Origin of the sequence: Micromonospora sp. TSRI0369 (assembly GCF_001905625.1) — a bacterium.
Taxonomy (GTDB): Bacteria; Actinomycetota; Actinomycetes; order Mycobacteriales; family Micromonosporaceae; genus Micromonospora; species Micromonospora echinospora_A.
The window spans coordinates 1-224171 of sequence record NZ_LIVU01000005.1 but is presented as its reverse complement, the minus strand read 5'-3'; the positions used below and the strand labels follow the sequence as shown (position 1 = coordinate 224171).

Here is a 224171-nt window from a genome sequence, read left to right as displayed (position 1 = left end):
ACCTAAACCGGGCCACCGCGAGACGGCGAGCGACCGAACTGCTCGACCGGTTCGGGCTCGCCGACGCCGCCGATCGGCCGGTACGCACGTACTCCGGTGGCATGCGCCGCCGCCTCGACCTGGCCGCCGGCATGATCCTCGCGCCGTCGGTGCTGTTCCTCGACGAGCCGACCACCGCGCTCGACCCGCGCGGTCGCAACGAGGTGTGGGAGGCGGTGCGGGACCTGGTACGCGGCGGCACCACCGTGCTGCTGACCACGCAGTACCTGGACGAGGCCGACCAGCTCGCCGACCGGGTCTGCGTGCTCGACGCCGGGCGGGTGATCGCCGAGGGCGCCCCCGACGCGCTCAAATCCCGCCTGGGCGGCGACCGGATCGAACTGGTCGTCCGCGACACCGCCGACCTCGGCACCGCCGCGAGTCGGCTGCGCGCGGTGGCCCGCTCCGAACCGGCGGTCGATCCGGACCGGCGGGCGGTCAGCGCCCAGGTCGGCGACCGGGCCGGCGCGCTGACCGAGGTGCTGCGCGCGCTGGACGCCGACGGCGTGAGCGTGGCCGACGTGGCGCTGCGCCGACCCACCCTGGACGAGGTGTTCCTCCAGCTCACCGCCACGTCCTCAGCCGCCCGGACCGGCGTGGAGGTGACCGCGTGACCGCGACCGTGAACCCGGCCCGGCGCGCGTCGCTGGCCGGTGACGGCCTGACACTCACCGGACGTGCGCTCGCGCACTGGCGGCGCGATCCCGGCCCGCTTTTCGGCTCGCTGGGCTTCGACATCCTGATGGTGCTGATGTTCGCGTACCTGTTCGGTGGCGCGCTCCAGGTGCCGGGCGGCGGTAGCTACCGCGAGTTCCTGATGCCCGGCATGTTCGCCATGACCATGGTCTTCGGTATCAGCATGACCACCATGGCGGTGTCGGCGGACCTGGAACGCGGCGTCACCGACCGGCTGCGGTCCATGCCGGTGTCCCGGCTGGCCCCGCTGCTCGGCCGCGCTGTCGCCGACCTCATGTTCGCGGTGGTGACGCTCACCGTCATGCTGCTCGTCGGCTTGGCCGTCGGGTGGCGGGCGCGCGGCGACCTCGGTGACACGCTCACCGCGTTCGGGCTGATCCTGCTGCTGCGGATCGCGCTGGTCTGGGTGGGCGTCTTCCTCGGCCTGACCGTCAAGGGGCAGAGCGCGGTGACCGCAGTGCAGACGCTGGAGTTCCCGCTCGGTTTCCTGTCCAGCGCGTTCGTGGCGCCGTCCACGATGCCCGCGTGGCTGGGCGCGGTCGCCGAGTGGAACCCGCTGTCCGCCACGGTCGGGGCCACCCGGGAGCTGTTCGGCAACCCCGGCTGGGGCGGCGACTCGTGGGTGGCCGCGCACCATCCGCTGCTGGCGGTGCTCTGGCCGCTCGTGCTGGTCGCCGTGTTCCTGCCGCTGTCGCTGCGCCGCTACCGCGCGCTGAGCCGCTGAGCCGGACCCCGGGGGCGGACGTGCGCCGCCCCCGGGGGCACGGTCACGGCCCGGTGAGGACGACCAGCTCGCCGGTGGCCCGGGTCATCGCGACGTACCGGTCCACCGCGCCGGAGATCCCGTCACCGAAGGACTCCGGTTCGACCAGCACCACCAGGTCGAACTCCAGCCCCTTGGCGAGCTCCGGGGTCAGCGACCGGACCCGGTCCGAGGCCGGGAACGCCGGGTCGCCGATGACGCACGCGACGCCCTCACTGTGGGCGGCGAGCCACCCGTCCACCACCGCGCGCAGCTCGGCGCGGTCGCCGTACCGCACGGGGGCGCCGTCGCGGATGGACGTGGGCACGTTGGCGTCCGGGAGGACGGCCCGGATCACCGGCTCGGCCGCCGCCATCACCTGCGCCGGGGTGCGGTAGTTGACTGTCAGCGTCGCCACCTCGACCCGGTCGAACCCGGCCCGCGTCAGCCGCTGCGGCCACGACTCGGTGAACCCGTGCCGCGCCTGCGCCCGGTCACCGACCACAGTGAAGCTGCGCGACGGGCAGCGCGCCAGCAGCATCTGCCACTGCGCGTCGGTCAGCTCCTGCGCCTCGTCCACCACGACGTGCGCGAACGGCCCGGCCAGCAGGTCCGGATCGGCCACGCTCAGCACGCTGGAGTCGACCAGGCTGGTACGCATGTCCTCGCCGTACAGCATGGTCATCAGGCCCTCGCCGTCGTCGTAGGCGTGCGACGCGATAAGCGCGTCGACCACCGTGTCCATCTCGACGCGCTGCGCGGCCAGCACCGCCTCGTCGCGGCGCCGCCGCAGCGACGCCTCCGGGTCACCGACCCGCCGCCGGGCCGCGTCCAGCCACGGCAGGTCCGCCACCGTCCACGCCCGGGCATCGGCACGCCGCAGCGTACGGATCTCCTCGACGCTCAGCCAGGGTGCGCACCGGCGCAGGTAGGCCGGCACCGCCCACAGGTCGGCCACCACGTCGAGCGGGTCGAGCAGCGGCCACGCCCGGCCGAACGCGGTGACCAGTTCCCGGTCGCGCCCCAGCTCCCGGCGGACCGCCTCCTCCGGCTCGTCGCCCCGGTACTTTTCCACGAGGATCGTGAGCAGTTCCTCCCACACGTCGTCGCGGGCCTCGTTGTGCGGGACGCCCGGCCCGGCCGCCTCGAACGCCGTCGCCCAGTCGTCGGCTGTGAGCCGCAGCTCGGCGTCCCCGACACCGACCGTCATCCCGGCCGCGGGCGGCTCCTCGTAGAACCGGACCGCGGCGTCGACAGCCCGCACGACGTCCGCCGATGCCTTCAACCGGGCCACCTCCGGGTCGGTCTCCGGCGCCGCCGCCGCGCCCTCCGGCACCAGGTCGGCCAGCGTGCAGATCTGCACGTCCTCCTCGCCCAGGCTGGGCAGCACGTCGGAGACGTAGTTCAGGTACGGCTGGTGCGGCCCGACCACCAGCACCCCGCCCCGGCGCTCGCCCAGGCGCGGGTCGGCGTGCAGCAGGTACGCGGTGCGGTGCAGCGCCACCACCGTCTTGCCGGTGCCCGGCCCGCCGTCGACAACGAGCGCGCCCCGGGAACCAGCACGGATGATCGCGTCCTGGTCGGCCTGGATGGTGCCCAGCACGTCACGCATGCGCGCCGACCGGGTCGCGCCCAGGCTGGCGATGAACGCCGACTGGTCGTCCAGCGCGGCGTGCCCGGCCAGCCCGTCGGCGGTGAACACTTCGTCCCAGTAGTCGGTGATCCGGCCCGCGGTCCACCGGTACCGGCGGCGGCTGATCAGGCCCATCGGGTCGGCGTGGGTCGCGCCGAAGAACGGCTCGGCGGCGGGGGAGCGCCAGTCCAGCAGGAGCCGGCCGCCCGCGCCGTCGGTCAGGCCGAGCCGGCCCACGTACACCGGGGCCGCGCCGTCCGCGCCGACCATCCGGCCCAGGCACAGGTCCAGGCCGTAACGGCGCAGCGTACGCAGGCGCGCGCTCAACCGCCGGACCTCCTGGTCCCGGTCGACCGCCTGCCGGCCCCGGCCACCCGCGGCCCGGCGCGTCGCGTCGAGCCGGTCGGTCAACTCGGCGATCGAGCGGCGCAGGCTGTCCGCGATGGCGGCGAAGTGCCGCTCGTCGGCGGCGATCAGGTCCGGGTCGGCCTTCGCCGACAGACGCTCGGGAAGATCGAAAACGCTGGTGGCGGGCAGATTCAACTCGTCTCCGATCACGGGCACGGCCGAGCCTCCGCTCTTCGCGGCTTTTCGAATGCCTCGGCAATGGGTTACGGCCGGCAATTCTGCGCCACCACCCGGGGCTTGCCGCAAGACCGGGGGTGCGCTATATGTTGGTAGTGGCGGGAGAACCCGCCATTCTTTTTGCCCGAACAATTCTCGGGCTGCCCTTTTCCGGCGTCCGCCGACGGCCGGTCACCGGCGTGGCCGGTAGGATGACGGCACCATGTCGAAGGAGCGCCGGCGCAAGGCCGATCCCGCCCGCAGCCTGGCCCTTCTGTGGCGCACCCGGGAGCCGGCCAGCCGTGGCGCCGGCCCCGGTCTCAGCGTCGACCGGATCGTGCGCACCGCTATCGAGATCGCCGACGCCGAGGGCATCGACGCGCTCACCATGCGCCGGGTCAGCGAGGCGCTCGGCGTGGGCACCATGTCCGTCTACACGTACGTGCCGGGAAAGGCGGAACTGCTCGACGTCATGGTGGACGCCGTTCTCGGTGACCTTCCGCGCCCGCCCGACGTGCCGGGTGGCTGGCGTGGCCGGCTGGAACGCATTGCCCGGGACAACCTCGCGCTCTACCGGGCCCACCCGTGGCTGCTGCGCGCCGAGACGACCCGGCCGGTGCTCGGTCCGAACGTGCTCGCCAAGTACGACTACGAACTGCACGCGGTCGCGGACATCGGGCTCGACGACGTGGAGATGGACGCGGTGCTCACGCTCGTGCTGGGGCACGCCAAGAGCGCGGCCCGGGTCGCGCTGGACGTGGCCGAGCTGGAACGTGAGACCGGGATGACCGACGACCAGTGGTGGCAGACGCACGGGCCCTGGCTGGAGAAGTTCATGACCGCCGGCAGTTTTCCGCTCGCCGCGCGGGTCGGCACGGCCGCCGGGATGGCGCACGGCGGGGCGTACGGGCCGGACCACGCCTTCGAGTTCGGTCTCCAGCGGGTGCTCGACGGCATCTCGCTGGTGGTGGCCGCCCGCGCCGCGGGTGAGCCGGAGCGCGGGAAGACCTTGTAATCCTACTAGTTAAGTAGGAAACTCTCCCCATCGATCGGCTCCGGCCGGTCGATCACCCTCGCCTCCGGCTGCCCTCCCTCGCCCGCGCGTACCCGTAGGAGCCCTCATGAGCAACGCGCCCACGCCACCCGAACCGCCCACCGCAGGAACGTCCCGGCTCGCCTTCAACGAGGACTGGGCCGCCACCGCCCTCGGCCTCGCGCTGCTGCTCCTGGTGCTGGCCGGCGCGATCCCCGCCGGGCTGGTGCCGTGATGGCCGCCGCCCCGGAACCCGCCGTCCGCAGCACCGCCGCCGGGCCGTCCGCGGCCTCCACCGCGGGCGCCCCAGCCACCGCGACCCCAGTGGACCGACCGGACGGTACGCCCTCGGACGCCCCACCCCGGGCCGACCTGCGCTCCGGCGCGTTCTGGGCCTGGACCGCCCTGGGTCTGCTGGTGGTGCTCGGTCTCGCCGCGCTCACCCGCTACCTGGAACAGAACGTGCCGGTCTGGGCCGGGGGCAGCGCGGTCGAGGACGTTGCCGGCGCCGTCGAGTACCCGGTCTACGCGATCCTGCTCGGCCTGCTCGGCAACCTGGTCGTCACAGTGACCGGGCTGCGCGACCGGATCTCCGCCGCGTTCCGTACCGAGTTCTTCATCAAGACCGGTCTGGTGCTGCTCGGCGCCTCGATCAACCTCGCCGTCATCGCGAGCGCCGCCGGCCCCGCCATCGCCCAGGCGCTGCTGCTGATCAGCGGCGTGTTCCTGTTCACCTGGTGGCTGGCCGGGCGCTTCGGCCTGGACGACAAACTGCGGGCGCTGCTCGCCTCGGCGGTGTCGATCTGCGGGGTCAGCGCCGCCATCGCCGCCGCCGGTGCGGTACGGGCACGCCGGGAGCAGCTCGCGTACACGGCCAGCCTGGTCATCGCGTTCGCGCTGCCGTCGATCTTCCTGCTGCCGTGGCTGGCCGACGTGCTCGGCCTCTCCGACGCGGTCGCCGGCGCCTGGATCGGCGGCAACATCGACACCACCGCCGCCGTCACCGCGGCCGGCGCGCTCGCCGGTGAGGACGCGCTCCAGATCGCCAGCATCGTCAAGGTCACCCAGAACGCGCTGATGGGCGTGGTCGCGGTGGGGCTCACCGCGTACTTCGCGCTGCACGTGGAGCGCCGCCCGGACGCGCCGCGCCCCGGGCTCGGCGAGCTGTGGCGCCGGTTCCCGAAGTTCGTCCTCGGGTTCGTCGCCGCCTCGGTGATCGCCACCTGGTACCTCGACGCCGCCGGGGCGGACGGCAAGGCCACCATGGCGATCGTCACCGACCTGCGGGTCTGGTTCCTCATCCTGGCCTTCGTCAGCATCGGCCTGGAGGTCCGCGTGTCGTCGCTGCGCGAGGCCGGCTGGCGGCCGGTGACCGTGTTCGGCGCCGCCACCGTGTTCAACCTGGTGCTGGCGCTCGGGCTGGCGTCGGTGCTGTTCCACGGCTTCACGGTCTGACCGGTCCCGCTCGTACACCTTGGAGGAACGCCGTGACCGAGCCCGCCGACACCCCGGTCGACGCCGACGTCGACGCGCTGCGGACGCTGCTGCGCCACCAGGCCAGCACCGTCACTGTGGTCACCGCCGCCGGTCCGCCCGCGGCCGGGTTCACCGCCACCTCGTTCACCGCGGTGTCGCTGCGACCGCCGATCGTCTCGTTCTGCCTGGACCTGGGCTCGTCGAGCTGGCCGGTGGTGTCCCGGGCCCGGCACGTCGGTGTGCACCTGCTCGGGCACGGCCAGCACGAGGTGGCCCGGAGGTTCGCCACCAGCGGGATCGACAGGTTCGCCGGGCCGACCCGCTGGCGGCCCGGCCCGGAAGGGGTGCCGGTCCTCGACGACACACTGGCCTGGCTGCTGTGCCGGGTGGTGGACCGGGTCGTCGTCGGGGACCACGCCGTCGTGCTGGCCGAACCGGAACTGCTGCGGCACGCCGACGTGGGCTCGCCGTTGCTCTACCACCGGGGGCGGTACGCCGGCCTGGCCGACACGACCGACCCCGGCGACCGCCGCTCCGCCGCCTGACGCAGCGGGTCAGCCCGTGCCTGCGGCGGCGGCGTAGCGGCGGGCCAGGCGGGCGAACGCCTCGCGCAGCTCCGGCGGCCCGATCACCTCGATGTCGGCGTCGTAGCGGCCGAGCACGGCGGCCAGCCCGGGCCACGACCAGCCGCCCAGCACCAGCCGGCAGCGGTCCGGGCCCAGTTCCTCGACGATCCCGTCGCGGGTCCACGCGGAGACGGTCCGGGCGGGCAGGTCGAGGATCACCTCGCCCCGGCAGGGCCAGTCACCCGGCCCGGTGGCGCCCTTGAACCGGCCGGCGACGTACGCGGCCACGTCCCCGCCGGGCAGCTCGCGCGGCGTGAACCGGGGACCGGTGGGCGTACGCGGGCTGATCCGGTCGACCCGGAACGTGCGCCAGTCCGCGCGGTCCAGGTCCCAGGCCACGAGATACCAGCGCGCACCCCAGGTGACCAGGTGGTGCGGCTGTGCGCGGCGCGGCGGCGCGTCGGGAGCGGACGCCGACACCGAGTCGTAGTCGAAGCGCAGTTCCTCCCGGGCGTGCACGGCGGCGCTGAGTGTCATCAGCAGTCCCGGCTCCACGCGGGCCGTGGCGGGCGTGCCGGCCCGTTCCACGGCGATCACCCGCAGCGCGTCGACCCGGTGGCGCAGCCGGGGCGGCATCACCTGCCGCACCGTGTTCAGCGCCCGCGCGGCGGCCTCCTCGATGCCGGTCACGCCGGTGGCGGCGGTCTGCAACGCCACGGTGAGCGCGACCGCCTGCTCGTCGTCGAAGAGCAGCGGCGGCAGCGCCGAGCCGGCGCCCAGGCGGTAGCCGCCGTCCGGGCCTTTGGTGCTCTCGATCGGGTAGCCCAGCTCGCGCAGCCGGTCGACGTCGCGCCGCACCGTACGCGCGCTGACCCGTAACCGTTCGGCGAGCAGCGCGCCCGGCCAGTCCCGGCGGGCCTGAAGCAGGGACAGCAGCGAGAGCAGTCGGGCGGAAGTCGTCGGCACGACACGCATTCTGCCCGCAGAAGAGGACACACCCTGACCGCTATGCCTGCGAGTGTGGACCCGTACCCGATCAGGACCGGAAGGAACCGATGACGATGACCGGCACCACCACGACCCCCACCACCCTGGACGCCGAGCAGGCCGACCTGCTGGCCGAACTCGCCGAAGCGCGCAACATGCTGATCAACACGGTGCGCGGCCTCACCGACGAGCAGGCCGGGCAGAAGCCAACCGTCAGCGCGCTCTGCCTGGGCGGGCTGATCAAGCATGTCGCGTCCACCGAGGAGGCGTGGCTGCGGTTCGTGGTCGAGGGCCCGTCGGCGATGTCCTTCGCCATGCCCGAGGGCGTGACCTGGGAGGACTTCATGGCCGGCAAGGCCCGCGAGCTGCCGCAGTGGGCGATCGAGCGGGGGCGGGACTTCCAGATGCTGCCCGAGGACACGCTGCCGGCCATCCTGGACCGGTACGCCCGCGTCGCCGCGCGTACCGAGGAGGTCGTGGCCGGTGTCGAGGACCTGTCGGCGACGTGGCCGGTGCCCGACGCGCCGTGGAACGAGCCCGGCTCGGTCCGCAGCGTCCGGCGGGTGCTGATCCACGTCATCGCCGAGACCACCCAGCACGCCGGGCACGCGGACATCCTGCGCGAGAGCATCGACGGCCAGACCACCACCTGAGCGGGCCGTGACAGTGCTCGACCGGCGGGCGCTCAACCGGGCGACGCTTGCCCGGCAGCTGCTGCTCGACCGCGCCGACCTGCCGGTGACCGACGCGGTGGCGCACCTGTGCGGGTTGCAGGCCCAGGAGCCGCAGGAGCCGTACGTCGGGCTCTGGTCGCGGCTGCGGGCCTTCGACCCGGCGGTCCTGTCGGACCTGCTGGTGCGCCGCCGCCTGGTGCGTACCCACCTGATGCGCCGCACCGTGCACCTGCTCGCGGCCGACGACGTGCTGGCCTGGCGGTCCCGCCACGACGCGATGCTGCGCCAGCGGGTGCTGGGCGTCTACCGCGGCGAGTTCGACGGGGTCGACCTCGACGAACTCGCCGCGGCGGCCCGGGAGGTCCTGGCCGACGGCGAGCCCCGCACCAACGCGGAGATCGTGTCGGTGCTCGCCGCGCGCTGGCCGGGCCCGGACCGCCGGGCGCTCGGCGAGATCGTGCTCGCGCTGGTCCCGGCCGTGCAGGCCCCGCCGCGCGGACTGTGGCGGACCACGGCCGGCGTCCGTACCGTCGCCCTGGCCGGCTGGCTGGGCCGCGACCCCGAGTCGCCTGGGTCGGACGGCGACGACCCGGCCGGGCGGGCGCTGGTGCGGCGCTACCTGGCCGCCTTCGGCCCCGCCGCGTCGGCGGACCTGCGCGCCTGGTGCGGCCTCGCCGGGCTGCCCGCCGCCGTGGCGGCGGTCCGCGACGAGCTGGTGGCCTTCCGGGACGCGCGCGGCCGCACGCTGCTCGACCTGCCCGGCGCGCCCCGACCCGACCCGGACACCCCCGCGCCGGTACGGTTCCTGCCCGCCTTCGACAACGCCGTGCTCGGCTACCACGACCGCAGCCGGATCATCGACGACGCCCACCGCAACCTCTCCGTGGCCGGGGCCCGGTTCGTGCTCGTCGACGGCCGGGTGGCCGCCACGTGGACGGTCTGCGGCGGCGGCGTCGTGGTGGTCACGCCGCTGCGCGCGTTCACCCGCGCCGAGCGCACGGCGGCCGCCGAGGAGGGCGCCGCGCTGGCGTCGTTCCTGTCCGAGGGCGACAACCAGGGGGTACGCGTCGCCGCTGGCTGAGCCGCACGTCAGGCGCGCGTCGCGCGGCCCATCCGGGAGACCGCCTCGGTGAGCACGGCGGGGGAGGTGGCGAAGTTGAGCCGCACGAACCCGGCGCCGCCGGAGCCGAAGACGTGCCCGGAGCTGAGCGCCACCCGGGCCCGGTCGAGGAACATCCGCGCCGGTCCGGCCAGGTCGCTGGCGATCGGCGGTCCGTCACCGGACGCCTCGGTGGGCACGCCGAGGTCGCGGCAGTCCAGCCAGGCCAGGTACGTGCCCTCGGGTGGCCGCCACGACACCGTGGGCAGGTGCTCGGCCAGCAGCGACCCGAGCAGCGCCCGGTTGGCGTCCAGGCCGTCGAGCAGCCGGTCCAGCCACGGCCCGCCGGCCCGGAACGCGGCGGTGTGCGCGAGCACCCCGAAGTGGCTGGGGCCGTGGCTCACCTCCTCCGGCATCCGGGCCAGGTCGTCGGCGGCGTCCGGGCCGGCGACCGCCAGCGCCGCCTTGAGCCCGGCGAGGTTCCACGCCTTGGACGCCGACAGCAGCGCGAACGCGTTCTGGGCGCCGGGCACCGTCAGGTACGGGGTGAACCGCGCGCCGGGCAGCGCCAGCGGCGAGTGGATCTCGTCGGAGACCACCCGTACGCCGTGCCGGGCGGCCAGCTCGGCGACGGTGGCCAACTCGTCGGGGCGGTGCACCACGCCGGTCGGGTTGTGCGGGTTGCAGAGCAGGAACGCCGGCCGGTCACCGGCGGCCCGCGCCCGGCGGAACGCCTCGTCCAACGCGGCCGGGTCGAGCCGCAGGTCCGCGCCGAGCGGCGCCTCGAGGACCTGCCGCCCGGCGTTGGTGACGAACGCGTAGAACGGCGGGTAGACCGGGGGAGTGACCACCACCGCGTCGCCCGGCCCGGTGACCAGGCGCAGCACCTCGACAGTGCCCATCATGACGTCCGGCACCAGCGTGGTCCGGCCGACCGGGAAGTCGGCCCAGTCCCACCGCTGCGCGGCGAAGCCGCCGACCGCCTCGGCGTACGCGGTGCCGTACGAGTAGCCGGTGTCGCCCAGCTCGACCGCCCGGCGCAGCGCCTCGGCGACCGGCGGCGCCAGCGGCACGTCCTGCTCGGCCACCCACAGCGGCAGCACGTCCGGCGGGTACAGCCGCCACTTCACGCTGGTGCGCCGCCGGAGCTGGTCGAGCGTGAGCTGGGTTAGCGGGTTGCCGTCGTCGGCGGAAACGACCATGCGGCCCACACTAGGCGCGGCCTACCATCGCGCGGTGGCCCACCCGACGTACCCGCTGCGCACGCCCCGGCTGCTGCTGCGCCCGGTCACGCCAGGTGACCTGGACGACGTGCACGCCTGGCAGCGCCGCCCGGACGTGGTCCGCTGGATGCTCGGAGCCTGGCCGCGTACCCGGGACGAGTCGCGGTTGTCGGTCGCGGCGATGGCGGCGGAGGACGCGCTGCGCGCGGAGGGCGACTGCCTGACGCTCGCCGTGGTGCGCGACGCGCGGGTCATCGGCGCTGTCGAGCTGGTGTGGCGCAGCGCTACCGACCGCACCGCCGAGCTGGGGTACGTGTTCCACCCCGATCACGGCGGCCGAGGGCTGGCCACCGAGGCTGCCGGCGCGCTGCTGGACTGGGGTTTCGGCGAGTTCGGGCTGCACCGGGTGATGGCCCGCTGCCACGCGGACAACGAGCCCTCGGCGCGCCTGATGGCCCGGCTCGGGATGCGGCGGGAGGCGCGGCACGTGCGCAGCTACCGGTTCCGGGACGGCTGGGCCGACCAGCTCGTCCACGCGATCCTGGCCGACGAGTGGCGTCGCCGCTGAGCCGCCGGATCAGGCGACGGCGACCGGGTCGCCGACCCGGATCTCGCCGGTGGTCACCGGGACCAGCCGGATGCCGAACCAGGTCTTGCCGTCCTGGCGCCGGTGCCGGGCCAGCGTGCGGATCGGCTCCTTCCCGGTGGCGAGCGTCTCCGGGTCGATGAGCGTCACCGAGCAGCGGTCGCAGCGTTCGGAGACCCGGAAGTCGACGGCGCCGATCCGCACCCGCGTCCAGCCGTCCTCGGCGAACGGCTCGAACGGCCCGTCCAGCACCACAGTCGGCCGGAAGCGGGCCATCGCCAGCGGCTCCGGCGCCGGCTCGCCGCGTTCCAGCGCGCCCTCGACGATCCAGTCCCGCAGCCGCTTCAGCGACGGCGCCGTGGCGACCAGCAGCGGCCCGGCGTCGGAGAGGTTGAGCGGATCACCGGGCCGGCCGCCGTGCTCGGCCGACATCGGCCGGCGGCGCGGGTCGTCCAGCCAGCCCAGCCGCACCGGACGGCCCAGCCTCGCGGAGAGCCAGTCGTGCGCCTCGTCGGTGGCGAGCCGGACCGTGTCCAGCCGGGACACGTCCGTCGGGACGAGCGGCCCGTCCACCGGCTCGGCGACTGTCAGCGACGACCCGTCGCGGGCGGTGAGCGCGATCGATCCGGGACCGGGCGTGGCGGTCAGGCCGAGCAGTGCCGGCAGGGCGGTCGAGCCCACTTTGCCGCCGTCGGGGCGCAGCACCACCCAGCGGCGGTCGTGACGCAACCCCCACGGCTCGACCACGGCCCGGTCGACGTCGACGCCGCCGAGGGACTTGACCGGATACAGGTGGGTCGAGACCAGGCGCGTCATCGCCCGCTCAGCCGATCTTCGGGGTGGCGCGGTCGATGATCGCTGCGAGGTCCAGCCCGCCCGGCAGCGTCCCGTACGCCTGGCCGTGGTCGCCGTCGAGCCGGGACGCGCAGAACGCGTCAGCGACCGCCGGGTGGCCGTGGCGCACCAGCAGCGCGCCCTGCAGCACCAGCGCCAGCCGCTCCACCACCCGCCGGGCGCGCAGCTCCAGGTCCGTGTGGTCGGCCAGTTCGTCGCGCACCCGGCGTACGGCGGCGTCCAGGCGCGCGTCCGCGCCGGCGGCGGCGGCCACCTCCGCCTCGTACGCGGCGAGCACCTGCGGTTCCCGGGTGAGCGCGCGCAGCACGTCCAGCGCGGCGACGTTGCCGGAGCCCTCCCAGATCGAGTTCAGCGGCGACTCGCGGAACAGCCGCGGCATGCCGGACTCCTCGACGTAACCGTTGCCGCCCAGGCACTCCAGCGCCTCGGCGGCGTGCCCCGGCCAGCGCTTGCACACCCAGTACTTGCCGACGGCCAGAGCGAGGCGCTTGAACGCGGTCTCGCCGTCGTCACCGCGCGCCGACCGGTCCGTCGCGCCGGCCAGCCGGACCATCAGCAGCGTGGCGGCCTCGGACTCCACGGCCAGGTCGGCCAGCACGTTGCGCATCAGCGGCTGGTCGACCAGGTAGCTGCCGAACGCCCGCCGATGGGTGGCGTGGTGCACGGCGGTGGTCACGCCGTGACGCATCCCGGCCGCCGCGCCGATCACGCAGTCCAGCCGGGTCAGGTTGACCATGTCGATGATGGTGCGCACGCCCCGGCCCTCGTCGCCGACGCGCCACGCCACCGCGTGCTCGTACTCGACCTCGGCGGAGGCGTTGGAGCGGTTGCCGAGCTTGTCCTTGAGCCGCATCAGCCGCATCGGGTTGCGCTCGCCGTCGGGCAGCACGCGGGGGACAAGGAAGCAGGTGAGGCCGCCGGGCGCCTGGGCGAGTGTGAGGAACAGGTCGCACATCGGCGCCGAGGTGAACCACTTGTGCCCGACGAGCCGGTAGCTGCCGTCCGGCTCGGGCCGGGCCGTGGTGGTGTTGGCGCGTACGTCAGAGCCGCCCTGCTTCTCGGTCATCGACATGCCGGCGAGCAGGCCGCGCTTGGTCTGCGGCGGGCGCAGCCCGAAGTCGTACTCCCGGGTGGTGAGCAGCGGCTCGTAGCGGGCGGCCAGGTCCGGGCTGTGCCGCAGCGCGGGCACCGCCGCGTACGTCATCGAGATCGGGCAGCCGTGCCCGGCGTCGGGCCGCCACAGGTAGAAACCGGCGGCCCGGGCCACGTGCGCGCCCGGCCGGTCGTCGGCCCACGGCGCGGCGTGCAGGCCGTGCCCGACAGCGGTACGCATCAGCTCGTGCCAGGACGGGTGGAACTCCACCTCGTCGATGCGGTTGCCGTACCGGTCGTGGGTGCGCAGCGCCGGCGGGTGCTCGTTGGCGAGCCGCCCGTGTTCGGCCGCCTCCTCGCTGCCGGCGAGCCGGCCCAGCTCGTGCAGCCCGGGCAGCGCCCAGCCGGCGCCCTCGCGGGCCACGCCGTCGCGTAGCGCGGGGTCGTCGGCGGTGTCGTGGCCGACCATCGGGGGGACCTGGTTGACGACATCGTGTGTGGTCACGGCGGCAACTCCCAGCGCGGTGGCGGATCAGGTCGGGGCCCGGATTGAACCATCGTTCACTCCGCACGGCAAGCACCCGCCGGGAAGTCAATTTGGCTGGATTCGTTTGACATCATCCAGCTCGGAGAGAAGACTCGCCGAAACTTTCTTTTGTCCGGGAAGTGGCAAGGGGGGCCTGTGTCCAGGAACAAGCTCGGTGCGTTCGGCGCCGCACTCATCCTCACCATCGGCGTCCTGTCCGGATGCACCGGCGGCGAGGCGGTCGACGTCGGCGGCGGGGGGAACGCCGGTGGCGCCGGCGGAGTCCTCAACGCGGCGATCGGCGGCGAACCCGACCAGCTCGACCCGCACAAGACGTCTGCCTACTACAGCTTCCAGGTGCTGGAGAACGTCTACGACACGCTCGTCGAGCCGGACGCCGACCTGAAGATGGTGCCCTCGCTGGCGACTAAGTGGACCACCAGTGACGACCAGCTGACCTGGACGTTCACCCTGCGCGAGGGTGTGAAGTTCTCCGACGGGTCGCCGCTGACCTCGGAGGACGTCGTCTACTCCTTCGAGCGGATCATCAAGGAGAAGCTGAACAACGCGTACAAGTTCGCCACCGTCAAGTCGGTCACCGGGCCCGACCCCGCGACGGTGGTGGTGACGCTCAGCGCGCCCACGCCGAACCTGCTGGCGAACCTCGGCGGGTTCAAGGGCGTGGCGATCGTCGAGAAGTCCAACGTGGAGTCCGGCAAGGTGAAGACCGCGCCGGTGGGCAGCGGCCCGTTCACTGTCGCCGGCTACACCTCCGGCGACAGCATCAAGCTGGTGCGCAACGACGCCTACTGGGGTGAGAAGCCGAAGCTCGACGGCGTCACCTTCACCTTCGTCAAAGACCCCACCGTGGCGCTGCAGAACCTGCGCAGCGGCCAGGTGCAGTGGACCGACAACCTGCCGCCGCAGCAGGTCAAGTCGCTGCAGGACGGCGACGACCCGGTGGTGAAGTCGGCGGCCTCCACCGACTACTGGTACGTGGCGCTCAACGAGGCCCGCAAACCGTTCGACAACCCCGAGGTGAGGCGCGCGATCGGGTACGCGCTGGACCGGGAGGCGATCACCAAGGCGGCGAAGTTCGGCCTGGCCACCGTCAACCAGACAGCTATCCCGAAGGACAGCGCGTTCTACTACGACTACGCGCCCTACAGCCACGACCCGGGCAAGGCCAAGCAGATGCTCGGCCAGGCCGGCGTCGGCAACCTGACCATGGATCTGATGGTCACCAGCGAGTACCCGGAGACGGTGAGCGCCGCGCAGGTCATCGCCGCCCAGCTCAAGGACGTCGGCATCACCGTGAAGATCCGTACGCTGGACTTCGCCCAGTGGCTCGACGAGCAGGCCAAGGGCAACTTCGACGGGTTCATGCTGGGCTGGCTCGGCAACATCGACCCGGACGAGTTCTACTACGCCCAGCACCACAGCGGCGGCACGTTCAACTTCCACAAGTACAAGAACCCGGCGGTGGACAAGCTGCTGGACGACGCGCGCACCCAGACCGAACAGGGCGCCCGCAAGCAGGCGTACGAGCAGGCCGCGAAGCAGATCGTGGACGACGCCAGCTACCTCTACCTCTACAACCCGGACGTGGTGCAGGGCTGGTCGAAGAAGGTCTCCGGCTACGAGGTGCGCACCGACCGGGCGATCCGGTTCCGGTCGGTCGCCCTGGCCAAGTGATGGCCCGCTTCGTCCTGCGGCGGGCACTCCAGTCGGCGGTCGTGCTCGTCGGCGTGACCCTTGTGGTGTTCCTGCTGCTGCAACTCGTGCCGGGCGATCCGGTCCGGGTGGCGCTCGGCACGCGGTTCGACCAGCAGACGTACGACGCGTTGCGGGAACGCGCCGGCCTCGACCAGCCGCTACCGGTGCAGTACGCCAGCTACCTCGGGCACGCGCTCACCGGTGACCTGGGGGTCAGCTTCCGCACCGGCCAGCCGGTGAGCCAGATCGTGCTGGAACGGCTGCCCGCCACGCTGTCGCTTGCCGTCACCGCGGTGCTGTTCGCGCTGCTCGTCGCGTTCCCGCTGGGCATCGTCGCGGCGGTACGCAGCGGGTCCGCCGTCGACCACGCCGCCCGCGTGTTCAGCCAGTTCGGCGTCTCGGTGCCGGACTTCTGGATGGGCATCATGGGCATCCTGCTGTTCGCCGGGGTGCTGGGCTGGCTGCCACCCTCGGGCTACGTGGCGCTGACCGAGGACCCCGGCCGGTGGGCCACCCACGTGGCGCTGCCGGCGGTCACCGTCGGCCTGGTCACCGCCTCCATCCTCACCCGGTTCATCCGCTCCTCCGTGCTGGAGGTGCTCTCCGCCGACTACGTACGCACCGCGGAGGCGAAAGGGCTGCGCAACCGGGTGGTGATCGTGCGGCACGTGCTGCGCAACGCGCTGATCCCGGTGGTGACGGTGGTCGCCGTGCAACTGGCGTCCCTGCTCGGCGGCGTCATCGTCATCGAGGTGCTGTTCGCGTGGCCGGGCATCGGCCGGCTCACCTTCGACGCCGTGCAGGCCCGCGACTATCCCGTCCTGCAGGGCGCGGTGCTGCTTGTCGCCGCCCTGTTCCTGCTGGTCAACCTGCTGGTGGACATCCTCTACGCCCGCCTCGACCCGAGGATCACGGTCAGGTGAGCGCCACCACCGAGAGCACCGGACGCCGCGTCCTGGACGCGCTGCGCCGCGACCCGCTCGCCGTCGGCGGCACGATCGTGCTCGTGCTGCTGGTCGTGGTGGGCGTGGCCGGGCCGTGGCTGGCCCCGGCCGGCGTCAACGACGTCGACGTGGACCAGATGCTGCGCCCACCCAGCGGCGCGCACCGGTTCGGCACCGACGAGCTGGGCCGCGACGTGCTCAGCCGGGTGCTCGTCGCCGCCCGCGTGTCACTGCAGGTCGGCGCGGTCAGCGTCGGCATCGCGCTGGTCGCCGGGGTGACGCTCGGACTGTTCGCCGGCTACTACCGGGGCTGGCTGGACAGCGTGCTCATGCGCTGCATGGACGTGCTGTTCGCGTTCCCGGTGCTGCTGCTGGCGGTGGCCATCGTGGCGGTGCTCGGCCCCGGCCTGCTCACCGCCATGGTCGCCATCGGCGTGGTCTACACGCCCATCTTCGCCCGGATCACCCGCGCCGGCGTGCTGTCGGTACGCGAGCAGGTGTTCGTCCGGGCCGCCGTCTCCATCGGCGCGTCCGACCTGCGCATCATGCGCCGGCACGTGCTGCCGAACATCGCCGCGCCGCTGATCGTGCAGACGTCGCTGTCGCTGGCGTTCGCGATCCTGTCCGAGGCCGCGTTGTCCTTCCTCGGCCTCGGCATCCAGCCACCCGCGCCGGCCTGGGGCCGGATGCTGTTCGACGGGCGCGGCTTCGTCACCGACGCCTGGTGGCTGGGTGTGTTCCCGGGCGCGGCGATCTTCCTCACCGTGCTGGCGTTCAACCTGGTCGGCGACGCGTTGCGGGACGTGCTCGACCCGCGCCAGCTCACCCTCGCCGAGGCCCGCCGGAGCACCCCATGAGCGAGCGCACCGAGCGCATGCCGAGCCAGCGCCAGCGGCCGAGGGCCGACTCGACGGTGCTGTCCGTGGACGACCTCACCGTCACGATCGGCACCCGCCGTGGTCCGGCCCGCGCCGTGGCCGGGGTGTCCTGGCAGGTGCGGCAGGGGGAGACGTTCGCCCTGGTCGGCGAGTCGGGCAGCGGCAAGAGCATGACCCTGCTCGCGGCCACCGGTCTGGCCCCGCGCGCCGCGACCGTCACCGGCCGGGTGCGGCTGCTCGACCACGAGCTGACCGCGCTGCCCGACGACCGCCGCCGCAAGCTGCGCGGCCGGCACGTCGGGTTCGTCTTCCAGGATCCGATGACCTCCCTCAACCCGGTGCTGCCGGTGGGCCGGCAGGTCACCGAGGCGGCCGAGGAACACCTCGGGCTGACCCGCCGCGCCGCCCGCGACCGGGCGGTGGAACTGCTGGAGCTGGTCGGCATCCCGTCGGCCGCGCAGCGCGCCGACGCGTACCCGCACCAGTTCTCCGGCGGCATGCGCCAGCGCGTCGCCATCGCCATGGCGCTGTCGTGCGAGCCGGACCTGCTGATCGCCGACGAGCCGACCACCGCGCTGGACGTCACCACCCAGGCGCAGATCATCGAGCTGGTCGCCGACCTGCAGGCGCGCCTGGGCACCGCTGTCGTCTGGGTCACCCACGACCTGGGCGTGGTCGCCGGCATCGCCGACACGGTCGCGGTCATGTACGGGGGACGGATCGTCGAGCAGGGCCCTGTCGACGCCGTGTTCGACACGCCCACGCACCCGTACACCCGGGCGCTGCTGGCGGCCCGGCCCGATCCGTCCCGGCGCGGCGAGGACCTGGTCGCCATCCCCGGCGCGCCGCCGAGCCCGCTGGACCTGCCGTCCGGGTGCGCGTTCTGGCCGCGCTGCCCGGTACGCGCCGACCCCCGCTGCGAGCACGAGCTGCCGCCGCTGACGCCGGTCGGCGACGGGCACACGGTCCGTACCTTCTACCGTGGAGAGACCGGATGAGCGACGACACCCCGGACGTGGTCGCCGAGCTGGACGACCTCGCGGTGCACTTCCCGACCCCGGCCGGAACGGTCCGCGCCGTCGACGGCGTCTCCCTGGCCGTACGCCGGGGCGAGACGCTCGGGCTGGTCGGCGAGTCGGGCAGCGGCAAGTCCACCGCCGGGTTGGCGCTGCTGCGGCTGGTCGACCCGAGCAACGGGCGGGTCCGGGTGGCCGGAGCGGACGTCACCCGCTGGTCCCGCCGCCGCCTGCGCGCGACGCGCCGCCACGTGGCGATGGTCTTCCAGGACCCGCAGGCGTCGCTGGACCCGCGCCGCACGGTCGGCGACAGCATCGCCGAACCCCTTGTCGTGCACCGGCTCGCCACGTCCGGAACCGCCCGCCGCAAGCGGGTGGCCGAACTGCTGGACCTGGTCGGCCTGCGCGCCGACACCGCCGGCCGGCATCCGCACGAGCTGTCCGGCGGCCAGCGCCAGCGCGTCGGCGTGGCCCGGGCGCTGGCCGGCGAACCGGACCTGATCGTGCTGGACGAGCCGATCGCCTCGCTCGACCTGAGCGTCCAGGCGCAGATCATGAACCTGCTGCGGCGCCTGCAACGCGACCTCGGGCTGACCTACCTGTTCATCGCGCACGACCTGGCCGCCGTCGAGCACATGAGCGACCGGATCGCGGTGATGTACCTGGGCCGCATCGTGGAGACCGGCCCACCGGAGCGGATCTACCGGCGCCCGGCGCACCCGTACACGGCGGCGCTGCTGTCGGCGGTGCCGGTGGCCGACCCCCGGGTCGAACGGCAGCGCCGCCGCATCGTGCTCACCGGCGACATCCCCAGCCCGGTGGACCCGCCGAGCGGCTGCCGCTTCCGTACCCGATGCCCGCAGGCCCGCCCCGCGTGCGCCGAGACCGACCCGGCGCTGGCCGAGGTGGGCCCGGGCCACGAGGCCGCGTGCCTGTTCCCGCTCGACGGCGAGCGCGGCGGCGGCGAGGTGGAGGGCGGCGCGACGGACCGCGCCGACGTCGCCGGCACCGCGTAGGCTCACCGCCGATGACGTTCACCACCCGGCCGACGCTGCGCGGCACGTTCGGCATGGTCTCCTCCACGCACTGGCTGGCCAGCCAGTCCGCGATGGGCGTGCTGGAGCGGGGCGGCAACGCGTTCGACGCCGCCGTCGCCGCCGGGTTCGTGCTGCACGTCGTGGAGCCGCACCTCAACGGCCCGGCCGGCGAGGTGCCGGCGATCCTCGCCACCGCTACCGACCCGACGCCGCGGGTGCTCTGCGGCCAGGGCCCGGCCCCGGCCGCCGCCACCGTCGCGCACTTCCGGTCGCTCGGCCTGGACCTCGTGCCCGGCGCCGGCCCGCTCGCCGCCGTGGTGCCGGGCGCTGTCGACGCGTGGCTGCTGCTGTTGCGCGACCACGGCACCCGCACGCTCGCCGAGGTGCTGGAACCGGCGATCGGCTACGCTGCCGCCGGTCACCCGTTGGTCGGCGCGGCCGGGCAGACAGTGGCGCGGGTCCGGTCGCTGTTCACCGACCACTGGCCGACGTCCGCGCAGCTCTGGCTGCGTGACGGCCGTCCGCCCGCGCCGGGGGAGATGGTCACCAACCCGGCGTACGCGGACACGCTGCGCCGCCTCGTCGACGCGGGACGGGCCGCCGGTACGGACCGGGAGGCGCAGATCGAGGCGGCCCGGCTCGCCTGGCGGGAGGGTTTCGTCGCCGAGGCGATCGACGCGTTCAGCCGGCTGCCGTTCCGCGACTCCAGCGGGCGCGCCCACGCCGGGCTGGTCACCGGCGACGACCTGGCCGGGTTCTCGGCCACCTGGGAGGCGCCGGTCACGCTGGACTGGCACGGGCACACGATCGCCAAGACCGGCTTCTGGGGCCAGGGCCCGGTGCTGCTGCAGACCCTGGCCGTCCTGGACGCGCTCGACGACCCGGCGGTCTACGACCCGTCCGGTCTGGACGGCATCCACGCGCAGGCCGAGTCGCTGAAGCTCGCGTTCGCCGACCGGGAGGCGTGGTACGGCGACACCGACGTGCCGGGTTCCGCGCTGCTGTCGGCCGAGTACGCCCGTTCGCGGGCCGCGCTGATCGGCGACCGCGCGTCGGCCGAGTTGCGCCCCGGCAGCCCGGCGGGTGAGCCGCCCCGGCTGCCGTCGCACCTGCGCGCCGACGTGGACCGCCGGGCCCTTCCGCAGGACCCGAGCACCGGCGAACCGACGGTACGCGCCGACGGCGTGACCCGCGGCGACACCTGCCACGTCGACGTGGTGGACCGGTGGGGCAACATCATCTCCGCCACGCCCAGCGGCGGCTGGCTGCAGAGCTCACCTACCATCCCGGAACTGGGCTTCCCGCTGGGCAGCCGGTTGCAGATGTGCTGGCTGGAGGAGGGGCTCGCCTCCACGCTGCGGCCGGGCCGGCGTCCGCGTACCACGCTCAGCCCGACGCTGGTGCTACGCGACGGCGAACCGGTGATGGCGTGCGGCACGCCGGGCGGCGACCAGCAGGACCAGTGGCAGCTGCTGTTCCTGCTGCGGCACCTGGCCGGCCGGCAGGAGTTGCAGGAGGCCATCGACGCCCCCACGTGGCACACCACCAGCTTCCCGGCGTCGTTCTACCCGCGCGAGGCCGAGCCCGGCGTGCTGGTGCTGGAGAACCGGATCGACCCGGACGTCCTGTCCGGCCTGCGCGCCCGCGGCCACACAGTCCGCCTGTCCGACCCGTGGAGCCTCGGCCGCATGTGCGCCGTGACCCGTGACCCGAGCACCGGAGTCCTCTCCGCGGCGGCAAACCCCCGAGGCGCCCAGGGCTACGCCGTAGGCCGCTGACCCCTCCCGCGCCCCTCCCTTCCTCGTTGATCTTGCACTTGCGGCCCGGGCACAGCGGTCATAACGGGCGCTCTCGGGGCAGCAAGTGCAAGATCAACGAGGCGAGGGCGGGGCGGCCGGGGTCAGTCGTTGATCCGGGTTATGTTGCGGATCTTGTTGGCGGCGTCGAGGGCTGCGACCTTGTACGCCTCGGCCAGCGTCGGGTAGTTGAAGACCGCGTCGAGCAGGTAGTCGACGGTGCCGCCGCAGCCCATCACCGCCTGCCCGATATGGACGATCTCGGTGGCGCCGGTGCCGAACACGTGCACGCCGAGCAGCCGACCGTCCTCGGGTGAGACGAGCAGTTTCAGCATCCCGTACGAGTCGCCGACGATCTGGCCCCGGGCCAGCTCCCGGTAGCGGGCGATGCCCACCTCGAACGGGGTGGACGCCTCGGTCAGCTCCTCCTCGGACTTCCCGACGAAGCTGATCTCCGGAATGGTGTAGATGCCGATCGGTTGCAGGTCGGACATGCCGCGGGCCGGTTCGCCGCAGGCGTGCTGGGCGGCCAGCCGGCCCTGTTCCATCGAGGTGGACGCCAGCGCCGGGAAGCCGATCACGTCGCCGACCGCGTAGATGTTGTCGACAGCGGTGCGGTAGTTGGCGTCGACGGTGATCCGGCCGCGGTGGTCGGCGGTGAGCCCGGCCGCGTCCAGCGCGAGGTCGTCGGTCTGTCCCTGCCGCCCGGCCGAGTACATCACCGTGTCCGCGACGATCTTCTTGCCGCTGCGCAGCACGCAGAGCGCGGCGGTTCGGTGCTTCTCCACGGCGGCCACCTCCTCGCCGAAGCGGAAGGTCACCGACAGGTCCCGCAGGTGGTACTTCAGCGACTCGACGATCTCCTCGTCGCAGAAGTCGAGCATCCGCGGGCGGCGCTCGACCACTGTCACCTTGGTGCCGAGCGCGGCGAACAGGGAGGCGTATTCCATCCCGATCACCCCGGCGCCGACCACGACCATGCTGCGCGGGACGGCCTGCAGGTTGATGACGCCGTCGGAGTCGACGATGGTCCGGTCGTCGAAGTCGACGCTGTCCGGGCGGGCCGGGCGGGTGCCGGCGGCGATGACCGCCTTGTCGAAGCTGATCCGGGTCTCCCGGCCGGAGCCGGCGTCCACCCAGACGGAGTGGGCGTCGGCGAACCGCCCGGTGCCGGTGATCAGCGCGACCTTGTTGCGGGCCAGCTGGTCGCGGATGACGTCGGTCTGGCGGGTGATCACGTGCTGGGTGCGGGCGGCCAGGTCCGCGACGGTGATGTCCTCCTTGACCCGGTAGCTGCTGCCGTAGAGATCGCGCTGGCTGAGCCCGGTCAGGTAGAGGACGGCTTCACGCAGTGTCTTGGAGGGCACAGTGCCGGTGTTGATGCACACTCCGCCGAGCATGTCGCGGCGATCGACGATGGCGACGCGACGGCCCAGTTTGGCAGCGGCGATCGCCGCCTTCTGTCCACTCGGTCCGGAGCCCAGCACCAGCAGGTCGTAGTCATACACGAGCGCCAGCCTCGCAGGGTCTCGCAACCAGCGCCAGCGGCAGGGCTCCGCGCCGGGGGTGGAACGCGGAGCCCTGCCGGGTCAGCGGCCCTGCAGGGAGCGGACGTTGTCGCCGAACGTCCAGCCCTTCGACCCGTCCCAGTTCACCGACCAGGTCATCAGGCCCTTCAGGCGGCCCTGGTAGGTGTTCCACGCCTGGGCCACCAGCGCCGGGCTCATGTAGCCGCCGCCGGCGCCGACCTGCGCGGGCAGCCCGGGGACCTGCCGGTCCAGCGGTACGCGGACGGTGGTGCCCTGGATGACCAGGCCGGCGTCGAGGCAGTTGGTCTGCGCGACGAAACCGGCGACGGTGCCGGCCGGGTACGAGTCACCGGCGCAGCCGTACATCGAGCCGTTGTAGTACTGCATGTTCAGCCACCAGAGCCGCCCGTTGTCGGCGTACTTCTTGATGATCGGCAGGTACGCGCCCCAGATCGAGCCGTAGGTGACGCTGCCGCCGGTGACGTACGCGGTCTCCGGCGCCATGGTGAGCCCGAAGCCGGCCGGCATCTGGGCCAGCACCCCGTCGATGATGCGGATCAGGTTGGCCTGGGAGGGGGAGAGCTGGTTGATGTTCCCGCTGCCGGTCAGGCCGGTCTCGATGTCGATGTCGATGCCGTCGAAGTTGTGCCGCTTGAGGATCGGCACGACGGTGGCGACGAACCGGTCGGCGACCGCGCTGGAGCTGAGGTCGATGCCGGCGGTGGCGCCGCCGATGGACAGCAGTACTGTGAGTCCGGCGGCCTTGGCCTGGCACACCTGCGCCGGGGTGGGCACCTTGACGCCGGCGTCCATGCCGTCCTCCCAGAGCACCGTGCCGTCGGCGCGGATGACCGGGAACGCGGCGGTGACCACGTTGTAGCCGTGTCCGGTGATCCGCGAGTCGGTGATCGGGATCCAGCCGAGCCCGGGGTGCACGCCGTTGGCGGCGCCGTCCCAGTTCTCCCAGTAGCCCTGGAGCACCTTGCCGGCCGGCCGGGACCGCAGCGCGCAGGTGTCCCCGCCCGGCGTGGTCGGGCTGGACGACGCGGTCGGCGTGGGGGAGGGCGTCCGGGTGGGGGAGACGGTCGGGGACGGCGTCGGCGAGGGCGAGGGCGGCCGGGTGGTGGGGCTCGGCGACGGCGTGCCGCCGGTGCAGGCGCCGAGGTCGGTCCAGAGCGCCGGTACGGCGGCCGGGTTCCAGCCCGCGCCGGCCGGCGGGGTGTGTGTGACGAGCGCCTGGTAGAGCCGGCCGGCGTAGGTGGCGCGGCTGCCGGCGGTCCAGGTGACGCCCTCGGCCCAGGCCGGCGCGTCACAGGCGACGAGCGCGCCGACGGCGCCGGTCGTGGTGGCGGCGGTGGCGGGCAGGGCGGCGGCGGTGGCGGCGGTGGCGGCGAGCAGTGCGACACCACCGAGCAGTGCGGTCATCCCACGTCCGAGTCGCATGACATACCTCCTCATCGATGCGCCGGAGGTTATCAGTTAACTTTGTTAAATGTAAATGCGCAGTACGCTGTCACCGCTTGGTTCACGGCGTGAACGCAGACGAACGCAGGTCGCCGTCGGCGGCCGGGAAGGGACGGCGGCGACGTGGACGCCAGACGCACCACGGTGCGCGACATGCGCCGGGCCAACCGGTCGGTCCTGCTGACCCGGATCTGGCTGGACGGCCCGCTCAGCCGCCACGAGCTGGGCCAGTCCACAGCGCTCAGCCTGGCCAGCGTCAGCAACCTGGTCGGCGAGATGATCGCCGAGGGCCTGGTCGAGGAGGCCGGCTCGGTCGAGTCCGACGGCGGCCGTCCCCGCGTGCTGCTGCGCGTCGCCCCCGGCTACGGCTACCTGGTCGGCGCCGACGTCGGTGAGACGCGCGTCCAGGTGGAGTTGTTCGACCTGAGCATGACCGCGCTGGCCAAGGCGGAGTACCCGATCGCCGCGGCCGGTCCCGACCCCGAGCGGGTGGCCGCTCACCTGCGGCACGGCCTCGCCGCCGTCACCGAGCAGGCGGGCGTCGACCCGGCTGCGGTGCTCGGCTTCGGCGTCGCCGTGGCCGGCACCGTCGAGCGCGCCGCCGACGCCGTGGTGCACGCCCAGACGCTCGGCTGGGACGGCGTCCCGCTCGGCGCGATGCTGCGCGCCGGCACCGGCGTACCGGTGCACGTGGACAACGGCGCGAAGACGCTCGGCCAGGCCGAGATGTGGTTCGGCGCCGGCCGGGGCGTCCGGCACGCGGTGGTCGCCCTGGTCGGCTCCGGCGTCGGCGCGAGCGTGGTCGCCGACGGCGTCGGCTACCGCGGCGCGCACAGCAGCGCCGGGGAGTGGGGCCACACCACCATCGTGTACGGGGGCCGCCGCTGCCGCTGCGGCAACCTCGGCTGCCTGGAGGCGTACGTCGGCGCGGAGGCGGTGCTGGACCGGTTCCGCCAGGCCAACCGGGGCCGCCCGGCACCGGGCGCGGACGAGGAGACCGCCTTCGGCGAGCTGCTGCGCTCCACCAGCGGCGCCGCCGCGAAGGTGATCGACGAGACGGTCGGCTACCTGGGCGCCGGGGTGGCCAACCTGGTGAACCTGTTCAACCCGGAGCGGGTGGTGCTCGGCGGCTGGGCCGGGCTGGCCCTGGGCGAGCGGCACCTGCCCGCGATCCGCGAGGCCACCGCGCGGCACGCGCTGCGCCAGCCGTACGCGCAGACCTCGATCGAGCTGTGCCGGCTCGGCCCGGACGCGGTCGCGATGGGCGCGGCCACCCTGCCGATGACCCGGCTGCTGCGCGACGGCGGCGTGCCCCGCGACCCGGCCACCCGTCCGTCACCGGCGTGGCGGCCGGGCCGCCGTCACTGACCGGCCCGGCCCCCACGCCGCGCGGCGTCAGCGCTGGCCGCGTACCCGCCGCACGGTGTCCCGGTACCACAGCGCGCTGCGCTTGGGGACGCGGCGCTGCGTGTCGTAGTCGACCCGGACGATGCCGAACCGCTTGTCGTAGCCGTACGCCCACTCGAAGTTGTCCAGCAGCGACCAGGCGAAGTAGCCGCGCACGTCGGCCCCGGCCTGCCGGGCCCGGGCCACCGCCCGCAGGTGCTCGGTGAGGTAGCCGACCCGGTCGTCGTCGTTCACGAACCCGTCGGCGTCCGGCTTGTCGTCGAACGCGGCGCCGTTCTCGGTGATCACCATGGGCGTGCCCGGGTAGTCGCGGTGCAGCCGCACCAGCAGCTCGGTGAAGGACTCCGGCACGATCTCCCAGTCCATCGCGGTACGTGGCAGGTCGCGGCGCACCACCCGGCGTACCGGCTTGCCGTCGTCGTCGCGGTCTCGGCCCTGCTCGTCCACGCCGGAGTGCAGCTGCCCGAAGTAGAAGTTCACGCCCAGCACGTCGATCGGGGTGGCGATGACGTCCAGGTCGCCGTCCCGCACCGGGATCTGCACGCCCTCGGCGGCCAGGTCCGCGATCACGTCCTGTGGGTACTCCCCGCGCAGCACAGGGTCGAGGTAGAGCCGGTTGCCCAGCCCGTCGGCGGCCCGCGCCGCGTCCCGGTCGGCCGTGCTGTCGGTGGCCGGGTCGGCGGTGGACAGGTTCAGCGTGAGGCCCAGCTCGATCGGCGCCGTGGCCGCCTCGCGCAGCCGCCGCGTGGCCAGCCCGTGCCCGAGCAGCAGGTGGTGGGCCGCGGCGATGCCGTCGCCGAGGTTCCGCCGGCCCGGGGCGTGGTCGCCGTAGGCGTACCCGAGCATCGCCGAGCACCACGGCTCGTTGAGCGTGGTCCAGGTGCGGACCCGGTCGCCGAGCGCGGCGAAGACCAGCTCGGCGTAGTCGGCGAACCGGTACGCGGTGTCCCGGTTCGGCCAGCCGCCCGCGTCCTCCAGCTCCTGCGGCAGGTCCCAGTGGTACAGCGTCACCCACGGCTCGACGTCGCGGCCGAGCAGCTCGTCCACCAGCCGGTCGTAGAAGGCCAGCCCGGCCACGTTCGCCGGGCCGCGCCCGCCCGGCTGCACCCGCGGCCAGGCCACCGAGAACCGGTACGTGTCCAGCCCCAGGTCCGCGATCAGCGCCACGTCCTGCGGCATCCGGTGGTAGTGGTCGCACGCCACGTCGCCGTGGTCGCCGTTGGCGACCGCCCCGGGCACCCGGCAGAACGTGTCCCAGATGGACGGCGTGCGGCCGTCGGAGGCCACCGCGCCCTCGATCTGGTACGACGACGTCGCCACCCCCCACCGGAAGGTCGGCGGCAGCGTGTCGATCGGGTCCGGACCGGCGACTGACGACGGGCGGGTGAGGTCGGTGTCCATGCTTCTCCTCGCGGTTGGCGGGTGGTGGTGTCGGGCGGGTCAGCGGGACAGGGGCGCGACGGCCGGGTGCAGATGGCACGCGACGGCCCGCGCCGGGTCGTCGACGTACGGCGCGCCGAGCACCGGCACCTGCTCGTCGCACCCGTCGAACGCCTTCGGGCAGCGGGGATGGAACGCGCACCCGGACGGCATGGCGCGCAGGTCCGGCGGGGAGCCGGGGATGCCGGTCAGCTCGCGGCGCGGCCCGTGCAGCGCCGGGAACGAGTGCAGCAACCCCTCGGTGTACGGGTGCAGCGGCTCCCGGTACAGCCGGGCGGCGGGCGCCTCCTCGACGATCCGGCCGCCGTACATGATCGCGATGCGGTCGGAGAACTCGACCAGCAGCGACAGGTCGTGGGTGATGAACAGCACCGCGAAGCCGAGACGTTCGCGCAGCTCGGCGAGCTGACCGAGGATCTGCCGCTGCATCACCACGTCCAGCGCGGTGGTCGGCTCGTCCATGATGACCAGCTGCGGCTCCAGCGCCAGCGCCATCGCGATCATGACGCGCTGCCGCATGCCGCCGGAGAGCTGGTGCGGGTAGCTGTCCAGCCGGTCGGCGGAGATGCCGACCAGGCGCAGCAGGTCCTTCGCCCGGGCCAGCCGGCTCGCCGCCGTGCTCTTCGGCTCGTGCGCCCGGATCACGTCGAGCAGCTGGGTGGAGACCTTGTGCACCGGGTTGAGCGAGTTCATCGCGCCCTGGAACACGATCGACGTCTCCGCCCACCGGAACTCGCGCAGCTTCGCCGGGCTGAGCGTGAGCACGTCGACAGGCGGGCCGTCGGCCGGGTGGTAGATCACCTGGCCGCCGCTGACCACGCCGGGCGGGGGAAGCAGCCGGGTCAGCCCGTACGCGAGCGTGGACTTGCCGCTGCCGCTCTCCCCGGCGAGGCCGAGCACCTCGCCGCGGTGCAACGTCAGGTCGACGTCGCGGACCGCGCGCACGGCGTCCGCGCCGACGCCGTAGTCGACGCACAGCCCGCGGATCTCCAGCACCTGGTCGCTCATGAGGTCGCGTCCTCTCGGGTGGGGTCCGCCGGCCGCTGCATCGGGACCGGTGCCGGGTTCGACGCGAGCACCGGGGTGAACCCGACGCGCATCGCGACGGTGCGCCCGTCGGCGGTGCGGATCCGGGTCCGGCCGCCGGTGCGCAGCCGGGGGCTGACGAACTCGTCGATGCCGAAGTTGATCAGCGCGAGCGCGGTGCCGAGCAGCGCGATGGCCAGCCCGGCCGGCACGAACCACCACCAGGCGCCCTGCGCGAGGGCCTGCTGTCCCTGCGCCCAGAACAGGATCGTGCCCCAGTTCCACGACGAGACCGACGAGACGCCGATGAACGCCAGGGTGATCTCCGACATGACCGCGAAGATGACGGTGCCGACGAAGCCGGAGGCGATGATCGCGGTCAGGTTGGGCAGGATCTCGAAACCGATGATCCGCCAGGTCCGCTCGCCGGTGGCCCGGGCGGCCTCGACGTAGTCGCGGCGGCGTAACGACAGCGTCTGGGCGCGCAGCACCCGCGCGCCCCAGGCCCACGACGTGAGGCCGATGATGAGCGCCACGAGCGTGTCGCTGGCCTGGTCGACGAGGGACGTGACGATGATGATCAGCGGCAGCGCCGGGATCACCAGGAACACGTTCGACACCGCCGACAGGCCCTCGTCGGCAGCGCCACCCAGGTAGCCGGCGGTCACGCCGATCAGGATGGACAGGATCGTGGCGAGCACGCCGGCGGTCAGGCCCACCACCATCACGCTGCGTGCGCCGACCAGGATCTGGCTGAGGATGTCCTGCCCGAGGTGGGTGGTGCCGAACCAGTGCCGGGCCGAGGGCGCCTGGAGCACGTCGGCGCTGCGCGCGTCCGGGTCGTACGGCGCGATCCACGGTCCGATCACCGCCAGGAGCACGTACACCCCGAGGACGGCCAGGCCGGTCGCGGCCTTGCCGTTGGCGACGAAGCGGAACCGGCGGCGGCGGGCCCGGGCCGATGGCTGCGCCATCGCCCCCTGGCCGGGGATGACCTGCTCGATGCTGGACGGGGAGAGTGTCATCGTTCAGCTCTTTCGGGTCCGCGGGTCGAGGAGCAGGTACGCCACGTCGGCGAGCAGGTTCGCCACCAGTACCGAGATCGTGATGATCAGGAAGATGCCCTGCATCAGCGGGTAGTCCTTCGAGCCGACGGCCTGGAAGAGCTGGAACCCCAGACCCGGGTACGAGAAGACGATCTCCACGAGGAGCGTGCCGCCGACGATGAAGCCGAGCGACAGCGCGAACCCGGAGACGTTCGGCAGCAGCGCGTTGCGCGCGGCGTAGCTGAGCGCCACCCGGCGCTCGGAGAGCCCCTTGGCGTGCGCCACGGTGATGTAGTCCTCGCTGGCGACCGTGACCATCATGTTGCGCATGCTGAGGATCCAGCCGCTCATCGACGACACCAGGATGGTGGCGGCGGGCAGGATGCTGTGCTGGATGGCGCTGGGCACGAAGTACGCGTCGAACGCCGGCACCAGCCCCGGCTCGTAGCCGCCGGAGGACGGGAAGAAGCTGCCCGGCCCGGCGAACAGCGCGATCGCGACCAGGCCCAGCCAGAAGTACGGGATCGAGGAGAGGAACGTGGTGGCCGGCAGCAGCCCGTCGATCCAGGAGCCGCGCCGCCAGCCCGCGCCGACACCGAGCGCGGTGCCGAGCAGGAAGCTCACGATGGTGGTGACGCCGACCAGGCCGACCGTCCACGGCAGGCTGTTCCCGATCACCTCCGACACCGGGGCCGGGAAGAACGTGAACGACATCCCCAGGTCGCCGCGCAGCAGCTGCCCCCAGTAGGCGACGTACTGCTCCCACAGCGAGCGGTCGGAGTCCAGCCCGAACAGCACCCGCAGCGACGCGATCGCGTCGGCGCTGATCCGGCCCTGGTTGCGGGAGATCAGTGACTGCACCGGGTCGCCCGGCACCATCCGAGGGATGAAGAAGTTCAGCGTGATCGCCGCCCAGGCGGTGAACAGGTAGAAGGCCACCCGTTGCAGCAGGAACCTCATCGGGCCGCCTCCGTCCCGGCCTTTGCCGCGTTCTCCGGCTTCTCCGTCCTCTCCGCCTTCTCCGCCGCGATGGTCTCGGCGTCGAACAGCCAGCACGCGGCCCAGTGGCCGGGCGCGTCGTCGACCGGGATGGCCGGCGGCAGGTCGGTGGCGCAGCGCGGCATCGCCGCCGGGCAGCGCGGGTGGAACCGGCAGCCGGTGGGCGGGCGGATCAGGCTCGGCGGCTCGCCGTGGCCCCGCTCACCGGCCGCCGCGCCGTCGCCGCCCGCGCCGGTGATCCGCTCCGGGTCCGGCGCCGATTCGATCAGCAACCGGGTGTACGGATGCGCCGGCCGCTGGGTGACGGTCTCGCTGTCGCCGCCCTCGACCATCCGCCCGGCGTACATGACGATCGTCTCGTCGGCGAAGTAGCGGGCCGAGGCGATGTCGTGGGTGATGTAGAGGATCGCCAGGTCGAGCCGGTCCTTGAGGTCCTGGAGCAGGTTGAGCACGCCCAGGCGGATCGAGACGTCGAGCATCGACACCGGCTCGTCGGCGAGCAGCACCTCCGGGTCGGCGCCGAGCGCCCGCGCGATCGCGACGCGCTGGCGCTGCCCGCCGGACAGCTCGTGCGGGAACGCGTCGAGGTAGCGCTCCGGCGGGGTCAGGCTGACCCGGGTCAGCAGGTCGGCGAGTGCCTTCTCCAGGCCGTCCGGGCCGGTCCCGGCGTTGCCGTGGATGCGCAGCGACCGGGTCAGGTGGTAGCGGACCGTGTGCACCGGGTTCAGCGAGGCGAACGGGTCCTGCAGGATCAACTGCACCCGGCGCACGTACGCCCGGAACCGCCGCCCGCCGCGTACCCGGATCGAGCGGCCGTGCAGCCGGATGTCGCCGCCGGTGCGCGGGTAGAGCTGGGCCAGCAGCCGGGCGACCGTGGACTTGCCGGAGCCGGACTCGCCGACCAGCGCGGTCACCCGGCCACGGCGCAACTCGATCGATACGTCGTCGACGGCGTGCACCACCGCCGGGGTCCGGGAGAGAAGGTCACGCAGCCGCCGGCGGACGGGGAAGTGCTTGGTCAGGCCGACGGCCTCCAGCACCACCTCGTCGGCCGGCGCTGGTGCGCTCTCGGTCAACGTCATGCCGAATTCCTGTCTGGGGTTGCCGGTAGCGAGGGGCGGGCGCCGCCGGCCCGGCCGGGCGATCGTGGCCGGGCCGGCGGCGCCGGGTCAGCCGTTGGCCGGCTTGAGGTGCAGCACCACGTCCACCGCGTTGGGCTGGGTGGGCTGGAGTGCGCCGTACGGGTTCGAGTCGTCCGGCCAGCCGACCCAGTTCTTCGTGCTGTACGCGCCGCCGATGTTGTCCGCGCCGACCGGGATCATCGGCATCTGCTCGACGAAGATCTTCTGCAGCGTGGCCAGCGCGGTCGCGCGGGTGGCGTCGTCGGTGGCGTTGGCGTACGACACCAGCGCGTCGGTGGCCTCCTTGCTGTCGAACCGGCCGAAGTTGCCCGCCGGGGAGGCGGTGCCGATCGGCTTGAGCACGCGGCCGTCCATGATGGTCCGGTAGATGTCGTACGGCGTGGCGCCGCTCTCGGTCCACCGGAACGTGGCCTCGAAGTTGCCCTGCTCGACGTTGCGGAACCAGGCGTCCTGGTTGGCCTTGTCGACGGTCGCCGCGATGCCGATCTTCGCCAGGTTGCCCTTCACGATCTCCAGGCTGGTCTGGTAGTCCGACCAGCCGGCCGGGTCGGTCAGCCGGATCGTGACCGCCTTCCCGCTCTTGTCCTTCAGCGTGTTGCCGTCCAGCTTGTAGCCGGCGCCGGTGAGCAGCGCCTTGGCGCCCTCGACGTCGACCTTGTGCTCCTGGCCCTTGTACTCGGGCGCGATGAACGAGTCACCGGCCGGGCTCGGCAGGCCGGTCACGCTCTTGACCTCGGGGTGGAAGTAGCCGGCCTCGGCGGTGGTGAAGATGTCCGCCCGGTCGATCACCATGTTCATGGCCTTGCGCAGCGTCGGGTCGTCGAACGGCTTCTTCGTGGTGTTCAGGTAGAGACCGTGGATGCCGAGCACCGGGGGCGCCCACATCTTGTGGTTCTTCTGGTCCTTGGCCACGAACACGGTCTGGTAGTTCGGGATGAAGACGAAGCTCCACTCCGACTCGCCGTTCGCGAGCGCGGTGGTCTGCGCGCTGTTGTCGGTGTAGGAGGTGTACCGCAGCTCCTTCACCTTCGGCAGGTCCTGCCAGTAGCCGTTGTCGCGTACCGCCAGCGTCATGCTCGCCGGGGTGAACGACTTGAGCGTGTACGGGCCGCTGCCGACCGGCTGCTTCACCGGGTCGGTGGCCGGGTCGGCGATCTTCTCCCACAGGTGCTTGGGCACGATCGGCACCCGCCACAGCACCTTCTGCTGGTTGACGAACTGCGCGCTGGCCATCGAGATGGTGACCTCGTTGCCGCTGGCGACGGCGTCGGTGTACGGCACACCCTGGTCGTTGATGGCCGGGAACTTCTTCACCAGGTTGTAGGTGAACGCCACGTCCTCGGCGGTGACCTTCTGCCCGTCCGACCAGGTGGCGTTCTCGCGGATGGTCACCTTGACCGACTTGTAGTCCGACGACCACTCGGCCTTGGTGGCCAGCCACGGCTTGAACGGCTCGGCCGGCTTGACCGGGTTCCACATCATCAGCGGCTCGTAGATCTGCCACCGGTAGCCCAGCGAGGCGGCGGCCGAGGTGGTGAGGAACGGGTTGTTGTTCTCGGCCTGCGGGCCGTTGGGCATGCCGACGCTCAGCACCGTCGCGGCCTGGCCGCTCTTCTTGTTCGCGTTCGGGCTGTCGCCGCACGCGGCGGCGGTGGTGACCATCGCGCCGGCCAGCGCGAGGGCGAGGAGTTGCCGTCTTCTCATGGAGGTCTCCCTCGGTGGTCCCGCAATCCTCGGGCGGGATGTGGTGGATGGAGGGTGTGCGGTGGTGCCACCGGCGGGCGGGCCCGCCGGCATGGTCGCCGGGTACGGCGGGGTGGGTCAGGTGACGCGGGCGCCCGTCGGCTCCCGCGCGCCTGTCGGGTCCTGTTCGGTCGGGTCGCTCGTGTGCTCGCCCGCGCCCGTCGAGTCGCGGGCGGTGAAGCCGGTGGGGATGACGGTCGGGGTGTCCGGCAGCGGGGTGCCGGCGAGGTGGGCGATGAGCAGCCGGGCGGCGGCCGTACCCATCTCCCGCAGGGGCTGGCGCACGGAGCTCAGCGGCGGGTGGGTGTGCCCGGCCAGCGGCAGGTCGTCGAAGCCGACGACCGCGACGTCCTGCGGGACGCGCCGCCCGGCGTCGCGCAGCGCCTGCAACGCGCCGGCTGCCGACAGGTCGTTGTGGGCGAAGACGGCGTCGAAGGGTACGCCGTCGGCGAGCAGCCGCCGCACCGCCGCGCGCCCGCACTCGAAGGTGAAGTCGCCCTCCACCACCCGGTCCGGCTCGATTTCCAGGCCGGATTCGGCGTACGCGCCGGCGAACCCGGCGAGCCGTTCCCGGGTGCAGCCGAAGCGGCGCAGGCCGGTGACGACGAGCGGTCGCCGCCGGCCGAGCGCCAGCAGGTGCGTCGCGGCGGCCCGCGCCCCGGCCTCGTTCGTGGTGCGCACCGACGGGAAACCGGGCTGGTGGCCGCGGTCGTCGATGAGGATGACCGGCAGGCCGCGCCGGTGCAGCTCGGTGATGTAGTCCAGCGTCCCCTCTGGTTCGACCACGAGCAGGCCGTCGAAGGACTTGGCCGAGACCTGGGAGGAGAAGCGGCGCATCGACTCGTCGCCGTGGGTGCAGGTGAACAGCAGCATGCCGTAGCCGGCGGCCTCGACCACGTCGGCCGCGCCCTGGAGCACCTCGCCCATCCAGGGCCAGGTCAGCGCCGGGACCAGCATCCCGACCACCCGGGTACGCCCTCGGGCCAGTCCGACCGCGCGGGCGCTCGGCACGTACCCGAGGTCGCTGATCACCGCGCGGACCCGGTCGGCGGTGCGGAGGTGCACCTCGCCCTTGCCGTTCAGCACGCGCGACACCGTCGTCTTGCTCACCCCGGCGCGGGCGGCGACGTCGGCGATTGTGATCGGCACGTGGCGCTCCCGGGTCGAAGGGATGAGCGGAATGTTTCGGAACCGGTTGCGGAAGCGGTTCCGTGGCAGTCAACCCAAGTGGCGCCGGTCACGTCAATCACAGATGGGTAACGATGTATAGCTAAGTTCGAGTCGTGAAAAAAGTGCCCGGGCTGCGCCTGCGCCGATCACCGCGATGAGCAGGGTCGATGCTTTCCGGCCCGGCCGTCGTAAGTCCGAAATGGAGGTTCAGGGGCGGGCGTACACGTCGCCGGAGTTGGCCTCGTCCGGCACCGTCCCCAGGTACGCGGCCACCTCGGCGGCCGGACGCCAGCCCGGCAGCGCGAACGTCGTCTCGTCACCGATCGCCACCGTGAAGCGGGTGAAGCCGAGCGCGGTGAGCCGGTCCAGGCAGCGCGCCGCCGCCACCCGGGCGATGGTGGTGAACTCGAAGGACAACGCCGGGACCGGCCGGCTCAGCCCGGCGAGCACGGCGTCCTCGAAGCCCTCCACGTCGATCTTCACGAACGCCGGCACGCCGTACGCGGCCATCAGCGCGTCGAGTGTGGTGCCGGGCACCTCGATCCGGGCGTCCCACGTCTGACCCTCCCAGCCGGGTGCGCCGTCGGCGGCGCGGACGAACCCGGGGGAGGCGGTGGAGACCGTCGGGTTGGCCGTGTTCACGTGCAGCCGCACCGGCCCGGCGGTACGCCCGCAGGCCGCCTCGACCACAGTCACCGCGTCGTCGCCCGCGTACATCTCGCGCAGCGCCCGGGCGCACAACGGCTGCGGCTCGACGGCCACCACTGTCGCGCCGAGACGGCGGAAGCTGCCCAGCCGGTCGCCCACGTGCGCGCCGACGTCGAAGACCAGGTCACCGGCGCGGACCAGCGGGGCGTAGAACCGGTCGAGCGCGGCGTCGCGCGTCGGGTCGCCGTGGTAGAAGTCCAGCGACCGGCGCAGGCCGGACATCGCCGGGTCTGCCTTCAGCGTCTCGATCACCCCGTCCCGCACCCTCTCGACGCTAGCCAGCGGCGCTTGCCCGCGAGCCGCATTCGCATCCTTCCGGCGGCCAGCGTCCGCCATCACCCCATCCTCCTAGGATGCTGTAGAGGTGGTGAGGTCGGTCGCTCACCGCGAACGGGGAGCTGGCCGCTGCGGGGAGATGTTGGTCTCGCGGCGGCCGCGCCGCTGACGTTCGCCCGTTCCGGGGCGTCCTTGGGTGCGAACGTCAACTCGCCGCGTAACCGTCGCGGAGTGGAACGCCATGGGTGTCAAACAGGGCCGGAGACACCCATGGCGTTCCAGTGGCGGGTGGACCCCGCGTGGCGAGGAGGGGTTACGGGTTCTCGACGACCTCCTGGCCGAGCGGCCACAGCGCCGCCGGGACCAGCTTGAAGTTGGCCACCCCGAACGGGATGCCGATGATCGTCACGCAGAGCGCAACGCCGGCGAGGATGTGCGACAGGGCGAGCCACCAGCCGGCCAGCACGACCCAGAGCACGTTGGCCAGGCCGGAGGGAAGACCGGCGCCCGGCTTGCGCACGATGGTGCGGCCGAACGGCCACAGCGAGTAAGAGGCGAGCCGCAGCGAGGCGACGCCGAAGGGGATGGTGACGACCAGGACGAAGCAGATGAGGGCGGCAACGCCGTAGCCGAGGGCCAGGACGAAGCCGCCACCGAAGACGAGCCACAGCAGGTTCAGCAGAAAGCGGATCACCACTCCATGGTCGCTCGCGTCCGCAAGCGCTCGTCGCGGGCATACCGGCGCGAGCGCCGGGTAGAGGAGGGCGTGATCGAGCCCGAGCCGTCGTGCCTGTGACCCCTGTCGCTCCGGCGGCGCGCCGGGAGTTCCGGGAGGCGTACGAGCGGCTGCGCCGGTACTTCATCGTGGCGCTGCTGCACCGCGACTTCCTGGCCGGCCGCGCGCCGGACATCGCCCGGGTCCGGGCGCGGGAGGCCGCCGAGCAGGCCGGCCGGGCCCGGGCGGCGGGCCTCGGCTTCTCCGGGACGATCGTGGCGTCACAGTTGCTGATCGTGGTGGGGGAGTTGTTGCAGGCGTCCGGGATGACGAAGGTCGAGGCGGACCGGATGTCAGGCGTGTGCGAGCATCGACCGGACTCCGCCCTGGCCCAAACGACCGTTAAGCTTCGGTTGTGGGAACCGACGATCTGTACCCGGCCGGGCGACTCGCCGAGGCCCAGCGCGCCACCGCCGCGGCGGGCCTGGACGCGCTGCTGCTCACCCCGGGTTCGGACCTGCGCTACCTGACCGGCTACGACGCCCGCGAGGGGGAGCGGCTGACCTGCCTGGTGCTGCCCGCCGACGGCGAGCCGACGCTGATCGTGCCGGTGCTGGAGCGGCCCGACGCCGAGGCCGCGCCGGGCGCCGGGTACCGGATCGTCGACCACGCCGACGGCGCCGACCCGTGGCCGCTGGTGCGCGCGGCGCTGCCCGGCCCGGTCCGCGCGGTGGGGCTGGCCGACCGGATGTGGGCACAGCAGGTCCTCGCGCTGCGCGACGTGCTGCCCGGCGCGGCCCAGCGGCTCGCCTCCGACGTGCTGCGCGAGATGCGGATCCGCAAGTCGCCGGCCGAGGTGGCGGCGCTGGCCGAGGCGGGTGCCGCGATCGACGCCGTGCACCTGCGAATGGGCGAGTGGCTGCGTCCCGGCCGCACCGAGCGGGAGGTCGCCGCCGACCTCGCCGCCGCGATCCGGGCCGCCGGCCACGCCACCGTCGACTTCGTCATCGTGGCCGCCGGCCCGAACGGCGCGAGCCCGCACCACGGCGTCTCGGACCGCCCGATCGGCGTGGGCGAGCCGGTGGTGGTCGACATCGGCGGCACCATGCCGTCGGGCTACCGCTCCGACTGCACCCGCACGTACGTGGCCGGTGGCCCGGCCCCGGCCGAGTTCACCGACTACTACGCGGTGCTGTGGGAGGCGCAGCGCGCCGCAGTGGCCGCCGTCGCGCCGGGCGTGACCGCCGAGGCCCTCGACGCGGTCGCCCGCGACGTCATCACCGCCGCCGGTTTCGGCGACGCCTTCCTGCACCGCACCGGTCACGGCATCGGCCTCGACGGCCACGAGGAGCCGTACGTGGTGACCGGCAACCCCCGGCCCCTCGAGGCCGGCATGGCTTTCTCGGTCGAACCCGGGATCTACCTCGCCGGGCGGCACGGCGCCCGGATCGAGGACATCGTCGTCTGCACGACGGACGGCGGGCAACGGCTCAACACCACCCCCACGGAGCTCATCGCGCTATGAACGTCGACCGGATCCTGCCCACCGACGAGGCCCGCGACCTGCTGGACCTCGCCACCGAACTCGCCGACCGGGAGCTGGCCCCGGCCGCCGCCGGTTTCGAGGCCCGCGCCGAGTTCCCCCGGGAGGTCCTGCGCACGCTGGGCCGGTCCGGCCTGCTCGGCCTGCCGTACGCCGAGGAGCACGGCGGCGCCGCCCAGCCGTACGAGGTGTACCTGCAGGTGCTGGAGATTCTCGCCAGCCGGTGGCTCGCCGTGGCCGAGGCGGTCAGCGTGCACACGCTGTCCTGCTATCCGGTGGCCCAGTTCGGCACCGACGAGCAGCGCAAACTGCTGCCGGACATGATCGGCGGGGAGTTGCTCGGGGCGTACTGTCTCTCCGAGCCGCAGGGTGGTTCGGACGCGGCGTCCCTGACCACGCGCGCGGTGCGCGACGGCGACGCGTACGTCGTGACCGGGACCAAGGCGTGGATCACGCACGCCCAGGTCGCCGACTTCTACAACATCTTCTGCCGCACCGGCGGTCCCGGCCCGAAGGGCATCTCCTGCCTGCTGGCCGACCGGGCCACGCCGGGCATCCACCCGCAGGCCGCCGAGCGCACCATGGGCCTGCACTCCTCGCCGATCGCGCAGATCGCGTTCGACGACGCCCGGGTGCCGGCGGAACGGCTGATCGGCGGCGAGGGCGCGGGCTTCACCATCGCCATGTCGGCGCTGGACTCCGGCCGTCTGGGCATCGCCGCGTGCGCTGTGGGCCTGGCCCAGGGCGCGCTGGACTACGCGGTCGGCTACGCCCGGGAGCGCCGCCAGTTCGGCCGCGCGATCATCGACTTCCAGGGGCTCGGGTTCAACCTGGCCGACGCCGCCACCCAGATCTCCGCCGCGCGGGCGCTCACGCTCGCCGCCGCGCGGCTGCGTGACGCCGGACGCCCGTACTCGATCGAGGCGGCGAAGGCGAAGCTGTTCGCCACCGACGTGGCGATGCGGGTGACCACCGACGCGGTGCAGGTGCTCGGCGGCGCCGGCTACGTCGCCGACCATCCGGTGGAGCGGTACATGCGCGAGGCGAAGGTGCTGCAGATCGTGGAGGGCACCAACCAGATCCAGCGGCTGGTCATCTCGCGCGCGCTGGCCAAGGGCTAGCCTGTCGCGGTGACCTTCCCCCGGATCACCGCCGACCCCGACGTCATGGGGGGTGCGCCCTGCGTACGGCAGTCGCGCATCCCCGTGGCGACCCTGCTGGCCATGATGGCCGAGGGCATGTCCGTCACCGACATCCTCACCGACCTGCCATTCCTGGACGAGGAGGACATGGCGGAGGTGCTGAACTACGCCGCGGACGCGGTGCGCGACCGGACGGCGCGCTGAGCGTCACCCCGGCGGGCCGGGTGCGGCGTGGGAGCGCTTTTCCGGCTAGGGTGCACCGCGTGGAGGAGATCGACCGTGCCATCGTCGCCGCGCTGACCGGGGACGGTCGGCTGTCGTACACGGACCTGGCCGAGCGGGTGGGCCTGTCGGTGTCGGCCGTGCACCAGCGGGTCCGCCGGCTGGAGCAGCGCGGGGTGATCAAGGGGTACGCCGCGCGGGTGTCGTTCGAGGCGCTGGACCTGCCGCTGACCGCGTTCGTGGCGATCCGGCCGTTCGACCCGTCGCAGCCGGACGACGCGCCGGAGCGGCTGGCGCACCTGCCCGAGATCGACTCGTGCTACTCGGTGGCGGGGGAGGACTTCTACCTCCTGCTGGTGCGGGTGGCCGGTCCGGCCGATCTGGAGCGCGTGCTGCAGGAGATCCGCACCTCCGCGAACGTCACGACGCGCACCACTGTGGTGCTGTCGACGCCGTACGAGAACCGGCCGCCGAAGATCAATGGCGAGCTGACCGGTCGGGGGCGTCCCCGCCCGTCGGCGGAGCCGGCAGGTTCCACCGCCTGATCACCCGCCGGCCGTGCTCGTGACCGAGCACGCTGAGCGTGGCGGTGTCCAGGCGCAGCAGCCCGCCGGCCGAGGGCGGCAGCCCGATCCAGCGCGCCCCGAGCACCCGCAGGCTGTGCCCGTGCCCGACCAGCGCGACGTCGCCCTGCTCCAGCAGCGGCGCGACCCGGTCCAGCACGCGGTCCAGGCGGGCGCCCACCTGCTCCGGTGACTCGCCGCCGGCGCCGCCGTCGGTCCAGATCGACCAGCCGGGCCGCTCGGCCTGGATGTCCGCGCTGGTGCGTCCCTCGTACTCGCCGTAGTCCCACTCGGCCAGGTCCGGCTCGATCGCGTCCACGGTGAGCCCGGCCAGGGAGGCGGTGCTGGTGGCGCGCTGCCGGGGGCTGGACAGCACCCGGGCGAAGCGCCGGCCGGCGAGCAGGGGAGCCAGCGCCCTCGCCTGCCGCTCGCCGTCGGGGGTCAGCTCCAGGTCGGTGTACGAGGTGTGCCGGTGGGCGGCGCTCCAGGTGGTCTCGCCGTGCCGGATCAGCAGGATCTCGTTCACCGGCCCAGTCAACCACGGTGAAGCCGCGTCGGCCCGGGCACCGAGTCTTCAACCTATTATCCTAGGACGCCTTACGCGATGTGCGCCGGTCAACAGCGTTTGACCCGACAGTCACCGGGGACGCGACAAGGGCAAGGCGTAGCCGGACGAGGGAGGGCGACATGAGCTTCACCGACAAGGCGAAGAACAAGGCCCAGGAGATGAGCGGCATGGCCAAGGAGCGGATCGGCGACGTGACCGACAACGAGCGGTTGCGGGCCGAGGGCGCCTCCGAGCAGAGCACGGCGCGCGCCCGGCAGGCCGGGGAGCACGCCAAGCAGGCGGGCCGCGACGTCAAGGACGCCTTCAACAAGTGAGTACGCGAACGGCGGGCCACCTCATCAGAGGTGGCCCGCCGTTCGGCTGTGCGGGATCAGTCGTCGCGGTGCGCGAGCCACCAGGCCTGGCCGGCCTCGGGCAGCGTGTCGATCGGGTCGTAGTAGGCGTAGCGCTTGTTCAGCGCCTCCAGGTCGGCCGACTCGATCGAGGTGCGGTAGTTCTTGGTCCAGTAGGAGATGCCGCGCTCACGGTCGTAGTCGGTGAGCATGTGCACCCAGCGCTTGCCGACGAACGGGACGTCGCAGACGATCCGCGGGGTGGCGTAGCCGGGCAGGTAGCCCATGATGTCGTGCTGCAGCTGCTGGGCGTGCCAGACCGGGACCCGCCAGTGCTCGGCGTTGGGGATCATGTCGCACATGTAGAAGTAGTACGGCAGGATGCCCGCCTCGCCCTGCAGCGCGAAGCACAGGTCGAGCAGGTCGGCGCTGGTGGCGTTGACGCCGCGCATGAGCACGCCCTGGTTGCGCACGTCGCGTACGCCGACGTCGAGCGCGGTCTGGGCGGCCTTGGCGACCAGCGGGGTCAGCGACTGGGCGTGGTTGACGTGGGTGTGGATGGCCAGGTTCACGCCGCGGCGGGCGGCGGTGCGGGCGACCCGTTCCAGGCCCTCGACGACGTCGGGCTGGAGCCAGTGCTGGGGCAGGCCCATGAGCGCCTTGGTGGCGAGCCGGATGTCGCGGATCGTCTCGATCTCCAGCAGGCGCATCAGGTACGACTCGAGGTTGCGCCACGGCACGTTGGCGACGTCACCGCCGGAGACGACCACGTCGCGTACGCCGGGGTGGGCCTTGAGGTAGGTGATGTGGGCGTCGTAGCGGTCGACGGGCTTGAGGGTGAGCTTGAGTTTGTCGACGGCGGGGGTGGAGTTGCCGACCAGGTCCATGCGGGTGCAGTGCCCGCAGTACTGCGGGCAGGTGGAGAGCAGCTCGGCGAGGACCTTGGTGGGGTAGCGGTGGGTGAGGCCCTCGGCGACCCACATGTCGTGTTCGTGGAGGCTGTCGCGGCTGGCGTACGGGTGGGAGGGCCAGTCGGTGCGGCGGTCGGAGGCGACCGGGATCATGTAGCGGCGGATCGGGTCGGCGAGCAGCGCCTCGGTGCTCATCGGCTGATGCGGCACCATGGTGTTGACCATCTGCGGCGGCACCAGCATGGACATGGTGGCCAGCGCCTTCTGGTCGGCCTCCAGGTCGGCGTAGAAGGTCTCGTCGACGGTGTCGCCGAGGACCGCGCGCAGTTGCTTGATGTTCTTGACGCAGTTGACCCGCTGCCACTGGGCGCTCTCCCACTGGTCGCGGGTGACGTGGCGCCAGCCGGGGAAGCGGGTCCAGTCGGGTTCGACGAGGGGCGCGCGGCGGTATTCGTAGGGCTGTCCGGCGGCCGGGACGGCGGCCGGGGCGGGGCGGGGCGTCGGGATGGTCTCCACCGGTTGGGTCTGGGTCACGGCCCCTCCTCGTCAGCATGCGGGTTGATCAACGGATGCGTAGGCTACTGGAAAATCTGCGGTGAAGAAATTAGTCTGCCGTAAGTTTTCCCGCGACGCGACCCCTGGCCGGGGGTTCGGGCGGCTGGACATAGGGGGTCGGCGTGACGTCACCGGTGGGCCTGCACCGAGTCGTGGAGCCGGCGGGGGTGCTCCCGCAGGCGGCCTGGCGGCTGGACCCGGACCCGCGGATCGCGGCGAACGAGGTGCGGATCCGGGTCGAGCGGCTGAACCTGGACGCGGCGAGCTTCCGGCAGCTGGCGGAGAAGCACGGCGGCGACGGGGACAAGGTCCGCGCCGAGGTGCTGGAGATCGTGTCGACCCGGGGGAAGATGCAGAACCCGGTGACCGGTTCCGGCGGCATGCTGATCGGCACGGTGGAGGAGGCGGGGCGCCGCTCGCCACTGGGGCTGCGAGCGGGCGACCGGGTAGCGACGCTCGTGTCGCTGTCGCTGACGCCCCTGACGATCACCGACGGGCTGGCCCGCTGGGACGGGCGCAGCGAGCAGGTGCCGTGCGACGGGCACGCGATCCTGTTCGCCCGGTCGATCGCGGCGGTGCTGCCGGCGGACCTGCACCCCGAGTTGTCCCTCGCCGTGCTGGACGTGTGCGGGGCGCCGGCGTTGACGGCGCGGGTGGTGGCCGAGCAGGTGGCGCGGCGCTCGCGGGACGGTGATCCGCGTCCGGTGTCGGTGGCGGTGATCGGTGGGGCCGGCAAGAGCGGGTCGTTGTCGCTCGCGGCGGCGCGGCGGGCAGGCGCCGCCCGTACCGTCGGGGTGGTTCCGGTGGCCGCGGAGCGGGACGCGCTGGCGGCGGCCGGGCTGGCCGACGTGGTGGCGCTCGCGGACGCGCGGGATCCGGTGGGGCTGTCGACGGCGGTGACGACGGCGCTGGGTGTGCCGGCGGACGTGACTGTGGTGTGCGTGGACGTGCCGGGGTGTGAGCACGGCGCGGTGCTGGCCACGGCGGACGGCGGTACGGTGATCTTCTTCTCGATGGCGACGAGCTTCGCGGCAGCGGCGCTGGGCGCGGAGGGCCTGGCGGCGGACGTGACGATGCTGGTGGGCAACGGGTACGTGCCGGGGCACGCGGCGCTGGCGCTGGACCTGTTGCGGACCGAGCCGGGGGTGCGTGGTCTGTTCGAGGCCCGTCTGGCGGCAGACTGAGACCATGACGAACCCCTCGACGCTGTATCGCGGCGGAGTGCTGCACTGTCCGGCCGACCCGAGCGCGACCGCGCTGCTGGTGCGCGACGGGCGGATCGCCTGGCTGGGCACGGACGCGGACGCGCCGCGGGCGGACCGGGTGGTGGAGCTGGGCGGTGCGCTGGTGACGCCGGCGTTCGTCGATGCGCACGTGCACGCGACGGATACCGGGTTGGCGTTGTCGGGGCTGGATCTGTCGGCGGTGCGGTCGGCGGGTGAGCTGCTGGAGGCGGTGTCGGCGTTCGCGGCGGGCCTGCCGGGTGACGCGGTCGTGCTGGGGCACGGCTGGGACGAGTCGGCCTGGGCGGACCCCTCGTTGCCGGACGCGGCGGCGCTGGACCGGGCGGCCGGTGGGCGGCGGGTGTATCTGTCGCAGGCGTCGATCCATTCGGCGCTGGTGTCGGCGGCGTTGCTGGCGGCATGCCCGGAGGTGGTGTCGGCGGCCGGGTACGAGGCGTCGGGATGGTTGCGGCGTGACGCGCACCATGTGGTGCGGGCGGCGGCGTTCGCGTCGGTGACGCGGGCGCAGCGGGTGGCGGCGCAGCGGCGGGCCCTGGAACACGCGGCGTCGCTGGGTGTCGCGGCGGTGCACGAGTGCGGTGGTCCGGACATCTCCGACGAGGAGGACTTCACCGGGCTGCTGGCGATCTCGGGGGCCGGGGTGCCGGAGGTGTACGGGTACTGGGGTGAGCTGCTGGGGGCGGCGAAGGCGCGGGAGCTGGGCGCGGTGGGCGCGGGTGGGGACCTGTTCGCCGACGGGGCGCTGGGGTCGCGGACGGCGCACGTGTCGGCGGCGTACCTGGACGGTGAGGCGGGGGCGTGCGGGCACGGGTACGTGTCGGCGGAGCAGGTTCGTGATCATCTGCTGGACTGTGCGGCGCACGGGTTGCAGGGCGGGTTCCACGCGATCGGGGACGCGGCGATCGGGACGGTCCTTGCGGGGTTCGGCCTGGCGGCGCGGTCGCTGGGTGTGGACCGGTTGCGGGCGGCGCGGCACCGGGTGGAGCACGCGGAGATCATGAGCAAGGCGTTGATCGCCGGGTTCGTGGAGTACGGGATCGTGGCGTCGATGCAGCCGGCGTTCGACAGGTTGTGGGGCGGCGCGGGCCGGATGTACGAGTCGCGGCTGGGGTTGGCGCGGTCGCTGGAGTCGAATCCGATGGGCGCGATGCACGGGGTCGGGGTGGCGTTGGCGTTCGGGTCGGATTCGCCGGTGACGCCGCTGGATCCGTGGGGTTCGGTGCGGGCGGCGGCGGCGCATCACAATCCGGCGCAGCGGATGAGTGTGCGGGCGGCGTTCGCGGCGCACACGCGCGGCGGCTGGCGGGCGGTGCACCTGGACAACGAGGGTGTGCTGGCGTTGGGGGCCCCGGCGACGTTCGCGGTGTGGGACACCCCGGCGGGGGTGGAGCGAGGGCTGCCGGTGGTGCAGGCCGAGGATCCGGAGTTGCGGGGCGCGGACGATCCGACGCCGCTGCCGGTGTGCCGGGCCACTGTGTTGCGCGGTGACGTGATCTATCAGGAAGGGTCTTCGTGACAGGCAAGCTTGGGCTGGATCCGGCGTTGGTGGCGCGGGCGCGGGAGTTGGCGCGCCGGGCCGGGCAGCCGGTGGTGGATCTGGCGCGTAGCCACACGACGGTGTCGGTGGAGCGGGCGGTGCTGCGGCTGGCCGGGGTGACCGGCGCGGATCCGGACGGCATTCCGTGGGTGAACCGGCTCGTGGACGCGGTGGTCGCGGACGTGGGTCTGGGGCACGGGGTGGCGGCGCCGGTGTTCGACGCGCTGGCGCGGGAGGGCATCGCGGATGTGACGTTGCTGGCGCAGAAGGCGGCGGCGGGGTCGGTGCGGTTCGGGCAGCCGTCGGGGAAGGCGGCGACGGCGGCGCGGCGGGCGTCGCGCAAGGCGGTGGCGGCGGGGATCCGCAGCATCGACCGGCGGCGTGCGGAGCGGGACCGCCTGGTGAAGCGGTTCGGGGATCCGGCGCGGCGGCCGTGGATCTACCTGATCGTGGCGACGGGTGACATCTACGAGGACATTCCGCAGGCGCAGGCGGCGGCGAGGGCCGGCGCTGATGTGATCGCGGTGATCCGGTCGACGGGGCAGTCGCTGCTGGACTACGTGCCGGAGGGGGCGACCCGGGAGGGGTTCGCGGGCACGTACGCGACGCAGGAGAACTTCCGGCTGATGCGGGCGGCGCTGGACGAGTCGTCGAAGGAGCTGGGCCGGTACGTGCGGCTGACGAACTACGCGTCGGGTCTGTGCATGCCGGAGATGGCGACGCTGGCCGGCCTGGAGCGGCTGGACATGATGCTCAACGACTCGATGTACGGGATTCTGTTCCGCGACATCAACCCGATCCGGACGTTCGTGGACCAGCGGTTCTCGCGGCAGGTGCACGCGCGGGCGGGGATCATCATCAACACCGGTGAGGACAACTACCTGACCACCGCTGATGCGGTGGACGAGGCGCACACGGTGACGGTGTCGCAGTTGCTGAACGAGTTCTTCGCGCACGAGGCGGGGCTGGCGGACTGGCAGTTGGGGCTGGGGCACGCGTTCGAGATCAACCCGGATGTGCCGGAGTCGTTGCGGTTGGAGCTGGCGCACGCGTTGCTGGCGCGGGAGTTGTTCCCGGACGCGCCGTTGAAGTGGATGCCGCCGACGAAGCACATGACCGGTGACGTGTTCCGGGGCAATCTGCTCGACGGGTTCTTCAACCTGGTGGGCACGATGACCGGGCAGGGGATTCTGCTGGTGGGGATGATGACCGAGGCGGTGGTGACGCCGTGGTTGTCGGACCGGGACATCGCGTTGCAGAACGTGCGGTACGTGCTGGGCGCGGCGGGCGGGTTGCACGAGGACTTCGTGCCGGCGCCGGGCGGGTTCATCCAGGAGCGGGCGCACCGGGTGCTGGGTGAGGCGGTGGATCTGCTGGAGCGCATCGGGGACCAGTCGTTGCTGACGGCGATCGCCGAGGGCACGTTCGGGATCATGAAGCGGCCGGCGGACCGCGGGAAGGGCCTCGACGGGGTGGCGCGGCACGAGGCGGACTACTACAACCCGGCCACCGAGATCCTGGAGGTGGCGGCGTGAATGAGAAGACCGTCGTGCGGCCGTACGGGGACACCACCGGTGACGGCATGGTGCAGGTGTCGTTCACGTTGCCGGTGCCGCACGACAAGCGGGCCGAGGGCGCGGCGGTGCAGCTCGCCAACAAGATGGGCATGGACCCGGCGATGCTGGTGCACGCCAAACCGATCGGTGACGGGTTCACGTTCTTCGTGGTGTACGGGCGGGTGAACCACCTGGTGGACCTGGCGAAGGTGCAGGTGGTGGAGCGTGACTATCCGCTGCTGTCGGCCAAGGAGGTCAACGCGGTGGTGAAGCGGCGGCTGCGCCGCAAGCTGTCGGTGGTGGGCGCGTGCATCGGCACCGACGCGCACACCGTCGGCATCGACGCGATCCTCAACGTCAAGGGCATCGCCGGGGAGAAGGGCCTGGAGTACTACCGGGAGCTGAAGGTCACGAACCTCGGCGCGCAGGTGAGCGTGCCGGAGCTGGTCGAGGCGGCCCGGCGGGAACGCGCCGACGCGGTGCTGGTGTCGCAGGTGGTGACGCAGCGCGACGCGCATCTGCACAACACGCGGGAGATGTCGGCGGCGTTCCGGGAGGCGATGCCGGCCGGGCGGCGGCCGCTGCTGATCGTCGGCGGGCCGCGGTTCGACGAGACGATGACCGGCGAGCTGGGCGTGGACCGGATCTTCGGCCGTGGCACCACTCCGGGCGAGGTCGCCAGTTACCTCGTCCACGCTTTGATCACTTCCAGGAAGGCGAACGCCGCATGAGCGATCCGCGTGTCGGTCTGACAGTCACCCACCGCCGGTACGTGCCGTACTCCCACGCCCACTACGCGGGGAACCTGGTCGACGGGGCGTACGCGCTGGGGTTGTTCGGGGACGTGGCCACCGAGGTGTGCATCCGTACCGACGGCGACGAGGGGTTGTTCGCGTCGTACGCGGATGTGCAGTTCCGGGCGCCGATGAAGGCCGGTGACGTGCTGGAGGTGACGGCGACTGTGACCCGGGTGGGCACCCGCAGCCGCACGATCGACTTCGCCGCGACGGTGGTGTGCCGGGGCCGCCCGGACCAGGGTGAGTCGGCCGCCGAGGTGCTCGACGAGCCGATCGTGGCGGTCACCGCGACCGGCACGGTGGTCGTCCCACAACGGCCGTGAGCGTCGTCGTCTGCGCCGACGTCGGGTCGACGTACACGAAGGCGGCGGTGGTGGACCTCGACGGCGGCCGCCTGGTCGCGGCGGCGTCCGCGCCGACCACTGTGGGCACGGATGTGCTGCACGGCCTGGACGCCGCGGTCGGCGCGGCCCTCGCGTCGGCCGGGGTCGCTGAGGCGCCCTGGTACGTGTGTTCGTCGGCCGGGGGTGGGCTGCGCCTGGCGGTGGTGGGTTACGAGCCGCTCGTGACCGCTCAGGCGGGCCGGCGGGTCGGTCTGTCGGCGGGCGCGAACGTGGTGCACGTGGCGGCGGGACGCCTGTCCGGGGCGGACGTGTCGGCGTTGCGGGCGGCCCGCCCGGACGTGGTGCTGCTCGTGGGCGGCACCGACGGCGGCGACGCCGAGACGGTGACGCACAACGCGACGCGGCTGGCGAAGGCCCGCTTCCGGGTGCCGGTGGTCCTCGCCGGCAACGCCGACGTGCGCGACAACCTGCACGCGTTGCTGGCCGGTGCGGGAGTGCCGGTGACGGTGGCGGGCAACGTGCTGCCCCGCATCGGGGTGCTGGAGCCGTCCTCGGCGCGGGCGGCGATCCGCGAGGTGTTCCTGCGGCACGTCATCGGCGGCAAGAAACTGTCCCGGGGTACCCGGTTCGCGCGGCTGGTCCGCGCCGCCACCCCGGACGCGGTGCTCACCGGTGTGGAGGTGCTTGCCGGCACCCTCGGCGGTGACCTCGCAGTGGTGGACGTGGGTGGCGCCACCACCGACGTGTACTCGGTGCTCACGCCCGACGAGCGGGACAGCGGCCCGAGTCAGGAGGTCGCCGGGACGCTGTGGCGGGCCCGTACCGTCGAGGGGGATCTGGGCATGCGGTGGAGCGCGCCGGGTGTGGTGCGCGCCGCGGTCGAGGAGCGGCTGCTCGACCCGGCCGGCGAGGCGGAGCTGGCGGCCGCGGCGGCGGTGCGGGCCGCCGACCCGGGGTTCCTGCCCGCCGGTGACGCGGACCGGGCCGCGGACCGGCGCATCGCGGCCCTCGCCGCGACTGTGGCGTTGCGGCGGCACGCCCGTGGGGCGGCGACGGGGGAGCGGGCCGGGCGGGACCTGCGGGAGGTGAAGCTGCTCGTCGGTTCCGGAGGGGTGCTGCGGCACGCCGACCCGGGCGACGCGGCGGCGGTGCTCGACGCGGTGCTCACCGACCACGCGGGCGGGTGGGCGTTGCCGCGGGCGGCCCGCCCGGTCGTCGACGTGGACTACGTGCTGGCCGCCGCGGGGCTGCTCGCCGCCGACCATCCGGGTGCGGCGGCGGCGATGCTGCGGCACCACCTCGGCGCCTGAACCGCGCTCAGGAATCGAGACGCGCCGACGCGACACGCCGTGTCGCAACACACGACAGGCCCGGGTGGGTTGACAGCGGCGGGGGTCCACGCCGTACCGTCTTTGAGTCCTACCACGGGAAGCGGCTGTTGTTCGCTTCGTCCCTTCGTCCGCTGGCCGAGCGACCGGAAGGTTGCGGCGGCCAGGTCCAGCGGGCGGGGGTCGGCGGGGCGGCGCGAACCGGCCGCGGTTACCGGTGTACGGGCAAGGTGAGAGGCACGGCCAGTAGACAACGGCCAGGCGGGGGCAGCCAGTCCGCGTCGGGTCGGTCCGAAGGTCGGCGCCGATCGTCTTCGCCCCACCGGCCGGGAAGGGCCTGGGAGCATCGGGGCGCGGCTTCGGCCGCGCCCCGATTTCATCCCCCCGATACCCCCGTCGGCGGCCCGGCCCTCGTCAGCGGCCCAGCCGCCGGTAGCGGCGCACCGCCGCCGGGGCGGCCACCGCGATCAGCGCCAGCGGCCAGGCGATCGCCAGTTCCAGCGCGTGCCGGGCCGGCCACGAGTCGCCGCCCAGGCCCGGGTTGCCGAACAGGTCCCGGGCCGCCGCCACCGTCGCCGACAGCGGATTCCACGCGGCGATCGCACCCAGCCAGTCCGGCATCAGCTCCGGCGCCACGAACACGTTCGACAGGGCGGTCAGCGGGAACGCCAGCGGGAACACCACCACCGCCACCGTGTCCGGGTTCGGCACCAGCAGCCCGAACAGGATGCCCACCCAGGTCATCGCGACACGCAGCAGCAGGATCAGCGCCACCGCGGCCAGCGCCGGGCCGACGCCGTCGCGCCACTGCCAGCCCACCAGCAGCCCGCACACCACCAGCGTGGTCATCTCCAGGCAGGCCCGTACCAGGTCGGCGCCGGCGCGGCCGGACAGCAGCGCCGAGCGGGCCATCGGCAGTGACCGGAATCGGTCCACCACGCCCCGGCCGGCGTCCGCCGCGATCGCCGACGCGGTCGCGCCGAGGCCGTAGAGCATCGTCATCACGAACACCCCGGGCAGCAGGAACTCCCGGTAGTTGCCGCCGCCCGGCACGGCCATGCCGCTGCCGAACACGTAGCCGAACACCAGCACGAACATGATCGGCAGGCTGAAGTAGATGATGATCTCCTCCGGGGCGCGGACGACGTGGCGCATGTTCCGCCCGGCCATCAGCCACCCGTCGGCGAGCGCCCTCACGACGCCACCCCCACCCGCTGCGCGTCGGCGCCGGTGAGGCGCAGGAACGCCTCGTCCAGCGTCGGCCGGCGCACCAGCACGTCCTCCACCGCCACCCCGGCGTCCTCCAGGGCCCGCAGCACGGTCATGAGCACGGCGATCCGGTCGGTCACCGGCGCGTCGACGCGGCGCAGCTCGGCGTCCACCGTCACCGCCGTGCCGGTGGCGCGTTCCACCACGGCGGCCGCGGCCGGCAGGTCCGCCGCGTCGCGGACCACCAGCTCCAGCCGGTCCGCGCCGATACGGGCCTTCAGCCGCTCCGGCGTGCCCTCGGCGACCACCCGGCCGGCGTCGATGACGCACACCCGGTCGGCGAGGTGGTCGGCCTCCTGCAGGTACTGGGTGGTCAACAGCACCGTGGTGCCGTCGGCGACCAGTTCCCGCACCGCCGTCCACAGACCGTTGCGGCTGCGCGGGTCCAGGCCGGTGGTCGGCTCGTCGAGGAACAGCACCCGCGGCGGCACCACCAGCCTGGCCGCCAGGTCCAGGCGGCGGCGCATCCCACCGGAGTAGCCGCCCGCCGACCGGTCGGCCGCCTCGGTCAGGCCGAAGCGGTCCAGCAGTTCCTCGGCGCGGTCGCGGGCCCGGCGCGCGGACAGCCGGCGCAGCCGCCCGAACAGCACCAGGTTCTGCCGCCCGCTGAGCACCTCGTCGACAGCCGCGTACTGGCCGGTCAGGCTGATCGCCTCACGGACCCGGTCCGGGTCGGAGGCGACGTCGTACCCGGCCACCCGGGCCCGGCCGGCGTCGAAACGCAGCAGCGTGGTGAGGATCCGCACCGCAGTGGTCTTGCCGGCGCCGTTGGGGCCGAGCACCCCGTACACGGTGCCGGCCGGCACGGCCAGGTCGAAGCCGTCCAGGGCGGTGGTGCGGCCGTACCGTTTTCGTATCCCGTCGGCCAGCACGGCCGTCGTGTCGTCGCTCATGCCGGTCAGCGTCACCGGCGCCGCTGACCGGTCGCGTACCGCGCGCGCACCGGGCCGTGCCGCGCCGGTCAGCGCCCGTCGACAAGCGCCAGCGCCCGCTGCCGGGGCAGGTTCGCGCCCCGGGCGTACGCGGTGGCGAACGCCCGCTCACCCAGGTGTTCCCGCAGCGTGACGGCGGTGGGTGTGCCGGCCGGGGCGTCGGCCGCGCCGGTGCCTGCGAGCAGCGCCGCCGCCGCGCCCAGCAGCCGGGCCGCCGACTCGGGGTCGCCGTCGCGCAGCAGCGGCCCGGCCAGCCCGTCGGCCGCCGCGGCCACCACCGGCACGTCCCACACGCCGACGCCGGCGGTGAGGACCTGCCGGTAGTGGGCGCGGGCCGTAGCCGGGTCGCCGGTGGCCTCGGCGAGCTGCCCGAGCGTCACCAGCGCCGCGAGCCGCACCACATCGGCGCCGAACCAGCCCGACGGGCAGTGCGCGACCGCCTGTTCGCACAACGTCCGCGCGCGCTGCGGGTCGCCGTCGCGGCGGGCGATCTCGCCGAGCCCCAGGTACGCGGCGGCGACCAGCTCCGGCGCGCCGGCCGGCCCGGCGATGCGCCGTACCCGCCCGAAGTCCTCGGCCGCGCCGGTCAGGTCACCGGCGGCGAGCCGCCCGTCGGCGCGGGTCCGCAGCAGTTCCGCCAGGTCCAGGGTGGAGCCGAGCTGCTCGGCCAGCTCCAGGGCCTCCGCCATCGGCGCGGCCGCCGACGCGACGTCACCGGTGCGGTAGGCCGCCTCGGCGTGGGTGGACAGCGTCACGATCATGCCCCAGCGGTCGTCGAGGGCCCGGAAACCGGCCAGCGCGCCGTCCAGCTCCGCGCGGGCCTGGGTGTGCCGGTTGTGCAGCAGACTGACCATCGCGGTGCCCAGCAGGCCCAGCGCCCGGCTCCACGGGTCGGCGCCAAGCAGCCGGTCCCGGACGGCCTGCTCGTGCAGCGCCGCCGCGTCCTGCGGCGACGGGGGGCCGCTGGCCATGCCGGACAGGTAGAGCAGGAAAGGATGCCGGGGCGGCCGGGCCATGGTCCACAGGATCCGCGACGCGGCGTCGACCTCGCCGCGCTCGCCGCCACCGGCCAGCGTGGCGATCAGCAGGGCCAGCGCGTACTCCTCGGCCAGGCCGTCGGGCGGTCCGTCGAGCCGGTCGACCAGCCGCCGGGCCAACGCCGCGCCCTCCCCGCGCAGGCCCCGCAGCCACCAGTAGAACGCCAGCGCCGCGACCAGCCGCAACCCGGTCGCGGTGTCCGCGTGCCGCAGCGCCGCGTGCAGGTCGTCGCGTGCGGCGTCGAGGCGGCGCAGCCACCGCTCCTGGCCGCCGCCGCGCAGCGCCGCGTCGCCGGCCTGTGCCAGATCCAGGAAGTACGCGGCGTGCGCGTCGCGGATCCGCCCGGTCTCGCCGCGCTCCGCCAGCCGGGCGGCGGTGAACTCGCGGATCGTCTCCAGCATCCGGTACCGGCCACCGGTCGCTTCCACCAGCGACTTGTCCACCAGGCCGGCGAGCACGTCCAGGACGTCTCCGCCGTCCGGCGCGCACACCGCCTGCACGGCGGCCAGGTCGGCGACGCCGGCGAACACGCTCATCCGGGCGGCCAGGCGCCGTTCCGGCTCGTCGAGCAGGTCCCAGCTCCACCCGACCACAGCCTCCAGCGTGCGGTGGCGGGGCGCGGCGGTGCGGTCGCCGCGGCGCAGCAGCCGGAACCGGTCGTCCAGCCGGGCCGCGACCTGCGAAACCGGCAGGGCCCGCAGCCGCGCCGCCGCCAGTTCCAGGGCCAGCGGCAGCCCGTCGAGGGTGCGGCAGATCCGCAGCACCGCCGGGGTGGTGTCGGCGTCGAGGGCGAACCCGGGCGCCACGTCGGCGGCCCGGTCGGCGAACAGCCGCACCGCCGGGTATGCGGCTGCCGTCTCCGGTGTGCCCGGTGCGTCCGGGGTGGCCAGGCCGCCGACCGGGCACAGCGCCTCACCGGTGAGGCCCAGCGGCTCCCGGCTGGTGGCCAGCACCCGCAGTCCGGGGGCGGCGGCGAGCAGCCGGGCGGTCAGCCGGGCCGCATCGTCGATGACGTGCTCGCAGTTGTCGAGCACCAGCAGCAGGCGCCGGCCGGCCAGCGCCGCCACCAGCCGGTCGGTGAGGTCGCGGGGCCCGTCGGGGGCGCGCAGCCCGGCGTCGCGCAGGTCCAGCGCGGTCAGCACCGCCGGCGCGACCGGCGAGCCGGGCGTCACCGCGGCCAGCTCCACCAGGCACACCGCCCCGTCGTGCCGGGCCGCCGCGGTGGTGGCCAGCCGGGTCTTGCCGGCGCCGCCCGGCCCGTGCAGCGTCACCAGCCGCGCCGAGGCGAGCAGCTCCTCGACGCGCCGCAGCTCCCGTTCCCGGCCGACGAAGCTGGTCAGCGGGGAGGGCAGGCGCGCCGGTGGCGCGGGGTCGTCGCGCAGCAGCGTGGCGTGCAACGCGACCAGCTCCGCCGACGGGTCGGCGCCCAGCTCCTCGGCCAGCACCCGGCGCGCGTCGGCGTACGCGGCGAGAGCCTCGGCGCGGCTGCCCGCGCCGTGCAGGGCGCGCATCAGCAGACCGTGCAACTGCTCCCGCAGCGGATGCGCCGCCACCAGGGCCCGCAGCTCGGCGATCAGCGGCGCGCCGGGTGGCGCGAGCGCCAGATCCGCCGCCACGCGGTCCTCGATCGCCGCCAGGCGCAGCTGGCGCAGCCGGGCCGCCTCGGCGTCGGCGAACGGCGCCCCGGTGACGTCCGCGAGGGGTTCGCCGCGCCACAGGTCGAGCGCTTCGCGCAGCAGCGCCGCCGCGCCGCGCGGATCGCCGTCGGCGAGCGCCGCCCGTCCCGCTGCGGCCAGCCGGGTGAACCGGTGCACATCCACCCGCTGCGGGTCGACGGCCAGCCGGTAACCGGCCGGGCCGAACTCGATGTGCGCGCCGGGCAGCAGCCGCCGCAGCCGTGACACCTGCGACTGCAGGGCGTTCGCGGCCTGCTCGGGGGGCCGGTCGCCGTAGACGCCGTCGATGAGCCGCCGCGGCGGCACCGTGCGGTCGGCGTCGAGCAGCAGCAGCACCAGCAGGGCGCGCAGCCGCTCACCGGCGACAGGAAGCGCGCTGCCGTCGGCCGCGTACGCCTGCGTCGCGCCGAGCACACCGAACCGCATGGGCCCGATTGTCGCCTGCCGGGGCGCGCGGCGGCACGTCGCACCCCGCCGGTGGCGCGCCCCACACCGGTTCGGCCGGGCGCCGCCGCGGGCGGGTAGCCTTCGGCCCGTGATCGTGGTGAGGTGCCGGTGACGACGCTGGACCGGGAACAGCCGCGTGCCACCGACGGGGCACGCGGGGACGGCGGCGCTCGGCCGCTGCCGCTGACGCTGGCCGTGCCGGCCGCCGTGCTGGCCGGGGTGGCGCTGCTGCTGGCGTTCCCGCCGTACGGGATGTGGCCGCTGGCGCCGGTCGGGGTGGCGCTGTTGGCCGCCGCCGCGCACCGGCGGCGGTTGCGCGCCGGCGCCGGGCTGGGCTTTCTGACCGGGGTGGCGCTGTTCGCGCCGCTGCTGGAATGGACGAACCTGCACACCGGCTACCTGCCGTGGGCGCTGCTGTCGCTGCTGCAGGCCGCGTACCTGGCGCTGCTGGGCGCCGCCACCGCCTGGGTGTCGCCGCTGGCCGACCGGCACCGGACGGTGTGGCCGCTGCTCACCGGCGTGCTGTGGGTGGCGCAGGAGGCGCTGCGCGACCGGACCCCGTTCGGCGGGTTCCCGTGGGGGCGGCTGGCGTTCAGCCAGGACACGTCGCCGCTGCTGCGGCTGGCCGCGCTCGGCGGCGCGCCGCTGGTCACGTTCGCGGTCGCGGTCGCCGGCGGGATCCTGGTCGCCGTGGCCTGGCGGGACTGGCGTCGCGCGCCCGGGCAGTGGCGTCCGGTGGCCGGGCTCACCGCCGCGCTGGTCGCGCTGCTCGCTGCCGGACCGGCAGTGCCGGCCGAGGTACGCGGCGCGGGCGGCACCGTCACCGTCGCGATCGTGCAGGGCAACGTGCCGCGCCTCGGGCTGGACTTCAACGCGCAGCGGCAGGCGGTGCTGAACAACCACGTCGACGCCACGCTGGAGCTGGCCGAACGGGTCACCGAGGGCGGGCAGCCCCGCCCCGACCTGGTGGTGTGGCCGGAGAACTCCAGCGACATCGACCCGCTGCGCAACCCGGGCGCGGGGCAGCGCGTCGCCCAGGCCGCCGACGCGATCGGCGCGCCGATCCTGGTCGGCGCGGTGCTCGCCGGCCCGGAACCGGGGCAGGTGCGCAACGTGGGGCTGCTGTGGCGGCCCGGCACGGGCGTCGACCTGGACCAGACGTACGTCAAGCGGCATCCGGTGCCGTTCGCCGAGTACGTGCCGCTGCGTTCCGTCGCCCGCATGGTCAGCTCGCAGGTCGACCGGGTCAGCTCCGACTTCGTCCCCGGTGACCGGCCCGGCGTGGTGGACGCCGGCGCGGCGGTCCTCGGCGACGTGATCTGCTTCGAGGTCGCCTACGACGGGATCGTCCGGGACACCGTGACCGGCGGCGCGCAGCTGCTGGTGGTGCAGACAAACAACGCCACGTTCGACGTGGCCGAGGCCCGCCAGCAGCTGGCCATGGTGCGGTTGCGGGCGGTGGAGCACGGCCGGGCCGCGTTGATGGCCTCCACGGTCGGGGTGTCCGGGTTCGTTTCCCCCGACGGGCGGGTAGACGGTGCGACCGGGTTCAACACCGCCGCGGTGGTGGTGCGGCAGATGGAACTCGGCAACGGGCGTACCCCGGCGACGACGGCCGGGGTGTGGCCGGAGGTGGCGCTCACGGCGCTGGCGGTCGCGGCCCTGGCCGGCGCGGCTGTGCTGCGCCGCCGCCGGGAGGTCGCTCCCGGCTGAGCCGACGAGCGGGAGGCGGTGCGACGGTGGCGGTGACAGCCGACAGGCGGACGGCCGGCCATCCCGGTGTGGGGCGGGTCCTCGTGGTCGTCCCCACCTACAACGAGGCCGACAACGTCGAACGGATCGTCGCCCGGGTACGCGCGGCGGCGCCGGCTGTCGACGTGCTCGTCGCCGACGACAACAGCCCCGACGGCACCGGCGCGATCGCCGACACCCTCGCCGGGAACGACCCGCGGGTGCACGTGCTGCACCGGGCGGGCAAGGAAGGGCTGGGCGCGGCCTACCTGGCCGGTTTCGCCTGGGCCCGGGCACGCGGCTACGACGCTGTGGTGGAGATGGACGCCGACGGCTCGCACGCGCCGGAGGACCTGCCGGCGCTGCTGGACGCCGCCCGCGACGCCGACGTGGTGATCGGCTCCCGGTGGACCCGCGGCGCGCGGGTGCTGAACTGGCCGTGGCAGCGGCTGCTGCTCTCCCGCGTCGGCAACCTGTACGCGCGACTGGCGCTGGGCATGCCGGTCAGCGACGCCACCGGCGGCTACCGGGTGTACCGGGCCAGCGCGCTGGACGCCATCGACCTGGACTCGGTGCGCTCCCAGGGGTACGCGTTCCAGGTGGAGCTGTCCCGGCTGGCGCACCGCGCCGGGGTACGCATCGTGGAGGTGCCGATCACGTTCGCCGAGCGGGAACACGGCGACAGCAAGATGAGCCCGCTGATCGTGGCGGAGGCGCTGTGGCGGGTCACCCGGTGGGGGGTGCGGGACCGCCTGGCGACCGTGCAGGCCCGCCCGGACGCGCTCGCCCGCTGGCCTTGAGCCGGGGCGTGTCATGCTTGAGGGGCGTGATGACCCCGGGCGGATGAGGTGAGATGCGCCGAGGACTGAAGTACGTACCACCGGCCCTGCTGCTGCTGACGCTGCTGGAGCTGGCCGTTTTCGTGCTGGTCGGCCGGGCTGTCGGGTTCGGCGCGGCGGTGCTGCTGGTGTTCGGGGCGTCCCTGCTGGGCCTGGTGCTGCTGCGCCGCGAGGGCATGCGGGCGTGGCGGGGTTTCCGGGCCGCGGCGCAGGCCGGCCGGCCGCCGGGCCCCGAGGTGACCGACGGGCTGGTGGGTCTGCTGGGTGCGCTGCTGCTGGCGATGCCGGGCCTGTTCAGCGGCGTGGTGGGCCTGCTGTTGCTGCTGCCGCCGCTGCGCCGGCTGGCCGGGGGCGGGGTGCGCCGGGCCACCGAGCGGCGCGTGTCGTCGATGGTCGCCGGTGACCTGTTCGGGCCGCGCCGGGTACGGGTGTACCGGGGCGCGCCGCAGCCGACCCCGCAGCCCACACCGTCGCCGTCGCCGGGTCCTTCGCCGTCGCCCCAGCCGGTCACCGACCCGGGCAAGGCCATCGAGGGCGAGATCGTCGACCGCTGACGCGCTTCCCGCCGTGCCATCAGCTTGATCGACTCCATTTCGCCGAGGTGGCGGCATCAAGGCACGCGAGATACCGCCACCTCCCCGAAGTGGCGGCCCGACACTTGCACTGGCACGGCGGATCAGGGCACAGGGCGAGCCTGCCCTCACCCGCCCCACCTCATGATCGACGCCAGCTCGGCGAAGTGGTGGCATCACCGCCGCCCGGATGCAGCCACCTCCCCGAACTGGCGGCCGGTTGCCGACCAGGCGCACGAGTCGACACCACGCGCGGCGGATCGCCGCCCGTGGCACCCCGACCACCCATGATCCACGCCAGTTCGGGGAAGTGGCGGCATCAAGGCACATGCCATACCGCGACCTCCCCGACGTGGTGGCCCGTTCACCAGCCCTCGGGCGCGCGAGCCAGCACCGCGGGCGGCGGCCCTGCGCCAGCCCGGCCGGCCCTGCCCGGCCTCGTGATCAAACACCGGATCGGGGGAGTGGTGGCATCACCGTGGTCCGGATACCGCCATATCCCCGAAGTGGCGACTGTGCTCACCCGGGCAGGAAAACGCCCCCGGGGGATCCCGGGGGCGTTTTCGGTCATTACGGGAGATGCTCAGGCGCGGCCGCGACGGGTCCGGACCTCCTGGAGCCGCTCGGCGAGGATGTCCTCCAGCTCGGCGATCGAGCGCCGCTCCAGCAGCATGTCCCAGTGCGTACGCGGCGGCTTGGCCTTCTTCTGCTCCGGCTCGGTGCCGTCGACCAGGCGGGCGACGCTGCCGTCGAACTTGCACTCCCAGGTCGTCGGGACCTCGGCGTCGACGGCGAACGGCACCTCGAACTGGTGGCCCTTGGCGCAGAGGTACTCGCGGGTCTGGCGCGGCGCGAGCTCCGTGTTGCGGTCGGATTCGTAGCTGACCGCGCCCAGCCGGCTACCGCGCAGCATGCGCTCGCCCATGATCGACTTCCCCTCGTCCGTGGTGCTGGTCTTCAGGTGTAACGGCCGGTCACCGTTCGCCCATTCCCCACCCACGTCGGCAGGGCCGTATGCGGGTCGGAAGAACCAAGGGTAACCGGCCATGACAGCTGCCCGGCGGGGTCGTCCCCGGCCGGGCCGAATCGGTGGAGTGTTTCGCCTGTCAATGGGGATGTTACCCACCTGTTTGCGTGCCGGAGGTGACGATGAGCAGTGACGCGCCGGTCGGGGCCCGGCCACCCGCGGGCAAGACCTTCTTCGGGCATCCCCGTGCGCTGTCCACGCTCTTCCTCACCGAAATGTGGGAGCGGTTCAGCTTCTACGGCATGCGGGCGATCCTGGTGCTGTACCTGACCGCCGCGGTCGCCGACGGCGGCCTCGACATCGGCGAGTCCAGCGCCAACGCCGTGTACGGCACCTACAACGCCATGGTCTATCTGATGGCGCTGCCCGGCGGCTGGGTGGCCGACCGGCTGATCGGCGCGCGGCGCAGCGTGCTGTGGGGCGGCGTGGTGATCGCCGCCGGCCACTATGTGATGGCGATCCCCACCGGGTGGAGCGTGTTCGCCGGCATGGCGCTGATCGTGCTCGGCACGGGCCTGCTCAAACCGAACATCTCCACCATGGTCGGTGACCTGTACGAGCGGGACTCGCCGCGCCGCGACGCCGGGTTCTCCATCTTCTACATGGGCATCAACCTGGGCGCGTTCATCGCGCCGCTGATCACGGGCTTCCTCGGCGAGAAGATCAACTGGCATCTGGGGTTCGGCGCCGCAGCGGTCGGCATGACTTTCGGCGTGCTCCAGTACGTGCTGGGCCGCCGCAACCTCGGCGACGCGGGCGCCCGCCCGGCGGACCCGTTGCTCGGCGCGGACCGGCGGCGCGCGCTGACCCGTATCGGCGTGGCCACAGGGATTCTGCTCGCGGCGCTGCTGGTACTGCTGCTGGCGGGCTGGTTCACCGTCGACACGGTGGTCAACCTGCTGACCGTGGTGACGGTGCTGGTGACCGTCGGCTACTTCGCGCGGATCCTCACCGACCGGGAGATCAGCAGCACCGAACGCAGCCGGATGAAGGCGTACGTGTGGCTGTTCGTGTTCGCCGCCTCGTTCTGGCTGATCTACGACCAGGCCGGGTCGGTGCTGAACATCTTCGCCGCCGACCAGACCGACCGCTCGGTGGGCGGGTTCACCTTCCCGGCGTCCTGGCTGCAGTCGGTGAACCCGATCCTGATCATCATCGGCGCGCCGCTGGCCGCCGCGCTGTGGCTCAAGCTCGGGCACCGGGTGTCCACGCCCACCAAGTTCGCGGTCGGCCTGGTGCTCAACGGTCTGTCGTTCGTGCTGATGGCCGCCGCCGCGCGGGCCGCCGTCGGCGGCGACCTGGTCTCACCGCTGTGGCTGGTCGCGGTGTACGCGATCCAGGTCGCCGGTGAGCTGTCGCTGAGCCCGGTCGGCCTGTCGGCCACCACGAAACTGGCCCCGGTCAAGTACGCCAGTCAGATGCTGGGCCTGTGGTTCCTGGCCACCGCCGTCGGCGACGCCATCGGCGGCCAGGTGGCCCGGCTGGCCGGCACCTGGTCGCAGCCGGTGTACTTCCTGACCTTCGGGCTGGCCTCGGTGGTGCTGGGCCTGGCCGCGGTGATGTTCACCCGCCAGATCCGGCACCTGATGGCCGGCATTCACTGACCTGCTTCACACCACCGGGGTGGGCGGCAGCGGCAGCGGCAGGCCGGGCAGCCCGTCGATGCTGGTGGCGACGTGGTCCTTGCCGGCGAAGTACGCGCTCAGCGACGTGTCGTCCTCCCGGGCGAACCGCCGTTCGTGCAGGTCCCGGTCGGCGTCGTAGGTCATGAACGGCACCGCGTAGCCGCAGGTGTCACGGATCAGCTCGGCGTGCGCCACGATGATCGCGCGCAGCCCGTGCGGGCCGGGGTCGATGTCGGGGAAGTGCCGCAGCAGGCCGGCCCAGCGGCTGTCGTCGCGGAACACCGGCTCGCCGCGCCCGTGCACCCGCACGATGTTCGGCGGGCCGGTGAACGCGCACCACATCAGCGTGATCCGGCCGTTCTCCCGCAGGTGGGCGATGGTCTCGGCGTTGCTGCCGGCGAAGTCCAGGTACGCCACTGTGTGCTCGTCGAGCACCGCGAAGCAGCCGCGCAGCCCTTTCGGGGACAGGTTGACGGTGCCGTCACCGGACAGCGGGGCGGTGGCGACGAAGAACATCGGCTGCGCCTCGATGAAGTCCCGCAGCCGGCCGTCGATGCGCTCGTATGTCTTTCCCATGCCCCGATCATCGCCGCCGGCACAGGTTCGGCGCTGCCCCGTTCCCAGCCCGTGGCGGTCAGCCGGTGCGAGTGCCGAGCCGCGCCAGCGCCGTCGCCAGGTCACTGACCTGGTCGGCGAGCTGCCCGGCGCGCCGCTGCGCGGCGTCCCGGTCCGCCTCGATGACGGCCGTGCGCGCGGCCAGCTCGGCCGCCCGGGCCTCGGCGGCGCTCGCGGCCCGCCGCGCGTCGGCCAGCTCCGCGGCGAGCGCGTCTCGCTCGGCGGTACGGGCCGCAGCCTGCTCCACCGCGGCGGCCACATCGGCCCGGGACCGCTCGACGGCAGCGGCAGCCTCGGCGCGGACCGCTTCGACCGCAGCGCTCGCCTCGGCACCGACGCGCTCCAGCGCCGCCTCGGCGTCGGCGCGGGCCGCGTCGGCCCGGTCCCGCTCGGCGCGAGCCTGCCGCGCGGCGGTGGCCTCGGCGTCAGCCCGCTCAGATGCGGTCCGGGCCGCGAGCTCCGCCTCGGTGGCCCGCCCCTGGGCGGCCTGCGCGTCGGCGCGCGCCCGGTCGGCTTCGGCGCGGGACTGCTCGGCCCGGTCCAGGGCTTCGGCTGCGGAACGGGTGGCCCGCTCGGCGTCGGCGCGGGCGGTGTCCCGTTCGGCGGTCAGCTCGGTGACGCGGCGGCGTTCGGCGTCGCGCTCGGCGCGTACCGTGCGCAGGTCGTGCCGGGCGGCGTCGCGGTCGCGTTCGGCCTGCACCCGCAGGGCCTGCGCCGCACCGGCCTCGGCGCGGGCGGCGTCGCGGGCGTCCTCGGCGGCGGTGGCCCGCTCGGCGGCAGCGGCGGCTGACGCCCCCGCCCGCTCGGCCCGGTCGGCGGCGGCGTCGCGTTCGGCGTACGCGGCGCGGGCCTGCTGCCGTTCGCGCGCCGCCGTCGCGGCGGCGTCCTCGGCCTCGCGGCGGGCCTCGTCGCGCTCGGCGTGCGCGGCCGCCACCTGCGCCGACGTCTCCGCGCGCAGCTCGGCGAGCTGGCGTTCCACACCGGCCGGGGACAGCTCGGCGTGCAGCGCCTCGGTGAGCGTCTCCACGATCTGGTCGAGCCGGTCCACCGCCTCCCAGGTGCGCGCCACCTGCCCGGGCAGACCGGGGGAGTTGCGGTGACGCATCCGCGAATTGCGCGCGGCCCGCTGGCAGGCGCCGTCGTTGTCCCGGCAGTAGCGGAACGGGCGGCCCGCGCCGACGCGTTGCGGCACGTCGCGTCCGCAGTGGGCGCAGGGGCGAATGTCGGTGGCGGGCTCGGCGTCCATCGGGGGCGAAGTCTATCCGGCGGCGTCGGCGCGGGCCGCGCCGTCGAGGGTGTAGCGGCGCTGCAGCAGCACCGCGACCACCATCACGGCGGCCGGCAGCAGCCCGAAGCCGTAACGCAGCGCGTCCAGCGCGGCCGGGGACTGGGTCACGCTCTGCCCGGCGGTCGAGGCCACGAACCCGCCGGCGGTCAGGCACAGCGCGTACGCGTACGGGCCGAGGGCCGCGCCGGTGGCCTCGGTGGCGGTCCACACCCCGGTGTACGTGCCGGCCCGCTCGGCGCCGCCTCCCGCGCGGATCACGTCGGGCAGCATCGAGAACGGCAGCAACTGCATGCCGGCGAACGCCACGCCGAGCACCGCCACGGCGGCCACCAGCACCGGCAGTCCGGCGGGGCGACCGACCGCCAGCACGAGCGACCCGGCGGCGAACGCGGCCTGCGCGGCGAGCAGGGCGCGTTGCTTGCCGATCCGCCGGGCCACCGTCAGCCAGAGCGGAGTCACCAGCAGCGCGGGCGCGACGAACGCGGCCACGAGCACTGTGGTGAGTCCGGGGCGGCCCAGCTCGTACTCGGCGTAGTAGGGCACCCCGGCGAGCACCAGGTGGGTGGTGGTGGACATGGCCAGGTACGCGCCGACCAGCCAGCGGAACTGCCGGTCCCGCAGGCTCGCCGCCAGCGCCCGCCACCCGCCCGGGCCGTGCGGGGTGACCGGGTCGGCGGCGGTGCGGCGCAACCGGCCGATCCCGGCGACGCCGACCAGCATCGCGGCGAGCATCCCGGCCGCCAGCACCACGCCCATCAGCAGATAACCGTCCCGGGTGGCGTCGTCGCCGCCGGCCAGCAGCGGCGCGAGCAGCCCGGAGACCAGGATGCCGAGCGTCAGCACCACCATCCGGAACGCCATCAGCCGGGTCCGCTCGTGATACCCGATCCGCAGGTCGGCGGGCGTCGCCAGGTAGGGCACCTGGTACGCGGCGAACAGCAGGTTGCCGGCGACGAAGAACACCGCCACCCAGCCGGCCGCGGCGGCGCCGGTGAGGCCGCCGGGCACGGCGAACAGCGCGGCGAACGCCAGCGGCAGCGCGCATCCGGCCAGCAGCAGCCGGCGGCGGTGACCCCGGCGGGCCTGCTCGACGTCGCAGAGGTGCCCGATCCACGGGTGCAGCAGCACGTCGGCGATCTTCGGCAGCAGCAGCGTGAGCCCGGCCAGCCACGGGGCGACCGCCAGCACGTCGGTCAGGAAGTAGAGCAGCAGCAGCCCGGGCACTGTCACCCAGACGCCCATGCCGAGCGAGCCGGTGGCGAACCCGGCCAGCGGGCCGCGCGGCAGGGTGAGCGCGTCGGAGCGCTGATCCAGCCCGGTCATCGCGGCCTCCTGTCCTCCGGGGCACGCCGCCCCCAATCCAACGGTTGCTGGATTGTAGGGGGAACAATGGCCGGATGACCATGCCTCGCCGGCGGCCGGGCCGGCCCCGCCGCGACGACCAGCGCCCGACCCGTGACCTGGTGCTCGCCGCCGCCACCGCGTTGTTCGCCGAGCGGGGCTTCGACGCGGTCAGCGTGCGCGACGTCGCCGCCGCGGCCGGGGTGGACGCGGCCACCGTCGTGCACCACACGGGCACCAAGGCGCAGCTCTACGACGCCTGCTTCGCCCGGGTGTTCAGCGCCGAGCGGGAGGTCATCGAGGCAGCCGGGGAACGCGCCCGGGCAGCCCTGTCCGCCGGGCCGCACGACGCGCTGCGCGCGCTGCACGACCTGCTGGACGTGTTCGTGGACTTCCTGGAGGACCGGCCGGAGACCACAGCGCTGTGGCTGCGCCGCTGGCTGGAGCCGCAGCGGCACGGCGAACTGGACCGCCGCTACGCCGCGCCGCTGTACGGGCTGGTCGAGGAGCTGCTCGTCGCGGCGGCCGAGGCGGGCGCGCTGACCGAGCCGACGCCGCACGTGACGGTGCGCTCCCTGGTCTGGACGGTCCACGGGCACGTGGTGGCCCTGGCGGCGGGCAGCGGCTCCGGCGCGCGGGAGCGGCGGGAGTTCCGGGCGTTCGTGCACCGCTTCCTCGACGCGCTGTACGCCGGCGCCCGGCCTTGACGCCGGCCCGCGCTCCGGGGATTATCCATCAGTCGTTGGATTAAGGAGGCGGGTATGGCCACACCGAGGGTCGCGGTCGTCGGCGCCGGAGCCGCCGGGCTGGCCACGCTCAAGGCGCTCGCCGACGCCGGTGTCCCGGCCGTCGCGTTCGAGGCGGCGGACACGCTCGGCGGTCTCTGGGTGTACGGGTCGCCCGGCTCGCCCGCGTACCGCACGCTGCACCTGAACACCAGCAAGGGGCGCACCGAGTTCGCCGACCACCCGATGCCCGCGGACTGGCCCGACTACCCCGACCACACCCGCGTCGCCGGCTACCTCGGCGACTACGCCGACCGGTTCGGGCTGCGCGAGGCGGTACGGCTGCGCCACACCGTCGAGCGGGTCACCCGCACCGGCGACGGCTGGCGGGTGCGGGCCACCGGCCCGGACGGCCCGGTCGAGGTCGACGTCGAGGCGGTGGTGGTCGCCAACGGGCACAACCGGTCCCCGAAGCGACCCGAGCCGTACCCGGGCGAGTGCACTGCCGAGCAGATGCACAGCCACGACTACCGCGGCCCGGAGCAGCTCGCCGGGCGGCGGGTCCTCGTGGTCGGCGGCGGCAACTCCGCCATGGACATCGCCGTCGACGCCTCGTACGCCGCCGCGACCACGCTGCTGTCGCTGCGACGCGGCGTCTGGGTGGTGCCCAAGTACCTGCTCGGCCGCCCGTCGGACACGCTCAACGGCGCGCTGGCCCGCCGGCTGCCCTGGCGGCTGCGGCAGCGGATCAGCCAGACCATGATCACCACCGCCGTCGGCCCACCCACCCGGTACGGGCTGCCCGCCCCGGCGCACGGCTTCCTCCAGGACCACCCGACGCTGTCCGACGCGCTGCTGTCCCGGCTCACCCACGGCGACGTCCAGGCCCGGCCCGGCATCGCCCGCTTCGACGGCGACCGGGTCGAGTTCAGCGACGGCCGCCACGACGAGATCGACCTGGTCGTCTGGTGCACCGGCTACCGGGTGGAGGTGCCGTTCCTCGACCCGGCGCTGCTCGGCGACGGCCCCGACCGGCTGCCGCTGTACCGGCACGTGTTCCACCTGGACGCCCCCGGGCTGGCGTTCGTCGGTCTCATGCAGTCCACCGGCGCCGCGTTCCCGCTGGTCGAGGCGCAGGCCCGGCTGGTCGCCGCGCGGCTGGCCGGCACCTGGGCGCCACCGGACCCGGCGGGGCAGGCCGCCGCCTGCCGCGCCGAGCTGCGTGCCGCCACCGCCCGGTGGGGGCAACGCCGGCCACACATGCGCGTCGACTTCGACGTCTACCTGGCCGAGCTGGGCCGCGAACTGGCCGCCGGCCGGCGGCGCGCGGGAGCGGCACGATGAACGCGCCGGTACGGATCCCGGCTGTCCGCCGTCGGCGCGCCGGAGCGGCACGATGAGCGCGGCAGGCCGGAACCCGGCCGCCGGCCCGCAGCGAATCGGAACCGGCGTGGTCCGCGGGCTCGCCGGGCGGCGGGTGCTCGTCACCGGCGCGCGCGGCACGTTCGGGCAGCACCTGGGCGCGGCGCTCACCGCCGCCGGCGCCCACGTGGTCGGGCTGGACCTGCACGCCGACCCCGACGCCACGCCGCCGGTGCTCGGCGTCGACCTGACCGACCCGGCCGCGACGCCACCGGCGGTGGCCGCCGCGATCGACCGGCTCGGCGGACTGGACCTGCTCATCAACAACGCCGGTGTGGGCGGGCCCGCGCCCGCCGAGCTGCCGCCGGACGAGGTGGTGCGCCGTCAGATCGAGGTGAACCTGCTCGCCGCGTGGCGCACCACCGCCGCCGCGATGCCCGCCCTGGAGGCCGCCCGCGGCCGGGTGATCTTCGTGGCCAGCCGGATGGCGGTGCTGCCGCTGCCGCTCGCCGCCGCGTACGGGGTCAGCAAGCGGGCGCTCGTCGCGTACGCCGACGCGCTGCGCCACGAGGTCGGCACCCACGTGGGCGTCAGCGTCGTCTATCCCAGCATGGTCGCCTCCCCGATCCACGACAGCACAGTGGCGGCCGGGCTGTCGCTGAGCGGGGTGTCCCGCCCGGAACCCGTCGAGGGGGTGGTCGCGGCGATCCTGCGCGCCGCCACCGCCCGGCGTGCACCACGGGACGTGGCCACCACCCGGCGCGGCCGGATCGAGATGGCGCTGGCCCGGCACGCCCCGGCGCTCGCAGACCGGATGGTGCGCCGTACCGTCGCCGGCAGGCTGGCCGCCGGTGACCTGGACGGGGCGGCGCTGGCCGCGGGCATGGTCCGGCGGCACCGGCAGGACCGCCGGTAGCCTGCTCGCCATGGCCGTCTCGCCCTACATCGCCCGGCTGCGCCGCCACGTCGGCCACGACCTGCTCATGCTGTACGGCGTGAGCGGTGTGGTCACCGACGACGCGGGACGGGTGCTGCTGGCCCGCCGGGGCGACAACGGCCGCTGGTCGGTTCCGGCCGGCACCGTAGATCCGGGCGAGCAGCCGGCCGACGCGCTGGTGCGCGAGGTCCACGAGGAGACCGGCGTGAAGGTGGCGATCGACCGGCTCGCCGGTGCCGCCACCCATCCGGTGGTCTATCCCAACGGCGACGCCTGCGAATACCTGAACATCTGGTTCCGCTGCCGGGCGATCGGCGGGGCGCCGGCGGCCGACGGCGACGAGTCGCTGGCGGTGGCCTGGTTCGCCCCGGACGCGCTGCCCGACCTGGACGACTGGGCCCGGCTGCGGATCGGCACCGCGCTGACCGACGACGCCCCGCCGTGGTTCACCGCGCCGGGGGAGAGCCACCCGGCGCTGCGCCAGCCCGACAACCTCTAGCCGAACACCATCTCGCACGGCCGGTCCGGGACCAGATCCACCGCACGCTGCCCGCCCGGCGCGTGCACTACTACGCGCTGCGCCACCGGCGACACCAGCCGTGCCCGTACCCGGCCTGGCGCCCAGGTCAGCTCCTCGACGGTGACCCGGCCCCGGCAGGTGACGCCGCGCAGCGTCCCGGCGGGCAGATCGGGTAGCGGCGCGGGCAGCAGCCGCAGCACCCCGGGGCGGGACTGCACGAGCGACTCGATCAGCACCGCCGGCAGCGTATGCGCGGCGTCGGCGTTGTACGTCCTCCGACCCGGGTTGTGCGCGCTCATCAGCGACCGGAAGAACATGTCCGCGCCGAGGATCTTCCGCAGGTTCGTCACGACCAGTCCGCCGTCGCGCAGCCGCGCCGCCGCCAGCGCCCGGTGCAGGCTGCCGTGCGCGGAACCGTCCTCGTCGCCGCGCAGCGTCAGCGCCCGGTGCGCGGCGGCGGCCAGCTCCGGGGTGTCGTCCCTGTTGATCTCGTCGAGTGGCCACACCGGATACAGGTGGCTGACGTGCCGGTGCTCCTCGTCGCCGGTGCTGCCGGGCCACGCCCACTCGGCGAGCGCGCCGCGCCCGTCCACCAGGTAGCCGGGCAGCAGTACCCCGGCCCACCGGTCCTCGCCGGTCACTTCGGCGGCCAGCCGCAGCGCGTGGCGGGCGGCGGCGACGTCCATGGTGGCGTTGATCGCCACAGGCGCGGTCCGGCCGGTGTCGTCGTACGGGCCGGTCTCCGGCGAGTACGACGGCACGAGCGCCGGCTGCCCGTCCACAGCGGTCAGCACGTCGGCGAAGAAGTCGGCCACCTCGGCCAGCCAGCCGGCCACTGGACCCAGCGGCTCGCCGGTGACCAGGTGGTGTTCGTGCAGCGGGTGCAGCAGCCAGTCCGCGCCGGCCAGCCACGCGGTGAACGGCCAGCCGGGGTGGACGTGGAACAGGTGCCCGTGCTCGCCGTCGGTGCGGCTGGGCGCCAGCAGCCCGCGTGCCCCGTACACGGCCCGCGCGTTGGCGCGCCAGTGGTCCACCTGCGCGGCGACCAGCCGGGCGTGCGCCGCCGTCACCTCCGGCAGCGCGCCCACGTTCGCGCCCGCCAGTTGCAGGTTCAGGTTCGCGTCGGTGGTGAAGTCACCGGCCCACGCCGCGTCCCACGAGCCCAGCCACAGTCCGGTCAGCCGGGGCGGCAGCACCCCGCTGGCGCTGAACAGCAGGTACCGGCCGGAGTGGAACAGCCGTTCCAGCAGCGCCGGGTCCAGCCGGTCCGGCGCGGCGGTCTGCCGGGCCAGCAGCTCACCCACCGGCAGCGCCTGGTCGGCGTCGGGCACGCCGAGGTCCAGGCCGACCCGGGTGTACGGCCCGCGATGGCGGGGCAGGTGCCGGGCCAGCAGCTCGTCGTAGTGCCCGGCCAGCGCGACGAGCCGCCGCTCCGAGGCCCGGGTACGCCAGGGTGGCGCGTCGGGCCGGTCCACGAGCGTGGTGAGCAGCGCCGGTCCGCGTACCCGCACCCGGTCGCCGTCGACGCTCACGTCGCCGCGCAGCAGCGTCAACCCCTCGAACCCGTACGCCCCGCCCGCCTCCGGATAGCGGGCGCGTACCCGTAGGAACACCAGCCCGTCGCGGCGGTACGCGGCGTGCTCGTAGACCACGTCGGCGGGCCGGCCGGGCAGCTCACCGGTCGCACCGACCACGCAGTCGCCCTGGTCGAGGTGGAGCACCGCCACGCCGTCGGCGCGGGAGACGAAGCAACGCCGCCGCCCGCCCGACCACCGCACCTCCACCTCCCCGGTGGTGAAGTCGGTGTCGCGCCGGTAGTCGCGTACCGGTCCGGGCGGCGCGTCGACGGTGAGCGCGTACCCGGGGTGGAACGACTGGGTCCACTCCAGCTCCCGGCCGCCGGTGAGCAGCCGGGCGGCCTCGGCCCGCCGCCCGGCGAGCACCAGCGCGCGGATGTCGGGCATCAGCGCGGCCAGCTCGGGCGCACGGGCGTGCCGGGTGCCGTTCGGCAGGACGAGCCGGTGGTGGTTGACCACGATCCGCTCCGCGTGCGGCTGCCCGTAAACCATGAGTCCCAGCTCGCCGTTGCCGGTGAGGAACGCGTCAGTCCAGTCGGCTGCCGGCGCGGTGTCGTGGATGCGGTGCGCCGTCACCGGCCGGCGCTGGTGTCCCGCACGACCAGGCGCGGTTCCAGCAGCGTCACCTCCGGCACCGGCTCGCCGCTCAGCCGCCGCATCAGCAGCGCCACCGCCTGGCGGCCCACGTCCTCGGCGGGCACCGGTACGCAGGTGAGCCCGGACTGCTCGGCCAGCTCGTCCGGGCAGACCGCGACCACCGACACGTCGCGCGGCACCCGACGGCCCAGCAGCGGCAGCGTGGCCAGCACCGGGCCGACCGCCGACTCGTTCTGCACTACCAGGCCGGTGACGTCCGGGTGGTCGGCGAACAGCGCCTCCAGGTCGCGGCGTACCGCGGCAGGTCCCTCCTCGCAGGAGCGGGTCACCGCGTCGACGCCGAGCCGCTCGGCGGCGGCGCGTACCCCGGCGCGGGTGCGGTGGGCGAACCCGGTGCCCCTGTCGTAGACGGCGGCGGGCGCGCCGAGCAGCGCGATCCGCCGGTGCCCGGCGGCGGCCAGGTGTTCCACGCACAGCTCACCGGCGCGCCGGAAGTCGAGGTCCACACAGGCCAGGCCGGTGCTGTCGGCCGGGTGCCCGATCAGGACGCCGGGCAGCGCCAGCTCCCGCAGCAGCGGCACCCGGGAGTCCTCCAGCTCCACGTCCATCAGCAGGACGCCGTCGACGAGCGCGCTGCCGGCGATGCGGTGCAGCCCGGCCGGGCCCTCGTCGGCGGTGACCAGCAGCACGTCGTGGTCGTAGCGGCGGGCGGTGGTGACCACTGCGGTGGCGAAGCGCATCACCACCGGCACCTGCATGCCGGTACGCAACGGCAGCACCAGCGCGATCACGTTGGCCCGGCGACTGGCCAGGGCGCGCGCCCCGGCGTGCGGGTGGTAGCCCAGCGCGCGGATGCTCGCCAGCACCCGTCCCCGGGTGGTCGCCGAGATGGTGCGTTTGCCGCTGAGCACGTACGACACGGTGCTGGCGGCCACCCCGGCGTGCCGGGCCACGTCGGCGATGGTGACCTGCTCGCCGGGGACGCGCCCGCTCACCGGGCGGCTCCACAGCTGCGGTCGGCCGGGGCGACGGTCGTGTCGTCGCCGGTCACGGCGAGCGCGCCGACGAGCCGGATGTCGCGCGCGGACCGGCCGACCAGCACCGAATGGGTGGCGTCCTCCACCACCATCGCCGCGCGGGTCTCGTCCCACCAGGCCAGGTCGGCGGTACGCAGGCGCAGCGTCACCCGGGCGGCGCAGCCCGGGTCGAGGGTGACGCGGGCGAAGTCGCGCAACTGCCGCAGCGGCTGCTTGACCCGGGAGCGCCGCTGCCGGGTGTAGAGCTGCACCACCTCGGTGCCCGGGCGGCGGCCCGTGTTGGTGACCTCGACGCTCACCTCCACCTCCTCGCCGGCACACGCCGTGGCGGTGCTCAACCGTAGGTCAGCGTAGTCGAACGCGGCGTAGCTGAGCCCGTGCCCGAACGGGTACAGCGGCTCACCCCGGTGGTAGAGGTACGTGGTGTCCGCGCCGATGACGTCGTAGTCGAGCAGGTCGGGCAGTTCGGCCGTGTCGGCGTACCAGGTCTGGGTGAGCCGCCCGCCCGGGTCGGCGGCGCCGAGCAGCACGTCGGCCAGCCCGTTGCCGTGCTCCTGTCCACCGTGGGCGCTCCACAGCACCGCCGGCAGATGGGCCTGCGCCCAGCCGACCGCGTACGGGTAGCTGCTGGTCAACGCCAGCACGGTACGCGGATTCGCGGCGTGCACCGCGCGCAGCAGCTCCTCCTGGCCGGTGGGCAGCGTCAGGTCGGCCCGGTCCTCGGTCTCCCGGCCGTTGACCATCGGGTGGTTGCCGAGCACCACCACCGCCACGTCCGCGGCGGCGGCCAGCGCGGCGGCATCGGCGGCCCCGTCGGCGCGCAACGTCACGGTGAACGCGGCCGGATCACCGGTGGCCACGCTCAGGGTGCCGTCCAGGGCGACGCCGACGTGCCGCCCGGTGGCCAGGTGGTGCAGCAGCGCGGTGCCGTCGGGCCGGTGGTCCAGGCGGAACGTCTCGCGTACCACCCAGCCACCCGGTCCGTCGCGGTCGGCCACCAGGGCCCCGGCGTCGTCGGCGCCGACGTACCGGCCGGTGTCCACGGCGCGCAGCGCCACCACGTCCTGTCCCCAGTCGACCACCTCGAACTCGGCCGCGGTGTCGCCGAGCGCCAGCGGGCCGTCGCCGTCGAGGCGTACCGCCCGGTCGCCGACGTGCAGCGTGATCCGGTCGGTGCCGGGGTGGGTGGTCACCTCGGGCAGCCGTCCGAGCAGCCCGGCGTACGCGCTGATCGTGTACGGCGGGGTGCCGCTGTACCAGTCGGTGAGCACGGTGTCGGCGAGCGGGCCGAGCACCGCGACGCGGGTGCCGGGGCGCAGCGGCAGCAGGCCCTCGTTGCGCAGAAGCACGACCGACTGGCGGGCGGCCTCGCGGGCGAGTTCCCGGTGGGCGAGGCTGTCGAGCGTGTGGGGCGGCACGTCGTCGTGGGGATCCGGGTCCAGGTCGCCCAGGCGCGACCGCACGGACAGGATCCGCCGCACCGCGCGGTCCACGTGGGAGGGCTCGATGAGCCCACGGGCCAGCGCCTCGGTGAGCCGTTCCACTGTGGGGGCGCTGTCCTCGTCGTCCTCGGTGAAGCTGTCGATCCCGGCGCGCAGCGCGGCGGCGAACCCGGCCACGTGGTCGGGCAGGTACTCCTGCACGCCGGCGATGTTGCCCACCGCCCCGGCGTCGCCGACCACCATGATGTCGTCGTCGTCGGCGTAGCCGCGCAGCTCGCCCTCGATGAGCGAGCTCAGGTGCGCCGGTACGCCGTCGACCAGGTTGTACGACGCCATCACCGCGACCGCCGCGCCGGCGGCGAGCGGGGCGCGGAACGCCGGCAGCTCGTACTCGTGCAGCACCCGGGGCGGCAGGTCGCTGGAGGTGGTGGCCCGGTCGGTCTCGTTGTTGTAGCCGAGGAAGTGCTTGAGCGTCGGCGCGGTGCGCAGCCGGATCGGGTGGTCGCCGCGCAGCCCGAGCGCGTACGCGGTGGCGAGCCGCCCGGTCAGCCACGGGTCCTCGGACCAGCCTTCCTCGTTGCGTCCCCAGCGGGGGTCGCGCAGCGGGTTGACCACCGGCGCCCACACGTTGAGGCCGACCCGGACCGGGTCCTCCCGGTGCTTGACCCGCACCTCGTCGCCGACGGCTGCCCCGACCGCCCGGATCAGGTCCGGGTTCCAGCTCGCGGCCAGGCCGACCGCCTGCGGGAAGACGGTGGCCGTGCCGAGCCACGCGACGCCGTGCAGCGCCTCGGTGCCGGTGCGGAACGCGCGCAGGCCGAGCCGGGGCACCGGCGCCTGCCACTGGTGCAGCAGGCCGAGCTTCTCCGGCAGCGTGAGCCGGGCCAGCAGGTCGTCGGGACGGTGGGGGACGGGGTCGGTCATGGTGGGCGCCTCCGGTCGGCGTACGTGCCGCCGCTCAGGCGTCGAAGCGCTTCGACGACTGTGCCGGTGACGGGGTGGCGCGTACGCGAAAAGGGGTGGTGGTCGGTGTCGGCAGGGTCGGCCCGGAGCGTTGGTGAAGCGCTTCGACAACCGCCGAAAAACACGCCGCTCTCAGGGTTGCCCGGTCCCGGAACGCGGCGATACCGAGGTTGACACTTCCGGCCGGTGCGGTCAAGGGGTCACCCGGCGGGCAGGCGTCCCGCCTCCACTGTGGCCAGCGCCGCGGTGGCCCCGCCCAGCGCACCGGCCGCGGACCCGAGCGTGCTGGCCTCCAGCCGCACGCCGGGCGGGACCGGTGCGCGGGCCGCGAGTTCGGCGTGGGCAGCCGGCAGCAGCCACGGCGCGAGCGCCGCCAGGTGGCCCCCGACCACCACCACGTCCGGGTCGAGCAGCCCGGCCAGCACCGACACCGCCTGGCCGAGCAGCCGGCCGATCTCGGTGAGCCCGGTCCGCGCCGGCTCGTCCCCGGCCCGGGCGAGCGCCTGGATCCGTTCGATCTCCGGCAGGTGGTCGGTGACCGGGCCGGCGTCCGGCAGCAGGCGGCCGATCACCGCGTCCACGCCGAGCAGCGCGGTGAGGCAGCCGCGCCGCCCGCAGGCGCAGGGCGGACCGTCAGCGGCCAGTGGCAGGTGCCCGACGTCGCCGGCGAAGCCCCGGCCGCCGCGCAGCAGCCGCCCGCCGCTGATCAGGCCAGCGCCGATCACCGGGCCGCCGGTGAGGTGTACCAGGTCGGCCGTTCCGGCGTACGGGCCGTGCCGCTGCTCGGCCAGGACGGCGAGGTTGGCCTCGGTGTCGACGGCGACCGGGAAGCCGGGGTCGCGCAGCGCGCGGCGCACCGACGCGGCCAGCGGCACGCCGCGCCAGCCCAGCGCGGGGGCCACCGGCACGTCGCCGTCGGGGTTCACCAGCCCCGGTACGGCCACTGTCAGGCCGAGCACCGTGCGGTCCGCGCCGATCCGGGTGACGGCGCGCCGGACCAGCGCGACGAGCGCCTTCACCGTCTCCTCGGGGCCGGCGGTGGCGGCGGGGAACGCGCGCCGCCAGGTGAGCACCGGGTCGCCGCCCAGTCCGGCGGCCACCGCGACCAGCTCGTCCGCGCCGACGCGCAGCCCGAGCCCGACGTAGCGGGCGCCGTCGAGGACGAGCATGGTGGCGGGGCGGCCCACCCGGTTCTCGGTCAGGCCGGTCTCGCGGAGCAGCCCGTGTTCGATCAGCTCGGCGACCAGGCTGGAGACGGTGGCCTTGTTCAGCCCGGTGTGGGCGGCGACGTCGGCCCGGGAGCAGGGGGCGTGCCGCCGGACGTGCCGGAGCACAACGGCCCGGTTCGTCACCCGCACGTCGCCGAGGTCGGCCGTCGGCCGGTCGATGCTGATCACGTACTGCCCGCCTCCTGCGCCCGGCCATGGGTTCGGCTAAAGCTTAAACTAAATAGGCGCGATCCCGGCCGGGTGGGCCCGTCCGGGGAACCACGGCACGAACGGCGTGACCGGGATCGACTCGCCGTCGAGCACCACCCGGCGCGGCGGGTCCGTACCGACCACGCTCACCCGCCGTACGTCCAGCGGCCCGTCCACGCGCACGCGCAGCGTGTCGCCGTCGCGCACGGCGGTGATCGTGGTGTCACCGTCGGGGTCACGCACCACGCTCACGCCGTCCGCGCCGCCCCAGGCCACCACCGTGACGTCCCGGAACGGGCCGGTTCCGACCGTCGGCGCGGGCGCCACAGTGGGGATCAGTGCGCCGTGTCGCACGTACAGCGGCAGCCGGTCCAGCGGCACGCTGACCCGCAGGTGTCCGCCGCCGGTGTGCCGCTGCCCGGTGTACGCGTCCAGCCAGTCCTCGCCGGTCGGCAGGTAGACCGCGCGCTCGCCGGACGGGTCGAGCACCGGCGCCACCAGCAGGTCCGAGCCGAGGCGGTACTGGAGGTCGGTGGTCCAGGCGGCCGGGTCGTCCGGGGTGTCCACGAGCAGCGCGCGCATCATCGGGCTGCCGGTGCGGGCGCTGTCCACCGCTGCCGACCAGAGGTACGGCAGCAGCCGGTAGCGCAGCCGCAGCGCGTCCACCGCGTGCCGTTGCGCCTCGGGCGGGAACTCCCACGGCAGGCGGCTGGTGGTGCCGTGCAGCCGTACCAGCGGCGAGAGCGCGCCGAACTGGGTCCAGCGCACGTACAGGTCCGGTTCCGGGGTGCCGTGGAAGCCGCCGGTGTCGTGGCTCCAGAACGGCACCCCGGACAGCCCGTGGGACAGGCCGCCGCGCAGCGTGCTGGCCATGCCGGGCCAGGTGGCGTTGACGTCGCCGCTCCACTGGGCGCTGTGCCGCTGACCGCCCAGGTACGACGAGCGCGCCCACACCGTGCGGTGCCCCGCCACCTCCTCGGTGACGTCGGCGACCACGTCGTTGAACATCAGCGCGTACACGTTGTGCAGTTCCACGCCGGTCATGCCGTTGTGCGCCACCGCGTCGGCCGGCACGCCCTCGGCGAAGTCGGTCTTGAACACCGCGACGCCCTGGGCGAGCAGCGGGCGCAGCAGGTCCTGGAACCAGCGCACCGCGGCCGGGTTGGTGAGGTCCACGACGGCGCAGACCGGGTAGCTGCCGTGCCAGGTGTCGGCGACGTACGTGCTCCCGTCCGGGCGGCGCAGGAAGTAGCCGGCGGCCTCGGCCTCGGCGTAGTGCGGGCTGCCGGTCATCAGGTACGGGTTCATCCACAGGCACACCCGGAAGCCCTGCTCGGTGAGGTCCTTGAGCATGCCGTCGGGGTCGGGGAAGGCGTCGGTGTCCCAGCGCAGGTCCGACCAGTGCCCGGCGACCTGCCAGTAGCAGTCCAGGTGCAGCACGTCGCAGGGGATGTCGTCCTCGCGGATGCGCCGGGCCCGTTCCAGCACGCGCTGCTGGCTGTCCGGGAAGAAGCCGGAGGAGATCCACGCGCCGAACGCCCACCGCGGCGGCAGGTACGGCCGGCCGGTCAGCGCGTCGAGCCGGTCGAGCACCTGCGCCGGGGTGGGTCCGGCGAGCACGTAGTAGTCGAGCAGGTCGTCCGGGACGAGGATCTGCACGCTGCTGTGGGTGCTGGCGCAGACGTCGAACTGCACCGGCAGCCCGCTGTCGACGAGCACGCCGTAGCCGCGGTCGGACAGGTAGAACGGCACGTTCTTGTGCGAGCGGTCGGACTCGCCGCCGAAGGCGTCGAAGTTCCACATCAGCGGGCGCTGGCCGCGCTTGTCCAGCGGGGTGAACTTCTCGCCGAAGCCGACGAACCGTTCGTCGCCGGGCGCGACGAAGCTCTCGTGCCAGGCGGCCGGCTCCCCGTCGACAGTGGAGCGGCCGAGCGGCAGGGTGCGGCGGCGGCCGCTGATGTCGCGGGTGCCGGCGTCGGAGGCCAGCAGCAGCCGTCCGTCGGGGGTGCGGAATCGCAGTCCCCACGGGTCCAGGCTCAGCTCGGCGACCACGCCGCCGGCCGCTACCCGGACCCGCCCGTCGGTGACGGTCACGGTGGCCGGGTGGCGTTGCGGGTGGACCAGTGTCAGTGCCCGCGCGGAACGGCTGCGGACCGAGGGGTCGTCGGCGAGGCGTACCCGGATGATCCCGTCCCCGGCGGCCTCGACGCGCGCGACCAGCGTGCGGCCGGACGCGCAGGTCGCAGTGAGCGTGACCCCGTGCGCGTCGGTCGCGGCCACCTCGGCCCGCAGCACGTCGTCGGCGCCCTCCTCGCCGGGGGCGCGGACCGGCAGGTCGGGCGGGTCGGCCACGAACGTCTCGTACGGGACCAGCGGCGGGCGGTACGGCATGGGCGTCTCCTCGCGGCGTCCACGGGCGGTCCCGCCAGTTTCTTTGGAATCCCAACTAACTGTCAATGATCGACGGCATTGACTTTCCGTCTCACCTGTTCCTACTTTGGCCGGGATGACAACTAAAACGCCGTGGGGCGATGGGCGGCTCTGCTACGGCGGGGACTGGAACCCGGAGCAGTGGCCGCCGCAGGTGTGGCGCGAGGACGTCGCCCTGATGCGCGCCGCCGGGGTCAACCTGGTCACCGTCGGCGTGTTCGCCTGGTCCCGGCTGGAACCCGAACCCGGCCGCCACACGCTCGACTGGCTCGACCGCGTGCTGGACCTGCTGCACGCCGCCGGCGTCCGGGCCGCGCTGGCCACCCCCACCGCGTCACCGCCGCCGTGGTTCTCACTGCGCCACCCGGACGCGCTGCCGGTCACCGCCGACGGCGTACGCCTGACCCACGGCAGCCGCGACACCTACTGCGCCGCCGCGCCCGCGTACCGCGACGCCGCCCGCAGCATCGCCGGTGTGCTGGCCGCCCGGTACGCGCACCACCCGGCGCTCGCGCTGTGGCACGTGCACAACGAGTACGGCACCACCTGCCACTGCCCGCACACCGAGGCGGCGTTCCGCCGCTGGCTCGCCACCCGCTACGGCGACCTCGACGCGCTCAACGACGCCTGGGTCACCAGCTTCTGGAGCCAGCACTACTCCGACTGGGCGCAGGCCGGCACGCCCCGCGCCACGCAATATCTCGCGAACCCCGGCCAGCTGCTCGACTTCCGCCGCTTCTGGTCCGACACGCTGCTGTCCACGTACACCGAGCAGCGGGACCTGCTGCGGGCGGCGAACCCGGCGGTGCCGGTGACCACCAACTACGTGCTCGGCGACTGGGTTCCCGTCGACCACGCCCGCTGGGCGCGCGAGGTGGACGTGGTCGCGATCGACCACTACCCGTCCGCGACCGGCATAGGTGCCGAGGAACAGACCGCGTTCGCCGCCGACCTGGCCCGCGGCTGGGCCCGCCACGGCGCCGGGCGGCCGGTGCCGTGGCTGCTGGCCGAGAGCGCGCCCAACCAGATCAACACCGCCGGACGGATGCACACCAAGGAACCCTGCCGGATGACCCGGCACAGCCTCGCCCACGTGGCCCGCGGCTCGGCCGGGGTGATGTTCTTCCAGTGGCGTGCCCCGGCCGGCGGCGCGGAACGCTTCCACTCCGCCGTGGTGTCCCACGCCGGCGCCGACACCCGCGTGTTCCGCGAGGCCACCGACCTGGGCGCCGCGCTGGGCCGGCTCGCCGGGACCGCGCCGGGCCGCGTCGAGGCAGGCGTGGCCATCGCGTACGACGCGGCGAGCGGCTGGGCGCTGCGGCACCCGGGTATGCCCCGCGCCGGACTCGACCACCCCGGCGAGGCGGCCGCCGCGCACCGGGCCCTGTGGCACGCGGGCGTCACCGCCGACGTGGTGCCGCCCGGCACCCCGCTCGACGGCGCGCGTCTGCTCGTGCTCCCGGCCCTGTACCTGGCCTCGCACACCACGATCGACTGGGTGCGCCGGCACGTCGACGCCGGAGGGCACCTGCTGGTCACCTGGCTCAGCGGTGTCGCCGACGAACACGCCCGCATACGCCTGGGCGGCTACCCGGGCGCGTACCGGGACCTGGTCGGCGTGCGGGTGGAGGAGTTCCACCCCCTCGCCGACGACGAAGGGGTGCCGCTGACCGGCGGCGGGACCGGCCGGATCTGGTCGGAGACGGTGCACCTGGCCGATGCCGAGACGGTCAGCGCGTACGCCGGGGGAGTGCTTGACGGCCGCCCGGCGATCACCCGGCGCCGGGTCGGCGACGCGTACGCCTGGTACGTCTCCACCCGCCCCGACGACGACACCTACCGGCGGCTGCTCACCGAGGCGGCCCGGCTCGCCGGTGTCACCCCGACCTGCCCCGGCGCGCCCGCGGGCGTGGAGGCGGTACGCCGTCACGACACCGACGGGAGCCTGCTCTACCTGCTCAACCACACCGACCGGCCGCAGCGGGTGCCGGCTGCGGGGTTCGAGCTGCTCACCGGCGCGACGGTCGACGGCGTGCTGACGGTGGCGCCGGGTGGCGTGGCTGTCGTGCGCGAGGAGATCCTGTGACGCCGCCCTGGGCGGCGTGGGTGCGCGTACCCCGGTCAGGGGGTGGCGACGGCGGCGCGGGAGCGGTCCGCCGCGATGCGCACCGCGAGCGCGGCAAGCACCGTGCCCATCACCCACCGCTGCAGGCGCGCCCAGCCGGGCCGCCGGGTGAGGAACGCCGACACCGAACCGGCGCTGAGCACGATCAGCGCGTTCACGGTGAGCGCCACGACGATCTGGGTCAGGCCGAGCAGCAGGCTCTGCACCGCGACGTGCCCGCGCGCCGGGTCGACGAACTGCGGTAGCAGCGACACGTACAGGATGGCGATCTTGGGGTTGAGCAGGTTGGTGACCAGACCCATGGTGAACAGGCGCCGGGGCCGGTCCGGCGGCAGCGGCGTCGGGGTGAACGCCGACGTGCCGCCCGGGCGCAGCGTCCGCCAGGCCAGCCACAGCAGGTACGCCGCGCCGGCCAGCTTCACCGCCGTGTACAGCGGCGGGACCAGCACGAACACGGTGGCGATGCCGGCCACCGCGGCGGTCAGGTAGACCAGGAAGCCGACCGCCACGCCGAGCAGCGACACCAGCCCGGCCCGCCGGCCCTGGGTCACCGACCGAGAGACCAGGTAGACCATGTTCGGCCCGGGCGTGAGCACCAGGCCGAGCGCCACCAGGGCGATTCCCATGACCGCGCCGACAGTTACCACGTCGCCTCCCCGTTGCCGACCGTGAACCGGACCCTACGCCCGTTCCCGCCCCGGGCGAGCCCCGGAACCGTGGCCCGGCCCGGTGACCCGTGACACTTCCGCGCCGGTTCCGGGGATCCCGGCGAGCGGGCACAACGGTGATACTTGGCCGCATGTCGCTCGTGCTGTCCGCGCCGGCCACCCCGACCGCGCCCGGCCTGCTGTTGCGCCCGTGGCGCGACGGTGACGCCGACGCGCTGATCGAGGCGTACCGGGACCCGGTGCTGCGCGCCTGGACCAGCTACCCGGTGACCACCCCGGCGCAGGCGCGGGCGTTCCTGCGCCGCAGCCGGCAGGGCTGGGCCGCCGCCGACCGGTTCAGCTTCGCCGTGCTGGAGGGGGAGCGGCTGGTGGCCTGCGTGGTGCTCAAGGGGGTACGCCCGGGACGTCCGGCCGCCGAGGTCGGCTACTGGACGGCCGCGCCGGCACGCGGCCGTGGCGTCGCGCCGCGGGCCGTGGAGGCGGTCACCGGGTGGGCGTTCGCCCGGTTCGCCGCCACCGGCCTGACCCATCTGGAGCTGCTGCACCAGGTCGACAACCCGGCGTCCTGCCGGGTGGCGGAGAAGAGCGGGTACGCCTTCGCCGAACTCCTGCCGGCCCGCCCGCCGTACCCGCGCGACGGCCACCGCCACGTCCGCCACCTGCCCTGACGCCGGCCTGCTCGGCCGCTACTCTCACCGGCCGAGCAGGCGCAGGAGCAGCCGTGGCTCGCCCGGCCACGCGTCGAGCAGCACCTGCCGGGGCATCTGCCGGGCGGCGTAGCGCAACGCGAGCGCCACCACCACGAGGTCGTCCAGCGGCCCGATCACCGCCAGGCCGATGAGCCAGTCGCGCACGCCGCCACCCCTTCCCGTACCCGGTGGCACGTTACGCGGCGGCCCGCGCGGGAACAGCCCGACCCGGCACGACGCTGACCCTTGTCGGACGGCGGCGGATACCGTGGGTACGGGAGGTGACGGCGGTGACGACAGCGTGGGAGGCCGCGGTCGAGGCGCAGATCCGCTCGGCCCAGGAGCGCGGCGAGTTCGACAACCTGCCGGGCGCCGGCAAGCCCATCCCGGGGCGCGACATGCCCTACGACGAGGGGTGGTGGATCCGCAGCTTCATGGAGCGCGAGCAGATCCCCTCCGATCTGCTGCTGCCCACGCCGCTGCAGTTGCGCCGCCGCATCGAACAGCTCCCGGCCGAGTTGCGTGACCTGCCGACCGAGGAGTCGGTGCGGTCGTACGTGGCGGCGCTCAACACCGAGGTGGTGGCCTGGCTGCGTACCCCGACCGGGCCGCGCGTGGTGGTCCGACCGGTGAACGTCGAGGAGGCGGTGAGCCGCTGGCGCGCCGATCGGGAACGCGCCGCGCCGGTCGTCACACCCGCGGAGTCACCCCAGCCGGGCGCGGCTCGCCCGCGCCGCCGTTGGCGCTGGTGGCGCCGCTGAGGCGTCTCAGGTGCGCGCCGCCTGCCACGTCCACGCGGTGCGCCGTGGCCGGTCGCCGAGCGGGGCGCGGCCGGTCAGCCAGAGCAGCACCGGCGCCGGCTCCCCGTCGGGCGCGTCAGGGAACAGCCGGCGCACCACCCGGGCGCACAGCTCGGCCGGCGGTGCCCAGTCCAGGTCGAGCCCTCGGGTGAGGTCGTGGGTGTGCAGCAGGATCTCGGCGACGCCCATCGCGGCGAATCCGCCCGGGTCGCAGGGGCCCCAGTGCCACGCCCGGTCACCCGGCTCGGCGGCGTCGACGGTGGCGGCGAGCATCCCGGCCGCGGCCACCGCGACAGTGAGCACCTCGCCGGGCGCGGCGTCGGCGCGTACCCGCAGGTCGAACGGGAGGTAGCGGTCGTCGGGGCGGCCGGCCACCTGACCGGCGTACGCGACCAGGTCGTGCGCGATGTGCGCGGCGGTGGTCCAGCACGACCAGTCCAGTTCTCCGGCGCGTACCGTCCAGTCCCGGCTGATAGCGGGCCGCAGCACGGCGCTCATCGCGGCGGCAGCGGCGCGGACGTCCGCGCCGGTCGTCGTCGCGCGGTTCACAGTCGCCGCACGCGCAGCACGCACGTCAGCATCGGAAGCGTGAACTCGCCGTCGGCCGTCTCCGGACGGCTCGCCAGGTACGCGCGGATGCGGTCGAGCGCCTCCATGCGTTCCCGCTCCGGCATCACCAGCATCCCCGCCCGGGTGGCGAGCGTCGCCACGAGCGAGTCGGCGGTGCGGCGCTGCCCGTGCGGGAACTCGGCCTGCTCGGGGGAGCCGAACCGGGCCTCGCCGGTCTTCGGCAGGTGCATGGTCGCCGTGGCGGCGCGCCAGCTCGCGGGCGTGTCCCGGGGGCCGATGGCGGCGCTTCCGCTGACCGCCGCGAGACCGGCGACCCAGTCGACCCGGTCGTCCACGACGTTCCACAGTCCGGCCAGGACACCGCCGGGGGAGAGGATGCGGGCGATCTCCGGCCCGGCCACTGCCATGTCGAACCAGTGCATGGCGTTGCCCGCGAGCACGGCATCGACGGAGGCGTCCGGCAGCGGGATCGCCTCGGCGCTGCCGGGCAGCGCGCGTACCTGCGGCAGGGCGCGGCGGAGTTCGGCGAGCATCGCCGGATCCGGCTCGACGGCCGTCACCTCGCCGCCCACCTCGGCCAGCGTGGCGGTGAGCTTGCCGGTGCCCGCGCCGAGGTCGAGCACCCGCGCGCCGGGGGCGGGTTCGAGCGCCCACCGCAGGGCGGCGCGCGCGTAGTCCGGGCGGTGCTCGGCGTACGCGGTCGCCGCCGCGCCGAACGACGAGGAGTGCCGACGTCGTGCGTCTTCGTCCATCCGGTCACCTTATCGACGGGCGCCTTCGGCTGCGGCCCTCGCGGCGCCGTTCGGACAGCCACCAGCGCGAGAACGGGCGCACTACCATCTGGGCATGGGCTCGGGCAGGGCGTCTGTCGAAGCCGTCTTCTTCGGCACCACGACCGTATGGCTGTCCGACGGGACGTCCGGCATCTTGATCGACGGCTTCCTGAGCAGGCCCTCGCTGCTCCGTGTCGCGTTCGGTCGCGTCGCACCCGACCTCGGGCGGATCACCGGCGCCCTCGCCCGGGCCGGGGTGACCAGTCTCGACGCGCTCTTCGTCGCCCACTCCCACTACGACCACGTCATGGACGCCCCCGAGGTCGTCAAGCATCTCGGGGGCAGGCTCTTCGGATCCGAGTCGACCCTCAACGTGGGACGCGGCGCGGGCCTCGCGGAGGAGTCGATGACGCGCATCGGGGACGGCGACGAGCACACCGTCGGCGCGTTCACCGTGCGCGTACTCGCGGGCGTCCACAGCCCCGGCAACAGATTCCCGGGCACGATCGACGAACCGCTCGTCCCGCCGGTCCGGGCGAGCAGCTACCGCGACGGCGGATGCTTCTCCTTCTTCATCACCCATCCTGGCGGCGCGCTGCTGATCCACCCGAGCGCCAACTTCGTACCCGGCAAGTTCGACGGACTCGACGTCGACGTCCTGTACCTCGCGATCGGCGCCCTGGGCGTGCAGTCCCAACGGTTTCAGGACGACTACTGGCGGCACGTGGTGGAAGCGACGCGGCCCGGCCTCATCGTGCCGATCCACTGGGACAACTTCTTCGTGTCGCTGGACCGCAGGCTCCGCCCGCTGCCGCCCGTCTTCGACAGGTTCGCCGTGACGAAGGCGTTCCTCGACCGCAGGAGTGCGGAGACCCGGATCCCCGTACGGTTCCCCGAGCCCTTCGAGGTGACCAGGCCGTTCGCGAGGTAGGGCGTCAGCGGAACCGGTCGACGGTGACGGGAACCATCCCCTGCTCGCGCATCCGGGTCGTCAGACCGTGCAGCAGCACACCGACGGCTTCATCGCGGTCGCCGAGAAGGTCGCAGGTCACGTCCAGTCCCCAGGCGGCACCCGCGGCGACGCGGCGCAGATCCCAGCGGAAGGCGTCGCCTCGGACCTGACGGCGCACCGCTCCCAGGATGCGCGTCCCGGGATCCGCCGGGTCGCCGGTGATCGGCATCTGCCACGCCTCGCCGAGTGCCGTGAGACCGTCCGGGCTCAGCTCGCCAGCGAACAGGATCCGGTAGACACGCGTCTCGCGGAACCCCGGCCGGGGCCCGGAGTCGCCCAGCCGCAGAGGGGGCGGCGGCTGAGGCGGAGGGGCGCCGAAGCACTCCCGCAGCGTGTCCTCGTCCGGCAGGTCCGCGCCGCAGAGGTCTCGACAGAGCGCCGCCGCCGAGGCGCGGTCGACGGGCATCACCCGCTGGCGCAACCCGGCGTCCGCGCGCAGGCGCCGGCTGGTGGCCGGCGCCTCGTGCCAGCGGCCCTCGGACCGGGTCCAGCCAGCGCTCATCAGGCCGGCGGAGGAGTAGTCCGCCGCGAGCAGGAACTCCTCGGCCAACAGTCCTTCCGGCGCGCCGGCGGCGTCGTGCAGCACGTAGTAGTGCAGTGCGGGAGGCGAGCCGGCCATCTGGCGCACGGGGGAAGTCGTCGTCACCCGTGGATTGTCGAGCAGGCCGGGAGCCGACGGCGTCCGGCTCGCCGGAGGCTACGTCGGCATGCCTATTACCGAATTACTGGCAACAGCAATCCTCTTATCTCTACGGTCAAAGAGGGCAAATCGGCGCTACACCATAATGACAGTTATGTGCGGGTAGGCTCCGTGGCCGCTGTCGGCATACGATCACGCCACCGCAGCCGACCCCAGGGAGCAGGCGATGGCGTTCGACGCGACGCTGACCCGGATCAACGACGGCGTGCAGATGCACCACCAGCACGGTCGGCGTGAGGACGCCCGCGACCTGTTCGCCCGGATCTGGGACGAGATCGGCGGGGAGCAGGGCGATCCCCTGCACGTCTGCGTTCTCGCGCACGCGATGGCCGACGTGCAGGACGACGTACGCCAGGAACTGCTCTGGGACCGGCGGGCGCTCGCGGCGGCCGACCTGCTCACCGACGAGCGGGTCGCGCAGGCCGGGGTGCCGATGTCGGTTGCCGGGCTGTATCCGTCGCTGCATCTCAACCTGGCGGAGTGCTACCGCAAGCTCGGCGAACTCGACCAGGCGCGGGACCACGTCCGGCAGGCCCGGGAGGGGATGGGCGCGCTCGGCGACGACGGCTACGGGAAGCTGATAAGAGACGGGCTGGACCGGTTGTCGCAGGAACTGGCCGCCGGATAACCCGCCCGCGACAAGCCGCAGGCGAGTGGCTAGCGGCCGGTGCTCGGTGACGGGGTGACGGCGGCCACGACCAGGTCGACGATGCCGTCGGCGTAGTCGTCGGTCAGCGGGCCGTTGCGCAGCAGCCAGCGGTGGTACAGCGGGCCGAACAGCAGCTCCACCACCAGGTCCAGGGGAGCGTCGGGGCGTACCTGGCCGGCGTCGCGGGCGGCCTCCAGGCGGGCGCGGACCGCGTTCAGCTGGGGACGGAGCAGCCGGTCGCGCGCCTGGGCGGCCAGGTCCTCGTCGGCGAGCGTCTCGATGGTGATGGCACGGGTGGTGGCGGACAGCCGGGGATCGGCGAACTCGGCAACGGTGGCCCGGAGAACCTGACGCAGATCAGCCCGCAGGTCACCGGTGTCGGGCAGGGCGATGACCTCCGGCATGTCGTCGGCGAGCGCGTCCAGGATGACCGCGCCCTTGCCACGCCACCAGCGGTAGATGGTCTGCTTGCCGACCCCGGCGCGGGCGGCGATCGCCTCGACGGTCAGGGCCGAATAGCCGGTCTCGGTCAGCAGCTCCAGGGCGGCGGCGAGGATCGCGCGGCGGGACTGCTCGTTGCGGCGGCTGGGCTGCGGAGTCACTCCGGCAGCCTACAGCGAGACGAGACGTATCGTCTTGACCGGTGCGGTCGTGCCGTGCTCTGCTTGGCAAGCGAGACGGTACGTCTCGTCTCAGCAGAGATCAGGAGATCACTTGCCGCACATCGCCATGGTCAGCATCCCGTTCCACGGCCACGTCAACCCGAGCCTGGAGATCATCCGTACCCTCGTGCGGCGCGGCCACCGGGTCACCTACGCCAACGACCCCGCCTTCGCCGAGGTCATCCGGTCCACCGGCGCGGAGCTGAAGCCGTACGCCTCGACGCTGCCCGCCGACGGCGGCGCCGGCATCGACGACCCGATCGCGCAGCTCACGCTCTTCCTCGACGACGCGATCGCCATGCTGCCGCAGCTGCGGGCCGCCTACGCCGACGACCGGCCGGACCTGTTCCTCTACGACATCGCCGGCGCGCCGGCCCGGCTGCTCGGCGAGCAGTGGGGGATTCCGGCCGTCCAGCTTTCCTCGACGTTCGTGGCCTGGGACGGCTACGAGCAGGAGATGGCGCCCGCCGTGGAGGCGATGCGGGCCGATCCGCGCGGCGCCGACTACTACCGGCGGTTCACGGCATGGCTGACCGCTGAGGGTTCGTCGGTCACCGACAGCATGGCGTTCCAGGGGCGGCCGGTCCGCAGCCTCGTCCTGCCGCCGGAGGCGCTCCAGCCGAACGCCGACCGGGTGGACCGGTCGGTCTACAGCTTCGTCGGCCCGGTGCTGGGCGACCGCGCCGAGCAGGGTTCCTGGGTACGACCGGAGCAGGCCGGGAGGGTGCTGCTCGTCTCGCTCGGCTCCGCCTTCACCCAGCGGCCCGAGTTCTACCGCCGCTGCGTCGCCGCGTTCGGCGATCTGCCCGGCTGGCACACCGTTCTGCAGATCGGCAAGCACGTCGACCCGGCCGAACTCGGTCCCGTCCCGGACAGCGTCGAGGTCCACCGGTGGGTGCCGCAGCTGGCCGTGCTGGAGCAGGCGGATGCCTTCGTCACCCACGCCGGCATGGGCGGCAGCAGCGAAGGTCTCTACTGCGGGACGCCGATGATCGCCGTACCGCAGGCTGCCGACCAGTTCGCGAACGCCGAGCAGCTGGCCGCCCTCGGCGTCGCCCGGGTCGTCGACTCGGCCGGTGTTACCGCCGCGGCGCTGCGTGCGGCGCTGCTGGCCCTCACGTCGGACCCCGGAGTGCTGGCCCGGAGCGCCGAGCTGAAGCGGCAGGCGCGCGCCGCCGGAGGCGCGGACCGGGCCGCCGATCTGATCGAGGCCGAACTCGCCGTCGCGCGCGGCGGCGCCGGGCGGCGATCGTGAGCCGTCCGGTGCCGCCGCGCGCTCACGCGGGCGTGGTCGCGGCGGGATGCCGCCGCGACCACGCCCCGGTCAGTCCTCCGCCAGTACGGTGAAGGTGAATGCGGTGCTCGTCGGACGGTTCAGCGGAATGTCGCACTTGACCCGGCGCAGCACCTCGGACCGGGTGAGGCCGAACCGGTGGGCGATGAGCCGGTCCGGGCGAACCGGCACCGGGTCGTCGAACGTGACGTTGACCTGCACCGGCCACCCGTCAAGCGGCACGACCGGCGCGTCCAGGTGCCACGCGCCGGTCCAGTCGAGGGTGAAGCGGCAGCGCCGGGCGAACGCCGGGTCCAGCAGTGTGGCCGCCACCAGGTCGGGATCGTTGAGTTGGTGGCCGTGCAGATCGGTGGGATCGAACGAACTGACCGTCGCCCGCTCGCGGACGGTGAGCTTGCTGGTCCGGCCGCAGGACACGCAGTGGACCAGCAGCCAGACGTCCAGCAGCTTGCCGTTGGCGTTGACCCGGAACCGGCCCCGGGCGGCGGTGGCCGACTCCGCCCGGCAGGTGACGCAGCGCAGCGACAGCAGTGGAAGGCGGGTCCGGCGGACGACCCAGGGCAGCACGATATGAGGTTGGGATGACATGGAGACCTGATCTCTGAAGACCTGACGCGAGGCCGATTACGCGCGGCCTCGGACGCTGTGGCCGGGCGCGCGAGGGCAGCCCGGGGAGCCGTCGCGCAGGGCGACGGCTACAGGCGTGGGGAACGTGTCAGGTTCTAGAGAGCAGGAGGGGTCACGCGGAATCGTCCTTCTTCGCTGCGACAGAGGTGCGAGGAACGTACGGGACGCCGGAAACCGCGCTCAACCCGTTTTCCGGCGTCGCCGCGGTGCGTCGCACGTCACTTCACTCACTAAAACTTTGCACTCTCTGCAAGATCGCTCGTAGGGTCGTGGGGTGACCACGAATCAGAGCCGCCCCGGCCTGCGTGACCGCAAGAAGCGGCAGACCCGCGCCGCCCTCAGCGCCGCCGCGCTGCGCCTGGTCGCCGAGCGCGGCCTGGACCAGGTGACCGTGGAGGAGATCAGCGAGGCCGCCGACGTGTCGGCCCGCACCTTCTTCAACTACTTCCCCAGCAAGGACGAGGCGCTGCTCGGCGACCAGCCGACCGACCGCGAGGTGCTGGCCGCCCGCGTCGTCGCCGCGCCGGCGGAGGTGTCCGCGTTCGACGCGCTGCGGCTGGCCTTCGGCGACGTCGTCGGGGCTATCGAAGCCGACCGGGAGGTGTGGCTGCTGCGGCTGCAGGTGATCGCGGCGAACCCGTCGCTGCTCCCGCGGCTGATCAGCGGCAACGCCGAGACGGAACAGGTGATCGTCGCGGCGGTGGCCGCCCGGCTCGGGCTCGACCCGTGCCACGGGCACCCGACGCTCGTCACCACTGTCGCCGGCGCGGTCTTCCGCACGGCCCTCATGCAGTGGGTCGAGCAACCCGACAGGACGACGCTGCGCGAGCTGACCGCCCAGGCGTTCGCCGCCGTCGCCGCCGGCCTGCCCGATCCGTCCTGACCCCTCCCGCCCGTACCGGCCGCCGCCGTCGCGCGGCCGCTCGCCCGTGCACACGACAAGGAGTTCGATGACCACCGCCACTGTTCCGCCCGCCGAGACGGGTACGCGGATGTCACGCCGGGAGGTGCTCCAGGCGTTGTCCGGCCTGATGGTCGGCATGTTCGTGGCGATCCTCGCCTCGACGGTGGTGGCGAACGCGCTGCCCCGGATCATCGCCGACCTCAACGGCAGCCAGACCGTCTACACGTGGATCGTCACCAGCGAGCTGCTGGCGATGACCGCGACGGTCCCGCTGTGGGGCAAGATGGCCGACCTCTACAGCAAGAAGCTGCTGATCCAGTTGTCCCTCGGCCTGTTCGTGGTCGGCTCGCTCGTCGCCGGCTTCACACCGAACGTCGAGGTGCTGCTGCTCAGCCGGGTCATCCAGGGCATCGGCGCGGGCGGCATGACCGCGCTCGCCACGATCGTCATGGCGGCCATGATCCCGCCGCGTGAGCTGGGCCGGTACGCCGGCATCTTCGGCGCCGTCTTCGGTGTCGGCACCATCGCCGGCCCGCTGATCGGCGGCGTCCTTGTCGACACGTCCTGGCTGGGCTGGCGCTGGTGCTTCCTGATCGGCGTGCCGTTCAGCCTGCTGTCCATCGCGCTGCTGCAGAAGACGCTGCACCTGCCGGTGGTGCGCCGCAAGGTCCGCATCGACTGGCTCGGCGCCCTGCTGATCACCTCGGGCGTGTCCACGCTGCTGATCTGGTCGTCGCTGGCCGGGAACAAGTTCGACTGGGCGTCCGGCTGGACCGCGCTGCTGGTCGGCGGCGGGCTGGCGCTGCTCGCGCTCGCCGTGTTCGTCGAGGCCCGGACCGAGGAGCCGATCATCCCGCTGGGCATCTTCCGCAACCGCACCGTCAGCCTCACCACGATCGCGAGCATTCTCGTGGGCGTGGCGATGTTCGGCGGCACCGTGTTCCTGTCGCAGTACTTCCAGACCTCGCTCGGCAAGTCGCCGACAGCGGCCGGCCTGATGAGCCTGCCGATGGTCCTCGGTCTGCTGGTCTCCTCGACGGTGGCGGGCCAGCTGATCACCAAGTACGGCCGCTGGAAGATGTTCCTGGTCGCCGGTGCCGCGGTGATGACCGTCGGCATGCTGCTGCTGAGCACCATCGACGCGAACACGAGCGTGCCGGTGCTGTCGGTGCACATGGCGGTGCTGGGTGTCGGCGTCGGCATGCTGCTGCAGAACCTGGTGCTGGCCGCGCAGAACGACGTGCCGGCCGCCGAGCTGGGCGCGGCGACGTCGGTGCTGACGTTCTTCCGCAGCATGGGCGGCGCGGTCGGGGTCAGCGCGCTCGGCGCGGTCCTGGCCAACCGGGTGACGTCGCTGACCACCGAGAAGCTCGGCCCGCTGGCCAGCGGCGGCGGTTCGGCCGAGGTGCCGGACCTCTCGGCCCTGCCGGAGCCGGTGTTGCGGATCGTGCAGGAGGTCTACGGCACCGCCACGTCGGAGATGTTCCTCATCGGCGCGCCCTTCGCGCTGCTCGCCCTGATCGTCGTGCTGTTCATCAAGGAGAAGCCGCTGAACACGCTCAGCGGCGACGAGCGCCGGGCCCGTGAGGAGGCGGCGGCCGCCGCCGGGATGCACTGACCCCGCCCGATCGAGCGTGGGGCCGCCCCCGGGATTCACCGGGGGCGGCCCCTTGTGCGATTCCGGTCAGCGTTCCGTGCGGTCGTTGATCTCGGTGCCGGACTCGCCGGGCATGGCGCCGATCGACTCCTCGGCGGCCCGGCCGCCGGTGCTCTCGTCGCCCTGCGTCAGCGAACTGCGGGGCAGCCCGGCCAGGTGTGCCGGGTCCTCGATCGGCTGGGGCGGCCACTGGTCCTGCGTACCGTTCGTCACCCCGGCGCGGCGCAGCGCCTCGACCAGTTGGTCCGGCGACAGGCGGTCGACCTCCTGTATCCCGGCCCCGCGCGCAATCGCCTGCAGTGTCTTCAGGTCTTCGCTCACGAATGTCTCGGCCATGCCCGAGCCTTCCCGGCGCCCAAGACAAGGAAACCCGGCCCGCGCCGACGGCCTGCCCCTGCCCGCGTCGATCATGGAGTTGTACCGGACAAACCGGACAGGGAGCGCCGTCAACTTCATGATCGACGCGGAATGGGAGGTTCGGTCAGCGGCGGGCGGGTTTGCGGTCGGGGCGCGGGCGGTCCCGTTCCGGATCTACGCCCACCTGGACCGCGAAGGCCGGGTCCACGGCGAGCAGCGGCCGGGGGCCGAACAGCGCCATCCCCGTCAGCAGCGTGTCGGCGTCCCGGCCCTGCCAGGTGGGACGGCGTTCCGGGTCGAGGTCGGCGTGCTCACGGCGCAACCGCCGCAGCAGGCGGCGGGCCGCGGACCCGGTCTCCGGCACCTCGGTCAGCCACCAGCCACCGAGCGCGGTGGCCAGGCAGCACAGCAGCAGCCCGGCGACCGAAGCGGGACCACCGGCGGAGCGCCCCTCGACAGCGCTGTCCACGAGCCGGGTCAGCCCGACCACGGCGACCGCGAACAGCGGCACCGTGCCCAGCGCGATCCGCCGCCGCTGCGCACGGGTGAGCAGCCAGCCGTCGCGGACCAGCCGCCCGACCGTACGACGCAGCGCCCGGCCCACGTCCGGGTCGGCGAGCACCGCCGCCCAGGTCTGCGGGCGGCGCAGCGCGCTGTGCAGGGCGCGCACCAGCGCGGGCGAGCCGGCCGGGGGCGGCCCCTGCGCGTGCAGGGTGGCGAGCTCACCGATCTCGACCCCACCGGCGCGGCGCAGCGCGGCCACCCCGACCTGGCAGGCCAGCAGCGCCCGGTCGGTCAGGTACGCCAACTCGACCCGGTCGGGCGTCGCGCCCCGGGTACGGCGGCCGGTCAGTTCCCGTACCGCGACCGCGAGCGCGACGGCCACGGCGACCGCGCCGAGGTAGTCGAGGAGGAAGATCGGCCCGCTGACTCCCCAGAGCATGGCGGCAAGTATGTCAGGAGCCGTGGCGTACCTCGGTGTCCCAGATCTGCGACCACTGACGGCGCAGCCCGCGGGCGACGAAGATCGGCTCGCCGTTCTCGTCGTTGTCGACGTCGACCCGCTGGTCGACCCGGCCCACCTCGGTGACCTCGGCGAACCAGGCACGCAGCCGGTCCGGGCGCGACCAGCCGACGACGATCACCACGTCCGCGTCGTCGGGCGGCCGGCCGAACGTGGCCATGCTGTTGTGCCCGGAGTACGCGCGCGGCAGTCCCCGCTGCGGCCCGTACCGGGCCAGCGCGCCGGCCTCGCCGTAGTTGCCGGTCAGCACCACCGCCCGGTCGCGCTCGGCCGCGGGCAGGGCGCGGTGCACGGCGGCCACCGAGTCGGCGAACTGCGGCCAGCCGATGGTCTCGCCCGCGTCGTAGTTGGCCGCCACCACGAACCCGGGCAGCCGGTCGGCGGGCAGCGTGGGCAGCAGCAGCACCGCGCTGCTCGCGGCCATCAGCACGGCGGCGGTGACCAGCAGCGCCTGCCGGACCCGGGGCGCGCCCCGGCGCGCCCACGCGACGGCCGGCACCACACCGGCGGCGGTGAGCACCAGCAGCAGCGGCGCGTCGTAGTAGCCCTTGCCGCCGGCCACCAGCACGATCGCGACCACCACCAGCCAGGCCCAGGCCAGCGACCGGTACGCCGCCCAGGACGGCCGACGCAGCAGCGCGACCAGCCCGGCCACCCACACCGGAACCGCGAACGGGCTGATGATCAGGAACTGGAGCACAAGCGCGTCGATCCGGCCGCTGTAGGAGCTGTCGCCGTCGGCGATCGACGCGGCGACGTCGAGCTGCGGAAAGCCGTGCGCGGCCTGCCACGCCACGTACGGCACGGCGAGCAGCACGGCGACGCCCGCTCCGGCGAGCACCCACCGGTCGCGCAGCAGCCGGCGCGGCCCGGCGATCAGCACCCCGGCGACCAGGCCCACGCCGAGCAGGGCGGGCAGCGGCTTGTTGAGCAGGCCGACGCCGAGCGCCAGCCCGGCGCCGATCGCCCACCGGGTGTCGCCGGTGCGCAGCATCCGCACCACGCACAGCGCCGCGGCCAGCCACACCAGCAGGTCGACGCTCGTGGTGCTGAGCAGGTGACCGCCGGCCAGCACGATGCCCGAGGCGGCGGCGAGCACCGCCGCGGCGCTCTGGGTGACGCGGTCGGCGCCGAACTGCCGGGCGATCGCGGCGACCAGCACCACCGCCGCGCCGCCGATGAACGCCGACGGGGTACGCAGCACCACCAGGTTGCCCGGCGCGATCGTGTCGGCCAGCCGCGCCAGCGCCGGCACGAGAGGCCCCTGGTCGACGTAGCCCCAGTCGAGGTGCCGGCCGCACAGCAGGAAGTACAGCTCGTCGCGGTGGTAGCCGTAGCGGCCGGCGAGCGACAGCAGCACGACGGTGAGGACCGCGCCCACCACCAGGGGTGCGCGGGCACGCGGACCGGCGGGTGGCGGGCCACCCGGCGCGGCGGCCTCGCTCCGATCGATGTCGGCGACTGATTCGGCCACCTGCCCATGATGGACCGGACCGGCGGGCCGCCGATGCCCCGCGCCCCTCGGCCGGGTGGACGGAAACCGGTGGCCGGACGGCCGGGGCGGCGGCTAGCGTGCCCGGCGATGAGGATTCGTGACTACACCGACGCCGACTGGGACCAGGTCTGGCCGATCTTCGCCGACGTCGTCACCGCCGCCGACACGTTCGTGTACGACCCCGCATGGCCGCCGGACGTGGCACGCGACATGTGGGTGGAGCGGCCGCCGGGGCGTACCTCGGTCGCGGTGGACCACGACGGCGCGGTGCGCGGCACCGCGAAGATGGGCCCGAACCGGCCCGGGCCGGGGTCACACGTGGCGACCGCGAGTTTCATGGTGGCGGCGGACGCGCGCGGCCGGGGTGTGGGCCGTGCGCTGTGCGAGGAGGCGCTGGACTGGGCCCGACGACAGGGCTTCGCCGCGATGCAGTTCAACGCCGTGGTGGAGACCAACACGGCGGCGGTGGAGCTGTACCGGCGGCTGGGCTTCACGGTGATCGGCACCGTGCCGGAATCGTTCGCCCACCCGACGCTGGGCCTGGTGGGGCTGCACGTCATGCACCGTCGGCTGTGAAGCGGCGGCGCCTTCCTGCCGGGGGTCGAGGCGCTGGTGCACAAGGCGTACGGCGACTCGTTCGAGCGAGGCCGCCGACGTCGACTTCGCGGTCTGACCCGCGGCGGCGTGTGCCGGTCGCGTCGGTCGGGTGTAGCCAACCGCCGGGCCACCGCCGCCCGTCGTGGCGGCCCGGGGCAGCGGCGGGCCGGAAAACGCCTCGCCGGATCCGGCGCGTTGCTGACAGGCTGCCCGCCATGACCGCTCATGCCCTCGCCGGGGCGCTCGCCGACGAGCGCCGCCGGACCGTGTTCGCCGCGATCGTGCTCGGCGCCCGGGACGCGCCGACCGTGGTGGCCCGTACCGGCCTGCCGGCCCGCGACGTCGCGGTGGCCGTACGCCGCCTCACCGACGCCGGTGTGCTCGCCGACGACGGGGATGGGCTGCGGGTCGACGCCGAGCGGCTGCGCGAGTTCGCCCGGGCCGGGGCGGCGTCGCCGGCGGCCCCGGCGGCGGACCCGCGGGAGACGATCCTGCGGACGTTCCTGCGCGACGGCGCGCTGACCCGGCTGCCCGCGCAGCGCGGACGCCGCCGCGTGCTGCTGGAACACATCACCGAACGCACCTTCGAGCCGGGGATTCGCTATCCGGAGCGGGAGGTGGACGACGCGCTGCGCCAGTGGTGCGAGGGCGGCGAGGCCGACCACGTGACGCTGCGCCGCTACCTGATCGACGACATGCTGCTGACCCGCGAGCACGGCGTCTACTGGCGGACCGGCCCGTGACGGGCTGGAGCACGCAGGTCGTGCGCCCGGACGGGCCGGGCGCGGCGCTGATGCTGCGCGAGTACATGGCGGAGATGGTGCGCCGCTGGTACGGCCGCCCGGAGCGGCCCGGTGAGGTGGACGCAGCCTTGGCCGAGGACCCGAGCGACGACCTGGCCCCGCCGACCGGGCTGCTGGTGCTGGCCCGCTGCGACGGCCGGCTCGCCGGGTGCGCCGGGCTGAGGTGGCAACCGGACTGGGCCGAGCTGACCCGGGTGTACGTGCGTCCGGAGCACCGGGGCGCCGGGGGCGGGGCGGCGCTGATAACGGCGATCGAGGCGTACGCGGCCGAGGGCGGGGCGCGGCGGATCCGGCTGGACACCCGTTCCGACCTGATCGAGGCGCGTGCCCTGTACGCCCGGCACGGCTACCGGGAGATCCCCGCGTTCACCAGCGGCCCGTACGCGCAGCACTGGTTCGAGAAGTCACTGCCGGCCCGAGTTGACGACGCGACGGCGACGCGTTAAAACAGAATCAGAAGTTGAGTCACCCGGGCTCAACTTGAGACCTTGGGCCAGGAGAACCGAGGAGGCAAGAGCCATGTTGATGCGTACCGACCCGTTCCGCGAGATCGACCGGATCGCCGAGCAGTTCTTCGGCACCGCAGCCCGGCCCGCCGTGATGCACCTGGACGCCTACCGCGACGGCGACTACTTCTACGCCGCGTTCGACCTGCCCGGCGTCGACCCGGACAGCATCGACTGCACCGTCGAGCGCAACGTGCTGACCGTCCGCGCCGAGCGCCGCCGCCCCACCGGCGAGAACATCGAACTTGTCGCCGCCGAGCGGCCGATGGGGACGTTCACCCGGCAGCTCTTCCTGGGCGACACGCTCGACACCGACCGGCTGGAGGCCGGCTACGAGAACGGCGTGCTGACGCTGCGCATCCCGGTCGCCGAGCGCGCCAAGCCGCGCCGGATCACAGTGGCCACGCCCGCCGAGGGCAACGACCGGCGCCAGCTCACCACCGCCTGAGCACGTCACGCCGACGCGGGGGAGGCCGGAGCGCCGGCCGACCCCGCGTCGCCGTAGAGCCGGGTCAGCGCGTGCGCGGTGGCGGTGAACCGGTCCCGCAGCTCCGCCGGGGCGAGCACCTCCACCTCCGCGCCGAGCTTCAGCAGCTCCGCGTGGGCGTGCCGGACCGACTCGATCGGCACCGTGGTCTCCAGCCACCCGTCCGGGCCGGGCTCACCGGCGCCGGCCCGGGCGGCCCGGCTCATCTCCGGCGGGAAGACGTACGGCATGAACTCCAGCGCGGCCACGGTGAGCCGGATGCGCGCCTGGTCGCGGTAGACGTCGCGCTCGTACCGGGCGGTCCACTCCCGCCAGTAGGTGGCCAGGTCGAACCCGTCGTCGCGCTCGTACCGCTCGCCGGTGACCTCCGCGTCGAGCACCGCGCCGACCCGGAAGGTGCGCACCTGCTCCCCGCACCGGCCCACCAGATACCAGCGGCCCGCCTTGAGCACCACGCCCAGCGGCTCGACCAGCCGGGTCACCTCGCGCGGCGCGCGCCAGCGCCGGTACCGCAGCCGCACCAGCCGGTCCTCCCACACCGCGCCGGCCAGCGTGGCCAGGTGCGGGGTGGCTTCGGGGTGCCGGAACCAGCCGGGCGCGTCCAGGTGGAACCGCTGCCGGATCCGGCCGCTGCGGTCGGCCAGCTCGTCGGGCAGCGCGGCGCGCACCTTCAGCTCGGCGGCGGCCACCACCGACGCCAGCCCCAGCTCGGCGGCGGGTCCGGGCAGGCCGGCGAGGAACAGCGCCTCGGCTTCCGGTCCGGTCATCCCGGTCAGCCGCGTCCGGTAGCCCTCCAGCAGCCGGTAGCCGCCGGCCGGCCCGCGGTCGGCGTACACCGGGACACCCGCGGCGCCGAGCGACTCGACGTCGCGGTAGACGGTCCGCACCGACACCTCCAGGGCGTCGGCGAGTTCGTGGGCGGTCATCCGCCCCCGGGTCTGCAGGAGCAACAGCAGGGAGACCAGCCGGCTGGCACGCACCCGGTGACGGTAACCCGCTGCCGAAAATCGGGCCGGGCGCGCCTCGTCGCCAAACCCCCCGCCTACTGAGAGCCTTTCTCACATGCTTCGCCCCGAGGTGCTGCCCCGCGCCCGCCCTGCCCTGCCCGCCGGTCCGGCCGACGTCACCGAGGCGTGGCTGCGCAACCGGCGCCTGTCCGAGCACACCCGTGACGCGTACCGGCGGGACGTCACCGGCTGGCTGAGCTGGTGCGCCGAGCGGGGACTGGACCCGCTGCGGGCCACGTTCCTCGACGTCAACGCCTACGGGCGGGAGCTGGAGTCCACGCCGCGCGGCCGCGACGGCCGCCCGCTCACCCCGGCCACCGTGGCGCGCCGGCTGTCCGCGCTGTCGAGCTGGTACGACTTCCTGGCCAAACTGGGCGCGGTGACCGCGAACCCGGTGTCGGCTGCTGACCGGCCCCGCGTCGACAGGGACCACTCCGCCACCGTCGGCCTCACGCCGGAGGAGGTCGACGCGCTGATCGCCGCCGCCGAGGCCGACACCGGCCCGACCGCCGCCCGCAACCGGGCCGCCGTCGCGCTCCTGGCCGACCTGGGGTTGCGGGTCGGGGAACTGGTCTCGCTGGACCTGTCCGACCTGGGCACGGAACGCGGTCACCGCAGCGTCCGTTTCGTCGGCAAGGGCGGCAAGGTACGCCGGCGCGCGCTCACCCCGGGCACCGCGTACGCCCTCGATGCCTACCTGGCGGTCCGGGCCGAGGCGCAGGGCGTGACGGTGCCGGAGCTGACCGGGCCGCTGCTGGTCACCGCGACCGGTGGCCGGATGGACCGGCACGCCGTGTTCCGCCTGGTGCGCCGCCTCGCGCAGCGCGCCGGGATCGCCGCCTGGGCGAAGTTGTCGCCGCACTCGCTGCGGCACGCGTTCGCCACCACCGCCCGCTCGGAGGGGGTGCCGCTGGAGGACGTGCAGGACGCGATGGGGCACGCCGATCCGCGTACCACCCGCCGCTACGACAGGGACCGGCACAACCTGGACCGCGACCCGGCGTACGCGATCTGGGCGGCGCGGGCCCGCCGGCGCGGCTGAGCGTCGTACCCGCGCCGCAGGGTGCCGGCGAGCGGACCTACCTGACGCAGCTTGCGGCGGCGGGCGCCACCTGGTGGCTGGAGTACGTTCCGGCCGCGATGCGGGCCGCGGGTGGCCCGCGGCCCGCTGCGCTGACAGCCGGTCAGCCCTGAGTGCGGGGGCAGAGGCAGAACGGCTGCCCGACCGGGTCCAGGAGCACTGTCCACCGCTCGCCGCCGGGCTGGAACTCCGGCCGGGTCGCCCCGGCCGCCAGCAGGTCCTTCTCGGCGGCGGCCACGTCGTCGACGACGAGGTCGAGGTGGTAGCGCTTGGCGCCGGACTCGTCCGGCCAGGCCGGCGGCGCGTAGCCGGGCACCAGGCCGAAGCCGATCGACGTGCCGTCGGCGACGATCATGGCGTACTCGGCCTCGCTGTGGGTGGTCTCCCATCCGAGCGCGTGGGCGTAGAAGGCGGCGTGCGTGGCCGGGTCGGAGCTGTCGAGGTTGACCATGGCGAGGTCGGCGTGGGTTGTCATGCCCGCAGTCTGCCGCCGGTAGCTGCCACCTCCTGTCAGGTACGCGTGGCCACCTCCGACGGCGGGCGACACGCGGCGCAACCGGCTGCGGCCCGACCGCCGGTTGCCTACCGTCGGGGTGATGGGCAGGCAGCGGGAGTGGCAGCACACGACTCGGCGGCGCCGGCCGCTGCGCGCCGGTGTGCTGATCGCCGCTCTCGGCGTGGGCACCTGCCTGATCGGGGTGGCCGGTCTGGCGGTGTGGAACGCCCAGGTGGTGCTCCAGGCGGACGGGCCCGTGCGGGAGACGGCCGACGGTTTCTTCCGCGACGTCGCCTCCGGTGACACCGACGCGGCGTACGAGCGGCTGTGCGCCGAGGCCCGGGGTAGGTGGAGCAAATCCGGCTTCGGCAGCTGGGTGCGCACGCCGCCGCAGGTCAGCGGCTACGAGATCGTCGACGTGTCGGTGGCGACCCGCTCCGGCCGCCCGCACGGCACGGTGGTGGTGCGGATCAACCGCGACGGCGGCGGCAGCGAGGAGCGGGAGCTGCCGGTGGTACCGGAGGACGGCGGCTGGCGGGTCTGCGGGGATCCGTTCTGACCGTCGGGGTCACCACAGGAGGGGTCACGCCGACGCCCTGGGGGGCAGGCGCGCGCCCGTCAGGTACGCGGGCCGAGGTCCCCGGAGCGGTAGTGCCGCCGGCACAGCACCTGGTAGCGCACGTCGGCGCTGTCCACGGTGTCGCCGATGACGACCTGCGCGCCCTCGCGGACCACCGCGCCCTGCACGACCCGGGCGTTGAGCAGCCCTTCCCGGCCGCACCAGCACAGCACCTCGACCTGGATGCGGGCCACCTCGTCGGCCAGTTCGAACAGCCGCTGCGCGGCCGGGAACAGGCAGGAGCGGAAGTCGGTGGCCAGCCCGAAGGCGTAGACGTCGACGTCGAACCGGTCGACCAGCTCGGCCATCTGCTCGACGTGTTCGAGGTTGTAGAACGACGCCTCGTCGCAGATGAGGTAGTCCACCCGTACCCCTTCGGCCCAGGCGTCGCGGACCAGGTCGCGCAGGTCCAGGTCGTCGGTGACCTCGACGGCCTCGTGGGCCAGGCCGATGCGGGTGGTGACCTGCGGGCCGAGCGAGCGGTCGATGCGGGTGGTGACCAGGCCGCGGCGGCCCTGGCGGGCGTGGTTGTGGTTCATCTGCAACGCCATGGTGGACTTGCCGCAGTCCATCGGCCCCCAGAAGAACTTCAGCGCGGCGGCGTGCAGCGGCCGGCCGTCGACGCCGCGGGCGGCGGCGCAGCCGGCGGCTCGGTCGTCGCCGGGCCCCGGCAGGGGACGGGCCAGGCAGGTCAGGGCGGCGTCGTCGGTCACGTCGGGGCAGCCTAGTCCATCGACATCGCCGGATCCGGTCCGCGATGATCCACCCGTCAGAGCACCCGGGGCGGGGTGTTGCCGGCGGCGATGATGGCCCGGCGCATCGGCACGGCGGCCAGCAGCGCGAAGCCGACGACAAAGAAGATCAACAGCGATACCAGGCCCACCCGGTACGACGAGGTCAGCTGGAACACCAGGCCGAACGCCAGCGGGCCGAGCCAGCTGGTGCCCTTGTCGCTGATCTCGTAGAAGCCGTAGTACTCGCCTTCCTTGCCGGCCGGGATGAGCTGGCTGAACAGCGACCGGCTCAGCGCCTGGCTGCCGCCGAGCACCAGGCCGATGCAGCCGCCGAGGATCATGAACGGCACGGGCGCCTCGGCGGGCAGCCGGAACGCGGCGATGATCACACCGGTCCAGAGCACCAGCGACAGCAGCACGGTCTTCCAGGCGCCGATGCGCTTGGCGAGCGCGCCGAGGGCGAGCGCGCCGCCGAAGGCGAGGAACTGCACCAGCAGGATGGTCACGATCAGGGTGCTCTGCTCCAGCCGCAGCTCCTCGGTGCCGTACTGGCTGGCGAGGGTGATGACGGTCTGGATGCCGTCGTTGAAGACCAGGAAGGCGAGCAGGAAGTAGAGCGTCAGCGGGTACGCCTTGATCTCACGCAGGGTGCGCCCGAGCTGCCGGAACCCGTCGGTGAGCACGTTGCCGCCCGCCTGCAGGGCGGCGGCGGTGGGGTGTTCGCGCAGCCAGCGCAGCGGGATCAGGGTGAACGCGGCCCACCACACGCCGGCCGACACGATCGACCAGCGGGCCAGGTCCAGCGTGCGCTGGGCGTTGCCCTCCTCGCTGAGCATGGTGACCGCGACCAGGTTGAGCGCGAGCAGCAGACCGCCGCCGAGGTAGCCGATGGCCCAGCCGCGGCTGGAGATGCCGTCGCGCTCGTCCGGGCCGCCGAGTTGCGGCAGGAACGAGTTGTAGACGACCACGGCGGCGCCGAAGGAGATGTTCGCGATCAGGAACAGCGCGCCGCCGAGCAGGTAGCGCTCGCCGGTGACGAACGCGAACGCGATGGTCGCGCCGGCGCCGGTGAAGGCCGCCGCGGCGAGCAGCCGCTTCTTGTGCGCCGACCGGTCGGCGATCGCGCCGATCACCGGCAGCACGAACACGGTGAGGAAGACCGACAGCGAGATCAGGTACGGGTAGAACGAGCCGGCGGCGATCTTGATGCCCAGCGGGTACACGGCGCCGTCGCAGCTGTCCGCGCCCAGTTCGCAGCCGGCGGCCAGCTCGGTGACGGTGGTCAGGAACGGCCCGAGGAAGACCGTGATGACTGTGGTCTGGAACGCGGAGTTCGCCCAGTCGTAGAAGTACCAGCCGGTGCGCTCGCGGCGGGTGCTGCCCGGTCCGGCGGGGTCGGCGACGGCGGGGGTGACCGTATCGGCCATCGGGGGTCGTCCTCGGGGGGGTCAGGCGGCCCAGTGGCCGCGGCTGCGGTAGACGTCGCGGAGCACGCTGACGTGATCGGTCATGATGCCATCCACACCAAGATCAAGTAAGTGGTGCATCTGGGCAGGTTCGTCGATCGTCCAGACGTGCACCTGCAACCCGATCCGGTGGCAGTACGCGAGGAAGCGCCGGTCCACCACCGGCACCCGGCCGTAGGAGGCCGGCACCTGGGCGGCGACCACGGACGGGGGCAGCCGCACCGGCCGTCCGTGCAGCGAGGCCAGCCGCAGCCGGGCCACGCCGCGCATGCCGAGGCTGGTGGCGACCTTCGGCCCGGCCAGCGCGCGCAGCCGGGTCAGCCGGGCGTCGCTGAACGAGGCGAGCAGCACCCGCTCGCCCGCGCCGGCCCGGCTGACGGCGGCGACAGTGGGCTCCACGCCGCCGTCGGCCTTGACGTCGATGTTGAACCGCACCTGCGGCCAGGCGCCGAGGACGTCGTCGAGCCGGGGCACCAGGGCGGCTCCGCCGACGCGTACCGAGGCCAGGTCGGCCCAGCGCAGGTCGGCGATGCGGCCGGGTTCGCCGGTGACCCGGCGCAGCGTCGGGTCGTGGAAGACCACAGGTACGCCGTCGGCGGTGGCGTGCACGTCGGTCTCCACGTACCGGTAGCCCAGTGCGACGGCCCGGGCGAACGCGGCGGCGGTGTTCTCGTCGCCGTCGGCCGCGCCGCCGCGATGGGCGAACGCCAGCGGCGCGGGCGCGTCGAGGTAGCCGTGACGGGGCTGCACGCGGGCAGTATGCCCGGCCTGGGTGGCGCACAGATGGCCGGCCGGCGAAATTACCTATCGCTCCCTATCATCGCTAACATAGGGTGCGATGAGTAATGACATGTACTCGGTGGAGCAGGTCGCCGACCTGCTCGGGCTGCACGTACGCACCGTGCGCGGCTACATCCGATCCGGTCGACTGCGGGCCACCCGGATCGGCAAGCAGTACCGGATCGCGCGCGCGGACCTGGACGCGCTGACCGGCCGGCCGGCCGCCGCGGCGACGGGACCGGCGGCGGAGGTGTCGAGCGTCCTGCGGCTCGACGGCGTCGACCGGGCCGCCGCCGACCGGCTCGGCACGCTGGTGCTGGCCGGCGTGAACACCCACCACGACCCGGACCGTCCGCTGCGGGTGCAGACGGTCCACGACGAGGAGCGGCAGCGCATGACCATCATGATCCTGGGCGACCTCACCACCACCGCCGACCTGCTGCGCCTGGTCGACGCCGTGCTGGACGGCGGCAACGACCTGCTCGGCGGCGGCCGTGGCTGACCAGATGCAGGACCGGGCCGGCGTGGCGGTGCTGGTCTGCGACCCGGACGGCCCGCCGATCGCCACCGAGAGCGATGCGCTGGACCTGATCGGCGCGGCATTCCTCGGCGCGACGGTGGTGGCGGTGCCGGCCACCCGGCTCGACCCCGGCTTCTTCACGCTCGGCACCCGCTTCGCCGGCGAGGTGATGCAGAAGTTCGTCAACTACCGGCTGCGCCTGGCGGTCGTCGGCGACATCTCCGCCTACCTGGAGCGCAGTGGCGCCCTGCGGGCGCTGGTGGCCGAGTCCAACCGGCACGACCAGGTGTGGTTCGTCCCGGACCTCGACGCGCTCGACGACCGCCTGCGCGCCACCACCTGACCCCGCCGCGCCCGGCCTTGCCCCGCCTCGCCTCGCCTCGCCGATCTTGCACTTGCGGCCCTCGTCGGGGGCGGTTTGCCGGGTTTGCCCGGGCACCAACTGCAAGATCGGCGGTGCGCGGCGGTGCGCGGGGGCGTCGGGTCAGGCCGGCTGGGTGCTGGGGCCGACGGCCGCGTCACGGGTTCCGGGCGGTGGGTAGGGCCGTTCCGCGAGCAGCCGGGCCAGGTGGGCACTGTTGAGCGCCAGCGCGACCGTGGTGCGGCCGGTCGTGTCGGGTTTGGGGCGGGCGTCGACGTAGTCGGTCTTGTGCAGCGCCTCCCCGACCCAGTAGGTGGCCCCGGCGGCCGGGCAGGTGAACCCCACCTCGTTGAGGGCCTGCTGCACCTCGGCGATGGTGTGGTGCGCGCCGTCCTCGTTGCCGACCACTGCCACCCCGCCGACTTTGCCGTAGGTGCGCAGGCGGCCCTGGTCGTCGGTCTCGGACAGCTCGGCGTCCAACCGTTCGAGGACCATCTTGGTCACCGACGAGGGCTGACCGAGCCAGATCGGCGTGGCGATGATCAGGATCTGGGCGGCGAGCAGCTTGGCGCGAATGGCGGGCCAGCCGTCTCCGTCACCCTCGTCGACGGAGACCCCGAAGCGCACGTCGTGGTCGACCACGCGAACGATCTCGCCGTCGACGCCCTGGTCGGCCAGCGCGTCGAGCACCTCCTGTCCGAGCACCTGCGAACTGGACGTCGCCGGTGAGCGCTTCAGGGTGCAGTTGAGCACGAGTGCTCGGACAGCGGTCATGACCAGGTCCTCTCCGCCTCGGGAGTGCGGGACTTGATACCCGCCATCGGGTCCGGGATGCGTCAGCCGGCGCGGTGGCGGCGGTGTGCGCGGGCGGTGTCGACCGGCCGCCCGGGGTCGACGTGGCGGGGCAGGTCCGGCTCGTCGGGGCGCAGCGGGACCAGGTCCTCGGTGATCGCGTCGATGATCCGGTCGGTGGCCTGCCGGGCCGCGCCGGGGGAGCCCGAGCGCAGGTCGTCGATCGCCACCGGGGCGCCGAAGTGCACCCGGATGGCGGGCCGGCGCACGAGCGCCCGGGCCACGCCGCGCAGCATCCCCTTGGGCGCGCGGTACGGCAGCACCTCGTGCGAGCCCCACTGGGCCACCGGGACGACGGCGGCGCCGCTGGCGAAGGCGAGCCGGGCCGTGCCGGTCTTGCCCCGCTCGGGCCACATGCCGGGGTCGAGTCCGATGCGTCCCTCCGGGTAGACGAGCACCACCGAGCCGCCGGCCACGGCCTGGGCGGCGACCTCCAGCGAGCGGTGCACGGCGGCGGTGCCGCGGTCGACGCGGATGTGCCCGGCGTGGCGCATCAGCGCCCCGATCACGGGAGTGCGGAACAGGCCGCCGGTGGCCATGATCCGGGGCGCGACGTCGCGGGCCCGGCACGCGGCGGCGAGCACGACCGGATCGAAGGGGCTGATGTGGTTGGCCGCCAGGATCAGCGGGCCGCGGCGCAGCGCGTCGGGCACGTCGCCGGTGACCTCCAGCCGGCCGACCAGCCCGACGGCGGCGCGGGCGAGCGTCTGCGCGCCCCGCCAGAACAGCGGCGCGCGCCAGAGGGTGCTGTTCATCAGTGCTGGATGGTCGCACGACCCGGGGCGACCCCGGCACCCGGCACGGTGATCCCGGGACCGCAGGTCCTCCGGCAAGGGTGATCAGGGTCATTGGTCCCGGGCCGGGTGGGGCCCTGCGGCCCTGCTGCTTTCGCTACGACGCCGAGTAGTATCTACTACGTCTCGTAGTATGCACAGCTGGGGGTTTTCTGGTGGACGCGTTGGACGTCGCCCGCTGGCAGTTCGGTGTCACCACCGTCTACCACTTCTTGTTCGTGCCGTTGACCATCGGCCTGTCCGTGCTGGTGGCGATCCTCCAGACCATGTGGCACCGCACCGGCAACGAGCGGTATCTCAAGCTCACCAAGTTCTACGGCAAGCTGTTCCTGATCAACTTCGCGATGGGTGTGGTCACCGGCATCGTGCAGGAGTTCCAGTTCGGCATGAACTGGAGTGACTACTCCCGCTTCGTCGGCGACATCTTCGGCGCGCCGCTGGCCATCGAGGCCCTTGTCGCGTTCTTCCTGGAGTCCACGTTCATCGGCCTGTGGATCTTCGGCTGGGACCGGCTGCCCAAGCGCCTGCACCTGGCCTCGATCTGGGCCGCCGCGATCGGCACCAACCTGTCGGCGTACTTCATCCTCGCCGCCAACTCGTTCATGCAGAATCCGGTCGGCTTCCGGATCAACCCGGAGAGCGGCCGCGCCGAGCTGACCGACTTCGTCGCCGTGCTCACCAACAAGGTCGCCCTGATCACCTTCCCGCACACCCTGGCCGGCGCGTTCCTGGTCGCCGGGTCGCTGATGGTCACCGTCGGCCTGTGGCACGTGATGCGCAACCGCGACAGCGCCGACACCGGCGCGTACCGCTTCGCCACCAAGCTCGGCTCCTGGGTCGTGCTGGTCTCCTCGGCGCTGGTCCTCCTCACCGGCGACATCCAGGGCAAGATCATGACCGAGGTGCAGCCGATGAAGATGGCCGCCGCCGAGGGCCTCTACACCACCGAGAGCCCCGCCTCGTTCTCCGTGCTCACCGTCGGCAGCCTCGACGGCAGCCGCGAGCTGTTCGCCATCAAGATCCCGTACCTGCTGTCGTTCCTCGGCACCGGCGACCCCAACGGCACCGTGCAGGGCATCAACGACCTGCAGGCCCAGTACGCCAGCCAGTACGGCCCCGGCAACTACGCCCCGATCATCCCGGTCACCTACTGGAGCTTCCGCTTCATGATCGGCTTCGGGCTGGCGGCCGCCGCGATCGCGCTGCTGGTGCTCTGGAGCCAGCGCAAGGGCCGCACCCCCACCAGCAAGTGGCTGCTGCGCGCCGGCCTGGTCATGCCCGTGCTGCCGCTGCTGGCCAACTCCTTCGGCTGGATCTTCACCGAGATGGGCCGCCAGCCCTGGATCGTCTTCGGCGAGATGCTCACCCGCGACGGCGTGTCCCGCAGCGTCTCCCTGACCGAGGTCCTCACCTCCTTCACCGCGTTCACACTCATCTACGCCGTCCTCGCGGTGGTCGAGTTCAAGCTGCTGGTCCGCTACGCCCGCGCCGGCGTCCCGGACGTCACCCCGCAGACCGACGACGACGACACCGACGACGCCGAGCGCCCGCTGGCGTTCGCCTACTGACACCCCGGAGCCCAACCGTGGAACTGACGACCGTCTGGTTTCTCCTCGTAGCGGTGCTCTTCACCGGCTACTTCATCCTCGAAGGCTTCGACTTCGGCGTCGGGATGCTGCTGCCGGTGCTCGGCCGCGACGACCGGCAGCGCCGCGTCATGATCAACACCATCGGCCCGGTCTGGGACGGCAACGAGGTGTGGCTGATCACCGCCGGCGGCGCCATGTTCGCCGCCTTCCCCGAGTGGTACGCCACCCTGTTCTCCGGCTTCTACCTGCCGCTGCTGCTCATCCTGCTGGCCCTGATCGCCCGCGGCGTCGCCTTCGAGTACCGCCACAAGCGGCCCGAGGCGTCCTGGAAGCGCCGCTGGGACCAGGCCATCTTCTGGGGCTCGGCGATCCCGGCCGTGCTGTGGGGCGTGGCGTTCGCCAACATCTTCCGCGGCGTGCCGCTGGACGCCGACCACGAGTACGTCGGCGGGCTGCTCGACCTGCTCAACCCGTACGCGCTGCTCGGCGGCCTGACCACGCTGGGGCTGTTCCTCACCCACGGCGCGGTGTTCCTGGCGCTCAAGACCACCGGCGACATCCGGGAGCGCGCCGGCGCCCTCGCGGTGAAGCTCGGCGTCGGCACCGCGGTGGCCGCCGTGGCGTTCCTGAGCTGGACGCTGACCATCCGTTCCAGCGCCGCCGCCGTCGTGCTCGCCGTCGGCGCCGCCCTCGCGCTGCTCGGCGGTCTGGCCGCGGCCAAGGTACGCCGGGAGGGCTGGGCGTTCGCCGGCACCGCCGTGGCGATCGCGCTGGCCGTGGCGACGCTGTTCGCGGCGCTGTTCCCGAACGTGATGCCGTCCACCCTCGACGCGGCCGGCACGCTGACCGCCACCAACGCCGCGTCCACCCCGTACACCTTGAAGATCATGACCTGGGTGGCCGTGGTGTTCACCCCGATCGTGCTCGCCTACCAGGGTTGGACGTACTGGGTGTTCCGCCGCCGGATCGGGGTACAGAACATTCCGCAACACTGATCGACCTGTGGGCGCAGGGCGCGGGGCCGGTGCGAGGGGGTCGCACCGGCCCCGCGGGGCGTTCCGGGGTCAGCGCGCCTCGCGCAGCTCCGCCAGCCGCGCCTCGATCTCGGCCAGCTCGGCGCGCAGCTTCTCCGCCTGCTGCTCCGCATCGGCCCGCTCGGCGGCCAGGATCTGCTCCACCGCCTCCTGCACCCCCGGCACGTCCACCAGCGCCACCATCCGCAGCGCCTCGGCCGGCTTCACCACGTACGGCCGGGCCAGCGCCTTCGTGCCCTGCTGCGCGGCGACCGTCCACTCGCCCTCGGCGTAGGCGAGCGTCACCGTCAGCCCCGGCGGGGTCTTCGGCTTCGCCGCCTTCGCCGCCCGCTTGGCCGGCTTCGGTTCCGCCGCCGGCTGTTCCACCTTCGGCTCCTCCCGTCGTGGCGCCGGCACCCGCGGCGTGTCCAGCACGAACTCCGGCTCCGGTGGCGCCGGCGGCTGCTCCGGTTCCGGCTTCGGCTCGGCGGCCGGCCGCCGCCCGGCGCCCTTCGGTGCGATCGCCACGTCGGCGGGGGAGAACGGCAGCTCGTCGCGGCCGAAGCGGACCACCACGAACTCCTCCGACGCCTCCGGGTCGGTCAGCTCCACCACCTGCCCGATCTGCCCGGCGATCTGCCCGGCCGTCTCGGTGAACACCACCCGGGGCTTGCGGCCAGCCGCCAGCGCCTCCCGGATCCCCTGAACCTCGTCAGTGGACAAACCCTGACCCGCCATCACGCCCTCTTCCGTACACCTGTTTGACGCAGCCTTGATACCAGCCGGCTGCGACACCTCGATGATCAGCCCCCGAGGGCCCGCAACGCCGCGTCGGCGTGCTCGTTCATGCTCAGCTCACTGCGCACCACTGCGAGCACCCGCCGGTCCGTGCCGATCACGAACGTCATCCGCCGCGTGCTGAGCGGCCCCAGCGGCAGCCGCCGCCGCACCCCGAACGCGTCCGCCACCGCGCCGTCGACGTCGGAGAGCAGCGGATAGTCGAATCCGTGCCGGCGGGAGAACTCGGCCTGCCGCTCCACCGGATCGCGGCTGATCCCCACCCGGGACGCGCCCACCGCCGCGAACTCCGCCGCCAGGTCCCGGAAGTGGCAGCTCTCCGCCGTGCAGCCCCGCGTCATCGCCGCCGGGTAGAAGAACAGCACCACCGGCCCGGCGGCCAGGAACTCCGACAGGCGCCGCGGCGTTCCCGTCTCGTCCGGCAGCGTGAAATCCTCGACCAGGTCACCGACACCCATCGTGTTACTCATGACGCGAGGATATGTAGACATCGGCGATCCGGCTCCGTCGTACCCGGCGAGCGGCGGGGAGGCACCGCCGCACGACGCGAAGGACCGACAGTGAAGTACGTAATCATGATCCACTCCAGCCCGGAGCCGTGGGGTCACCCCACCTCCGAGTATCTGGCCTCCTACCAGGAGCTGCCCGCCGAGGTACGGGACCGGCTCAACGCCGACTTCGAGCAGGTGCTGACCGAGCTGCACGCCAACGGTGAGCTGGTCGTCGGTGAGGCGCTCGCTGACCCCGGCACCGCACGGCTGTACCGGTGGAGCGACGGCGCGCCGCTGGTGACCGACGGCCCGTACTCCGAGGCCAAGGAACACCTCGCCGGTTTCTTCCTGATCGACGTGGAGGATCAGGCCCGCGCCGAGGCCGTCGCGGCGAAGTTCGCCGGGCCGGGGGAGACCGTCGAGCTGCGGCCCCTGATGTGGCCGGGCGGCTCCGATCAGTAACGCCACGGCGCTGGCGGACGTGTGGCGCCGGGAGGCGCCGCACGTCCGCGCCGCGCTGCTGCGCCGCTACGGGCACCCCGACGCCTGCGAGGACGCCCTGCAGGACGCGGCGGAGGCGGCCGCCGCCCACTGGCCGCGCACCGGCGTCCCCGACGACCCCCGCGCCTGGCTCATCCGGGTCGCCGCGCGACGGCTGATCGACCGGATCCGCGCCGACGCGGCCCGTACCCGCCGCGAGCGGCTCGACGCGGCCCGGCAACCCGACGCCGGCGTCGTACCGCCCGTCGACGACACGCCAGTGACCGGCGCCGACGACACGTTGCGGCTGCTGTTCCTGTGCTGCCACCCGGCGCTGAGCCGCCCCTCCCAGGTCGCGCTGACCCTGCGCGCGGTGGCCGGGCTGCGCGTGGAGCAGATCGCCGCCGCCTACCTGGTGCCGGCCCGGACCATGACCCAGCGGCTGAGCCGGGCCCGCGCGACGCTGCGCGAGGCCGGCGCCCGGTTCACCATGCCGCCGCCGCACGCGCTGCCCGGCCGGGTCGCCGCCGTGCTCGACGTGTGCCACCTGGTGTTCAGCGAGGGCTACACCCGCACCTCCGGCGACCAGCTCCTGGACGTCGAACTCGCCGAGGAGGCGATCCGGCTCACCCGCCAGGTCCACGCCGCGCTGCCCGAGCACCACGAGGTGACCGGCGCGCTGGCGCTGATGCTGCTCACCCACGCCCGGTCGCCCGCCCGCACCGACGCCGCCGGTGACCTCGTGCCGCTCGCCGAGCAGGACCGTTCCCGCTGGCGCGCCGACCTCGTCGACGAGGGCGTCACGCTGCTCGGCCAGGCCCTGCCCCGGGGTCCGGTGGGCCGCTACCAGCTCCAGGCGGCCATCGCCGCCGTCCACGCCGAGGCGCCGACCTTCGACGACACCGACTGGCTGCAGATCAGCGTCCTCTACGACATGCTGAGCCGGGTCGCCCCCAGCCCGTTCGTCACGCTCAACCAGGCCGTCGCCGTGGCCATGGCGCACGGCCCCGACGTCGGGCTGGCGCTGCTCGGCCCGCTGCACGCCGACCCGGGCATGCGCGGCCACCACCGGCTGCACGCCGTCCGCGCCCACCTGCTGGAGCTGCACGGCGACCCGCAGGCCGCCGCCGAGCACTACCGGCTGGCCGCCCGGCTCACCGGCAGCCTGCCCGAACAGCGCTACCTCAACCGGCGGCTGGCGCGCCTGACGAGTGGCTCCTGATCGCTGTCACTGCCACACCCCGGCCACCTCGCCGGCCACGGCGTCGGCCTGGGCGAACCCGGCCCGCGCCGACGCCGCCCGCCGCGCCGGGTCCAGCACGTTGCGGCCGATCGCCGCCCGCGCCGCCCGGTCCGGCGACACCACGGCCACCCGCGCGCCCGCCGCCCGCAGCGCCGCCACCTGCGCCGACAGCCGCGGCATCGGCCCCACCGCCGCGCGCGTCGGCGCCAGCACCACCACCCGCTCGCACCCGGCCGCCAGATCCGCGTTCACCGGGGAGCGGACGCCGCCGTCGACGAACCGCCGGTCACCGATCGTCACCGGCGGCCACACACCCGGCACCGCGCAACTGGCCCCGACCGCGTCCACCAGCGACGCCCCGCTGTCGGCGTCGAACACCACGAACTCGCCGGAGGCCGCGTCCACGGCGGTCACCAGCAGCCGCGCCGCCGGCCACTGCGGCGACGGCAGCCGAGCCGCGATCACCGCCCGCCGTGACTGCTCCGACGGGGTACGCGCCGACAACGCCAGCGCGCCGATACGTGCCCGGGCCCGCGCCGCGTCCCGGCCCCGCCCACCGGCCCACGCCCAGCGCAACAGCACCGCGGTCCCGAGCCGCGCCGACGCCTCCTCGCGGGGCGGCCGCAGCTGCGCCTCGTACAACTGCGTCAGCGGGGTGCCCGAGCGCACCTGCGCGCCGACCACCGACCCGGCGGATGTGCCCACCACCAGGTCCGCCTCGTCCAGCCGCAGGCCGTGCCCGGCCAGCCCGGCCAGCAGACCCAGCTCCCAGGCCACCCCGGTGACACCGCCACCACCCAGCACCAACGCGCGCCCCATGTGACAGTCCTCTCCACCCCGGATGGTCCCGCCCACGGTAACGTCGCCCCCACCACAAGGCAGGGGAGCAGGGCATTGACCTCCGTCACCATCGTCACCGGGGGAGGGCGCGGCATCGGCGCGGCCACCGCCCGCCGGCTCGCCGCCGAGGGCCACGACCTGGTCATCGGTTACCGCGCCGACCACACCGCCGCCGAGGCGGTGGCCGCTGACGTGCGCGCCGCCGGCCGCCGCGCGGTCACCGTCGCCGCCGACACCACCGACCCCGACCAGGTACGCCGGATCTTCGACGCCGCCGACCAGCTCGGCCCGCTCACCGGCCTGGTCAACAACGCCGGCGTCACCAGCCCGATCGGCCCGTTCACCGACCTGCGCGTCGACGACCTGCGCGAGGTCGTCGACGTCAACCTCATCGGGTACGTGCTCTGCGCCCAGCAGGCGGCCCGCCGGCTCACCCACGGCGGCGCCATCGTCAACGTCTCCTCCGTGGCAGCCACGCTCGGCTCACCCGGCGAGTACGTCCACTACGCCGCCGTCAAGGCCGCCACCGACACCCTCACCGTCGGGCTGGCGAAGGAACTCGCGCCGCGCGGCATCCGGGTCAACGCTGTCGCTCCGGGCATCATCCGCACCACCATCCACGCCCGCTCCGGCGCGCCCGACCGGCCGGACACCGCCGCCGGACGGATCCCGCTGGGCCGCGCCGGGGAACCCGAGGAGGTCGCCGGCGCGATCGCCCACCTGCTCGGCCCGGACGCCTCGTACACCACCGGCGCGGTCCTGCGCGTCGGCGGCGGGCTCTGACACGACGGCGGCCCGGGGGTCCCGCCCCCGGGCCGCCGCGTCGCGTCTCCTACTGGGTGAACAGCTTCGCCGCCGTGATCACCGTCTGCACCACGCCGTAGCCCAGCAGCGCCGACACCACCAGCCACGACACCACCAGGCGAACCAGCTGCCCGCCACCGCTGTGCTCGTTCACGATCCGCTCCTCTCCGTCGAACCCGGCTGTCCCTGCTCCGTCTCGTCCCGCCCGGACGCGGGCTCGTGGTACCGCTGCGGGACCGGCCGCACCAGCAGGTTCGCCACCAGCCCGACCGCCAGCACGCCGACCATCGTGAACAGCGCCGGCCGGTACGCCGCCGCGGTCAACGTGCCCGGCTCGCCCTGCGCGTCGAGGAACCCGTTGACGATCAGCGGCCCGGCCACGCCCGCCGCCGACCACGCGGTCAGCAGCCGGCCGTGGATCGCGCCCACCTCGAACGTGCCGAACAGGTCCCGCAGGTACGCCGGAATGGTCGCGAACCCGCCGCCGTAGAACGACAGGATCACGGACGCCAGCAGCACGAACAACGCCGTCGAGGTCTGCCCCACCAGCGCCAGCACCAGGTACAGCACCATGCCCACACCCAGGTACACCACGTAGATCGGCTTACGGCCGATCACATCCGACGTGGACGACCACACGAACCGGCCCGCCATGTTGAACAGCGACAGCAGTCCCACGAACCCACCGGCCGCCGCCACCGACACCGCCGACGTGCCGCCCTCGCGGAAGAAGTCCTGGATCATCGGACTGGCCTGCTCCAGGATGCCGATCCCCGCGGTCACGTTGCAGAACAGCACCACCCACAGCAGCCAGAACGACCGCGTCCTGACCGCGTTGGCCGCCGACACGTTGGCGGTGGTCACCAGCGGCTTCTCGGCCACCTGGGCCGGATCGAACCCGGCCGGGCGCCAGTCCGGCGCCGGCACCCGCACGTTGAACACCCCGAACATCATGATCACGAAGTAGCCGACGCCGAGCGTCACGAACAGCCACACCAGCGCCGATCCGGACGCCGTGGAACCGCTGTCCGACGGGTCGTATCCGGCGTCGTAGAACGACAGCAGCTGTCGGGACAGGGGAGAGGCCACCATCGCCCCACCACCGAACCCCATGATCGCCAGCCCGGTCGCCAGACCCGGCCGATCCGGAAACCACTTGATCAACGTGGAGACGGGGGAGATGTAGCCGATTCCCAGACCGATGCCGCCCAGCACGCCGTACCCCAGATACAGCAGCCACAGCTGCCCGGTCGCGATGCCCAGCGCACCGACCAGGAAACCCGCCGCCCAGAAACACGCCGAGACGAACATCGCCTTACGCGGCCCGTTCGCCTCCACCCACGTACCGGCCACCGCGGCCGACAACCCCAGCATCACGATCGCGATGCTGAAGATCACCCCGATCGCCGTCTGCCCCGTGTCGAAATGCGCGATCAGGGAGTTCTTGTACACGCTCGTCGCGTACACCTGCCCGATGCACAGATGGATCGCCAGCGCCGCCGGAGGGATCAGCCAGCGGCTGTACCCCGGCGGCGCGACGGTGTGCCGACGATCGAGTGCGGAAAGCATCGTTGCTTCCTCCGTCCAGATGGCGAGAACACAGGCGGTTCATGCCCCCACCGCACGCTGCGCCCAAACCCGCTCCGCGCCGGGCGGTTGAAACGCTGAGCCGAACGGTCACCGCCGCAGCCACACGTCATCACGCCACCACCGCCCGTCACACCCGCCCCGGGATGCGACCATGAGCAGGTGAAGATCCTGTCCATCCAGTCGTCGGTCGCCTACGGCCACGTCGGCAACTCCGCCGCCGTGTTCCCATTGCAACGCCTCCGACACGAGGTCTGGCCGGTCCTGACCGTGCACTTCTCCAACCACACCGGCTACGGCGCCTGGCGCGGCCCGCTGCTCGCCCCCACCGACGTCGCCGACGTCATCGCCGGGATCGAGGACCGCGGCGTGCTCGGCACCGCCGACGCCGTCCTCTCCGGCTACCAGGGCGACCCGGCCGTCGGCGCGGTCATCCTCGACGCTGTCGCCCGGGTCAAGGCCGCCAACCCGGCCGCGCTCTACTGCTGCGACCCGGTCATGGGCGACGTCGGCCGCGGCATGTTCGTCCGCCCCGGCATCCCCGAATACCTGCGCGACACCGTCGTGCCCCGCGCCGACATCGTCACCCCCAACCAGTTCGAGCTGGAGTTCCTCGCCGGCCGCACCACCGACACCCTCGACGACCTGCTCGCCGCCGTCGACACCGTCCGCGCCGCCGGCCCACGGCACGTCCTGGTCACCAGCGTCCTGCACGGCGACCTGCCCGCCGGGCACCTGGAAGTCGTCGCCGTCTCCGACGACGGCGCCTGGGCCGTCACCACCCCGCTGCTGCCGATCGCCCCCAACGGCGGCGGCGACGTCACCGCCGCCCTCTACCTGGCGCACCTCGTCACCACCGGCTCGCCGCAGACCGCGCTGGAACACACCACCAACTCGATCTACGCGGTACTCGAGGCGACCCTCGAAGCCGGCACCCGGGAACTGCAACTCGTCGCCGCCCAGGACGCCATCGCGCAGCCGCCGACCCGGTTCACCGCCCGCCGGCTGCGCTGACCGTCGCCCGGGTGCACCTGCCGCGCGGGTGCACCCGGCGACGACTCGCCGCCCGAACTGGTGGACGACACCACCGCCCAGCAGGCAGGATGCGGACGTGTCACCGCACCAGGGCACCGACGACCCCGCGTTCGCCCAGCGCCTGCGCGACCTGACCCGGCTACGCCGCGTCCGCGACCGCATCGACCGCGAGTACGCCAGACCCCTCGACGTCGAAGCGCTCGCCCGCGGCGAGCACATGTCCGCCGGCCACCTCAGCCGCCAGTTCCGCCAGACCTACGGCGAATCCCCGTACGCGTACCTCATGACCCGCCGCATCGAACGCGCGATGGCCCTGCTGCGCCGCGGCGACCTCAGCGTCACCGATGTCTGTTTCGCCGTCGGCTGTCAGTCCCTGGGCACCTTCAGCACCCGGTTCACCGAACTCGTCGGCGAGCCGCCCAGCGCCTACCGTGCCCGCCACGCCCCCGACACCGCCGAGCCGCCCCCGTGCCTGACCAAACAGGTGACCCGACCGGTCAGGAATCGAGAAGCCCGCACCGCCCGGCCACCACTAGCGTGACCACCATGACGATCACCATTCACTACACGTTCCTGCCGCACACCGACGCCGACGCCGCCCTCGCCTTCTACCGCGACACCCTCGGCTTCGAGCTGCGCAACGACGTCGGCTACCAGGACATGCGCTGGCTCACCGTCGGCCCACCGAACCAGCCCGAGACCGGCATCGTCCTGCACCCGCCGGCCGCCGACCCCGGCATCACCGACGACGAACGCCGCACCATCCTCGAACTCATCGCCAAGGGCAGCTACGGCGCGCTCACCCTCGCCACCGACGACCTCGACGGCCTGTTCGACCGCCTGGCGGCCAGCGGCGCCGACGTCGTCCAGGAACCCACCGAACAGCCCTACGGCGTACGCGACTGCGCGTTCCGCGACCCCACCGGCAACCTCATCCGCATCAACGAGCGGCGCTGACCCCGCCCATGGCCGACGCGCCCCGCACCCGCGCCCAGCGCCGCCACGACACCACCCACCGCCTCGACCACGACGTCGACTGCTGGGTCGCCACCGCCGGCCCCGACGGCACCCCGTACCTGGTGCCGCTGTCCTTCGACTGGGACGGCCACACGCTGCTCGTCGCCACCCCGGCCGACAGCCCCACCGGCCGCAACCTCGCCGGGGGCCGCGCCCGCATCGGCCTCGGCCCCACCCGCGACGTCACCATGATCGACGGCGACGTGGAAAGCCTGGCCATCGACGCCCTGCCGACCGCCCGAGGGGACCGCTTCGCCACCCGCACCGGCTTCGACCCCCGTACGCTGACCACTTCCTACCGCTGGTACCGCCTCACGCCACGCCGCGTCCAGGCCTGGCGGGAGGCCGACGAGCTGCCCGGCCGCACGTTGATGCGCGACGGGCGCTGGCTCGACTAGAGCACCACCCGACCCGGACGGAGAGATCATGAGCGAGGCCACCGCCGGCCTGCACCGCGCCGACAGCCACGACGTCATCCGCGTCCTCGGCGCCCGCGAGAACAACCTGCGCCACGTCGACGTCGAACTGCCCAAACGCCGCCTCACCGTCTTCACCGGCGTCTCCGGCTCCGGCAAGAGCTCACTGGTCTTCGGCACCATCGCCGCCGAGTCGCAGCGCCTGATCAACGAGACCTACAGCGCCTTCGTCCAGGGCTTCATGCCCACCCTGTCCCGGCCCGAGGTCGACGTCCTGGAGGGCCTCACCACCGCCATCATCGTCGACCAGGAACGCATGGGCGCCGACCCGCGCTCCACCGTCGGCACCGCCACCGACGTCAACGCGATGCTGCGCATCCTGTTCAGCCGTCTCGGCGACCCCCACATCGGCCCGCCCAACGCGTACTCGTTCAACGTCCCCTCCGTACGCGCGGCCGGCGCCATCACCGTCGAGCGCGGCCCCGGCAAGACCCAGACCAAGAAGGGCACCTTCAACCGCCTCGGCGGCATGTGCCCCCGCTGCGAGGGCCGCGGCGCGGTCACCGACTTCGACCTCACCGTCCTCTACGACGAGAAGCTGTCCCTCAACGAGGGCGCCATCACCATCCCCGGCTACAGCATGGAGGGCTGGTACGGCCGTATCTTCCGATCCAGCGGACTGTTCGACCCGGACAAGCCGATCCGCGACTACACCAAGCGGGAACTGAGCGACCTGCTCCACAAGGAACCCACCAAGATCAAGGTCGACGGCATCAACGTCACCTACACCGGCCTCATCCCGGCCATCCAGAAGTCGATGCTCGCCAAGGACGTCGACGCCATGCAGCCGCACATCCGCGCCTTCGTCGAACGCGCCATCACGTTCACCACCTGCCCCGACTGCGACGGCACCCGCCTGGCCCCCGAGGCCCGCTCCTCGAAGATCAACGGCATCAACATCGCCGACGCCTGCGCCATGCAGATCAGCGACCTCGCCACCTGGGTACGCGACCTGCGCGAACCCTCCGTCGGCCCGCTGCTCACCGCGCTGGGGGACACCCTCGACTCGTTCGTCGAGATCGGCCTCGGCTACCTCAGCCTCGACCGGCCCGCCGGCACCCTCTCCGGCGGCGAGGCCCAGCGCACCAAGATGATCCGCCACCTCGGCTCGTCCCTCACCGACGTCACCTACGTCTTCGACGAACCCACCATCGGCCTGCACCCGCACGACATCGCCCGCATGAACAACCTCCTGCTGCAACTGCGCGACAAGGGCAACACCGTCCTCGTCGTCGAACACAAACCCGAGACCATCGCCATCGCCGACCACGTCGTCGACCTCGGCCCCGGCGCCGGCATCGCCGGCGGCACCATCTGCTACGAAGGCACCGTCGCCGGCCTGCGCGCCAGCGGCACCACCACCGGCCGTCACCTCGACGACCGCGCCACCTGCAAGGACAAGCTGCGTACGCCCACCGGCGCCCTGCCGATCCGCGGCGCTCGCACCCACAACCTGCGCGACGTCGACGTCGACATCCCCCTCGGTGTCCTGGTCGTGGTCACCGGCGTCGCCGGCTCCGGCAAGAGCAGCCTCATCCACGGCTCCCTGGCCAAACGCGAGGGCGTCGTCAGCGTCGACCAGACCGCCATCCGCGGCTCCCGCCGCAGCAACCCGGCCACCTACACCGGCCTGCTCGACCCCATCCGCAAGGCGTTCGCCAAGGCCAACGGCGTCAAACCCGCCCTGTTCAGCGCCAACTCCGAGGGCGCCTGCCCGACCTGCAACGGCGCCGGCGTCATCTACACCGACCTGGGCATGATGGCCGGCGTCGCCAGCACCTGCGAGGACTGCGAAGGCAAGCGGTTCCAGCCCGCAGTGCTCGACTACCACCTCGGCGGACGCGACATCAGCCAGGTCCTCGCCATGTCCGTCGACGAGGCCGAGACGTTCTTCAGCGACGGTGAGGCCCGCACCCCGGCCGCCCACACCATCCTCGACCGGCTCGCCGACGTCGGCCTCGGCTACCTCACGCTCGGCCAGCCGCTGACCACGCTGTCCGGCGGGGAACGGCAGCGGCTCAAGCTCGCCACCCGGATGGGGGACAAGGGCGGCGTGTACGTCCTCGACGAACCCACCACCGGCCTGCACCTGGCCGACGTCGCCCAGCTGCTCGGCCTGCTCGACCGGCTCGTCGACGCCGGCAAGTCCGTCATCGTGATCGAGCATCACCAGGCGGTCATGGCACACGCCGACTGGATCATCGACCTCGGGCCGGGCGCCGGTCACGACGGCGGACGGATCGTCTACGAAGGCACCCCGGCCGACCTGGTGGCCGCCCGGTCCACGCTCACCGGCGAACACCTCGCCGACTACGTCGGCGCGTGAGCGCCACACCGGACCTCAGCGGGACAGGCCGGCCATCCGGGCCGGCGGTGCCGTGCCGGGCTCCACCAGGCCGCACTGGTACGCGGCCACCACCGCGTGCGTCCGGTCCCGCATCCCCAGCTTCGTCAGGACCCGGCTGACGTGGGTCTTGACCGTCGCGTCGCCGAGCACGAGATGCTCGGCGATCTCCCGGTTCGACATCCCGTACGCCATCAGCACCAGCACCTCCCGTTCCCGCGGAGTGAGCCCACGCATCTGCACCGGAGTGGGCAGTCCCGGGTCGGGCCGGGCGGCGAGGTCGTCGAGCAGCCGCCGGGCCACCGCCGGATCCAGCCACGCCTCCCCGGCGGCCACCGCCCGGATCGCCGACACCAGCTCGGCGGGCGCCGCGTCCTTGAGCACGAAACCGGAAGCGCCCGCCCGCAACGCGGCGTGCACCGCCTCGTCCACGTGGTACGTCGTCAGCATGATGATCCGTACCGGCCGCTGCGGATCGTCGATGAGCTGCTCGTCGGCCATCAGCCTCGTCGCGGCCAGCCCGTCGGTGCCGGGCATCCGCACGTCCATCAGCACCACGTCCGGGCGCAGCCGGCGACTGACCTCGACGGCCTGCGCCCCGTCGTCGGCCTCGGCGACGACCTCGATGTCAGGTTCGTTGGTGAGCAGCATCGCGAGTCCCGCCCGTACGAGCGGCTGGTCGTCGGCGAGCAGCACCCGGATCATGAAGGCTCCCGTCGTCGGCGGCCGTGACAGCGGCCCCACCACATGATCATCGACGTCGCCGCCGTCGGCCAGCCCGATGTCGCACAGCGGACACGCGTTCACCCGACAGCCGGCGCCCCGCCGTCACCCGAGGCCGCCACGAGGTCGCCGCGCTGCGCGACCGGCAGCGTCGCGCTCACCCGGAACCCGCCCTCGGGACGCGGCCCGGCGACCAGGCGACCGCCGACACGCTCCAGCCGTTCGGCGAGGCTGGCCAGCCCGTTGCCGGTGGACAGTCCCGCCGCCGACGCGCCCGGGTCGCGGCCCGTGCCGTCGTCGTCGACGCGCAGCAACAGCACCCGCTCCTGCCACCCGAAATGAACAGTCGCGCAGGCCCGCCGGCCGACGTGCTTGAGCGTGTTCGTCAGGCTCTCCTGCACCGTCCGGTACGCCGCCAGCTCGATACTCGGATCCAGCGGCCGGGCACTGCCGGACACCGACATCGTCACGGTGAGCCCCGCGCACCGCATCGACGTCAGCAGCACCTCGATGTCGTCCAGCCGCGGCTGCGGACCCGGCTCACCGTCGGCCGCCGGACCCGACTCGGCCCGCATGACCGCCAGCAGCCGGCGCAACTCCGCCATCGCCTGCTGCCCGGCCTGCTGGATGTGCAGCAGCGCCTCCCGGGTCCGCTCCGGATCCGACGCGCTGATCCGCGCCGCCCCGGCGGCCTGCAACACCATCACCGTCACCGAGTGGGACACCACGTCGTGCAGTTCCGCGGCGATGCGGCGACGCTCCAACGCCACCGCCTCCGCCCGCGCCACACGCCGCTCCCGTTCCAGCTGGGCCACCCGCCGCCGGTGCCGCCGCACCACCGACCCGGCGGTCCACGCGGCCGCGTAGATGAGCGCGAACATCAACGCGGTCACCACGAACTCCCCGGCCCGCGCGCCCGGGCTCGGCTCCACCCGGAACGAGTCGAACGCGCTGAGCAGGCTCCGCGCGCACGCCGCCGCGTACGCCGCCGCCGACACCACCAGTGGCCGCAGCGCCGCCACCGTGTACAGCGCCACGATCAGGCCCACCCACGGCCGGTAGTCGTGCAGCAGGAACCACATCACCGCGCCGTGCACGCACTCGAACGCGAATACCGCGACCGGCGCCCGGGCCCGCCACCACAGGGCGCCGACCGACAGCACCGCGGCGAGCACCTGCAGCCACTGCCGGGCCGGGCCGACCGGCTCGCTCTGGATCACCACGGACGACGCCGTGAACAGGTCGAGCAGGCCCAGCACCGGCAGCAGCAGAAGATCGTGACGCCACCAACTCGCCGCCCGCGCCGGGGCAGACGGCGCCACCGCACCGGTCACCGAGGTCATCGGCGGGCTAGGAGTCTTCGGCGGGGCAGCCGATCCCGAACAACCGGCACGTCCAGGACAGCGGAGAACCGTCGTCATCACCGCCGCCGTCACCGTCGGGCGGCGGCGTGGCCGCGCTCACCCGGTGCGTGGTCACCGGCACCGCCGGCCGCCCCGGCTCACCCGCGCGGCCCGCCCCGGCCAGCACCACCGTCGCCACGACGTCGGCCGCGGCGTCCACGGCCACCCGCCACCGCCCGTCCGCGTCGTCGGCGAGCATCGCCAGCACCCGCCGCACCGCCGAGGCGTCCGTGCCGTAGCCACCCGGAACCGTCGCGCCGGCGAGGGAAACCATCAGCAGGTCCGCGTCGTCACGGTGCAGCACCGACACCTCCGCGACAGTGAGCGACCGCGCATCCCCGCCGGCCACACCCACCAGGCGCACCGCGTCGCCGGACCGGGCCCGGCCCGCACCGACAGTCCTCAGCAGACAACGCCGACCGTCCAACGGCACCCCACGCGCCACTGTCACCCACCCGGCCGGCCGCTGCGCCTGCAGGAACACCACCACCGGCGGCGACTGGACCTCGGTTCTCATCACGGACCTCCACAGAAGGAATTGCGGGCGAACAGCCCGCGTACGCGAGAAATTCTGGCCCACACCGGCCCGCCGGACGTCCCCGTACCGGGTGACATCCGGTGTCACCTTCCAGACGGACCCCCGACGCCCACCACCGGGCAGGGACGGACACCGAACCTCGCCCCACGGCCGGACGCCAGGACCGGCCGGTGACCACCACGATGGAACCAGTCCGGACGACGGCGGCAACACACCGAACGCCCCGGACACCCTTCCCAACCCGTCACGGCCGCGAGGTTTGCCATGCCCACGCCCGGTGCGTTCCTGATCGCCGACCCGGTCCACGTCGACTCACCGGCGCACGTCGCCGACACGGCGAGCCGGTTCCCGCTGGCCGACCAGACCCCGCCCGACGGCTGGCGCGTCGCCGAACACGGCGGCTGGATCATGTGGCACCCGCCGCACGCGCAGCTGCCGCAGCAGGGCTGGAAGGTGCACGTCTCGGTCAACCTCGACGACGCCGCCGACGCCCTCGACCTGGTACGCGAGCACTGCGTCCGCCACCGGATCGCCTTCAAGTTCCAGCGCAGCCGCCGCCTCGCCCTGGTCAACAACGAGAAGTACGCCCACCGCGCCGGCAGCGGCAAACTCGCCGCCCTCTACCCGGCCGACGACACCGCCCTGCGCCGCATCCTCGACGACCTCGGCGCCCAGCTCGCCGGCTACCGCGGCCCGTACGTCCTCAGTGACCTGCGCTGGCACGACGGCCCCCTCTACCTGCGCTACGGCGGATTCGCCGAACTCTGGTGCGTCGACGGCGACCAGCCCGTCCCCGCCGTCACACGCCCCGACGGAACCCTCGTCCCCGACCGCCGCGAACCCGTCTTCACAGTGCCCGACTGGGCCCCCGTACCCGACTTCGTCGCCGAACACATCGCCGCCGTCGACGCGCAGACCGACGACGAACCGCCCTACCGCATCGAGGAAGCCCTGCACCACTCCAACGCCGGCGGCGTCTACCGCGCCACCGACCTGCGCGACGGCCGCACCGTCGTCCTGCGGGAAGCCCGCCCGCACGCCGGCCTCGACGGCGCCGGCACCGACGCGCTCACCCGCCTACGCCGCGAGGAGACCATGCTGCGGCGGCTCGCCGGCCTCGACTGCGTCCCACAACTGCTCGACCGCCTCACCTGGTGGGAACACCAGTTCCTGGTCGAGGAGCACATCGAGGGCGACACCCTCCAGCACCACCTCGCCATGCGGCACCCGCTGATCCACCCCGACCCCACCCACCAGGACCTGACCGACTACACCGCCTGGGCACTCGACGTCATCGACCAGGTCGAAGCCGCCCTTGCCCAGGTACACGCCAGGGGAGTGGTCTTCGGCGACCTGCACACCGCCAACGTCATGATCCGCCCCGACGGCCGCGTCGTGCTCGTCGACTTCGAACAGGCGTACCTGGCCGACGAGGACTTCACCCCGTCACTGGGCGACCCCGGCTTCGCCACACCCCGGATCCGCCGCGGCCCCGCCGTCGACACCTACGCGCTCGCCTGCCTACGCCTCGCCGTCTTCGTACCGCTGACACCACTCGCGGCGCTGTGCGACGAGAAGTTCGACGACCTCCTCACGGTCGCCCGACGCTTCCCGCTACCGCCCGGCTACCTCGACCGCATCCGCGACGACCTGCACACCGCACTGAACCCGCCCGCGCCCGGCCGCCGCCGCGTCACCCGCTTTACCTGGCCCGCCGACCAGCGCCGCCTGATCGACTCACTGGCCGCCGGCATCCGCGCCACCGCCACACCGCACCGCACCGACCGGCTCTTCCCCGGCGACCCCGGCCAGTTCCCGCACGGCGGCGCCACCCTCGCGCACGGCGCCGCCGGCGTCATCTGGGCACTCGTCAACACCGGCGTCGACTACCCCGAACGCGACGAACACCTCGACTGGCTCACCCGCGCCGCCCGCCGCCTGCCCGCCGCCCACCTCGGCCTCTACGACGGCCTGGCCGGCATCGCCGCGCTCCTCGACCGGACGGGACGCCACGACGACGCCGGTGAACTGCTCGACCGATGTCGCACCGGCCTTCACCACCGCTACGGCCCCGGCCTGCACAGCGGCCTCGCCGGCATCGGACTCGCCCTGCTCCGCCCCGGCAGACCCGCCCCCGACGACGCCCTGCACATCGGCGACCGACTCGCCCGCACCCTCACCGGCGACACAAAGCAACCCGTACCCGAACCCGCACGCCCCGGCCTGCTCCACGGCTGGTCCGGCCCCGCGATCTTCCTCACCCGCCTGCACGAAGCCACCGGCGACCCCGCCTGGCTACGCGCCGCCCGCACCGCCCTGCGCCGCGACCTGCAGCACACCGTCCGCGACGACAACGGCAACCTCCACGTACGCGACGGCGCACGACGGCTGTTCTACCTCGACGAAGGCAGCGCCGGCATCGCCGTCGCCGCACACACACTGCTCCGCCACGGCGAACGCCAGTGGCTGCGCGACGTCGTCACCACCGTCCGCCGCACCATCGACGTCGAGTTCGTCCTGCTACCCGGCCTCTTCCACGGCCGCGCCGGACTACTCGCCACCGCCGCACTGCTCACCGACGACCCACCGCGCGGCACCACCCCGCACGGTCCCCTCGGACTCGTCCGCGACGACGCGCCCCACCACGTCCCCGCGCACCTGGCCCGCCTCGCCTGGCACGCCTACGCCCTCGACGGCCGGCTCGCGTTCCCCGGCGACACCCTGCTGCGCATCTCCACCGACCTCGCCGCCGGCGGCGCCGGAATCCTCTCCGCGATACACGCCGCGCTGCACCGCACCGCAGTGACACTGCCCTTCCTCGACGCGCCCACCCACGTCGCGCCCACCGGCCACCTCCTCGCCGCGAGCTGAACCCCGGCCGGCGCCCACAGACCCCGTCGGAACCACCGACGGTCAACCCCACCACACCAGAGAAGGAGGTGAACCCCCATGACGAAGCTCCTCAACCTGCAGGCCATGGCCACGCAGAACGGCACCCGCCACGCGGTCCCGCCGCAGTCCAGCAGCATCAGCATCGCCTGCTGCAACGGCTGAGACGGCAGTGGCGAACGGGCCACCGGCCCCAGCCACACCTGATCCGCCTGGCGACCCGGGCGGGCGGCCACCGCCCGCCCGGGTCCGTCGTCAACCCGCCCCACAGCCGGTGGAGCCGACCTCCCGCCCGCCACCACGCCCACGGAGCCCTCATGCCGCCCACCGGCCTGCGACACAACCGCGACTTCCTCCTCATCACCGTCGCCCGCACCGCGTCGAAACTCGGCACCCAGGTCACCGCCGTCGCCACGCCGCTCCTCGTGCTGCTGACCACCGGCTCCGCCACCGACGCCGGCCTCGTCGCCTTCGCCGAAGGAATCGCCCTGGTCCTCGTACTCCTGCCCGCCGGCCTGCTCGCCGACCGCCGCGACCGGCGCATCCTCATGCTCTGCTGCGACGGCGGCGCGCTGCTCGCCGTCACCGGCGTCACAGTGCTCGCCCTCGTCGGACACGCGCCCGTCCTGCTGATCGCCGTCCTCGCCGCCGCCACCGCCGGTCTCGGCGCCGCCCTGCAACCCGCCGCCGCGGCGGCCACCCGCGCCGTCGTCCCGGCCCGGGACCTGCGTACGGCCACCGTGTTCAACGAAACCCGCAACGGAGTCGTACACCTGGCCGGCCCACCGCTCGGCGGCTTCCTGTTCGGTCTCGCACCGGCACTGCCGTTCCTCGTCGACGCGATCTCGTACGCCGTCTCCCTGGTCGCTGTGGCCCTGCTACGCGGCCCGCTCGGCCGGTCCCTGACCAGGCCGGGGGAGTCCCTGCCCCAGCAGGCCGTCGCCGGGGTCCGGTTCCTGTGGCGGCAACCGTCGCTGCGGTTCACGCTGCTCTGCGGCGCCGTCCTGAACTTCGCGTTCGCAGGCGTCCTGCTGGCGATCATCGTCGTGCCGGTCCGCAACGGCGCCTCCGGACTGTCCGCCGGAACCGTCATGGCATGCGTCGGGCTCGGCGCCGTCGCCGGATCACTCGTCGCGTCCTGGCTGACCGCCCGGGTACCCACCCGCTGGCTGATCCTCGCCGTCGTCTGGGCCTGCGCTGTGCTGACCGCCGCGATGGCCACCACCGACAACGGACTGGTCCTGGGCGCGCTGGCCGGCGCCTGCGTCCTGGTCGTACCCGCCGCCAACATCAGCATGCTGACCCTCCAGACCCTGCTGACCCCCGGCGACCTGCAGGGGAGAGCGCATGCCGCGACCAGCTTCATCGCGCTGATCGTGGCGCCGTTCGGCCCGGCGCTGTCCGGCCTGCTGATCGACCGCGTACCGGCGCCGGTGGTGTTCGGCAGCTTCGCGGCCGTCATGCTGACGCTCGCCGTGGGCGCGGCCGTCGCACCCGCCGTGCGCGCCATGCCCGACCTGCGCGCCGTCGAGGACGTCGCGGAGCCCGAGCCCGGCGAGGCCGAGCGGCGCGACCCGCAGCCGGTCTGAGTCGATCTCCATACCGGCAGGCAGGGGAGAGGCGCCGGTCTTTTCCGGGTACGTTCGGATGATCACGACAGCGCACCGTCCGTGCCACCATGTAAGGCCCCTCCCAGGACAGGCCACAAGGGACGAGGTGCCGGCATGGAGCTGCGTAGGAGCCGACAGACGCTGTGGAAGGGCCTCACGGTCTTCGGAGTCGGCGTGCTTCCGCTGCTGTATCTGACGTCCCCGTCGACCGGACGATGGATCCTTCTCGGGCTGTGGCTGGTGTCGGCCGGCGTGTTCGTCGCCTACCAGCTCAGGCCGTTCCGGTTCCGCATCGGAGCCGACGGGCTTGACCTGCGGGTCGCCGGGCTCAACCGGATGGTGGCGTGGGCCGAGATCGAGGCCGTCGTCCTGGACCAGCCACTACCGTCCGGTGGCCGGAAGCAGCGAGCCGCGTCGGTGCTGCTGGTGCCCGCCACCGCCTCGACCATCGATCGTCGGCTCACCGGCCGCAGCCCCGTCGACGGCCGCCCGGCCCTGGTGCTGCTCGACCTCGATCAGGTGCAGCAACCGGCGGACGAGGTGGCGGCCGCCCTGGCCCGGTTCGGAGGAAGCCGCTTCGCGGACGTCCGGCAGCGCGCCCCGGAACGGCCCGACGCGCCGGGCGCGCCGGACATGGACGGCCTGAGCTTGTTGTCCGACCTGATGCCGCGAGTGCAGAAGGCGCTCGACACCGGCGACGCGTCGCAGCGTCAGGCGCTCAAGGCAGAGGTGGACGCGTTGCTGGCGAGCCTGCCCGAGACGCCGGCCGGTCGTGACCAGCCACGGTTGGACGGCGTGCTGACGGCGATGTCGGAGGCCCTGGCTGCGGAGGGCGAAGACGTGAAGCCCTCCTGAGCGGCTCTGGTTGTACTGATTCGATAATGCACATTATGTCAAGTTGCGCTCTGGTGGGGCCTCCCCGGGCGCCCACGCGAGGCGGCTGACCTCTCCGAACGCCGGCCTTGCCGGGTGCCGGAGGTTCACCAGGTCACCCCGCCTCGATCTCGTCACCCGTCGCGCGGTCCGGCTCGTCAGCCCGCACCGGGCGCGATGGCGCCGGCGTTTCGCGACAGGCACCGATCGCCCGCAGCCCACCGGACACCCCGAGCGCGATCCCGGGCCGACACCGACCTCCGGCGTCGCCCTTCACCCCCCTCCACCATTCGGCGATCATGAGGTTGGCGGCGACAAATTGGACAGCGTCCGCGGTCAACCTCATGATCGCCGGAGTAGAGAGGGTGCCGGCCCTTCCGTCTGCCCTCCGGTGCCCGACCGAGTGCCGACGGGTGTTACTGCCGCCAGTTCGCCGATGTGGCTGCATCGGAGCGCCCGGGTTACCGCAACCTCGGCGAGGTGGAGTTGATCATCGCTTGATCGACTGCACTCCCCCTGGAGCAGCCCCCTGGCGGGAACGCGAAAATCATGCATAATATCCCTTATGCATGACAAACCGGACGAAACGGTAGGGGTCCTGATCGAGGAGTTCCTGACCGCCCGGGCCACCCGTAAGCCCTCCCCCCACACCCTGGCCGCGTACCGGCGGGACCTGACCACAGTGGCCGAGCTGGTCGCCGCCGACGGTGACACCACTCCCCTCCCCCTGGACCGGCTGGCGGTCGGTGCCCTCTCCCCCAGGGTGATGCGCGCGGCGTTCGCGCGGTTCGCCGCTCCCCGCGCCGCCGCGTCGGTCCATCGTGCCTGGTCGACGTGGAACAGCTTCTTCACTTTCCTGGTGGCGGAGGGCGTCGTACCGGGCAATCCGATGCCGGCGGTGGGGCGACCACGTACGCCGCTCCCCCGGCCCAAGCCGCTACGGGGCGAGGACACCCCGGAGGAGTTGCTGGCGGCGGTGGCGCGCGCGGAGGGCCGGCAGCGTGATCCGTGGCCGGAGCGCGACCTGGCGGTGCTGGCGCTGGCGTTGTGCGCGGGGTTGCGGCTGTCGGAGCTGCTGGCGCTGCGGGTGTCTTCGGTGGCGGGGCGCGACGGCGAGCGGCGGGTGGACGTGGCGGGCAAGGGTGGGCGGCCGCGTACGGTGCCGATCGAGGACGCCGTGGACCGGGTGCTTGCGGGTTACCTGGACAGCCGGCGGTACCGGTTCGGGTCGCGAAGTGTGCGGCCGGACGCGCCGTTTCTGGTGGACCGTCAGGGTGAGGCGTTGCGGCGGGGCGGGCTGCAGTACCTGGTGGAGTCGTGTTACCGGCGTGCGGGCATCGGTGACCGGGTGCCGCGGGGCGCCCGGTTGCACGCGTTGCGGCACACGTTCGCGACGCGGTTGGCGGAGGACGGGGCGAGCGCGGCGGAGATCATGCGGTTGTTGGGGCATGCGTCGTTGGCGTCGTCGCAGACGTACATCGAGGTGACGGCAGGTCAGCAGCGGGCGGCGGTGGCGGCGAACCGTACCAACCGGGCGTTGTCGGGGTTGACGCCGCCGCGGTGAGGGCCGCGCGGCGGTCTGCCGGGCTGGCAGGATGCGGGTGGGTGCGGCGCGGGCGGTGGCGGTCGGGTGGGTGCGGGAGCGGATGCGCGTCGATCCGTCGATCGAGGGGGCGTTCTTCAGCGGTTCGACTGTGGGGTTGCCGGACGATGCGCTGTTGCCGCCGTGGTCGGACGTGGACGTGTTGCTGGTGCGCTGGAATCCCGGCGTGAAGGTGGGCAAGTTCGTGCACCGGGGGGTGCTGCTGGAGGTCAGCACTGTCACCTGGGAGGAGTTGGGTGGTCCGGAGGACGTGCTGGGGTCGTGGGTGTTCGCGCCGATGTTCCGTACCGATGGGGTGATCGCGGATCCGTCGGGGCGGCTGGCCGCGGTGCGGGAGCGGGTGGCGGCGGGGTTCGCGGATCCGGTGTGGGTGCGGGCGCGGTGCGCGGGCGTGCGGCGGCGGATCGAGGCCGGGTTGCGGGCGGTCGGCGGTTCGGCGCCGTTGGCGGAGCAGGTGCTGGCGTGGGTGTTTCCGACGTCGTTGCTTGCGGTGTGGCCGGCGGTGGCGGGGTTGGCGGATCCGACGGTGCGGCGGCGGTACGTGCGGGCGGAGCGGGTGTTGTCGCGGTTCGGGTTCGCCGATCGGTATCCGGAGCTGCTGGACACGTTCGACGGCGGTGGGGTGGGCGTGGACGCGGCGCGGGTGCGGGAGCATCTGGCCGGGTTGGCGGTGGTGTTCGACGAGGTGGCGCGGCTGCCGCGGGAGGGGTTCGCGTTCGGGGCGGATCTGGGTGCTGCGGGGCGTCCGGTGGTGTTCGACGGTGCGGCTGAGCTGATTGCGGCGGGCCGGCATCGGGAGGCGATGTTCTGGGTGCTGGTGACGTACGCGCGGTGTCATGTGGTGTTGGGTGCGGTGGCGCCGGGTCGGGAGCGGGCGTTCGGGGCGGTGCTGGCGGATCTGGGTGTGGCGTCGGCGGCGGATCGGCGGCGGCGGGCGGACGCGTTGCTGGCGGCGTTGCCGGGGTGGCAGTCGGTGGTGGATGCGGTGGCGGCGGAGGCTGTGGCAGGCTGAGGGGGAACGCGACTGGCGGCACGGGGATGGGTGAACCATCGGGGAGCTCGTCGTGGGGGTCGACCGCCTGGGCCTCCGCGGGCGAGGTGTCGTATGTCTTCTGCACGGTTGTTGCCGGGTGCCCCGGTGGCGGAGCGGGTGTTGTCGGAGGTCGCCGCGTCGGTGGCGGAGCTGCGCGCGGCGGGTGTGACGCCGGCGCTGGCGACGGTGCTGGTGGGTGACGACGACGCGAGCGCGGGCTACATCCGGATCAAGCAACGGCAGGCGGCGGAGCTGGGTTTCGTGTCGCCGCACGTGCATCTGCCGGCGTCGGCGTCGCAGGCGGATCTGCATGCGGTGCTGGCGGATTTCAACGCGGACGCCACGGTGCACGGGGTGCTGGTGCAGTATCCGATCCCGGGGCGTCTGGACTACGACCGGGCGTTGGCGGTACTGGATCCGGACAAGGACGTGGACGGGATGCATCCGGTGAACATGGGCCGGCTGGCGTTGGGGTTGCCGGGTCCGTTGCCGTGTACGCCGGCGGGGATCGAGGCGTTGCTGGCGTTTCACGGTGTGCCGGTGGCGGGCCGGGAGGTGGTGGTCCTGGGCCGGGGCGCGACGTTGGGTCGGCCGTTGGCGATGTTGCTGGCGCAGAAGCGGCCGACGGCGAACGCGGCGGTGACGGTGGTGCACACGGGGGTGGCGGACTGGCCGCGGTACACGCGGCGGGCGGAGATCCTGGTGGCGGCGGCGGGGGTGCCGGGGATCGTGCGGCCGGAGCATGTGCGTCCGGGTGCGGTGGTGGTCGGTGGTGGGGTGCGGTACGAGGGGCGGCGGCTGCTGCCGGACGTGGACGAGTCGTGTGCCGAGGTGGCGGGGGCGATCACGCCGCGTGTGGGCGGGGTGGGTCCGACGACTGTGGCGATGTTGTTCCGTAACGCGGTGGAGGCGGCTCGGCGGCAGAGCGGTCTGGGGTGAGCGTCAGCCGAGGTCGACGACGAGGGGCCGGTGGTCGGAGATGGTGGCCAGTGGGGTGTGCACGGCGGTGACGGGTGGGAGGCGGTCGAGGGCGTGCCGGTCGGCGAGGATGTGGTCGAGTTGGACGCGGGGTTGCCCGGCCGGGTAGGTGGGGCGGCGGGCCAGGGGTCGCCAGCGGGTGAGTGCGGCGGCGGGTCCGGCGGGCAGGTTGAGGTCGCCGAGCAGGATCCGGGGCGCGGGCAGGGTGCGCAGGGCGCGGACGACGCGGCGTAGCTGCCAGACGTTCCAGCCGGGGACGAAGGACAGGTGGGTGGCGGCGACGGTGAGGGGGCCGTGGGGGGTGTCGAGGACGGCGGCGAGTACGACGCGGGGTTCGTCGCGGAGCAGGATGAGGCCGCCGCCGGGGCCGGGCGCGTAGATGGGTGAGCGGACGGGGGCGGCGCGTAGCCGGGTGACCTGCCAGGAGCGGACGGGGTGGCGGCTGATGAGGCCGATGCCGTAGAGGGGTTCGCCGTGGCCGTCGTCGTCGTGGGTGAGGGGGCGGAACTGTTCGCCGGGGGTGCCGACGACGGCGGCGGCGAAGCGGTGGTGGTCGGCGTGCAGGGCGCGGGCGGCCAGGGCGGTGAGGTCGAGTTTGCCGCTGCGGCTCTGGTCGCGGTCGACTTCCTGCAGGGCGAGGACGTCGGCGTCGAGGGCGGTGACGGCGGCGGTGAGCCGGTCGGGGTCGACGAGTCCGTCGGTGAGTGATCGGCCGTGCAGCAGGTTGAAGGTGGCCAGGCGCACCTGGACACCCTACGTCGTCGTGGCAGTCTTGCCGGGTGCTGAGACTGTTGTGCTGTTCGATGCTGGTGTTCGTGGCGGTGGGTTCGGTGGGGGTGTGGTTGCGGCGTCGCCGGGGCCGGTGAGGCTGGCCACAGGTGGCCTTGTCGCTGGTGGCGGGGTGGGCAGAATGCGGCGGTGGATGCCCTGTCGTTGACGACGTTGCTGACCGCTGCCCTTGTCGCCGGGTGGGTGGACGCGGTGGTGGGTGGTGGTGGTCTGTTGTTGTTGCCGGCGTTGCTGGTGGCGGCGCCGGGGGTGCCGGTGGCGACGGCGTTGGGGACGAACAAGCTGGCGGCGATTTTCGGTACGTCGACGGCGGCGGTGACGTATGCGCGGCGGACGAAGCTGGACTGGGCGGTGGCGGGTCCGGCGGCGGGGTTGGCGGTGGTGACGGCGGGGTTGGGTGCGGCGTTGGCGGGTGCGGTGCCGGGCAGCGCGTACCGGCCGGTGGTGCTTGTGGTGCTGGTGGCGGTGGCGGTGTTCGTGCTGGCGCGGCCGTCGTTGGGTGTGGTGTCGTCGCCGCGGCGGACGCCGAGGCGGGTGGTGGTGGCGGTGGCGGTGGCCGGGTTGGGCATCGCGTTGTACGACGGGTTGATCGGGCCGGGTACGGGGACGTTTCTGGTGTTGGCGTTCACGGCGATTCTGGGGTCGGATTTCGTGCACGCGTCGGCGATGGCGAAGGTGGTGAACGCGGGGACGAATCTGGGTGCGCTTGTGGTGTTCGGGTTGACCGGGCACGTGTGGTGGGCGTTGGGTGCGGCGATGGCGGTGTGCAACGTGGTGGGGGCGGCGGTGGGCGCGCGGATGGCGTTGCGGCGGGGTGCCGGGTTCGTGCGGGTGGTGCTGCTGGTGGTGGTGCTGGCGTTGGTGGTTCGGTTGGGTTACGACCAGTGGGTGGCGGGCTGATCGCGGTGGCGGTGCGGGCGGAGCACGATCGGGCGGTGCTGGCGGGTCTGCTGGGCCGGGATCCGGTGTTGCACGCGTACCAGTTGGGTGATCTGGACGATTTCTTCTGGCCGTACACGTCGTGGTTCCGGCGTGGCGACCAGGTGGTGTTGCTGTATCACGGGGTGGAGTTGCCGACGTTGCTGGCGTTCGCGGCGCCGGATCGGGTGGCGGAGCTGGCCGGGTTGCTGGCGGAGGCGGCGCCGGTGTTGCCGGCGCGGATGTGGGCGCACCTGTCCCCCGGCCTGGAGGCGACGCTGGGCCGCTGGTTCGTGGTTTCGGAGGCGGCGGCGCATCACCGGATGGCGTTGACCGATCCGGGCCGGTTGGCGGCGGTGCCGGCGGTGGGTGAGCCGTTGGGGCCGGCGGACGCGGCGGAGCTAGCTGGGTTGTACGCGGTGGCGTATCCGGGGAACTGGTTCGACGCGCGGATGCTGGAGACGGGCCAGTACGTGGGGGTGCGCGAGCGTGGCCGGCTGGTGGCGGTGGCGGGGGTGCACGTGTTCTCGCCGCGGTGGCGGGTGGCGGCGCTGGGGAACGTGACGACGCATCCGGATGTGCGGGGTCGTGGTCTGGGTGCGGGGGTGGTGGCGGCGTTGTGCGGGCGGCTGCGCGCGTCGGTGGATCATGTGACGTTGAACGTGCGGGCGGACAACGCGGCGGCGGTGCGCCTGTACGAGCGGTTGGGGTTTTCCCGGGTGGCCGGGTTCACCGAGTGCGCGTTGACGTCAGCGGCCGCGGCTGGGTGAGTCGAAGCGGCCGGCGCGGATCTCGCGCAGGGCCCGTCGGCGGGTGTCGCCGCGCAGGGTGTCGACGTAGAGGCGGCCGCGCAGGTGGTCGGTCTCGTGTTGCAGGGCGCGGGCGAGGAAGCCGCTGCCGGTGATGGTGAGCGGCTCGCCGTGCTGGTCGTAGCCGTGGGCGGTGGCGTGCAGCGCGCGGGGGGTCGGGAAGTACAGGCCGGGGATGGACAGGCAGCCCTCGTCGTCGTCCTGGAGTTCGTCGGACACCTCCAGGGTGGGGTTGACCATGTGGCCGCGGTGGCCGTCGGCGTCGTAGACGAACACCTGGGCGTTGACGCCGATCTGGGGTGCGGCGACGCCGGCGCGGCCGGGTGCGCCGAGCAGCGTGTCCATCAGGTCTTCGACGAGGGCGCGTAGTTCGGCGTCGAAGGCGGTGACGGGTTCGCTGGGGGTGCGCAGCACGGGGTCGCCGATGATCCGGATCGGGCGCATAGTCATGTCCGGAAGGCTATCCGTTGCTTACCGGTTTCCGGTGTCCGGTGGGGTGTCGAGGAGCCCGGTGTCGGCGATGCGGTCGCGCAGGGGGCGGCGGCGCAGGGCGTCGAGGACGGCGTACAGCTCGTCGGCGAGTGGCACGGGTAGTTCGGTGTCGAGGTGGCGCATGGCGGCGGTGGTGGCGGCCCATTCGGCTTCGACGGCGGGCAGCAGGGCGCGGGCGCGGTCGGTGAGGGTGACGATGCGGTGGCGGGCGTCGGCGCCGGGGCGCAGGTCGACGAGGCCGGCGCGGCGCATCTGGGCGACGGTCTGGCTGGTGGCGGAGTGGGTGACGCCGACGCGGGTGGCGAGGTCGCGGATGGGCAGCGGCCCGTCGGCGACGAGGGCGCGCACGACTGGTGAGTAGCGGGGCCGGTAGTCGGTGAGGCCGAGGCGGTGGTGGACGGCGGCGACGTCGCCGTCGAGGACGTCCAGGACGTGGCGTAGCAGGGTGCCGAGGGCGTCGCGGTCGGGGGCGGTCACGTCCACTAATGTAACAGCGCTGTTGTATCTGACTTGGGGAGGCCACTGATGTATCCACCGATCGAGCCGTACGCCCACGGCATGTTGGACGTCGGGGACGGGCAGCGCGTGTACTGGGAGACGTGCGGCAATCCGGACGGCCGTCCGGCGCTGGTGGTGCACGGTGGGCCCGGTTCGGGTGCGGGCGCGTCGTGGCGGCGGCTGTTCGACCCGGCCGCGTACCGGATCGTGCTGTTCGACCAGCGCGGCTGCGGGCGCAGCACTCCCCCGGCGTCGGATCCGGTCACCGACCTGTCGGTGAACACCACGGCGCATCTGCTCGCCGACATGGAGTTGCTGCGCGTGCACCTGGGGATCGACAGGTGGCTGCTGTGCGGCGCGTCGTGGGGGTCGTCGCTGGCGCTGGCGTACGCGCAGCGCCACCCGGGTCGGGTGAGCGCGCTGGTGCTGTTCAGCGTGGTCGCCAACACCAGCCGGGAGATCGAGTGGGTGACCCGGGACATGGGCCGGGTGTTCCCGCAGGAGTGGGCGCGGTTCCGCGACGGCGTGCCGGAGGCCGACCGCGACGGTGACCTGTCCGCCGCGTACGCCCGGTTGATCAACGACCCGGATCCAACCGTGCGGGAGCGGGCCGCCCGGGACTGGTGCGACTGGGAGGACGTGCACGTCTCCCTGGCCGGCGGGTACGCGCCGAGTCCCCGCTTCGCCGATCCGGTGTTCCGGTACGGGTTCACCCGGCTGGTGACCCACTACTTCGCCAACCGGGGCTTCCTGCCCGACGGGCAGCTGCTGCGCGACGCGGGCCGCCTCGCGGGCATCCCCGGGGTGCTGGTGCAGGGCCGCCTGGACGTCAGCGGCCCGCCGGACATCGCGTGGCTGCTGACCCGGGACTGGCCGGACGCGCGGCTGGAGATCGTGGAGTCCGGCGGTCACGGCGGCGCGCACGGCATCAGCGAGCGGGTGGTGGCGGCACTGGACGCGTTCGCCGCCACGCCCGGCCCCGCCGCCTGAGCCGCCGCGCCGACCGTCAGCCCGCGAGCAGGGCGCGGATCGGGGCTGCCTTGGCGGCGGCCTCGGCGACCTCGGCGGCCGGGTCGCTGTCCCAGGTGATGCCGCCGCCGGCCCACAGGTGCAGCCGTCTCCCGTCCGCGGCGGCGGTGCGGATGGTCAGGCCCAGGTCGAGCCGGTCCGGCCCGACCCAGCCGAGCGCGCCCATGCCCGCGCCGCGTCCGACCGGCTCCAGCTCGGCGATGCGCGCCAGCGCGGCGCGTTTCGGGGCGCCGGTGACCGAGCCGCCGGGGCACAGCGCGCGCAGCAGGTCGGCCAGGCCGAGGCCGTCGGCGGGCGCCGCGGACACCGTGGACTCCGCCTGCCACAGGTCACACCAGCGGCGTACGGCGAACAGCTCGTCGACGCGCACCGAGCCGGTACGGGCCACTCGGGCCAGGTCGTTGCGTTCCAGGTCGACGATCATGACGTGTTCGGCGCGTTCCTTCGCCGAGGCGAGCAGGTCGCGGCGTCCGGCGGGGGTGGCCGGGCGGGTGCCCTTGATCGGGCGGGTGACCAGCCGGCCGTGCTCGACCGCGATCAGGGTCTCCGGGGAGGCGCAGCCGAGCGCCCAGCCGGGGCCGTGCAGGGTGCCGCCGTAGCGGGCGCCGGGCAGCGCGGCGAGGCGGGCCAGCGCCGGCAGCGGGTCGCCGGTGTACGCGGCGGCGGCGTGCCCGACGAGGTTGGTCTGGTAGACGTCGCCGCGGGCGATCGCGGCGCGGACCGCGTCGACGGCGGCGGCGTGCGCGGCCGGGGTCCAGCTGTCCCGCCACGGCCCGAGCCGCCAGGGCGCGAGGGCCGGGCGCGGGGGCGGCACCGTCCGGTCGCTGTGGTGGTAGACGACCACGACGAGGTCGGGCAGCGCCGGCGCGGGGCTCGGCGCGCCGGGCGACACGCCGAGCGTGTACGCGCCGGCGGCGGCAGACAGGTAGAGCGCCGCGCCGCACACCGCGGCATCCGGGTCGTGACGGCCGGGGCGGGACAGGTCGTCGCGGGTGATGCCCTGCGCGGCGAGGAAGCGTTGTGCCAGGTCGGCGGGGTCGCCGCCGTCGCCGATCGACCAGTGCAGGCGGGCTGTCTCGATCAGCCGGCGGCGGCATCCGGGCGGCGCGCCGGGAACATCGACCTCCACCTGTGGGAGCGCTTCCACGACGTCCGGGCCGTTACGGGTCATCCGTTCAGCCCATTCTGGGTGAACAAGACGCATCCTTGCTCGTTGCCGCTCAGTTTTCCTTGGTACTGTGCGTCACTGGTCATGTGAACCATGACACAGTGCCCCCACAGTCCGGAGAACCCGATGTGTCAGCACCAGCCCACCTGCCCCTCCGCCGACGCGACCGACCGTGAGGCCGCCCGCGTCCTTGCCTGCTTCCCTGAGCAGGGCTGGAGCCTGCTCTGCAACGGCGTCATCGTCTTCGAGGACACCGGTGAGCTGCTCCCCGACGGGCGCACCATCGCCCCGCACCGGGGTCCGGCCCGCCACGCCCTCGTCGCCTGAGCGATCACGCAGCGTCAGTGAGCGTACGCGCCGGCCCTGACCGGCCGGCGCCCCGGCCGGGGCGGCGACAGTCCACCGCCCCGGCGTCAGCCGCTCCAGTCCTCGAACGCCTCCGGCGCGGGGCACGAGCAGACCAGGTTCCGGTCGCCGTACGCGCCGTCGACGCGCCGCACCGGAGGCCAGTACCGGCCCGCCCGCTCCACACCCGCCGGGTAGGCGCCCACCGACCGCGGGTACGGGTGCGGCCACTCGTCGGCGGACACCATCGCCGCGGTGTGCGGCGCGTTGGACAGCGGGTTGTCCCCCGCCGGCCACTCCCCCGAGCCGACCTTGTCGATCTCCGCCCGGATCGCGATCATCGCGTCGCAGAAGCGGTCCAGTTCGGCCAGGTCCTCACTCTCGGTCGGCTCCACCATCAGCGTCCCCGCCACCGGGAACGACATGGTCGGCGCGTGGAAGCCGTAGTCGATCAGCCGCTTCGCCACGTCGTCCACGCTCACCCCGGTGGCCTTGGTCAGCGGACGCAGGTCCAGGATGCACTCGTGCGCGACCAGGCCCTTGTTGCCGGCGTACAGCACCGGGAAGTGCGCGCGCAGCCGCGCCGCCACGTAGTTCGCCGCCAGGACCGCCACGCCGGTGGCGCGGGCCAGCCCGTCGGCGCCCATCATCCGCAGGTACGCCCACGGGATCGGCAGGATCCCCGCCGACCCGTGGTTCGCCGCGGAGATCGCCGGCCGCCCGTCGGCGCGCGCGCCCAGCGGGTCACCGGGCAGGAACGGCGCCAGGTGCGACCGCACCGCCACCGGCCCGACACCGGGGCCACCGCCGCCGTGCGGAATGCAGAACGTCTTGTGCAGGTTCAGGTGCGACACGTCCGCCCCGAACCGGCCGGGCTTGGCGAACCCGACCAGCGCGTTGAGGTTCGCGCCGTCGACGTACACCTGACCGCCCGCGTCGTGGACCTTCGCGCACAACTGGGCGATGCCGGTCTCGTACACGCCGTGCGTCGACGGGTACGTCACCATGATCGCGGCGAGCGCGTCCCGGTGCTTGTCGATCTTCGCGTCGAGGTCGACCAGGTCGACGTTGCCGTCGGCGTCGCAGCCGACCACCACCACCCGCATGCCGGCCATCACCGCCGACGCGGCGTTCGTGCCGTGCGCCGACGACGGGATCAGGCACACGTCGCGGTGGGCCTCGCCGCGCTCACGGTGGTAGCCGCGGATCGCCAGCAGCCCGGCCAACTCACCCTGCGACCCGGCATTCGGCTGCACGCTGACCGCGTCGTAGCCGGTCACCTCGGCCAGCCAGCCCTCCAGCTGCGCGATCAGCTCCCGGTACCCGGCGGTCTGCTCGTCCGGCGCGAACGGGTGCAGGTGCGCGAACTCCGGCCAGGTGATCGGCTCCATCTCGGTGGTGGCGTTGAGCTTCATCGTGCACGACCCCAGCGGGATCATGCCCCGGTCCAGCGCGTAGTCGAAGTCGGCCAGGCGGCGCAGGTACCGCAGCATCGCCGTCTCCGAGTGGTGGCTGTGGAACACCGGGTGGGTGAGGAACTCCGACGTGCGCGCCAGGGCGTCCGGCAGGCCCGCGTCGACGTCGCCGTCGAACCCGTCCACGCCGAACGCCGCCCACACCGCCTGCAGGTGCGCGCCGGTGGTGGTCTCGTCGCAGGAGACGCCGACCCGGTCGGCGTCGACCAGCCGCAGGTTCACGTTGCGCTCCGCCGCGGCCGCCACCACCTGCGCGGCGCGGCCCGGCACGACAGCGGTGACGGTGTCGAAGAACGGCACGTCGGCCACGTCGACGCCGCCGGCCCGCAGCCCGGCCGCGAGCCGCGCCGCCGCCTCGTGGGTACGCCGGGCAATGGCCCGCAGCCCGTCCGGGCCGTGGTAGACGGCGTACATGCCGGCCATCACGGCGAGGAGCACCTGCGCGGTGCAGATGTTGCTGGTCGCCTTCTCCCGGCGGATGTGCTGCTCGCGGGTCTGCAACGCCAGCCGGTACGCCGGGTTGCCGTCGGCGTCGCGGGACACCCCGACGAGACGGCCCGGCAGCATCCGCTCCAGACCCGAACGCACCGCCAGGTAACCGGCGTGCGGCCCACCGAAGCCCATCGGCACACCGAAGCGCTGCGTGGTGCCGGCGGCGATGTCGGCGCCGATCTCGCCCGGCGGGCGCAGCAGCGTCAACGCCAGCAGATCCGCCGCCACCGTCACCAGCGCGCCCACGCCGTGCGCCGCCTCGACCAGCGCCCGGTGGTCGCGGACCGCCCCGGACGCGCCCGGGTACTGCAGGTGCAGCCCGAAGAACTCCGCCGGCAACTCGTCGCGCTCGACGTCGACCACGCGTACGTCGATGCCGAGCGGCTCGGCGCGGCTGGTGATCACCGCGACGGTCTGCGGCAGCGCGTCGGCGTCCACCACGTACACCGGGCTCTTGCTCTTGGACGCGCGGCGCGCGAGGGTCATCGCCTCGGCCGCTGCGGTGCCCTCGTCGAGCATCGACGCGTTCGCGGTGGCCAGCCCGGTCAGGTCGGTGACCATGGTCTGGAAGTTCAGCAGCGCCTCCAGCCGGCCCTGGCTGATCTCCGGCTGGTACGGCGTGTACGCCGTGTACCAGGCGGGGTTCTCCAGCACGTTGCGGCGGATCACCGCTGGGGTGTGCGTGCCGTGGTAACCCAGGCCGATCATGGACACGGCGACGGTGTTACGGGCGGCCAGGGCGCGCAGCTCGGCGATCGCCTCCCGCTCACTCGCCGGGGCCGGCAGGTCCAGCGTGCCGTGCCAGCGGATCACCTCGGGGATCGCGGCGTCCATCAGCTCGTCGACGGAGCTGTACCCCACGGCCTCCAGCATCCGGCGCTCGTCGTCGCGGCCGGGGCCGATGTGCCGGTCGGCGAACTGCTCTGCGGTCATGCGCTGCGCTCCTTGTGGGGCGAGGTCGACGGATCGGCCTCCCCCTGAGTCGCGCTGACGCGCTCCACAGCGCCTGCCCACGTGGTCCTTTTGCCTGAGAGGTTCCGGGGAGAATCTGCCCCTTCGGCGCCGTCGGGTCGACGGTCTCTCCCACGTGGGTGGTACCGGCACCCCCAACGCTACCAGCGGCCGTGTTTCCGGCTCATGTCCCAGGGTCGTTGATCACACCGGCGCCGGCGCCGCCGCGCACCGGTCGGCCAGCGCGCGCAGGGTGGCGCCCAGCGGCGCGTCCAGGCGCAGCGTCGCGTACCCGTCGCCGCGGGTGACGCCCTGGTTGACGATCGCCACCGGGATGCCGTGGCGGGCCGCGCGCAGCACGAACCGCCGCCCCGACATCACAGTCAACGACGAGCCGAGCACCAGCAACGCCCGGGCCCGCTCCACCAGGGCGAAACAGTCGGCCACCCGGGGCGCGGGCACCGTCTCGCCGAAGAACACCACATCCGGTTTCAGCATGCCGGTGCCGCAGAGCGCGCAGTCGACGATGCGGAACCCGGTCACCGCCTCGTCGGGCAGATCCACGTCGCCGTCGGGGTTGACGTGCGCCACCTGGGCGTCGAAGCCCGGATTCGCCTCCGACAGCCGCCGGTGCAGCTCCTCGCGGCCGGTGGCGTTGCCGCAGTCCAGGCACGTCACCTCGTCGAGACGCCCATGCAACTCGATCACCCCGGTCGCGCCGGCGGCGGCGTGCAGCCCGTCGACGTTCTGGGTGATGATCCCGCCGAGCAGCCCGGCGTCCTGCAACCGGGCCACCGCCCGGTGCCCGTCATTCGGCGCCGCCCGGGCGATCGTCTGCCAGCCCAGGTGGCTGCGCGCCCAGTACCGCCGCCGCGCCAGCGGATCCCGGGTGAACACCTGATACGTCATCGGGGTGTGCCGGCGCGCCGCGCCGCTGGGCCCCCGGTAGTCCGGGATGCCCGACTCGGTGGACAGGCCCGCGCCGCTGAGCACCACCACGTCCCCGGCGGCCACCAGCCGCGCCAGTTCCTCGAACGCCTCACTCACCCGTCCATGGTCCCTCGCCGACCCCGCACCTCCCACCCGCGCCCGGTTGATCATGAGGTTGGCGGTGGTCCGGCCCGGCGTGTCGTACCGCCAACCTCATGATCGACGAGGCCGGTCGCCCGGCGGAGCCGCCGGGTCCGGGCTACGTTGATCGCATGCGCGTCGTCATCGCCGGAGGGCACGGAAAGATCGCCAAACTGCTGGAGCGGGAACTGGCCGGACGCGGCGACACCGCGCTCGGACTCATCCGCAACCCCGACCACGCCGCCGCGCTGCGCGCCGCCGGCGCCGAACCGGTCGTCTGCGACCTGGAACACACAGACGTCGACGCCCTCGCCGCGCACCTGGCCGGCGCCGACGCCGTCGTGTTCGCCGCCGGCGCCGGACCGGGCAGCGGCGCCGCCCGCAAGGACACCGTCGACCGCGGCGCCGCGGTGCTGCTCGCCGACGCCGCCGTACGCGCCGGGGTCCGCCGCTACCTGCTGGTCTCCTCCATGGGCGTGGACGACGCGCCCACCGAAGGCACCGACGAGGTGTGGTCGGCGTACCTGCGGGCCAAGAAAGCCGCCGAGGACGACGTCACCGGCCGGGACCTCGACGTGACGGTCCTGCGGCCCGGCCGGCTCACCGACGACGAACCCGAAGGCCGCATCACGCTGGCCAGGCACGTCAGCGGCGGCGCGATCAGCCGCGCCGACGTGGCCCGCGTGCTGCTGGCCCTGCTCTACGCCCCCGGCACCGCCGGGCACACCCTCGAACTCGTCGGCGGCGACACCCCCATCGCCGACGCGATCAAAGCCGTCACCGACTGACCCGCCGGACCCTCACCGCCCGGCCCGCCGCACGGCAGGCCGGGCGGTACGGTCACCGCTGGTGGCGAGGCAACGCCGGCTGCGGCGCGCCGCCACCAGCCGGCGGCAGCTCCCGGGCGATCCGCTCCATCGTGCGCGACAACTGCTCACTGCCGTCGTCGAGGTGCCGGGCCGCCGCCTGCATGTGCGAGATCATCATCTCGCCGAAGATCCGCAACGCCTCACGCGTCGCCACCGAGTCGTCGAAGCCGCTGCCGGCGGCGCTGCGGTACTCCGTCACCGCCCGCTCGGCCTCCCGCTTCGCCTCCTCCGCCGCCGCCCGCATGTAACTCTCGTACTGGGTACGGGCGTACTCGGCGACCCGGCGGGCGTAGTCGTGAGCCTGCGCGATGATCTGCTCGGCCTCCCGCTGCGCCGCCGACAGCAGGTTGACCTCCTTCGCCGCCGGCGCCGCCACCACCTTCTCCGCGCTCGGGATCACCCCGTGCCGGTGCAGCTCCAAATGGTCGTTGAGCCGCTCGTTCTCCGCCCGCAGGTCCCCCACCTGCGCCGCCAGCAGATCCAACTCGTCGGCCACCTGCAACCGGAACCGGTCCACGTCGGCCGGGTCGTACCCGCGCCGGGTGAACGCCGCCGACCCGAACTCCCACCGGCGCACCCGGTCCGCGGTCAGCCGCACCTGCACCGGACCCGACACGTGCTGCGCGTCATAGCTGCTGATCGGGCTCGCGCTCACGGGATCACCTCTGTTCGCGACTGCGGGGCTCGCAACACCGGCTCACTCCTCGCGCTCACCGGACCACCTCTGTTCCCTCAGGACCGGCCACCGTCCGCCAGGACGGGCCGTACCAGTGCTTGCCGAAACCCTCGTGGTGCACCTGGCCCGGCTGGTAACCGGCCGCGGTCAGCGCCGCCACCGAATCACCGACCATCTCGTCGGACCCGCACACGTACACGTGCCTCGACCGCCAGTCCCCGTCGGCCAGCACCCGGTCGGCCAGCCGCACCATCTCCCCCGGCCGCTGCGGATCCGATCCGGCCACGTACGACACCCGCAGCCACGGATGCGTCGCCGCCAACTTGTCGATCGCCTCGCTGTCGTAGAACTCCGTCCGCGACCGGGCCCCCACATACAGGTCGACCCGCCGGCCCGAACCCTCCGCCGCGACCTGCTCCACCAGCGCCTTCACCGGCGCCCAGCCGGTGCCCGCGGCCAACAGCAGCAGATCCGACGACCCCGCCTGCCACAACGTCAACCGGTCACCCACCGGTGACGCCAGATGGATCTGGTCACCCGCCGCGCACCCGTACACCAGACGCGACGACACCACACCACCCGGCGCGGCCCGCACATGCAGCTCCACCGTGCCGTCCGGACGCGGCGCGTTCGCCGGCGAGTAGTACCGCCACGACCGCACCGCCGGATGCGACACCCCGATCGACTGCCCCGGCGCGAACGGCAGCAGATACTGCGGGCGGACCGTCAGCACCGCCACGTCGAACGTGCGCTGCTCGTGCGACAGCACCTCCGCCACCCACCACGGCGGCGACTGCGACTCCGCCGCCTGCGCGCCCTCGGTCATCACCTGCGCCACCAGGCCGTACGCCGCGGTCCAGTCGGCGGCCAACTCCTCGGTCCACGCCTCACCGCAGAAATGCCGCAACGTCGCCAGCAGCGCCTCGCCCACCGCCGGATAGTGCTCGGCGCGCACCGCGAACTTCCGGTGATCCGCGCCCAGGTCCCGCAGGAACCCGACCAGCCGGTCCACCTGGTCCACGTGGGACACCACGTGCCCCAGCGCCGCCACCAGACGATCCCGCTGCCCGGCCATGTTCGTCGGGAACATCTGCCGGGTCTCCGGATGCGCCAGGAACAGCGTCGAATAGAAGTAGAGCGGCACCTGGTCGCCGTGCGCGGCGACCATGGCCCAACTCTGCTTCAGCCGTGCCGCGTCCACGCTCAGGCATCCCCCGCCGACACGACCTGATCGCGCACCTGACCCAGCACGACCTGCACGTCGGCGATCACGTCGCCCGGCACGCCCAGCTCCACGAGCGTCGCCGTCAGGTGCTCACCGACCTTCGCGTAGTGCCCACCCGGAATGTTCAGCGGCTGGTGCGCCTCGGCCAGCCCACGGCCGGCGTACTCGTTCGGCCCACCCAGCACCACCGCCAGCATCAACGCCAGGTGCCGCCGCTGCTCCACCATGTCCACCTCGGTGAAGTAGCCCGCGAGATCCGGATCGGCCAGCACCTTGTCGTAGAACAACTCCACAGCGGCCTTCACCGCCGCCGCGCCGCCGATGCGCTCGTAGTGGGAGATCGGGGTGGTCTCGCTCGTCACCGTCATGCTCGGTCCTTCCACCAGGGGTCCGCGGGCAGCGCCGCGTCAGGGGCTCGCCGTCCGGCGCGGCGTCACACAGCGTTCCACCGTGACGCCGACACGCCGACGACCGGAACGGACGATAGCGCGCCCGCCACCAGGCTTCACGCCGCCCCTGTCCCAATCCCGAGAACCGTCAACTACGGACAGTCAACAACCGCGGCGAATCCGATGAGCACACCGCAGCCAGCCCACCACCCATGGTCAACCCGCGACGCGTACCGTCCCTTTCGGACATTGCGCACCGACCCGCCGCGACCTGCGAATACACCGACCGGGCCGCGCCCACCCACCGGACCGGACTCACCCGGCCACGACACAGCACACCCCGTCACCAAAACACGAATCGCGCCGCACCCTTTTCGGGCGCGGCGCGATCCCGTCGACGAGACGCGACGCAGGTCACCCGGCCCGGCGCCGCGCCCGGCGCGCCGCCAGCTCGTCACCCACCGCATCCGACTCCGGCTCCGCCACCGGCGCAACCGGCTCCTGCCCACCCACCGGCTCCGCCGGCAGATGCGACAACGAACCCTGGATCTCCTTGAACGCCCCGCCGATCGCGATGCCGAACACGCCCTGGCCGCCCTGCAACAGGTCGACAACCTCCTCCGGCGACCGGCACTCGTACACAGTCGTCCCGTCGGAGATCAACGTGATGCCCGCCAGATCATCCACCCCACGCGAGCGCAACGCCTCAATCGCCTTGCGGATGTTCTGCAACGACACCCCGGCGTCCAACAGCCGCTTCACGACCTTCAACACCACCAGGTCGCGGAACGAGTACAACCTCGACGTCCCCGAACCCGAAGCGTCCCGCACACTCGGCACCACGAGCGCCGTACGCGCCCAGTAGTCCAACTGCCGGTAACTGATGCCCACCGCCGAACACGCGGTCACACCCCGGTAGCCGACGTCACCGTCACCGACCGACTCAGGCCCCACACCCGCCTGCTGCTCCGCACCCGGACCAGGATCCCGTGGCTCGTGCATCCGGACCAACCTCCCCGCGCCCGTGGCGGTGCCGCGCCGACTCCCCGTCACGCGCACCCCTCGACACGGCAACCCTATCGCCGCCGCCCGCCCTTCACCCGCAGGAGACACCGCGACACGCCGCGCGACCGCCCCGCAACACCACACACGGCGGCCAGCCGTCACCCACAGTGACAACCGCCGCCGCGCCGACCCCGGCCACCCGGCCGGGAACACCTCAACCCGCGAAGTCCTCCGGACGCACCTGGTCCAGGAACTCCCGGAACTTCTCCACCTCGTCCTCCTGCTCGTCCGGAATCACGATCCCCGCCTCGCCGAGGACCTGTTCCGCACAACGAATCGGAGCGCCGACCCGCAACGCCAACGCGATCGAGTCACTCGGCCGCGCCGACACCCGCACCCCGTCACCCAGCAGCAGATCCGCGTAGAACACGTTGTCCTTCAACTCGGTGATCTCCACCGCCCGCAACGGCGCCTGCAACGCCGCCAGCACATCCCGCAGAAGATCATGCGTCAACGGCCGGGCCGGCTTGACCCCCTGCTGCTCGTAAGCGATCGCCGTCGCCTCGACCGCGCCGATCCAGATCGGCAGATAGCGGTCCCCCTCGACCTCCCGCAGCAGGACGATCGGCTGGTTGCTGGGCAACTCCACCCGAACTCCGACCACGCTCAGCTCGCGCACCGCCGCCTCCGTGTCGTCGTCACCATGCACCGCGCCCTTCCCTGCACGGTACACGGACCAGGACACGGGAGTCCCACACGCTACGTGCACCACGCCTCGCCGGAGGGGCTTACCCCGGCAAGCCTACGACACGCTCCTCCGGCCAGATCTTTCCGCGCCACCCACGACGAAGGGCCGGGCGTCCACGACACCCGGCCCTTCCACCGACAACCTCACCGGCCCAACGTCGACCGCAGCCCCACCCGCACCAACGCCGCGTGCAACCGCTGCGACAACGCCACCAACTCCCGCGCCGTCTCCGCCGCACGAGCCCGCGCCGCGGGATCACTCTGCCGCGCCAACGGCGCCACAAGCTGCGCGAACAAACCGACCTCACGATCCGCCGCCGACCGGTACGCCCGCAGATGCCGAGGCTCCAACCCGTACGCCGCCAGACCCGCCACCGCACTCGCGATGATCAACGCGTCCGCGTCGTACCACCCCGGCGGATCCGACACCAGCACGCCCAGCCTCTCCAACTCCGCAAGCGTCGACTCGTCCACGCCACTACGAGCGATCAGCCCCGCCCGGTCCAGCCGCACCTCCGACGACTCGACCGAATCCACCGACTCCCGGCCCGGCACCTCGCCACCCGGACCCACAGCCACCAGATTCGGCCGCCCCCGCCCCGGCGACGGACCAGACCCGTCCCACTGGGCCAACTGCTCCCGGATCACCCGCAACGGCAGATACTGATCCCGCTGCGCGGTCAACACGAACCGCAGCCGCGCCACATCGTCCCAGCCGTACTTCCGATAACCCGCCGGCGTCCGCTGCGGCTCCACCAGGCCCTCGGCCTCCAGGAACCGCAACTTCGAGATCGTGACGTCCGGAAACTCCGGCCGCAACTGCGCCAGCACCTCGCCGATACTCATCAGCGCAGGCGCCCGCCCAGCCCCGGACGGCGTCGAAGCCGCAGGCTCGTTCACCCCCGGCCGGCCTCACCCTCCGGGCGCGGACCGGCGATGAACACCACCCGGAACTTGCCGATCTGCACCTCGTCACCGTTGCTCAACGTCGCCGCCTCGACCCGCTCACGATTCACGTACGTGCCGTTCAGGCTGCCCACATCCCGCACCGTGAAAGTCCCACCGTCGCGGTGGAACTCCGCGTGCCGACGCGACACCGTCACGTCGTCGAGGAAGATGTCACTGTCCGGGTGCCGCCCACTCGTCGTCACGTCGTGGTCCAACAGGAACCGGGCGCCCGCGTTCGGACCCCGGCGAACCACCAGCAACGCCATACCCGGCGGCAAAGAACCGGACATCCGGCTCGGCACCACATCGGTGTCCGGACCCTCCAGCACTTCGTCGAGCGAACCGAGATTGAGCGTCGAAGTGACGTCGAGCGGGGGGAACTCGTCGTCTGGGCGCGTCATGGGACCACCTCACGGATCTGTTCGGTCGGCGTCAAGGAATGCCGGTTCTGGCCGCCGGGCAACACCACACCCGGCGGCTGGCTCCCCGTGCCCGGGAAGGCGCATTCCGCAACGCTCAAACTATTGGTTCTCGGTCGACTGGGCGAGCCTAGCCAGCGCCGAAATGCAGGGCAACCGGACGCGCGGAACCTCGCCGCCGCCCGGAACAGCACGAACTCAGCTCTCGGTGAGCTCGCGGTACGCATCAGCGGTCAACAACCCCTCGACCGCCGCCGGATCATCCGGAGTGATCTCCACCAACCACCCCGCACCGTACGGATCCGTGTTGATCACCTCAGGGGTGTCGGCCAACGCCTCGTTGCGCGCCGCCACCGTGCCGCTCAACGGCGCGTAGATCTCCGACACACTCTTCGTCGACTCGATCTCGCCCAGCGACTCGCCCGCCGCCACCACCGAACCGGAATCCGGCAGCTGCACGAACACGATGTCACCCAGAGCGTCCTGCGCGAAGTGCGTGATACCGACGCGGACGACACCACCGTCACCACCGACCACCCACTCGTGCTCGGCGGTGTACCGCAGATCCTCAGGAATCACCAACTGCGTCCTTCGTCATCGGTGCACCGGAGAAACCGGCGCGGCCGCGACCGGTCAGGAAACCGGCCGGGCGTGGTCCAGCTTGATCGGCGCGTGCAGCTGCGAAACCTCCACAACCTCACGATCCTCGGAGGTCACGTTACCGCCGCCGTCCCGCACCGATGCGACCACCCCGCCAGGAATGTTCAACGCCGTACGCATCGTCGCCGGATCCCCGATCACCATGATCGTAAACGGACCCGTCAGCCGCCGCCCGTCCACCACCAGATCACCTTCGGCACCGTCCACGAAATACGTCGACGCGATGACCCGCACCGCCGAACCATCAGCGCCCTGGATCTGCATCGCCTCCGCGCCCGCACCCCGCAGCTCCTGCACCGCGTCCAGGATCCGCGTCGACGACACCGCCTTCGCCGGCCCCGAGAACCGCACCTCCAGCCCCGGACCCACCGCCGGCAACGTACCCGCCAGGATGCCCAGCTCGTCCGCCCGCCGCGTCGCCTCCTCCAACGCCGCCTGCCGACCCTGCTCACCCGAGCGCAACTGCCGCTGGCTCTCCTCCAACGCCTCGATGTCCTGACGCAGCCGCCGCTCCCGCGAATCCAGATCCGACGAGATCCGCACCAGGTCCTCCTCCCGCGTCGCCGCGAGCGTCGGATCCGTCGACGTCGTCTTCAACTGCACCACGAGCGTGAAACCCAGCAACGCCAGCAGCACCGCGATCATCAGACCCGCCGAGGAGAACCGCCGCGCCCGCGACGGCTGCGTCACCGCACCCGGCTCCGGCTCGGACTCCGGCACCGCCTCCCGCTCCGCGGGATCCTCCTCCGGCGCCGGCTCCACCGGCGCCAACGGGCTCAACTCGTCCGGATCGGGCGCGTCCGGGCGCGGATCCGGCTCACCCGCCGGACCCGACGGCCGCTCCGGCTCCACCGGACGCGGCCACCCCGTCCCCGTCTCCCTGTGTTCCTCACTCATCGCCACAAACCTACGCCCGGAACAGGTGCCGACGGATCGCCGCCACATTTCCGAAGATGCGCACCCCGAGCACGACCACCACACCCGTGGACAACTGACCACCCACGCCCAACTGGTCACCCAGATACACGATCAGCCCCGCCACCAGCACGTTCGAGATGAACGACACCACGAACTGCTTGTCGTCGAAGATCCGGTCCAGCTTCGCCCGCACCCCACCGAACACCGCGTCCAACGCGGCCACCACCGCGATCGGCAGATACGGCTGCAACGCCGCCGGCACCGTGGGGTCCAGATACACCCCGAGCACCACACCGGCGAGCAACGCCAGCACCGCGATCATCGGCCACCTCCCGAGGGGCTGGAAGAACCACCCGGGCCGGACGACCCGGGACTCGACGAACCGGCGGCCCCCGAACCCGACGGACGCGGACTCGGACTGACCGAAGGCTCGGCGTAGCGTAGCCGCGGCTGCGGCGCCGCCGGCAAGGTGAGGTCGTCGACCCGCTTCACCCCGAACGACAGCCCCGTCGTCCGCGCCACCTCACGCATGAGCGCCGCAGCGCGGCTCTCGTTGAACCGGTCCCGCATCGACCGCGGCCCGATCGCCTGCACCTCGTACGGACCCGTCACCGGCCGGTAGTCCACCAGGATCGCCTCACCCGCCGACCGGATCGTCGACGTCGCGGTCAACCGCTGCCCGTTCACCGCCACCGCCTCGGCGCCCGCCGCCCACAACGCGTTCGCGACCTTCTGCAGATCCGAGTACAGCACCCGGGACGGACCCGCGTCCCCGGTGGTCACCCCGTCCTGGTCCGCTGTCGCGTCGGCCAGCCGCACCACGACGCCGTCACCGCGCACCCGAGCCAGCCCGGTGCCCGCCTCCAGCGTGCGCAACCGGGACGCCTGCGAACCGCTCAGCGCCGCGTCCCGCTGCCGGCCGACCTCCTCGCGCAACTGCTCCGCCCGCTCGGTCAACCGGTCGGTCTCCGCCTCACGCCCCTTGATCTCGGCGATCAGCCCTGCCCGCGCCGTCGCCCGGCTCGGCTCCTCCGCCATCGTCTCCCGGTACGCCACCGCGAACAGAAACCCGATCACCGCCAGGACCAGCAGGCTCACCGGGCGGCCCAGCACCTGCCGCACCCGCGACACCGGACCCGCCGCCCGCCGTGCCGCCGCGTCCCCGTACCCCGGGTCCAGCGGATTGCGGAACAGCTCGGTCAGGAAGTCCGGCGCGTACACCCGGCTCGACGGGTCGCGCTCCTTCTCCCCGTCCCCCGACGTCGGCCTGGTCATGCCGCCGCCTCCGCGCGCCGCGCGCGCATCCGCCGCACGAGCCGGCTCGCCTGCACCACGTACATCGCGCCGGCGACCCAGTAGAGGACCAGGCCCCACCAGCCCAGGCCCCAGCCGATCGCGCCGGTAGCGGTGCCGATGCCCGGCGCGGCGTCGGCCAGCAGCAGGAGCGGGAACGCCGCCAGCAGCAGGAAGGTGGCGGTCTTGCCCACGTAGTGCACCGGCGGCGGGCCGTAGCCGTAGCGGCGCAGCACCCCGAGGGAGACCACCAGCAGCAGCTCACGGGCCAGCAGCGCCCCGGTGAACTGCCAGGGCACCACCTCGCGCGCGGTGAAGGCGAGCAGCGTGGCCAGGATGTAGAGGCGGTCGGCCAGCGGGTCGAGCAGCTCGCCGAGCCGGCTCACCTGCCCCAGCCGGCGGGCGATCCAGCCGTCCACCCAGTCGCTGGTGCCGCCCACGGCGAGCACCACGATGGCCGCGACGTCGGCCTCGACCACGAGGAACAGGTACAGGAAGATCGGCACGCCGACGAGCCGGACGAAGCTGATCAGGTTGGGCAGCGTGAGGACGCGGTCTCCCACGACCGTGGCATCCCCGGAATCCGGGTGCTCCGCTGGAGCCGGCCGACGCGACACCGAACCCTCCCTTCGCAGCACGGTCCGGCAGCCGGACGAGCGGCCGCTGGAGGGACGTGCGCGTTGCCGGCCGGTCAGACGCCGGCGCCCTCTGTGATCCCGGGCTGGGACCTCCCCCGACGGCCGGTGATCACCGGCCGCTCAGTTGCGCTGCCACTATATCGGGCTCCCCCGTTCCGACCGGGGGCCGCGCTGCGTCGTTGCTCAGTGGTGTCACGGTGGGGACCGTCACAACCGCTTAGGCGTCCTAGGACACTAGCTGACCATCACGGCCGACGACGACGGGCCGCGATGGAAGGGCGGGATCAGGCGGTGCGGGCCGTGGAGTCGGCGTCCGCCTGCGGCGCGGCGGCCGTGGCGGCCTGGCTGAAGGCCACCAGCGCCAGCAGCAGCTCGTGCTGCGCGCGGTTGGGCATCCGGTCGAGCACCGCCTGGACCGCGAGGTGCCGGCGCTCCTGCAGGTCGCGCAGCAACGTCTCCGCCGCGGCGGTCGGGATCAGCCGCACCTCTCGCCTGTCACGCGGATCGGCCACCCGGCGCAGCAGGCCGACGGCCTCCAGGCGGTCACAGAGCCGGCTCGCCGACGACGGGACCACGTCCAGCAGCTCGGCCAGCCGGTTCACGTTGGTGTCCGGATGGGACACGATCAGCGACAGCACCCGCAGCTGCGTCGGTGAGACGCTGACGGTGTGCCGTGAGGTCGCGGAGTCGAGCACACCGATGAGCGCCTCCGCAGCCGACTCGATGGCCGCGGCAAGATTCGGAGGTCGCTCCACCCGCTGTCCCCTGCGATCGTCCCGCTCGTGTTCGCTCCGCCGCCCCGATCACTGCCCCGTGACGTCGTCGGACCGGCCGGAACCGCGCCAGTCCAGGCAGACGACGACCGCGTCGTCACGGAGATCCGCGTCGGCGTGGTACGCATGCAGTTCGCGCATCACCGTACCAACTGCCTCGGTCGCCGGCTGCAGCCGAGTGGCCCGCATCGCGCGCGCCATGGCCCGAGTGCCGTACGGCTCCTGGCCGTCGGGCTCCGCCGCGTACACCCCGTCGCTCACCACGAAGAGACGATCGCCGGGCTCCAGAGTGAACTCCTGCACGTCGTACCGGGTCTCGGCGAACATGCCCAGCGGCAGTTGCTGCTCCAGCGCGATCGGGGTGACCCGCCCTCCGCGCAGCCGCAGCAGTTGCGGGGAACCGGCGTCCACCGCCCGCACCACGCCCCGGCGGCTGTCCAGCTCCAGCAGCAGCGTGGCCACGTGCCGGCCGCCCCGGTGCTGGTAGTAGATGGTGTCCGAGGCCAGCTCCGCCTGCTCGACCAGACTGCCGCCGGAACGCCTGGCGTTGCGCATGGCGTTCACAGTCATCGCCGTGAGCAGCGACGCGGCCAGCCCGCTGCCGGTGCCGTTGAGCACGGTGAGGGTGAGACGTTCGCAGTCCACCGACCAGTCGAAGTGGTCACCGCCCACCGTGTACGCCGGTTCGAGCTGCCCGGCCAGCAACGCGTCGCCGTGGCGCACGCTGCGCCCGGGCAACAGGTCCCACTGCATCTCCGCGGCCATGCTCAGCCGTTCCCGCCGCCGGGCGCGGCGGTACCTGTCGGTCTCGCGGTCGGCCGCGCGGATGGCCACGGCCAGCTCACCGGCGGCGTCGCGGGCCGCCTCCACTGTGGCCGCGTCCGGATCGCCGGGCAGCTCGACCATCAGCACGCCGAGCCGCTCCCCCCACACCGACAGCGGCAGGTAGGCCCGGCAGCGGCCGTCGTCGGTGATGTCCAGGACCGGCTCCTGGCTGCTGAAGCAGCGTTGCGCCACGGTGTGTGCCGGCTGCTGGCCGTCGTCGGGCAGGTCCGGGTCGAGCACCGGCCAGAGGCCGCTGGCGCGGTAGTCGGCGACGAACACCTCCGCCCGCGCGGCCCCGAGCGTCTGGCGCAGCACCGCGTCCGCGGTCTCCACCAGCTGGTCGGGGGGCGCCGTGCGCAGGGCACGTGACACCGATCCGGACGCCTCCGGCATGCTCATCCTCCGATGACGACTATTGCTACAGGGCAAACATCATACGAAGGACCCCCGACAGCCGAACGGGCCGCCTCGACCGGCGCGGCTCAGTCCGCCGGTCGCAACGCCAGCGCGCCGTAGAACGCGTCCGGCACCTGCTCCGGCTCGCCCTCGGGCCGCCACCGGGCCACCGGTACGACGCCGTCGTCAGTGGGACGCCAGCGGCCCAGCAGCGGCGCGAACCGGTCGGGCGCGCGCATCCGGAACGCCGGGCCCATCATGGCCAGCGCCTGCGGGTGCCCGGCCAGCTCCTCGCTGTCGAAGTCGATCGCCAGCCGGCTGCCCGGCGCGACCGCCTGGTACAACTCGTCCAGCGTACGGGCGAGCGTGTCGTCGTCCAGGAACGCGGCCAGCCCGAGGAACACCACTCCGACCGGCCGTCTCCCCCACCCCGGCACGAAACGGTGCAGCTGTGCCCGGTCGACGGTGCCGATGTCGGTGGCGTCACCGTAGCCGTAGCCGGCGCGGTCACTGCCGGCGAGCAGGCGCTGGCCGAGCCGGACCGTCTCCGGGTCGACGTCGGTGTAGAGGACCGTCGCCTCCGGCGCGACCTCGTGCACGTTGCCGCAGGTGGGCACGCCCGCACCGAAGACCAGGAAGCCGTCCACGCCCTCGTCGGCCATGGCCCGCACGGTCCGGCCCAGGAAGGCGCGCAGCGAACGGAAGATCGCCGCGCAGGGCCCGTACGCCGCTTCGAACGCGGCGGCCGCGGCGACGTCGACCGGACGGTGGTGCCGGCCACCGAGCCAGTAGTCGATCATGCGGGCGGTGCTCGGTCCGTCCGGCTGATCCATCGACGGGCCTCCCTCCCGTGGGCGCTGCACGCCAGCGTACCGACCGGGCGACCGGCGCGGTATCGCCCCGGGCAGGTCCCGCCGGCCGCGATACTGGCCGCGGGAGCGTCGGCCACGAGGAGGTACCGGGTGAACTCCGCTGACGGCGCGGCCGTGGTGGTCGGGGTGGACGGCTCCGAGCCGGCGACACGAGCCGTGCTCCTGGCCGCCCGGGAGGCTGCCCGCCGCAACCGGCCCCTGCGGGTGGTCCACGGATTCATCTGGCCGCTGCTGGGCGTGCCGGTGGCCGCTCCGGACGGGGCGCCGCCGCACGCCGGCCTGCGCCACCAGGCCGAGCAACTGGTCGCCGACGCGGTAAACGCCGCCCAGGCGCAGGAGTCCGGGCTGCACATCACCGGCGAGATCATCGACGGGGAGGCAGCCGCCGTGCTGATCGGCGAGTCCCCCACCGCCGCCCTGATCGTGCTCGGCGACCGGGGACTCGGCGGGTTCGCCTCGCTGGTGATCGGCTCGGTCGCGCTGCAGGTCACCGCGCACGCCGACTGCCCGGTGCTGGTTGCCCGGGGCACGGCCCGCGACACCGGCCCGGTGGTCGCCGGCGTGGACGGCTCCGCGCTGTCCCGCGCCGCCGTCGAGTTCGCCGCTGACGCGGCGTCCTGCCGTGGCGCCCCGCTGCGCGTGGTGCACGCCCGCCCGGGCGGCCGGGCGGCGCAGGCCGGCGAGGAGGAACGGCTGCTCGCCGAGTCGGTCGCCGGCATCGCCGAACGCTGGCCGGACGTGCCGATCACCCGCGATGCGGTGCACGCCCGCCCGGTCGCGGCGCTGACCGAGGCGTCCCGGGACGCCCAGCTGGTCGTGGTGGGCCGGCAGGGCCGCGGCGAGCTGAGCGGCTTGCTGCTCGGCTCGGTGAGCCAGGGCATCCTGCACCGCTCCGCGTGCCCGGTCGCGGTCGTCCGCACCCCGGGCTGAGCGCATGGTTGGTCCCGGCCCGGGCGGGTAGACGGGTTCGTCAGCCGACAGCGACCCGAGGAGGCAGTGATGCCAGGACCACGTCCGGGAAGCAACGCGTACGACAAGCAACGGGCACGGCTGCGCGACCTCGTCGAGCAGTCCGGGCGGGCCACGGACAAGGAGGCCAACCAGGTCGCCAACCGGATCCTGCAGGACGACCGCGGGCAACGCGGCGTCGTCCGGGGCGAACGCGCCTACGGCCCCAAGGGCAACCGGGAACCGGGTGACCCGAAGTGAGGACGGCAGCCGCCGTCGACGGCGCCATCGCGGGCGCCGTCGGCAGCGCCGTCCTGAACGCGGTCTCCTACCTCGACATGGCGGTACGGGCGCGGCCGGCCAGCAGCACGCCGGAGTCGGTGGCCGGGCGGCTGGCCGACGTCACGCACGTCGACCTGGGCCAGGACCAGCAGGCGGCGAACCGCCGCTCCGGTCTGGGCCCGTTTCTCGGATACGCCACCGGCATCGCCGCGGGGGCCGCATTCGGCCTGCTCGCCGCGCGACGGCGGATCCCGTTGCCGCTGGCCACTGTGCTGCTCGGCGGCGGCGTGATGGCCACCTCCGACGGCTCGATGACAGTGCTCGGCGTGACCGACCCGCGTACCTGGCGGCGCAGCGACTGGGTCTCCGACCTGATCCCGCACCTGGCGTACGGGCTGTCGGCCGCAGCCACCTGGCGGCGACTGCGGCCGACGTCGGCTCGCGGTTAGCTCTCGTCGTCGGCCACCGGCTCACCGGCCGGGCCGTACGGCGACACCTGCCCCTTGGGGACAGGCCGGCCCGCGTCGGCGTTCGACGTGCCCCGGCCTCGCGAACGGCTGCCCGCCTGGGTGGCCGTCTTGCGGCTGTCCTGGCTGGTGGCGCCGAGGTCGTTCCGGCGCAGTTCCTCCTGCTGCGGCTTGACCACGGGTCTCTCCTTCCCGGTGGTGCGCACGGCCGTCGACCGCGCGCCCGACCCGCGTACCCGTCACCGCCGGGCGCATTCCGGATCGGCGCGGGGGTCTGGCCGGGGCCGGGGCGGGTAAGCCGGACGGATGCCAGACGATCGCAACGTCGCGCGCGCCCTGCTGGACCGGCAGTCCCGCACGTACGCGGAGGAGGCCGGCATCGCCCTCGCCGACCGGCCCGGCCCGCTCTACCAGTTGCTGGTGCTCACCACACTGCTGAGCACCCGGATCCGCGCGTCGGTGGCGGTGGCCGCGGCCCGCGAGCTGTTCGCCGCCGGCTACCGCACGCCGCAGGCGATGGAGGCGGCGACCTGGCAGGACCGGGTCGACGCGCTGGGCCGGGGCCACTACCGGCGTTACGACGAGCGGACCGCGACCATGCTCGGCACCGGCGCCCGGCTCTGCCTCGACCGCTGGCACGGCGACCTGCGCCGCCTGCACCAGGAAGCCGGCGCGGACCGGGCCGCGCTGCGCCGGTTGCTCACCGAGTTCCCCGGCATCGGCCCCACCGGGGCGGACATCTTCCTGCGCGAGGCGCAGTCGGTGTGGCCGGACGTGCGCCCGTACGCCGACCGGCGCACGCTGGCCGGGGCGAAGCGGCTGGGCCTGCCGGCGAGCCCCGGCGAGCTGGTCGGGCTGGTCGGCGAGGCGGACTTCGGGCGGCTGGCGTCGGCGCTGGTGCGGGTGGCGCTGGGCGAGGAGTCAGCGGGCGAGGTGAGCCGCAGCGCCGCCACGGCCCGCTGAGAGCGCTACTTGGCCGGCCCGGGCTTGGTCAGGTTCCAGGCCAGCAACGAGGCGAGCAGCGCCAGCAGCACCACACCGCCGGAGACGCCCTCCTCGCCGCTGCCGCGGCTGCCCGAGAAGCCGAAGTAGATCACGGCCAGTCCGGCCAGCACGGTGATGAACGTACGCAGTCCTCGGTCCTTCACGCCCGCACCGTACGACCGGCGGCGGCGCCCGGGGCGCGGATCGGGCGGCCGTCCCCCGTCCGGGTGTCAGTCGGGCGCGCGGCCGACCGCCGGGCCGCGCAGCCGCACCCGCCGGATCGCCCGTCCCGCCACCTCGAGCACCTCCACGGTGAGGCCGGGCAGCCGCACCCGCTCCCCCGGGCCCTCCGGCAGCCGGCCCAGCCCGGCCAGCACCAGCCCCGCCACAGTGGTGTACTCCCGCGACAGCGGGAACGTCACACGTACGCCCACGTCGGGCAGGTCGTGCAGCGGGAAGTCGCCCGGCAGCAGCAGCGCGCCGTCCGGTTCCCGCTCGGCCCGGCGCACGTCCCGGTCGGTCTCGTCGTACAGCTCACCGACGACCTCCTCGAGCAGGTCCTCCATGGTGACGAGCCCGTCCACGCCGCCGTACTCGTCGACCACCAGGGCCAGCTGCTCGTGCCGCTGGCGCAGGTGCCGCATCGCGTCGGCCACCGGCAGCGTGCCGGGCAGCAGCACCGGCGGGCGGGCCCGGGCGCCGACCGGCGCGCCGTCGGCGTCCACCAGCTCGCGGATGTGCACCACGCCGCGTACGTCGTCGAGCCCGCCGGGCCCGGTCACCGGCGCCCGGGACCGGCCCGCGCCCGCCAGCAGCCGCATCGCCTCGGCCGCCGGCAGGTCCACCGGCAGCGTGGTCACGTCCCGGCGGGCCACCAGCACCTCGCGCAGCGTACGGCCGGCGATGTCGAACGCCCCGGCGAGGATCTCCCGCTGCTGGGCGGACAGGCCACGCTGGCTGACCAGCATTTCCCGCAGCTCCTCCTCGGTCACCTCCTGCCGGTTGGCGCGCGGGTCGCCGCCGGCGAGCCGGACCAGCAGGTCGGTGGAACGGCCGAGCAGCCACACCGCCGGCCGGGACAGCCGCGCCAGCAGGTCCAGCGGCCCGGCGCTGAGCAGCGCCCACCGCTCCGCCGTCTGCATGGCCAGCCGCTTCGGCGCCAGCTCTCCCACCACCAGCGTGAGGAACGTCAGCAGCAGCGTCACCAGGAACACGGCCACCGGGCGGGCGGCCCCGCCGAGGAACCCCAGCGGTCCGACGAGCGGCTCGGCGAGCGTCACCGCCGCGGCGGCCGAGGCGAGGAACCCGGCGAGCGTGATGCCGAGCTGGATGGTGGCCAGGTAGCGGTTCGGTTCGCGGCTGAGGCGGCTGAGTCTCGCCCCGGCCCGCCCGGAGCGCGCCAGCCGGCGCAGCTGCCCCTCCCGCAGGCTCACCAGCGCCATCTCGCTGCCGGACAGCGCGGCGTTGACCAGGACCAGGACGGCCACCAGCGCGACCTGCCCGCCCATCAGTCCGTCTCCAGGTCGTCCAGGGAGATCGCGTGGGTCATCAGCCAGCGGGCCAGCGCGGCCATCCCGAACAGCCACAGCGGCGCCGACTCGGTGGGGCCGTTCGTGGCGTAGATGGCGAATCGCAGGTCCGGGGCGCGGTATGCCTCGATCCGCCATTTGTGGTTCTTGTCCCGCCAGACCGCGGAAGGGTCCATGGCGTCACGGTAGGTGACCGGAGCGGGCGGGCGACGCCTGTTGACTCAGCCCGGCGGGTGGACCACCTCGCGGGCGTCGTCGGGCAGCCGCCGGGTGGCCCCGCGCCGGTCCAGCAGCTCCAGCAGCGGCACCGCCACCCGCCGGGTGGTGCCGAGCGCCTGCCGGGCGGCGCTGAGCGTGAACGGCTGCGGCAGCCCGGCCAGGACGCGCACCGCGTCGTCGGGGGCGCCGGGCAGCAGCACCACGTTCTCGGCAAGCTTGAGTAACGCGCCGGCCCGGACGGCGGCGCCGATCTCGCGGGGGCCGAGTCCGAGGTCGGCCAGGTGGTGCGCCTCGGGGGCCTGGAACGGGCGGTCGCCGTACTCGGCCCGGACCCGGTCCACCGCCCGCGCCACCGGGTCGGGCAGCGTGTGCTGCGGGGCGGCGGTGACCAGGCCGTCGCGCAGCCGCAGCGGCGGGCGCAGCAACGCGGTCACCAGGGCGCGCTCGGGCAGGTCGAGCCGGTGGCGCAGCACGTCGACAGGCACGCCCGCGGCGAGCGGGTGCTCGGCGGTGTACCGGGTCACCTCCTCGGTGAGGCGCCGGCCCAGGTCACGCCAGTGCTCCGGGTCGGCCAGCCACTGCCCGGCCACCGGCGTCGCGGTCGGCGCGACGCCCATCCGGGTCAGGTCCCCGGCCCGGATCAGCCGTCGCCGCCGCAGTTCCCCGGCCAGGTCCGGTCGCCCGTCCAGCCCGGCGAGCACCGCCGCGCGGGCGGCTGCCGCGCCCCGACGGCGCAGCGGCGGCGGGTCCACGTCCAGCACCGTGACGCCACCGCAGACGTGGTGCCGGCCGGGGTCGCGCAGCAGCGCCCGGTCCCCGATCAGCAGCGGCAGCGGCCGGGCCAGGCGCAGCCGGACCGTGTCCGGGCCCAGCGGCCGGACACGGGCGGGCACCGCCGCCGAGCCGGCGTGCAGCGTGAGCGTGGCCGGCAGGTCGGCGGCCGGATCGCCGGACAGCCGCACGTCGAGCAGGTCGGTACGCCCGAACCGGCCGGGCGTGAGCAGCGCGTCGCCGCGCCCCACCCGGTCCCGGGGCAGGCCGCGCAGGTTCACCGCGACCCGGGCCACCGCGTCGACGGCGGTGTGCGCGGCGCCGAGCGAGTGCAGTCCGCGTACCCGTACCGCCTCGCCGGTGCCCGCCAGCTCCAGCTCGTCGCCGACGCGCAGCCGGCCACCGCCGAGCGTGCCGGTGACCACGGTGCCGCTGCCGCGTACCGTGAACGCGCGGTCCACCCAGAGCCGCACCGGCGCGTCCGGGGCCGGCTCCGGCAGCCGGGCGACCAGGCGATCAAGCGCGGCGCGCAGCTCGGGCAGCCCGGCGCCGGTGACCGCGGAGACGGGCACCGCCTCCACCTCGCCCAGCGACGTCGCGGCGATCTCCGCGCGGGCCCGCGCCGTGGCCGGACCGGGATCGGCCAGGTCCGCGCGGGTGACCGCCAGCAGCCCGTACGACACGCCCAGCGCGTCCAACGCGGCCAGGTGCTCGGCGGACTGCGGCATCCAGCCCTCGTCGGCCGCCACGACGATCAGCGCGGCCGGGACCGGGCCGACACCGGCGAGCATGTTCGGCACGAACCGCTCGTGCCCGGGCACGTCGACGAAGGCGATCGTGCCGCCGGAGGGCAGCGGAGTCCAGGCGAAGCCGAGGTCGATGGTCATGCCCCGGCGGCGTTCCTCCGCCCACCGGTCCGGTTCCATCCCGGTCAGCGCCCGCACCAGCGTGGACTTGCCGTGGTCGACGTGCCCGGCGGTGGCCACCACCCACATGCCGGTCAGTCCTCCACGCTCAGCACGGCCGCGCGGACCCGGTCGTCGGCGCCCTCCGGCACGGCGCGCAGGTCCAGCAGGAGCCGGCCGTGCAGCACCCGGCCGAGGATCGCCGGCCGGCCGGTGCGCAGCGGCTCGGCGTACCGCTCGGGCAGGCTCAGCGCCCACGAGTCCAGCTCCACGCCGGGCGCGCCGCCGCCACCGACCACCGCCGCGCTGGGCACCACCTCGGCCTTGCAGCCGTCCTCACCGAGCCGGTCGCGCAGCCGCTCCACACGGGCGCGCAGCCGGACCGGGTCGGCGTGCAGCGCGTCCCGGGTGGGCGTGCTCGGCGCGTACAGGGTGGCGGCGAGCGCGGCGAGGGTGAGCTTGTCGACCCGCAGCGCCCGCGCGAGCGGGTGCCGGCGCAGCCGGTGCACCAGGTCGGCGTCGCCGAGCAGCAGACCGGCCTGCGGGCCGCCGAGCAGCTTGTCGCCGCTGGCGGTGACAAGGTGCGCGCCCGCGCGCAGCGTGGTGGCCGCGTCGGGTTCGGCGGGCAGCAGCGGGTCCGGCGCGAGCAGCCCCGACCCGATGTCGACCACCACCGGTACGCCGAGCGTGGCCAGCTCGGCCACCGGCACCGCCGAGGTGAAGCCGGTGACCACGAAGTTCGACGGGTGCACCTTGAGCACGAAACCGGTCTGCTCGCCGATCACGGCTTCGTAGTCGGCGCGGGTGGTGCGGTTGGTGGTGCCCACCTCGCGCAGCCGGGCGCCGGTGCTGGCCAGCAGGTCGGGCAGGCGGAACCCGTCGCCGATCTCGACCAGCTCACCGCGGCTGACCACGATCTCCCGGCCGGCGGCGAGCGCGGTGGCGGCCAGCGCCAGCGCCGCCGCGCCGTTGTTCACCACGTGCACCGCCCTCGCGTCGGGCACGGCGGCGGCGAGCGCGTCGAGCGCCTCCCGGCCGCGCCGGGCCCGCCGGCCGGTACGCAGATCCAGCTCCACGTCGGTGTTCCCGGCGGCGGCGACCAGCGCGTCCACCGCGGACGGGGCGAGCGGGGCGCGGCCCAGGTTGGTGTGCAACACGACGCCGGTGGCGTTGAGTACGGCGCGTGGCGTACGGCTGGGCAGGTCGGCGAGCGCCGCGTCGCGTACCTGGTCGGGGGTCAGCTCGCCGCGGCGGGCGCGGTCCTGCGCGCGGACGACGGCGGCCTTGACCCGGTCGCGGCCCAGCGTCACGGCGGCGGCGGCCAGCGCGGGATCGGCGAGCAGCGCGTCGGTGCGCGGCACCCGCCGTCGCGGGTCGACCTCACGCATCGTGCTCTCCCGGGAACGGTTTGGCGGAGACGGACGGGAATCGAACCCGCCTGGCCCGGGTCCCGGACCACACCGGTTTTGAAGACCGGGAGGGGCACCAGCCGCCTGAACGCCTCCACGCAGCAGTCAACCACAGCGGGCGGGAGGCCGCCCGGGAAGGTGTCAGTCCTGGTCGGCGGCCCGCCGGTCGGCGCGTTCGCGCTGCGGCACCACCGTGTAGCGCGGGTCGCGCGCGGAGGCGACGCCGCCGTGGAAGATCCCGAACCGGGTGCACACCGACGCGGCGATCAGCGCGGCGCCGGACAGCGCGGACAGGACCCGGCTGCGGCGGCCGACCAGCGCGCCCGCCACCCCGGCGGCGGTCAGCGCCCGCCCGGCTTGCAGCAGCTTGCCGGGCGTGCCCTGGGTGTAGGGCTCGCTGAGCAGCCCGAGCCGGTTCTCCACCCGGTGCGAGCCCCACAGCTCCATCGCCGCGCCCGCGACCGCGAGACGCCGCGCCGGGCCCGCCTGCCCGGGCGGCGCGGCGATCAACCCGACGCCGGCACCGCTGGCCAGCGCGCTGCCCGCGAAGATGGCCGGCAGTTCCGGGTACGCCTCGTGCCACGACGGCACCGCCGTGTCCGCCAGCAGCACCCCGGTGTACGTGGCAAGCGCCGGCGCGGTGACGGCGGCGGCCATCCCGGCGGTGTGCCCGACCGGGGGCAGCAGCCGGCGGCCGAGCCCGAGCAGCCCGCGCTCGGGCAGCAGCGGGGCGGCCTCGGCGATCGCGGCGATCCCGGCGGCCGGGCCGAACACGCTGAGGATCCAGGTGCCCACCGACATCGGCGAGGTCACCTTCGCCACCCGCAGCATGTGGTGGAAGCGCGACGGCCGGCCCAGGTCGTTGACCAGGAAGTAGGTGCTCGCGCCGACCCCGGCCAGCGCGGCGATCCGGCCGGCGCGGCGCAGCGCCGGACGGCCGGTGAGCTGCCCGCCGGCGGCCAGCAGCGACGATCCGGCGGCCAGCCCGCCGGTGAACAGGTACGCGGCGATGTCCCACCGCCACACCGGCGGCTTGAGGACGGGCCGGCCGTAGTAGGAGGTGAACTCGGCCGGCGGCACGTTGAGCTGCTCGCCGCCGCCCTTGCCGCCCCGGCGTCGGCGCGGCGCGGTGTCGCGGGGCGGGTGCGGGGCCAGGCCGGCGTCGCGGGAGCCGGCGTCGGTGCGGCCCACCCCGGGACCGGCGGCGGTGGCCCGGCTGCCGCTCTCCCGCCCGGCGGCGTTGCCGTTCTCCTGTCCGACGGACAGGCGCTCGCGGAAGCGGCGGAACAGGTCACCGACCGGGCGGTCCGGGCTCACGACGATCCTCCGACGAACGCGGCGACGGCAGCCGCCGCCATGGCCAGCGCGGCAAACCCGGCCCGCTTCCACATCTTCGGCAGGTCCCGGGTGGTGACCACCGGGTCCGGCGGCAGGCCGTACACCTCGGGCTCGTCGAGCAGCAGGAAGAACGCGCCGTCCCCGCCGACGCCGTCGGTCGGGTCGTGGCCGTACAGACGCGCCTCCGGCACACCCCGCTCGTGCAGCGCGGCGACCCGCGTGGCGGCGCGTTCCCGCAGCTCGTCGAGCGGGCCGTACTGGATGGACTCGGTCGGGCAGGCCTGCGCGCAGGCGGGCGTCATGCCCGCGCCCATCCGGTCGTAGCACAGCGTGCACTTCCACGCCCGGCCGTCACCCTTGCGCTGGTCGATCACGCCGTACGGGCAGGCGGAGATGCAGTAGCCGCAGCCGTTGCAGATGTCCTCCTGCACCACCACAGTGCCGAACTCGGTGCGGAACAGCGAGCCGGTCGGGCACACGTCCAGGCAGGCCGCGTGCGTGCAGTGCTTGCACACGTCGGACATCATCAGCCAGCGGAAGTCGGAGCGGGTCTCCGCGCCGCTGTCCCGCCCGGGCGGCTGCGCGCCGGGCATGCCGAGGAACTCCGGCCCGGCCGCCATCCGCGCCGCCGCCTCCGGCTGTCCCGGCGGCAGACCGGGATTCGTGCCGGTGTCGAGGGCTGTGACGGCACCGGCCGCCGCGGACGCGGGGCTGGTCGCCGGGCCCGTCGGGTCGCCCGCGAACGGCGGCGTGCGGTGCCCGGCCGGGCGGGGCTGCTCGATGAACGCGACGTGCCGCCACGAGTTCGCGGTCAACGCGCCGGTGTTGTCGTACGACATGCCGAGCAGGTCGAACCCCGAGTCGGGGACGCCGTTCCACTCCTTGCAGGCGACCTCGCACGCCTTGCAGCCGATGCAGACGCTGGTGTCGGTGAAGAAGCCCATCCGGGGCGGCGCCGACACCCAGCCCGCGTCGGGGGCCGGGTCCAGCGGTCCGTACAGGCTGTTGGCGTCAGGCATCCGGCTCCCCGTCCTGGTGCGCGGCGGGCGACCGCTCGTCGGTGCTGCCGGCGGCGTCGTCCCCGCCGGCCGCGTCGGTGGTCACCATCGGGACCTTCCGGTCCGGCGTCATCCCGGCCCGACGCTGGTAGTCGCCGACCAGGTCCAGCAGCGCCGGACCGGTGGGACGACGGCCGGGCCGGATGTCGCAGGTGCCGACCTTGCTCTCCTGGATGAGCACGTTCGGGTCCAGCGTGATGCCGAACAGGTCGTTCGCCGAGTCGCCGGTGACCAGGCCCTCGCTGCCGAAGTGGTAGGGCAGCCACACCTGGTGGATGATCCGCCCGTCCACCCGCAGCGGGGTGAGCCGGTCGGTGACGAGCACCCGCGCCTCGATCGCCGCGCGGCCGCTGATCAGATGCGCCCAGCCCAGGTGCGCCAGCCCGACCTCGCCGGCCAGTTCCGGGGACACCTCGACGAACATCTCCGGTTGCAGCTCCGCCAGGCGCGGCACGGTACGGCTCATCCCGCCGGCGGTGTGGTGCTCGGTGAGGCGGCTGACGGTGAACACGTACGGGAAGACCTGGCTGTGCGGCTCCGGCGGGCTCGGGTTCATCCGGTTGATCGGATGCTCGTAGACCTTGCGGGTCGGGTTGGCCTGCTGACCGTAGAGCGGGTTGCGCATCGGCGACTCGGCCGGCTCGTAGTGCGCCGGCAGCGGGCCGTCCAGGACGCCGGTCGGCGCGTACAGCCACGCCTTGCCGTCGCCCTGCATGACGAACGCGTCGTCACCGGCGAGCCCGGCCGGCCCGGAAGCGCCCTCCGGCGGCCGGTACGACGGCGGTTTCGTCTTCTCGAAGTCCGGCACGTCGTACCCGGTCCACTCGCCGGCGTCCGGGTCCCACCAGACGTACTTCTTGCGCTCGCTCCACGGCCGGCCCTCCGGGTCGGCGGAGGCGCGGTTGTAGAGCGTGCGGCGGTTCGCCGGCCAGGCCCAGCCCCACTCGGCGGCCACCCAGTCCTGCTCGTGGCGGGACCGGCGGCGGGCCGCCTGGTTCACGCCGTCGGCGTAGACGCCGGAGTAGATCCAGCAGCCGACGGCTGTGGAGCCGTCGTCGCGGGCCTCGACGAAGGCGTTCAGCAGGCGGCCGGTGGCCACCTCGTACCCGTTGATCTCCTTGAGCACCGCCTCGGCGCTCGGCTCGTCGTGCGGACCGTGCGTCGGGTAGTCCCAGGCCAGGTCCAGCAGCGCCCGGTCGCGACGCTCGGTGGAGGCGGCCAGCTTCTCCCGCAGCACGCGGCCCAGGTGGTAGAAGAACCACAGCTCGGAGCGGGCGTCGCCCGGCGGGTCGACAGCCTTCTCCCGCCACTGCAACAGCCGCTGCGTCTGGGTGAACGTGCCCTCCTTCTCCACGTGCGAGGCCGCCGGCAGGAAGAACACCTCGGTACGGCACTCCTCCGGCACGATCTCGCCGGTGGCGATCTCCGGGCTGTTCTTCCAGAACGTGGCGCTCTCGATCATGAACAGGTCGCGGACGACCAGCCAGTCGAGGTTGGCCATGCCGAGGCGCTGGGCGCGGCCGTGCGCCGAGCCGACAGCCGGGTTCTGACCGAGCAGGAAGTAGCCCTTCACCCTGCCGTCGATCATGTTCAGGACCTGCTGGTACGTCCCGTGGTCGCCGGTCATCCGGGGCATGTACCCGTAGCAGAAGTCGTTCTCCGGCGTCGCCGCGTCACCCCAGTACGCCTTGAGCAGGCTCGTCGCGAACGCGCGCGAGTTGCCCCAGAAGCCCTTCTGGCCCGGGCGCCGGATGCTGTTCACCCACTCGTCGAACGTCGGGTGGTCGGCGTGGTGCGGCATCGGCAGGTAGCCGGGCAGCAGGTTGAACAGCGTCGGGATGTCGGTGGAGCCCTGGATGCTGGCGTGGCCGCGCAGCGCCAGGATGCCACCGCCCGGGCGGCCCATGTTGCCCAGCAGCGTCTGGATGATCGAGCCGGTGCGGATGTACTGCACGCCCACGCTGTGCTGGGTCCAGCCGACGGAGTAGACGAGCGCGCCGGTGCGCTCCCGTCCCGAGTTCTGCGTCCAGGCGCGGGCCAGCTCCAGGAACTTCTCCTCCGGGATGCCGCACACGCGGGCCACCATCTCCGGGGTGTAGCGGGAGAAGTGCCGCTTGAGGATCTGGTAGACGCAGCGCGGGTGCTGCAACGTCTCGTCCCGCGGCGCCTGCGCCGGCACCGGCTCGCCGTGCGACTCGTGCTCCAGCCCGGAGGCCGAGTCACGTTCCTTGCCGGTGCCCCGGATCCTGGCGCTGTCCTCCTGGCCTTCGTACTGCCAGCTGGCGTGGTCGTAGGAGCCGGTGTCCGGGTTGTAGCCGGAGAACAGGCCGTCCAGGTCCTCGGTGTCGGCGAACTGCTCGCTGACGATGTTGGCCGCGTTCGTGTACGCCAGCACGTACTCCCGGAAGTCCAGCTCGTTGTCCAGGATGTAGCGCACCACGCCGCCGAGCAGCGCGATGTCCGTGCCCGCCCGGATCGGCAGGTACGTGTCGGCGAGCGCGCTGGTGCGCGTGAACCGCGGGTCGACGTGGAAGACCTTCGCGCCGCGCTTCTTCGCCTCCATCACCCACTGGAAGCCCACCGGGTGGGCCTCGGCCATGTTCGAGCCCTGGATGATGATGACGTCAGCGTTGGCGAGGTCCTGCTGGAAGTCCGTGGCGCCGCCGCGACCGAAGCTGGTCCCCAGACCGGGGACGGTGGCGGAGTGTCAAATACGGGCCTGGTTCTCGATCTGGAGTGCCCCCATCGCGGTGAACAACTTCTTGATGAGGTAGTTCTCCTCGTTGTCCAGCGTCGCGCCACCGAGGCTGGAGATGCCGAGCGTCCGGTTCAGCGGACGACCTTCGTCGTCGACGTCCTCCCAGGTCTCCGCGCGGGCGGCGAGGATCCGGTCGGCGATCATGTCGAGCGCGACGTCGAGGTCCAGGTCCTCCCACTCGGTCGCGTACGGCCGGCGGTAACGGACCTTGGTCTGGCGCAGCGGGCTTGTCACCAGGCTCTTGCTGGCCGAGCCCTTCGGGCAGAGGCGGCCGCGCGAGATCGGGCTGTCCGGGTCGCCCTCGATCTGGGTGACCTTGCCGTCGGAGTGGAAGACGCGCTGCCCGCAGCCGACCGCGCAGTACGGGCAGACCGAGCGGGCCACGCCGTCGGCGGTCTCGGTGCGGGGGGCCAGCTCGGCGGAGCGGGCCGACTGGGCGGCGGCGCCACGACCGAGCGGATCGGTGCCGGTGAGTTGCCGGTAGACCGGCCACCCCTGGATGAAGGTCTTCAGACCCACCCGGGCACCCCCTCAGCGTCGAGAACGGCTCTCACCTCTTCCTTCTCACCCTAGGCCAGGTGCCGGAGGCGTGCGAGTCGAGCCCACAGACAGAGCCGCCCCGGCCATTCGGCCGGGGCGGCTCTGGGCGTCGGTGTGCATGTCGCCTCTCGGCGAGTGGCGCGACGCGGCTCCAGCCGAACGGTATTCCGCGAAGGCAATTTAGGTGAGGCCCGGGGACACTGAACACACCGACGCTCTGCACAACGGTAGCGGGGTCACGGTTCTTCCGCTCGTTCGTCGTGACCCCGGTCACCGCCGGGTCAGCTGTTCCAGTGTTCGGCGACGAGGTCGGCGGCCTGCTGCTCCCACTGGGCGTAGTGGTCCGGGTAGGCGCTCACCTGGACGGTCTGGGCGGCCTTGGTCAGCGGCATGTCCTGCCAGCCGTCGACCTGCTTCAGACCCTTCAGAAACGCCGTGGTGGAGTACTCGGGGTCGGTGATCTGCTCCACCGTGCCCCACCCGCTCGACGGGCGCTGCTGGAACAGGCCCTGCGAGTCGTGGTCGTTGCGGTCACCGAGGTGGCCGAGGTTCTCCAGCTTCGACTCCTGCAGCGCGGTGGCGATCGAGACGACGGCGGCGCGCTCGTCCATGCCGGCCTTCTTGGTGGCGGCGATGATGGCCTTGACGTTGGCGGTCTGCTCGTCGGTGAGGTCGATGTGGGACTGGTTGCCCTGCACGCCGTGCGGGATCAGCGCGGCAGTGTCGAGCTTCGCGGCCTGCGTGGTGACCGCGGCGTCGCGCGCGGTGGGGGCGGTGTCGTGGTTGAGGGGGCCGGCGGCCAGGCCACCGGCAACGGTCAGACCGGCGATACCGAGGATGCTCTTACGCAGAATGCTGTTCATGGGGGGCTCCATTCGGGGGTCGACGCACCCAGGGGGTGGGTGCGTGGGCACCGTCAGGCGCTCAAAAAGTCTTCGGGGGATCCGGCTCGCTGCTCGTGGTGCGGGGGCCGGAGGCATGTGCAACGACCGCCGCCCCGCGTTCATTCCGGGGCCTGTCATCCGCCCGCGGGGTGCGAGGGGGATGCTGCTGCGGTCATTCACCAGGTATAACGCCTGGCCGCCGCCACCGATTCCGCCAGCCAGGTGTCCCCGACCACCCCGAAACCCGACACCTCACCCCGCTTCCGGACACCGGCCCCGGCCCACCCCGCCCGTGGCCCCCGAAAGCGTCGATCATGAGGTTGGCGGCGCTTGGTGTCCGGTTTGTCGCAGCCAACTTCATGATCAGATGAGGGTGCAGACCGTCGAGGACAGGCCCCCACCGCAAGCAGTCCCCCGAACCCGGGCCTTGCCGGCGCCGGTGGGGCGGTTCGCGAGAGATCTTGGTACGGGCCGGCCCACATAAGGGCGGGAACGTACCAAGATCTCCATCGCCAGCGACGCACGGCGGCTGGTGTCCGGTTTGTCGGCGTCAACTTCATGATCAGCCGGGAGGCCGGGCCGCGCGGGGCGGATGCCGACGCAAGCAGTCCCTGGACGGGCCTCACGGGTCCTGAGGCGGCCACCAGACGGGAGATCTTGGAAGGAAAGGGCCCTCATGGGGGCCCAAATCTTCCAAGATCTCCGACGAGCGCCGCGCTCGAAGTGAACGAGGCGAGCACGTGGCGAGGACGCGCCGGTCGATCATGAAGTTGGCGGCAGCGCGTGACCTGTTTTGTCCGGTCCAACTTCATGATCAACGGGGTGGGGCGCGGGGTGGGGCGGGGGGCGGGACGAGCGTGGGGGACGCTGAGAGGGCGCTGCGGGGGGACGGAACGGCGGAAATGCGCCGGGCAGGGGTTACCCTGATGCCATGTCGGCCACCGCGCACGCGTACCTCGCCCGCCCCGGGCGACCCGCCGTGGTGGCGCGCACCCTGGACGAGCTGACCGGCCCCACCACCGGCATCGTCGAGCTGCCGGTTCGCCTCATGTGGAGCAGCGAACGCGCATTCGACCTGGCCGACCCGGACGAGCTGCTCTGGATGTACGAGAACGTGCTGCGCGAGACCTCCCGGGTGGAGGACCTGCGCGCGCTGATCCACGGAGGCACGTTGCGCCGGTTGTGGCCGCTGCTCAACCTGCCCCGGGGCGTACGCATGGCCTGGGAGGGCCGGCACCGGAGCCTGCGCCCGGCGTGACCCACCCGCACGACTTCTACCGGGAGGTGGCCCGGGTGGCCCTGGCCGCCGCCGGCCCGCACCGTTTCGTGCTCGGCGGCGGCGTCGCCTGGGCCGCGCACGGCCTGGTCACCCGCCCCACCGAGGACGTCGACCTGTTCGCCGACGTGGAGGGCGCCGCCGCGGCGGCGGCCGACGGGGTACGCGCGGCGCTGGAGCGGGCCGGCTACCTGGTGGCCGAGGCGGACCCGGGCGGGCTGGGCGAGGTGTTCGACGGCTTCGACCGGGATCTGCGGGACTTCGTGGTGAGCCGGGACGGCCGGCAGATCCGGCTCAGCCTGGCCCGCCTGGACCGGCACCGCAGCCCGGTGGTGATGGACTTCGGCCCGGTGATGGACGTGCGGGACCTGATCGCCAACAAGACCGCCGCGCTGGTCAACCGGCGGGAGGTACGCGACTACATCGACGTGTCCGCCGCGTTGGACCGGTACAGCGTGGCGGAGCTGCTGGAGCTGGCCCGGCAGGTGGACCCGGCGCTGGACGACGAGGACGTGCGCGCCGCGGGCCGCTACCTCGACGGGCTGGCCGACCGCCGCTTCACCCGGTACGGCCTGGACGCGCCGCGCATCGCCGAGGTGCGCCGCCGGATGGTCGCCTGGCCCCGCTGACCGGGGTCCGCCCGGGAGTCGGAGCCGCCCTGCCCCGCCAACCAGGGTCGCCACGAATCGGAACGACCCCCGGAAGGCGGCGGGACCCAGACGGGACGGCGGCCGGACGGGCAGGGACCGGGCAGGGACCGGGTGGCCCGTCACTTCGTCGGGCGGCCACCCGTGACGCCGAGGATCTCGCCGGTGACGTAGCTGGACTCCTGCGAGGCGAAGTAGACGTACGCGGGCGCCAGCTCGGCCGGCTGACCGGGACGGCCCAGCGGCGTGTCGGTGCCGAACTGCTTGACCTTCTCCTCCGGCATGGTGGCCGGGATCAGCGGCGTCCAGATCGGACCGGGCGCGACCGCGTTGACCCGGATGCCCCGGTCGGCGAGGTTCTGCGCGAGCGCCTTGGTGAAGTTGGCGATGGCCGCCTTGGTGGTGGCGTAGTCGAGCAGCTGCGGCGACGGGTCGAACGCCTGGATCGACGACGTGTTGATGATCGTCGAGCCTTCCTTCATGTGCGGCACGGCGAACTTGCAGAGCCAGAACATGGCGTACACGTTGGTCTTGAAGACCCGGTCGAACTGCTCGGTGGTGATGTCGAGCAGGCCGTTGTCCTGCGACATCTGGTACGCCGCGTTGTTGACCAGGATGTCGACGCCTCCGAGGTCGCGCAGCGCCCGGTCGACCAGGGCGCGGCAGTTGTCCTCCTCGCGCAGGTCGCACTGGACCGCGACGCCGGTGCGTCCGGCCTGCTCGATCAGGCTGACCGTCTCCCGCGCGTCCTTCTCCTCCTCGTCGCCGAGGTAGGTGATCAGGACGTCGGCGCCCTCGCGGGCGTAGGCGAGCGCCACCGCCCGGCCGATGCCGGAGTCGCCACCGGTGATGATCGCCCGCTTGCCGGTGAGCCGGTCACTGCCCCGGTACGACTCCTCGCCGTGATCGGGCTTCGGGCCCATCTGCTGTTCGCTGCCGGGTGGCGTCTGCTGCTGCGCCGGCTGTCCCTCGCGCTGTCCGTACTGCTCGGCCGGGTGCTGCTGGGTGAACTGGTCCTCGCTCATGGAACCGCCCCTACCCCGGTGACCGGAGCGAAAACAGCAGCCCGTGACCGGAAGGGAAACAATTCGGGCCGGTGTGGCGCACGCGACATCTGGTGGTTATGGTGCGCAACGGCGCCCACGAGGCGCCTACCCCCATTGGAAAGGCACCTCATGACTTCCTCCTCCGGCGCCTCCCGGCGCCAGGTGCTGGCCGTCGCGGCCGCCGCCGCGACCGCTCCCCTACTGGCCGGCGCGCCCGCCGAGGCGAAGCCGAAGCAGCCGAAGACCTGGGACCTGACGATCCTCGGCACGTCCGACACCCACGGCAACGTCTACAACTGGGACTATTACAAGGACGCCGAGTTCGACGACAGCAAGCACAACGACGTCGGCGTCGCCAAGCTCGCCACACTGGTCAACCAGATCCGCGCCCAGCGCAAGGGCAGGGCCACGCTGGTCCTCGACGCCGGTGACACCATCCAGGGCACGCCGCTGGCCACGTACTACGCCAAGCAGGAGCCGATCACCAGCACCGGTGAGACGCACCCGATGGCCCGCGCCATGAACATCCTCAAGTACGACGCGGTGACGCTCGGCAACCACGAGTTCAACTACGGCCTGCCGCTGCTGGCCACCTGGATCGAGCAGCTCGGCTTCCCGGCCCTCGCCGCGAACGCGCTGAACGCGAAGACCGGCAAGCCGGCGTTCCTCCCGTACGTGATCAAGGAGGTCAAGCTCGGCGGGCACGGCGCGCCGAAGCTGCGCGTGGGCATCCTCGGCCTGACCAACCCCGGCGTGGCCATCTGGGACAAGGGCAACGTCGAGGGCCGCCTCGTCTTCGCCGACATGGTCGCCACCGCCGCGAAGTGGGTGCCGGAGATGCGCCGCCGCGGCGCCGACCTGGTCGTCATCTCCGCCCACGGCGGCGACAGCGGCACCTCCAGCTACGGCCCGGAGCTGCCGAACGAGAACCCGACCGCGCTGATCGCCGAGCAGGTCCCCGGCATCGACGCGATCCTGTTCGGCCACGCGCACAACGAGGTGCCGGAGAAGTTCGTCACCAACCTCACCACCGGCGAGCGGGTCCTCACCTCGGAGCCGTCGAAGTGGGGACAGCGGCTGACCCGGATGGACTTCACGCTGACCCGGGAGAAGGGCCGCTGGACGGTCACCGCCAAGTCGGCCACCACGCTGAACACCAACACGGTGGTCGAGGACCCGGCGGTGCTCGCGGCCGTGCGCGGCCAGCACGCCAAGACCGTCGAGTACGTCAACCGGGTCGTCGCCCGGTCCAGCGTGGAGCTGTCGGCCGCCGAGTCGCGGTACAGGGACACGCCGATCCTGGACTTCATCAACCACGTCCAGACCGAGGTCGTGACCGAGGCCCTCGCCGGCGGCGAGTACGCGGGCCTGCCGGTGCTGTCCATCGCCGCGCCGTTCAGCCGTACCGCGGTGTTCCCGCAGGGCGACGTGCGCATCCGCGACGTGGCGGGCCTCTACGTGTACGACAACACGCTGGAGGCGGTCGTGCTGACCGGCGCCGAGGTGAAGGCGTACCTGGAGTACTCGGCGAAGTACTTCGTCACGCTGCCGGCGGGCGCGCCGGTGAACCCGGAGACGATCAGCGACCCGGCGGTGCCGGACTACAACTACGACGTGTTCTCCGGCGTCGACTACGACGTCGACATCGCCCAGCCGGTCGGCCAGCGGATCACCCGCCTGGTGCTGGCCGGCACCGACACCCCGGTCGCGGCGGACGCCCGGTTCGTGGTGGCGGTGAACAACTACCGGCGCAGCGGCGGCGGCAACTTCCCGGGCATCGTGAAGACCCAGGTGTACAACGCCCAGCAGGAGATCCGCCAGCTGCTCATCGACTGGGCGCAGGCCAAGGGCGTCATCGACCCGGCCGACTTCTTCGTACCCAACTGGAAGCTGGTCCGCGACGGCGTGCCGGTCTTCTGACCGTGCGGCGGGGTCCGGGCGCGCGCCCGGGCCCCGTCACCCGCCCGCGCGCAGGTGCCACTCCGACTCCCCGCCGACCGGGTCCGGCCGGTCCGGCGGGGTCTCGGTCTCCACGGACCCCGCCAGGTCCTCCGGGCGTACCCGGGCCGGCAGCTCGCCGAAGCGGACGTGCCGCAGGAACGCGTACTCCTCGTCGGTGAACGACTCGGCCGGTTCGCTCATGACCGCATTGTGCGCCCGCCCGTCCCGCCTGCGCATCAACCGCGACGGCAGGGGTATGCCGCCGCGACGACCGTCGGCGACGAGGTGGAGGCGACACGACATGCGCGCAGTACGGATGACCGCACCGGGGGTGCTGGAGCACACCGAGGTGCCCACGCCCGAGGCCGGCCCCGGCGAGGTGCTGCTGCGCGTCGGCGCGGTCGGCGCCTGTCACTCCGACCTGCACATCCTCGACGCGCCGGCGGGCGTGTTCCCGGTCCCGATGACGCTCGGCCACGAGGTCGCCGGCACCGTCGACACGGTCGGCGCGGGGGTGGCCGGCTGGTCGCCCGGCGACCGGGCCGCGGTCTACGGGATCATCGGCTGCGGCTACTGCCGGGCCTGCCTGCGGGGCGAGGAGAACCGGTGCCGGGTCACCCCGGTGGGCGGCGTCGGGCTCAGCCGTGACGGCGGGCTCGCCGATTACGTCGTGGTGCCCGCGTCCCGGCTGCTGCCGGTCGGCGACATGGACCTGACCCAGGCCGCGCCGCTCACCGACGCCGGGCTGACGCCGTACCACGCGGTGGAGCTGGCCCGGCCCCGGCTGCGGCCCGGCACCACCTGCGTGGTGATCGGCATCGGCGGGCTGGGGCACATGGGGGTGCAGATCCTGCTCGCCACCACCGCCGTGCGGATCGTCGCGGTGGACACCAGCCCCGCGGCGCTGGACCTGGCGAGCCGCCTCGGCGCCCACCACGTGGTGCAGGCCGGCCCGGACGCGGTGGAGAGGATCCGTGAGCTGGTCGGGCCGCCGCCGGACGGCGCGGACGTGGTGCTCGACTTCGTCGGCGCACAGGCGACGCTCGACACCGGCCGGCAGATCGTCGCCACCGGCGGTCAGTTGCTGCTGGTCGGCCTGGCTGGCGGCACGCTGCCGGTCCGGCCGGTCGCCGACGAGCCGCCGCCGGTGCCGCTGGAGACCGGTGTGGTGGTGCCGTTCTGGGGCACCCGGGCCGAGCTGCACGAGGTGATCGCGCTGGCCCGTGACGGCCGGCTGCACGCCGACGTGCAGACGTTCCCGCTCGCGGAGGCGCCGCAGGCGTACGAGGCGCTGCGCCGGGGCGACGTGCACGGGCGGGCGGTCATCGTCCCCTGACCGGGCCGGGCGCGCTCAGCCGTGCTGGAAGACCGGGGCCAGCACCTCGGCCAGGCGTGCCTTGACCGCGTCGCGGTGCGGCTGCGGCAGCGCCGGCGCGTCCCGGCTCAGCCCGATGCCGGTGTCCAGCAGCACGTACAGCGCCCGCAACGTCCGCATGCTGTTCGAGGCGTGGGCCGGGGTGGTGCCCCGGGGCAGGGCGGCGTAGCCGGCCGCTACCGGTTCCAGCCAGGCGAGCGCGTCGGCGCGCGACAGTCCGGGCCGGGCCAGCACCAGCGCGACAGCGCGGGCCAGCCGGTCGTCCTCCTGCTCGGCGAAGAGGTGCTCGGTCGGCGCGACGAGACGCGCCGCGGCCAGGTCGAGCATGCCCGCCGGGTCGACCGACGGGTGGCGGCCGAACGTGGCCAGCAGGTCGGCGCCGTGGGCCACCGCGTGCAGCCAGCCGAGCTTGGAGTCGTACCCGCGCAGGTCGGTCTCGGCCGGGTACCAGGCGCGGAACGCGGCCGGCCAGGCCGGGTCGAGGTCACCCCGGCTGACGATCATGTCCAGCACCAGCGGCGCGAACGTGCGGGCCTGGATCTCCGGGTCGGTGAACCGCTCGGCCATCAGCGTGCCCAGCCTCGCCCGGCGGCCGGCGTCGATGACGTCCCGGGCGATCCAGGTGCGCAGCACCACGTAGGGCGCGCCGTCCCGGACCACCGGGTCGGGGTCGCGCAGCGCGGCGGCGAGTTCGGCGACGAGGTCGTCCAGATCTCGGCCGTCCGGCACCGCGTAGTCGCGTTCGCAGACGAGATCCCAGTCGGTCACCGCGCCAGGTTAACCGGCCGTGGCGCGCGCCCTCGCGGGCAGCCGGTCGAGCAGCGCCAGCCCGGCCCGTACCGGCCGCCGGTCGAGCATCTCGGCGAAGCTGGCCCGGCCCTGGCAGAAGCGGGCGAACATCCGCCAGCCGGGCGGGCTGGCGAGCATCGCGTGGAACACGTCGGGTTGCCGCTCGAACGTCTCCAGCAGCCGGTGCCCGGCGCGCATCTCCGGCGTCAGCCGCCGGTCGACCTCCCGGGCGTACGCGTCGAGGTCGCCGCCGGCCACCGCCTCCCCGGCCAGCCGGCCGGAGCGCAGCGCGTAGCTGATCCCCTCCCGGCTCCACGGCTCCAGCAGACCGGCCGCGTCCCCGGCGACCAGCACCCGCCCGTGCCGCAGCGGGGAGTCGTCGGCCCGGCAGCGGGTGAGGTGACCGGAGTCGTGCTCCGGCGTCACCCCGGACAGCCCGAGCCGGTCGGTGAAGTCGCGCAGGTAGGCGCGCGTGCGGTCGCCGTCGCCCCGGGCCGAGATGACCCCCACGGTGAGCCGGTCGCCTTTCGGGAAGACCCACGCGTACGAGCCGGGCAGCGGCCCCCAGTCGAGCAGCACCCGGCCACGCCAGCGCTCCCGTTCGGCGGACGCCACCGGCAGTTCCAGTTCCAGCCCCAGGTCGACCTGGCGGAAACGGACACCGGCGTGCCGGGCCGTCACGCCGGAGGAGCCGTCCGCGCCGACCACGGCACGGGCGCGCACCACCTCGCCGTCGGCCAGGCGCAGGCGTACCTCGTCGGGGTCCTGCTCGATCGCGCGGACCGCGACCCCCTCGCGGACCCGGGCGCCGGCGGCGACGGCGGCGGCGCGCAGCCGGTCGTCGAACTCTTCCCGGCGGATCATCGTGACCAGCGGCGACGGGTGGCGGCGGGTGAACGCGCGTCGCCCGTCGCGGGTGAACGTGATCCGGTCGACCCGGTCGTGGGCGGGCACCTCGACGCGGTCGGTGACCTCGGCCAGCGAGGTGCCGATCAGGCCGCCGCCGCAGGTCTTGTAGCGGGGGTGGGTGGCCCGTTCGACCACGAGCGTGCGGACGCCGGAGCGGGCCGCGGCGTGCGCGGCGGAGAGTCCGGCGGGCCCGCCGCCGACCACGACGAGATCCCAGATGATCACTGGTGCAGCCTAGGGCACCGCCGTGCCGCGCTGCCCGGTACGACAGTCGTCCGGGTGGGCATCATCGCCGCCGGCCCGGGTAACCGCCGATCGCCGGCCGTCCGCCGGTCGGAGGGTCCACGCCGAGGAGGAAAGCGATGCCTCAGGTCCAGCTGTCCGCGGTCGAGGAACGGGTCTACCAGGCGGTGTCCGCGCTGGAGGCGCAGGGACACGTCCCCTACCCGGACCTGATCGCCGAGGAGACCGGGATGACCGAGGAGGAGCTGCGCGAGCCGCTGCACTCGCTCACCGAGCGAGGGCTGCTGCACCGCGAGGACTCCCCGATGTCCGGCCTGGACTTCGGGCCGCGGTGGTGCGCGCGCCAGATGGCGTGATCGGGTCGTTTGCCCCACCGGGCGCCGGGTAGCGATCGCCCATACTTGATCGACGGTCTGTGGGGGGCACGATGAGCGAGGGCCGGTCGTCGACGCCGGGGCCGGACACCGGCTCCGGCGTCGACGACCGGCGCCGCTGGCGGGCGCTGAGCGTCGGCCTGATCGCGGCGTTCATGACGCTGCTGGACGTCAGCATCGTCAACGTCGCGGTGCCGTCGATCGACCGGGCGCTGCACGCCACGCCGAGCGATCTGCAGTGGGTGCTGTCCGGGTACGCGCTGACGTTCGGCCTGGTGCTGGTGCCGGCCGGGCGGTTCGGCGACGCGCGCGGGCGGCGTACCGCGTTCGTGGTCGGGGTGGGCCTGTTCACGCTCACCAGCGCGCTGGCCGGGCTGGCCCGCTCCCCGGAGTGGCTGGTCGTGGCCCGGCTCGTCCAGGGCGCCGCCGCCGGTGTGGTGAACCCTCAGGTCAGCGGCATGATCCAGGAGTTGTTCCGGGGCGCTGACCGGGGTCGCGCGTTCGGGCTGCTGGGCGCCACCATCGGCATCTCCACGGCTGTCGGCCCGCTGCTCGGCGGGCTGCTCATCGCGCTCGGCGGCGCCGAGCACGGCTGGCGGTGGGTGTTCTTCGTGAACATCCCGGTCGGGATCGTGGCGATGCTGCTCGGCTGGCGGCTGATCCCGTCGCGGCCGGCCGGGCAGGCCGACCGGCACCGCCTCGATCCGCTCGGCGTGCTGCTGCTCGGCGCCGGCGTCACGGTGATCCTGCTGCCCCTGGTGCAGCGGGAGCAGTGGCGAGGCCCGGGCAAGTGGCTGCTGATCCCCGCCGGCCTGCTGCTGCTCGCCGGGTTCGCGCTCTGGGAACACCGGTACGCCCGGCGCGCCCAGCCCCTGTTCGACCTGCGGCTGTTCACGGTGCGTTCGTACGCGCTGGGCGCGCTGATCGGCCTGATCTACTTCGCCGGGTTCACCGCGATCTTCTTCATCTTCACGCTCTACCTGCAGATGGGCCTCGGCTACAGCGCGCTCGTGGCGGGTCTGGCGATCACCCCGTTCGCGCTCGGTTCGGCGCTCGCCTCCGCGCTCGGCGGCCGGGTGGTCACCCGGTACGGCCGTCCGCTCGTGGCGATCGGGCTGCTGGACGTGGTGGTCGGACTGATCGCGACCGACCTGGTGCTGGCCGGCGGGCCGCACGAGAACGTTCCGCTGCGGACCGCGCTGCCGTTGCTCGTCGCCGGGCTGGGCAGCGGCCTGGTGATCGCGCCGAACCAGACGCTCACGCTGTCCGAGGTGCCGGTGCCGATGGCCGGCAGCGGCGCGGGCATGCTGCAGACCGGCCAGCGCATCGGCTCGGCCGCCGGCATCGCCGCGGTGGGCGCGCTGTTCTTCTCCACGCTCGCCGACGACCGCGGGGACTGGGGTACGGCGTTCCGCCACTCGCTGCTGCTCGCCGCCGGGATCGTCGTGCTGGCGCTGGGCGCCGCCGTGGCGGACATCGCGCTCGGTCACCGGCGCCCGGCGGGCCGCTCCTGATCGGCGCCGGGCAGCAGGACGGTGGTGAGCAGCCTCCGGGTGCGGCCGGGTCCGGGGCCGAGGGCCGCGTACTCGGCGAACAGCGCGCGGAACCGGGTGACGAACTCGGCGGTCTCGGCGTCGGTGGCGTGGAACGCGTTCTGCCGGTAGCCGGCGACGTCGCGGGCCAGGTCGCCCCCGCCGCTGTCGAGGTAGCTGTCGAAGTCGGCGAGCAGGCCCGCGACGAAGGTGAGGAACGCCTGGCGGTGCCGCTGCGGGCTCATGGCCCGGGCCTCGTCCGGGTCGACCGAGGCGGCCGCCTCGGTGAGCCGGTAGCTGCGCTCGACCGCGCCGCGGGCCCGCCGCTCCCCCACCGTGTGCAGCACGCCGTTCTCGGCGAGCGTGGCGACCTGCCGGTAGAGCGTGGCGGGCGGGACGTCGTGCAGTTCGGCGCGCAGGTCGGCGGTGGTGAGCGTGCGGCCGCCCAGGAACGCCTGGACGATGCGCAGCCGGACCGGGTGCATCAGCAGCTCCACGGTGTCGAGTGCCACAGTGGCTCCCCTTTTTGTTATCGCCTCCGGTAATGTTCTCACTGACGATAACAGAAGCGAGGAGTTCGCCGATGGCCACCATCGACCTCACCCCCGACCGCATCGACGTCCGGCTCACCACCGCGGAGAAGATCTGGGCCCTGCGGGGCGACCTGTCGTTCCCCCGTGCCGCCGTCAGCGGCGCCGTCGTCGTGCCCGACGGGGCGCGCGCCACCCGCGGCATCCGGGCCCCCGGCCTCGGCGTCCCCCGCACACGCAACGTCGGCACCTGGCGCGGCAGGGCCGGCAAGGAGTTCGTCAGCGTCCGCGGCGGCCAGCCGGCCGTCCGCATCACCCTCACCGGCCAGGCGTACGACTCCCTGCTCATCGGCGCCGACGACGCCTCCGCCCTGGCCGCGGCGGTGCTGCCGTGACGGTCGACCGCCCGCTCGCCGTCGACTCGGGCGAGCACCGGCTGTCCGGCACGCTCACGCTGCCCGACGGTGCCGGACCGCACCCGGTGGCGCTGCTGCTGCCCGGCTCCGGGCCGATCAACCGCGACGGCGACCACCGCCGCCTGCCGCTGAGCATCCAACGGCACCTGGCCGCCGCGCTCACCGGCGCCGGTTTCGCTGTCGCCCGGTACGACCGCCGGGGCGTCGGCGAGAGCAGCGGTGAGTTCCTGCGTACCGGCTTCCACGACAACGTCGACGACGCGGCCGCCGTGCTCGCCGCGCTGCGCGACGACCGGGCAGTGGACGCCAGGCGGATGTTCCTGGTCGGGCACAGCGAGGGCGCGCTCACCGCGATCGCGCTCGCCGCGCGCGGCGTACCGGTGGCCGGTCTGGTCCTGCTCTCCGCGCCCGGGCGCACCGGCGCCGAGGTGCTGCGCTGGCAGGCGGGACGGCTGTTGCCCACCCTGCCCGCGCCGGTACGCCTGGTGCTCCGGCTCACCCGCACCGACCTGGTGGCGAAGGTGGCCCGTAACCACGAGAAGATCCTCGCCACCGACAAGGACGTGGCGTGGGTCGGCGGGCAGCGGCTCAACGCCCGGTGGTTCCGGGAGTTCCTGCGCTACGACCCCCGGCCGGACCTGGCCCGCGTCGACGCCCCGATCCTCGCGCTCACCGGCGACAAGGATCTCCAGACCGACCCGGCCGACCTGCCGGTCATCGCGGCGCACGCGGGCGGGCCCGTGCAGACCGGGGTGCTGCCGGACGTCACCCACGTGCTGCGCCGCCAGCCCGGTCCGGCGTCGCTGCGGGCGTACCGGGACGAGGCGAAGCAGCCGCTGGACCCGTCGGTGGTCGAGCCGGTGCTCTCGTGGCTCGCCGCGCACACCGGCTGAGAGCACGCGAAAGGCCGGCACCCGGATCGGGTACCGGCCTTTCGTCGGGCCTTACTTGTTCCAGTGCTCGGCGACGATCTCGGTGGCCTGCTTCTCCCACTGCGCGTACGCGTCGGGGTAGGCGCTGACCTGCACGGTCTGCGCGGCCTCGGTCAGCGGCATGTCCTGCCAGCCGTCGACCTGCTTGAGGCCCGTGAGGAACGCCAGCGTCGAGTACTCGGGGTCGGTGATCTGCTCCGGCGTACCCCAGCCGCTGGACGGCCGCTGCTGGAACAGGCCGAGCGAGTCGTGGTCGTTGCGGTCACCCAGGTGACCCAGGTTCTCCAGCTTCGACTCCTGCAGCGCGGTGGCGATCGAGACGACAGCGGCCCGCTCCGGCAGGCCCGCCTTCTTGGTGGCCGCGATGATGGCCTTGGCGTTGGCGATCTGCTCGTCGTTCAGGTCCACGTGCGACTGCTCGCCCTGCGGGCTCGCGGCCTGAACCGCGACCGCGGCCGGCTTGGCGCTCTCCGCCGCGTGCGCGGCGACCGGACCGGCGAACACGCCACCGGTGAAGGCGAGACCGGCGATACCGAGGATGCTCTTGCGCAGGATCGTGTTCATGGTGGGCTCCGTTCGGGGGTCGACGCATCCGGGGGGATGCGTGGGCACCGTCAGGCGCTCAAGGTTCTCGGGGGGATCCGGCAGCGCGGGGCGTGCCGGGTACATCTGCAACGACCGGCGGCCCGGGGTGATTCCCGGGGGCGCTCGGCGGCGCCGCTTCGGTCGCGCACCGGGTTACAACGCCATCCGCCCGCCCCCGATTCCGCCTGCGCGGTGCCGCCGACCACAGCCGAACCGGACACCGCCCCACGAGCCCCGCACCGCCCCATCGATCTTGGAGTTGTGGCACCTCGCGAACCTCGGATATCGGACATCCCGGGCGCCACAACTCCAAGATCGGCGAGACGCAGAACGGCCGGCCCCGGAGGGACCGGCCGTTCTCTACGCGTGTCGGGTCACCAGACCTGCTGGACGATGTCCGCCGCCTGCTCCTCCCACTGCGCGTACGCGTACGGGTAGGCGGACACCTGGACCGTCTGCGCGGCGGTGGTCAGCGGCAGCTCCTGCCAGCCGCCGACGTTCTTCAGCGCGCCGAAGAACGCCTTGCTGGAGTACTCCGGGTCGGTGATCTGCTCGGACGTGCCCCAACCGGACGACGGACGCTGCTGGAACAGGCCCTCGGAGTCGTGGTCGTTGTACGCGCCCAGGTGACCCAGGTTGTACAGCTTCGACTCCTGCAGGGAGGTGGCGACGCCGATCACGGCGCCCCGCTCCCCCACGCCCGTCTCCTTGGCCGCCTCGACGATGGCCTTGGCGTTGTCGAGCTGCGCGTCGTCGAGCGGGATGCGCGACTGCGCGCCCTCGACGCCGTGCGGCACGAGCTTCTCCTTGGCCGGGCGGCCGGGCCTGGTCGGCACCTTGTCGCTGCCGGTGGTCTGGCCGGGCTTGACCGCCTCGGTGGCGGTCTTCTTGCCGGTGGCCAGGTCGATGGCGGCCTTGGCGCCGGCGTGCGGGCCGCTGGTCACGGGCGCGGCGACGGCGGTGGGGCCGACTGCCAGGCCGCCCAGGACGGCCACACCCGCCACGCTCAGCACGGTGCGGCGGTTCTTGGCGACGGCGACGGTCTTCGTGACGGCGTTCTTCGCCACGGCGGTCTTCGCGATGGCGGGGAGCCATCGAGTGAAGTGCTGCTTCACGATGGTTGCCCTTTCGATCGTTACGACGCGCTCCGGGATGAGCGCCCCTCGGGGGACTACCGCCGGGTAGGTGTTTGGGTTCCGACGGTACGGGGGACACAACGAGCCCGCTCTGTCGGTCATTCCGGAAATGCCGGGCAGCGCCGAGGCTGCGGTCCATGTCACCCGCGATTCCGGGCAGCAGGGTCGTGCTGCCGCGCAGCGGGACGATCAGGCCGGTACGCCAAACCGGACCAGGACGTGCCAGAGCTGCTTGAGGTGCTGCAGCGTCACCGCGGCCGGTCCCCGGTCGGCCCAGCGCCGCGGCTCGCGTACCACCGACGCGGCTGCGCGGCCGATCAACTCGGCGTGCAGCGGCTGCCCCGGGCGGGCGAACTCGGCGTGCACGCGCACGGCGAGCGGCTGGATGTCCGGCCCGCGGAACTCGGCGTCCACCCCGTCGACCGGCAGCACGAAGCCCGGGTGGTAGCGCAGCGCCAGCCCGTGCCGCCCGGCGATCCCCTCCAGGCGCCGTCCCACGTCGGTGCCCCGGAACGACGGGTCGACCACGAGCGCCTCGACGTCGCGAGCGAGGTTGATCTCGCCGTGCACCTGCGCCTCGATGTAGTCGTCCAGCGCGCGGCCGACCCGCCCGGATTCCCGTTCCCGGCGGCCCAGCAGCGTCCGCAGCAGCGTGCCGGTGTCCAGGCCCGCCACGCCGAGGGCGACGCCGGTACCGGCGGTGGCGCTCAGCAGCGCCGCGAACACCGGCTCGAACACGTCGACGGTGCCGAACTCGGTGGGCCCGATGTGGCTGTCACCGAAGCTGAACGTGGCCCGGGCCAGCGCCTCCGGGCGCAGCCGCAGGTGGCAGGAGCCGAACCGGGGGCACGCGCCGTCGGCGTGGTCGAGCAGGTTCAGGCCGCCGTACTTGGGGCGCTCCGCCGGGGGCACGCCGGGACGCTGGTACGCGCCGCCGAACATCGCCTGCTCCCAGACGTCCCGGTCGCCACCGGGGTACGCGGTCAGGCCGCCGTTGGAGACGCCGGTCTCGAACTGGCTGCGGTAGACGCCCTCCTCGTCCAACGCCTCGACCACTGTGCGGCCGTCGCGCAGCACCCGGTCGGGGTGGAAGTTCAGCGTCAGCCGCCCGTACCCGGTGATCGCGGCGACGACCTCCTCGTACCGGTAGGTGGCCCCGGAGACGGCGAGGTGCCCGGCGATGACGGCGAGCGCCGCCGGACGGTCCCGCAGCGCGACCTGGCGGACGTGGCGCAGCGCGGCGGACTGGGCGTCGGTGAGGGTGGCGACGGGCACGGGCCCGAGTATCACCGGACGTATCGACGCGCGGCCACACGGTTTCCGTGCCCGTCCGGAGCGCACGGGCCGGGAGACGCCGCGCGGGCCCGGACCGGACTGCTCCGGCCGGGCCCGCGCGGGTGGGTGGTCCTCAGTGGCCCCGGGCGATCCACTCGTCCAGGTGCGGCGCCTCGGCCCCGATCGTGGTGTCGTCGCCGTGCCCGGTGTGCACCACCGTCTCCGGCGGCAGCGTCAGCAGCCGGGTGCGGATCGACTCGACGATGGTGCCGAAGTCGCTGTACGACCGGCCGGTGGCGCCCGGCCCACCCGCGAACAGCGTGTCGCCGGTGAAGACCGCGCCCAGGTCGGGGGCGTACAGGCTGCACGCGCCGGGGCTGTGGCCGGGCGTGTGCAGCACCCGCAGCGTGGTCCCGCCGACGGTGATGGTCTGCCCGTCGGTCAGCTCGCCGTCCGGCGCGGTGTCCGGGTGCACCATGTCCCACAGCACCCGGTCGGCCGGGTGCAGCAGCACCGGCGCGCCGGTGGCCCGGGCCAGCTCGGGCGCGACCCGGACGTGGTCGTCGTGGGCGTGGGTGGCCACGATCGCGACCACCCGCCGGTCGCCGATCACCTCGCGGATGGCCGCCACGTCGTGCGGCGCGTCGAGGACGACGCACTCGGCGTCGTCGCCGATCACCCAGACGTTGTTGTCGACGTCGAACGTCTGGCCGTCCAGGGAGAACGTGCCGGAGGTGACGGCGTGGTCGACGCGGGCGGTCACGGGAAGACCACCACCGAGCGCAGCACGTCGCCGTGGTGCATCCGGTTGAACGCCTCCTCGACCTGGTCGAGGGCGATCTCCTCGGTGACGAACGCGTCCAGGTCCAGCCGGCCCTGCCGGTACAGCTCGGTCAGCATGGGGAAGTCGCGGCTGGGCAGGCAGTCGCCGTACCAGCTGGACTTGAGCGCGCCGCCGCGCCCGAACACGTCGAGCAGCGGCAGGTCGACAGTCATCTCCGGGGTCGGCACGCCGACCAGCACCACGGTGCCGGCCAGGTCGCGGGCGTAGAACGCCTGCTTCCAGGTCTCCGGACGGCCGACCGCGTCGATCACCACGTCGGCGCCGAAGCCGCCGGTGGCGGCGCGGATGGCCTCCACCGCGTCGTCCTCGGAGGCGTTGACGGTGTGGGTGGCGCCGAACTTGCGCGCCCAGTCGAGCTTGCGGGAGTCGGTGTCCACCGCGATGATCGTGGTCGCGCCGGCCAGGGCCGCGCCGGCCACCGCCGCGTCGCCGACGCCGCCGCAGCCGATCACCGCGACCGAGTCGCCCCGGGTCACGTTGCCGGTGTTCATGGCCGCGCCGAGACCGGCCATCACGCCGCAGCCGAGCAGGCCGACGGCCGCCGGCCGGGCCGACGGGTCGACCTTGGTGCACTGCCCGGCGTGCACGAGCGTCTTCTCGGCGAACGCGCCGATGCCGAGCGCAGGGGTCAGCTCGGTGCCGTCGGTGAGCGTCATCTTCTGCGTCGCGTTGTGGGTGGCGAAGCAGTACCAGGGGCGGCCCCGGCGGCAGGCCCGGCACTGGCCGCAGACCGCGCGCCAGTTGAGCACCACGAAGTCGCCGGGGGCCACGTCGGTGACGCCGTCGCCGACCTGCTCGACGATGCCGGCTGCCTCGTGGCCCAGCAGGAACGGGTAGTCGTCGTTGATGCCGCCCTCGCGGTAGTGCAGGTCGGTGTGGCAGACGCCGCACGACTGGATGCGGACCACCGCCTCGCCCGGCCCCGGGTCCGGCACCACGATGGTGGTGACCTCCACGGGCGCGCCCTTGCGCCGCGACACGACTCCCCGGACTTCCTGGCTCACAGTGCCTCCCTTGTTGCGTGTTTCTGCACCCCGAACCTACCGCTGATCATGACGCGCGAACCAATGAAGCCCGCCGGATTGTCCTGGTCGTGACCGGGTACCCGGTGTGCCGGTTCTACCAGGTGGGACGGGAGTGATCATGAGGCTGTCGCATGCGCCGCTGCGGGTCGCCATCGGCGCGTACATCCTGAACTCCGGGCTGGGCAAGCGGGGCCTGGAGGGTGAGGCCGCCGCGGGCATGCACGGCATGGCGGCCGGCGCGATGCCGCAGCTGCGGCAGATCCCGCCGGACCGGTTCGCCGTGCTGCTGTCCCGGGGCGAAACGGCGCTCGGCGCGGCGCTGCTCGCACCGTTCGTGCCGTCGTTGCTGGCCGGAGCCGCGCTCACCGCGTTCGGCGCCGGGCTGGTGCAGCTCTACCTGAAGACGCCCGGCATGCGGGAGGGCAGCAGCCTGCGGCCGAGCCAGGAGGGCATCGGGCTGGCCAAGGACGTGTGGCTGGTCGGCGCCGGGCTGACCCTGGTGCTCGACTCGCTGGTCCGCCACCGGCGCTGACGCGCCCGCGTACCGCTGATCCGCCCGCCTCCTCAGACGGGCGCCGCGGCCGTCGCGGCGGCCCGGTCGGCGGCGATCCGGCGTGCGGCGTTGCGGTAGCGCAGCACCTGCGCCGCGCCGAGCGCCCAGAGCAGGAACTGCACGGCGAACGCCCAGCGGAACGCGGACACTGGCGGCGCGTCGTGGCCGGCCGGGGTGGCCAGGTCGAGCACCAGGCCGACGGCCAGGATCAGCACGATTGAGGCGGCGAAACCGCCGACGTTGACGATGCCGGTGGCGCTGCCGATGCGGTGCACCGGGTTGAACGTGCGGGCGTAGTCGAACCCGATCATCGAGCCGGGGCCGTTCACCGCGAGCACCACCACGAGCGCCACCAGCAGCCCGTGCGGCGCCGGGCCGGGCCAGGCCAGCACCACCGCCCACATGCCGGCGGTGGCGGCGGTGATGGCGAAGACCAGCACCGAGCGGTGGAACGGGTAGCGGCCGCACAGGTGCGCGAGCACCGGCCCGCACACGAGCGTCACCATCGTCATCACGGTGAGCAGCCCGGCCGCCGCCGTGGGCGAGAAGCCCTGTCCCTGCACCAGGAACGGGTAGCCCCACAGCAGCGCGAACACCGAGCCGGAGAACTGGGTGACGAAGTGCGTCCACAGACCCAGCCGGGTGCCCGGCTCGGCCCAGGCCTCGGCGAGCTGGCGGCGCACCGTCGCGAGGTCGGGGGCGAGCGCGGTGGCGTGCTCGGCGTGCGGGGTGTCGCGTACCGCGACGAGGACCATCAGCACCACTGTCGCGCCGAGCGCGGCGGCGGTCAGGAACGCCGGGGTCCAGCCCGCGCGGTGCAGCAGCAGCACCAGGGGTACGGCGCCGAGCACCGCGCCGAGCTGGCCGACGGTGCCGGTGAGCTGCACCAGCAGCGGGTTGCGCCGGCCCGGGAACCAGAACGCGACGATGCGCAGCACGCTGATGAACGTCATCGCGTCACCGAGGCCGACCAGCACCCGCGCGGCGACGGCGGCCGGCGCGTCGGTGGCGACCGCGAAGAGGATCTGCCCGGCCACCATCAGCGCGCCGCCGGCCAGCAGCAGCCGCCGCGAGCCGTAGCGGTCCAGCAGCACCCCGACCGGGACCTGCATGGCGGCGTAGACGGCCAGCTGGGCGACGGAGAACGTGGCCAGCGCGGCGGCGTTGATGTGGAAGCGTTCCGCCGCGTCGACCCCTGTGACGCCGAGTGAGCTGCGGTGGAACACGGCTGTGAGGTACGCGGTCAGCGCCACCGCGTACACCAGGGCCGCGGGCCGGCGGGACACGCTCACCGCAGCGTCCCGAGCATCCGCGCGGCGGTGTCGATGTGCCCGGCGACCGCGTCGCGCCACGCCTGCGGGTCGTCGCCGTCGAGCGCGGCGAGCTGGCCCGCGTGCTCGGTCAGGGCCACCTCGGCCCAGCCGGGCGAGAGCCGGAAGCTCGCCTCCCCCATGCGCAGCTGCCGGTCGCGCAGCCGGTGGTAGAGCTCGGCCAGGATCTCGTTACCGGCGGCCTCGACCACCGCGGCGTGGAACGAGCGGTCGGCGTCCATCAGCGCGCTGATGTCACCGGCGGCGTGCGCGCGGCGCATCTCCTCCAGCCACCGGGCCAGGTCGGCGCGCAACTCGGCGCGGCGTGACCACACCCGCTCGGCGGCGTGCAGCTCGACCAGCCGGCGGGCCTCGATGACGTCGGCGATCTCCCGGGCCGACACCGGCCGGATCAGCGCGCCGCGCTTCGGGTAGAGCTTGACCAGGCCCTCGGCTTCCAGCCGCAGCAGCGCCTCCCGGACCGGCGTGCGGGACACACCGGTCGCCTCGGCGATCTCGCCCTCGCTGACGAGCTGGCCACCCGGGTAGACCTGTTCCAGGATGGCCTGCTTGAGGTGCCGGTACGCCCGCTCGGCGGCGGACAGCGCGGTCCGGCTGGGATGCGTCATGTATCTAAGCTTGCTCCCCGGCTGGTCGCACCGATCCGGCGCGGGTCCGGGCAGTGGCGAAGGCCACCCCGGGTCAGGCCCACAACTCCCGCAGCAGCGCCTCCACCTCGGCGGTCCGCTCGATCTGCGGCATGTGCCCGGTGTCCCCGAACAGGTGGCTGCGCGCGTGCGGCAGCCGGCTGCGGGCGTACGCCAGGTGCGCGGCGGGCAGGATCAGGTCGCGGTCGCCCCAGACGAGAAGCGTGGGCAGGTCGAGCGCGGCCACCGCGTCGAGCAGTTCGGCGCGCCATCGCGGCTTCACCCCGCGCCAGGTGCCCAGGTCCCGGACCAGCTCCAGCATCACCCGGGCGGCGTGCGGCTGCCCGGCGACGGCGAGCGCGGCGGCGAGCCGCTCCTCGGTGACGTACGCCGGGTCGTAGAAGATCGCCCGCTCGCTGCGGCGGACGATCCTCGGGTGCGGGCGCAGCAGCAGCGGCGCCAGCGGTCGGATCGCGAGCAGCCGCAGCGCCACCGTCACCTCCCGGCCGAAGCCGGCGCTGTTGAGCAGCGCCAGGCTGGCCGCCCGCCCCGGCGCGTCGACCGCGAGGCGCATGGCGACCGCCCCGCCGAGGGAGTTGCCGACCAGGTGCGCCGGGCCGGTCACCCCGGCCACGTCGAGGAACCGGGCGACCGCGCCGGCCAGGGCGGGCAGCGTGTGCGGTCCGTCCAGCGGCGCGGAGCCGCCGTGCCCGGGCAGGTCCACCGCGAGCACCAGGTGGTCGCGGGCCAGCGCCGTGTGCAGGGCGGTGAAGTCGTCGAGGGTACGGCCGATGCCGTGCAGCAGCACCACGGGCGGGCCGTCGCCGCTGATCCGGCAGCGCACCCGCCGACCGTCGACGGTGCGCTCGTCGGCCGAGGGCAGGACCACTGTCACGCCGTGCGTCCGGGTTCCGGCGCGGCCTCCTCGCCGGTCCGGGCGGACGGTGCCGGCACCTCGGCGGCGGCCGCCGCCGGGCGGGGTGGGCGCATGCCCAGGGCCAGCACCTTGCCGTACCCGGCGGGGGCGACCCGGGCCAGCAGGTCGGGCAGCTTCGCCGACCAGCCGATCAGCACCCGGCCGCGACGCCGCTGAGCGCCGCGCAGGATGGCCTCGGCGGCGGTGGCCGGGTCGATGGTGAGCAGCTTCTCGAACTGCCTGCGCCCGGCCTCGTACTCGGCCCGGTCCACGCCGCTGCCGACCCGGGCGCTGCTGGCGATCCGGGTGCGGATGCCGCCCGGGTGCACCGACGTGACACCCACGCCGTCGTCGGCCAGCTCGTGCCGCAGCGCCTCGGTGAAGCCGCGTACGGCGAACTTGCTCGCCGCGTACGCGGCCTGCCCGGCGGGCGCGATGATGCCGAACAGGCTGGAGACGTTGACCAGGTGCGCGCCGGGCTCGGCCTTGAGCGCGGGCAGCAGCGCGTGCGTCAGGCGTACCACCGCCCGGAAGTTGATCTCGATGACCCAGAGGAACTCCTCCAGGGTGACCTGGTCGAAGCGCCCGCCCAGCGCCACCCCGGCGTTGTTGATCAGCAGCCGGATGCGGGGATGCGCGTGGTGGATCTCGGCGGCGATCCGCTCGGTGGCCCCGGCGTCGGCGAGGTCGACCACGTGCGTCTCGACCCGCAGGTCCGGGTGCGCCGCCGAGATCGCGGCGGCGACCGAGGTCAGGCCGTCGGCGTCGCGGTCGAGCAGGACCAGGTCGGCGCCGCGCCGGGCCAGGCCGTGGGCCAGTGCCGCGCCGATGCCACTTGCCGCGCCGGTGAGGACCGCGGTGCCGCCGGGAAAGACGAGGTCACGCATCGGTTCCTCCCGAGGTGGCGGCGGCGGGCACGCCGGCGCGGGCGAAGCGTACGCCGTCGGTGAGCGGGCCGCGCCGCATCAGGCGTACGTCGCGGGGGTAGTTCTGGTGCAGCCGCCACGGCGCGCGCGGCCCCTGCTTGGGCAGTTGGTCGACGGCGCGCAGCACGTAGCCGGACTTCAGGTCGATGATCGGCGCCAGGTCGTCGGTGTCCGGGGCGAGCGGCGTGACGATCTGCTGGCCGGTGTCGTCGAGGTGGTGCAGCAGCCGGCAGACGTACGTGGCGACGAGGTCGGCCTTGAGCGTCCAGGAGGCGTTCGTGTAGCCGATCGTCATGGCGAAGTTCGGCACGCCGGAGAGCATCATGCCCTTGTAGGCCACTGTCGAGGCGAGGTCGACCTCGGCGCCGTCGACGGCCAGTGTCATGCCGCCGAGCGCGAGCAGGTTCAGGCCGGTGGCGGTGACCACCACGTCGGCGGGCAGTTCCTCGCCGGAGGCGAGCCGGATGCCGTGCTCGGTGAACGTGTCGATGGTGTCGGTGACCACGGACGCGCGCCCGGCCCGCAGCGCGGTGAACAGGTCCCCGTCCGGGACCACGCACAGGCGCTGGTCCCACGGGTCGTACCGGGGCGAGAAGTGCCGCTCGACGTCGTACCCGGCGGGCAGCCGGCCCTTCGCGGCCCGGCGCAGGAACCGCTTCACCACGCCTGGGGCGCGGCGGCTGAGCTGGAAGTTGGCCACCCCGAGCGCGACGTTCTTCCACCGCGCCACCGTGTACGCGGCCGTCGGGGACAGCCAGCGCCGCGCGGCGTCGGCGAACGGGTCGCGCGAGGGCAGCGCGACAACGTACGTGGGTGAGCGCTGGAGCATGGTGACGTGGGCGGCCCGCTCGGCCATCGCCGGCACGAGGGTGACGGCTGTGGCGCCGCTGCCGATCACCACGACCCGCTTGCCGGTGTAGTCCAGGTCGTCGGGCCAGTGCTGCGGGTGCACGAGCGTGCCGGCGTACCGCTCGACGCCGGGAAAGCGCGGCGTGTAGCCCTCGTCGTAGCGGTAGTAGCCGGAGTTGGTGAACAGGAACCCGCAGGTGAGGGTGACGTCCTCGCCGGTGTCGTCACGGCGGGCGTGGACCGTCCAGCGTGCGGTGGCGCTGTCCCAGTCGGCGCGCACCACCCTGTGGTGGAAGCGGATGTGCCGTTCCACGTCGTACTCGCGGGCGGTCTGCCGCACGTACGCGCGGATGGAGTCGCCGTCGGCGATGGCCTTCGGGTCGGTCCACGGCTTGAACGAGTAGCCGAGGGTGTACATGTCGGAGTCGGAGCGGATGCCCGGGTAGCGGAACAGGTCCCAGGTGCCGCCGATGGCGGCCCGGGCCTCCAGCACCGCGTAGGTCTTGCCGGGGCATTCGCGTCCGAGGTGGACGGCGGCGCCGATGCCGGACAGGCCGGCCCCGACGATGAGGACGTCGACGTGGTCTGCGGCCATCGCTTCTCCCGTTCGCACCGGCGGTGGACGGACCCTATCCATGGCCGTCGAGCGCAGTCAACACCGTGTCGAGCTTAATCGACAGGGTGTTGAGCGGGTGTAGCATCAGCCGACATGACCACCGCCCGTACGCCGGCCGGCGGCGCGCCCAGCCGCGGGCGGCGGGCCGGCCGCTCCACCGGCGACGAGCGGGAGACCGCGATCCTGGCCACCGCGGAGCGGTTGCTGCGGCAGCGCGCGTTCGGCGACATCTCCATCGACGACCTGGCGCGCGGCGCGGGCATCTCCCGGCCCACGTTCTACTTCTACTTCCCGTCCAAGGACGCGGTGCTGCTCACCCTGCTGGACCGGGTCACCGAGGAGGCCGACGCGGCGGCCGGCGGGGTGTTCGACCGGCTCGCCGAGGACCCGCGCGCCCGCTGGCGGGAGCTGATCGCCCGGTTCCACGCCACGTTCGGCGGGCACCGGGACGTGGTGCTGGCCTGCGCCCAGGTACGCGGCACCAACGCCGAGGTGCGGCGGCTCTGGGCCGAGGTGCTGGAACGCTGGGTCCGCGCGGTGCAGGCCGCGATCGAGGCCGAACGCGCACGCGGCGCGGCCCCGGACGGGCTGCCCGCCCGGGACCTCGCCATCGCGCTGAACTCGATGAACGAACGCGTCTGGTACGCCACGTTCGCCGGGGACGGCCCGGCCGTGGCCGAGCGGGACGTGGTGGACGTGCTGCTCGACGTCTGGCTGACCGCGATCTACCGGACCACCACCCCGCCGGTCATGCCGTCCGCCGGAACTCCATGATCCAGTTGGTCTCCCAGGCGTGCCCGCCGTCGGTGGAGAACGCCTGCTCCCAGCGGCAGGAGACCGGGGTGATCGCCGACCAGAGGAACCGGCAGCGCACCGGGCGGCCCTCGTCGGTGTCGTCGGCGTGGAACTCGCCGACGCCGCCGGTGAACCGGCCCACCACCGGCGGCAGCTCCAGCACGCCCCGCGCGCTGTGCATCCAGTAGATCGACCACAGCCCGGTCGACGGATTCAGGATGCGCACGCTGGAGCCGGAGAAGCCCCGGCTCGGGCAGCGCATCTCGTCGAAGCTGCCCGCGCCGTCGAAGAACGAGCGGGCCTCGCTGACGCCGGTGAACTCGTCCCAGTCGTCGCTGCCGACGTGCCGCTGCCGCAGGCGCCGGTTGGTCACGTCCCAGGTGCCGGCGAGGAAGTCGAAGTCTCCCATCAGAACCCCACCGGCCCCTCGGCCCGGGCGTCGGCCAGGTAGCCCGCCAGGTCCGGCTCGTCCGGCGCGAGCACGTGCCGGATCCAGGCGGCGCGCTCGTGTTCCAACACGCCCAGCTCCCAGACGCAGCCGACGCCGGGGCGGTCCAGGTCGACGAAGCGGGCCGGGTCGTCGTCCGGGCAGTCCAGCGCGGGCTGGCCGGCGATCGCGATGCGGCACTCGACCACGTTGTCGAAGAACCAGCTGTACGCCAGCAGGTACGCGCCGCTGTCCGCGCCCCGGTGCAGCACCGTCCAGCTCGCCGGCGGGGTGCCGCCGTCCGGCCCGGGCAGCAGCTTCGGCAGGTACGCGTACGCGGCGTCGACCACACGTGGTTCGAGGCGGCGGTCCGGCTGGTCGATGTGGTAACGCTTGACGTGCCGGCCGGCGACCTCGATCGTCCCCGGCACTGTGAGGTCCTTGTCGTGGAAAGCCATGATCGGGACGGTAGGGGCGGTCCCCTGACAGCTAGTGTCAGGAGAATGCGGGCCAGTCGACTCCTGTCCATCCTCCTGCTCCTGCAGGCGCACGGCCGGCTCACCGCCGCCGATCTGGCCACCCGCCTCCAGGTGTCGGTACGCACGATCTACCGGGACGTCGAGGCGCTGCACACCGCCGGCATCCCGCTGTACGGCGAGGCCGGACACGACGGCGGCTACCGGCTCGTGGAGGGCTGGCGGACCCGGCTGACCGGGCTGACCGCCGAGGAGGCCGACCGGCTGCTCTTCGCCGGGCTGCCCGGACCGGCCGCCGAACTGGGCTACCAGTCGGTCGTCGCCGCCGTACAGCTCAAGCTGCGGGCCGCGCTGCCCGCGCCGCTGGCCGACCGGGCCGCCCGGCTGGAACAGCGGTTCCACCTGGACACGCCGGGCTGGTACTCCGACGGCGACCCGTCGCCGTACCTGGCCGAGGCGGCCGAGGCGGTGTGGCGGGAGCGCCGGATCCGGGTGCGTTACCGCGGCTGGCGCGGCGAGACGACGCGCGTGCTCGAACCGTACGGGCTGGTGCTCAAGGGCGGGCGCTGGTATCTCGTGGCCGCCCGGCCGGACCGCGCCGAACCGGCCACCTACCGGGTCAACCAGATCCTCGGCCTCACCGCGCTGGACGAGCCGTTCGAGCGGCCGGAGTTCGACCTGCCGGCCTGGTGGCGCGCCCACGTGGTGGAGTTCCGGGCCGGCCTGCACCGGGACGAGGCGCGCATCCGGCTGTCGCCGCGCGGGTTCGCCCGGCTGCGCGAGGTCGGCAGCGACGTGGTGGTGGCCGCCGCCGAGGCGAGCGCCGGCCCGCCGGACGACACCGGCTGGGTGCACGCGGTCATCCCAATCGAGTCGCTCACCCACGCGCACGGCGACCTGCTGCGGCTCGGCGCCGACGTGGAGGTCCTGTCCCCGCAAGAGCTGCGCGCCCGCCTGGCCGAAACCGCCACCGCCCTGGCCACCCTCTACCACCCACCTCTCCCCCGGTGAGCGGGTTCAGGGGAGGGAGTGGAGGGCCTCGGCCACTGTGGACAGGGCTCGGTCGATCTCGGAGGGCGGGGTGGCCGCGTATCCGAGGACCAGGCCGGGTGGCTGCGGGCGCTGGCCGTGCCAGGACAGCGGGTGGGCCTTGACGCCCCGGCGCAGCGCCTCCGCCGCGAGCGCCAGGTCGTCCACGTCGCCGGGCAGCGTGACCATCAGGTGCAGCCCGGCTGCGGCGCCGTGCACCACCGCCCCCGGCAGGTACGCGCGGACCGCCCGGATCATCGCGTCCCGGCGGCGTACGTGCCGGTGGCGCAGCAGCCGCAGGTGCCGCTCCAGCGCGCCCGACTCCATCAGCTCGGCCAGCACGAGCTGCGGCAGCGCCGCGTTGCCCAGATCCGCCGTCCGCTTCGCGTCCACCACGTCGGCGTGCAGCGACGGCGGCACCAGCGTCCAACCGATCCGCAGGGCCGGCGCGAGCAGCTTGGAGATGCTGCCGGTGTAGCAGACCCGGTCCGGGGCCATGCCGCGCAGCGCCGGCACCGGCGGCCGGTCGTACCGGTGCTCGGCGTCGTAGTCGTCCTCCAGCACCAGTCCGCCGTCGCGCGCCCACCGCAGCAGCCGTCGACGCCGCTCACCGTCGAGCACCACCCCGGTCGGGAACTGGTGCGCCGGGGTGAGCAGCACGGCCGGCGCACCGCAACGCGCGAGCAGGTCCACGCGCAGGCCCCTGTCGTCCACCGGCACCGGCGGCGTCGCCATCCCGGCGTACGTCAGGTGCTGCCGCACGCCGAGCGAGCCGGGGTCCTCCACCGCGACGGTGCGCGTACCCCGCTTGTGCAGCACGCGCGCGAGCAGGCCGAGCGCCTGGGACACCCCGGCCACGACCACCACCTCGGCCGGGTCGGCGCGGATGCCCCGGTTGCGGGCCAGCCAGTTCGCGACGGCCAGCCGCAGCGCGGGCGTGCCGGTCGGGTCGCCGTAGCCGAGCGCGGCGGGCGTCGCCCGGTGCAGCACGGCCCGCTCGGCCCGCAGCCAGGCCGCGCGGGGAAAGGCTGCCAGATCGGGTACGCCCGGCGTCAGGTCCACCCATGCGGGGGCGGCGCGCAGCGCCTCGAAGACGTCGAGGCCGGGCCGGCCGGCGAACACCTCCGGCGCTCTCCTCGGCTCGGGCGTCCGGGCGCGCGCGGCGGCCGGTGTGGCCACCACGACGGTTCCGGCCCGGCCACGCCCGGCCACCTGCCCGTCCTCGCCCAGCCGCTGGTACGCCTCGGTCACCACGCCGCGCGAGACGCCCAGCTCGGCGGCGAGCACCCGGCTGGGTGGCAGGCGGGTGCCGACCGGCGCCCGGCCGTCGGCGATCGCCGAGCGCAGCCGGGCGGCCAGCCAGTCCGCGCGACCGCCGGGCGGAGCCTCCCCGACGTCCAGCTGGAGGAAGTCCGCGCCGACCGATTTGGACCTCTCGGAAACGACGGCTTTGGCCCTGTCCACCGGACCATTATGGCCAGAGGCTGGACGGGTGACCATCGCCTTCCTGCTGACCGCACTCGTCGTCGCCGTCACTCCGGGCACCGGGGTGACGCACACGCTCGCCACCGCCGTGACCGCGGGACGCCGCGCCGGGCTTGCCGCCGCCGCCGGGGCCACGCTGAGCCTCGTCCCGCACGTGATCGCCGCGGTGACCGGCCTGGCCGCGTTGCTGCGCGCCGGCACCCCGGCGTTCCGGGTGGTGACCTGGCTGGGTGTGGCGTACCTGCTCTGGATGGCCTGGTCGGCGTGGCGCGACCGGAGCGCGTTCACCGTCGACGGCGACCGGCCGCCGCGCCCGGCGTCGGCGGTGTTCCGCGACGGGGTGCTGCTGAACCTGCTGAACCCGAAGGTGACAGTGTTCTTCGTGGCGTTCCTGCCGCAGTTCGTCCCACCGGGCGCGCCCGGCGCCGCCCTGCGCATGCTTGCCTGCGGCCTGGTGTTCATGCTGGTCACGCTGCTGGTGTTCGCCGGTTACGCGGTGCTGGCTGGCGCGTTGCGCCGCCGGGTGCTGGCCCGGCCCCGGCTGACCGCGCTGCTGCGGCACGCCGTCGCCGGCAGCTTCCTCGCCCTGGGCCTCGGCCTCGCGTTCACCGCCTAGCACTCGCCTGAAGGAGCAGTTCCGTGCGTTTCCGGCACTCCCCCGAGATCTGGTCGTCTTTTCCCGAGCTGACCTGCGGCGTCCTGCACGCCACCGGGATCACGCCCGACGCCGACGTCACGCCGCGGCTCGCCGGTCACCTCGACGTCGCCCGGGACCGGTTCGCCGCCGGGCCGGAGGGCGGCTTCCCGGAGATCCAGGCGTGGCGTCGCGCGTTCGCCCGGATGGGCTGCCCGCCGACGCGCTACCGCTGTGCGGCCGAGTCGCTGCTGCGCCGGTTGCGCCGGGACGGCGGCCTGCCCCGGCTGCACCCGCTGGTGGACCTCGGCAACGCGCTCTCGGTCCGGTACGCGGTGCCGGTGGCCGTGCTCGACGTGGCCCGCGTCGACGGCGACCTGACCGTGCGCGCGGCCGACGGCACGGAGTCCTACCTGACCCTCGGTGGCGAGTGGGAGCACCCGGCGCCCGGCGAGGTGATTTTCGCCGACCGGGGCGGGCACGCGCACGCCCGGCGCTGGTGCCACCGGCAGAGCGGCGCGTCAGCGGTACGGGCCGACACCGCCGAGGTCATCGTGGTCATCGAGGCGATGCACGCCGGGGCGGCGCCGACCGTACGCCGGATGCTGGACGAGCTGGCGGCGGCGCTGGCCGAGCAGTGGCGCGTGCCGTCACGGACGGGGGTGCTCACCGCTCAGGCGCCGGAGTTCGCCGTGCCCGTCCGGGCCGTCTGACGCGGCGTCGGTCGCGCCGCCCGGCGCGGCCGGCTCGCCGTGCAACTCACGCAGGGCGTCGGCGAGCCGGCCGTCGGCGGTGCCCCACCACTGCCGGGCCAGCTCGACGGTGCGGCCGAGCGAGTCGTCGCCCACCCGCTCGGTGTGCAGCTCGGCGCTCATCATGCGCAGGAAGCGAACGGTCACGGCATCGGACTCATCGGCTATCACGCCCGTACCCTAGCCATCGCCTCCGACGAAACCGGCGGCCGAGTCGGGGTCGTCCGCCCGGTTGAGGTCGCCGCCCGCGGGTAGTGCGCGGTCATGCCCCAGCGATACGAGGACTACGACCGCGTCGCGATCGTCACCGGCGCGGACTCCGGCATCGGCAAGGCGTGCGCGGTGGCGCTCGCCGAGGCCGGCTACGACATCGGCATCACCTGGTACGGCGACCGGGCGGGCGCCGACCGCACGGCAACCGAGGTACGCGCCACCGGCCGCCGCTGCGAGACCGCCGAGCTGGACCTGACCCGGCTCCCCGGGTCGGCCGCGGTGATCGACGAGCTGGCCGACCGGCTCGGCGGGCTGGGTGTGCTCGTCAACAACGCCGGCACCGGGCTGTCCGAGCCGTTCGTGGACGTGAGCTGGGAGAAGTGGCGGGAAGTGCTGGCTGTCGACCTGGACGGGCCGTTCCTGTGCTCGCAGCGGGCCGCCCGGCGGATGCGCGCGGCCGGACGGGGCGGCCGGATCATCAGCATCACCAGCGTCCACGAGCACGCGCCCCGGGTCGGCTCGTCCGCGTACTGCGCGGCCAAGGGCGGGCTGGGCCTGCTCACCAAGGTGATGGCGCAGGAGCTGGCGGCCGACGGCATCACCGTCAACGCGGTCGCCCCGGGCGAGATCGCCACCCCGATGACCGGGCAGGAGGACGTCGACCCGTTCACGCGGGAGCGTCCCGGGGTGCCGGTCGGGCGTCCGGGTGACGCGCGGGAGGTGGCGGCTGTGATGGCTCTGCTCGCCTCCCCGGCGGCGGCGTACGTGACGGGGGCGTCGTGGGCGGTGGACGGGGGGATGCTGTTGATGGGTCCGCAGGCTTCTGCTCTTTCTTCCGATTCTTGGCGTTCCGTGTAGGTCCGTTTTGGGTCACCGTCCCGGCTGGGTCACCGTTCAGGGCCGGGGGCGACCGTGCCCGGCTCCGGGCGGTCAGGCTTGATCCCTGCGCCGGGCACGGTCGCCCCCGGCCCCGTCGTGGGTCAGGTGCGTTCGTTGCTGCCGGGTTCGGGGGTGGCTCCCACCGCCGCATCTTCTTGAGAGCTTGTGGGCTCGTGCTCCGGGTAGTGGCAGGCGGTTTGTTGGCTGCCGCCGTCGCGGGTGGTCAGCGCGGGTTCTTCGGTGGCGCAGTGGTCGGTGGCTTTCCAGCAGCGGGTGCGGAAGCGGCAGCCTGATGGTGGGTTGAGTGGGGTGGGGACGTCGCCGGTGAGGCGGATGCGTCCGGCGGGGCCGAGGGCTGTGACGTCGGGGATGGCGGACAGCAGTGCCCGGGTGTAGGGGTGCTGGGGCCGGGTGTAGATGGTGTCGCGGTCGCCGATCTCGACGATCTTGCCGAGGTACATCACGGCGACGCGGTGGCAGAAGTGCCGGATGACGGCGAGGTCGTGGGCGATGAACACGAACGCCAGGTCGAGGTCGCGTTGCAGGTCGCGCAGCAGGTTGATGACCTGCGCCTGGATCGACACGTCCAGCGCCGAGACCGGCTCGTCGGCCACGATCAGCTTCGGTTTGAGCGCCAGGGCGCGGGCGATGCCGATGCGCTGGCGCTGCCCGCCGGAGAACTCGTGCGGATACCTGTTGTAGTGCTCCGGGTTCAGGCCGACGAGTTCGAGCAGCTCCTGGACCCGTTTCTTGACCCCGCCGGGTGGGGTGATCCGGTTGACCTGCAACGGCATCGCCACGATCCGCCCGACGGTGTGCCGCGGGTTCAGCGAGGCGTACGGGTCCTGGAAGATGATCTGCAGGTCCTGCCGCAGCGCGCGCAACTCACGCCGCCCGCCGTGGGTGATGTCCCGCCCCGCGAACTCGATCGACCCGGCGGTGGGCTCCAGCAGACGCACCAGCATCCGCCCGGTCGTGGTCTTCCCACACCCCGACTCCCCCACCAGCCCGAGCGTCTCCCCCGGTCGCACATCGAAGTCCAACCCGTCCACCGCCCGCACCGCACCCCCCGCGCGCAGGCCCTGCCGCACCGGAAAGTGCTTGGTCAGCCCGCGTACCCGCAGCAGCGGCTCGCCCGCGAGCCGGGCGGTGCCGCCCGGGTCGCTCCCCGTCCCCGAGACGGCCACCACCGCCGCCTGCTCGTTCGTCACACCGTTCATCGGGCCACTCCCACCTGTGCGACCTCGTCGCGATAGATCCGCTCCCGCGCCGCGACCGGCAGGTGACACGCCACCAGATGACCCGGCGCACCAGCAGGGCCCAGCTCCGGGATCTCGGTGCGGGACCGGTCGCCGTTGACGTCGGCGTACCGGCACCGCGGGTGGAACGCGCACCCCGACGGCAGATTGATCAGACTGGGTGGGTTGCCGGGGATCGGCACCAGGTCCGCGTCCGCGTCACCGTGCAACGACGGCACACTCGACAACAACCCCCACGTGTACGGATGCTGCGGCGCCCGCAACACCCGCTCCACACTCCCGTGCTCCACCGCCCGCCCGCCGTACATCACCAGCACGTCATCAGCGACCTGAGACACCACACCCAGGTCATGGGTGATCAGGATGATCGCCGAGCGGAACTCCTCCTGCAGATCCGCCAGCAGATCCAGGATCTGCGCCTGCACCGTCACGTCCAACGCCGTCGTCGGCTCGTCAGCGATCAACAGATCCGGATCGTTCACCAACGCCATCGCGATCATCGCCCGCTGCCGCATCCCACCCGAGAACTCGTGCGGATACTGATCGAACCGCTTCGCCGGCTGCGGAATACCGACCCGGTCCAGCATGTCCACCGCCCGAGCCCGCGCCTCCCGCTTCCCGGCCCTCGGATGGTGCACCCGGTACGCCTCGGCAATCTGCTTCCCCACCGAGTAGTACGGATGCAACGCCGACAACGGATCCTGAAAAATCATCGCCATGTCCCGGCCCCGCAACCGACGAATCTCCTCCTCGGCCAGCCCGACGAGCTGACGCCCACCCACGGAGATCTCCCCCGAGATGGTCGTCCGCTTCGCGTTGTGCAGACCCAGGATCGCCAGCGACGTGACACTCTTGCCGGACCCGGACTCGCCCACGATCCCGAGCGTGCGGCCCCGCTCGACAGCGAACGACACGCCGTCCACGGCCTTGACCACGCCGTCCTCGGTGTCGAACCGCACCCGCAGATCCGTGACCCGCAGGTACGGGTCCTCGCCGCGTCGCGGCGCCGGAAGCTCCACCATGTCCGATCCCTCCCGTCAGCTCAGCCGGACCCGCGGGTCGATCACCGCGTACAGCACGTCGACGACGATGTTGGCGACCACGATGAACACGGCCGCCAGCAGCACCGTCGCCATCACCACCGGCAGGTTGAGGAACTGCACCGCCTCCACTGTCGCCTTGCCGAGACCCTGGAGGCCGAAGATGGTCTCGGTGATGAACGTGCCGCCGAGGCTGGTGCCGATGTCCAGCCCGGCGATCGTCACGATCGGCGTGATCGCCGCCCGCAGCGCGTGCCGGGTGTGCACCTGCCGCGCGGGCAGCCCTTTCGCCCGCGCGGTGCGGATGAAGTCCTCCGACAGGGTCTCCAGCATCTGGGCCCGGGACAGCCGGGCGTACAGCGCCGAGTTGAGGAAACCCAGCGTCATCCAGGGCAGCAGCAGCCCGGCCGCCCATCGGGCCGGACTCTCGGTCAGCGGCGTGTAGCTGGGGAACGGCAGCAGCCCGGTGGAGTAGACCAGCAGGTAGAGCAGGATCAGCCCGAAGAAGTAGACCTGCATCGACGCGCCGGCCAGCGTGACGCCGATGGCGGCGCGGTCGAACGCCGTACCCCGGCGCAGCGCCGACACCATGCCCAGCGAGATGCCGATGCCGAGCCAGAGCACCGCGCCGCCGAGGACGATGCTGAACGTCACCGGGGCGCGCTGCGCGACGATCTCGGTGACCGGCTGGTTGTTGCGGAACGAGTAGCCCAGGCAGGGCGCCGGGCAGTCCTGCCGGAAGTCCCCCTCGCCGTAGGTACGGCCGGCGAAGACACCCCCGACGAAGTCCGCGTACTGCCGGGGCAGCGGCTGGTCGATGCCGAGCCGGCGCTCGACCTGGGCGATGTCCTCGGCGGTGCAGTTCTTGCCGCACATCACCTTCGCCGGGCTGCTCGGCACCGCGAAGAAGAGACCGAACGTGACGAGGCTGATGACCACAAGGGTCAGGGCGGCGACGAGCAGCCGCCGGACGACGAAACGGAACACGGGAGCACCTCCCCCGGGTGGGGCGCGGGGACGGCCAGCCGTGACTGCCGTCCCCGCGCGGCTGTCACTTCTTCACGTAGATGCCGTTGAGCGAGATGATCCCGAACGCGTCGCTGAGGAAGGCGTTGCCGACCTTCGAGCCGTGCAGCTCGTAGGTGGCGTCGTAGTAGCAGGGCACGACCGGCGCGTACTTCTCCATGATCATGCGGTCGAGCGCCATCCAGCCGGCGTCCTGCTCCGCTGCGGGCAGGGTGCGGATCCGGTCGATCTCCGCGCTGACCGACGGCTCGTTGAGGTACGACAGGTTCTGGTTGCCCTCGGCCACGATCTCCCGTCCGTCGTAGACCGGCGGGATGACTGTGGAGCCGGTGGGCCAGTCCGAGCCCCAGCCGGTGAGGTAGAGGTCGTAGGGGTTGTCCTTGCGGCCCACCTCGTCGTAGTAGCTGCTGTTGTCGATCGGCTTCATCACGATGTCGAAGCCCATGTCGGTGAGGTTCTTGCGCAGCGCCTCGGCCTGCTGGGTGCGCAGTTCCAGGCTGGAGTGGGCGAGCACCAGCTTCGGCCGCTTGCCGGCGAGCAGCTCGGCGGTCCTGGCCTTGTCGCCGGTGACCGGGGCGTTGAACACGTCGTACGGGACGAAACCGGCGGTGGTGGGTGACATCAGCGTGGTGGCCGGTGAACCGGCGGCCTGCCCGCCGAGGACCTTGAGTAGGGCGTCCTTGTCGACCGCGTAGTTCAGCGCCCGCCGTACGTTCAGGTCGGTGACCCGCTGGGTGTTGATGCTCAGCACCCAGTTGTACTGCGTCGGGCCGCGGACCACCCGGTCGGCGACGCCGGCGCCGGTGGTGCGGGGCAGCACCGACGGCGGAACGTCCGACCAGCTCAGCGCCGCCTGATCGGCCGGCCCGTCGGCGACCAGGCGCTCGGCGATCTGGGCCTGCTCCAGGCCGAACGTCATCCGGATCGCGTCCGGGTACGCGTTGCGGATCGGGTCGGTCGCCGGGTCCCAGTTCGGGTTGCGTTCCAGCTCCAGCGACACGTCGCGCTGGTAGGACTTCACCCGGTACGGGCCGGACGAGAACGGCCGCAGGTCGTAGTTGGCGCGGGTGTCCTTGGCGGCGGGCACCGGCGCGCTGGTGGGCAGCGCCGCCGCGTACGGCAGGTCGCAGTGCGGCTGCGGGAACGTGAACCGGATGGTCCGGTCGTCGGGTGTGGTGACGCCGTCGGGCACCGGCTTGCCGCCGTCGTACGGTCCCTTGTAGGTGGCGTTGTACGCCCCGCCCGGGTAGAGCCACTGCTGGATGTAGTGCGGGCCCTCGTTGAGGTTCGCCGCGAACGAGCGGGCGAGACCGTGGGCGACGTCCTTGCTGCTCACCGGCGTGCCGTCCTCGTACTTCACGCCGTCGCGCAGCGTGAACTCCCAGACCTTGCAGTCGCCGTCGACGTCCTTGCCGGGGTTGGTGGCCAGGTCGCCGACGAGCAGCAGCTTGCCGGTGCCGTCCTCCTTGTAGCCGTTGAGCGGGCGGTAGAGCATCCCGCCGGCGACCTGCTGCACGTTGACGTAGTTGCGGGCCGGGTCGAGGTGTTCGAAGTCGGCCGGCTGCATGACGGTGAGGGTGCCGCCCCGGGACGCCCCGTCGACGGGCTTCGCCGGGCCCTGGTTGTCGGCGGCCTCGTACGAGATCGAGCCGCTCTGGGTCTTGGTCTTCTGGTCGTCGCCGCCGCCGTCGTCGGGGGTGGGGTTGCAGCCGGCGGCGACCAGCGCCGCCGCGGCGAGGACACCTGTCAGTGTCCGGGTTCGTGCGCGCACGGTGTGCTCCCTTCGTGCCCGGCGGCCCCCGCCGGCCGGGCGTGTGATGGCCGTGGGGACTACCGGGTGGAGCGGGGATCCAGCGAGTCGCGCAGCGCGTCGCCGAGCAGGTTGAACGCCAGGACCAGCAGGAAGATCGTCAACCCGGGGAACAGGGTGTACCAGGGGTCGCTCGCGACGTAGCCGATGCTGTTGAAGATCATGCGGCCCAGGTCGGGCGTCGGTTCGGTGACGCCGATGTTGACGAACGCCAGCGCCGCCTCGATGGCGATGAACTGGGGCACCATCAGCGAGACGGTGACCAGGATCGGCGCCCAGATGTTCGGCAGCAGCTGCCGCAGCAGGATGTGCGCGGTGCCGGCGCCCGCGGCCCGGGCCGCGTCGACGAACTCCCGCTCCCGCAGCGAGATCACCTGCCCGCGGACCAGACGCGCGGTGTACGTCCAGCTGAACAGGCCGAAGGTGGCGACGATCAGGGCGACCCGGAAGGCCGGCGACGGCGACTCCCGGTCGGAGTAGAAGCGGTCCTGGAGGATCGGGATGACCGCGAGCGCGAAGATGAGGAACGGGAACGCCAGCGTGAGGTCGATCAGCCAGTTGACGAGGCTGTCCAGCCAGCCCTTGGCCCATCCGGCGAGCACACCTACCGCGACCCCGATGCACGAGGCCAGCAGTGCTGAGGTGAACGCGATGAACAGGGACGTCCGAAGACCGTAGACCAGTTGCATCAGGATGTCCCGTCCACTGCCGGGTTCGAGTCCCAGCCAATGATCGGAACTGATCCCGCCGGCGTACCCGATCGGCATTCCGAAATCGTTCAACCGGTCGACGAACTTGTCGGTCGGGTCGATTCCGGTGAGCCGTCCCAGCACCGGCGCGCCGAGCGCCACCACTGCGGCGACGGCGAGCGTCAGGGCGCTGGCCCGGGCCGTACGGTCCCGCTTGAGCCGCAGCCAGGCGAGCTGGTTCGGTGACCGGCCGACGAACTCGTCGGTCCGGCCGGCGGGCTCCGGGCCGGCCTGGATCTCCGGGACGGAAATCGTCGCGTCGGCGGCCGGGGTCCGGGGCGGCGGGTGTGAGAGATCGCTCATGAACAGTCCCTCCGACGGGGGCGAAAACGCCCTGCCACCCGACGGTAAAGGGATACGGAGCACCGGACAGAATCGTTACGGTAACGGCCGTTCCGGTTGTCATCCATTGACAACGATCCGGCGTACGGAATGCATCGGCGCAATAACGGACCGATTCGGTTGTCAGCCGTTCAGGCAGGCGTCACGCTTATTCGGAATGCGTTTGCGCGAGGCGCGGAAGCGGTTGTCAGCCGTTCGGGCATTCCCGTGCACCGATGTCACACCGGACGCGCGGCGCGGCCGACTGGTGTAACACTTCGTGACTCTTCGCGTTCACACCGTCCACCTAGGGTTCTCGGCGGCCCGGTTCGCACGACGGACCGGGGCACCCATCGGCTCCGCACCCCGGGGCCCCGACGGAAGGACCACCCATGCCCTTCGCCCGACGTACCGCCGCGCTGGCCCTGGCCGCCGCGCTCGGCGGCCTCGCCGCGCCGGCCTCCCCCGCCCACGCCGCGCCGCGCCCCGGCCCGCAGACGCCCTCGGTGCTGCTGCTCACCGTCGACGACGGCGCCGGCGTGCGCGCCACGGTGCTGACCTGCGGGCCGACCGGCGGACTGCACCCCGACCCGGTCACCGCCTGCCGACTGGTCGCCCGCGTGAACGGCGACCTGGACGCGCTCGACGTGGACGGCGCGCCGTGCACCTCCCAGTACGCCCCGGTCGTCGCCCGCGCCGCAGGCTTCTGGCAGAACCACCCGATCTCCTACACGCGAACCTTCGCCAACCCCTGCCTGATGCACCGCAGCACCGCGACCCTCTTCACCTTCTGACGCCCGCCTTCCCTTTTCCCGTTGATCATGAGGTTGGCGGCGTTCCCGGTCCGTTTTGTCGCCGTCAACCTCATGATCGACGGGGTGGGTGGGGTGGGGTGGGGGTGGGGGGTGGTGGCCGGAGGGGGACACTGTGCAGGTGGACGGGGGTGCTGGGGACGTGCGGACGGTCGGTGGCAGGCGGGAGCTGCGGGCGGACTGCTCGCGCTGCGCGGGCGTCTGCTGCGTCGCGCCGGCGTTCGCCGCCTCGGCAGACTTCGCCATCGACAAACCGGCCGGACGGCCCTGCCCGAACCTGGGCGCCGACTTCCGCTGCGGCATCCACACCGAGCTGCGGCAACGCGGCTTCCCCGGCTGCACCGTGTTCGACTGCTTCGGCGCCGGCCAGCACCTCACCCAGCACACGTTCGCCGGACGCGACTGGCGCGCCGACCCGGCCACCGCGCAGCGGATGTTCGACAGCTTCGCGGTGCTGCGGCCCCTGCACGAGCTGCTCTGGTACCTCACCGAGGCGGTACGTCTGACCCCGCCCGGCCCGCTGCGCGACGACCTGGACGCAGCAGTGGACGAGACGGGCCGGCTCACCGACGGCACCCCGGCGGAGCTGCTCGCGCTCGACGTGGACGCGCACCGGGACCGGGTCAACCGGCTCCTGTCCCGCGCCGCCGACCAGGCCCGTGCCGGGCGGGCCGGCCAGGACCGCCGGGGCGCGATGCTGCTCGGCGTCGACCTGCGCCATACCCCGCTGGCCGGGGCGAACCTGCGCGGCGCCTGCCTGATCGGCGCCGACCTGCGCGGCGTACGGCTCGGCGCCGCCGACCTGACCGGCGCAGACCTGCGCGGGGCCGACCTACGCGGCGCGGACCTGAGCGAGTGCCTGTTCACGCACCAGTCGCAGCTCGACGCCGCTCGCGGCGACCACCGCACGGTGCTGCCGCCGGGACTGCGCCGCCCGGCCCACTGGTCCCTAACGCTGACCCCGACGGGCTCCCGCCCGCGCCCGCGCCGCCGCCGCTGACCCGCCGACCCTGCCCCCGCCGTCCCGCGCCGTCGACCCCGCTCACGCTGAACCCGGCCCGCCCGCGCATCGGCACCGCACCCCCACACCACGTTGATCAAGGAGTTTGTGTCCACTTCAGTCCGTTACCAGGCCACAAACTCCTTGATCAACGTGGAGAAGGGGGCCGAGGGCGGAGGGGTTTGGTGGGGGTGGGGTGGGGTAGGCGGCGCGGACGACTGTTGGCCGACGGGAGGGGCACCGGTGGGGTATCGGGCACGCGACGGTCAGGAGCCGGTCGACCCGGCGCACGCCGAGGACGAGGCCGGGCAGGTTCCGCTGGTGCAGACGGCCGCGGACACCGACGTGCCGGCGCCCGCTCCCGGCGCGCCGAAACCGGACGAGGTGACCGAGGACGACGGCTCGGGCATGGCGGGCGGCGCATCCGGCAGCAGCTCGGGCGGCTCCTCGATGCCGACCCACCCGGACGCGGCCCGCGGACCGGACGCCGCCCGCTGAAACGGGCGCGAGCCACGGAACCGACGCAGGCCACCGACCGGGCACACGCCACCGGACGTTTGCCGTCACCCGCTGCGGGCAGGAGTGCGACATGACCAGTGAAGAGTCCTTCGGCCGCGCGGCCGGCGACGAACCCGACGGCGCCACCGCGTACGAGGCGTCCCTGCGCCCGCCGGGCGAGTCCCTGCACACCACCGACGACACCGGTGACGACTTCGCCGACCTGCCCGCGGAGGACCGCCGGTCGGCACGGGAGGTCAGCCGCGCCGGTTACGACGTCGAGGCCGTCTCCGGCACCGGCGACCCGTCCGAGGAGCCGGAGGAGATCGAGGAAGGCCGCCCGCTGCGCTGAGCCGTGCGCGGGGCGGCGGCGACGCCGCTCCGCGCCTCGGTCATGCCCCGGTTCGCCAGCGCGTCGGCGCGTTCGTTCTCCGGGTGCCCGTTGTGGCCCTTCACCCAAAGCCAGGTCACGTCGTGCCGGGCGCAGGCCGCCTCCAGCGCCTGCCACAGGTCGGCGTTCTTGACCGGCTGCTTCGCTGCGGTCAGCCAGCCGTTGCGCTTCCACGAGTTCAGCCAGCCGGTGATGCCGTTGCGCACGTACGTGCTGTCGGTGTGCAGCCGTACCGTGACCGGGCGGGTCAGGCTCTCCAGCGCCCGGATCGCGGCGGTCAGCTCCATCCGGTTGTTCGTGGTCGGGGTTGCCTCGCCGCCGCACAGTTCCCGCTCGTGCCCGCCCCAGCGCAGCACCGCGCCCCAGCCGCCGGGCCCGGGATTGCCGCTGCACGCGCCGTCGGTCCAGATCTCCACGACCCGGCCGGTCTCCGCCTCCGCCATGTCCGGCAACCTACCGGGTACGCGAGTACGCGGGACCACCCGACCCGCCGCGCGCGGCTAGCGTGCGGGCATGACCACTCCCCCGGACTTCGCCACGCTCTGCAACTTCCGTGACCTCGGCGGCTGGCGGACCGGCGACGGCCGCACTGTCGCCCGGGGCCGCCTCTACCGCTCCGACTCGCTGGCCAAGCTGGCCGGTGATGATCTGGAACGGTTCGCCGCGCTGGGCGTGCGCACCGTCATCGACCTGCGGTACCCGTGGGAGATCGCCGACCGCGGCCGGGCACCGGAGAGCCTCGGCGTCACCTGGCACAACCTGAGCATCGAGCACCGGCCGTACGTGCAGGCCGACATCGACCTCGATGTGGACCCGTGGCGCTACCTGGCCGACCGGTACGCCGAGGTGGCCGAGGACGGCGTGGTCGAGCTGCGCCGGGCGATCGAGGTGATCGCGGACGGCGAGCACCCACTGGTGTTCCACTGCGCGTCCGGCAAGGACCGCACCGGGCTGCTCGCCGCGCTGGTGCTGTCAGTGCTCGGCGTGGACGACGACCAGATCGCTGCGGACTTCGCGCTCACCGAGCACGCCACCGAGCGACTGGTCGCCGAGTGGCGGGACCGCAACGGCGGCGCGACGCCGGGCTGGCCCGCGTACGGGCGGGCGCCCGCGGAGATCATCCGGCTGGTGCTGGCCGACCTGCGGGCCGCCCACGGTTCCGTGCACGGCTACGTGACCGGCCGGCTCGGTGTCGACGCGCGGACGATCGACGCGCTGCGCGCCCGGCTGCTCACCGGCGACACGAGCCCGCTGCCGACGCAGGGCACCACCGGCAGCACGCCGACGACACTCGCCCGCTGAGCGAAAAGTGGACGACGGCGGCGCGGCGGTCTGGCACGCTGCGGGATCGTGGACACGCGGTGGGACGGCCTGCGGGCCGAGGTACGGGACACGATCGGCGAGCTGGTCTCCTCCGGGCGGGAGGCCGGCGTGCAGGTGGCCGCGTACCTGGACGGGGTCGCGATCGTCTCCGAACACGCAGGGCTCGCCGACACCATCACCGGCCGGCCGATGACCGCCGACACGCCCGTGCACGCGGTCTCCACCGGCAAGGGACTCACCGCCACCGTCGTGCACGTGCTCGCCGAGCGAGGGCGGCTCGACTACGACCTGCCGCTCGCCGCGGTGTGGCCGGAGTTCGCCCGGCACGGCAAGGACGGCATCACGCTGCGGCACGTGCTCACCCACACCGCCGGCCTGCCCGCGCTGCCCGCCGACGTCACGCCGGAGGACTTCACCGACTGGGCGCGCATGTGCGACCTGCTCGCCGACGCGCGGCCGCTGTGGGCACCCGGCGAACGGCTGGCGTACCACGCCTGGACGTGGGGCTGGCTGCTCGGCGAAGTCGTCCGGCGGGTCACCGGCGCGCCGGTGTCGCGGGTGCTCGCCGAGGAGGTGGCCGGACCGCTCGGCGTGGAGCGGGAGCTGTTCCTCGCCGTACCGGAGGCGGACCTGCCCCGGCTGGCCCGGCTGGAGGACGCCGGCCTGTCGACCCTGATGACCTGGGCCGGGGCGAACCTGCCGCACTTCGACGCGGTCGCCCCACCCGGCGTGCGCCCGGACACCGTCATCGGCTCCCGCCCCGACGTGCTGCGCGCCGACGTGCCGTCGGTCGGCACGATGAGCGCCCGCGCCGTGGCCCGGATGTACGCGGCGCTGCTCGGCCCGGTCGACGGGGTGCGGCTGATCTCCGCCGGGCGGATGCGGGAGGTGTCCGCCCCGGCGGCACGCGCCCAGGAGTGGGTGTTCGGGCAGGAGAGCACGTTCGGCCTCGGGTACGCGGTCGAGGACGACGGATCGTTCGGCGCCGCCGGCAGCGGCGGCAGCCTCGCGTTCGCGTACCCGGAACTGGGTTTGACTGTGGCGGCGGTGCGCAACCGGCTCGGCACGGGCGACGGCGACCCGATGGAGCAGCTGCGGACGCTGGTGCGCGACCGGGTTGCCGAGGCGACCGGCCACCGAGACTAGCGGCGCAGGCGGGCGCGCAATCGGCCGGCCGCGTCGCCGAGCACCGCGCCGGTCATCGGCAGCAGCGGGCTCGACCGCATGACGGCCAGGTCCTCGACCGGGCTGGTCACGCCGTCGAGGAACCGCAGCACCCGCTCCGGCGGGTTGCGGTCGAACAGCCGCTCGAAGAACTCCACCCCACCGACGTGCCCCCGGTCCAGCGCGCGCAGCGCCACCGCGTCCATCCACAGGTGCCGCCCCGGGTACGCGGGCGCCGGCACCGGCGGGCGGCCGGCGGCGAGCGCCCGCGCCACCTGGTCTGCCTGGCGCAGCATCGCGGAGAACGTGAACCCGGTGGACGGTCGGGTCGCCCCACCGGCGGTGCCCAGCCGCACCACCCGAGGGCTCGGGCGGGACTCGAACGGGCCGTCGGTCATCGGGATCACGCCGTCCTCGACCTCCCGCACCCGCAGCGCGGACAGGTCCAGCCCGAGCAGGTCGGCGTACCCGCGCAGCGCCGCGTCGTAGCCCGCGTCGTCGAGCAGCTCCGGCCCGAACTCGGTGTACTCGACGAGCGCGAACCGGTCGTCGACAGGCAGCACGTACCCGAAGGAGACGCCGCGCTGCGGCTGCGGAGTGCGGAAGTCCATCAGCACCGCCCGCTGCCTGTCGAACGTCGGCCGGTCGGCGGCCAGCCACCAGCCGCGGAAGTGCTGCAACCAGCTGGTGCGCCCCGGTCGTTTCGGCCGCCGGGGCCGCGAGTCGAGCACCCACCCGGCCCGCACCAGGTCCCGCCCGTCCGGGTCGCGGACCGTGACCCGCTGCCCGTCGTCGTGCAGCTCCCCCGCCGGGGCGCTGATCCGGACCGCGTCCAGCCGCCGCTCGGCCTCGGCAGCCCGGTCGTAGACCGGGGCGGAGCGGAGCATGGCGTACCGCAGGGGGTTGAGCGTCAGGACGCGGCGGCCGACGGGCGTGACCACGTCGACCTGCGACCAGCTCGCGCTCAGCAGCGGGTCCAGGTCGTCGCCGGGCAGGCCCCAGAACGCCCAGGTGCGGTCCTGGCCGCGCTTGTGCACCGGGTCCACCACCGCGACCCGCAGCCCGGACACGCCGTGCCGGTCCAGCGCGGCCAGGACCAGGGACGCGGCGCCGCCGCCGCCGACCAGCGCGAGGTCGACGTCGACCGCTGAGGATGCCTGCACCCGACCACGCTGTCACATCGGCGGGCGCGGTCACCGGCCGACCCGCGCTCAGGCCACCGGGGCGGGCTCCTGCGGGGCCGGCTGGGCGTAGGCGGCGGCCACCGTCGCCCGGTCGAAGACCCGCCACGTCGCGGCGACCACCGCGACCGCCACCACGAAACCCACCCAGTACGGCGCGGTGATGCCGAACCGGGCCGCCACCACGCCGCCGAGCAGCGCGCCGACGCAGTTGCCACCAGCCGCGACGAACAACGTGGTGCTGCCGACCCGGCCCATCAGCGCCGGCGGGGTGAGCCGCTGCCGCAGCGAGTTCACCACGATGTTCCACAGCGCGCTGTGCGCCCCGAACGCGAACAGCGCGAACCCGACCACCACCGCGCTGCGGGACGCGGCGAGCGCCAGGTGCAGCCCCGCCTCGACCAGCAGTCCCGTCCGCACCGTCCAGGTGGGCGTGATCGCGGCGATCAGCCGGTCCCCCACCACCGAGCCGAGCACCCCGCCCACGGCCATACAGGTGAACAACGCGCCGTAGCCGACCGAGCCGAGACCCAGCCGCTCGGTGGCGAGCAGCACCAGCACCGCCACCGCGGCGGTCAGCGTGACGTTCAGCAGGCCGATCAGCACCGTCATGGTGCGCAGCAGCCGCTGACCCCACAGCCAGCGGAACCCCTCCGCGACCTCCGCCCGCACCGAACGCCGCTCCTGCGGCGCCGGCCCGGCACGGTACGTGCCGGCGAGCAGCCCGACCAGCACGGCGCTCAGCGCGTACGTGCCGGCGTTGAGCGCGAACGGCAGCGACGCCGCCAGCACGAACAGGAACCCGCCCACCGGTCCGGCGATCATGTTCTGCATCACCTGGGTGCCGCCGCCCAGCCAGCCGTTGGCGCGCTCCAGCATCGAGCGCGGCACCACCGCCGGCAGCACCGCCTGCGCGGCGGTACGGAACACCACCTCGCCGGTGTTCACCACGAACAGCACCGCGTACAGCAGCGCAATCCCGGCCCGGTCGACCAGCATCGCCACCGCGAGCGCGGCAAGCGCGCCGACGCGTACCCAGTCGATGAGCACCATCAGCCGCCGCCGGTCCAACCGGTCGGCCAGCACGCCGCCGGGCAGCGCGAACAGCAGCCACGGCAGCCACGACACCGCCGCCCCGGCCGACACCACCAGCGGATCGTCGGTGATCGACGCCACGTACAGCGGCGCGGCGACAGTCGCCGTCCCGCTTCCCAGCGCGGACAGCGTGCTCGCCGTCCACAGTCGGGCGAAGCGCCCGCCGAGCCGTTCCCCCGTCACGGCGAGGCAACCTACCAGCGGCAATGAACCCTGCCGACCGGTTTATGCGCGGCGGGAGTTGAGGCGGGCCGCCTGCCGGTTCAGGTGGTCGCGTTCGGCCAGGCTGGACGCGCGGCGGGCCGCCTCCGCGTACAGCGCGGCCGCCCGGTCCGGGTCGCCGTCGCGTTCGTGCAGGTAGGCGGCCACCGCCGCGTACCGGGGCAGCGTGTCGTCCAGTGCCGCGAGCGCCGCCAGCCCGGCGCGCGGGCCGTCCGCCTCGCCGACCGCTACCGCCCGGTTGAGGCGGGCGATCGGGTTGCCCGTCAGGCGGACCAGTTCGTCGTACCACTCGACGATCTGCACCCAGTCGGTCTCGGCGGCGGTGGGCGCGTCCGCGTGCAGGGCCGCGATCGCGGCCTGGGCCTGGAACTCGCCAAGCCGGTCGCGGGACAGCGCGGTCTGCAGGATGCCCACGCCCTCGGCGATCAGCGTGGTGTCCCACCGGCTGCGGTCCTGCTCGGCCAGCGGCACCAGGCTGCCGTCGGGCGCGGTCCGGCCGGCGCGGCGGGCGTGGTGCAGCAGCATGAGCGCGAGCAGCCCGGCCACCTCCGGGTGGTCGATGGCGGCGGCGAGCTGCCGGGTGAGCCGGATCGCCTCGGCGGCCAGGTCCACGTCGCCGGAGTAGCCCTCGTTGAACACCAGGTACAGCACGCGCAGCACGGTGGCGACGTCACCGGGCTGGTCGAAGCGGACCCCGGAGACGGTGCGCTTGGCCCGGCTGATCCGCTGCGCCATGGTGGCCTCCGGCACCAGGTACGCCTGCGCGATCTGCCGGGTGGTGAGCCCGCCGACGGCGCGCAGCGTCAACGCGACAGCAGACGACGGGCTCAGTGACGGATGCGCGCAGAGGAAGTAGAGCCGCAGCGTCTCGTCCACGGCGGACACCGGGACGGGCGGCGGCTCCTCGTCGACGAGGTCCTCGCGTCGACGCCGGGCGGCGTCGGCGCGGACCACGTCCAGGAAGCGCCGCCAGGCCACTGTGACCAGCCAGCCCAACGGGTCGCGGGGCGGGTCGGCCGGCCAGGCGCGCAGCGCCTCGACCAGCGCGTCCTGCACGGCGTCCTCGGCCGCCGCGAAGTCGGCTCCGCGGCGGACGAGGACACCGAGCACGCCCGGGATGAGGCTGCGGAGCGCGACCTCGTCCATCGGACGGGTCACTCGGTGATGGTGGGCGGCCCGGTCAGGAACGGGCGCAGCTCCAGCCACTCGTGGATCGGCTTGCCGCCCTGCCCGGGCGCGGCCGACAGCTCCCCGGCCAGCTCGACGGCACGCTCGTAGCTGTCCACGTCGATCACCATCCAGCCGGCGATGAGGTCCTTCGTCTCGGCGAACGGGCCGTCGGTGACCGGCGGGCGGCCCTCGCCGTCGTAGCGGACGAACGTGCCCTCCGGGGCGAGCGCCTGGCCGTCGACGTACTCGCCGCTCTCCTGCAGCCGGGCCGCGAACTCCTGCATGTAGTTCACGTGCGCGGAGATCTCCTCCGGCGTCCACTTGTCGATCATCGGCATGTCGGTGACCGGGGTCGGGCCGCCGCGGTAGTGCTTCAGGAGCAGGTACTTCATGTGTGTCTCCTCGTGGAGGGTGCGGCCCCATTCTGGCCGCGTTCACTCCGGGGACGAAGCCGCCCGACCGTTCTCGACATCGGTGGCGCAGGAATTTCCGGTGTCACGTCGCGTAGGGCGTCCTAGGAGGCTAGTTCACAGGGCCGGGCCGCCTGCCCCCGTCGCGGCGGCCCGGCCCTGTCACCCGGCGGCGCGGCGCAGGCCGGTGATGAGCACCGTGCCCGCGACCAGGTGAAACGCCACCAGCGTCAGCGTCGCCGGACGGCCCACTCCCCCGCCCAGCGGCCCGAGCAGGGACACCAGCAGCACCAGCGTCGCGACCACCGTCCAGACGGGCCGGGCACGGGCGGTGAGCCGTTCCAGCAGGGCCAGCAGCGCCCAGCCGGCCAGCCCGGCGAGCAACGTGCTCACCGCCACCGCCACCGGCGTCACCCGCTGCACGTCGGAACCGGTGCGCGCGGTCAGCTCCACCCCGGCCAGCGGGACCGCGATCACCCAGCCCAGCAGCGTGGCCACGGTGGCGGCGAACACCGTCAGCAGCCGCACCCGGCGGCGGGTCGGGCGGGTGGCGGCGGTCGGAATCGTGGTTTCCATCGGTGGCTCCTCGGCATCGGGACGACTGCCGCAGACGCTAGGTCCGGCGGACCCCCGCGCGGATCGCGCCGCGGAGCGGTTTCCGGCTCCGTCGCCGGACCGATCACCGGCCCGGATCTCCGTCTGGCGACCGATGAGAACCGGTGAGCCCGCGGCCTAGCATCCGGACATGAGGTGCGCGTCGCGGTCCCGGTTCCTGCTGCTGCTCGACGGCGGCATCGCCACCGTGAGCCTCGCCGTGTGCCTGCTCGCGCTGCTGGCCTCCGACGCCGGCCCGGACACGAGCGGCGCGACAGCCGTCGCGGTCGGCCTCGCCGTCGCGCAGGCCAGCTGTCTGCTGTGGATCAGACGCCACCCGGGGTACGCCGTCGGCGTCGCCGCGCTGGCCGGTGTCGGCCTGGAGGCGCTCTGCCCGCAGCTCGGCTGGCTCGGCCTGGTCGCGGTGCCGATGGCGTACGTGGCCCGGCTGCGCCCGCCCCGGTACTCGCTCGTCGCGCTCGGGCTGCTGCTGGCGCCCACCCCGTGGAAGCTGGTCACCGGCGGCTGGCGGGACCTGCTGCTGGCGGTGACCGCGCTGGCCCTGGCCTGGGCGCTCGGCGAGTTGCAGCGGGCTCAGGCGCAACGGCGCTGCGCATGGGAACGGCACGTGCTGGCGGCCGAGCGGGAACGCATCTCCCGGGAACTGCACGACGTGGTGGCGCACCACGTCGCTGTCATCGCGGTGCAGGCCGCCGCCGCCGAGGACGTGTTCGACGAGCAGCCGGAGCAGGCCCGGGCCGCGCTCGGCGCGATCGACACGGCGGCCCGTTCGGCGCTCACCGAACTGCGGGCCATGCTGCACGCGCTCGCGCTCGACGACGCGTCCGAACCGGACGGACCACAGCCGGGGCTGGCGCAGCTCGACGCGCTCGCCGACGCGGTACGGGCGGTGGGCCTGCGGGTGACGCTGCGGCGCGACGGCGACGGCGAGGCGCTGCCCGGCGGGGTGCAGCTGTCGGCGTACCGGATCGTGCAGGAGTCGCTGACCAACGCGCTGCGCCACGGGCACGCCACATCCGCCGACGTGGACGTCCACTACCGCGACGGGGTGCTGCGGCTGGAGGTCGTCAACGACGGCCCGGCGCCCGCCCGCCGCCCCGGCACGACCGTCGGGCGCGGCATCGTCGGCATGCGGGAGCGGGCCCGGCTGCTCGGCGGCACGCTCGACGCCGGCCCGCTGCCGGCCGGCGGGTTCCGGGTCCACGCCCGACTGCCGGTGGAGGCGGCCCGATGACGGTACGGGTGGTGGTCGCCGACGACCAGGAGCTGATCCGCGCCGGGCTGCGCACAGTCCTCGACGCGCGCCCCGACCTGAGTGTGGTCGGCGAGGCCGCCGACGGCGTCGAGGCGGTGGCGGTGGCGACCCGTACGAGGCCGGACGTGGTGCTGATGGACGTGCGGATGCCCCGGCGCGACGGCATCGCCGCCACCCGGGACCTGGTGGCCGCCGGCAACCCGGCCCGGGTGGTCATGCTCACCACGTTCGACCTGGACGAGCACGTCTACGCCGCGTTGCGCGCCGGGGCGAGCGCGTTCCTGCTCAAGGACACCCGTCCGGCCGACCTCGCCGAGGCGGTACGCGTAGTGGCCCGGGGCGAGGCGCTGCTCGCGCCCACTGTGACCCGTCGGCTGCTGGACCGGTACGCCGACCGGCTGCCCGCGCCCGTGCCGACCGGTGACGCGCTCGCCGCGCTGACCGCCCGCGAGCGGGAGGTGCTGACGCTCACCGCGCGGGCACTGTCCAATGCAGAGATCGCCGCCCGGCTGCACCTGAGCACCGCCACCGTGAAGACGCACGTCTCGGCGATCCTCACCAAGCTCGGCCTGCGCGACCGGATCCAGGCGGTGGTGCTCGCGTACGACACCGGGCTGGTCCGGCCGGAACCGCCGGTCCGGTAGGCGCGAAACGGACAGCGGACCCAGACGCGCCGAACCGGGACGGCACGCCGTCCGGCCTGGCCCGGCATGTCCACCCTCCGGTGGCGGCAGGGAGCACACCGGACGGCAACGAAGATTTCTCAATTACCCCCAGTGACCGCCGCAACCCTCCTAGTGTTGGCCACACCGGTGCTCGTCACGGAGTTGGCCACCCGAACGACGTCCCACGCCTACAGCGGACGAAAAGTGAGGGAAGACGCGGATGAAGGCACAGTCATTTCTCGGATCGGCGGCGTTCGGCGTGGGCCTCGGCGCACTGCTGCTCCCGGCCGCCGCGCTGGCGGACACCAGAGTCTCACCCGCCACCACCCCGGTCGGCGGCACCGTCGTGCTGACCACCACGTGCAACCCGAACGCCGGTGACGCGATCTTCCGGGTCACCGGCCCGGACCGGGACCAGAACGTCCGGTCCACCACTGCGGCCGCGGGCGGTGGCCTGAGCGCCGAACTGTTCACCGCCGGGTTCACGCTCGGCACGTACACGGTCGCCACCACCTGCGGTGACGGCAGCGACGGCGGCAGCGCCACGTTCACCGTCACGCCGATCGGCGGCGCGCAGGCCGGCGGCGGCGGACGCGACGGCGACACCGGGGTGCTGATCGCCGGTGGCGTGCTGGCCGCCGGGGCGCTCGCCGGTGGCGCGTACGCGGTCATCCGCCGGCGCCGGGCGGGCGCCGTCGCCTGAGCGGCTCACCGAGCGACCGCCCGCGCCGGCACAACCCGGCGCGGGCGGCGTCTCCCTGCCGGACGGAGGTGGCACCCTGTCCCCGTCGCCGCACGAACGCCGGTCCCGGCTGCGCACCGCCGTGGTGGTCAGCGCCGTCACGGTGGCCGCCGCCACCGGCGCCGGACTGGTCTCGGCCGGGCTCGGCAGCACGTCGACGACACCACCGCAGCCCGGCGCGTCCGCCGCCCCCGCCACCGAGCGCCCCGCCGCCGGAGCGGCGCTGCCCCGATCCGCGCCGGTGCGCGTCACCATCCCCCGCATCGCCGTCGACGCCGAGATCGTGCCGGTGGCCACCGACGCCGACGGCGCGCTGGAGGTCCCGCCACTGGAACGGCCGGAGGTCACCGGCTGGTACCACCCCGGTCCCGCGCCCGGCCAGGCCGGCAACGCGGTGCTGGTCGGGCACGTCGACTCGCAGCACGGCCCGGCGGTCTTCTTCGACCTCGGCCGGCTGCGCCCCGGCGACACGATCCGGGTGCTGCGCGCCGACGGCCGGACCGCGACGTTCACAGTGGACGGCGTCGGGGCGTACCCGAAGGAACGCTTCCCCACGGCGCGGGTCTACGGTGGCGACGCGGCGCCCCGGTTGCGGCTGATCACGTGCGGCGGGCGGTTCGACCCGCGGACCGGCAGCTACCCGGACAACATCGTGGTCTTCGCCACCGCCGTCCGCTGACCCGGCCGCTCAGCCCGCCAGGTCGTCCAGTTCCGCGCCGAGCAGCTTCGCCAGCAGCTCCACCCGGCCCGGGTCGCTGTCGGCGGTGATGTTGCGGCTGGGCATCTCGACGGTCATCAGCAGGTAGAGATAGAGCCGGTAGAGGCCGAGCCGCCGCCGCACCCCGGCGTCGAGCGGGAACGGCGCCACCGTCCGGTAGGCGCGCACCAGCGGGTCGCCCGGCTCGTCCTCGACGCGGCGGAACAGCAGCGGCGACACCAGGTCCATCAGCGGATCGCCCCACAGGTACCGCTCGCCGTCGACCAGCCCGCTCAGGCGCGGCTCGCCGTCCGGCCCGTCGACGGCGAGCACGTTGCCGGCCCAGCCGTCGAAGTGCAGCAGCGCCGGGCGGCGTACCGCGTCGAGCACTCCCGCGTGCCGCGCCACCAGCTCCCGGACCCGGGATGCGGGCACCGGCAGCGGCACCGCCCAGTCGGCGGCGTCGGCGAGCATGTCGTCGATCATGGCCGTGTAGGCGTCCCGCCACGTCGCGCCGCCGGCCCGGCCGCCGTCGTAGCCGTACCGCTCGCCGGTGACGGCGTGCAACGCGGTCAACGCGAGGCCGAACTCGGCGCGCAGCGGCCCGACGTCCGCGCCGGCCTGCGTCAGATCCCAGAGGGTACGACCGGGCAGCCGCGCCATGAGCAGCCAGTCGCCCAGGTCGGGGTGGCGGCCGTGGTGCAGCAGCGCCGGGGCCGGCACCGCGGGCGCCCGCGCCGCCACCAGGCGCAGGTAGCGCGCCTCCGCGCCGATCATGTCCCGCTCGTAGCGCAGCAGCGGCACGTGCGGCGGCGGACCGACCTTGAGCACCACGTCCCGGCCGTCGGCCAGGCGTACCCACCAGACGGCGGCGAAGCCGCCACCGGACAGCGGGCCGCAGCCCTCCACCTCAGCGTCGGGCCCGAGCGAGGCGGTCAGGTAGCGGCGGACCTGCGCGGGATCGAGAACACGCTGAGTAGGACTCACACTCATGGTGCAGAAAGCGTAGTGCGTCCGGGGCTTAAGGAAGGGCCCCCTGTTAACGCCTCCGGTAGAGGAAGGGCCCCTTCTTAACGATTCCCCGCCGCTTGGGAGAATCGCGGCATGGTGACACGGGGTGAACGGAACACGGCCTGCCCGTGCGGCACCGGCCGGCCGTACGCGGACTGCTGCGCCCCGGTGCACTCCGGCGCGGCGACGGCGGCGACCGCGGAGGCGCTGATGCGGTCCCGGTTCAGCGCGTTCGCGCTCGGCGACGCCGCGTACCTGCGGCACAGCTGGCACTCGACGACCCGGCCGGAGCGGTTGGATCTGGACCCGGGCACCCGCTGGCTGCGGCTGGAGATCCTGGAGACCGGGCAGGGCGGCCTGTTCGACAGCGCCGGGACGGTCCGGTTCCGGGCGCACTACCGCGAGGACGGCCGGGCGGGAGTGCTGGCCGAGCACAGCCGCTTCGCCCGCGAGGACGGCCGCTGGGTCTACCTGGACGCGCTGCCGGAGTGACGCCGCCCGGCCGGGAAGCGTCGGGTGTTAACAAAGGGCCCTTCCTCTACCGGAGGCGTTAACAGGGGGCCCTTCCTTTCGCGGGGGCTAAGCGGGGCGTGGGGTGGGCTGGGCCAGCTCGCCGATCTCGCGCGGCAGCTGGGACAGCGCGCGGTTGAACCCGGCGGGCCCGACCACCCGGTGCAGCGCCTGCAGCACCGCCCGGGCGCCGCGCTCGGCGTCGGACGGGGTCGCGCCGGAGCGCTCGGCGACCCGGCGCAGGAACTCGTCGTACCCGAAGACCTCGGGGTCGTCCACCCGGGCGCGGGCCAGCAGCGGACGCAGCTCGTGCGCGACGTGCGCGGACAGGTCGTCGGCCTCGCCGCCGCTGATCCGTTCGGCGAGCGTGCGCAGTGTCGCCTCGGTCAGCGCGCGGGCGGTCTCCACCGGCACGCCGGCGCGGGCGGACACCCGCGCGTAGAACTCCGGTTCGGCCATCGTGGTTCCTCCCGTCGCAACGGCAGCGTGGCTACCCGCCGCCGGCCGCGGCAAACACCGTCCCGGGCCGGGACCTGCCGCCGGTCCCGGCGAGCACGATCTCAGGCCAGGGACCGCGCCGCCGAGACGATCGCGCCGACGCCGATGCCGGCCAGGTCGAGCTGCTGGGCGGGGGTGCCAGAGCCGGGCAGCCCGCGTACCGCCAGGTGGTTGACCCGGGCCGGTTCGCCCAGGTCGGCGAGCGCCTCCAGCACGGCCGAGCCCAGCCCGCCCTGCGGGTAGTGGTCCTCGACCACCACGAGCCGCCCGCCGGTCTCCACGACGGTCTCGGCGAGGCGCTGCCGGTCGACCGGCTTGATCGAGTACATGTCGATCACGCGCGCGTCGATGCCCTCGCGGGTCAGCTCGTCGGCGGCGGCGAGGCAGAGGTGCACCGTCACGCCGGTGCCGAGCAGCGCCACGTCGCCGCCGTCGCGCACGATCCGGCTGCCGCCGATCGGGAACGGGTCACCGTCGTCGTAGAGCACCGGGTACTTGCCGCGCGTGGTGCGCAGGTAGCTGATGCCCGGGTGGTCGGGCAGCTGGGCGACCAGGGCCGCGCAGGAGACCGCGTCGGCCGGGCTGAGCACCGTGGAGCCGGGCACCGCGCGCAGCGCCGCGATGTCCTCCAGCCCCATCTGGGACGGGCCGTCGGGGCCGATCTCCACCCCGGCGTGCGAGCCGACGAGCGCGATGTCGGCCCGGGACACGCCGGCCATCCGGATGAAGTCGTACGCGCGGGTCCAGAACGCGGCGAAGGTCGCCGCGAACGGCCGGTAGCCGCGTACCGCCAGGCCCACCGCCGCGGCGGCGAGCTGCTGCTCGGCGATGAACATCTGGAAGAACCGGTCGGGGTACGCGGCGGCGAAGCGCTCGGCCCGGGTGGAGTCGCTGACCTCGCCGTCGAGCGCGACCACGTCGGGCCGGGCCGCGCCGAGGGCGTGCAGCGCGTCACCGTACGCGTCCCGCGTGGCCACCTTCGTCCCACGCTCGTACCGGGGCAGTTGCGGCTGCCCGTGCTCGGGCGGTGCGGTGCGCGGCGCGGGCGGTGGCTTCGGACCGGCCACCCGGGTGCGCCGGGGGCCGCCGAGCGCCCGCACGGCCCGGTCGGCCAGTTCCGGGTCGAACGCCTTGCCGTGCCAGGCCGGGTCGTTCTCCACCTCCGGCACGCCCTTGCCCTTGACCGTGCGGGCCAGCACCACCGTCGGTCCGGTGGCCTCGCGCGCCTGCCCGTACGCCTCGTCGATCGCGCCCAGGTCGTGGCCGTCGACGACCATGGCCCGGCAGCCGAACGCCTCCACGCGGCGCCGGTAGGTGTCCAGGTCCCACTCCAGCTCGGTGGGGCCGCGCTGGCCGAACCGGTTGACGTCCACGATCGCGGTGAGGTTACGCAGCCCGTAGTGCCCGGCCTTGTCCAGCGCCTCCCACACCGAGCCTTCCGCGGTCTCGCTGTCGCCGCAGAGCACCCACACGTGCGCGGGCGACCGGTCGAGGTACTGGGCGGCGAGCGCCACCCCGACGCCGACCGGCAGTCCCTGCCCGAGCGAGCCGGTGGCGACGTCCACCCAGGGCAGCACCGGCGTGGGGTGGCCCTGCAGGCGCGACCCGGCCTGCCGGTACGTTTCCAGCAGCTCCTGCTCGCTGATCGCGCCGGTGGCCCGGAACACCGCGTACAGCAGCGGCGAGGCGTGCCCCTTGGAGAAGATCAGGTGGTCGTTGCCGGGGTTGCCCGGGTAGGACCAGTCGTAGCGCAGGTGCCGGGCGACGAGCACGGCGAGCAGGTCGGCGGCGGAGAGGCTCGACGTCGGGTGCCCGGAGCCGGCCGTCGTGCTGCACCGGATCGCGTCCACCCGCAGCTGGGCGGCCAGCTCCGCCAGCCCGGTCAGGTCCTCGTCGCGCAGCGTGCGCTCTGCTTCCAACGTCACCGCGATCGTCTCCCCGGGGTCGCCGATTTCCGGACCCACGCTAGGCCGCAGGCGCGACCATTGGTCCCTTTTTTGGCGATTCACGCTCGACCGGTGAGCAGCCACAGCGCCACCAGCAGGTACGGCAGCACCGCGACCGCGAAGGCCGCCGGGTTGCCGACCGCGCCGGCGAGCAGCCCGTACCCGCCGTAGAAGGCGACGACGGTCAGGTCGGTGGCCATCCCCGCGAGCGAAGTGACTGTGGCCCGGGCCGACCCGGCGATCCGGGCCTGGAGCCGCACGTCGGCGAGCACCCTGGCGAGCTGGAACGCGGCGAACGCGGCGGCCAGCAGCAGGAAACCGGCCGGATGCCGCAGCAGCGCGCCGGCCGCCGTCGCTGCGGCCGCGAACACCAGCAGACCGGCGTACCCGCGGTGGGACAGGCGCTCGCCCAGCGGCGCGAGCAGCCCGCCCACAGTCATCCCGGCCCAGACCAGCAGGAGCAGCAGCGGCACGCCCACCTCGGCCATGCCGGTGTCGGCGGCCAGCAGTCCGGTGTACTCGTCCAGCCCACCCCAGATCGCGGTGACGGCCGCGACCAGCAGCACGGCGGCGCGCACGCGACGGTCGGCGCGCACCTCGCCGAGGCCCAGGCGCAGGCTGTCGAGCCAAACGGGCTCGTCGTCACCCGGGAGCGGCCCGTCCGGCGCGACGCCCGGTCCGTCCGGCGCGGCGCTCGGGAGCGGCACAACCGGCGCGACGGAAGGCAGCGCCGGGGCCGGTGGCGGGCGGTGCTCCGGGAAGCGGGCCGCGACGGCTGCCGCGAGCAGGCACGTCGCCACGCTGGCCGCGCCGACCGCGAGGTAGCCGCCGAGCGCGTACGCCGGCCCGGCGAGCACCCCGGACCCGACGGCGCCGAGCACCTCGGCGGTGCGGGCACGGCCGATCAGCCGTGCGTACCGGTCGGCCGCGCCGAGACGCTCCAGCTCGGTGAAGACCAGCGCCTCCAGAGCGCCCGAGCGCAGCGCGCCACCGGCGCCCCAGAGCAGGAAACCCACGGCGAACGCCGGGTAGGACGGCAGCAGCACCCAGAGCGCGAACCCGGCGGCGGCGAGCAGCGGCGCCAGGCACAGCAGCAGCCGGCGTGACACCGCGTCGGCCCAGACCCCGGAGGGCACCTCCAGCACGATGCCGGCGGCCGCCCAGAGCACGAACAGCGAGGAGATCTGCCCGACCGACAACCCGGTGTCGGCGAACAGCAGCACGTAGAGCGGGTAGAGCAGGACCAGGTCGGTGAGGAACGCGTACCCGTAGAGCGTCGCCGCCAGGCGGCGGGTCGCTGGTACGCGGGCAGGAGCGACGAGCATGGAACCTTCCCACGGGACGTGACGGACACCGGCCGGAAAGCACGGCGTCCGCGGCGGCCCGCGGCCTCGTCGCTCAGTGAGGCATCAACATCGCCAGGTCATGCCGCGATCCTAACCGGCGTCCGGCCCGCGAGGGGTCCCCCGCACACGCGGATCGGGGCGGGACCCTGCGGTCCCGCCCCGAGTGTCACGGCTGCCGGGTCAGCGGCGGAACTTCTCCACGTCGGCCTGCGGGATGACCATGGTGGCCTCGCTGTCCGCAGCCTGCTCGGCGGTGGGTTGGCGCGGGGTGGTCGGCTGGGTGCGGTCGGAGTCCGCGTACGCCGGAATGTGCTGCGTGGCCTCCGCGCCCGCCTGCGGCGGCACCGGCGCGGTGACGTCGGCGTCGCCCGCGGCCGTCGCCGGCTGGGTGCCCGGGTACGCGGGGACGGGCTGCGTGCGGTCCGCCTCGACGTCCCGGCTCACCGGCTGGGTCAGCTCGGAGTCCGCGTACGGTCCGGCGGCGGCCAGCCGGGCCTCGACGTCGCGGCGCCCGGCCTGGTACGCGCGGGCGTGCGTGGCGATGGTGCGCGACTCCTCCTCGGCCCGGGTCAGCCAGTTCTCCCAGCGGCTCTGCATCGGCCGGATCAGGCCGCCGCCGACACCGACGACCAGGATGCCGCCCACTGTGGCGAGCACCGCGATCAGCACCGGGGTGGTGACCGTGGTGGCGACGCCGATCTGGTTGAGCGCGGCGATGACGCCGAGGCCCAGGATGAACACCGAGGCGAGGTTCGCCAGCACCCGGCCGTAGGAGAGGCCGCCGAGCGCGCTGGAGATGATGTCCTTCACGGCACGGGCGATGGCCGCGGCGACCACCACGATGACGATGGCGACGAACGCCCGGGGCAGCCAGGCGATCACTCCGGCGATCAGGTCGGAGATCGGGTTGGGGCCCCAGATGCCGAATGCGAGCTGGAGCGTGACCAGCAGCACCCCGTAGTAGGCGAGCTTGGCGACGATGTCGCTGGCGTCGTACCTGGAGCGGGCGAGCGCGGTCTTGATCCCGCCACGCTCGACGGCGCGGTCGAAGTGGACACGCTCCAGAACCTTGTCCACCAGCTTCCGGACGGCCTTGGCGACCAGCCAGCCGGCGACCAGGATGGCGACGAACGCGACCGCCTTGGGCAGGAACAGCATCACCGATCGGAACGCGTCGCCCACCGCGTCCCCGAAGTTGTCTCTCATCGAAGGGCCTCCACGCATATGGTCCAGGTTTGTTCGGGTGGGGCTACCCGGACCCGCGCGCGGGGAAACGCGGTCAGCCGCCGGGGCAGCGGTAGCTGACGCGGGCGCCGGCCTGCATCGGCGCCGGTTCGATGATGTTGACGGTGGCCGTTCCGCTGGTCGTGCCCACTCCGGTGAACGTCCACTTCAGGGTGAGGGTCGCGGTGTGCTGCCCGCTGCCGACCCGCTCGGTGAGCAGCGCGCCGGGCGGGGCGTCCGAGCGGAACCACTGGTAGCGGATCGTTCCGGCGCGCCCGTTGGTCCGTACCGTGGCCACCACGTCCACCGTCACGTCGCACGCGACGCCGGCCGGCCGGGTCGCCGCCACCGACACCTGCTCGACCTCCATCGGGCGCAGCCGCTGCCACAGGTAGAAGCCGACCGTCAGCAGCAGCGCGGCGGCGAGCAGCGTGGACAGCACCGAGACGACACGCCGCCAGACCGGCCGCGGCCGGATCGGGGGCGCGGTCGGCCAGGGCGGTGCGGGCGGTGGCGTCACCGGCACGCCCGGCCCGAAGCGCAGTTCGCCGCCGGGCGCGGGCGCCGGGGCGCCGCTCACCGCCCGCGCGCCCACGGTCCGATCCGGGTACGCCCCGACGCCCGTCACCGTCGGCGGCCCGCCGGCCTGGTGCCCATGCGGTACGCCGGTGGGCTGCCACGACACGGTCGGCTCCACGCCCGGGCTCCTGGTCGGCGGCGCCAGACGCGGACGCACTGTCGCCTGCCCAGTCGCGTTGCCCCAGGCCGCAGTCGGAGCCGTTGCCTGGGGCTGGGGCTGGGGCTGCGGTTGGGGCTGGGGCTGCGGCTGCGGCTGCGTCGGGGCTGGAGTCAGGACCGAGGCCGAGGCCGGGGCCTGGGTCGGGGCTTGGCGGAGATGCACTGTTGCCTCGCCGACCGCGCCCTCGGGAAGCGGACGCAGGCTCACCGTCGGCTCCTCGGCCGGACCGCCCACGACGGGACGCAAGCTCACCGTGGGCTCCCCGGCCGCGTTGTCCGCGACGTGGCGAAGCTGCGTCGTCGCCTCATCCGTGGGGGCCGGGCGCAGGCGCGCTGTCGCCTCCCCTGCGGTGCTTCCCGACGCGGGCAGATGTGCCGTCGGCTCGCCTGCCGTGTCACCCGGGACCGGGCGCAGGCTCACCGTCGGCTCTCCCGCAGCATTGCCCGGTGTCGGGGTCTGGGCCGTCACCTCGCTCTGCGGGCCGGACCGAAGGTCGGCGGTCGCCTCTTCCGCGGAGCTGTCCGTGGCCAGACGCGGGACGCCGGTCGGCTCCCCGGCGGCCGGTGCCGATGCGGCCGGAGCGGTGAGGTCTGCCGTGCGGTCGTCCTCGGCCGGGATCGGGCTCAGGTGGACGGTCGGTTCGGCAGCGGGCGACCGTTTCGCCTCAGGCCGGGCGAGATGCACGGTGGGTTCCGCGTCGCCGGTGTCCGCCGTGGCCGCACGTGGAACGATCGGCTCCGCGCTCACCGCGGACAGGGACACTGTCGGCTCCGCACCGTCCACGGACACGGGCACCGTCGGCTCCGCGTTCACCGCAGACAGAGAAACCGTCGGCTCCGCCTCGGTGGTGGCGCGGGGCGCGACGAGGTGGACGGTCGGCTCGGCGGTGTCGGCGTCCCCGGGCGGGGTCACCGGCAGGGCGCGGGTGGGCAGCGCCTCGGTGGGCTCGTCGGGCCGGGTCACGCCGGCCGTCCCCGGAGCGGGCGGCGGTGCTGGGCAGCGGGCACTGTCGTACTCCTAGCCGGGGGTGCAGTCGTGGTAGAGCGTCACGTACACCGGTGACGCCGAGGTGGTCGTGTTGCCGGCGGCGTCGGCGGCGGTGACGCGGATCGGGATGCGGGCGCTGCGCCTGGGTGTGGACAGCGGGCCCAGCGTGCCGGTGAACACGCCGCGGCCGGCGGCGGTCATCCGGATCGTTCCGGTGGCGCCGTCGAGGGTGTAGCCGAAGGTGACGGTCAGCGCGGCCGGGGCGCTGCGGTCGTCGGTGACGGTGGCGGTGACGGTGCTGCTCTTCGCGCCGTAGGGGCAGCCCTTCGGGTCCAGCTCGCCGGGGTCGGCGCGCACCCCGTCCACGACCGGCGCGATCACGTCCGGCGGCGGCGGGGTGGTGCTGCGCGACGCGCTGGGGGTGGGCGTACCGGTGCGGGTCGGCGACCCGGTCCGGTCCGGGGTGGCGGACGGCGCGGGCGGCGGTGACGCGGTGGACGGGGTGCGTGTCGGCGACGGGCTCGGCGTCTCGGCGGCGGTCGGATCCGGCGTGGGAGCCGTCGTGATGGCCGGGGCGGCGCTCGCCGGGCCGGTGGGGGCAGCGGCGTCGGTCCCGTCGTTGGCGGCGTAGCTGTAGCCGGCGCCGCCGGCCAGGACGGCGGCGGCCAGGGCGCCGGCGGCCAGCGCGGTACGGGTGCGGCCCTTGCGGAACAGTCCGCGCCGGCCGGAGCGCGCGCCGAGCGCCGTGTCCGCCACCGCGGTGTGGGCGACGGCGGTGGCGCCCTCGGCCCGCTCGGGGAACGGCCACAGCGCGGCCAGCAGCGCTGCCCGGCGGCCCAGCTCACGCAGCCCGCGTTCCTCCCATTCCGGGCCGTAGCCGGTGCCGGCCACCTGTTCCAGCAGGCCGAGGAACGCCTCGGCGGACTCGGGCCGCTCGTCGGGGCGCTTGGCCATGCCGTGGCGCAGCAGCTCGTGCACCGGCGGGGGCGCCGCCTCGGCGGGGATCGGTGCCAAGGCGTGCTGGTCGCGCAGGGAGAGCAGGTCCGGTCCCTGGTACGGAGGCCGCCCGGTGAGGCATTCGAAGAACGTGGCGGTGGCGGCGTATACGTCGCAGGCCGGGGCGGCGGGGGCGCCGGTCCACTGCTCGGGGGCCATGTAGCGGGGCGTGCCGGAGACCGTGGCGCCGGAGTCCTGGCCGACCGGCATGGCGATGCCGAAGTCGGCGAGTTTGCTCAGCCCGGCGCCGGTGACGAGCACGTTCTCCGGTTTGTAGTCGCGGTGCACGACACCGTGGCGGTGCGCGGCGGCCAGGCCGGCGAGTGAGCCCTTGAGAACGCAGAGCGCGGCCTCGGGCGTGGTCGGGCCGTGTGCGCGCAGCATCTGGCGCAGCGACACGCCGTCGACCAGTTCCATCACGATGGCCGCGCCGTCCGGGGACTCGACGTACTCGTAGAGGCGGCTGACGTGCGGGTCGTCGATCTCGCCGAGCAGCCGGGCCTCGGCGCGGAAGGCGGTCCGGAACGACGAGTCCTCGCCGAGGTCGCGGACCAGGTACTTGATGGCGACCGGGGTGCCGGTCCGGTCGTGGGTGGCGAGCACCACGCTGCCGGACGCGCCGGCGCCGAGCCGGCGCACCGGCGTGTAGCCGGACAGTTCCCAGCCGCTCATGCGACAGACTCCACCGCGTTCCACGGGCGGGTGTCGGATGCCGCCTCGCGGGTCATTCTCACCGGGCCGGGGCAGCCGGCCATCGGCGCAACGGCTGCTTCCGGTCGCCGGTCGGCGGCTCGTTGGTCGCGCGGCGCGGCACGGCACGACAGGTGGTCGGTATCGGACACACCGCCACGATTACCAGACCCCGGCAACCACCCTCGCCCCGTTGATCATGAAGTTGGCGGGGACGAAAGGGAGGCGGTTTCTAGGCTTCAGTGC

General features: G+C 73.6%; 226 protein-coding genes, 1 tRNA gene and 2 riboswitches (1 of these 229 running past the window's edge). Of the genes, 103 read left to right on the top strand and 124 right to left on the bottom strand.

Annotated elements, in window-relative coordinates:
• On the top strand, window positions 1-653 hold the 3' portion of the coding sequence (locus AMK25_RS18275) for an ATP-binding cassette domain-containing protein (protein ID WP_073829565.1). 316 nt of this gene lie to the left of the window's left edge; the window shows 653 of its 969 coding nt (coding positions 317-969); the start codon falls outside the window, past its left edge; the stop codon is at window positions 651-653.
• Entirely contained in the window at window positions 650-1459 is an 810-nt protein-coding gene (locus AMK25_RS18270; protein ID WP_073829564.1) for an ABC transporter permease, read from the top strand. Before AMK25_RS18275 ends, AMK25_RS18270 begins: the two co-directional genes overlap by 4 nt.
• 43 nt (window positions 1460-1502) lie before the next feature.
• On the opposite strand, the gene helR is transcribed toward AMK25_RS18270, so the two are convergent.
• On the bottom strand, window positions 1503-3674 hold the full coding sequence (gene helR / locus AMK25_RS18265) for an RNA polymerase recycling motor ATPase HelR (RefSeq protein ID WP_083664757.1): 2172 nt from the start codon (window positions 3672-3674) through the stop codon (window positions 1503-1505).
• 223 nt (window positions 3675-3897) lie between these two features.
• Between helR and AMK25_RS18260 the strand changes: the two genes are divergently transcribed.
• The 4 genes from AMK25_RS18260 (at window position 3898) to AMK25_RS18250 (ending at window position 6728) form a co-directional block, all read left to right on the top strand.
• A complete protein-coding gene (locus tag AMK25_RS18260; protein ID WP_073829563.1) occupies window positions 3898-4689 on the top strand; it encodes a TetR/AcrR family transcriptional regulator in 792 nt (263 codons plus the stop codon).
• 106 nt (window positions 4690-4795) lie between these two features.
• Window positions 4796-4942 (top strand): hypothetical protein, encoded by a 147-nt coding sequence (locus tag AMK25_RS32440; RefSeq protein ID WP_192900224.1) that lies wholly within the window; start codon window positions 4796-4798, stop codon window positions 4940-4942.
• Between the two features lie 89 nt (window positions 4943-5031).
• The gene (locus AMK25_RS18255) at window positions 5032-6162 is read left to right on the top strand and encodes a YeiH family protein (RefSeq protein WP_241826403.1); all 1131 of its coding nucleotides are present in this window, start codon (window positions 5032-5034) and stop codon (window positions 6160-6162) included.
• 32 nt (window positions 6163-6194) lie between these two features.
• Window positions 6195-6728 carry a flavin reductase family protein gene (locus AMK25_RS18250; protein WP_073829562.1) on the top strand — a complete coding sequence of 178 codons (534 nt, stop codon included), beginning with the start codon at window positions 6195-6197 and terminating at the stop codon, window positions 6726-6728.
• A gap of 9 nt (window positions 6729-6737) precedes the next feature.
• Here AMK25_RS18250 and AMK25_RS18245 read toward each other — a convergent pair whose 3' ends face one another.
• Entirely contained in the window at window positions 6738-7724 is a 987-nt protein-coding gene (locus AMK25_RS18245) for a helix-turn-helix transcriptional regulator (protein WP_073829561.1), read from the bottom strand.
• 86 nt (window positions 7725-7810) lie between these two features.
• Here AMK25_RS18245 and AMK25_RS18240 point away from each other — a divergent pair, with 86 nt between their 5' ends.
• The gene (locus AMK25_RS18240) at window positions 7811-8389 is read left to right on the top strand and encodes a DinB family protein (RefSeq protein WP_073830001.1); all 579 of its coding nucleotides are present in this window, start codon (window positions 7811-7813) and stop codon (window positions 8387-8389) included.
• 7 nt (window positions 8390-8396) lie between these two features.
• On the top strand, window positions 8397-9491 hold the full coding sequence (locus AMK25_RS18235) for a winged helix DNA-binding domain-containing protein (protein ID WP_073829560.1): 1095 nt from the start codon (window positions 8397-8399) through the stop codon (window positions 9489-9491).
• Window positions 9492-9499: 8 nt separating this feature from the next.
• On the opposite strand, the gene AMK25_RS18230 is transcribed toward AMK25_RS18235, so the two are convergent.
• On the bottom strand, window positions 9500-10711 hold the full coding sequence (locus AMK25_RS18230; RefSeq protein WP_073829999.1) for a MalY/PatB family protein: 1212 nt from the start codon (window positions 10709-10711) through the stop codon (window positions 9500-9502).
• A gap of 34 nt (window positions 10712-10745) precedes the next feature.
• Between AMK25_RS18230 and AMK25_RS18225 the strand changes: the two genes are divergently transcribed.
• Complete coding sequence (locus AMK25_RS18225; protein WP_073829998.1) at window positions 10746-11300, top strand: GNAT family N-acetyltransferase; 555 nt, start codon at window positions 10746-10748, stop codon at window positions 11298-11300.
• Between the two features lie 9 nt (window positions 11301-11309).
• Here the strand turns inward: AMK25_RS18225 and AMK25_RS18220 are convergent, their stop codons facing one another.
• On the bottom strand, window positions 11310-12134 hold the full coding sequence (locus tag AMK25_RS18220) for an MOSC domain-containing protein (protein ID WP_073829559.1): 825 nt from the start codon (window positions 12132-12134) through the stop codon (window positions 11310-11312).
• A gap of 7 nt (window positions 12135-12141) precedes the next feature.
• The gene (locus AMK25_RS18215) at window positions 12142-13770 is read right to left on the bottom strand and encodes an isovaleryl-CoA dehydrogenase (RefSeq protein ID WP_073829558.1); all 1629 of its coding nucleotides are present in this window, start codon (window positions 13768-13770) and stop codon (window positions 12142-12144) included.
• 177 nt (window positions 13771-13947) lie between these two features.
• Between AMK25_RS18215 and AMK25_RS18210 the strand changes: the two genes are divergently transcribed.
• From AMK25_RS18210 to AMK25_RS18185, 6 genes are read left to right on the top strand one after another with little or no spacing between them, the layout of a single operon-like run.
• Window positions 13948-15486, top strand: coding sequence for an ABC transporter substrate-binding protein (locus tag AMK25_RS18210; RefSeq protein ID WP_073829557.1), 1539 nt, complete (start codon window positions 13948-13950; stop codon window positions 15484-15486).
• Window positions 15486-16430 carry an ABC transporter permease gene (locus AMK25_RS18205; RefSeq protein WP_073829556.1) on the top strand — a complete coding sequence of 315 codons (945 nt, stop codon included), beginning with the start codon at window positions 15486-15488 and terminating at the stop codon, window positions 16428-16430. Before AMK25_RS18210 ends, AMK25_RS18205 begins: the two co-directional genes overlap by 1 nt.
• Complete coding sequence (locus AMK25_RS18200; RefSeq protein WP_073829555.1) at window positions 16427-17308, top strand: ABC transporter permease; 882 nt, start codon at window positions 16427-16429, stop codon at window positions 17306-17308. Before AMK25_RS18205 ends, AMK25_RS18200 begins: the two co-directional genes overlap by 4 nt.
• Complete coding sequence (locus tag AMK25_RS18195) at window positions 17305-18327, top strand: ABC transporter ATP-binding protein (protein WP_073829554.1); 1023 nt, start codon at window positions 17305-17307, stop codon at window positions 18325-18327. The genes AMK25_RS18200 and AMK25_RS18195 overlap by 4 nt, the downstream gene beginning before the upstream one ends.
• A complete protein-coding gene (locus tag AMK25_RS18190) occupies window positions 18324-19361 on the top strand; it encodes an ABC transporter ATP-binding protein (protein ID WP_073829553.1) in 1038 nt (345 codons plus the stop codon). The genes AMK25_RS18195 and AMK25_RS18190 overlap by 4 nt, the downstream gene beginning before the upstream one ends.
• Before the next feature lie 11 nt (window positions 19362-19372).
• Entirely contained in the window at window positions 19373-21160 is a 1788-nt protein-coding gene (locus tag AMK25_RS18185) for a gamma-glutamyltransferase family protein (RefSeq protein WP_073829552.1), read from the top strand.
• Window positions 21161-21282: 122 nt separating this feature from the next.
• Here AMK25_RS18185 and sthA read toward each other — a convergent pair whose 3' ends face one another.
• Window positions 21283-22686, bottom strand: coding sequence for a Si-specific NAD(P)(+) transhydrogenase (gene sthA / locus AMK25_RS18180; protein WP_073829551.1), 1404 nt, complete (start codon window positions 22684-22686; stop codon window positions 21283-21285).
• Window positions 22687-22767: 81 nt separating this feature from the next.
• On the bottom strand, window positions 22768-24150 hold the full coding sequence (locus AMK25_RS18175; RefSeq protein ID WP_073829550.1) for a glycosyl hydrolase family 18 protein: 1383 nt from the start codon (window positions 24148-24150) through the stop codon (window positions 22768-22770).
• A 144-nt stretch (window positions 24151-24294) separates the two neighbouring features.
• Here AMK25_RS18175 and AMK25_RS18170 point away from each other — a divergent pair, with 144 nt between their 5' ends.
• On the top strand, window positions 24295-25539 hold the full coding sequence (locus AMK25_RS18170) for an ROK family transcriptional regulator (protein ID WP_073829549.1): 1245 nt from the start codon (window positions 24295-24297) through the stop codon (window positions 25537-25539).
• A gap of 27 nt (window positions 25540-25566) precedes the next feature.
• On the opposite strand, the gene AMK25_RS18165 is transcribed toward AMK25_RS18170, so the two are convergent.
• The 9 genes from AMK25_RS18165 to AMK25_RS18125 form a co-directional block, all read right to left on the bottom strand.
• Window positions 25567-26979, bottom strand: a complete 1413-nt coding sequence (locus tag AMK25_RS18165; protein ID WP_073829548.1) for a GH1 family beta-glucosidase — start codon at window positions 26977-26979, stop codon at window positions 25567-25569.
• Between the two features lie 39 nt (window positions 26980-27018).
• Window positions 27019-28026, bottom strand: coding sequence for an ABC transporter ATP-binding protein (locus AMK25_RS18160; protein WP_073829547.1), 1008 nt, complete (start codon window positions 28024-28026; stop codon window positions 27019-27021).
• A complete protein-coding gene (locus tag AMK25_RS18155; protein ID WP_073829546.1) occupies window positions 28023-29069 on the bottom strand; it encodes an ABC transporter permease in 1047 nt (348 codons plus the stop codon). The genes AMK25_RS18160 and AMK25_RS18155 overlap by 4 nt, the downstream gene beginning before the upstream one ends.
• Before the next feature lie 3 nt (window positions 29070-29072).
• Window positions 29073-30050, bottom strand: a complete 978-nt coding sequence (locus tag AMK25_RS18150) for an ABC transporter permease (RefSeq protein WP_073829545.1) — start codon at window positions 30048-30050, stop codon at window positions 29073-29075.
• Window positions 30047-31171: an ABC transporter ATP-binding protein gene (locus tag AMK25_RS18145; protein WP_073829544.1), complete on the bottom strand. Its 1125-nt coding sequence runs from the start codon at window positions 31169-31171 to the stop codon at window positions 30047-30049. The genes AMK25_RS18150 and AMK25_RS18145 overlap by 4 nt, the downstream gene beginning before the upstream one ends.
• Window positions 31172-31258: 87 nt before the next feature.
• On the bottom strand, window positions 31259-32935 hold the full coding sequence (locus tag AMK25_RS18140; protein ID WP_073829543.1) for an ABC transporter substrate-binding protein: 1677 nt from the start codon (window positions 32933-32935) through the stop codon (window positions 31259-31261).
• Between the two features lie 117 nt (window positions 32936-33052).
• Window positions 33053-34123, bottom strand: coding sequence for a LacI family DNA-binding transcriptional regulator (locus AMK25_RS18135; protein WP_073829542.1), 1071 nt, complete (start codon window positions 34121-34123; stop codon window positions 33053-33055).
• A gap of 228 nt (window positions 34124-34351) precedes the next feature.
• Entirely contained in the window at window positions 34352-35074 is a 723-nt protein-coding gene (locus AMK25_RS18130) for an FkbM family methyltransferase (RefSeq protein WP_073829996.1), read from the bottom strand.
• Window positions 35075-35441: 367 nt separating this feature from the next.
• The gene (locus tag AMK25_RS18125; RefSeq protein ID WP_073829995.1) at window positions 35442-35822 is read right to left on the bottom strand and encodes a YccF domain-containing protein; all 381 of its coding nucleotides are present in this window, start codon (window positions 35820-35822) and stop codon (window positions 35442-35444) included.
• A gap of 92 nt (window positions 35823-35914) precedes the next feature.
• On the opposite strand from AMK25_RS18125, the gene AMK25_RS32745 reads away from it, so the two are divergent.
• The 5 genes from AMK25_RS32745 to AMK25_RS18100 are packed head-to-tail and all read left to right on the top strand — an operon-like array spanning window position 35915 to window position 39295.
• A complete protein-coding gene (locus tag AMK25_RS32745; RefSeq protein ID WP_241826402.1) occupies window positions 35915-36373 on the top strand; it encodes a hypothetical protein in 459 nt (152 codons plus the stop codon).
• Window positions 36259-37368, top strand: coding sequence for a M24 family metallopeptidase (locus AMK25_RS18115; protein ID WP_073829541.1), 1110 nt, complete (start codon window positions 36259-36261; stop codon window positions 37366-37368). The genes AMK25_RS32745 and AMK25_RS18115 overlap by 115 nt, the downstream gene beginning before the upstream one ends.
• Window positions 37365-38507 carry an acyl-CoA dehydrogenase family protein gene (locus tag AMK25_RS18110; protein ID WP_073829540.1) on the top strand — a complete coding sequence of 381 codons (1143 nt, stop codon included), beginning with the start codon at window positions 37365-37367 and terminating at the stop codon, window positions 38505-38507. Before AMK25_RS18115 ends, AMK25_RS18110 begins: the two co-directional genes overlap by 4 nt.
• 9 nt (window positions 38508-38516) lie before the next feature.
• A complete protein-coding gene (locus AMK25_RS18105) occupies window positions 38517-38732 on the top strand; it encodes a DUF433 domain-containing protein (protein ID WP_030502405.1) in 216 nt (71 codons plus the stop codon).
• A gap of 59 nt (window positions 38733-38791) precedes the next feature.
• Window positions 38792-39295 (top strand): Lrp/AsnC family transcriptional regulator, encoded by a 504-nt coding sequence (locus AMK25_RS18100; protein WP_030502406.1) that lies wholly within the window; start codon window positions 38792-38794, stop codon window positions 39293-39295.
• Here AMK25_RS18100 and AMK25_RS18095 read toward each other — a convergent pair.
• The gene (locus AMK25_RS18095) at window positions 39228-39839 is read right to left on the bottom strand and encodes a histidine phosphatase family protein (RefSeq protein ID WP_073829539.1); all 612 of its coding nucleotides are present in this window, start codon (window positions 39837-39839) and stop codon (window positions 39228-39230) included. The genes AMK25_RS18100 and AMK25_RS18095 overlap by 68 nt on opposite strands.
• A gap of 161 nt (window positions 39840-40000) precedes the next feature.
• On the opposite strand from AMK25_RS18095, the gene AMK25_RS18090 reads away from it, so the two are divergent.
• A complete protein-coding gene (locus tag AMK25_RS18090; RefSeq protein ID WP_073829538.1) occupies window positions 40001-40195 on the top strand; it encodes a CsbD family protein in 195 nt (64 codons plus the stop codon).
• Between the two features lie 56 nt (window positions 40196-40251).
• Here the strand turns inward: AMK25_RS18090 and AMK25_RS18085 are convergent, their stop codons facing one another.
• Entirely contained in the window at window positions 40252-41658 is a 1407-nt protein-coding gene (locus AMK25_RS18085; RefSeq protein WP_073829537.1) for a KamA family radical SAM protein, read from the bottom strand.
• Window positions 41659-41801: 143 nt separating this feature from the next.
• On the opposite strand from AMK25_RS18085, the gene AMK25_RS18080 reads away from it, so the two are divergent.
• Genes AMK25_RS18080 through AMK25_RS18055 form a run of 6 tightly spaced genes read left to right on the top strand, consistent with a single transcriptional unit; the run spans window position 41802 to window position 48467 of the window.
• A complete protein-coding gene (locus tag AMK25_RS18080) occupies window positions 41802-42863 on the top strand; it encodes a zinc-binding alcohol dehydrogenase (protein ID WP_073829536.1) in 1062 nt (353 codons plus the stop codon).
• Window positions 42864-42867: 4 nt separating this feature from the next.
• On the top strand, window positions 42868-44439 hold the full coding sequence (locus AMK25_RS18075; protein WP_073829535.1) for an amidohydrolase: 1572 nt from the start codon (window positions 42868-42870) through the stop codon (window positions 44437-44439).
• Window positions 44436-45995: a lysine 5,6-aminomutase subunit alpha gene (locus AMK25_RS18070; RefSeq protein WP_073829534.1), complete on the top strand. Its 1560-nt coding sequence runs from the start codon at window positions 44436-44438 to the stop codon at window positions 45993-45995. The genes AMK25_RS18075 and AMK25_RS18070 overlap by 4 nt, the downstream gene beginning before the upstream one ends.
• Complete coding sequence (locus AMK25_RS18065) at window positions 45992-46747, top strand: OAM dimerization domain-containing protein (RefSeq protein ID WP_073829533.1); 756 nt, start codon at window positions 45992-45994, stop codon at window positions 46745-46747. The genes AMK25_RS18070 and AMK25_RS18065 overlap by 4 nt, the downstream gene beginning before the upstream one ends.
• Window positions 46744-47136 (top strand): hotdog domain-containing protein, encoded by a 393-nt coding sequence (locus tag AMK25_RS18060; protein WP_073829532.1) that lies wholly within the window; start codon window positions 46744-46746, stop codon window positions 47134-47136. The genes AMK25_RS18065 and AMK25_RS18060 overlap by 4 nt, the downstream gene beginning before the upstream one ends.
• On the top strand, window positions 47133-48467 hold the full coding sequence (locus AMK25_RS18055) for a glutamate mutase L (RefSeq protein ID WP_073829531.1): 1335 nt from the start codon (window positions 47133-47135) through the stop codon (window positions 48465-48467). The genes AMK25_RS18060 and AMK25_RS18055 overlap by 4 nt, the downstream gene beginning before the upstream one ends.
• Before the next feature lie 432 nt (window positions 48468-48899).
• Here the strand turns inward: AMK25_RS18055 and AMK25_RS18050 are convergent, their stop codons facing one another.
• From AMK25_RS18050 to AMK25_RS18040, 3 genes are all read right to left on the bottom strand, one after another.
• Window positions 48900-49682, bottom strand: a complete 783-nt coding sequence (locus AMK25_RS18050) for an ABC transporter permease (protein ID WP_073829530.1) — start codon at window positions 49680-49682, stop codon at window positions 48900-48902.
• Window positions 49679-50647 carry an ATP-binding cassette domain-containing protein gene (locus AMK25_RS18045; protein ID WP_073829994.1) on the bottom strand — a complete coding sequence of 323 codons (969 nt, stop codon included), beginning with the start codon at window positions 50645-50647 and terminating at the stop codon, window positions 49679-49681. The genes AMK25_RS18050 and AMK25_RS18045 overlap by 4 nt, the downstream gene beginning before the upstream one ends.
• A gap of 68 nt (window positions 50648-50715) precedes the next feature.
• Complete coding sequence (locus tag AMK25_RS18040; RefSeq protein WP_073829529.1) at window positions 50716-53826, bottom strand: ATP-binding protein; 3111 nt, start codon at window positions 53824-53826, stop codon at window positions 50716-50718.
• A gap of 138 nt (window positions 53827-53964) precedes the next feature.
• Here AMK25_RS18040 and lnt point away from each other — a divergent pair, with 138 nt between their 5' ends.
• From lnt to AMK25_RS18025, 3 genes are read left to right on the top strand one after another with little or no spacing between them, the layout of a single operon-like run.
• On the top strand, window positions 53965-55560 hold the full coding sequence (lnt, locus tag AMK25_RS18035; RefSeq protein ID WP_241826428.1) for an apolipoprotein N-acyltransferase: 1596 nt from the start codon (window positions 53965-53967) through the stop codon (window positions 55558-55560).
• Window positions 55561-55586: 26 nt separating this feature from the next.
• Complete coding sequence (locus AMK25_RS18030) at window positions 55587-56378, top strand: polyprenol monophosphomannose synthase (protein WP_073829528.1); 792 nt, start codon at window positions 55587-55589, stop codon at window positions 56376-56378.
• A 53-nt stretch (window positions 56379-56431) separates the two neighbouring features.
• Window positions 56432-56971: an FxsA family protein gene (locus tag AMK25_RS18025; protein WP_073829527.1), complete on the top strand. Its 540-nt coding sequence runs from the start codon at window positions 56432-56434 to the stop codon at window positions 56969-56971.
• 601 nt (window positions 56972-57572) lie between these two features.
• Here AMK25_RS18025 and AMK25_RS18020 read toward each other — a convergent pair.
• On the bottom strand, window positions 57573-57914 hold the full coding sequence (locus tag AMK25_RS18020; protein ID WP_007070998.1) for an RNA polymerase-binding protein RbpA: 342 nt from the start codon (window positions 57912-57914) through the stop codon (window positions 57573-57575).
• A 224-nt stretch (window positions 57915-58138) separates the two neighbouring features.
• On the opposite strand from AMK25_RS18020, the gene AMK25_RS18015 reads away from it, so the two are divergent.
• The gene (locus AMK25_RS18015; protein WP_073829991.1) at window positions 58139-59620 is read left to right on the top strand and encodes a peptide MFS transporter; all 1482 of its coding nucleotides are present in this window, start codon (window positions 58139-58141) and stop codon (window positions 59618-59620) included.
• 6 nt (window positions 59621-59626) lie between these two features.
• Here the strand turns inward: AMK25_RS18015 and AMK25_RS18010 are convergent, their stop codons facing one another.
• From AMK25_RS18010 to AMK25_RS18000, 3 genes are read right to left on the bottom strand one after another with little or no spacing between them, the layout of a single operon-like run.
• Window positions 59627-60217: a pyridoxamine 5'-phosphate oxidase family protein gene (locus tag AMK25_RS18010; RefSeq protein WP_073829526.1), complete on the bottom strand. Its 591-nt coding sequence runs from the start codon at window positions 60215-60217 to the stop codon at window positions 59627-59629.
• 58 nt (window positions 60218-60275) lie between these two features.
• Window positions 60276-61502, bottom strand: a complete 1227-nt coding sequence (locus AMK25_RS18005; RefSeq protein ID WP_073829525.1) for a hypothetical protein — start codon at window positions 61500-61502, stop codon at window positions 60276-60278.
• A gap of 12 nt (window positions 61503-61514) precedes the next feature.
• On the bottom strand, window positions 61515-62867 hold the full coding sequence (locus AMK25_RS18000; RefSeq protein WP_073829524.1) for an MFS transporter: 1353 nt from the start codon (window positions 62865-62867) through the stop codon (window positions 61515-61517).
• Window positions 62868-62941: 74 nt separating this feature from the next.
• Here AMK25_RS18000 and AMK25_RS17995 point away from each other — a divergent pair, with 74 nt between their 5' ends.
• The 4 genes from AMK25_RS17995 to AMK25_RS17980 are packed head-to-tail and all read left to right on the top strand — an operon-like array spanning window position 62942 to window position 66408.
• The gene (locus AMK25_RS17995; RefSeq protein ID WP_241826401.1) at window positions 62942-63592 is read left to right on the top strand and encodes a TetR/AcrR family transcriptional regulator; all 651 of its coding nucleotides are present in this window, start codon (window positions 62942-62944) and stop codon (window positions 63590-63592) included.
• A 54-nt stretch (window positions 63593-63646) separates the two neighbouring features.
• Window positions 63647-64954, top strand: a complete 1308-nt coding sequence (locus tag AMK25_RS17990; protein WP_073829523.1) for a flavin-containing monooxygenase — start codon at window positions 63647-63649, stop codon at window positions 64952-64954.
• A 52-nt stretch (window positions 64955-65006) separates the two neighbouring features.
• A complete protein-coding gene (locus AMK25_RS17985) occupies window positions 65007-65888 on the top strand; it encodes an SDR family NAD(P)-dependent oxidoreductase (RefSeq protein ID WP_073829522.1) in 882 nt (293 codons plus the stop codon).
• Between the two features lie 10 nt (window positions 65889-65898).
• Window positions 65899-66408 carry an NUDIX hydrolase gene (locus AMK25_RS17980; RefSeq protein WP_073829989.1) on the top strand — a complete coding sequence of 170 codons (510 nt, stop codon included), beginning with the start codon at window positions 65899-65901 and terminating at the stop codon, window positions 66406-66408.
• Here the strand turns inward: AMK25_RS17980 and AMK25_RS17975 are convergent.
• The 5 genes from AMK25_RS17975 to AMK25_RS17955 form a co-directional block, all read right to left on the bottom strand.
• Window positions 66405-68582, bottom strand: coding sequence for a glycoside hydrolase family 95 protein (locus AMK25_RS17975; RefSeq protein ID WP_073829521.1), 2178 nt, complete (start codon window positions 68580-68582; stop codon window positions 66405-66407). The two genes, AMK25_RS17980 and AMK25_RS17975, sit on opposite strands and share 4 nt — an antisense overlap.
• Entirely contained in the window at window positions 68579-69598 is a 1020-nt protein-coding gene (locus AMK25_RS17970) for a LacI family DNA-binding transcriptional regulator (protein ID WP_073829520.1), read from the bottom strand. Before AMK25_RS17970 ends, AMK25_RS17975 begins: the two co-directional genes overlap by 4 nt.
• Window positions 69595-72006: a beta-glucosidase family protein gene (locus AMK25_RS17965; protein WP_073829519.1), complete on the bottom strand. Its 2412-nt coding sequence runs from the start codon at window positions 72004-72006 to the stop codon at window positions 69595-69597. Before AMK25_RS17965 ends, AMK25_RS17970 begins: the two co-directional genes overlap by 4 nt.
• Before the next feature lie 239 nt (window positions 72007-72245).
• Window positions 72246-73442 carry an ROK family transcriptional regulator gene (locus AMK25_RS17960; protein WP_073829518.1) on the bottom strand — a complete coding sequence of 399 codons (1197 nt, stop codon included), beginning with the start codon at window positions 73440-73442 and terminating at the stop codon, window positions 72246-72248.
• Between the two features lie 48 nt (window positions 73443-73490).
• The gene (locus AMK25_RS17955) at window positions 73491-75854 is read right to left on the bottom strand and encodes a TIM-barrel domain-containing protein (protein ID WP_073829517.1); all 2364 of its coding nucleotides are present in this window, start codon (window positions 75852-75854) and stop codon (window positions 73491-73493) included.
• Window positions 75855-75969: 115 nt separating this feature from the next.
• Here AMK25_RS17955 and AMK25_RS17950 point away from each other — a divergent pair, with 115 nt between their 5' ends.
• Complete coding sequence (locus tag AMK25_RS17950; RefSeq protein WP_073829516.1) at window positions 75970-77979, top strand: beta-galactosidase; 2010 nt, start codon at window positions 75970-75972, stop codon at window positions 77977-77979.
• A gap of 35 nt (window positions 77980-78014) precedes the next feature.
• Here AMK25_RS17950 and AMK25_RS17945 read toward each other — a convergent pair whose 3' ends face one another.
• A complete protein-coding gene (locus tag AMK25_RS17945; protein WP_073829515.1) occupies window positions 78015-78665 on the bottom strand; it encodes a LysE family translocator in 651 nt (216 codons plus the stop codon).
• A 152-nt stretch (window positions 78666-78817) separates the two neighbouring features.
• Between AMK25_RS17945 and AMK25_RS17940 the strand changes: the two genes are divergently transcribed.
• Window positions 78818-79354 carry a GNAT family N-acetyltransferase gene (locus AMK25_RS17940; protein WP_073829514.1) on the top strand — a complete coding sequence of 179 codons (537 nt, stop codon included), beginning with the start codon at window positions 78818-78820 and terminating at the stop codon, window positions 79352-79354.
• 24 nt (window positions 79355-79378) lie between these two features.
• Here AMK25_RS17940 and AMK25_RS32225 read toward each other — a convergent pair whose 3' ends face one another.
• Window positions 79379-79540, bottom strand: a complete 162-nt coding sequence (locus tag AMK25_RS32225; RefSeq protein WP_158070669.1) for a hypothetical protein — start codon at window positions 79538-79540, stop codon at window positions 79379-79381.
• A 125-nt stretch (window positions 79541-79665) separates the two neighbouring features.
• Between AMK25_RS32225 and AMK25_RS17935 the strand changes: the two genes are divergently transcribed.
• Entirely contained in the window at window positions 79666-80136 is a 471-nt protein-coding gene (locus AMK25_RS17935) for a J-domain-containing protein (RefSeq protein ID WP_073829987.1), read from the top strand.
• 6 nt (window positions 80137-80142) lie between these two features.
• On the opposite strand, the gene AMK25_RS17930 is transcribed toward AMK25_RS17935, so the two are convergent.
• Together AMK25_RS17930 and AMK25_RS17925 are read right to left on the bottom strand one after the other, a co-directional pair.
• Window positions 80143-80673, bottom strand: a complete 531-nt coding sequence (locus AMK25_RS17930) for a hypothetical protein (protein WP_073829986.1) — start codon at window positions 80671-80673, stop codon at window positions 80143-80145.
• A gap of 47 nt (window positions 80674-80720) precedes the next feature.
• Window positions 80721-81497 carry a class I SAM-dependent methyltransferase gene (locus AMK25_RS17925; RefSeq protein ID WP_073829513.1) on the bottom strand — a complete coding sequence of 259 codons (777 nt, stop codon included), beginning with the start codon at window positions 81495-81497 and terminating at the stop codon, window positions 80721-80723.
• 94 nt (window positions 81498-81591) lie between these two features.
• On the opposite strand from AMK25_RS17925, the gene AMK25_RS17920 reads away from it, so the two are divergent.
• Complete coding sequence (locus AMK25_RS17920; protein WP_073829512.1) at window positions 81592-82449, top strand: MBL fold metallo-hydrolase; 858 nt, start codon at window positions 81592-81594, stop codon at window positions 82447-82449.
• 4 nt (window positions 82450-82453) lie between these two features.
• Here AMK25_RS17920 and AMK25_RS17915 read toward each other — a convergent pair whose 3' ends face one another.
• Window positions 82454-83176: a hypothetical protein gene (locus AMK25_RS17915; RefSeq protein ID WP_241826399.1), complete on the bottom strand. Its 723-nt coding sequence runs from the start codon at window positions 83174-83176 to the stop codon at window positions 82454-82456.
• 220 nt (window positions 83177-83396) lie between these two features.
• On the opposite strand from AMK25_RS17915, the gene AMK25_RS17910 reads away from it, so the two are divergent.
• Window positions 83397-83858, top strand: a complete 462-nt coding sequence (locus AMK25_RS17910) for a tetratricopeptide repeat protein (protein WP_073829511.1) — start codon at window positions 83397-83399, stop codon at window positions 83856-83858.
• 29 nt (window positions 83859-83887) lie between these two features.
• On the opposite strand, the gene AMK25_RS17905 is transcribed toward AMK25_RS17910, so the two are convergent.
• Window positions 83888-84481, bottom strand: a complete 594-nt coding sequence (locus AMK25_RS17905; protein WP_073829510.1) for a TetR/AcrR family transcriptional regulator — start codon at window positions 84479-84481, stop codon at window positions 83888-83890.
• Window positions 84482-84608: 127 nt separating this feature from the next.
• On the opposite strand from AMK25_RS17905, the gene AMK25_RS17900 reads away from it, so the two are divergent.
• Window positions 84609-85796, top strand: coding sequence for a macrolide family glycosyltransferase (locus tag AMK25_RS17900; protein ID WP_073829509.1), 1188 nt, complete (start codon window positions 84609-84611; stop codon window positions 85794-85796).
• A 69-nt stretch (window positions 85797-85865) separates the two neighbouring features.
• On the opposite strand, the gene AMK25_RS17895 is transcribed toward AMK25_RS17900, so the two are convergent.
• Complete coding sequence (locus AMK25_RS17895; protein ID WP_241826398.1) at window positions 85866-86402, bottom strand: DUF1062 domain-containing protein; 537 nt, start codon at window positions 86400-86402, stop codon at window positions 85866-85868.
• Between the two features lie 334 nt (window positions 86403-86736).
• Between AMK25_RS17895 and AMK25_RS17890 the strand changes: the two genes are divergently transcribed.
• Together AMK25_RS17890 and AMK25_RS17885 are read left to right on the top strand one after the other, a co-directional pair.
• Window positions 86737-87345 carry an acyl-CoA-like ligand-binding transcription factor gene (locus AMK25_RS17890; protein WP_073829507.1) on the top strand — a complete coding sequence of 203 codons (609 nt, stop codon included), beginning with the start codon at window positions 86737-86739 and terminating at the stop codon, window positions 87343-87345.
• A 67-nt stretch (window positions 87346-87412) separates the two neighbouring features.
• A complete protein-coding gene (locus tag AMK25_RS17885) occupies window positions 87413-88984 on the top strand; it encodes an MDR family MFS transporter (RefSeq protein WP_073829506.1) in 1572 nt (523 codons plus the stop codon).
• A 66-nt stretch (window positions 88985-89050) separates the two neighbouring features.
• Here AMK25_RS17885 and AMK25_RS17880 read toward each other — a convergent pair whose 3' ends face one another.
• The 3 genes from AMK25_RS17880 to AMK25_RS17870 form a co-directional block, all read right to left on the bottom strand.
• Window positions 89051-89359, bottom strand: a complete 309-nt coding sequence (locus AMK25_RS17880; protein WP_073829505.1) for a hypothetical protein — start codon at window positions 89357-89359, stop codon at window positions 89051-89053.
• 145 nt (window positions 89360-89504) lie between these two features.
• Window positions 89505-90323: a TIGR04222 domain-containing membrane protein gene (locus AMK25_RS17875; protein WP_073829504.1), complete on the bottom strand. Its 819-nt coding sequence runs from the start codon at window positions 90321-90323 to the stop codon at window positions 89505-89507.
• 13 nt (window positions 90324-90336) lie between these two features.
• Window positions 90337-91878, bottom strand: a complete 1542-nt coding sequence (locus AMK25_RS17870; protein WP_073829503.1) for an ArnT family glycosyltransferase — start codon at window positions 91876-91878, stop codon at window positions 90337-90339.
• Window positions 91879-91986: 108 nt separating this feature from the next.
• Between AMK25_RS17870 and AMK25_RS17865 the strand changes: the two genes are divergently transcribed.
• From AMK25_RS17865 to AMK25_RS17850, 4 genes are all read left to right on the top strand, one after another.
• Window positions 91987-92475, top strand: a complete 489-nt coding sequence (locus tag AMK25_RS17865; RefSeq protein ID WP_073829502.1) for a GNAT family N-acetyltransferase — start codon at window positions 91987-91989, stop codon at window positions 92473-92475.
• A 236-nt stretch (window positions 92476-92711) separates the two neighbouring features.
• Window positions 92712-93239: a DUF2087 domain-containing protein gene (locus tag AMK25_RS17860; RefSeq protein WP_073829501.1), complete on the top strand. Its 528-nt coding sequence runs from the start codon at window positions 92712-92714 to the stop codon at window positions 93237-93239.
• Complete coding sequence (locus AMK25_RS17855; protein ID WP_241826397.1) at window positions 93236-93745, top strand: GNAT family N-acetyltransferase; 510 nt, start codon at window positions 93236-93238, stop codon at window positions 93743-93745. The genes AMK25_RS17860 and AMK25_RS17855 overlap by 4 nt, the downstream gene beginning before the upstream one ends.
• Window positions 93746-93818: 73 nt before the next feature.
• On the top strand, window positions 93819-94253 hold the full coding sequence (locus tag AMK25_RS17850; protein ID WP_073829500.1) for an Hsp20/alpha crystallin family protein: 435 nt from the start codon (window positions 93819-93821) through the stop codon (window positions 94251-94253).
• A 5-nt stretch (window positions 94254-94258) separates the two neighbouring features.
• On the opposite strand, the gene AMK25_RS17845 is transcribed toward AMK25_RS17850, so the two are convergent.
• Entirely contained in the window at window positions 94259-95272 is a 1014-nt protein-coding gene (locus AMK25_RS17845; RefSeq protein WP_073829499.1) for a helix-turn-helix transcriptional regulator, read from the bottom strand.
• Window positions 95273-95354: 82 nt separating this feature from the next.
• On the opposite strand from AMK25_RS17845, the gene AMK25_RS17840 reads away from it, so the two are divergent.
• Window positions 95355-96341, top strand: coding sequence for a tyrosine-type recombinase/integrase (locus tag AMK25_RS17840; RefSeq protein ID WP_073829498.1), 987 nt, complete (start codon window positions 95355-95357; stop codon window positions 96339-96341).
• A gap of 142 nt (window positions 96342-96483) precedes the next feature.
• Here the strand turns inward: AMK25_RS17840 and AMK25_RS17835 are convergent, their stop codons facing one another.
• Entirely contained in the window at window positions 96484-96855 is a 372-nt protein-coding gene (locus AMK25_RS17835) for a VOC family protein (RefSeq protein ID WP_073829497.1), read from the bottom strand.
• 121 nt (window positions 96856-96976) lie between these two features.
• On the opposite strand from AMK25_RS17835, the gene AMK25_RS17830 reads away from it, so the two are divergent.
• Entirely contained in the window at window positions 96977-97435 is a 459-nt protein-coding gene (locus tag AMK25_RS17830) for an Rv0361 family membrane protein (protein WP_073829496.1), read from the top strand.
• A gap of 59 nt (window positions 97436-97494) precedes the next feature.
• Here AMK25_RS17830 and AMK25_RS17825 read toward each other — a convergent pair whose 3' ends face one another.
• The 3 genes from AMK25_RS17825 to AMK25_RS17815 all read right to left on the bottom strand — a co-directional run bounded on the left by AMK25_RS17825 (window position 97495) and on the right by AMK25_RS17815 (window position 100445).
• Window positions 97495-98181: a thymidine kinase gene (locus tag AMK25_RS17825; RefSeq protein ID WP_443189917.1), complete on the bottom strand. Its 687-nt coding sequence runs from the start codon at window positions 98179-98181 to the stop codon at window positions 97495-97497.
• 83 nt (window positions 98182-98264) lie between these two features.
• Window positions 98265-99656 carry an MFS transporter gene (locus AMK25_RS17820; protein ID WP_073829494.1) on the bottom strand — a complete coding sequence of 464 codons (1392 nt, stop codon included), beginning with the start codon at window positions 99654-99656 and terminating at the stop codon, window positions 98265-98267.
• 21 nt (window positions 99657-99677) lie between these two features.
• Window positions 99678-100445, bottom strand: coding sequence for a glycerophosphodiester phosphodiesterase (locus AMK25_RS17815; RefSeq protein WP_073829493.1), 768 nt, complete (start codon window positions 100443-100445; stop codon window positions 99678-99680).
• An 88-nt stretch (window positions 100446-100533) separates the two neighbouring features.
• Between AMK25_RS17815 and AMK25_RS17810 the strand changes: the two genes are divergently transcribed.
• Together AMK25_RS17810 and AMK25_RS17805 are read left to right on the top strand one after the other, a co-directional pair.
• Complete coding sequence (locus AMK25_RS17810; RefSeq protein ID WP_241826396.1) at window positions 100534-100977, top strand: helix-turn-helix domain-containing protein; 444 nt, start codon at window positions 100534-100536, stop codon at window positions 100975-100977.
• On the top strand, window positions 100970-101338 hold the full coding sequence (locus AMK25_RS17805) for a DUF4180 domain-containing protein (protein WP_073829491.1): 369 nt from the start codon (window positions 100970-100972) through the stop codon (window positions 101336-101338). Before AMK25_RS17810 ends, AMK25_RS17805 begins: the two co-directional genes overlap by 8 nt.
• Window positions 101339-101479: 141 nt before the next feature.
• On the opposite strand, the gene AMK25_RS17800 is transcribed toward AMK25_RS17805, so the two are convergent.
• Together AMK25_RS17800 and AMK25_RS17795 are read right to left on the bottom strand one after the other, a co-directional pair.
• Window positions 101480-102130, bottom strand: coding sequence for a flavodoxin family protein (locus tag AMK25_RS17800; RefSeq protein ID WP_073829490.1), 651 nt, complete (start codon window positions 102128-102130; stop codon window positions 101480-101482).
• Window positions 102131-102192: 62 nt separating this feature from the next.
• Window positions 102193-102963 carry a lysophospholipid acyltransferase family protein gene (locus AMK25_RS17795; RefSeq protein ID WP_073829489.1) on the bottom strand — a complete coding sequence of 257 codons (771 nt, stop codon included), beginning with the start codon at window positions 102961-102963 and terminating at the stop codon, window positions 102193-102195.
• Between the two features lie 194 nt (window positions 102964-103157).
• Between AMK25_RS17795 and AMK25_RS17790 the strand changes: the two genes are divergently transcribed.
• Together AMK25_RS17790 and cydB are read left to right on the top strand one after the other, a co-directional pair.
• Window positions 103158-104570, top strand: a complete 1413-nt coding sequence (locus AMK25_RS17790) for a cytochrome ubiquinol oxidase subunit I (protein WP_073829488.1) — start codon at window positions 103158-103160, stop codon at window positions 104568-104570.
• 17 nt (window positions 104571-104587) lie between these two features.
• Window positions 104588-105586 carry a cytochrome d ubiquinol oxidase subunit II gene (gene cydB / locus AMK25_RS17785; RefSeq protein WP_073829487.1) on the top strand — a complete coding sequence of 333 codons (999 nt, stop codon included), beginning with the start codon at window positions 104588-104590 and terminating at the stop codon, window positions 105584-105586.
• Between the two features lie 69 nt (window positions 105587-105655).
• On the opposite strand, the gene AMK25_RS17780 is transcribed toward cydB, so the two are convergent.
• Both AMK25_RS17780 and AMK25_RS17775 read right to left on the bottom strand, forming a co-directional pair.
• Window positions 105656-106342, bottom strand: coding sequence for a hypothetical protein (locus AMK25_RS17780; protein ID WP_073829983.1), 687 nt, complete (start codon window positions 106340-106342; stop codon window positions 105656-105658).
• Between the two features lie 65 nt (window positions 106343-106407).
• Window positions 106408-106872 carry a peroxiredoxin gene (locus tag AMK25_RS17775; RefSeq protein WP_274534179.1) on the bottom strand — a complete coding sequence of 155 codons (465 nt, stop codon included), beginning with the start codon at window positions 106870-106872 and terminating at the stop codon, window positions 106408-106410.
• A 90-nt stretch (window positions 106873-106962) separates the two neighbouring features.
• Between AMK25_RS17775 and AMK25_RS17770 the strand changes: the two genes are divergently transcribed.
• Both AMK25_RS17770 and AMK25_RS17765 read left to right on the top strand, forming a co-directional pair.
• A complete protein-coding gene (locus AMK25_RS17770; RefSeq protein WP_073829485.1) occupies window positions 106963-107355 on the top strand; it encodes a YciI family protein in 393 nt (130 codons plus the stop codon).
• A 19-nt stretch (window positions 107356-107374) separates the two neighbouring features.
• On the top strand, window positions 107375-108595 hold the full coding sequence (locus AMK25_RS17765) for an RNA polymerase sigma factor (protein WP_083664754.1): 1221 nt from the start codon (window positions 107375-107377) through the stop codon (window positions 108593-108595).
• Between the two features lie 6 nt (window positions 108596-108601).
• Here AMK25_RS17765 and AMK25_RS17760 read toward each other — a convergent pair whose 3' ends face one another.
• The gene (locus AMK25_RS17760) at window positions 108602-109435 is read right to left on the bottom strand and encodes a patatin-like phospholipase family protein (RefSeq protein WP_073829483.1); all 834 of its coding nucleotides are present in this window, start codon (window positions 109433-109435) and stop codon (window positions 108602-108604) included.
• 75 nt (window positions 109436-109510) lie between these two features.
• On the opposite strand from AMK25_RS17760, the gene AMK25_RS17755 reads away from it, so the two are divergent.
• Window positions 109511-110239, top strand: coding sequence for an SDR family NAD(P)-dependent oxidoreductase (locus tag AMK25_RS17755; protein WP_073829482.1), 729 nt, complete (start codon window positions 109511-109513; stop codon window positions 110237-110239).
• A gap of 49 nt (window positions 110240-110288) precedes the next feature.
• Here AMK25_RS17755 and AMK25_RS32990 read toward each other — a convergent pair whose 3' ends face one another.
• A complete protein-coding gene (locus AMK25_RS32990; RefSeq protein ID WP_255419521.1) occupies window positions 110289-110414 on the bottom strand; it encodes an MFS transporter small subunit in 126 nt (41 codons plus the stop codon).
• Window positions 110411-111829: an OFA family MFS transporter gene (locus AMK25_RS17750; protein WP_073829481.1), complete on the bottom strand. Its 1419-nt coding sequence runs from the start codon at window positions 111827-111829 to the stop codon at window positions 110411-110413. The genes AMK25_RS32990 and AMK25_RS17750 overlap by 4 nt, the downstream gene beginning before the upstream one ends.
• A 180-nt stretch (window positions 111830-112009) precedes the next feature.
• On the opposite strand from AMK25_RS17750, the gene pdxY reads away from it, so the two are divergent.
• The 5 genes from pdxY (at window position 112010) to AMK25_RS17725 (ending at window position 116701) form a co-directional block, all read left to right on the top strand.
• Entirely contained in the window at window positions 112010-112861 is an 852-nt protein-coding gene (pdxY, locus tag AMK25_RS17745) for a pyridoxal kinase PdxY (protein WP_073829480.1), read from the top strand.
• 97 nt (window positions 112862-112958) lie between these two features.
• Entirely contained in the window at window positions 112959-113423 is a 465-nt protein-coding gene (locus AMK25_RS17740) for a helix-turn-helix transcriptional regulator (protein WP_073829479.1), read from the top strand.
• A gap of 5 nt (window positions 113424-113428) precedes the next feature.
• Window positions 113429-113839 (top strand): VOC family protein, encoded by a 411-nt coding sequence (locus AMK25_RS17735; protein WP_073829981.1) that lies wholly within the window; start codon window positions 113429-113431, stop codon window positions 113837-113839.
• An 8-nt stretch (window positions 113840-113847) separates the two neighbouring features.
• Window positions 113848-114297, top strand: a complete 450-nt coding sequence (locus tag AMK25_RS17730) for a pyridoxamine 5'-phosphate oxidase family protein (RefSeq protein WP_073829478.1) — start codon at window positions 113848-113850, stop codon at window positions 114295-114297.
• Window positions 114298-114325: 28 nt separating this feature from the next.
• A complete protein-coding gene (locus tag AMK25_RS17725) occupies window positions 114326-116701 on the top strand; it encodes an ATP-binding cassette domain-containing protein (protein ID WP_073829477.1) in 2376 nt (791 codons plus the stop codon).
• Between the two features lie 15 nt (window positions 116702-116716).
• Here AMK25_RS17725 and AMK25_RS17720 read toward each other — a convergent pair whose 3' ends face one another.
• From AMK25_RS17720 to AMK25_RS17710, 3 genes are all read right to left on the bottom strand, one after another.
• The gene (locus AMK25_RS17720) at window positions 116717-117424 is read right to left on the bottom strand and encodes a response regulator (RefSeq protein ID WP_073829980.1); all 708 of its coding nucleotides are present in this window, start codon (window positions 117422-117424) and stop codon (window positions 116717-116719) included.
• Window positions 117425-117522: 98 nt separating this feature from the next.
• A complete protein-coding gene (locus tag AMK25_RS17715) occupies window positions 117523-118785 on the bottom strand; it encodes a sensor histidine kinase (RefSeq protein WP_073829476.1) in 1263 nt (420 codons plus the stop codon).
• Between the two features lie 7 nt (window positions 118786-118792).
• Window positions 118793-119362 carry a hypothetical protein gene (locus AMK25_RS17710; protein WP_073829475.1) on the bottom strand — a complete coding sequence of 190 codons (570 nt, stop codon included), beginning with the start codon at window positions 119360-119362 and terminating at the stop codon, window positions 118793-118795.
• 285 nt (window positions 119363-119647) lie between these two features.
• Between AMK25_RS17710 and lanKC the strand changes: the two genes are divergently transcribed.
• The 6 genes from lanKC to AMK25_RS17675 all read left to right on the top strand — a co-directional run bounded on the left by lanKC (window position 119648) and on the right by AMK25_RS17675 (window position 128330).
• Entirely contained in the window at window positions 119648-122254 is a 2607-nt protein-coding gene (gene lanKC / locus AMK25_RS32220) for a class III lanthionine synthetase LanKC (protein ID WP_073829474.1), read from the top strand.
• A 335-nt stretch (window positions 122255-122589) separates the two neighbouring features.
• The gene (locus AMK25_RS31965) at window positions 122590-123861 is read left to right on the top strand and encodes an MFS transporter (RefSeq protein WP_073829473.1); all 1272 of its coding nucleotides are present in this window, start codon (window positions 122590-122592) and stop codon (window positions 123859-123861) included.
• A gap of 135 nt (window positions 123862-123996) precedes the next feature.
• Window positions 123997-124737, top strand: a complete 741-nt coding sequence (locus AMK25_RS17695) for a hypothetical protein (RefSeq protein ID WP_073829472.1) — start codon at window positions 123997-123999, stop codon at window positions 124735-124737.
• A gap of 583 nt (window positions 124738-125320) precedes the next feature.
• Complete coding sequence (locus tag AMK25_RS17685) at window positions 125321-126319, top strand: tyrosine-type recombinase/integrase (RefSeq protein ID WP_073829470.1); 999 nt, start codon at window positions 125321-125323, stop codon at window positions 126317-126319.
• A 31-nt stretch (window positions 126320-126350) separates the two neighbouring features.
• The gene (locus tag AMK25_RS17680; RefSeq protein ID WP_073829469.1) at window positions 126351-127370 is read left to right on the top strand and encodes a hypothetical protein; all 1020 of its coding nucleotides are present in this window, start codon (window positions 126351-126353) and stop codon (window positions 127368-127370) included.
• Window positions 127369-127450: riboswitch (ZMP/ZTP riboswitch) on the top strand. Its footprint overlaps the gene before it by 2 nt.
• A gap of 13 nt (window positions 127451-127463) precedes the next feature.
• Window positions 127464-128330: a bifunctional 5,10-methylenetetrahydrofolate dehydrogenase/5,10-methenyltetrahydrofolate cyclohydrolase gene (locus AMK25_RS17675; RefSeq protein ID WP_073829468.1), complete on the top strand. Its 867-nt coding sequence runs from the start codon at window positions 127464-127466 to the stop codon at window positions 128328-128330.
• 3 nt (window positions 128331-128333) lie between these two features.
• Here the strand turns inward: AMK25_RS17675 and AMK25_RS17670 are convergent, their stop codons facing one another.
• Window positions 128334-129113, bottom strand: coding sequence for an endonuclease/exonuclease/phosphatase family protein (locus tag AMK25_RS17670; RefSeq protein WP_073829467.1), 780 nt, complete (start codon window positions 129111-129113; stop codon window positions 128334-128336).
• Between the two features lie 174 nt (window positions 129114-129287).
• Here AMK25_RS17670 and AMK25_RS17665 point away from each other — a divergent pair, with 174 nt between their 5' ends.
• Together AMK25_RS17665 and AMK25_RS17660 are read left to right on the top strand one after the other, a co-directional pair.
• A complete protein-coding gene (locus AMK25_RS17665) occupies window positions 129288-130058 on the top strand; it encodes a sulfite exporter TauE/SafE family protein (protein ID WP_073829466.1) in 771 nt (256 codons plus the stop codon).
• Window positions 130043-130846, top strand: a complete 804-nt coding sequence (locus tag AMK25_RS17660; protein WP_073829465.1) for a GNAT family N-acetyltransferase — start codon at window positions 130043-130045, stop codon at window positions 130844-130846. Before AMK25_RS17665 ends, AMK25_RS17660 begins: the two co-directional genes overlap by 16 nt.
• Here the strand turns inward: AMK25_RS17660 and def are convergent.
• Both def and AMK25_RS17650 read right to left on the bottom strand, forming a co-directional pair.
• Window positions 130826-131335: a peptide deformylase gene (gene def, locus AMK25_RS17655; protein ID WP_073829464.1), complete on the bottom strand. Its 510-nt coding sequence runs from the start codon at window positions 131333-131335 to the stop codon at window positions 130826-130828. The two genes, AMK25_RS17660 and def, sit on opposite strands and share 21 nt — an antisense overlap.
• A 21-nt stretch (window positions 131336-131356) precedes the next feature.
• Window positions 131357-131854 (bottom strand): MarR family winged helix-turn-helix transcriptional regulator, encoded by a 498-nt coding sequence (locus AMK25_RS17650; protein WP_073829979.1) that lies wholly within the window; start codon window positions 131852-131854, stop codon window positions 131357-131359.
• Between the two features lie 48 nt (window positions 131855-131902).
• Here AMK25_RS17650 and pip point away from each other — a divergent pair, with 48 nt between their 5' ends.
• On the top strand, window positions 131903-132865 hold the full coding sequence (gene pip, locus AMK25_RS17645; RefSeq protein ID WP_073829463.1) for a prolyl aminopeptidase: 963 nt from the start codon (window positions 131903-131905) through the stop codon (window positions 132863-132865).
• A 16-nt stretch (window positions 132866-132881) separates the two neighbouring features.
• Here the strand turns inward: pip and AMK25_RS17640 are convergent, their stop codons facing one another.
• Window positions 132882-134075, bottom strand: coding sequence for a chorismate-binding protein (locus AMK25_RS17640; RefSeq protein ID WP_073829462.1), 1194 nt, complete (start codon window positions 134073-134075; stop codon window positions 132882-132884).
• Between the two features lie 123 nt (window positions 134076-134198).
• On the opposite strand from AMK25_RS17640, the gene AMK25_RS17635 reads away from it, so the two are divergent.
• A complete protein-coding gene (locus tag AMK25_RS17635) occupies window positions 134199-134399 on the top strand; it encodes a DUF5999 family protein (protein ID WP_013286363.1) in 201 nt (66 codons plus the stop codon).
• An 86-nt stretch (window positions 134400-134485) separates the two neighbouring features.
• On the opposite strand, the gene gcvP is transcribed toward AMK25_RS17635, so the two are convergent.
• The gene (gene gcvP, locus AMK25_RS17630) at window positions 134486-137317 is read right to left on the bottom strand and encodes an aminomethyl-transferring glycine dehydrogenase (RefSeq protein ID WP_073829461.1); all 2832 of its coding nucleotides are present in this window, start codon (window positions 137315-137317) and stop codon (window positions 134486-134488) included.
• Between the two features lie 72 nt (window positions 137318-137389).
• Window positions 137390-137480: riboswitch (glycine riboswitch) on the bottom strand.
• A 59-nt stretch (window positions 137481-137539) separates the two neighbouring features.
• Window positions 137540-138436 (bottom strand): NAD-dependent protein deacetylase, encoded by an 897-nt coding sequence (locus AMK25_RS17625; RefSeq protein WP_198937570.1) that lies wholly within the window; start codon window positions 138434-138436, stop codon window positions 137540-137542.
• A 101-nt stretch (window positions 138437-138537) separates the two neighbouring features.
• Here AMK25_RS17625 and AMK25_RS17620 point away from each other — a divergent pair, with 101 nt between their 5' ends.
• Window positions 138538-139194: an NAD(P)H-binding protein gene (locus tag AMK25_RS17620; RefSeq protein ID WP_073829977.1), complete on the top strand. Its 657-nt coding sequence runs from the start codon at window positions 138538-138540 to the stop codon at window positions 139192-139194.
• A 52-nt stretch (window positions 139195-139246) separates the two neighbouring features.
• Here AMK25_RS17620 and AMK25_RS17615 read toward each other — a convergent pair whose 3' ends face one another.
• From AMK25_RS17615 to AMK25_RS17545, 15 genes are all read right to left on the bottom strand, one after another.
• On the bottom strand, window positions 139247-139930 hold the full coding sequence (locus AMK25_RS17615) for a DivIVA domain-containing protein (RefSeq protein ID WP_073829459.1): 684 nt from the start codon (window positions 139928-139930) through the stop codon (window positions 139247-139249).
• Between the two features lie 55 nt (window positions 139931-139985).
• Window positions 139986-141152 carry a globin domain-containing protein gene (locus tag AMK25_RS17610; RefSeq protein ID WP_073829458.1) on the bottom strand — a complete coding sequence of 389 codons (1167 nt, stop codon included), beginning with the start codon at window positions 141150-141152 and terminating at the stop codon, window positions 139986-139988.
• Window positions 141153-141154: 2 nt separating this feature from the next.
• On the bottom strand, window positions 141155-141544 hold the full coding sequence (locus tag AMK25_RS17605) for a group I truncated hemoglobin (protein WP_073829457.1): 390 nt from the start codon (window positions 141542-141544) through the stop codon (window positions 141155-141157).
• Between the two features lie 435 nt (window positions 141545-141979).
• Window positions 141980-142567 (bottom strand): MerR family transcriptional regulator, encoded by a 588-nt coding sequence (locus AMK25_RS17600; RefSeq protein ID WP_192900227.1) that lies wholly within the window; start codon window positions 142565-142567, stop codon window positions 141980-141982.
• Window positions 142568-142784: 217 nt separating this feature from the next.
• A complete protein-coding gene (locus tag AMK25_RS17595; RefSeq protein WP_043330120.1) occupies window positions 142785-143249 on the bottom strand; it encodes a bifunctional nuclease family protein in 465 nt (154 codons plus the stop codon).
• Window positions 143250-143461: 212 nt separating this feature from the next.
• The gene (gene ftsR / locus AMK25_RS17590) at window positions 143462-144163 is read right to left on the bottom strand and encodes a transcriptional regulator FtsR (RefSeq protein ID WP_192900285.1); all 702 of its coding nucleotides are present in this window, start codon (window positions 144161-144163) and stop codon (window positions 143462-143464) included.
• 50 nt (window positions 144164-144213) lie between these two features.
• On the bottom strand, window positions 144214-144666 hold the full coding sequence (odhI, locus tag AMK25_RS17585) for an oxoglutarate dehydrogenase inhibitor Odhl (RefSeq protein WP_030503922.1): 453 nt from the start codon (window positions 144664-144666) through the stop codon (window positions 144214-144216).
• 216 nt (window positions 144667-144882) lie between these two features.
• Complete coding sequence (gcvH, locus tag AMK25_RS17580; protein WP_043330119.1) at window positions 144883-145263, bottom strand: glycine cleavage system protein GcvH; 381 nt, start codon at window positions 145261-145263, stop codon at window positions 144883-144885.
• A gap of 54 nt (window positions 145264-145317) precedes the next feature.
• The gene (locus AMK25_RS17575) at window positions 145318-146241 is read right to left on the bottom strand and encodes a DUF881 domain-containing protein (RefSeq protein WP_073829455.1); all 924 of its coding nucleotides are present in this window, start codon (window positions 146239-146241) and stop codon (window positions 145318-145320) included.
• A gap of 10 nt (window positions 146242-146251) precedes the next feature.
• Complete coding sequence (locus tag AMK25_RS17570) at window positions 146252-146584, bottom strand: small basic family protein (RefSeq protein WP_007071104.1); 333 nt, start codon at window positions 146582-146584, stop codon at window positions 146252-146254.
• Window positions 146581-147537 (bottom strand): DUF881 domain-containing protein, encoded by a 957-nt coding sequence (locus AMK25_RS17565; RefSeq protein WP_073829454.1) that lies wholly within the window; start codon window positions 147535-147537, stop codon window positions 146581-146583. The genes AMK25_RS17570 and AMK25_RS17565 overlap by 4 nt, the downstream gene beginning before the upstream one ends.
• Window positions 147534-148172: a CDP-alcohol phosphatidyltransferase family protein gene (locus AMK25_RS17560; RefSeq protein ID WP_073829453.1), complete on the bottom strand. Its 639-nt coding sequence runs from the start codon at window positions 148170-148172 to the stop codon at window positions 147534-147536. Before AMK25_RS17560 ends, AMK25_RS17565 begins: the two co-directional genes overlap by 4 nt.
• Window positions 148173-148477: 305 nt before the next feature.
• Complete coding sequence (locus AMK25_RS17555; RefSeq protein ID WP_073829452.1) at window positions 148478-148948, bottom strand: MarR family transcriptional regulator; 471 nt, start codon at window positions 148946-148948, stop codon at window positions 148478-148480.
• Window positions 148949-148996: 48 nt separating this feature from the next.
• A complete protein-coding gene (locus AMK25_RS17550) occupies window positions 148997-150184 on the bottom strand; it encodes a PP2C family protein-serine/threonine phosphatase (protein ID WP_073829451.1) in 1188 nt (395 codons plus the stop codon).
• A gap of 89 nt (window positions 150185-150273) precedes the next feature.
• Window positions 150274-151020: an SAM-dependent methyltransferase gene (locus AMK25_RS17545; protein ID WP_073829450.1), complete on the bottom strand. Its 747-nt coding sequence runs from the start codon at window positions 151018-151020 to the stop codon at window positions 150274-150276.
• Window positions 151021-151149: 129 nt separating this feature from the next.
• On the opposite strand from AMK25_RS17545, the gene AMK25_RS17540 reads away from it, so the two are divergent.
• The 3 genes from AMK25_RS17540 to AMK25_RS17530 all read left to right on the top strand — a co-directional run bounded on the left by AMK25_RS17540 (window position 151150) and on the right by AMK25_RS17530 (window position 152738).
• The gene (locus tag AMK25_RS17540) at window positions 151150-151989 is read left to right on the top strand and encodes a universal stress protein (protein WP_073829449.1); all 840 of its coding nucleotides are present in this window, start codon (window positions 151150-151152) and stop codon (window positions 151987-151989) included.
• A gap of 69 nt (window positions 151990-152058) precedes the next feature.
• Complete coding sequence (locus tag AMK25_RS17535) at window positions 152059-152268, top strand: phosphatidylethanolamine-binding protein (protein ID WP_073829448.1); 210 nt, start codon at window positions 152059-152061, stop codon at window positions 152266-152268.
• Complete coding sequence (locus tag AMK25_RS17530; protein WP_073829447.1) at window positions 152265-152738, top strand: hypothetical protein; 474 nt, start codon at window positions 152265-152267, stop codon at window positions 152736-152738. Before AMK25_RS17535 ends, AMK25_RS17530 begins: the two co-directional genes overlap by 4 nt.
• Here the strand turns inward: AMK25_RS17530 and AMK25_RS17525 are convergent.
• Window positions 152735-152935, bottom strand: coding sequence for a hypothetical protein (locus AMK25_RS17525; RefSeq protein ID WP_073829446.1), 201 nt, complete (start codon window positions 152933-152935; stop codon window positions 152735-152737). The two genes, AMK25_RS17530 and AMK25_RS17525, sit on opposite strands and share 4 nt — an antisense overlap.
• Window positions 152936-153062: 127 nt before the next feature.
• Here AMK25_RS17525 and AMK25_RS17520 point away from each other — a divergent pair, with 127 nt between their 5' ends.
• On the top strand, window positions 153063-153719 hold the full coding sequence (locus tag AMK25_RS17520; protein ID WP_073829445.1) for a hypothetical protein: 657 nt from the start codon (window positions 153063-153065) through the stop codon (window positions 153717-153719).
• Between the two features lie 5 nt (window positions 153720-153724).
• Here AMK25_RS17520 and AMK25_RS17515 read toward each other — a convergent pair whose 3' ends face one another.
• From AMK25_RS17515 to AMK25_RS17470, 10 genes are all read right to left on the bottom strand, one after another.
• Window positions 153725-153904, bottom strand: a complete 180-nt coding sequence (locus tag AMK25_RS17515; protein WP_073829444.1) for a hypothetical protein — start codon at window positions 153902-153904, stop codon at window positions 153725-153727.
• Window positions 153905-153970: 66 nt separating this feature from the next.
• Window positions 153971-155248: a hemolysin family protein gene (locus AMK25_RS17510; RefSeq protein WP_073829443.1), complete on the bottom strand. Its 1278-nt coding sequence runs from the start codon at window positions 155246-155248 to the stop codon at window positions 153971-153973.
• Window positions 155248-155445 carry a hypothetical protein gene (locus AMK25_RS17505; protein ID WP_030503909.1) on the bottom strand — a complete coding sequence of 66 codons (198 nt, stop codon included), beginning with the start codon at window positions 155443-155445 and terminating at the stop codon, window positions 155248-155250. Before AMK25_RS17505 ends, AMK25_RS17510 begins: the two co-directional genes overlap by 1 nt.
• Window positions 155446-155490: 45 nt before the next feature.
• Window positions 155491-157254, bottom strand: coding sequence for a selenocysteine-specific translation elongation factor (gene selB / locus AMK25_RS17500; RefSeq protein ID WP_073829442.1), 1764 nt, complete (start codon window positions 157252-157254; stop codon window positions 155491-155493).
• A gap of 5 nt (window positions 157255-157259) precedes the next feature.
• On the bottom strand, window positions 157260-158552 hold the full coding sequence (gene selA / locus AMK25_RS17495; RefSeq protein WP_073829441.1) for an L-seryl-tRNA(Sec) selenium transferase: 1293 nt from the start codon (window positions 158550-158552) through the stop codon (window positions 157260-157262).
• Window positions 158553-158573: 21 nt separating this feature from the next.
• A tRNA-Sec gene (locus AMK25_RS32215) sits at window positions 158574-158669 on the bottom strand.
• Window positions 158670-158714: 45 nt separating this feature from the next.
• On the bottom strand, window positions 158715-159890 hold the full coding sequence (gene nrfD, locus AMK25_RS17490) for an NrfD/PsrC family molybdoenzyme membrane anchor subunit (protein WP_073829440.1): 1176 nt from the start codon (window positions 159888-159890) through the stop codon (window positions 158715-158717).
• Window positions 159887-160930 (bottom strand): 4Fe-4S dicluster domain-containing protein, encoded by a 1044-nt coding sequence (locus AMK25_RS17485; RefSeq protein WP_073829439.1) that lies wholly within the window; start codon window positions 160928-160930, stop codon window positions 159887-159889. Before AMK25_RS17485 ends, nrfD begins: the two co-directional genes overlap by 4 nt.
• Entirely contained in the window at window positions 160923-164246 is a 3324-nt protein-coding gene (gene fdh, locus AMK25_RS17480) for a formate dehydrogenase (protein ID WP_241826395.1), read from the bottom strand. Before fdh ends, AMK25_RS17485 begins: the two co-directional genes overlap by 8 nt.
• Before the next feature lie 302 nt (window positions 164247-164548).
• Window positions 164549-165130: a hypothetical protein gene (locus tag AMK25_RS17470; RefSeq protein WP_073829436.1), complete on the bottom strand. Its 582-nt coding sequence runs from the start codon at window positions 165128-165130 to the stop codon at window positions 164549-164551.
• A 952-nt stretch (window positions 165131-166082) separates the two neighbouring features.
• Here AMK25_RS17470 and AMK25_RS17465 point away from each other — a divergent pair.
• Entirely contained in the window at window positions 166083-166409 is a 327-nt protein-coding gene (locus AMK25_RS17465; RefSeq protein WP_073829435.1) for a hypothetical protein, read from the top strand.
• The gene (locus tag AMK25_RS17460; RefSeq protein ID WP_073829434.1) at window positions 166406-167056 is read left to right on the top strand and encodes a nucleotidyl transferase AbiEii/AbiGii toxin family protein; all 651 of its coding nucleotides are present in this window, start codon (window positions 166406-166408) and stop codon (window positions 167054-167056) included. Before AMK25_RS17465 ends, AMK25_RS17460 begins: the two co-directional genes overlap by 4 nt.
• A 140-nt stretch (window positions 167057-167196) precedes the next feature.
• On the opposite strand, the gene AMK25_RS17455 is transcribed toward AMK25_RS17460, so the two are convergent.
• Window positions 167197-168099 carry an SDR family oxidoreductase gene (locus tag AMK25_RS17455; RefSeq protein WP_073829433.1) on the bottom strand — a complete coding sequence of 301 codons (903 nt, stop codon included), beginning with the start codon at window positions 168097-168099 and terminating at the stop codon, window positions 167197-167199.
• A gap of 150 nt (window positions 168100-168249) precedes the next feature.
• Here AMK25_RS17455 and AMK25_RS17450 point away from each other — a divergent pair, with 150 nt between their 5' ends.
• On the top strand, window positions 168250-170040 hold the full coding sequence (locus AMK25_RS17450; RefSeq protein WP_073829432.1) for a bifunctional metallophosphatase/5'-nucleotidase: 1791 nt from the start codon (window positions 168250-168252) through the stop codon (window positions 170038-170040).
• 36 nt (window positions 170041-170076) lie between these two features.
• On the opposite strand, the gene AMK25_RS17445 is transcribed toward AMK25_RS17450, so the two are convergent.
• Complete coding sequence (locus tag AMK25_RS17445; protein ID WP_241826394.1) at window positions 170077-170262, bottom strand: hypothetical protein; 186 nt, start codon at window positions 170260-170262, stop codon at window positions 170077-170079.
• Between the two features lie 100 nt (window positions 170263-170362).
• Here AMK25_RS17445 and AMK25_RS17440 point away from each other — a divergent pair, with 100 nt between their 5' ends.
• Window positions 170363-171397 (top strand): NAD(P)-dependent alcohol dehydrogenase, encoded by a 1035-nt coding sequence (locus tag AMK25_RS17440; RefSeq protein ID WP_073829430.1) that lies wholly within the window; start codon window positions 170363-170365, stop codon window positions 171395-171397.
• Between the two features lie 15 nt (window positions 171398-171412).
• Here the strand turns inward: AMK25_RS17440 and AMK25_RS17435 are convergent, their stop codons facing one another.
• Both AMK25_RS17435 and AMK25_RS17430 read right to left on the bottom strand, forming a co-directional pair.
• Window positions 171413-172204, bottom strand: a complete 792-nt coding sequence (locus AMK25_RS17435) for a DUF2785 domain-containing protein (RefSeq protein ID WP_073829429.1) — start codon at window positions 172202-172204, stop codon at window positions 171413-171415.
• 9 nt (window positions 172205-172213) lie between these two features.
• On the bottom strand, window positions 172214-173359 hold the full coding sequence (locus AMK25_RS17430; protein ID WP_073829428.1) for a geranylgeranyl reductase family protein: 1146 nt from the start codon (window positions 173357-173359) through the stop codon (window positions 172214-172216).
• A 137-nt stretch (window positions 173360-173496) separates the two neighbouring features.
• Between AMK25_RS17430 and AMK25_RS17425 the strand changes: the two genes are divergently transcribed.
• Both AMK25_RS17425 and AMK25_RS17420 read left to right on the top strand, forming a co-directional pair.
• Window positions 173497-173733, top strand: a complete 237-nt coding sequence (locus tag AMK25_RS17425) for a hypothetical protein (protein WP_073829427.1) — start codon at window positions 173497-173499, stop codon at window positions 173731-173733.
• 71 nt (window positions 173734-173804) lie between these two features.
• On the top strand, window positions 173805-175265 hold the full coding sequence (locus AMK25_RS17420) for an MFS transporter (RefSeq protein WP_073829426.1): 1461 nt from the start codon (window positions 173805-173807) through the stop codon (window positions 175263-175265).
• Here AMK25_RS17420 and AMK25_RS17415 read toward each other — a convergent pair.
• On the bottom strand, window positions 175238-175795 hold the full coding sequence (locus AMK25_RS17415) for a helix-turn-helix domain-containing protein (protein ID WP_073829425.1): 558 nt from the start codon (window positions 175793-175795) through the stop codon (window positions 175238-175240). The two genes, AMK25_RS17420 and AMK25_RS17415, sit on opposite strands and share 28 nt — an antisense overlap.
• A 71-nt stretch (window positions 175796-175866) precedes the next feature.
• On the opposite strand from AMK25_RS17415, the gene AMK25_RS17410 reads away from it, so the two are divergent.
• A complete protein-coding gene (locus AMK25_RS17410) occupies window positions 175867-176208 on the top strand; it encodes a hypothetical protein (RefSeq protein ID WP_073829424.1) in 342 nt (113 codons plus the stop codon).
• A complete protein-coding gene (locus tag AMK25_RS17405; RefSeq protein ID WP_073829423.1) occupies window positions 176205-177122 on the top strand; it encodes an alpha/beta hydrolase family protein in 918 nt (305 codons plus the stop codon). The genes AMK25_RS17410 and AMK25_RS17405 overlap by 4 nt, the downstream gene beginning before the upstream one ends.
• Window positions 177123-177173: 51 nt before the next feature.
• Here AMK25_RS17405 and AMK25_RS17400 read toward each other — a convergent pair whose 3' ends face one another.
• From AMK25_RS17400 to AMK25_RS17380, 5 genes are all read right to left on the bottom strand, one after another.
• On the bottom strand, window positions 177174-177725 hold the full coding sequence (locus AMK25_RS17400; RefSeq protein ID WP_073829422.1) for a hypothetical protein: 552 nt from the start codon (window positions 177723-177725) through the stop codon (window positions 177174-177176).
• A gap of 395 nt (window positions 177726-178120) precedes the next feature.
• Window positions 178121-178861 carry a hypothetical protein gene (locus AMK25_RS17395; RefSeq protein WP_198937567.1) on the bottom strand — a complete coding sequence of 247 codons (741 nt, stop codon included), beginning with the start codon at window positions 178859-178861 and terminating at the stop codon, window positions 178121-178123.
• 210 nt (window positions 178862-179071) lie between these two features.
• Entirely contained in the window at window positions 179072-180172 is a 1101-nt protein-coding gene (locus tag AMK25_RS17390) for a DUF3626 domain-containing protein (protein WP_073829420.1), read from the bottom strand.
• 118 nt (window positions 180173-180290) lie between these two features.
• Window positions 180291-180920 carry an MBL fold metallo-hydrolase gene (locus AMK25_RS17385; protein WP_073829419.1) on the bottom strand — a complete coding sequence of 210 codons (630 nt, stop codon included), beginning with the start codon at window positions 180918-180920 and terminating at the stop codon, window positions 180291-180293.
• Window positions 180917-182005 (bottom strand): S-(hydroxymethyl)mycothiol dehydrogenase, encoded by a 1089-nt coding sequence (locus tag AMK25_RS17380; protein WP_073829418.1) that lies wholly within the window; start codon window positions 182003-182005, stop codon window positions 180917-180919. Before AMK25_RS17380 ends, AMK25_RS17385 begins: the two co-directional genes overlap by 4 nt.
• Before the next feature lie 139 nt (window positions 182006-182144).
• On the opposite strand from AMK25_RS17380, the gene AMK25_RS17375 reads away from it, so the two are divergent.
• On the top strand, window positions 182145-182558 hold the full coding sequence (locus AMK25_RS17375) for a hypothetical protein (RefSeq protein WP_073829975.1): 414 nt from the start codon (window positions 182145-182147) through the stop codon (window positions 182556-182558).
• A 32-nt stretch (window positions 182559-182590) separates the two neighbouring features.
• On the opposite strand, the gene AMK25_RS17370 is transcribed toward AMK25_RS17375, so the two are convergent.
• The 5 genes from AMK25_RS17370 to AMK25_RS17350 form a co-directional block, all read right to left on the bottom strand.
• Window positions 182591-183871, bottom strand: a complete 1281-nt coding sequence (locus AMK25_RS17370; RefSeq protein ID WP_073829417.1) for an MFS transporter — start codon at window positions 183869-183871, stop codon at window positions 182591-182593.
• On the bottom strand, window positions 183868-184518 hold the full coding sequence (locus AMK25_RS17365) for a GntR family transcriptional regulator (protein ID WP_073829416.1): 651 nt from the start codon (window positions 184516-184518) through the stop codon (window positions 183868-183870). Before AMK25_RS17365 ends, AMK25_RS17370 begins: the two co-directional genes overlap by 4 nt.
• A gap of 73 nt (window positions 184519-184591) precedes the next feature.
• Window positions 184592-185431: an alpha/beta fold hydrolase gene (locus tag AMK25_RS17360; protein WP_073829415.1), complete on the bottom strand. Its 840-nt coding sequence runs from the start codon at window positions 185429-185431 to the stop codon at window positions 184592-184594.
• A complete protein-coding gene (locus AMK25_RS17355; RefSeq protein WP_073829414.1) occupies window positions 185428-186339 on the bottom strand; it encodes an SDR family NAD(P)-dependent oxidoreductase in 912 nt (303 codons plus the stop codon). Before AMK25_RS17355 ends, AMK25_RS17360 begins: the two co-directional genes overlap by 4 nt.
• Complete coding sequence (locus tag AMK25_RS17350; RefSeq protein ID WP_073829413.1) at window positions 186332-187822, bottom strand: flavin-containing monooxygenase; 1491 nt, start codon at window positions 187820-187822, stop codon at window positions 186332-186334. The genes AMK25_RS17355 and AMK25_RS17350 overlap by 8 nt, the downstream gene beginning before the upstream one ends.
• A gap of 114 nt (window positions 187823-187936) precedes the next feature.
• On the opposite strand from AMK25_RS17350, the gene AMK25_RS17345 reads away from it, so the two are divergent.
• Window positions 187937-188617, top strand: a complete 681-nt coding sequence (locus AMK25_RS17345; protein WP_073829412.1) for a TetR/AcrR family transcriptional regulator — start codon at window positions 187937-187939, stop codon at window positions 188615-188617.
• Here the strand turns inward: AMK25_RS17345 and AMK25_RS17340 are convergent.
• On the bottom strand, window positions 188592-189047 hold the full coding sequence (locus AMK25_RS17340; RefSeq protein ID WP_073829411.1) for a hypothetical protein: 456 nt from the start codon (window positions 189045-189047) through the stop codon (window positions 188592-188594). The genes AMK25_RS17345 and AMK25_RS17340 overlap by 26 nt on opposite strands.
• On the bottom strand, window positions 189047-189523 hold the full coding sequence (locus AMK25_RS17335; RefSeq protein ID WP_073829410.1) for a hypothetical protein: 477 nt from the start codon (window positions 189521-189523) through the stop codon (window positions 189047-189049). The genes AMK25_RS17340 and AMK25_RS17335 overlap by 1 nt, the downstream gene beginning before the upstream one ends.
• A 45-nt stretch (window positions 189524-189568) precedes the next feature.
• On the opposite strand from AMK25_RS17335, the gene AMK25_RS17330 reads away from it, so the two are divergent.
• On the top strand, window positions 189569-190552 hold the full coding sequence (locus tag AMK25_RS17330; RefSeq protein ID WP_073829409.1) for a helix-turn-helix transcriptional regulator: 984 nt from the start codon (window positions 189569-189571) through the stop codon (window positions 190550-190552).
• 6 nt (window positions 190553-190558) lie between these two features.
• Here the strand turns inward: AMK25_RS17330 and pdxR are convergent, their stop codons facing one another.
• The gene (pdxR, locus tag AMK25_RS17325) at window positions 190559-192034 is read right to left on the bottom strand and encodes a MocR-like pyridoxine biosynthesis transcription factor PdxR (RefSeq protein WP_073829408.1); all 1476 of its coding nucleotides are present in this window, start codon (window positions 192032-192034) and stop codon (window positions 190559-190561) included.
• 28 nt (window positions 192035-192062) lie between these two features.
• Here pdxR and AMK25_RS17320 point away from each other — a divergent pair, with 28 nt between their 5' ends.
• Both AMK25_RS17320 and AMK25_RS17315 read left to right on the top strand, forming a co-directional pair.
• A complete protein-coding gene (locus tag AMK25_RS17320; protein ID WP_073829407.1) occupies window positions 192063-192671 on the top strand; it encodes a LysE family translocator in 609 nt (202 codons plus the stop codon).
• Window positions 192672-192694: 23 nt separating this feature from the next.
• Entirely contained in the window at window positions 192695-193402 is a 708-nt protein-coding gene (locus tag AMK25_RS17315; RefSeq protein WP_073829406.1) for a B3/B4 domain-containing protein, read from the top strand.
• On the opposite strand, the gene AMK25_RS32740 is transcribed toward AMK25_RS17315, so the two are convergent.
• Entirely contained in the window at window positions 193340-193588 is a 249-nt protein-coding gene (locus tag AMK25_RS32740; protein ID WP_241826393.1) for a hypothetical protein, read from the bottom strand. The genes AMK25_RS17315 and AMK25_RS32740 overlap by 63 nt on opposite strands.
• Window positions 193589-193705: 117 nt before the next feature.
• Between AMK25_RS32740 and AMK25_RS17305 the strand changes: the two genes are divergently transcribed.
• Window positions 193706-194512 (top strand): SDR family oxidoreductase, encoded by an 807-nt coding sequence (locus AMK25_RS17305; RefSeq protein WP_073829405.1) that lies wholly within the window; start codon window positions 193706-193708, stop codon window positions 194510-194512.
• A 122-nt stretch (window positions 194513-194634) separates the two neighbouring features.
• On the opposite strand, the gene AMK25_RS17300 is transcribed toward AMK25_RS17305, so the two are convergent.
• From AMK25_RS17300 to AMK25_RS17280, 5 genes are all read right to left on the bottom strand, one after another.
• Window positions 194635-195753, bottom strand: coding sequence for an ABC transporter ATP-binding protein (locus tag AMK25_RS17300; protein ID WP_241826392.1), 1119 nt, complete (start codon window positions 195751-195753; stop codon window positions 194635-194637).
• Entirely contained in the window at window positions 195750-196814 is a 1065-nt protein-coding gene (locus AMK25_RS17295) for an ABC transporter ATP-binding protein (RefSeq protein ID WP_073829404.1), read from the bottom strand. The genes AMK25_RS17300 and AMK25_RS17295 overlap by 4 nt, the downstream gene beginning before the upstream one ends.
• Before the next feature lie 15 nt (window positions 196815-196829).
• A complete protein-coding gene (locus AMK25_RS17290; RefSeq protein WP_073829403.1) occupies window positions 196830-197819 on the bottom strand; it encodes an ABC transporter permease in 990 nt (329 codons plus the stop codon).
• Between the two features lie 64 nt (window positions 197820-197883).
• Entirely contained in the window at window positions 197884-199629 is a 1746-nt protein-coding gene (locus tag AMK25_RS17285) for an ABC transporter substrate-binding protein (RefSeq protein WP_073829402.1), read from the bottom strand.
• A 59-nt stretch (window positions 199630-199688) separates the two neighbouring features.
• The gene (locus AMK25_RS17280; RefSeq protein WP_083664752.1) at window positions 199689-200720 is read right to left on the bottom strand and encodes an ABC transporter permease; all 1032 of its coding nucleotides are present in this window, start codon (window positions 200718-200720) and stop codon (window positions 199689-199691) included.
• 410 nt (window positions 200721-201130) lie between these two features.
• On the opposite strand from AMK25_RS17280, the gene AMK25_RS17275 reads away from it, so the two are divergent.
• The 4 genes from AMK25_RS17275 (at window position 201131) to AMK25_RS17260 (ending at window position 203400) form a co-directional block, all read left to right on the top strand.
• Window positions 201131-201532, top strand: a complete 402-nt coding sequence (locus AMK25_RS17275; protein ID WP_073829401.1) for an SSI family serine proteinase inhibitor — start codon at window positions 201131-201133, stop codon at window positions 201530-201532.
• 139 nt (window positions 201533-201671) lie between these two features.
• Window positions 201672-202550, top strand: a complete 879-nt coding sequence (locus AMK25_RS17270) for a pentapeptide repeat-containing protein (protein ID WP_241826391.1) — start codon at window positions 201672-201674, stop codon at window positions 202548-202550.
• Between the two features lie 243 nt (window positions 202551-202793).
• The gene (locus AMK25_RS17265; protein WP_073829399.1) at window positions 202794-203048 is read left to right on the top strand and encodes a preprotein translocase YidC; all 255 of its coding nucleotides are present in this window, start codon (window positions 202794-202796) and stop codon (window positions 203046-203048) included.
• Window positions 203049-203139: 91 nt separating this feature from the next.
• A complete protein-coding gene (locus tag AMK25_RS17260) occupies window positions 203140-203400 on the top strand; it encodes a hypothetical protein (RefSeq protein WP_073829398.1) in 261 nt (86 codons plus the stop codon).
• Here AMK25_RS17260 and rnhA read toward each other — a convergent pair.
• Complete coding sequence (gene rnhA, locus AMK25_RS17255) at window positions 203319-203882, bottom strand: ribonuclease HI (protein ID WP_073829397.1); 564 nt, start codon at window positions 203880-203882, stop codon at window positions 203319-203321. The two genes, AMK25_RS17260 and rnhA, sit on opposite strands and share 82 nt — an antisense overlap.
• Before the next feature lie 70 nt (window positions 203883-203952).
• Here rnhA and AMK25_RS17250 point away from each other — a divergent pair, with 70 nt between their 5' ends.
• Window positions 203953-204741 carry a tyrosine-protein phosphatase gene (locus AMK25_RS17250; RefSeq protein WP_073829396.1) on the top strand — a complete coding sequence of 263 codons (789 nt, stop codon included), beginning with the start codon at window positions 203953-203955 and terminating at the stop codon, window positions 204739-204741.
• Between the two features lie 48 nt (window positions 204742-204789).
• Window positions 204790-205908, top strand: a complete 1119-nt coding sequence (locus AMK25_RS17245; protein ID WP_198937565.1) for a serine hydrolase domain-containing protein — start codon at window positions 204790-204792, stop codon at window positions 205906-205908.
• Here the strand turns inward: AMK25_RS17245 and AMK25_RS17240 are convergent.
• The 5 genes from AMK25_RS17240 to AMK25_RS17220 all read right to left on the bottom strand — a co-directional run bounded on the left by AMK25_RS17240 (window position 205905) and on the right by AMK25_RS17220 (window position 210580).
• Window positions 205905-207089 carry a lycopene cyclase family protein gene (locus AMK25_RS17240; RefSeq protein ID WP_073829394.1) on the bottom strand — a complete coding sequence of 395 codons (1185 nt, stop codon included), beginning with the start codon at window positions 207087-207089 and terminating at the stop codon, window positions 205905-205907. The genes AMK25_RS17245 and AMK25_RS17240 overlap by 4 nt on opposite strands.
• A 48-nt stretch (window positions 207090-207137) precedes the next feature.
• Window positions 207138-208385 (bottom strand): MFS transporter, encoded by a 1248-nt coding sequence (locus AMK25_RS17235; RefSeq protein ID WP_073829393.1) that lies wholly within the window; start codon window positions 208383-208385, stop codon window positions 207138-207140.
• Between the two features lie 42 nt (window positions 208386-208427).
• On the bottom strand, window positions 208428-209570 hold the full coding sequence (locus tag AMK25_RS17230; protein ID WP_073829392.1) for an RNA polymerase sigma factor: 1143 nt from the start codon (window positions 209568-209570) through the stop codon (window positions 208428-208430).
• Between the two features lie 8 nt (window positions 209571-209578).
• A complete protein-coding gene (locus AMK25_RS17225) occupies window positions 209579-209986 on the bottom strand; it encodes a YciI family protein (RefSeq protein WP_073829391.1) in 408 nt (135 codons plus the stop codon).
• 180 nt (window positions 209987-210166) lie between these two features.
• The gene (locus tag AMK25_RS17220) at window positions 210167-210580 is read right to left on the bottom strand and encodes a DUF6069 family protein (protein ID WP_073829390.1); all 414 of its coding nucleotides are present in this window, start codon (window positions 210578-210580) and stop codon (window positions 210167-210169) included.
• A gap of 169 nt (window positions 210581-210749) precedes the next feature.
• Between AMK25_RS17220 and AMK25_RS17215 the strand changes: the two genes are divergently transcribed.
• From AMK25_RS17215 to AMK25_RS17200, 4 genes are all read left to right on the top strand, one after another.
• A complete protein-coding gene (locus AMK25_RS17215; RefSeq protein ID WP_073829389.1) occupies window positions 210750-211853 on the top strand; it encodes a sensor histidine kinase in 1104 nt (367 codons plus the stop codon).
• Window positions 211850-212518 (top strand): response regulator, encoded by a 669-nt coding sequence (locus AMK25_RS17210; protein WP_073829388.1) that lies wholly within the window; start codon window positions 211850-211852, stop codon window positions 212516-212518. Before AMK25_RS17215 ends, AMK25_RS17210 begins: the two co-directional genes overlap by 4 nt.
• 241 nt (window positions 212519-212759) lie before the next feature.
• Window positions 212760-213242, top strand: coding sequence for a hypothetical protein (locus AMK25_RS17205; RefSeq protein WP_073829387.1), 483 nt, complete (start codon window positions 212760-212762; stop codon window positions 213240-213242).
• A 76-nt stretch (window positions 213243-213318) separates the two neighbouring features.
• The gene (locus AMK25_RS17200; protein ID WP_073829972.1) at window positions 213319-213960 is read left to right on the top strand and encodes a class F sortase; all 642 of its coding nucleotides are present in this window, start codon (window positions 213319-213321) and stop codon (window positions 213958-213960) included.
• A gap of 9 nt (window positions 213961-213969) precedes the next feature.
• Here the strand turns inward: AMK25_RS17200 and AMK25_RS17195 are convergent, their stop codons facing one another.
• Window positions 213970-214971 (bottom strand): phosphotransferase family protein, encoded by a 1002-nt coding sequence (locus AMK25_RS17195; RefSeq protein WP_073829386.1) that lies wholly within the window; start codon window positions 214969-214971, stop codon window positions 213970-213972.
• 111 nt (window positions 214972-215082) lie between these two features.
• Here AMK25_RS17195 and AMK25_RS17190 point away from each other — a divergent pair, with 111 nt between their 5' ends.
• On the top strand, window positions 215083-215481 hold the full coding sequence (locus AMK25_RS17190) for a YchJ family protein (RefSeq protein WP_073829385.1): 399 nt from the start codon (window positions 215083-215085) through the stop codon (window positions 215479-215481).
• 87 nt (window positions 215482-215568) lie between these two features.
• On the opposite strand, the gene AMK25_RS17185 is transcribed toward AMK25_RS17190, so the two are convergent.
• From AMK25_RS17185 to AMK25_RS31960, 5 genes are all read right to left on the bottom strand, one after another.
• On the bottom strand, window positions 215569-215958 hold the full coding sequence (locus tag AMK25_RS17185; protein ID WP_073829384.1) for a DUF2267 domain-containing protein: 390 nt from the start codon (window positions 215956-215958) through the stop codon (window positions 215569-215571).
• Between the two features lie 101 nt (window positions 215959-216059).
• Window positions 216060-217922, bottom strand: a complete 1863-nt coding sequence (locus AMK25_RS17180; RefSeq protein WP_073829971.1) for a transketolase — start codon at window positions 217920-217922, stop codon at window positions 216060-216062.
• A gap of 80 nt (window positions 217923-218002) precedes the next feature.
• Window positions 218003-219268 carry an MFS transporter gene (locus AMK25_RS17175; protein ID WP_073829383.1) on the bottom strand — a complete coding sequence of 422 codons (1266 nt, stop codon included), beginning with the start codon at window positions 219266-219268 and terminating at the stop codon, window positions 218003-218005.
• Window positions 219269-219469: 201 nt separating this feature from the next.
• A complete protein-coding gene (locus tag AMK25_RS17170) occupies window positions 219470-220495 on the bottom strand; it encodes a mechanosensitive ion channel family protein (protein WP_083664751.1) in 1026 nt (341 codons plus the stop codon).
• 73 nt (window positions 220496-220568) lie between these two features.
• Window positions 220569-221210: a hypothetical protein gene (locus AMK25_RS31960; RefSeq protein ID WP_241826389.1), complete on the bottom strand. Its 642-nt coding sequence runs from the start codon at window positions 221208-221210 to the stop codon at window positions 220569-220571.
• Between the two features lie 754 nt (window positions 221211-221964).
• Between AMK25_RS31960 and AMK25_RS32435 the strand changes: the two genes are divergently transcribed.
• A complete protein-coding gene (locus AMK25_RS32435) occupies window positions 221965-222273 on the top strand; it encodes a hypothetical protein (protein WP_198937614.1) in 309 nt (102 codons plus the stop codon).
• Here the strand turns inward: AMK25_RS32435 and AMK25_RS17160 are convergent.
• Entirely contained in the window at window positions 222270-223907 is a 1638-nt protein-coding gene (locus AMK25_RS17160; RefSeq protein WP_073829381.1) for a serine/threonine protein kinase, read from the bottom strand. The genes AMK25_RS32435 and AMK25_RS17160 overlap by 4 nt on opposite strands.
• Window positions 223908-224171 lie beyond the last annotated feature (264 nt).

Excerpts from the sequence above, each read along its gene's own strand:
- AMK25_RS18260 (WP_073829563.1), top strand. The coding sequence starts at position 3,898 with ATGTCGAAGGAGCGCCGGCGCAAGGCCGATCCCGCCCGCAGCCTGGCC.
- AMK25_RS32440 (WP_192900224.1), top strand. The coding sequence starts at position 4,796 with ATGAGCAACGCGCCCACGCCACCCGAACCGCCCACCGCAGGAACGTCC.
- AMK25_RS18245 (WP_073829561.1), bottom strand. The coding sequence starts at position 7,724 with ATGCGTGTCGTGCCGACGACTTCCGCCCGACTGCTCTCGCTGCTGTCC.
- AMK25_RS18240 (WP_073830001.1), top strand. The coding sequence starts at position 7,811 with ATGACCGGCACCACCACGACCCCCACCACCCTGGACGCCGAGCAGGCC.
- AMK25_RS18230 (WP_073829999.1), bottom strand. The coding sequence starts at position 10,711 with ATGGTCGTTTCCGCCGACGACGGCAACCCGCTAACCCAGCTCACGCTC.
- AMK25_RS18220 (WP_073829559.1), bottom strand. The coding sequence starts at position 12,134 with ATGACGCGCCTGGTCTCGACCCACCTGTATCCGGTCAAGTCCCTCGGC.
- AMK25_RS18205 (WP_073829556.1), top strand. The coding sequence starts at position 15,486 with ATGGCCCGCTTCGTCCTGCGGCGGGCACTCCAGTCGGCGGTCGTGCTC.
- AMK25_RS18195 (WP_073829554.1), top strand. The coding sequence starts at position 17,305 with ATGAGCGAGCGCACCGAGCGCATGCCGAGCCAGCGCCAGCGGCCGAGG.
- AMK25_RS18190 (WP_073829553.1), top strand. The coding sequence starts at position 18,324 with ATGAGCGACGACACCCCGGACGTGGTCGCCGAGCTGGACGACCTCGCG.
- AMK25_RS18185 (WP_073829552.1), top strand. The coding sequence starts at position 19,373 with ATGACGTTCACCACCCGGCCGACGCTGCGCGGCACGTTCGGCATGGTC.
- AMK25_RS18175 (WP_073829550.1), bottom strand. The coding sequence starts at position 24,150 with ATGCGACTCGGACGTGGGATGACCGCACTGCTCGGTGGTGTCGCACTG.
- AMK25_RS18165 (WP_073829548.1), bottom strand. The coding sequence starts at position 26,979 with ATGGACACCGACCTCACCCGCCCGTCGTCAGTCGCCGGTCCGGACCCG.
- AMK25_RS18160 (WP_073829547.1), bottom strand. The coding sequence starts at position 28,026 with ATGAGCGACCAGGTGCTGGAGATCCGCGGGCTGTGCGTCGACTACGGC.
- AMK25_RS18155 (WP_073829546.1), bottom strand. The coding sequence starts at position 29,069 with ATGACACTCTCCCCGTCCAGCATCGAGCAGGTCATCCCCGGCCAGGGG.
- AMK25_RS18150 (WP_073829545.1), bottom strand. The coding sequence starts at position 30,050 with ATGAGGTTCCTGCTGCAACGGGTGGCCTTCTACCTGTTCACCGCCTGG.
- AMK25_RS18145 (WP_073829544.1), bottom strand. The coding sequence starts at position 31,171 with ATGACGTTGACCGAGAGCGCACCAGCGCCGGCCGACGAGGTGGTGCTG.
- AMK25_RS18140 (WP_073829543.1), bottom strand. The coding sequence starts at position 32,935 with ATGAGAAGACGGCAACTCCTCGCCCTCGCGCTGGCCGGCGCGATGGTC.
- AMK25_RS18130 (WP_073829996.1), bottom strand. The coding sequence starts at position 35,074 with ATGTCCGGCCTGCGCCGGTCGCTGGACTTCTACCACGGCGACCCGACG.
- AMK25_RS18110 (WP_073829540.1), top strand. The coding sequence starts at position 37,365 with ATGAACGTCGACCGGATCCTGCCCACCGACGAGGCCCGCGACCTGCTG.
- AMK25_RS18090 (WP_073829538.1), top strand. The coding sequence starts at position 40,001 with ATGAGCTTCACCGACAAGGCGAAGAACAAGGCCCAGGAGATGAGCGGC.
- AMK25_RS18075 (WP_073829535.1), top strand. The coding sequence starts at position 42,868 with ATGACGAACCCCTCGACGCTGTATCGCGGCGGAGTGCTGCACTGTCCG.
- AMK25_RS18060 (WP_073829532.1), top strand. The coding sequence starts at position 46,744 with ATGAGCGATCCGCGTGTCGGTCTGACAGTCACCCACCGCCGGTACGTG.
- AMK25_RS18045 (WP_073829994.1), bottom strand. The coding sequence starts at position 50,647 with ATGAGCGACGACACGACGGCCGTGCTGGCCGACGGGATACGAAAACGG.
- AMK25_RS18040 (WP_073829529.1), bottom strand. The coding sequence starts at position 53,826 with ATGCGGTTCGGTGTGCTCGGCGCGACGCAGGCGTACGCGGCCGACGGC.
- AMK25_RS18025 (WP_073829527.1), top strand. The coding sequence starts at position 56,432 with ATGCGCCGAGGACTGAAGTACGTACCACCGGCCCTGCTGCTGCTGACG.
- AMK25_RS18020 (WP_007070998.1), bottom strand. The coding sequence starts at position 57,914 with ATGGGCGAGCGCATGCTGCGCGGTAGCCGGCTGGGCGCGGTCAGCTAC.
- AMK25_RS18015 (WP_073829991.1), top strand. The coding sequence starts at position 58,139 with ATGAGCAGTGACGCGCCGGTCGGGGCCCGGCCACCCGCGGGCAAGACC.
- AMK25_RS18010 (WP_073829526.1), bottom strand. The coding sequence starts at position 60,217 with ATGGGAAAGACATACGAGCGCATCGACGGCCGGCTGCGGGACTTCATC.
- AMK25_RS18005 (WP_073829525.1), bottom strand. The coding sequence starts at position 61,502 with ATGGACGCCGAGCCCGCCACCGACATTCGCCCCTGCGCCCACTGCGGA.
- AMK25_RS18000 (WP_073829524.1), bottom strand. The coding sequence starts at position 62,867 with ATGACCGGGCTGGATCAGCGCTCCGACGCGCTCACCCTGCCGCGCGGC.
- AMK25_RS17995 (WP_241826401.1), top strand. The coding sequence starts at position 62,942 with ATGACCATGCCTCGCCGGCGGCCGGGCCGGCCCCGCCGCGACGACCAG.
- AMK25_RS17990 (WP_073829523.1), top strand. The coding sequence starts at position 63,647 with ATGGCCACACCGAGGGTCGCGGTCGTCGGCGCCGGAGCCGCCGGGCTG.
- AMK25_RS17985 (WP_073829522.1), top strand. The coding sequence starts at position 65,007 with ATGAGCGCGGCAGGCCGGAACCCGGCCGCCGGCCCGCAGCGAATCGGA.
- AMK25_RS17980 (WP_073829989.1), top strand. The coding sequence starts at position 65,899 with ATGGCCGTCTCGCCCTACATCGCCCGGCTGCGCCGCCACGTCGGCCAC.
- AMK25_RS17965 (WP_073829519.1), bottom strand. The coding sequence starts at position 72,006 with ATGACCGACCCCGTCCCCCACCGTCCCGACGACCTGCTGGCCCGGCTC.
- AMK25_RS17955 (WP_073829517.1), bottom strand. The coding sequence starts at position 75,854 with ATGCCGTACCGCCCGCCGCTGGTCCCGTACGAGACGTTCGTGGCCGAC.
- AMK25_RS17950 (WP_073829516.1), top strand. The coding sequence starts at position 75,970 with ATGACAACTAAAACGCCGTGGGGCGATGGGCGGCTCTGCTACGGCGGG.
- AMK25_RS17940 (WP_073829514.1), top strand. The coding sequence starts at position 78,818 with ATGTCGCTCGTGCTGTCCGCGCCGGCCACCCCGACCGCGCCCGGCCTG.
- AMK25_RS17930 (WP_073829986.1), bottom strand. The coding sequence starts at position 80,673 with ATGAGCGCCGTGCTGCGGCCCGCTATCAGCCGGGACTGGACGGTACGC.
- AMK25_RS17925 (WP_073829513.1), bottom strand. The coding sequence starts at position 81,497 with ATGGACGAAGACGCACGACGTCGGCACTCCTCGTCGTTCGGCGCGGCG.
- AMK25_RS17920 (WP_073829512.1), top strand. The coding sequence starts at position 81,592 with ATGGGCTCGGGCAGGGCGTCTGTCGAAGCCGTCTTCTTCGGCACCACG.
- AMK25_RS17910 (WP_073829511.1), top strand. The coding sequence starts at position 83,397 with ATGGCGTTCGACGCGACGCTGACCCGGATCAACGACGGCGTGCAGATG.
- AMK25_RS17900 (WP_073829509.1), top strand. The coding sequence starts at position 84,609 with ATGGTCAGCATCCCGTTCCACGGCCACGTCAACCCGAGCCTGGAGATC.
- AMK25_RS17885 (WP_073829506.1), top strand. The coding sequence starts at position 87,413 with ATGACCACCGCCACTGTTCCGCCCGCCGAGACGGGTACGCGGATGTCA.
- AMK25_RS17880 (WP_073829505.1), bottom strand. The coding sequence starts at position 89,359 with ATGGCCGAGACATTCGTGAGCGAAGACCTGAAGACACTGCAGGCGATT.
- AMK25_RS17875 (WP_073829504.1), bottom strand. The coding sequence starts at position 90,323 with ATGCTCTGGGGAGTCAGCGGGCCGATCTTCCTCCTCGACTACCTCGGC.
- AMK25_RS17865 (WP_073829502.1), top strand. The coding sequence starts at position 91,987 with ATGAGGATTCGTGACTACACCGACGCCGACTGGGACCAGGTCTGGCCG.
- AMK25_RS17860 (WP_073829501.1), top strand. The coding sequence starts at position 92,712 with ATGACCGCTCATGCCCTCGCCGGGGCGCTCGCCGACGAGCGCCGCCGG.
- AMK25_RS17850 (WP_073829500.1), top strand. The coding sequence starts at position 93,819 with ATGTTGATGCGTACCGACCCGTTCCGCGAGATCGACCGGATCGCCGAG.
- AMK25_RS17840 (WP_073829498.1), top strand. The coding sequence starts at position 95,355 with ATGCTTCGCCCCGAGGTGCTGCCCCGCGCCCGCCCTGCCCTGCCCGCC.
- AMK25_RS17835 (WP_073829497.1), bottom strand. The coding sequence starts at position 96,855 with ATGACAACCCACGCCGACCTCGCCATGGTCAACCTCGACAGCTCCGAC.
- AMK25_RS17830 (WP_073829496.1), top strand. The coding sequence starts at position 96,977 with ATGGGCAGGCAGCGGGAGTGGCAGCACACGACTCGGCGGCGCCGGCCG.
- AMK25_RS17820 (WP_073829494.1), bottom strand. The coding sequence starts at position 99,656 with ATGGCCGATACGGTCACCCCCGCCGTCGCCGACCCCGCCGGACCGGGC.
- AMK25_RS17810 (WP_241826396.1), top strand. The coding sequence starts at position 100,534 with ATGAGTAATGACATGTACTCGGTGGAGCAGGTCGCCGACCTGCTCGGG.
- AMK25_RS17800 (WP_073829490.1), bottom strand. The coding sequence starts at position 102,130 with ATGACCGCTGTCCGAGCACTCGTGCTCAACTGCACCCTGAAGCGCTCA.
- AMK25_RS17795 (WP_073829489.1), bottom strand. The coding sequence starts at position 102,963 with ATGAACAGCACCCTCTGGCGCGCGCCGCTGTTCTGGCGGGGCGCGCAG.
- AMK25_RS17780 (WP_073829983.1), bottom strand. The coding sequence starts at position 106,342 with ATGGCGGGTCAGGGTTTGTCCACTGACGAGGTTCAGGGGATCCGGGAG.
- AMK25_RS17775 (WP_274534179.1), bottom strand. The coding sequence starts at position 106,872 with ATGAGTAACACGATGGGTGTCGGTGACCTGGTCGAGGATTTCACGCTG.
- AMK25_RS17760 (WP_073829483.1), bottom strand. The coding sequence starts at position 109,435 with ATGGGGCGCGCGTTGGTGCTGGGTGGTGGCGGTGTCACCGGGGTGGCC.
- AMK25_RS17750 (WP_073829481.1), bottom strand. The coding sequence starts at position 111,829 with ATGCTTTCCGCACTCGATCGTCGGCACACCGTCGCGCCGCCGGGGTAC.
- AMK25_RS17735 (WP_073829981.1), top strand. The coding sequence starts at position 113,429 with ATGACGATCACCATTCACTACACGTTCCTGCCGCACACCGACGCCGAC.
- AMK25_RS17730 (WP_073829478.1), top strand. The coding sequence starts at position 113,848 with ATGGCCGACGCGCCCCGCACCCGCGCCCAGCGCCGCCACGACACCACC.
- AMK25_RS17725 (WP_073829477.1), top strand. The coding sequence starts at position 114,326 with ATGAGCGAGGCCACCGCCGGCCTGCACCGCGCCGACAGCCACGACGTC.
- AMK25_RS17720 (WP_073829980.1), bottom strand. The coding sequence starts at position 117,424 with ATGATCCGGGTGCTGCTCGCCGACGACCAGCCGCTCGTACGGGCGGGA.
- AMK25_RS17715 (WP_073829476.1), bottom strand. The coding sequence starts at position 118,785 with ATGACCTCGGTGACCGGTGCGGTGGCGCCGTCTGCCCCGGCGCGGGCG.
- AMK25_RS17710 (WP_073829475.1), bottom strand. The coding sequence starts at position 119,362 with ATGAGAACCGAGGTCCAGTCGCCGCCGGTGGTGGTGTTCCTGCAGGCG.
- lanKC (WP_073829474.1), top strand. The coding sequence starts at position 119,648 with ATGCCCACGCCCGGTGCGTTCCTGATCGCCGACCCGGTCCACGTCGAC.
- AMK25_RS31965 (WP_073829473.1), top strand. The coding sequence starts at position 122,590 with ATGCCGCCCACCGGCCTGCGACACAACCGCGACTTCCTCCTCATCACC.
- AMK25_RS17695 (WP_073829472.1), top strand. The coding sequence starts at position 123,997 with ATGGAGCTGCGTAGGAGCCGACAGACGCTGTGGAAGGGCCTCACGGTC.
- AMK25_RS17685 (WP_073829470.1), top strand. The coding sequence starts at position 125,321 with ATGCATGACAAACCGGACGAAACGGTAGGGGTCCTGATCGAGGAGTTC.
- AMK25_RS17680 (WP_073829469.1), top strand. The coding sequence starts at position 126,351 with ATGCGGGTGGGTGCGGCGCGGGCGGTGGCGGTCGGGTGGGTGCGGGAG.
- AMK25_RS17675 (WP_073829468.1), top strand. The coding sequence starts at position 127,464 with ATGTCTTCTGCACGGTTGTTGCCGGGTGCCCCGGTGGCGGAGCGGGTG.
- def (WP_073829464.1), bottom strand. The coding sequence starts at position 131,335 with ATGACTATGCGCCCGATCCGGATCATCGGCGACCCCGTGCTGCGCACC.
- pip (WP_073829463.1), top strand. The coding sequence starts at position 131,903 with ATGTATCCACCGATCGAGCCGTACGCCCACGGCATGTTGGACGTCGGG.
- AMK25_RS17640 (WP_073829462.1), bottom strand. The coding sequence starts at position 134,075 with ATGACCCGTAACGGCCCGGACGTCGTGGAAGCGCTCCCACAGGTGGAG.
- AMK25_RS17635 (WP_013286363.1), top strand. The coding sequence starts at position 134,199 with ATGTGTCAGCACCAGCCCACCTGCCCCTCCGCCGACGCGACCGACCGT.
- gcvP (WP_073829461.1), bottom strand. The coding sequence starts at position 137,317 with ATGACCGCAGAGCAGTTCGCCGACCGGCACATCGGCCCCGGCCGCGAC.
- AMK25_RS17625 (WP_198937570.1), bottom strand. The coding sequence starts at position 138,436 with ATGATCAACCGGGCGCGGGTGGGAGGTGCGGGGTCGGCGAGGGACCAT.
- AMK25_RS17620 (WP_073829977.1), top strand. The coding sequence starts at position 138,538 with ATGCGCGTCGTCATCGCCGGAGGGCACGGAAAGATCGCCAAACTGCTG.
- AMK25_RS17605 (WP_073829457.1), bottom strand. The coding sequence starts at position 141,544 with ATGACGGTGACGAGCGAGACCACCCCGATCTCCCACTACGAGCGCATC.
- AMK25_RS17600 (WP_192900227.1), bottom strand. The coding sequence starts at position 142,567 with ATGCACGAGCCACGGGATCCTGGTCCGGGTGCGGAGCAGCAGGCGGGT.
- ftsR (WP_192900285.1), bottom strand. The coding sequence starts at position 144,163 with ATGAGTATCGGCGAGGTGCTGGCGCAGTTGCGGCCGGAGTTTCCGGAC.
- odhI (WP_030503922.1), bottom strand. The coding sequence starts at position 144,666 with ATGACGCGCCCAGACGACGAGTTCCCCCCGCTCGACGTCACTTCGACG.
- AMK25_RS17575 (WP_073829455.1), bottom strand. The coding sequence starts at position 146,241 with ATGAGTGAGGAACACAGGGAGACGGGGACGGGGTGGCCGCGTCCGGTG.
- AMK25_RS17570 (WP_007071104.1), bottom strand. The coding sequence starts at position 146,584 with ATGATCGCGGTGCTGGCGTTGCTCGCCGGTGTGGTGCTCGGGGTGTAT.
- AMK25_RS17565 (WP_073829454.1), bottom strand. The coding sequence starts at position 147,537 with ATGACCAGGCCGACGTCGGGGGACGGGGAGAAGGAGCGCGACCCGTCG.
- AMK25_RS17550 (WP_073829451.1), bottom strand. The coding sequence starts at position 150,184 with ATGCCGGAGGCGTCCGGATCGGTGTCACGTGCCCTGCGCACGGCGCCC.
- AMK25_RS17545 (WP_073829450.1), bottom strand. The coding sequence starts at position 151,020 with ATGGATCAGCCGGACGGACCGAGCACCGCCCGCATGATCGACTACTGG.
- AMK25_RS17535 (WP_073829448.1), top strand. The coding sequence starts at position 152,059 with ATGCCAGGACCACGTCCGGGAAGCAACGCGTACGACAAGCAACGGGCA.
- AMK25_RS17520 (WP_073829445.1), top strand. The coding sequence starts at position 153,063 with ATGCCAGACGATCGCAACGTCGCGCGCGCCCTGCTGGACCGGCAGTCC.
- AMK25_RS17510 (WP_073829443.1), bottom strand. The coding sequence starts at position 155,248 with ATGGGCGGGCAGGTCGCGCTGGTGGCCGTCCTGGTCCTGGTCAACGCC.
- AMK25_RS17505 (WP_030503909.1), bottom strand. The coding sequence starts at position 155,445 with ATGGACCCTTCCGCGGTCTGGCGGGACAAGAACCACAAATGGCGGATC.
- selB (WP_073829442.1), bottom strand. The coding sequence starts at position 157,254 with ATGTGGGTGGTGGCCACCGCCGGGCACGTCGACCACGGCAAGTCCACG.
- selA (WP_073829441.1), bottom strand. The coding sequence starts at position 158,552 with ATGCGTGAGGTCGACCCGCGACGGCGGGTGCCGCGCACCGACGCGCTG.
- AMK25_RS17485 (WP_073829439.1), bottom strand. The coding sequence starts at position 160,930 with ATGCCTGACGCCAACAGCCTGTACGGACCGCTGGACCCGGCCCCCGAC.
- AMK25_RS17470 (WP_073829436.1), bottom strand. The coding sequence starts at position 165,130 with ATGAACAGCATTCTGCGTAAGAGCATCCTCGGTATCGCCGGTCTGACC.
- AMK25_RS17465 (WP_073829435.1), top strand. The coding sequence starts at position 166,083 with ATGTCGGCCACCGCGCACGCGTACCTCGCCCGCCCCGGGCGACCCGCC.
- AMK25_RS17455 (WP_073829433.1), bottom strand. The coding sequence starts at position 168,099 with ATGAGCGAGGACCAGTTCACCCAGCAGCACCCGGCCGAGCAGTACGGA.
- AMK25_RS17450 (WP_073829432.1), top strand. The coding sequence starts at position 168,250 with ATGACTTCCTCCTCCGGCGCCTCCCGGCGCCAGGTGCTGGCCGTCGCG.
- AMK25_RS17445 (WP_241826394.1), bottom strand. The coding sequence starts at position 170,262 with ATGAGCGAACCGGCCGAGTCGTTCACCGACGAGGAGTACGCGTTCCTG.
- AMK25_RS17440 (WP_073829430.1), top strand. The coding sequence starts at position 170,363 with ATGCGCGCAGTACGGATGACCGCACCGGGGGTGCTGGAGCACACCGAG.
- AMK25_RS17425 (WP_073829427.1), top strand. The coding sequence starts at position 173,497 with ATGCCTCAGGTCCAGCTGTCCGCGGTCGAGGAACGGGTCTACCAGGCG.
- AMK25_RS17420 (WP_073829426.1), top strand. The coding sequence starts at position 173,805 with ATGAGCGAGGGCCGGTCGTCGACGCCGGGGCCGGACACCGGCTCCGGC.
- AMK25_RS17410 (WP_073829424.1), top strand. The coding sequence starts at position 175,867 with ATGGCCACCATCGACCTCACCCCCGACCGCATCGACGTCCGGCTCACC.
- AMK25_RS17400 (WP_073829422.1), bottom strand. The coding sequence starts at position 177,725 with ATGAACACGATCCTGCGCAAGAGCATCCTCGGTATCGCCGGTCTCGCC.
- AMK25_RS17375 (WP_073829975.1), top strand. The coding sequence starts at position 182,145 with ATGAGGCTGTCGCATGCGCCGCTGCGGGTCGCCATCGGCGCGTACATC.
- AMK25_RS17365 (WP_073829416.1), bottom strand. The coding sequence starts at position 184,518 with ATGACGCATCCCAGCCGGACCGCGCTGTCCGCCGCCGAGCGGGCGTAC.
- AMK25_RS17355 (WP_073829414.1), bottom strand. The coding sequence starts at position 186,339 with ATGCGTGACCTCGTCTTTCCCGGCGGCACCGCGGTCCTCACCGGCGCG.
- AMK25_RS17350 (WP_073829413.1), bottom strand. The coding sequence starts at position 187,822 with ATGGCCGCAGACCACGTCGACGTCCTCATCGTCGGGGCCGGCCTGTCC.
- AMK25_RS17345 (WP_073829412.1), top strand. The coding sequence starts at position 187,937 with ATGACCACCGCCCGTACGCCGGCCGGCGGCGCGCCCAGCCGCGGGCGG.
- AMK25_RS17340 (WP_073829411.1), bottom strand. The coding sequence starts at position 189,047 with ATGGGAGACTTCGACTTCCTCGCCGGCACCTGGGACGTGACCAACCGG.
- AMK25_RS17335 (WP_073829410.1), bottom strand. The coding sequence starts at position 189,523 with ATGGCTTTCCACGACAAGGACCTCACAGTGCCGGGGACGATCGAGGTC.
- AMK25_RS17330 (WP_073829409.1), top strand. The coding sequence starts at position 189,569 with ATGCGGGCCAGTCGACTCCTGTCCATCCTCCTGCTCCTGCAGGCGCAC.
- AMK25_RS17305 (WP_073829405.1), top strand. The coding sequence starts at position 193,706 with ATGCCCCAGCGATACGAGGACTACGACCGCGTCGCGATCGTCACCGGC.
- AMK25_RS17300 (WP_241826392.1), bottom strand. The coding sequence starts at position 195,753 with ATGAACGGTGTGACGAACGAGCAGGCGGCGGTGGTGGCCGTCTCGGGG.
- AMK25_RS17295 (WP_073829404.1), bottom strand. The coding sequence starts at position 196,814 with ATGGTGGAGCTTCCGGCGCCGCGACGCGGCGAGGACCCGTACCTGCGG.
- AMK25_RS17280 (WP_083664752.1), bottom strand. The coding sequence starts at position 200,720 with ATGAGCGATCTCTCACACCCGCCGCCCCGGACCCCGGCCGCCGACGCG.
- AMK25_RS17275 (WP_073829401.1), top strand. The coding sequence starts at position 201,131 with ATGCCCTTCGCCCGACGTACCGCCGCGCTGGCCCTGGCCGCCGCGCTC.
- AMK25_RS17260 (WP_073829398.1), top strand. The coding sequence starts at position 203,140 with ATGACCAGTGAAGAGTCCTTCGGCCGCGCGGCCGGCGACGAACCCGAC.
- rnhA (WP_073829397.1), bottom strand. The coding sequence starts at position 203,882 with ATGGCGGAGGCGGAGACCGGCCGGGTCGTGGAGATCTGGACCGACGGC.
- AMK25_RS17250 (WP_073829396.1), top strand. The coding sequence starts at position 203,953 with ATGACCACTCCCCCGGACTTCGCCACGCTCTGCAACTTCCGTGACCTC.
- AMK25_RS17230 (WP_073829392.1), bottom strand. The coding sequence starts at position 209,570 with ATGGACGAGGTCGCGCTCCGCAGCCTCATCCCGGGCGTGCTCGGTGTC.
- AMK25_RS17225 (WP_073829391.1), bottom strand. The coding sequence starts at position 209,986 with ATGAAGTACCTGCTCCTGAAGCACTACCGCGGCGGCCCGACCCCGGTC.
- AMK25_RS17220 (WP_073829390.1), bottom strand. The coding sequence starts at position 210,580 with ATGGAAACCACGATTCCGACCGCCGCCACCCGCCCGACCCGCCGCCGG.
- AMK25_RS17215 (WP_073829389.1), top strand. The coding sequence starts at position 210,750 with ATGAGGTGCGCGTCGCGGTCCCGGTTCCTGCTGCTGCTCGACGGCGGC.
- AMK25_RS17210 (WP_073829388.1), top strand. The coding sequence starts at position 211,850 with ATGACGGTACGGGTGGTGGTCGCCGACGACCAGGAGCTGATCCGCGCC.
- AMK25_RS17205 (WP_073829387.1), top strand. The coding sequence starts at position 212,760 with ATGAAGGCACAGTCATTTCTCGGATCGGCGGCGTTCGGCGTGGGCCTC.
- AMK25_RS17195 (WP_073829386.1), bottom strand. The coding sequence starts at position 214,971 with ATGAGTGTGAGTCCTACTCAGCGTGTTCTCGATCCCGCGCAGGTCCGC.
- AMK25_RS17190 (WP_073829385.1), top strand. The coding sequence starts at position 215,083 with ATGGTGACACGGGGTGAACGGAACACGGCCTGCCCGTGCGGCACCGGC.
- AMK25_RS17185 (WP_073829384.1), bottom strand. The coding sequence starts at position 215,958 with ATGGCCGAACCGGAGTTCTACGCGCGGGTGTCCGCCCGCGCCGGCGTG.
- AMK25_RS17175 (WP_073829383.1), bottom strand. The coding sequence starts at position 219,268 with ATGCTCGTCGCTCCTGCCCGCGTACCAGCGACCCGCCGCCTGGCGGCG.
- AMK25_RS17170 (WP_083664751.1), bottom strand. The coding sequence starts at position 220,495 with ATGAGAGACAACTTCGGGGACGCGGTGGGCGACGCGTTCCGATCGGTG.
- AMK25_RS17160 (WP_073829381.1), bottom strand. The coding sequence starts at position 223,907 with ATGAGCGGCTGGGAACTGTCCGGCTACACGCCGGTGCGCCGGCTCGGC.